This window comes from Microbacterium sp. SSM24 (assembly GCF_025989145.1).
In the GTDB taxonomy this organism is placed as follows: Bacteria; Actinomycetota; Actinomycetes; order Actinomycetales; family Microbacteriaceae; genus Microbacterium.
The window spans coordinates 113,061-343,746 of sequence record NZ_JAPDNQ010000002.1; the positions used below are offsets into that span (position 1 = coordinate 113,061).

General features: G+C 70.1%; 204 protein-coding genes and 4 tRNA genes (2 of these 208 only partly in view). 148 read left to right on the plus strand and 60 right to left on the minus strand.

Annotated elements, in window-relative coordinates:
- From otsB to serA, 8 genes are all read left to right on the plus strand, one after another.
- Window positions 1-570: the 3' portion of a trehalose-phosphatase gene (otsB, locus tag OL358_RS12505; protein ID WP_264710397.1), read on the plus strand. Its footprint begins 225 nt before the window's first position; only the last 570 of its 795 coding nucleotides appear in the window; its start codon lies beyond the left edge, outside the window; the stop codon is at window positions 568-570.
- Between the two features lie 9 nt (window positions 571-579).
- Complete coding sequence (ilvD, locus tag OL358_RS12510) at window positions 580-2,286, plus strand: dihydroxy-acid dehydratase (protein WP_264710398.1); 1,707 nt, start codon at window positions 580-582, stop codon at window positions 2,284-2,286.
- 72 nt (window positions 2,287-2,358) lie between these two features.
- Window positions 2,359-4,161, plus strand: a complete 1,803-nt coding sequence (locus OL358_RS12515; protein WP_264710399.1) for an acetolactate synthase large subunit — start codon at window positions 2,359-2,361, stop codon at window positions 4,159-4,161.
- A 5-nt stretch (window positions 4,162-4,166) separates the two neighbouring features.
- Entirely contained in the window at window positions 4,167-4,676 is a 510-nt protein-coding gene (gene ilvN / locus OL358_RS12520) for an acetolactate synthase small subunit (protein WP_264710400.1), read from the plus strand.
- A gap of 30 nt (window positions 4,677-4,706) precedes the next feature.
- Entirely contained in the window at window positions 4,707-5,732 is a 1,026-nt protein-coding gene (ilvC, locus tag OL358_RS12525) for a ketol-acid reductoisomerase (protein WP_264710401.1), read from the plus strand.
- A gap of 181 nt (window positions 5,733-5,913) precedes the next feature.
- The gene (locus OL358_RS12530; RefSeq protein ID WP_264710402.1) at window positions 5,914-6,456 is read left to right on the plus strand and encodes a DNA polymerase III subunit gamma/tau; all 543 of its coding nucleotides are present in this window, start codon (window positions 5,914-5,916) and stop codon (window positions 6,454-6,456) included.
- Window positions 6,453-6,818, plus strand: coding sequence for a bacitracin resistance protein (locus OL358_RS12535; protein ID WP_264710403.1), 366 nt, complete (start codon window positions 6,453-6,455; stop codon window positions 6,816-6,818). Before OL358_RS12530 ends, OL358_RS12535 begins: the two co-directional genes overlap by 4 nt.
- 132 nt (window positions 6,819-6,950) lie before the next feature.
- A complete protein-coding gene (gene serA, locus OL358_RS12540) occupies window positions 6,951-8,555 on the plus strand; it encodes a phosphoglycerate dehydrogenase (RefSeq protein WP_264710404.1) in 1,605 nt (534 codons plus the stop codon).
- Window positions 8,556-8,561: 6 nt separating this feature from the next.
- Here serA and OL358_RS12545 read toward each other — a convergent pair whose 3' ends face one another.
- Window positions 8,562-9,107: a TetR/AcrR family transcriptional regulator gene (locus OL358_RS12545; RefSeq protein WP_264710405.1), complete on the minus strand. Its 546-nt coding sequence runs from the start codon at window positions 9,105-9,107 to the stop codon at window positions 8,562-8,564.
- Window positions 9,108-9,170: 63 nt separating this feature from the next.
- Between OL358_RS12545 and OL358_RS12550 the strand changes: the two genes are divergently transcribed.
- The 8 genes from OL358_RS12550 (at window position 9,171) to OL358_RS12585 (ending at window position 17,817) form a co-directional block, all read left to right on the plus strand.
- On the plus strand, window positions 9,171-10,712 hold the full coding sequence (locus OL358_RS12550) for an MFS transporter (RefSeq protein ID WP_264710406.1): 1,542 nt from the start codon (window positions 9,171-9,173) through the stop codon (window positions 10,710-10,712).
- Window positions 10,713-10,719: 7 nt separating this feature from the next.
- Window positions 10,720-11,772: a 3-isopropylmalate dehydrogenase gene (locus OL358_RS12555; RefSeq protein ID WP_264710407.1), complete on the plus strand. Its 1,053-nt coding sequence runs from the start codon at window positions 10,720-10,722 to the stop codon at window positions 11,770-11,772.
- A 63-nt stretch (window positions 11,773-11,835) separates the two neighbouring features.
- Complete coding sequence (locus OL358_RS12560; protein WP_264710408.1) at window positions 11,836-12,942, plus strand: branched-chain amino acid aminotransferase; 1,107 nt, start codon at window positions 11,836-11,838, stop codon at window positions 12,940-12,942.
- Between the two features lie 18 nt (window positions 12,943-12,960).
- Complete coding sequence (locus tag OL358_RS12565) at window positions 12,961-13,728, plus strand: fumarylacetoacetate hydrolase family protein (RefSeq protein ID WP_264710409.1); 768 nt, start codon at window positions 12,961-12,963, stop codon at window positions 13,726-13,728.
- 3 nt (window positions 13,729-13,731) lie between these two features.
- Window positions 13,732-15,027 (plus strand): MFS transporter, encoded by a 1,296-nt coding sequence (locus OL358_RS12570; RefSeq protein WP_264710410.1) that lies wholly within the window; start codon window positions 13,732-13,734, stop codon window positions 15,025-15,027.
- A gap of 99 nt (window positions 15,028-15,126) precedes the next feature.
- Complete coding sequence (locus OL358_RS12575) at window positions 15,127-16,269, plus strand: 3-oxoacyl-[acyl-carrier-protein] synthase III C-terminal domain-containing protein (RefSeq protein WP_264710411.1); 1,143 nt, start codon at window positions 15,127-15,129, stop codon at window positions 16,267-16,269.
- Window positions 16,266-16,964: an iron-containing redox enzyme family protein gene (locus tag OL358_RS12580; protein ID WP_264710413.1), complete on the plus strand. Its 699-nt coding sequence runs from the start codon at window positions 16,266-16,268 to the stop codon at window positions 16,962-16,964. Before OL358_RS12575 ends, OL358_RS12580 begins: the two co-directional genes overlap by 4 nt.
- 1 nt (window position 16,965) lies before the next feature.
- Window positions 16,966-17,817, plus strand: coding sequence for a DUF6999 family protein (locus OL358_RS12585; RefSeq protein ID WP_264710414.1), 852 nt, complete (start codon window positions 16,966-16,968; stop codon window positions 17,815-17,817).
- Window position 17,818: 1 nt separating this feature from the next.
- Here OL358_RS12585 and OL358_RS12590 read toward each other — a convergent pair whose 3' ends face one another.
- On the minus strand, window positions 17,819-18,889 hold the full coding sequence (locus OL358_RS12590) for an aminotransferase class V-fold PLP-dependent enzyme (RefSeq protein WP_264710415.1): 1,071 nt from the start codon (window positions 18,887-18,889) through the stop codon (window positions 17,819-17,821).
- A gap of 99 nt (window positions 18,890-18,988) precedes the next feature.
- Here OL358_RS12590 and OL358_RS12595 point away from each other — a divergent pair, with 99 nt between their 5' ends.
- The 3 genes from OL358_RS12595 (at window position 18,989) to OL358_RS12605 (ending at window position 21,623) form a co-directional block, all read left to right on the plus strand.
- Window positions 18,989-19,951: a LysR family transcriptional regulator gene (locus OL358_RS12595; RefSeq protein ID WP_264710416.1), complete on the plus strand. Its 963-nt coding sequence runs from the start codon at window positions 18,989-18,991 to the stop codon at window positions 19,949-19,951.
- Between the two features lie 11 nt (window positions 19,952-19,962).
- Window positions 19,963-21,477, plus strand: a complete 1,515-nt coding sequence (gltX, locus tag OL358_RS12600; RefSeq protein ID WP_264710417.1) for a glutamate--tRNA ligase — start codon at window positions 19,963-19,965, stop codon at window positions 21,475-21,477.
- A 71-nt stretch (window positions 21,478-21,548) separates the two neighbouring features.
- Window positions 21,549-21,623 (plus strand) — tRNA-Gln (locus tag OL358_RS12605).
- Between the two features lie 101 nt (window positions 21,624-21,724).
- Here the strand turns inward: OL358_RS12605 and OL358_RS12610 are convergent.
- Window positions 21,725-22,534, minus strand: coding sequence for an AfsR/SARP family transcriptional regulator (locus OL358_RS12610; RefSeq protein WP_264710418.1), 810 nt, complete (start codon window positions 22,532-22,534; stop codon window positions 21,725-21,727).
- Window positions 22,535-22,785: 251 nt separating this feature from the next.
- On the opposite strand from OL358_RS12610, the gene OL358_RS12615 reads away from it, so the two are divergent.
- Genes OL358_RS12615 through OL358_RS12715 form a run of 21 tightly spaced genes read left to right on the plus strand, consistent with a single transcriptional unit; the run spans window position 22,786 to window position 53,729 of the window.
- Entirely contained in the window at window positions 22,786-23,379 is a 594-nt protein-coding gene (locus OL358_RS12615; RefSeq protein ID WP_264710419.1) for a DUF4255 domain-containing protein, read from the plus strand.
- The gene (locus OL358_RS12620) at window positions 23,376-24,398 is read left to right on the plus strand and encodes a hypothetical protein (RefSeq protein WP_264710420.1); all 1,023 of its coding nucleotides are present in this window, start codon (window positions 23,376-23,378) and stop codon (window positions 24,396-24,398) included. Before OL358_RS12615 ends, OL358_RS12620 begins: the two co-directional genes overlap by 4 nt.
- Before the next feature lie 15 nt (window positions 24,399-24,413).
- Window positions 24,414-26,507 (plus strand): phage tail sheath C-terminal domain-containing protein, encoded by a 2,094-nt coding sequence (locus OL358_RS12625; RefSeq protein ID WP_264710421.1) that lies wholly within the window; start codon window positions 24,414-24,416, stop codon window positions 26,505-26,507.
- Between the two features lie 10 nt (window positions 26,508-26,517).
- Complete coding sequence (locus tag OL358_RS12630; RefSeq protein WP_264710422.1) at window positions 26,518-26,961, plus strand: phage tail protein; 444 nt, start codon at window positions 26,518-26,520, stop codon at window positions 26,959-26,961.
- The gene (locus tag OL358_RS12635; RefSeq protein WP_264710423.1) at window positions 26,961-29,012 is read left to right on the plus strand and encodes a phage tail sheath C-terminal domain-containing protein; all 2,052 of its coding nucleotides are present in this window, start codon (window positions 26,961-26,963) and stop codon (window positions 29,010-29,012) included. The genes OL358_RS12630 and OL358_RS12635 overlap by 1 nt, the downstream gene beginning before the upstream one ends.
- Window positions 29,012-29,527 (plus strand): phage tail protein, encoded by a 516-nt coding sequence (locus OL358_RS12640; protein ID WP_264710424.1) that lies wholly within the window; start codon window positions 29,012-29,014, stop codon window positions 29,525-29,527. The genes OL358_RS12635 and OL358_RS12640 overlap by 1 nt, the downstream gene beginning before the upstream one ends.
- Window positions 29,527-29,715: a hypothetical protein gene (locus OL358_RS12645; protein WP_264710425.1), complete on the plus strand. Its 189-nt coding sequence runs from the start codon at window positions 29,527-29,529 to the stop codon at window positions 29,713-29,715. Before OL358_RS12640 ends, OL358_RS12645 begins: the two co-directional genes overlap by 1 nt.
- On the plus strand, window positions 29,712-30,401 hold the full coding sequence (locus OL358_RS12650) for a CIS tube protein (RefSeq protein ID WP_264710426.1): 690 nt from the start codon (window positions 29,712-29,714) through the stop codon (window positions 30,399-30,401). The genes OL358_RS12645 and OL358_RS12650 overlap by 4 nt, the downstream gene beginning before the upstream one ends.
- Window positions 30,398-31,606 carry a phage late control D family protein gene (locus OL358_RS12655; RefSeq protein WP_264710427.1) on the plus strand — a complete coding sequence of 403 codons (1,209 nt, stop codon included), beginning with the start codon at window positions 30,398-30,400 and terminating at the stop codon, window positions 31,604-31,606. Before OL358_RS12650 ends, OL358_RS12655 begins: the two co-directional genes overlap by 4 nt.
- Window positions 31,603-32,133, plus strand: a complete 531-nt coding sequence (locus OL358_RS12660; protein WP_264710428.1) for a phage baseplate assembly protein V — start codon at window positions 31,603-31,605, stop codon at window positions 32,131-32,133. Before OL358_RS12655 ends, OL358_RS12660 begins: the two co-directional genes overlap by 4 nt.
- Window positions 32,134-32,143: 10 nt before the next feature.
- Window positions 32,144-32,896 carry a hypothetical protein gene (locus tag OL358_RS12665; protein WP_264710429.1) on the plus strand — a complete coding sequence of 251 codons (753 nt, stop codon included), beginning with the start codon at window positions 32,144-32,146 and terminating at the stop codon, window positions 32,894-32,896.
- A 1-nt stretch (window position 32,897) separates the two neighbouring features.
- Window positions 32,898-33,305, plus strand: coding sequence for a GPW/gp25 family protein (locus tag OL358_RS12670; RefSeq protein WP_264710430.1), 408 nt, complete (start codon window positions 32,898-32,900; stop codon window positions 33,303-33,305).
- A gap of 13 nt (window positions 33,306-33,318) precedes the next feature.
- On the plus strand, window positions 33,319-35,295 hold the full coding sequence (locus OL358_RS12675) for a putative baseplate assembly protein (RefSeq protein ID WP_264710431.1): 1,977 nt from the start codon (window positions 33,319-33,321) through the stop codon (window positions 35,293-35,295).
- Window positions 35,292-36,851, plus strand: a complete 1,560-nt coding sequence (locus OL358_RS12680) for a phage tail protein (protein ID WP_264710432.1) — start codon at window positions 35,292-35,294, stop codon at window positions 36,849-36,851. The genes OL358_RS12675 and OL358_RS12680 overlap by 4 nt, the downstream gene beginning before the upstream one ends.
- 12 nt (window positions 36,852-36,863) lie before the next feature.
- Window positions 36,864-39,329 (plus strand): hypothetical protein, encoded by a 2,466-nt coding sequence (locus OL358_RS12685; protein ID WP_264710433.1) that lies wholly within the window; start codon window positions 36,864-36,866, stop codon window positions 39,327-39,329.
- On the plus strand, window positions 39,326-41,197 hold the full coding sequence (locus tag OL358_RS12690; protein WP_264710434.1) for a hypothetical protein: 1,872 nt from the start codon (window positions 39,326-39,328) through the stop codon (window positions 41,195-41,197). Before OL358_RS12685 ends, OL358_RS12690 begins: the two co-directional genes overlap by 4 nt.
- Window positions 41,194-43,227 carry a hypothetical protein gene (locus OL358_RS12695; protein WP_264710435.1) on the plus strand — a complete coding sequence of 678 codons (2,034 nt, stop codon included), beginning with the start codon at window positions 41,194-41,196 and terminating at the stop codon, window positions 43,225-43,227. The genes OL358_RS12690 and OL358_RS12695 overlap by 4 nt, the downstream gene beginning before the upstream one ends.
- The gene (locus tag OL358_RS12700; RefSeq protein ID WP_264710436.1) at window positions 43,224-43,427 is read left to right on the plus strand and encodes a hypothetical protein; all 204 of its coding nucleotides are present in this window, start codon (window positions 43,224-43,226) and stop codon (window positions 43,425-43,427) included. Before OL358_RS12695 ends, OL358_RS12700 begins: the two co-directional genes overlap by 4 nt.
- Window positions 43,428-43,429: 2 nt before the next feature.
- Window positions 43,430-44,926: a hypothetical protein gene (locus OL358_RS12705; protein ID WP_264710437.1), complete on the plus strand. Its 1,497-nt coding sequence runs from the start codon at window positions 43,430-43,432 to the stop codon at window positions 44,924-44,926.
- Window positions 44,923-46,857: an ATP-binding protein gene (locus OL358_RS12710; RefSeq protein ID WP_264710438.1), complete on the plus strand. Its 1,935-nt coding sequence runs from the start codon at window positions 44,923-44,925 to the stop codon at window positions 46,855-46,857. The genes OL358_RS12705 and OL358_RS12710 overlap by 4 nt, the downstream gene beginning before the upstream one ends.
- Window positions 46,854-53,729 (plus strand): hypothetical protein, encoded by a 6,876-nt coding sequence (locus OL358_RS12715; RefSeq protein WP_264710439.1) that lies wholly within the window; start codon window positions 46,854-46,856, stop codon window positions 53,727-53,729. The genes OL358_RS12710 and OL358_RS12715 overlap by 4 nt, the downstream gene beginning before the upstream one ends.
- A 120-nt stretch (window positions 53,730-53,849) precedes the next feature.
- Here OL358_RS12715 and OL358_RS12720 read toward each other — a convergent pair whose 3' ends face one another.
- From OL358_RS12720 to OL358_RS12730, 3 genes are all read right to left on the minus strand, one after another.
- Window positions 53,850-55,244, minus strand: coding sequence for a hypothetical protein (locus OL358_RS12720; RefSeq protein ID WP_264710440.1), 1,395 nt, complete (start codon window positions 55,242-55,244; stop codon window positions 53,850-53,852).
- A gap of 315 nt (window positions 55,245-55,559) precedes the next feature.
- Window positions 55,560-55,763, minus strand: a complete 204-nt coding sequence (locus OL358_RS12725; protein ID WP_264710441.1) for a hypothetical protein — start codon at window positions 55,761-55,763, stop codon at window positions 55,560-55,562.
- A complete protein-coding gene (locus OL358_RS12730) occupies window positions 55,757-57,238 on the minus strand; it encodes an SDR family oxidoreductase (RefSeq protein WP_264710442.1) in 1,482 nt (493 codons plus the stop codon). The genes OL358_RS12725 and OL358_RS12730 overlap by 7 nt, the downstream gene beginning before the upstream one ends.
- 49 nt (window positions 57,239-57,287) lie before the next feature.
- Here OL358_RS12730 and OL358_RS12735 point away from each other — a divergent pair, with 49 nt between their 5' ends.
- Both OL358_RS12735 and OL358_RS12740 read left to right on the plus strand, forming a co-directional pair.
- A complete protein-coding gene (locus OL358_RS12735) occupies window positions 57,288-57,704 on the plus strand; it encodes an NUDIX hydrolase (protein WP_264710443.1) in 417 nt (138 codons plus the stop codon).
- A gap of 39 nt (window positions 57,705-57,743) precedes the next feature.
- Complete coding sequence (locus OL358_RS12740) at window positions 57,744-58,559, plus strand: hypothetical protein (RefSeq protein ID WP_264710444.1); 816 nt, start codon at window positions 57,744-57,746, stop codon at window positions 58,557-58,559.
- Here the strand turns inward: OL358_RS12740 and OL358_RS12745 are convergent.
- Complete coding sequence (locus tag OL358_RS12745) at window positions 58,508-59,425, minus strand: aminoglycoside phosphotransferase family protein (protein ID WP_264710445.1); 918 nt, start codon at window positions 59,423-59,425, stop codon at window positions 58,508-58,510. The two genes, OL358_RS12740 and OL358_RS12745, sit on opposite strands and share 52 nt — an antisense overlap.
- An 84-nt stretch (window positions 59,426-59,509) precedes the next feature.
- Between OL358_RS12745 and OL358_RS12750 the strand changes: the two genes are divergently transcribed.
- From OL358_RS12750 to OL358_RS12765, 4 genes are all read left to right on the plus strand, one after another.
- Entirely contained in the window at window positions 59,510-60,289 is a 780-nt protein-coding gene (locus OL358_RS12750; protein WP_264710446.1) for a DeoR/GlpR family DNA-binding transcription regulator, read from the plus strand.
- Entirely contained in the window at window positions 60,286-61,242 is a 957-nt protein-coding gene (locus OL358_RS12755) for a 1-phosphofructokinase family hexose kinase (RefSeq protein WP_264710447.1), read from the plus strand. The genes OL358_RS12750 and OL358_RS12755 overlap by 4 nt, the downstream gene beginning before the upstream one ends.
- Window positions 61,243-61,274: 32 nt before the next feature.
- The gene (locus OL358_RS12760; protein WP_264710448.1) at window positions 61,275-63,329 is read left to right on the plus strand and encodes a fructose-specific PTS transporter subunit EIIC; all 2,055 of its coding nucleotides are present in this window, start codon (window positions 61,275-61,277) and stop codon (window positions 63,327-63,329) included.
- Window positions 63,330-63,392: 63 nt separating this feature from the next.
- Window positions 63,393-63,662, plus strand: a complete 270-nt coding sequence (locus OL358_RS12765; protein WP_264710449.1) for an HPr family phosphocarrier protein — start codon at window positions 63,393-63,395, stop codon at window positions 63,660-63,662.
- 85 nt (window positions 63,663-63,747) lie between these two features.
- On the opposite strand, the gene OL358_RS12770 is transcribed toward OL358_RS12765, so the two are convergent.
- On the minus strand, window positions 63,748-64,386 hold the full coding sequence (locus OL358_RS12770; RefSeq protein WP_264710450.1) for an MBL fold metallo-hydrolase: 639 nt from the start codon (window positions 64,384-64,386) through the stop codon (window positions 63,748-63,750).
- A 106-nt stretch (window positions 64,387-64,492) separates the two neighbouring features.
- Between OL358_RS12770 and OL358_RS12775 the strand changes: the two genes are divergently transcribed.
- Window positions 64,493-64,565: transfer RNA gene (locus tag OL358_RS12775), tRNA-Glu, on the plus strand.
- A gap of 57 nt (window positions 64,566-64,622) precedes the next feature.
- Here OL358_RS12775 and OL358_RS12780 read toward each other — a convergent pair.
- The gene (locus tag OL358_RS12780; protein ID WP_264710451.1) at window positions 64,623-65,786 is read right to left on the minus strand and encodes a DUF4349 domain-containing protein; all 1,164 of its coding nucleotides are present in this window, start codon (window positions 65,784-65,786) and stop codon (window positions 64,623-64,625) included.
- Window positions 65,783-66,337, minus strand: coding sequence for an RNA polymerase sigma factor (locus tag OL358_RS12785; RefSeq protein ID WP_264711013.1), 555 nt, complete (start codon window positions 66,335-66,337; stop codon window positions 65,783-65,785). The genes OL358_RS12780 and OL358_RS12785 overlap by 4 nt, the downstream gene beginning before the upstream one ends.
- Window positions 66,338-66,621: 284 nt before the next feature.
- On the opposite strand from OL358_RS12785, the gene OL358_RS12790 reads away from it, so the two are divergent.
- From OL358_RS12790 to OL358_RS12820, 7 genes are all read left to right on the plus strand, one after another.
- The gene (locus OL358_RS12790; protein WP_264710452.1) at window positions 66,622-67,740 is read left to right on the plus strand and encodes a TerC family protein; all 1,119 of its coding nucleotides are present in this window, start codon (window positions 66,622-66,624) and stop codon (window positions 67,738-67,740) included.
- 212 nt (window positions 67,741-67,952) lie between these two features.
- Window positions 67,953-69,431 (plus strand): 3-isopropylmalate dehydratase large subunit, encoded by a 1,479-nt coding sequence (gene leuC, locus OL358_RS12795; RefSeq protein ID WP_264710453.1) that lies wholly within the window; start codon window positions 67,953-67,955, stop codon window positions 69,429-69,431.
- A gap of 1 nt (window position 69,432) precedes the next feature.
- On the plus strand, window positions 69,433-70,029 hold the full coding sequence (gene leuD / locus OL358_RS12800; RefSeq protein ID WP_264710454.1) for a 3-isopropylmalate dehydratase small subunit: 597 nt from the start codon (window positions 69,433-69,435) through the stop codon (window positions 70,027-70,029).
- Between the two features lie 73 nt (window positions 70,030-70,102).
- Window positions 70,103-71,473 (plus strand): UDP-N-acetylglucosamine 1-carboxyvinyltransferase, encoded by a 1,371-nt coding sequence (gene murA, locus OL358_RS12805; RefSeq protein ID WP_264710455.1) that lies wholly within the window; start codon window positions 70,103-70,105, stop codon window positions 71,471-71,473.
- Window positions 71,474-71,476: 3 nt separating this feature from the next.
- On the plus strand, window positions 71,477-72,241 hold the full coding sequence (locus OL358_RS12810) for a lysophospholipid acyltransferase family protein (RefSeq protein WP_264710456.1): 765 nt from the start codon (window positions 71,477-71,479) through the stop codon (window positions 72,239-72,241).
- Window positions 72,231-73,367 carry an NAD(P)H-dependent glycerol-3-phosphate dehydrogenase gene (locus OL358_RS12815; RefSeq protein ID WP_264710457.1) on the plus strand — a complete coding sequence of 379 codons (1,137 nt, stop codon included), beginning with the start codon at window positions 72,231-72,233 and terminating at the stop codon, window positions 73,365-73,367. Before OL358_RS12810 ends, OL358_RS12815 begins: the two co-directional genes overlap by 11 nt.
- Window positions 73,267-74,352 carry a D-alanine--D-alanine ligase family protein gene (locus OL358_RS12820; protein ID WP_264710458.1) on the plus strand — a complete coding sequence of 362 codons (1,086 nt, stop codon included), beginning with the start codon at window positions 73,267-73,269 and terminating at the stop codon, window positions 74,350-74,352. Before OL358_RS12815 ends, OL358_RS12820 begins: the two co-directional genes overlap by 101 nt.
- 4 nt (window positions 74,353-74,356) lie before the next feature.
- On the opposite strand, the gene OL358_RS12825 is transcribed toward OL358_RS12820, so the two are convergent.
- Window positions 74,357-74,839: a DUF3515 domain-containing protein gene (locus OL358_RS12825; RefSeq protein WP_264710459.1), complete on the minus strand. Its 483-nt coding sequence runs from the start codon at window positions 74,837-74,839 to the stop codon at window positions 74,357-74,359.
- Window positions 74,840-74,896: 57 nt separating this feature from the next.
- Here OL358_RS12825 and thiL point away from each other — a divergent pair, with 57 nt between their 5' ends.
- Entirely contained in the window at window positions 74,897-75,886 is a 990-nt protein-coding gene (gene thiL, locus OL358_RS12830) for a thiamine-phosphate kinase (protein WP_264710460.1), read from the plus strand.
- Window position 75,887: 1 nt separating this feature from the next.
- On the opposite strand, the gene rsmD is transcribed toward thiL, so the two are convergent.
- Both rsmD and OL358_RS12840 read right to left on the minus strand, forming a co-directional pair.
- Window positions 75,888-76,490 carry a 16S rRNA (guanine(966)-N(2))-methyltransferase RsmD gene (gene rsmD / locus OL358_RS12835; protein WP_264710461.1) on the minus strand — a complete coding sequence of 201 codons (603 nt, stop codon included), beginning with the start codon at window positions 76,488-76,490 and terminating at the stop codon, window positions 75,888-75,890.
- Window positions 76,491-76,512: 22 nt separating this feature from the next.
- Window positions 76,513-77,097, minus strand: a complete 585-nt coding sequence (locus OL358_RS12840) for a 1-acyl-sn-glycerol-3-phosphate acyltransferase (protein ID WP_264710462.1) — start codon at window positions 77,095-77,097, stop codon at window positions 76,513-76,515.
- A 76-nt stretch (window positions 77,098-77,173) separates the two neighbouring features.
- On the opposite strand from OL358_RS12840, the gene OL358_RS12845 reads away from it, so the two are divergent.
- The 6 genes from OL358_RS12845 (at window position 77,174) to mutM (ending at window position 82,332) form a co-directional block, all read left to right on the plus strand.
- Window positions 77,174-79,336 carry an ATP-dependent DNA helicase RecG gene (locus OL358_RS12845; RefSeq protein WP_264710463.1) on the plus strand — a complete coding sequence of 721 codons (2,163 nt, stop codon included), beginning with the start codon at window positions 77,174-77,176 and terminating at the stop codon, window positions 79,334-79,336.
- A 39-nt stretch (window positions 79,337-79,375) separates the two neighbouring features.
- Window positions 79,376-79,873, plus strand: coding sequence for a pantetheine-phosphate adenylyltransferase (coaD, locus tag OL358_RS12850; RefSeq protein ID WP_264710464.1), 498 nt, complete (start codon window positions 79,376-79,378; stop codon window positions 79,871-79,873).
- A gap of 115 nt (window positions 79,874-79,988) precedes the next feature.
- Window positions 79,989-80,489, plus strand: coding sequence for a YceD family protein (locus tag OL358_RS12855; RefSeq protein ID WP_264711014.1), 501 nt, complete (start codon window positions 79,989-79,991; stop codon window positions 80,487-80,489).
- Window positions 80,490-80,491: 2 nt separating this feature from the next.
- Entirely contained in the window at window positions 80,492-80,701 is a 210-nt protein-coding gene (rpmF, locus tag OL358_RS12860; protein WP_019179169.1) for a 50S ribosomal protein L32, read from the plus strand.
- A gap of 16 nt (window positions 80,702-80,717) precedes the next feature.
- Entirely contained in the window at window positions 80,718-81,419 is a 702-nt protein-coding gene (gene rnc, locus OL358_RS12865; protein WP_264710469.1) for a ribonuclease III, read from the plus strand.
- Window positions 81,412-82,332, plus strand: coding sequence for a bifunctional DNA-formamidopyrimidine glycosylase/DNA-(apurinic or apyrimidinic site) lyase (gene mutM / locus OL358_RS12870; RefSeq protein WP_264710470.1), 921 nt, complete (start codon window positions 81,412-81,414; stop codon window positions 82,330-82,332). The genes rnc and mutM overlap by 8 nt, the downstream gene beginning before the upstream one ends.
- Here the strand turns inward: mutM and OL358_RS12875 are convergent, their stop codons facing one another.
- The 3 genes from OL358_RS12875 to OL358_RS12885 form a co-directional block, all read right to left on the minus strand.
- Window positions 82,333-83,433, minus strand: coding sequence for a GNAT family N-acetyltransferase (locus OL358_RS12875; RefSeq protein ID WP_264710471.1), 1,101 nt, complete (start codon window positions 83,431-83,433; stop codon window positions 82,333-82,335).
- Window positions 83,430-84,503, minus strand: a complete 1,074-nt coding sequence (locus OL358_RS12880) for a GNAT family N-acetyltransferase (protein WP_264710472.1) — start codon at window positions 84,501-84,503, stop codon at window positions 83,430-83,432. Before OL358_RS12880 ends, OL358_RS12875 begins: the two co-directional genes overlap by 4 nt.
- A gap of 86 nt (window positions 84,504-84,589) precedes the next feature.
- Entirely contained in the window at window positions 84,590-84,847 is a 258-nt protein-coding gene (locus OL358_RS12885) for a hypothetical protein (protein ID WP_264710473.1), read from the minus strand.
- A 510-nt stretch (window positions 84,848-85,357) separates the two neighbouring features.
- Here OL358_RS12885 and smc point away from each other — a divergent pair.
- The gene (gene smc / locus OL358_RS12890; RefSeq protein ID WP_264710474.1) at window positions 85,358-88,936 is read left to right on the plus strand and encodes a chromosome segregation protein SMC; all 3,579 of its coding nucleotides are present in this window, start codon (window positions 85,358-85,360) and stop codon (window positions 88,934-88,936) included.
- A gap of 19 nt (window positions 88,937-88,955) precedes the next feature.
- Here the strand turns inward: smc and OL358_RS12895 are convergent, their stop codons facing one another.
- The gene (locus OL358_RS12895; RefSeq protein ID WP_264710475.1) at window positions 88,956-91,544 is read right to left on the minus strand and encodes an ATP-binding protein; all 2,589 of its coding nucleotides are present in this window, start codon (window positions 91,542-91,544) and stop codon (window positions 88,956-88,958) included.
- Window positions 91,545-91,597: 53 nt separating this feature from the next.
- Here OL358_RS12895 and ftsY point away from each other — a divergent pair, with 53 nt between their 5' ends.
- Both ftsY and OL358_RS12905 read left to right on the plus strand, forming a co-directional pair.
- Complete coding sequence (gene ftsY, locus OL358_RS12900; RefSeq protein WP_264710476.1) at window positions 91,598-92,470, plus strand: signal recognition particle-docking protein FtsY; 873 nt, start codon at window positions 91,598-91,600, stop codon at window positions 92,468-92,470.
- An 88-nt stretch (window positions 92,471-92,558) separates the two neighbouring features.
- A complete protein-coding gene (locus tag OL358_RS12905) occupies window positions 92,559-93,059 on the plus strand; it encodes a DUF2004 domain-containing protein (protein ID WP_264710477.1) in 501 nt (166 codons plus the stop codon).
- Between the two features lie 111 nt (window positions 93,060-93,170).
- Here OL358_RS12905 and lipA read toward each other — a convergent pair whose 3' ends face one another.
- Both lipA and lipB read right to left on the minus strand, forming a co-directional pair.
- On the minus strand, window positions 93,171-94,196 hold the full coding sequence (gene lipA / locus OL358_RS12910) for a lipoyl synthase (protein WP_264710478.1): 1,026 nt from the start codon (window positions 94,194-94,196) through the stop codon (window positions 93,171-93,173).
- Window positions 94,193-94,831, minus strand: a complete 639-nt coding sequence (lipB, locus tag OL358_RS12915) for a lipoyl(octanoyl) transferase LipB (protein ID WP_264710479.1) — start codon at window positions 94,829-94,831, stop codon at window positions 94,193-94,195. The genes lipA and lipB overlap by 4 nt, the downstream gene beginning before the upstream one ends.
- Window positions 94,832-94,918: 87 nt before the next feature.
- Between lipB and OL358_RS12920 the strand changes: the two genes are divergently transcribed.
- The 6 genes from OL358_RS12920 to OL358_RS12945 all read left to right on the plus strand — a co-directional run bounded on the left by OL358_RS12920 (window position 94,919) and on the right by OL358_RS12945 (window position 101,714).
- On the plus strand, window positions 94,919-95,914 hold the full coding sequence (locus tag OL358_RS12920; RefSeq protein WP_264710480.1) for a TetR family transcriptional regulator: 996 nt from the start codon (window positions 94,919-94,921) through the stop codon (window positions 95,912-95,914).
- 67 nt (window positions 95,915-95,981) lie between these two features.
- The gene (locus OL358_RS12925) at window positions 95,982-96,665 is read left to right on the plus strand and encodes a hypothetical protein (RefSeq protein WP_264710481.1); all 684 of its coding nucleotides are present in this window, start codon (window positions 95,982-95,984) and stop codon (window positions 96,663-96,665) included.
- On the plus strand, window positions 96,662-97,153 hold the full coding sequence (locus tag OL358_RS12930; protein WP_264710482.1) for an RNA polymerase sigma factor: 492 nt from the start codon (window positions 96,662-96,664) through the stop codon (window positions 97,151-97,153). The genes OL358_RS12925 and OL358_RS12930 overlap by 4 nt, the downstream gene beginning before the upstream one ends.
- 65 nt (window positions 97,154-97,218) lie before the next feature.
- Window positions 97,219-98,775 (plus strand): signal recognition particle protein, encoded by a 1,557-nt coding sequence (ffh, locus tag OL358_RS12935; protein ID WP_264710483.1) that lies wholly within the window; start codon window positions 97,219-97,221, stop codon window positions 98,773-98,775.
- Between the two features lie 105 nt (window positions 98,776-98,880).
- Window positions 98,881-100,041: a hypothetical protein gene (locus OL358_RS12940; protein WP_264710484.1), complete on the plus strand. Its 1,161-nt coding sequence runs from the start codon at window positions 98,881-98,883 to the stop codon at window positions 100,039-100,041.
- A 2-nt stretch (window positions 100,042-100,043) separates the two neighbouring features.
- Window positions 100,044-101,714 carry a glycosyltransferase gene (locus tag OL358_RS12945; protein WP_264711015.1) on the plus strand — a complete coding sequence of 557 codons (1,671 nt, stop codon included), beginning with the start codon at window positions 100,044-100,046 and terminating at the stop codon, window positions 101,712-101,714.
- Here OL358_RS12945 and OL358_RS12950 read toward each other — a convergent pair.
- Window positions 101,711-102,871 (minus strand): glutamate--cysteine ligase, encoded by a 1,161-nt coding sequence (locus OL358_RS12950; protein ID WP_264710485.1) that lies wholly within the window; start codon window positions 102,869-102,871, stop codon window positions 101,711-101,713. The two genes, OL358_RS12945 and OL358_RS12950, sit on opposite strands and share 4 nt — an antisense overlap.
- 261 nt (window positions 102,872-103,132) lie before the next feature.
- On the opposite strand from OL358_RS12950, the gene rpsP reads away from it, so the two are divergent.
- The 4 genes from rpsP (at window position 103,133) to OL358_RS12970 (ending at window position 108,668) form a co-directional block, all read left to right on the plus strand.
- Window positions 103,133-103,564: a 30S ribosomal protein S16 gene (gene rpsP, locus OL358_RS12955; protein WP_264710486.1), complete on the plus strand. Its 432-nt coding sequence runs from the start codon at window positions 103,133-103,135 to the stop codon at window positions 103,562-103,564.
- 4 nt (window positions 103,565-103,568) lie between these two features.
- Entirely contained in the window at window positions 103,569-103,799 is a 231-nt protein-coding gene (locus OL358_RS12960) for an RNA-binding protein (protein WP_055965452.1), read from the plus strand.
- Window position 103,800: 1 nt separating this feature from the next.
- The gene (gene rimM, locus OL358_RS12965; protein WP_413631569.1) at window positions 103,801-104,463 is read left to right on the plus strand and encodes a ribosome maturation factor RimM; all 663 of its coding nucleotides are present in this window, start codon (window positions 103,801-103,803) and stop codon (window positions 104,461-104,463) included.
- 107 nt (window positions 104,464-104,570) lie between these two features.
- Complete coding sequence (locus tag OL358_RS12970) at window positions 104,571-108,668, plus strand: bifunctional nitrate reductase/sulfite reductase flavoprotein subunit alpha (RefSeq protein ID WP_264710487.1); 4,098 nt, start codon at window positions 104,571-104,573, stop codon at window positions 108,666-108,668.
- A 59-nt stretch (window positions 108,669-108,727) separates the two neighbouring features.
- On the opposite strand, the gene OL358_RS12975 is transcribed toward OL358_RS12970, so the two are convergent.
- Window positions 108,728-110,149, minus strand: a complete 1,422-nt coding sequence (locus OL358_RS12975) for an MFS transporter (protein WP_264710488.1) — start codon at window positions 110,147-110,149, stop codon at window positions 108,728-108,730.
- 164 nt (window positions 110,150-110,313) lie between these two features.
- On the opposite strand from OL358_RS12975, the gene trmD reads away from it, so the two are divergent.
- Window positions 110,314-110,991: a tRNA (guanosine(37)-N1)-methyltransferase TrmD gene (trmD, locus tag OL358_RS12980; RefSeq protein ID WP_264710489.1), complete on the plus strand. Its 678-nt coding sequence runs from the start codon at window positions 110,314-110,316 to the stop codon at window positions 110,989-110,991.
- 4 nt (window positions 110,992-110,995) lie between these two features.
- Here trmD and OL358_RS12985 read toward each other — a convergent pair whose 3' ends face one another.
- From OL358_RS12985 to nirB, 4 genes are read right to left on the minus strand one after another with little or no spacing between them, the layout of a single operon-like run.
- Window positions 110,996-112,141 carry a uroporphyrinogen-III synthase gene (locus OL358_RS12985; protein ID WP_264710490.1) on the minus strand — a complete coding sequence of 382 codons (1,146 nt, stop codon included), beginning with the start codon at window positions 112,139-112,141 and terminating at the stop codon, window positions 110,996-110,998.
- 4 nt (window positions 112,142-112,145) lie between these two features.
- Entirely contained in the window at window positions 112,146-112,901 is a 756-nt protein-coding gene (gene cobA, locus OL358_RS12990; protein WP_264710491.1) for a uroporphyrinogen-III C-methyltransferase, read from the minus strand.
- The gene (gene nirD, locus OL358_RS12995) at window positions 112,898-113,281 is read right to left on the minus strand and encodes a nitrite reductase small subunit NirD (protein ID WP_264710492.1); all 384 of its coding nucleotides are present in this window, start codon (window positions 113,279-113,281) and stop codon (window positions 112,898-112,900) included. The genes cobA and nirD overlap by 4 nt, the downstream gene beginning before the upstream one ends.
- Window positions 113,278-115,857 carry a nitrite reductase large subunit NirB gene (nirB, locus tag OL358_RS13000; protein WP_264710493.1) on the minus strand — a complete coding sequence of 860 codons (2,580 nt, stop codon included), beginning with the start codon at window positions 115,855-115,857 and terminating at the stop codon, window positions 113,278-113,280. The genes nirD and nirB overlap by 4 nt, the downstream gene beginning before the upstream one ends.
- A 265-nt stretch (window positions 115,858-116,122) precedes the next feature.
- Here nirB and OL358_RS13005 point away from each other — a divergent pair, with 265 nt between their 5' ends.
- From OL358_RS13005 to treZ, 4 genes are all read left to right on the plus strand, one after another.
- Window positions 116,123-117,532, plus strand: coding sequence for an aminotransferase class V-fold PLP-dependent enzyme (locus OL358_RS13005; protein WP_264710494.1), 1,410 nt, complete (start codon window positions 116,123-116,125; stop codon window positions 117,530-117,532).
- A gap of 78 nt (window positions 117,533-117,610) precedes the next feature.
- On the plus strand, window positions 117,611-119,824 hold the full coding sequence (gene glgX, locus OL358_RS13010; RefSeq protein WP_264710495.1) for a glycogen debranching protein GlgX: 2,214 nt from the start codon (window positions 117,611-117,613) through the stop codon (window positions 119,822-119,824).
- Between the two features lie 9 nt (window positions 119,825-119,833).
- Complete coding sequence (treY, locus tag OL358_RS13015) at window positions 119,834-122,176, plus strand: malto-oligosyltrehalose synthase (RefSeq protein WP_264710496.1); 2,343 nt, start codon at window positions 119,834-119,836, stop codon at window positions 122,174-122,176.
- Window positions 122,173-123,903: a malto-oligosyltrehalose trehalohydrolase gene (gene treZ / locus OL358_RS13020; RefSeq protein ID WP_264710497.1), complete on the plus strand. Its 1,731-nt coding sequence runs from the start codon at window positions 122,173-122,175 to the stop codon at window positions 123,901-123,903. The genes treY and treZ overlap by 4 nt, the downstream gene beginning before the upstream one ends.
- 1 nt (window position 123,904) lies before the next feature.
- Here treZ and map read toward each other — a convergent pair whose 3' ends face one another.
- The gene (gene map / locus OL358_RS13025) at window positions 123,905-124,687 is read right to left on the minus strand and encodes a type I methionyl aminopeptidase (RefSeq protein WP_264710498.1); all 783 of its coding nucleotides are present in this window, start codon (window positions 124,685-124,687) and stop codon (window positions 123,905-123,907) included.
- Between the two features lie 117 nt (window positions 124,688-124,804).
- Here map and OL358_RS13030 point away from each other — a divergent pair, with 117 nt between their 5' ends.
- The 5 genes from OL358_RS13030 (at window position 124,805) to OL358_RS13050 (ending at window position 127,817) form a co-directional block, all read left to right on the plus strand.
- Window positions 124,805-125,308 (plus strand): MFS transporter permease, encoded by a 504-nt coding sequence (locus tag OL358_RS13030; RefSeq protein WP_264710499.1) that lies wholly within the window; start codon window positions 124,805-124,807, stop codon window positions 125,306-125,308.
- Window positions 125,309-125,478: 170 nt separating this feature from the next.
- Window positions 125,479-125,826 carry a 50S ribosomal protein L19 gene (rplS, locus tag OL358_RS13035; RefSeq protein ID WP_056120652.1) on the plus strand — a complete coding sequence of 116 codons (348 nt, stop codon included), beginning with the start codon at window positions 125,479-125,481 and terminating at the stop codon, window positions 125,824-125,826.
- 162 nt (window positions 125,827-125,988) lie between these two features.
- Complete coding sequence (gene lepB, locus OL358_RS13040) at window positions 125,989-126,771, plus strand: signal peptidase I (protein ID WP_264710500.1); 783 nt, start codon at window positions 125,989-125,991, stop codon at window positions 126,769-126,771.
- Window positions 126,768-127,427, plus strand: a complete 660-nt coding sequence (locus tag OL358_RS13045; RefSeq protein WP_264710501.1) for a ribonuclease HII — start codon at window positions 126,768-126,770, stop codon at window positions 127,425-127,427. Before lepB ends, OL358_RS13045 begins: the two co-directional genes overlap by 4 nt.
- 66 nt (window positions 127,428-127,493) lie before the next feature.
- Window positions 127,494-127,817 (plus strand): DUF2469 family protein, encoded by a 324-nt coding sequence (locus OL358_RS13050; RefSeq protein WP_056120641.1) that lies wholly within the window; start codon window positions 127,494-127,496, stop codon window positions 127,815-127,817.
- 14 nt (window positions 127,818-127,831) lie between these two features.
- Here the strand turns inward: OL358_RS13050 and dprA are convergent, their stop codons facing one another.
- Genes dprA through OL358_RS13065 form a run of 3 tightly spaced genes read right to left on the minus strand, consistent with a single transcriptional unit; the run spans window position 127,832 to window position 130,910 of the window.
- Window positions 127,832-129,022, minus strand: coding sequence for a DNA-processing protein DprA (dprA, locus tag OL358_RS13055; RefSeq protein ID WP_264710502.1), 1,191 nt, complete (start codon window positions 129,020-129,022; stop codon window positions 127,832-127,834).
- A complete protein-coding gene (locus OL358_RS13060; RefSeq protein ID WP_264710503.1) occupies window positions 129,019-130,545 on the minus strand; it encodes a YifB family Mg chelatase-like AAA ATPase in 1,527 nt (508 codons plus the stop codon). The genes dprA and OL358_RS13060 overlap by 4 nt, the downstream gene beginning before the upstream one ends.
- Window positions 130,542-130,910: a YraN family protein gene (locus OL358_RS13065; RefSeq protein ID WP_264710504.1), complete on the minus strand. Its 369-nt coding sequence runs from the start codon at window positions 130,908-130,910 to the stop codon at window positions 130,542-130,544. The genes OL358_RS13060 and OL358_RS13065 overlap by 4 nt, the downstream gene beginning before the upstream one ends.
- A 144-nt stretch (window positions 130,911-131,054) precedes the next feature.
- Here OL358_RS13065 and OL358_RS13070 point away from each other — a divergent pair, with 144 nt between their 5' ends.
- Window positions 131,055-131,963, plus strand: a complete 909-nt coding sequence (locus OL358_RS13070; protein WP_264710505.1) for a tyrosine recombinase XerC — start codon at window positions 131,055-131,057, stop codon at window positions 131,961-131,963.
- 6 nt (window positions 131,964-131,969) lie between these two features.
- Here OL358_RS13070 and OL358_RS13075 read toward each other — a convergent pair whose 3' ends face one another.
- The gene (locus tag OL358_RS13075) at window positions 131,970-132,512 is read right to left on the minus strand and encodes a M23 family metallopeptidase (RefSeq protein ID WP_264710506.1); all 543 of its coding nucleotides are present in this window, start codon (window positions 132,510-132,512) and stop codon (window positions 131,970-131,972) included.
- Between the two features lie 301 nt (window positions 132,513-132,813).
- Here OL358_RS13075 and rpsB point away from each other — a divergent pair, with 301 nt between their 5' ends.
- From rpsB to OL358_RS13120, 9 genes are all read left to right on the plus strand, one after another.
- The gene (rpsB, locus tag OL358_RS13080) at window positions 132,814-133,851 is read left to right on the plus strand and encodes a 30S ribosomal protein S2 (RefSeq protein ID WP_264710507.1); all 1,038 of its coding nucleotides are present in this window, start codon (window positions 132,814-132,816) and stop codon (window positions 133,849-133,851) included.
- 92 nt (window positions 133,852-133,943) lie between these two features.
- Window positions 133,944-134,771 carry a translation elongation factor Ts gene (gene tsf / locus OL358_RS13085; RefSeq protein WP_264710508.1) on the plus strand — a complete coding sequence of 276 codons (828 nt, stop codon included), beginning with the start codon at window positions 133,944-133,946 and terminating at the stop codon, window positions 134,769-134,771.
- Window positions 134,772-134,816: 45 nt separating this feature from the next.
- Entirely contained in the window at window positions 134,817-135,575 is a 759-nt protein-coding gene (gene pyrH / locus OL358_RS13090) for a UMP kinase (protein WP_413631577.1), read from the plus strand.
- A 50-nt stretch (window positions 135,576-135,625) separates the two neighbouring features.
- A complete protein-coding gene (gene frr / locus OL358_RS13095; protein WP_264710510.1) occupies window positions 135,626-136,180 on the plus strand; it encodes a ribosome recycling factor in 555 nt (184 codons plus the stop codon).
- 7 nt (window positions 136,181-136,187) lie between these two features.
- The gene (locus tag OL358_RS13100) at window positions 136,188-137,312 is read left to right on the plus strand and encodes a phosphatidate cytidylyltransferase (protein WP_264710511.1); all 1,125 of its coding nucleotides are present in this window, start codon (window positions 136,188-136,190) and stop codon (window positions 137,310-137,312) included.
- Window positions 137,309-137,875 (plus strand): DivIVA domain-containing protein, encoded by a 567-nt coding sequence (locus OL358_RS13105; RefSeq protein WP_264710512.1) that lies wholly within the window; start codon window positions 137,309-137,311, stop codon window positions 137,873-137,875. The genes OL358_RS13100 and OL358_RS13105 overlap by 4 nt, the downstream gene beginning before the upstream one ends.
- A gap of 58 nt (window positions 137,876-137,933) precedes the next feature.
- Window positions 137,934-138,665, plus strand: coding sequence for a lytic transglycosylase domain-containing protein (locus OL358_RS13110; RefSeq protein ID WP_264710513.1), 732 nt, complete (start codon window positions 137,934-137,936; stop codon window positions 138,663-138,665).
- 5 nt (window positions 138,666-138,670) lie between these two features.
- Window positions 138,671-138,955 (plus strand): hypothetical protein, encoded by a 285-nt coding sequence (locus OL358_RS13115; RefSeq protein WP_264710514.1) that lies wholly within the window; start codon window positions 138,671-138,673, stop codon window positions 138,953-138,955.
- Between the two features lie 26 nt (window positions 138,956-138,981).
- Entirely contained in the window at window positions 138,982-139,707 is a 726-nt protein-coding gene (locus OL358_RS13120) for an alpha/beta hydrolase (protein WP_264710515.1), read from the plus strand.
- A 30-nt stretch (window positions 139,708-139,737) separates the two neighbouring features.
- Here OL358_RS13120 and OL358_RS13125 read toward each other — a convergent pair whose 3' ends face one another.
- Window positions 139,738-140,802: an AI-2E family transporter gene (locus OL358_RS13125; protein WP_264711017.1), complete on the minus strand. Its 1,065-nt coding sequence runs from the start codon at window positions 140,800-140,802 to the stop codon at window positions 139,738-139,740.
- Window positions 140,803-140,979: 177 nt separating this feature from the next.
- On the opposite strand from OL358_RS13125, the gene OL358_RS13130 reads away from it, so the two are divergent.
- Window positions 140,980-142,866 carry a glycosyl transferase gene (locus OL358_RS13130; protein ID WP_264710516.1) on the plus strand — a complete coding sequence of 629 codons (1,887 nt, stop codon included), beginning with the start codon at window positions 140,980-140,982 and terminating at the stop codon, window positions 142,864-142,866.
- On the plus strand, window positions 142,863-143,813 hold the full coding sequence (locus tag OL358_RS13135; protein WP_264710517.1) for a tetratricopeptide repeat protein: 951 nt from the start codon (window positions 142,863-142,865) through the stop codon (window positions 143,811-143,813). The genes OL358_RS13130 and OL358_RS13135 overlap by 4 nt, the downstream gene beginning before the upstream one ends.
- A gap of 27 nt (window positions 143,814-143,840) precedes the next feature.
- Here OL358_RS13135 and glgB read toward each other — a convergent pair whose 3' ends face one another.
- From glgB to glgX (OL358_RS13150), 3 genes are all read right to left on the minus strand, one after another.
- A complete protein-coding gene (gene glgB, locus OL358_RS13140) occupies window positions 143,841-146,018 on the minus strand; it encodes a 1,4-alpha-glucan branching protein GlgB (protein ID WP_264710518.1) in 2,178 nt (725 codons plus the stop codon).
- Complete coding sequence (locus OL358_RS13145; RefSeq protein WP_413631581.1) at window positions 146,015-148,099, minus strand: maltotransferase domain-containing protein; 2,085 nt, start codon at window positions 148,097-148,099, stop codon at window positions 146,015-146,017. Before OL358_RS13145 ends, glgB begins: the two co-directional genes overlap by 4 nt.
- Window positions 148,100-148,167: 68 nt before the next feature.
- On the minus strand, window positions 148,168-150,252 hold the full coding sequence (gene glgX / locus OL358_RS13150) for a glycogen debranching protein GlgX (protein WP_264710520.1): 2,085 nt from the start codon (window positions 150,250-150,252) through the stop codon (window positions 148,168-148,170).
- 114 nt (window positions 150,253-150,366) lie between these two features.
- On the opposite strand from glgX (OL358_RS13150), the gene OL358_RS13155 reads away from it, so the two are divergent.
- The 4 genes from OL358_RS13155 to OL358_RS13170 all read left to right on the plus strand — a co-directional run bounded on the left by OL358_RS13155 (window position 150,367) and on the right by OL358_RS13170 (window position 155,628).
- A complete protein-coding gene (locus OL358_RS13155) occupies window positions 150,367-151,554 on the plus strand; it encodes a cysteine desulfurase family protein (RefSeq protein WP_264710521.1) in 1,188 nt (395 codons plus the stop codon).
- Window positions 151,555-151,563: 9 nt separating this feature from the next.
- Complete coding sequence (gene mnmA, locus OL358_RS13160; protein ID WP_264710522.1) at window positions 151,564-152,661, plus strand: tRNA 2-thiouridine(34) synthase MnmA; 1,098 nt, start codon at window positions 151,564-151,566, stop codon at window positions 152,659-152,661.
- A 38-nt stretch (window positions 152,662-152,699) separates the two neighbouring features.
- Entirely contained in the window at window positions 152,700-155,051 is a 2,352-nt protein-coding gene (gene ligA / locus OL358_RS13165) for an NAD-dependent DNA ligase LigA (RefSeq protein WP_264710523.1), read from the plus strand.
- 82 nt (window positions 155,052-155,133) lie between these two features.
- Window positions 155,134-155,628, plus strand: a complete 495-nt coding sequence (locus tag OL358_RS13170; RefSeq protein ID WP_264710524.1) for a DUF4262 domain-containing protein — start codon at window positions 155,134-155,136, stop codon at window positions 155,626-155,628.
- Between the two features lie 14 nt (window positions 155,629-155,642).
- On the opposite strand, the gene OL358_RS13175 is transcribed toward OL358_RS13170, so the two are convergent.
- A complete protein-coding gene (locus OL358_RS13175) occupies window positions 155,643-157,343 on the minus strand; it encodes a long-chain-fatty-acid--CoA ligase (protein ID WP_264710525.1) in 1,701 nt (566 codons plus the stop codon).
- A gap of 94 nt (window positions 157,344-157,437) precedes the next feature.
- Between OL358_RS13175 and gatC the strand changes: the two genes are divergently transcribed.
- From gatC to OL358_RS13205, 6 genes are all read left to right on the plus strand, one after another.
- Complete coding sequence (gene gatC, locus OL358_RS13180) at window positions 157,438-157,737, plus strand: Asp-tRNA(Asn)/Glu-tRNA(Gln) amidotransferase subunit GatC (RefSeq protein ID WP_264710526.1); 300 nt, start codon at window positions 157,438-157,440, stop codon at window positions 157,735-157,737.
- An 8-nt stretch (window positions 157,738-157,745) separates the two neighbouring features.
- Entirely contained in the window at window positions 157,746-159,257 is a 1,512-nt protein-coding gene (gene gatA / locus OL358_RS13185; protein WP_264710527.1) for an Asp-tRNA(Asn)/Glu-tRNA(Gln) amidotransferase subunit GatA, read from the plus strand.
- The gene (gene gatB, locus OL358_RS13190; RefSeq protein WP_264710528.1) at window positions 159,257-160,774 is read left to right on the plus strand and encodes an Asp-tRNA(Asn)/Glu-tRNA(Gln) amidotransferase subunit GatB; all 1,518 of its coding nucleotides are present in this window, start codon (window positions 159,257-159,259) and stop codon (window positions 160,772-160,774) included. The genes gatA and gatB overlap by 1 nt, the downstream gene beginning before the upstream one ends.
- Before the next feature lie 72 nt (window positions 160,775-160,846).
- Window positions 160,847-162,112 carry a DNA polymerase IV gene (dinB, locus tag OL358_RS13195; protein ID WP_264710529.1) on the plus strand — a complete coding sequence of 422 codons (1,266 nt, stop codon included), beginning with the start codon at window positions 160,847-160,849 and terminating at the stop codon, window positions 162,110-162,112.
- Window positions 162,113-162,144: 32 nt separating this feature from the next.
- Window positions 162,145-162,465, plus strand: coding sequence for a hypothetical protein (locus OL358_RS13200; protein ID WP_264710530.1), 321 nt, complete (start codon window positions 162,145-162,147; stop codon window positions 162,463-162,465).
- Complete coding sequence (locus tag OL358_RS13205; protein ID WP_264710531.1) at window positions 162,440-163,033, plus strand: hypothetical protein; 594 nt, start codon at window positions 162,440-162,442, stop codon at window positions 163,031-163,033. The genes OL358_RS13200 and OL358_RS13205 overlap by 26 nt, the downstream gene beginning before the upstream one ends.
- A gap of 10 nt (window positions 163,034-163,043) precedes the next feature.
- Here OL358_RS13205 and OL358_RS13210 read toward each other — a convergent pair whose 3' ends face one another.
- From OL358_RS13210 to OL358_RS13220, 3 genes are read right to left on the minus strand one after another with little or no spacing between them, the layout of a single operon-like run.
- On the minus strand, window positions 163,044-163,535 hold the full coding sequence (locus tag OL358_RS13210; protein WP_264710532.1) for a DUF2017 domain-containing protein: 492 nt from the start codon (window positions 163,533-163,535) through the stop codon (window positions 163,044-163,046).
- On the minus strand, window positions 163,532-163,846 hold the full coding sequence (gene clpS, locus OL358_RS13215) for an ATP-dependent Clp protease adapter ClpS (RefSeq protein ID WP_264710533.1): 315 nt from the start codon (window positions 163,844-163,846) through the stop codon (window positions 163,532-163,534). The genes OL358_RS13210 and clpS overlap by 4 nt, the downstream gene beginning before the upstream one ends.
- Entirely contained in the window at window positions 163,837-164,184 is a 348-nt protein-coding gene (locus OL358_RS13220) for a metallopeptidase family protein (protein WP_413631677.1), read from the minus strand. Before OL358_RS13220 ends, clpS begins: the two co-directional genes overlap by 10 nt.
- Window positions 164,185-164,401: 217 nt before the next feature.
- Between OL358_RS13220 and OL358_RS13225 the strand changes: the two genes are divergently transcribed.
- Window positions 164,402-164,707: a hypothetical protein gene (locus OL358_RS13225; protein WP_264710535.1), complete on the plus strand. Its 306-nt coding sequence runs from the start codon at window positions 164,402-164,404 to the stop codon at window positions 164,705-164,707.
- Between the two features lie 129 nt (window positions 164,708-164,836).
- Here the strand turns inward: OL358_RS13225 and OL358_RS13230 are convergent.
- The 3 genes from OL358_RS13230 to OL358_RS13240 all read right to left on the minus strand — a co-directional run bounded on the left by OL358_RS13230 (window position 164,837) and on the right by OL358_RS13240 (window position 165,712).
- Window positions 164,837-164,912, minus strand: a tRNA-His gene (locus OL358_RS13230).
- Between the two features lie 37 nt (window positions 164,913-164,949).
- Window positions 164,950-165,576 carry an oligoribonuclease gene (orn, locus tag OL358_RS13235; RefSeq protein ID WP_264710536.1) on the minus strand — a complete coding sequence of 209 codons (627 nt, stop codon included), beginning with the start codon at window positions 165,574-165,576 and terminating at the stop codon, window positions 164,950-164,952.
- Between the two features lie 63 nt (window positions 165,577-165,639).
- A tRNA-Arg gene (locus OL358_RS13240) sits at window positions 165,640-165,712 on the minus strand.
- A gap of 108 nt (window positions 165,713-165,820) precedes the next feature.
- On the opposite strand from OL358_RS13240, the gene OL358_RS13245 reads away from it, so the two are divergent.
- Entirely contained in the window at window positions 165,821-166,033 is a 213-nt protein-coding gene (locus OL358_RS13245; RefSeq protein WP_264710537.1) for a methyltransferase, read from the plus strand.
- Window positions 166,034-166,065: 32 nt separating this feature from the next.
- On the opposite strand, the gene OL358_RS13250 is transcribed toward OL358_RS13245, so the two are convergent.
- A complete protein-coding gene (locus OL358_RS13250; protein WP_264710538.1) occupies window positions 166,066-166,692 on the minus strand; it encodes a YczE/YyaS/YitT family protein in 627 nt (208 codons plus the stop codon).
- 61 nt (window positions 166,693-166,753) lie between these two features.
- Between OL358_RS13250 and OL358_RS13255 the strand changes: the two genes are divergently transcribed.
- Window positions 166,754-168,178, plus strand: coding sequence for a PLP-dependent aminotransferase family protein (locus OL358_RS13255; RefSeq protein ID WP_264710539.1), 1,425 nt, complete (start codon window positions 166,754-166,756; stop codon window positions 168,176-168,178).
- A 2-nt stretch (window positions 168,179-168,180) separates the two neighbouring features.
- Here the strand turns inward: OL358_RS13255 and OL358_RS13260 are convergent, their stop codons facing one another.
- Window positions 168,181-168,435: a hypothetical protein gene (locus OL358_RS13260; RefSeq protein WP_264710540.1), complete on the minus strand. Its 255-nt coding sequence runs from the start codon at window positions 168,433-168,435 to the stop codon at window positions 168,181-168,183.
- Window positions 168,436-168,659: 224 nt separating this feature from the next.
- Here OL358_RS13260 and OL358_RS13265 point away from each other — a divergent pair, with 224 nt between their 5' ends.
- The 4 genes from OL358_RS13265 to OL358_RS13280 all read left to right on the plus strand — a co-directional run bounded on the left by OL358_RS13265 (window position 168,660) and on the right by OL358_RS13280 (window position 172,032).
- Complete coding sequence (locus OL358_RS13265; protein ID WP_264710541.1) at window positions 168,660-169,169, plus strand: single-stranded DNA-binding protein; 510 nt, start codon at window positions 168,660-168,662, stop codon at window positions 169,167-169,169.
- Window positions 169,170-169,212: 43 nt separating this feature from the next.
- Window positions 169,213-169,737: a DUF6993 domain-containing protein gene (locus OL358_RS13270; RefSeq protein ID WP_264710542.1), complete on the plus strand. Its 525-nt coding sequence runs from the start codon at window positions 169,213-169,215 to the stop codon at window positions 169,735-169,737.
- A 104-nt stretch (window positions 169,738-169,841) separates the two neighbouring features.
- Window positions 169,842-171,521, plus strand: coding sequence for an energy-dependent translational throttle protein EttA (gene ettA / locus OL358_RS13275; RefSeq protein ID WP_264710543.1), 1,680 nt, complete (start codon window positions 169,842-169,844; stop codon window positions 171,519-171,521).
- Window positions 171,514-172,032, plus strand: coding sequence for an acyl-CoA thioesterase (locus OL358_RS13280; protein ID WP_264710544.1), 519 nt, complete (start codon window positions 171,514-171,516; stop codon window positions 172,030-172,032). Before ettA ends, OL358_RS13280 begins: the two co-directional genes overlap by 8 nt.
- A gap of 4 nt (window positions 172,033-172,036) precedes the next feature.
- Here OL358_RS13280 and OL358_RS13285 read toward each other — a convergent pair whose 3' ends face one another.
- The gene (locus tag OL358_RS13285) at window positions 172,037-172,894 is read right to left on the minus strand and encodes an acyl-CoA thioesterase (RefSeq protein ID WP_264711018.1); all 858 of its coding nucleotides are present in this window, start codon (window positions 172,892-172,894) and stop codon (window positions 172,037-172,039) included.
- 101 nt (window positions 172,895-172,995) lie between these two features.
- Here OL358_RS13285 and OL358_RS13290 point away from each other — a divergent pair, with 101 nt between their 5' ends.
- Window positions 172,996-173,673, plus strand: a complete 678-nt coding sequence (locus tag OL358_RS13290; RefSeq protein WP_264710545.1) for a hypothetical protein — start codon at window positions 172,996-172,998, stop codon at window positions 173,671-173,673.
- Window positions 173,674-173,697: 24 nt separating this feature from the next.
- Here the strand turns inward: OL358_RS13290 and OL358_RS13295 are convergent, their stop codons facing one another.
- The 4 genes from OL358_RS13295 to pepN form a co-directional block, all read right to left on the minus strand.
- Window positions 173,698-175,368 (minus strand): FAD-binding dehydrogenase, encoded by a 1,671-nt coding sequence (locus tag OL358_RS13295; protein WP_264710546.1) that lies wholly within the window; start codon window positions 175,366-175,368, stop codon window positions 173,698-173,700.
- Between the two features lie 51 nt (window positions 175,369-175,419).
- The gene (locus tag OL358_RS13300; RefSeq protein WP_264710547.1) at window positions 175,420-175,890 is read right to left on the minus strand and encodes a globin; all 471 of its coding nucleotides are present in this window, start codon (window positions 175,888-175,890) and stop codon (window positions 175,420-175,422) included.
- A complete protein-coding gene (locus OL358_RS13305) occupies window positions 175,887-176,966 on the minus strand; it encodes a mechanosensitive ion channel family protein (protein WP_264710548.1) in 1,080 nt (359 codons plus the stop codon). The genes OL358_RS13300 and OL358_RS13305 overlap by 4 nt, the downstream gene beginning before the upstream one ends.
- Window positions 176,967-177,032: 66 nt before the next feature.
- Entirely contained in the window at window positions 177,033-179,579 is a 2,547-nt protein-coding gene (gene pepN / locus OL358_RS13310; protein WP_264710549.1) for an aminopeptidase N, read from the minus strand.
- Between the two features lie 141 nt (window positions 179,580-179,720).
- Between pepN and OL358_RS13315 the strand changes: the two genes are divergently transcribed.
- The 8 genes from OL358_RS13315 to OL358_RS13350 all read left to right on the plus strand — a co-directional run bounded on the left by OL358_RS13315 (window position 179,721) and on the right by OL358_RS13350 (window position 188,417).
- Window positions 179,721-180,920, plus strand: coding sequence for a ferrochelatase (locus tag OL358_RS13315; protein WP_264710550.1), 1,200 nt, complete (start codon window positions 179,721-179,723; stop codon window positions 180,918-180,920).
- A 71-nt stretch (window positions 180,921-180,991) separates the two neighbouring features.
- Entirely contained in the window at window positions 180,992-181,537 is a 546-nt protein-coding gene (locus OL358_RS13320) for a ribose-5-phosphate isomerase (RefSeq protein WP_264710551.1), read from the plus strand.
- A gap of 7 nt (window positions 181,538-181,544) precedes the next feature.
- A complete protein-coding gene (locus OL358_RS13325) occupies window positions 181,545-182,543 on the plus strand; it encodes an Fpg/Nei family DNA glycosylase (protein ID WP_264710552.1) in 999 nt (332 codons plus the stop codon).
- Window positions 182,544-182,582: 39 nt separating this feature from the next.
- Window positions 182,583-183,221, plus strand: coding sequence for an FMN-binding negative transcriptional regulator (locus OL358_RS13330; protein WP_264710553.1), 639 nt, complete (start codon window positions 182,583-182,585; stop codon window positions 183,219-183,221).
- The gene (locus OL358_RS13335) at window positions 183,218-184,723 is read left to right on the plus strand and encodes an amidohydrolase (RefSeq protein ID WP_264710554.1); all 1,506 of its coding nucleotides are present in this window, start codon (window positions 183,218-183,220) and stop codon (window positions 184,721-184,723) included. The genes OL358_RS13330 and OL358_RS13335 overlap by 4 nt, the downstream gene beginning before the upstream one ends.
- Window positions 184,724-184,811: 88 nt before the next feature.
- Entirely contained in the window at window positions 184,812-186,362 is a 1,551-nt protein-coding gene (locus tag OL358_RS13340) for a multicopper oxidase family protein (protein WP_264710555.1), read from the plus strand.
- Window positions 186,343-187,737 (plus strand): sensor histidine kinase, encoded by a 1,395-nt coding sequence (locus OL358_RS13345; protein WP_264710556.1) that lies wholly within the window; start codon window positions 186,343-186,345, stop codon window positions 187,735-187,737. The genes OL358_RS13340 and OL358_RS13345 overlap by 20 nt, the downstream gene beginning before the upstream one ends.
- Entirely contained in the window at window positions 187,734-188,417 is a 684-nt protein-coding gene (locus tag OL358_RS13350) for a response regulator transcription factor (RefSeq protein ID WP_264710557.1), read from the plus strand. The genes OL358_RS13345 and OL358_RS13350 overlap by 4 nt, the downstream gene beginning before the upstream one ends.
- Window positions 188,418-188,474: 57 nt before the next feature.
- On the opposite strand, the gene OL358_RS13355 is transcribed toward OL358_RS13350, so the two are convergent.
- The gene (locus tag OL358_RS13355) at window positions 188,475-188,957 is read right to left on the minus strand and encodes a Dps family protein (RefSeq protein ID WP_264710558.1); all 483 of its coding nucleotides are present in this window, start codon (window positions 188,955-188,957) and stop codon (window positions 188,475-188,477) included.
- Window positions 188,958-189,128: 171 nt separating this feature from the next.
- Here OL358_RS13355 and OL358_RS13360 point away from each other — a divergent pair, with 171 nt between their 5' ends.
- Entirely contained in the window at window positions 189,129-191,273 is a 2,145-nt protein-coding gene (locus tag OL358_RS13360) for an acyltransferase family protein (protein ID WP_264710559.1), read from the plus strand.
- A 21-nt stretch (window positions 191,274-191,294) separates the two neighbouring features.
- Window positions 191,295-191,837, plus strand: coding sequence for a gamma carbonic anhydrase family protein (locus OL358_RS13365; RefSeq protein ID WP_264710560.1), 543 nt, complete (start codon window positions 191,295-191,297; stop codon window positions 191,835-191,837).
- 1 nt (window position 191,838) lies between these two features.
- Here the strand turns inward: OL358_RS13365 and OL358_RS13370 are convergent, their stop codons facing one another.
- A complete protein-coding gene (locus tag OL358_RS13370; RefSeq protein ID WP_264710561.1) occupies window positions 191,839-192,750 on the minus strand; it encodes an alpha/beta fold hydrolase in 912 nt (303 codons plus the stop codon).
- A gap of 186 nt (window positions 192,751-192,936) precedes the next feature.
- Between OL358_RS13370 and OL358_RS13375 the strand changes: the two genes are divergently transcribed.
- Both OL358_RS13375 and OL358_RS13380 read left to right on the plus strand, forming a co-directional pair.
- Entirely contained in the window at window positions 192,937-194,370 is a 1,434-nt protein-coding gene (locus tag OL358_RS13375) for an APC family permease (RefSeq protein WP_264710562.1), read from the plus strand.
- A 75-nt stretch (window positions 194,371-194,445) separates the two neighbouring features.
- The gene (locus OL358_RS13380; protein WP_264710563.1) at window positions 194,446-195,090 is read left to right on the plus strand and encodes an SDR family oxidoreductase; all 645 of its coding nucleotides are present in this window, start codon (window positions 194,446-194,448) and stop codon (window positions 195,088-195,090) included.
- 16 nt (window positions 195,091-195,106) lie between these two features.
- On the opposite strand, the gene OL358_RS13385 is transcribed toward OL358_RS13380, so the two are convergent.
- Window positions 195,107-195,316: a DUF1653 domain-containing protein gene (locus OL358_RS13385; RefSeq protein ID WP_264710564.1), complete on the minus strand. Its 210-nt coding sequence runs from the start codon at window positions 195,314-195,316 to the stop codon at window positions 195,107-195,109.
- A gap of 54 nt (window positions 195,317-195,370) precedes the next feature.
- On the opposite strand from OL358_RS13385, the gene OL358_RS13390 reads away from it, so the two are divergent.
- The 5 genes from OL358_RS13390 to OL358_RS13410 all read left to right on the plus strand — a co-directional run bounded on the left by OL358_RS13390 (window position 195,371) and on the right by OL358_RS13410 (window position 201,703).
- Window positions 195,371-196,420, plus strand: coding sequence for a zinc-dependent alcohol dehydrogenase family protein (locus OL358_RS13390; protein ID WP_264710565.1), 1,050 nt, complete (start codon window positions 195,371-195,373; stop codon window positions 196,418-196,420).
- A gap of 229 nt (window positions 196,421-196,649) precedes the next feature.
- The gene (gene rpsA / locus OL358_RS13395; RefSeq protein ID WP_264710566.1) at window positions 196,650-198,098 is read left to right on the plus strand and encodes a 30S ribosomal protein S1; all 1,449 of its coding nucleotides are present in this window, start codon (window positions 196,650-196,652) and stop codon (window positions 198,096-198,098) included.
- 123 nt (window positions 198,099-198,221) lie between these two features.
- On the plus strand, window positions 198,222-198,773 hold the full coding sequence (locus OL358_RS13400; RefSeq protein ID WP_264710567.1) for a GIY-YIG nuclease family protein: 552 nt from the start codon (window positions 198,222-198,224) through the stop codon (window positions 198,771-198,773).
- Between the two features lie 153 nt (window positions 198,774-198,926).
- On the plus strand, window positions 198,927-200,543 hold the full coding sequence (locus OL358_RS13405) for an ATP-binding protein (RefSeq protein WP_264710568.1): 1,617 nt from the start codon (window positions 198,927-198,929) through the stop codon (window positions 200,541-200,543).
- On the plus strand, window positions 200,540-201,703 hold the full coding sequence (locus OL358_RS13410) for a hypothetical protein (protein ID WP_264710569.1): 1,164 nt from the start codon (window positions 200,540-200,542) through the stop codon (window positions 201,701-201,703). The genes OL358_RS13405 and OL358_RS13410 overlap by 4 nt, the downstream gene beginning before the upstream one ends.
- Before the next feature lie 7 nt (window positions 201,704-201,710).
- Here the strand turns inward: OL358_RS13410 and OL358_RS13415 are convergent, their stop codons facing one another.
- Window positions 201,711-202,451: a response regulator transcription factor gene (locus OL358_RS13415; protein WP_264710570.1), complete on the minus strand. Its 741-nt coding sequence runs from the start codon at window positions 202,449-202,451 to the stop codon at window positions 201,711-201,713.
- 105 nt (window positions 202,452-202,556) lie between these two features.
- Between OL358_RS13415 and OL358_RS13420 the strand changes: the two genes are divergently transcribed.
- From OL358_RS13420 to uvrB, 4 genes are all read left to right on the plus strand, one after another.
- Window positions 202,557-202,718: a hypothetical protein gene (locus OL358_RS13420; RefSeq protein WP_264710571.1), complete on the plus strand. Its 162-nt coding sequence runs from the start codon at window positions 202,557-202,559 to the stop codon at window positions 202,716-202,718.
- Between the two features lie 163 nt (window positions 202,719-202,881).
- Complete coding sequence (gene coaE / locus OL358_RS13425) at window positions 202,882-203,496, plus strand: dephospho-CoA kinase (RefSeq protein ID WP_264710572.1); 615 nt, start codon at window positions 202,882-202,884, stop codon at window positions 203,494-203,496.
- Between the two features lie 48 nt (window positions 203,497-203,544).
- Window positions 203,545-204,165 carry a hypothetical protein gene (locus tag OL358_RS13430; protein WP_264710573.1) on the plus strand — a complete coding sequence of 207 codons (621 nt, stop codon included), beginning with the start codon at window positions 203,545-203,547 and terminating at the stop codon, window positions 204,163-204,165.
- 62 nt (window positions 204,166-204,227) lie between these two features.
- The gene (gene uvrB / locus OL358_RS13435; RefSeq protein ID WP_264710574.1) at window positions 204,228-206,312 is read left to right on the plus strand and encodes an excinuclease ABC subunit UvrB; all 2,085 of its coding nucleotides are present in this window, start codon (window positions 204,228-204,230) and stop codon (window positions 206,310-206,312) included.
- A 36-nt stretch (window positions 206,313-206,348) separates the two neighbouring features.
- On the opposite strand, the gene OL358_RS13440 is transcribed toward uvrB, so the two are convergent.
- Complete coding sequence (locus tag OL358_RS13440) at window positions 206,349-206,600, minus strand: hypothetical protein (protein ID WP_264710575.1); 252 nt, start codon at window positions 206,598-206,600, stop codon at window positions 206,349-206,351.
- A gap of 42 nt (window positions 206,601-206,642) precedes the next feature.
- On the opposite strand from OL358_RS13440, the gene OL358_RS13445 reads away from it, so the two are divergent.
- The 6 genes from OL358_RS13445 (at window position 206,643) to whiA (ending at window position 216,462) form a co-directional block, all read left to right on the plus strand.
- Window positions 206,643-207,086, plus strand: coding sequence for a MarR family winged helix-turn-helix transcriptional regulator (locus OL358_RS13445; RefSeq protein ID WP_264710576.1), 444 nt, complete (start codon window positions 206,643-206,645; stop codon window positions 207,084-207,086).
- 132 nt (window positions 207,087-207,218) lie between these two features.
- Entirely contained in the window at window positions 207,219-209,627 is a 2,409-nt protein-coding gene (locus OL358_RS13450) for a 5'-nucleotidase C-terminal domain-containing protein (protein ID WP_264710577.1), read from the plus strand.
- 59 nt (window positions 209,628-209,686) lie between these two features.
- Entirely contained in the window at window positions 209,687-212,590 is a 2,904-nt protein-coding gene (uvrA, locus tag OL358_RS13455) for an excinuclease ABC subunit UvrA (protein WP_264710578.1), read from the plus strand.
- Window positions 212,591-212,594: 4 nt separating this feature from the next.
- Window positions 212,595-214,505 carry an excinuclease ABC subunit UvrC gene (gene uvrC / locus OL358_RS13460; protein WP_264710579.1) on the plus strand — a complete coding sequence of 637 codons (1,911 nt, stop codon included), beginning with the start codon at window positions 212,595-212,597 and terminating at the stop codon, window positions 214,503-214,505.
- Window positions 214,506-214,530: 25 nt separating this feature from the next.
- Window positions 214,531-215,412 (plus strand): RNase adapter RapZ, encoded by an 882-nt coding sequence (rapZ, locus tag OL358_RS13465; RefSeq protein WP_264710580.1) that lies wholly within the window; start codon window positions 214,531-214,533, stop codon window positions 215,410-215,412.
- 72 nt (window positions 215,413-215,484) lie between these two features.
- A complete protein-coding gene (whiA, locus tag OL358_RS13470) occupies window positions 215,485-216,462 on the plus strand; it encodes a DNA-binding protein WhiA (RefSeq protein WP_264710581.1) in 978 nt (325 codons plus the stop codon).
- 5 nt (window positions 216,463-216,467) lie between these two features.
- Here the strand turns inward: whiA and OL358_RS13475 are convergent, their stop codons facing one another.
- Window positions 216,468-217,304: a PhzF family phenazine biosynthesis protein gene (locus OL358_RS13475; protein WP_264710582.1), complete on the minus strand. Its 837-nt coding sequence runs from the start codon at window positions 217,302-217,304 to the stop codon at window positions 216,468-216,470.
- 162 nt (window positions 217,305-217,466) lie between these two features.
- Here OL358_RS13475 and OL358_RS13480 point away from each other — a divergent pair, with 162 nt between their 5' ends.
- From OL358_RS13480 to OL358_RS13505, 6 genes are all read left to right on the plus strand, one after another.
- Window positions 217,467-218,093 (plus strand): superoxide dismutase, encoded by a 627-nt coding sequence (locus OL358_RS13480; RefSeq protein WP_264710583.1) that lies wholly within the window; start codon window positions 217,467-217,469, stop codon window positions 218,091-218,093.
- A gap of 103 nt (window positions 218,094-218,196) precedes the next feature.
- Window positions 218,197-219,207 carry a type I glyceraldehyde-3-phosphate dehydrogenase gene (gene gap, locus OL358_RS13485; protein ID WP_264710584.1) on the plus strand — a complete coding sequence of 337 codons (1,011 nt, stop codon included), beginning with the start codon at window positions 218,197-218,199 and terminating at the stop codon, window positions 219,205-219,207.
- 8 nt (window positions 219,208-219,215) lie between these two features.
- A complete protein-coding gene (locus OL358_RS13490) occupies window positions 219,216-220,430 on the plus strand; it encodes a phosphoglycerate kinase (protein ID WP_264710586.1) in 1,215 nt (404 codons plus the stop codon).
- A complete protein-coding gene (tpiA, locus tag OL358_RS13495) occupies window positions 220,421-221,239 on the plus strand; it encodes a triose-phosphate isomerase (protein ID WP_413631593.1) in 819 nt (272 codons plus the stop codon). The genes OL358_RS13490 and tpiA overlap by 10 nt, the downstream gene beginning before the upstream one ends.
- 59 nt (window positions 221,240-221,298) lie before the next feature.
- Window positions 221,299-221,547, plus strand: coding sequence for a preprotein translocase subunit SecG (gene secG, locus OL358_RS13500; protein ID WP_264710587.1), 249 nt, complete (start codon window positions 221,299-221,301; stop codon window positions 221,545-221,547).
- Window positions 221,547-221,903 (plus strand): RNA polymerase-binding protein RbpA, encoded by a 357-nt coding sequence (locus tag OL358_RS13505; RefSeq protein ID WP_264710588.1) that lies wholly within the window; start codon window positions 221,547-221,549, stop codon window positions 221,901-221,903. The genes secG and OL358_RS13505 overlap by 1 nt, the downstream gene beginning before the upstream one ends.
- Window positions 221,904-221,963: 60 nt before the next feature.
- Here OL358_RS13505 and pgl read toward each other — a convergent pair whose 3' ends face one another.
- Genes pgl through tkt form a run of 6 tightly spaced genes read right to left on the minus strand, consistent with a single transcriptional unit; the run spans window position 221,964 to window position 230,124 of the window.
- Complete coding sequence (gene pgl / locus OL358_RS13510) at window positions 221,964-222,743, minus strand: 6-phosphogluconolactonase (protein ID WP_264710589.1); 780 nt, start codon at window positions 222,741-222,743, stop codon at window positions 221,964-221,966.
- A 25-nt stretch (window positions 222,744-222,768) separates the two neighbouring features.
- Entirely contained in the window at window positions 222,769-223,728 is a 960-nt protein-coding gene (locus OL358_RS13515) for a glucose-6-phosphate dehydrogenase assembly protein OpcA (protein WP_264710590.1), read from the minus strand.
- Window positions 223,725-225,275, minus strand: coding sequence for a glucose-6-phosphate dehydrogenase (gene zwf, locus OL358_RS13520; RefSeq protein ID WP_264710591.1), 1,551 nt, complete (start codon window positions 225,273-225,275; stop codon window positions 223,725-223,727). Before zwf ends, OL358_RS13515 begins: the two co-directional genes overlap by 4 nt.
- Window positions 225,276-225,290: 15 nt before the next feature.
- Entirely contained in the window at window positions 225,291-226,913 is a 1,623-nt protein-coding gene (locus tag OL358_RS13525; protein ID WP_264710592.1) for a glucose-6-phosphate isomerase, read from the minus strand.
- Window positions 226,910-228,031 (minus strand): transaldolase, encoded by a 1,122-nt coding sequence (tal, locus tag OL358_RS13530; RefSeq protein ID WP_264710593.1) that lies wholly within the window; start codon window positions 228,029-228,031, stop codon window positions 226,910-226,912. Before tal ends, OL358_RS13525 begins: the two co-directional genes overlap by 4 nt.
- Window positions 228,028-230,124, minus strand: a complete 2,097-nt coding sequence (gene tkt, locus OL358_RS13535) for a transketolase (RefSeq protein ID WP_264710594.1) — start codon at window positions 230,122-230,124, stop codon at window positions 228,028-228,030. The genes tal and tkt overlap by 4 nt, the downstream gene beginning before the upstream one ends.
- 313 nt (window positions 230,125-230,437) lie before the next feature.
- Between tkt and OL358_RS13540 the strand changes: the two genes are divergently transcribed.
- Window positions 230,438-230,686 carry the beginning of a heme o synthase gene (locus tag OL358_RS13540; RefSeq protein WP_264711020.1) on the plus strand. Its footprint extends 693 nt past the window's final position, so 249 of the gene's 942 nt are visible here — the first part of the coding sequence; its start codon is at window positions 230,438-230,440; its stop codon lies beyond the right edge, outside the window.

Genomic DNA, 230,686 nt, shown 5'->3' on the forward strand with positions numbered 1-230,686 from the left:
ATCATCGCCGAGCACGACGACGAGTCGCCGCTGCTGCTCGCGGGATCGCACGGCGCCGAGTTCTGGATCCCGGGCGAGGGCGCCGTGACGCACGACGACGACCCTGCCGACGCCGCGCTGCGCGATGAGCTGCGTGCGCACGCCGAGCAGGCCACGGCGCACATCGAGGGCGTCTGGATCGAGCCCAAGCGCTTCGGGTTCGGCGTGCACACGCGCAGGTCCTCGCCCGCCGGGGCCACCGAGGCCAACAGGCTCGTCGACGCGCTCGTCGCGGCCGAGGCACCCCAGTGGCGCCGCCGCACCGGGCACAACATCATCGAGTACGCGTTCCGCCACGAGGGCAAGGACTCGGCGATCGCCGAGCTGCGGGAGCGGACGGATGCCTCCGCCGTCCTCTTCGCGGGCGACGACGTGACCGACGAGGATGCGCTCGCGAGCCTGGGCGAGGGCGACCTCGGCGTGCACGTCGGCAACCGTCCGACCGCCGCGACGATCTGCGTGCCCGACATCCCCGCGATGGCCGAGCTGCTCGCCGTCATCGCGGCCGAGCGGTCCGCCGCCCGGGAATAGAATGCGAGCATGCCCCAGCCTGACAACTCCATCGACATCAAGCCCCGCAGCAGGGTCGTCACCGACGGCATCGAGGCGACGACATCGCGCGGCATGCTCCGCGCCGTCGGCATGGGCGACGAGGACTGGGACAAGCCGCAGATCGGCATCGCGTCCAGCTGGAACGAGATCACGCCCTGCAACCTGAGCCTCGACCGGCTCGCGCAGGGCGCGAAGGAGGGCGTGCACGCCGGCGGCGGGTACCCGCTGCAGTTCGGCACCATCTCGGTCTCGGACGGCATCTCGATGGGCCACGAGGGCATGCACTTCTCGCTGGTCTCGCGCGAGGTGATCGCCGACTCCGTCGAGACCGTCATCATGGCCGAGCGCCTCGACGGCTCCGTGCTCCTCGCCGGCTGCGACAAGTCGATCCCCGGCATGCTGATGGCCTCCGCACGGCTCGACCTCTCGAGCGTCTTCCTCTACGCGGGTTCGATCGCGCCCGGCTGGGTCAAGCTCTCGGACGGCACCGAGAAGGACGTCACGATCATCGACTCCTTCGAGGCGGTCGGCGCGTGCCTCGCCGGCAAGATGAGCGAGGCCGACCTCAAGCGCATCGAGTGCGCGATCGCCCCCGGCGAAGGCGCGTGCGGCGGCATGTACACCGCGAACACGATGGCGTCGGTGGCTGAGGCGCTGGGTCTCAGCCTGCCGGGATCCGCCGCTCCGCCGTCGGCCGACCGTCGTCGCGACTACTTCGCGCACCGCTCGGGCGAGGCCGTCGTGAACCTGCTGCGCCAGGGGATCACGACCCGCGACATCCTCACCAAGGAGGCGTTCGAGAACGCCATCGCGCTCGCGATGGCTCTCGGCGGCTCGACCAACGTCGTGCTCCACCTGCTCGCCATCGCGCGCGAGGCCGACGTCGAGCTGAGCCTCCACGACTTCAACCGCATCGGCGACAAGACCCCGCATGTGGCCGACATGAAGCCGTTCGGCCAGTTCGTCATGAACGACGTCGACCGCCACGGCGGCATCCCGGTCATCATGAAGGCGATGCTCGACGAGGGTCTCCTCCACGGTGACGCGCTCACCGTCACCGGCAAGACGCTCGCCGAGAACCTCGCCGACCTGAACCCCGACCCGGTCGACGGCACCGTGATCCACACGTTCGACGACCCGATCCACGCCCAGGGCGGCATCACGATCCTGCACGGGTCGATCGCACCGGAGGGCGCGGTCGTGAAGTCCGCGGGCTTCGACGGCAACGTCTTCGAGGGCCCCGCTCGGGTGTTCGAGCGCGAGCGTGCGGCGATGGACGCCCTCGAGGCCGGTCAGATCGCCGCCGGTGACGTCGTCGTGATCCGCTACGAAGGCCCCAAGGGCGGCCCGGGCATGCGCGAGATGCTCGCGATCACCGCCGCCATCAAGGGCGCGGGCCTCGGAAAAGATGTACTACTCTTGACGGACGGCAGATTCTCAGGCGGCACAACCGGCCTGTGCATCGGCCACATAGCACCCGAAGCGGTGGACGCTGGTCCCATCGCCTTCGTGCGCGATGGTGATCTGATACGGGTCGATATCGCGGCTCGCACGCTCGACCTACTCGTCGATGATGCAGAGCTCGACTCCCGCCGCTCTGGCTGGGAGCCGCTTCCCCCGCGCTATACCCGTGGCGTCCTTGCCAAGTACTCCCGACTCGTGCGCTCCGCTGCGGAGGGCGCGACCACCGGTTGACCGCTGGTCATCCGGTGGTTGAGCAGCCGCGAAGCCGCGTATCGAAACCCCGACCGATCGAGGATCATCACCATGCCTGCCGAAACTGCTGCGGCCCTTCCACGGCCACCCGCTCGCACCGCCACCGCGCCCGTGCTCACGGGCGCGCAGGCGGTCGTCCGCTCGCTCGAGCTGCTCGGCGTCACCGACGTCTTCGGGCTGCCGGGCGGAGCCATCCTCCCGGTGTACGACCCGCTCATGGACTCGAGCGACCTGCGCCACATCCTCGTGCGGCATGAGCAGGGCGCCGGCCACGCGGCGGAGGGGTACGCCGCGGCATCGAACAAGATCGGCGTCGCCATCGCGACGTCGGGTCCCGGTGCGACGAACCTCGTCACGGCGATCGCCGATGCGTACATGGACTCCGTGCCCATCGTCTGCATCACCGGGCAGGTCTTCTCGAACCTCATGGGAACGGATGCCTTCCAGGAGGCCGACATCGTCGGCATCACGATGCCGATCACGAAGCACTCGTTCCTGGTGAAGGACGCCTCGGAGATCCCCGGCGCGATCGCCGCCGCGTTCGAGATCGCCGGCACCGGCCGCCCGGGACCGGTCCTGGTCGACATCACCAAGGACGCGCAGCAGGCCGAGGCGCCGTTCGTGTGGCCGCCGAAGATCGACCTGCCGGGCTACCGTCCGGTGACGAAGGCGCACGGCAAGCAGATCCAGGCGGCGGCGCAGCTCATCGCCGAGGCGAAGAAGCCGGTGCTCTACGTCGGCGGTGGCGTGATCCGCGCGAAGGCGTCGGAGGAGCTCCTCACCCTCGCGGAGTCGACGGGCGCGCCCGTCGTGACGACCCTCATGGCGCGCGGCGCGTTCCCCGACTCCCACGAGCAGCACCTGGGCATGCCCGGCATGCACGGCACGGTGCCCGCGGTGCTCGCCCTGCAGGAGGCCGACCTGCTCGTCTCGCTCGGTGCGCGGTTCGACGACCGCGTGACGGGCAAGGCGGCGCTGTTCGCCCCCAACGCGAAGGTCGTGCACGTCGACATCGATCCCGCGGAGATCTCGAAGATCCGCACTGCGGACGTGCCGATCGTCGGCGACCTCAAGGAGGTGCTGGTCGATCTCGACGTGGCCTTCCGCCAGACGTCGGCGGAATCCACGCCCGACATCGCCGAGTGGTGGTCCTTCCTCGACGGTCTGCGCGACGAGTTCCCGCTCGGCTACACGCAGCCCAGCGACGGCCTCATGTCGCCGCAGTACGTGATCCAGCGCATCGGCGCGCTCACCGGGCCCGAGGGCATCTACGCCGCCGGCGTCGGACAGCACCAGATGTGGGCGGCGCAGTTCATCAAGTACGAGCGTCCCAACGCGTGGCTCAACTCCGGCGGCGCCGGCACGATGGGCTACTCGGTTCCCGCCGCGATGGGCGCGAAGGTCGCCGAGCCCGATCGTCACGTGTGGGCGATCGATGGCGACGGATGCTTCCAGATGACCAATCAGGAGCTCGCCACCTGCGCGATCAACAACATCCCGATCAAGGTCGCGATCATCAACAACTCGTCCCTGGGCATGGTGCGCCAGTGGCAGACCCTCTTCTACGACGGCCGCTACTCGCACACCAACCTCAACACGGGTCACGGCACGGTGCGCATTCCCGACTTCGTGAAGCTCGCCGAGGCGTACGGCTGCCTCGCGATCCGCGTCGAGAAGGAAGAGGACGTGGATGCCGCCATCAAGACGGCTCTCGAGACCAACGACCGGCCGGTCGTCATCGACTTCGTGGTGAGCGCCGACGCGATGGTGTGGCCGATGGTGCCGCAGGGCGTCAGCAACAGCTACGTCCAGTACGCGCGCGACCACGCACCGGCATTCGAGCAGGAGGACTGAGCGACATGACCACTCACGTGCTGAGCCTCCTCGTCGAGGACAAGCCGGGCCTCCTGACCCGTGTCGCGGGCCTGTTCGCGCGCCGCGGCTTCAACATCGAATCGCTCGCGGTGGGGGTGACCGAGGTCCCCGGCCTCTCGCGCATCACCGTCGTCGTCGACGTCGACGAGCTTCCTCTCGAGCAGGTGACCAAGCAGCTCAACAAGCTCGTCAACGTCATCAAGATCGTGGAACTCGACCCCGTCGCATCCGTCCAGCGCGAGCACGTGCTGATCAAGGTGCGCGCAGACAACCAGACCCGCTCGAACGTGCTGGAGGTCGTGAACCTCTTCCGCGCGTCGGTCGTGGACTACGCCACCGACGCGATCGTCGTCGAGGTCACCGGCGACAAGGGCAAGGTCGAGGCCTTCCTGCGCGCCCTGGAGCCCTTCGGGATCAAGGAGCTCGCCCAGTCGGGCCTGCTCGCGATCGGCCGCGGCGGCAAGAGCATCACCGAACGCGTCCTGCGCGGCTGACAACAACCACTCATCAAGGAGAAACACACAATGGCTGAACTCTTCTACGACGACGACGCCGACCTGTCGCTCATCCAGGGCAAGAAGGTCGCGATCGTCGGTTACGGCTCGCAGGGCCACGCGCACGCGCAGAACCTGCGCGATTCTGGCGTCGAGGTCGTCATCGCGCTCAAGGAGGGCTCGAAGTCCACCCAGAAGGCACAGGACGAGGGCTTCGAGGTCAAGACCGTCGCCGACGCGGCCGCGTGGGCCGACGTGATCATGATCCTCGCGCCGGACCAGCACCAGCGCGGCATCTACAACAACGAGATCAAGCCGCACCTCACGACCGGCAAGACACTCGCGTTCGCGCACGGCTTCAACATCCGCTTCGGCTACATCCAGGCGCCCGAGGGCGTCGACGTGATCCTCATCGCGCCGAAGGCTCCGGGCCACACCGTCCGTCGCGAGTACGTCGCCGGCCGCGGCATCCCCGACATCATCGCCGTCGAGCAGGATGCCTCGGGCACCGCGTGGGACCTCGCGAAGTCGTACGCGAAGGCGATCGGCGGCACCCGCGCCGGCGTCATCAAGACGACCTTCACCGAAGAGACCGAGACCGACCTGTTCGGCGAGCAGGCCGTGCTGTGCGGCGGTGTGTCGCAGCTCGTCCAGTACGGGTTCGAGACGCTCACCGAGGCCGGATACCAGCCGCAGATCGCCTACTTCGAGGTGCTGCACGAGCTGAAGCTGATCGTCGACCTCATGTGGGAGGGCGGCATCGCCAAGCAGCGCTGGTCGGTCTCCGACACCGCCGAGTACGGCGACTACGTCTCGGGCCCCCGCGTGATCGACCCGCACGTCAAGGAGAACATGCAGGCCGTTCTCGCCGACATCCAGTCGGGTGCGTTCGCGGAGCGCTTCATCGGCGACCAGGACAACGGCGCGGTGGAGTTCCTCGCGCTGCGCGAGAAGGCCGCCGCCCACCCGATCGAAGAGGTCGGCCGTGACCTCCGCGGCCTGTTCGCGTGGAAGCAGCAGGACGCTGACTACACGGAAGGAAGCGCTGCGCGCTGACCTCTCGCTGAGCCAGTCGTGCCCACCGGAACGGCTATCCAGACCCGCAGCGGACCGCCCTCGACCAGGGCTGTTCGCTGCGGGTCGCTTCTTTCGCGGTGCGCGTCGTCAGGAGCAGATCGGACTCGGGGAGGGGGAGCGGGACGTCCGGCGGGGACGGGCGCCCCGCTACGCTGAGGGAGTGCCGACCGGACGCGATGACGAGGCCCTGAGCTGGGGTGACGACGACCCGACGCTCGACGTCGGGTCACGTGCCGAGGACGCCGTCGAGACGGCGCCGTCGGAGCCCGCCGCGCCCGCCGAGACCGTCGTGCTTCCGGAGGGGTACACGGCGGTCGGCAGAGGCAGCGAGTCGCTGTCGGACGACGGTGCGCCCCGGGCGCTCGACGAGCAGGACGACTCCGATGCGCGGGACGACGATTCCCCGGCGATGGGCAACGCCGAGCTGATCTCGCTCGGCGTGCTCGGCGGCTTCTCGGTGCTCTACGCCGTCGGCTGGCTCATCGGAGGCCTGCGCCTGCAGGGCACGGCCGAGTTCCTCGTCGCCCCCCTCGCCTACCAGGTCAGCCTCTGGCTCGCCGTCCTCGCGCCCCTCGTGTGGTTCGCCACCGTCCTCGTCCTCACGCGCGGCCGGCGCCTGTGGGTGCGCTTCGCGTGGCTCGTCGGGGGAGTGGTGCTCCTCGTCCCGTGGCCGTTCATCATGGTGGGGGCGATCGGGCGATGAGCGATGCGACCACGGATGCCGCGGCATCCGCCCCCGCCGGACGCCGGGCCACCCCCACCGGGGTCGTCGTGGCCATCTCGGTGCTCTTCGGCCTGTTCTACGCGTACGCGCTGTGGAACGCCCTCGCGTTCCTCATCGCGCAGGCGACCGGCCCGCTCGGCCTCAACGCCTACGGGTGGTTCGTGCTGCTGCTGGCCGTCGTGTTCCCCCTCATCGCCTTCGCCGTCGCCTTCGCGGTCGGCTGGCGCCGCGCGTGGTGGCAGTTCGCCCTGGTCCTCTTCGCGGGGCTGTGCGTCGTCGCGGTCTTCTGGCTCAACGTCGTCGCGTACGCGGCCGTGTACGGCGCATCGCTCCTCGGCTGACCAGCAGCGTCACACGGTCGAGGACATCCGTCGGCCCCGGGTAGGCTGAGAGCGGCCTCGCCCCCTCTGGCGTGCGGCGCGGCATCCGCTCTGCACCGCGCCTTCGCGCACCGCCCCTCGAAGGAATATCCCGTGACGAAGCCTGTCGTGCTGATCGCCGAAGAACTCTCTCCCGCCACGATCGACGCCCTCGGTCCCGACTTCGACGTGCGCAACGTCGACGGCACCGACCGTCCGGCCCTGCTGTCGGCACTCGCCGACGCCCACGCCGTCCTGATCCGGTCGGCCACGAAGATCGACGCGGAGGCGATCCAGGCGGCGCCGCTGCTGAAGGTGGTCGCGCGCGCCGGCGTCGGACTCGACAACGTCGACATCAAGACCGCGACGACGGCCGGCGTGATGGTCGTGAACGCGCCGACGTCGAACATCATCTCTGCGGCCGAGCTCACGGTCGGGCACATCCTGAGCCTCGCGCGCCGCATCCCGGCCGCTCACGCGTCGCTCGCGCAGGGCCAGTGGAAGCGCAGCTCGTACACCGGAACCGAGCTGTTCGAGAAGACGGTCGGCATCATCGGACTCGGCCGCATCGGCGCGCTCATCGCCGCCCGCCTGCAGGGCTTCGACATGCGCGTCGTCGCCTACGACCCGTACGTGACGAGCGCCCGCGCTCAGCAGCTCGGCGTGCAGCTGCTCAGCCTCGACGAGCTGCTCGAGCAGAGCGACTTCGTCACCATCCACATGCCCAAGACGCCCGAGACCACGGGCATGATCGGCGCCGAGCAGTTCAAGATCATGAAGCCCTCGGCGTTCGTGGTGAACGTCGCCCGCGGCGGACTCATCGACGAGGCGGCGCTCCACACCGCGCTCACCGCGGGAGAGATCGCCGGTGCCGGGCTCGACGTCTTCACGAGCGAGCCCCCCGTCGAGGGTGGCACGGCTCGCGCGCTCCTCGATCTGCCCAACGTCGTCGTCACGCCGCACCTCGGCGCGTCGACCGAGGAGGCCCAGGAGAAGGCCGGCGTCTCCGTCGCCCGCTCCGTGCGCCTCGCGCTCGGCGGCGAGCTCGTCCCCGACGCCGTCAACGTCGCCGGCGGTGTCATCGACCCGTACGTGCGCCCCGGGATCCCGCTGGTCGAGAAGCTCGGCCAGATCTTCGCCGCGCTCGCGCACTCCCCGCTCACGAGCCTCGACGTCGAGGTGCACGGCGAGCTGAACGCCTACGACGTGAGCGTGCTCAAGCTCGCCGCGCTCAAGGGCGTCTTCACGAACATCGTCAGCGAGACGGTGTCGTACGTGAACGCGCCCCTGCTCGCCGAGCAGCGCGGAGTCGAGGTGCGTCTCCTCGTCGACGACGACAGCCCCGAGTACCGCAACCTCATCACGCTGCGCGGTGCGCTGTCCGACGGCTCGCAGCTGTCGGTGTCGGGAACCCTCACGGGCACGAAGCAGATCGAGAAGCTGGTCGGCATCAACGGCTACGCCATCGAGCTGCCGATCGAGAAGCACCACGTCGTCATGGTCTACACCGATCGGCCGGGCATCGTCGCGGTCTACGGGCAGAAGTTCGGCGACGCCGGCATCAACATCGCGGGGATGCAGATCGCGCGCCGCGAGGCCGGCGGTCAGGCGCTGTCGGTGCTGACGGTCGATTCGCCGGTCGCCGACGAGCTCCTCGACGAGGTGCGCGCCGACATCCGGGCCGACCTGTTCCGGCAGATCGAGATCACCGAGTCCTGAGCCGCGTCAAGGGCGCGTCGAGCGCTCCACGAGCGCGACCAGGGCGTCCAGCGCGGCACCGCGGGGGACCGGGCCCGGGATCGAGCCGCCCGACAGCGCGTTGTTGAAGTACAGGCCGTCGCTCACGAGCATCACGAGGTCGAGGGCCGTCGCGTCCTTGGTGTGCGGTTCGAGCGCGGACGCCCACTGATCACGGATGCTGCGAAGCGAGTCGCCGGCGGCGGTGTTGCCTCCCTGGGCGAGGCGTGAGGTGGCGAGGATCGCTCTGTCGATCGGGTCGTTCGAGTTCACGGAAGTGTGCAGGAAGTAGGCGATCGGTCCCTCCGGAGCGGCCTTCATCTCGGCGACGTCCTCGGCCACGAGTGCGATCAGGCGCTCGATAAGGCCGGCCTCGAGCGCGTCCTTCGAACCGAAGTGGTAGAGCAGGCCGCCCTTGGACACTCCGGCGGCACGCGCCGTGGCGTCCATGGTCGCCGCGCGTTCGCCGTCGTCGATGAGGATCTGCTCGAAGGCGTCGAGCACCTTCTCGCGGGCGAGGGGAGGGCGACTCATGGGCTCGATGGTATCGACAGCGGCCGCGGCATCCTGATACTATACCGGCTGGACGGTATAGAAATGATGACACTCACTCAAGAACTCTCGCTCGCCGATGCCCGAGGACAGCGGGTCGGCTGGCGCGGCTGGGCCGCGCTCATCGTCCTCATGCTGCCGGTGCTGCTCGTCTCGGTCGACAACACGGTGCTGAGCTTCGCGCTCCCGTCTATCGCGCTCGAACTCGGACCCAGCAGCGCCCAGCAGCTATGGATCATCGACGCCTATCCGCTCGTCCTCGCGGGCCTGCTCGTCACGATGGGCACGCTCGGCGATCGCTTCGGGCGACGGCGGATGCTCCTCATCGGCGCCACCGGCTTCGCCGCCGTCTCCGTGCTCGCCGCGTTCGCGCCCAGCGCGGCGTGGCTCATCGCCGCGCGGGCTGCCATGGGCGTATTCGGCGCGATGCTGATGCCCTCGACGCTCTCGCTGCTTCGCAGCATCTTCACCGACCGCGACCAGCGGCGCCTCGCGATCGCCGTGTGGGCGGCGATGTTCTCGGCGGGTGCGGCGCTCGGACCGATCGTCGGCGGTCTGCTGCTCGAGCACTTCTCGTGGGGCTCGGTCTTCCTCCTGTCGGTGCCGGTGCTCATCCCGCTGCTCGTGTTCGCGCCCCTCCTCGTCCCCGAGAGCCGCGACCCGAAGCCGGGCCGGATCGATCCGGTGAGCATCGTGCTGTCGATGGCCACGATGATCCCGATCGTCTACGGCATCAAAGAGCTCGCCGTGCACGGATTCGTCATCGCAGCCTGGCTGCCGATGCTCGCGGGACTCGGCTTCGGCGTGCTCTTCGTCCGCCGGCAGCTGCGCGCGAAGACGCCGATGCTCGACATGCGCCTGTTCCGCCGAGGCACGTTCAGCGGAGCCCTGCTGGTCAACCTGCTGAGCGTGATCGCGCTGGTCGGCTTCCTGTTCTTCGTCGCACAGCACCTGCAGCTCATCGTCGGCCTCTCGCCGATGCAGGCGGGTCTCGCCCTGGTGCCGGGGCTCGCGATGATGATCGCCGCGGGTCTGGCGGTCGTGCCGATCGCGAAGAGGTGGCCTGCTCGCGTCGTGGTCCCGTCGGCGCTGGTCTTCTCGCTCGTCGGCTACATCGTCGTCGCCTTCTCGACCGGACCCGAGAGCATCGCAGCGCTCGTGGCCGCGTTCGTGTCGCTCGGCATCGGCATCGGCGCGGCCGAGACGGTGTCCAACGAGCTCGTGCTCTCCAGCGCACCGCCCGCGAAGGCAGGCGCAGCCAGCGCGGTCTCCGAGACCGCCTACGAACTGGGTGCGGTGCTCGGAACGACGGTGCTCGGCGGCATCCTCACGGCCCTCTACCGTGCCAATCTCGTCGTGCCCGACGGTGTTCCGGATGCCGCGGCGGCGGCAGCCTCCGAGACGCTCGCCGGCGCGGTCCACGCCTCGGACCAGCTCGGCGGCGCGACCGGCGAGGCGCTGTTCGCGGCCGCGGCCACGGCCTTCGACGCCGGGGTCACCGTCACGGCGCTCATCGGAGCCGCCCTCGTCGTCGTCGCAGGGGTCATCGCGGCCACTACCCTGGGAGGATCCCGCCAGAAGTCGTAGGAGCACCATGTCGCGTGTCGTGAAGCTTGCCGTCATCCCCGGTGACGGCATCGGTCCCGAGGTCATCGCCGAGGCCGAGAAGGTCCTCGACGCGGCGACGGCTGGCAGCGGCATCCGGTTCGACAAGACCCGGTTCTCGCTCGGAGCCGCACGCTTCCTCGAGACGGGCGACACGCTGACGGATGCCGACCTGCAGGCGATCGCCGAGCACGACGCCATCCTGCTCGGCGCCGTCGGTGGCGTGCCCGGCGACCCGCGTCTGAAGGACGCGAACATCGAGCGGGGACTGCTGCTCCGGCTGCGTTTCGAGCTCGACCACTACGTCAATCTGCGCCCCTCGAAGCTCTACCCCGGCGTGCCCGGACCGCTCGCCGCGCCCGGCGACATCGACTTCGTCGTCGTGCGCGAGGGGACCGAGGGTCCGTACGTGGGCAACGGAGGTTCGATCCGCCGCGGGACCCCGCACGAGGTGGCGAACGAGACGTCCGTCAACACCGCGTTCGGCGTCGAGCGCGTCGTCCGGTATGCGTTCGACCTGGCGCAGCGCCGCGGCAAGAAGGTGACGCTCGTGCACAAGACCAACGTGCTCGTGCACGCGGGCGGCATCTGGAAGCGGATCGTCGACGCGGTGGCGACGGAGCACCCCGACGTGGCCGTAGACTACCTCCACGTCGACGCGGCAACCATCTTCCTGGTCACGAACCCGGGCCGATTCGACGTGATCGTCACCGACAACCTCTTCGGCGACATCCTTACCGACCTGGCCGGAGCCGTCACCGGTGGCATCGGCCTCGCCGCATCGGGCAACATCAACCCCGACGGCGCGTTCCCCTCGATGTTCGAGCCCGTGCACGGATCGGCGCCCGACATCGCAGGTCAGCAGAAGGCCGACCCCACGGCCGCGATCCTCTCCACCGCCCTGCTGCTCGATCACCTCGGGCTCCGGGACGAGTCCCTCGCCGTCACCCGCGCGGTCGAGGCGGACATCGCGCAGCGGGGTGCGGCATCCCGCACCACGGCGCAGATCGGCGACGCCATCGCCGATCGGCTCCGGGCGTAACCTGGAACCGGCAAGCGCCGCCACTCCAGGAGCACGCGCTCCTCACGAAAGCACAGGCCCGTCATGACGCTCATCGACACCGATCCCGACACCGGACTCGCCCCTCTCGAGTTCACCGTCAGCCGCAACCTGCAGGCGAAGTCCGCCGAGCAGCGCGCAGAGATCCTCGCCAACCCCGGCTTCGGCACCAGCTTCACCGACCATATGGTCGACGTCTGCTGGTCGGTCGGCGGCGGATGGCACCGCCCGCGCGTCCAGCCCTACGGACCGCTCACCCTCGATCCCGCCGCCGCGGTGCTCCACTACGGTCAGGAGATCTTCGAGGGCATCAAGGCCTACCGTCACGCCGACGGCTCGATCCACACGTTCCGTCCCGACCAGAACGGACGCCGTCTGCAGCGTTCCGCGCGGCGCCTCGCGCTGCCGGAGCTGCCGGTGTCGTACTTCATCCAGTCGCTGCGCGAGCTCGTCGCGATCGACGGCGACTGGGTGCCTTCGGGTGCCGATCAGAGCCTGTACCTGCGTCCGTTCATGTTCGCCAAGGAAGCCTTCCTGGGCGTGCGTCCCGCGCACAAGGTCGGCTACTACGTCATCGCCTCGCCCGCGGGCGCCTATTTCAAGGGCGGCGTGCAGCCGGTGTCGATCTGGCTCAGCGAGGACTACGCCCGCGCCGGCAAGGGCGGCACCGGGGCGGCGAAGACCGGCGGCAACTACGCCTCGAGCCTGCTGCCGCAGGCCGAGGCCTACGAGAACGAGTGCGACCAGGTCGTGTTCCTCGACGCCCAGGGCAATGTCGAGGAGCTCGGCGGCATGAACGTCGTGTTCGTCTACAAGGACGGCACGATCGTCACGCCCGAGTCGCCGTCGATCCTCGAGGGCATCACGCGCGACTCGATCCTGCAGCTCGCGAAGGACCGCGGCCACAAGGTCGAGGGGCGAGCGGTCTCCCTCGCGGAGTGGCGGCAGGGCGTGGCATCCGGCGACATCGTCGAGGTGTTCGCGTGCGGCACCGCCGCCGTCGTCACGCCGATCGGGCTCCTGAAGGGGCGCGACTTCTTCGACGAGCAGCCCATCGGCGAGCTCGCGCTGTCGCTGCGCGAAGAGCTCACAGACATCCAGTACGGGCGTCGTGAAGACAAGCACGGCTGGCTCCTGCGCCTCGACGCGTAGGACGGCTAGGGTCGTCGGGTGAGGATCGCACGCTTCAGCCACAACGAGTCCATCCGGTTCGGAATCGTCGACGAGGGCGAGCTCGTCGTCCTCGACGGCGACCCGATGTTCGCCGGCTTCGACACCACGGGGGAGCGCGTGCCGCTCGCCGACGTGGCGCTGCTGGCGCCCGTGATCCCGCGGTCGAAGGTCGTGTGCATCGGTCGCAACTATCGCGACCACGCCGCGGAGCTGGGCAACGACGTGCCACCGGCGCCGATGCTGTTCTTCAAGCCCAACACCTCGGTGATCGGGCCGGGCGATGCCGTCGTGCTCCCGAAGCACTCCGAGTTCGTCAGCTACGAAGGCGAGCTCGCCGCCGTCATCGGGCGCATCACGAGGAACGTCCCGGCCGAACGCGCGCTGGACCACGTGTTCGGCTACACGATCGCCAACGACCTCACCGCGCGCGACTGGCAGAAGTCGGACGGCCAGTGGGCGCGAGCGAAGGGGTTCGACACGTCGTGCCCGCTCGGCCCGGCGATCGAGACCGAGTTCGACGTGGACGGTCCGGCGGTCATCACGACCCGGCTCAACGGCGAGGTGCGCCAGCAGGGGCCCATCAGCGACATGATCTTCTCGCTCGCCGCGATCATCGAGTTCGCGTCGGCGGCGTTCACCCTGCTCCCGGGCGACGTGATCCTCACCGGTACGCCGGCGGGCGTCGGGCAGATCACGGCGGGTGACACCGTCGAGGTGGAGATCACCGGACTCGGCACGCTGCGCAACACCGCGCGCACGGCCTGACCGATGTCCCTCCCGCCGTCCGACGCGCCGGGGGCGCGCACCGACGACAGGGATGCCGCCTCCCTCGCCCCCGCCGAGATCGCCCGCGTCCAGCGGCGCAGCGTGTGGGTGCTCTCGATCGGGCAGATCCTCGGCGGGCTCGCGTTCGGCGCGACGCTGTCGCTCGGAGCGGTGCTGGCGGCCGAGATCTCGGGCGACGAAGCGTTCTCGGGTCTGGCCGCGGCCGGCGTGACACTGGGCACGGCCGCTCTCGCCGTCCCCCTCGCCTCGTTCGCGCGGCGCCGGGGCCGGCGCGTCTCGCTCGCGACGGGCATGTCGATCGCGCTCGTCGGAGTGGTGCTCGTCGTGCTCGCGGTGGCGCTGAGCTCGTTCCCGCTGCTGCTGGCCGCTTTCGCGCTCGTCGGTGCCGGGCAGGCGGCCAATCTGCAGACCCGGTTCGCCGCGGCCGATCTCGCGACCGACGCCACGCGCGGCCGCGACCTGTCGATCGTGGTCTGGGCGACGACGATCGGCGCCGTGCTCGGACCGAACCTCACCGGTCCGGGCGAGGCCCTGGGTCAGGCGGTCGGGATGCCGCCGCTGACCGGGCCGTACCTGATCACCGTCGTCGCACAGCTCCTCGGCATCGCGCTCTACCTCATCGCCCTGCGCCCCGATCCGCTGCTGCTCGCCCAGCGAGTGGTCGCCGCAGCGAAGGCGAGCACGACGGCGATCGCGAAGCCCGATGACCCGATCGTCGCCCGTTACGCGATCTTCGCCGTCGCGGCGGCGCACGGCGTGATGGTGTCCGTCATGGCGATGACACCCGTGCACCTGCTGCACCACGGCGCGTCGCTGTCGATCATCGGGCTCACGATCAGCCTTCACATCGCCGGGATGTACGCGCTCTCGCCGGTCTTCGGCATCCTAGCCGACCGCGTGGGGCGGGTCCCGACGATCCTTCTCGGTCAGGCGCTGCTCGTCGGGGCGCTCCTCACCGCGTCGTTCGGTGCCGAGTCCTCCGGCATCGTGACCGTCGCGCTCGTTCTGCTCGGGCTGGGCTGGAGTGCGACGACCGTGGCCGGATCGACACTGCTCACCGAGGCATCCTCCGAGCAGCAGCGCACCCGCCGTCAGGGTCTCAGCGACCTCATCATGAGTCTCGTCGGCGCGGCGGGGGCGATCCTCGCGGGCCTGGTGCTGGCGTGGATCGGCTACGGCGGACTCGCACTGGCCGTGGGGGTGCTCGTCATCGCGACCGTCATGCTCGCACCGCTCGGACGACGTCGAGGCCGCGCGTCGGCCGTCGCGGGCGACTAGCCGCGTGGGCGGGCGCCCATATGCGGGAGGCGGCATGCGAATTTGTGCCGTGCCCACAATGTTCGTGGCGATGCCCCGTCGATGGCCTAGCGTCGCCACATGGGAACGACGGCATCCGCATACCTCACCGGCTTCGGCCGGTATCTGCCCGGTGAGCCCGTCGACAACGACGGGATCGTCTCGCGCCTCGGGGGCGACGACGCCGTCACGGAGCGCATCCGTCGTCGCATCCTCGAATCCAACGGCATCCGCCAGCGCCACTACGCGCTCGACGAGAACGGGGAGCCGACGGAGCTGAACGAGGAGCTCGCGGTGAAGGCGCTGCGCGCGGCGCTCGACGATCGCGGGATCACCGCCGCCGACATCCGGATGCTGGCGACGGCCACCACGATGGGCGATGCCCTCGTGCCGGGCTTCGCGTCGATGGTGCATGGGCGGCTCGGCGGCGGGCCGATGCAGCTGCTGTCGGTCTCGGGGGTGTGCGCCTCGAGCCTGTCCGCACTCGATGCGGCGGTGAGCAAGGTGCGCCTCGGGGATCACCCGCGCGTCGCGGTGGTCGGCTCGGAGCTGCCGAGCCGCAGCCTCCGCCAGCTCCGGTTCGACGGGATCAGGGCGGGGATGGATTCCCACTTCCTGCGATGGATGCTGTCCGACGGCGCCGGTGCGGTGGTGGTCGAGTTCCAGCCGCACCCCGACCGTCCGTCGCTGCGGGTGGACTGGGTGCGTCACGTCTCGCTGGCGCACGAGCACGACGTCTGCATGCGGGCCGGCATGGCGGGCACGGATCCCGTCGTCGGCCGCACGTGGCAGGACGTGTCGATCCCCGACGCCGAGGCGGCCGGCATGTTCCTGCTGCGCCAGGACGTGAGCGTCCTCGACGATCTCGCAGATGCCGGCCTCGCGCAGTTCGAGGAGCTCGTCGACATCGGTCTGGTGGACGTGCATCACCTCGACCACGTGCTGTGTCACTACAGCACCAACATCTTCCGAGACCTGGCCTTCGACGGCATCCGTCGTCGCATCCCCGCGCTCGATACCGACCGCTGGTTCTCGAATCTCGAGACCCGGGGCAACACCGGTGCGGCGAGCATCTTCATCGCACTCGAGGAGGCGTGGCGCACCGGGCGGTTTTCGCCGGGTGAGACGATCCTTCTGGCCGTGCCGGAGTCCGCCCGTTTCTCGTTCGCCTTCGCTCACCTCACGGTGGTCGCCCCACCCGCACCGCAAGGAGCCTCGCAATGACCGACACCCTGACCGCGACCACCGGCGCTCCGCTCGACGGCGGGTCGAGCCTCGCCGAACGCCTCGCTGCCGTCTGGGCCGAGTTCGAGGACATGCTCACGCGGGTCCCGATCCTGCGCCGTCTCGACGAGGGCGCAGTGACGCTCGAGGACTACAAGCGGCTGCTGTTCAACCTGCGTCAGCAGGTCGTCGACGGATCGCCGTGGATCTCACGCGCGGCCGCGAGCTTCGACATCGACCATTTCGAGCTGCGCGCCGCCGCGATCCGTCACGCCGAGGAGGAGCATCGCGACTACCTCATGCTCGAGCGCGACTATGTCGCGGTGGGCGGCTCGCTCGAGCACCTGCGCGCCGGGCGGAAGAACCTCGGCTCCGAGGCGCTGTCCGGCTACATGTTCCACTACGCATCGCAGCCCAATCCCGTGGGCCTCCTGGGCGCGATGTTCATCATCGAGGGCCTCGGCGCCCGGCGCGCGGCGGCGTGGGCGGCACGCTTCCAGGAGGTGCTCGGTCTCGCCGACAACCAGGTGCACTTCATGCGGTACCACGAGCAGGCCGACGCGGCCCACACCGGCGACATGGACGCCATCCTCTCGTCGGGCATCGTCGATGCGGATGCCGCGGACCAGGTGGTGCGATGCGCGCAGGTCGTCGCGCGCCTCTACGTGCTGCAGCTCGAAGAGCTGGATCGCTGACATGCCGGAGTTCGTCCGCTCCGACCCGAGCATGTGGGAGGCGGTGTACGCCGACCCCTCGGTACCGCTCGACCGTGCGCTGGTGCGGCAGATCATCGACGACCAAAGGCGTCCGTCGCGACGGTGGCTCTACCCGATCGCGCGCATCCTGTCGCGGGTCATCGTCGCACTCGTCTCGGTCGTGAAGCGGGTGCTGCCCTTCCGGTGGATGCCGCTGTCCGCGATGGACTTCCTCTGCGTGTGGTTCCTCAGGCACTTCGTGTCGCCCGACGCGGTAGATCTGCTCATCCGCCACTTCGTGGTCGAGACGAATCTCGTGAACTTCATCGTCCGCAACACGGCGATCGACATGGAGCCGGTCACGCTCCGCCCCGAGACGCTCGCGGGTCTGGGCGATCACGCCGTGGTCGAGCACGACGTCAACGTCTACGACCTGCTGATCGCCCTCGACGACGTGCCGCTGACGCGCCCGGAGACGCTCGACTTCACCCAGCTCGACATCCCGCCGCTCGACGCCGAACGCGGCCGCCGGCGCGTCCTGCGCCTCGACATCCAGACCGCGCTGTGCTTCATGAACATCCCGTTCTCGATGGCGCTGACGGTCGAGGAGTACCGGCGCGCGGTGCACTCGATCCGCTTCGACGACTCGTTCCTCGAGATCCTCGCGCTCGTGACCGACGACGACACGTTCCGGCACTGGAAGAACGCGGGCATGAGCCTCTGGATGGATTCCAACGTCGATGTGCCGCGGATGGTCTACCGGCACGCGCTCGTGTGCGAGTACGCGCACGCCCAGCTCGTGAAGCTCGCCGGCGGCGCCTACCCGCGCCAGACGGCGGCGGACTTCGACTGACTCAGCGGCCGAGCGCGCGCGCGGCCAGCTCGACGTCGTCCTCGTCGTTGAAGACGTGAAACGCGACGCGTGCGCGCCCCGCGCGGCCGGAGGCGACGATCCCGGCGCCCGTGAGTCGCGCGAGGGCGGCCCCGTCGGGGTCTGCCCACGTGACGATGGCGCTCTCGCGTTCCGGCCGCGCGAGGCCGAGTCGCCGACGGAATGCCGCAGCCAGGCCGGTGGCGTGGTCGTGCAGGGCCCGCGCGTCGAGGGAGGCGAACAGGGCCAGCGCGGGCGCGGCGCCCACGAACGCCTGCCACGCGGGCGACGCGTCGAAGCGCGTCACGTCGGGCGCCAGTTCGACGGCACCGCCGTAGCACGACGACCAGGGGTCTTCGCCGGCGTACCAGCCCGCGAAGAGCGGCGGAACGTCGCGCGCGAGGTCGTGCGAGAGGGTGAGGAACGAGACGCCCCGCGGCGCGCACAGCCACTTGTACGCGTGGCACACGAGGGCGTCGAAGCGGGATGCCTCGACCGGCAGCCAGCCGACGGCCTGGGTCGCATCGCACAGCGTGCGGGCGCCGTGCACCGATGCGGCGGCGACGATGGCATCGGCATCCGCCACCTCGCCTGTCGCCGACTGCACGAGCGAGAAGGCGACCATCGCGGTCGACGGGCTCACGGCACCGGCGAGCTCCGCAAGGGGGACGGCGCGGACGCGGAGCGATCGCCCGGCGTGCACGAAGGGCAGCACGACCGACGAGAAATCGCCGTCGGCGACGAGCACCTCGGCGCCGTGGGGGAGGGATGCCGCCACCAGGGCCACCGCGACCGACACCTGGGATCCGATCGCGACAGCGCGCGATTCCACGCCGACGAGCCGGGCGAAGAGGGCGCGGGAGCGCTCGACCGCGGCGGAGGCGGCCGAGGGATCCGGGCGACCGGAGGCCGCGGCATCCAGCTCGGCGATCACGGCCGCACGCGTCGCGCGGGTCGGAAGACCGACCGTGCACGAGGCGAGGTAGCCGCGCCCGCCGGTGAACTCGGACTTCGCGGCGGCGATCGCGGGAGACGGGAGCGTCTGGAGGGCCATGCATCCAGCTTCGGCGCGCGGCATCCATTCGTCTACAGGAGGTGTCTCATGACATCTATCAGCTGGAGTTATGTGTTTGACGGTCCTATGCTGTGCGATGTGACCGCCCTCGACGATCCCGAACTCGACGCGCAGGCCCTTCGCGTGGTGAAGGCCATCGCCGACGAAGGCTCGATCACCGGCGCTGCCGCCGTGCTCGGCTACAGTCAGCCCGCCGTCAGTCAGCAGCTCAAGCGCCTCGAGCAGCGGCTTCAGCTGCCTCTCGTCGAGCGTGTCGGGCGCACGGTGCGCCTGACCGAGGCGGGCCGGGTGCTGGCCCGTCACGCGCCGGCCGTCACGACGGCGCTGGATGCCGCGGCCGGCGAGCTCGCCGAGCTGAGGGGCCTGCGCACCGGACGCGTGCGCCTCGTCGGCTTCCCGTCCGCGTCGCCGACGATCGTTCCCAGGCTCCTCGCCGATCTCGAGGAGCGCCACACCGGCGTGACCCTCACCTACCTCGAGGCGGAGCCGCCCGAGGCGGTCGAAGCCGTGCGGGAGGACCGCGCGGACATCGCGCTCACCTTCAGCTATCCCGGCGACCGCGAGGACCCCCACGGGCCGAGCGCGCGGGGCCTGTCCGTGCGCGCGATCGGCACCGACGACCTGCTCGCGGTGCTTCCCGAGGGGCATCCCGCCGCAGGCGACGGCTCGGTGGATCTCGCGAAGCTGGCGGACGAACGATGGATCGCCGGCTGCCCGCGCTGCCGAGGACACCTGCTGGAGCTCGCCGCGCGCGCCGGGTTCTCGCCGCGCATCGCTTTCGAGACCGACAACTTCGTCGCCGTCGAGGGTCTCGTGGCACGGGGGATCGGCGTCGCCACGCTGCCGCGGCTGGCCGTGGCATCCTTCCCGCGCCTCGCGGGTGTGACGACGCTGCCGCTTCCTCCGTCCGAGGCGCGGACGATCCACGTCGTGACGGCGCACGGCGCCGATCGGGTGCCCGCCGTCCGGGCGACGCTGGATGCGATCGAGCGGCTGGTGACCGAGTGGACCGCCTCGGGCGCGGAGGCGGGCCGCACGTAGACTGGAGGGTGATGTCTTCTTCACCCGATCCCCGCACCACGACCGCGACCGGCGCCGACGTGCGCGTGCGGTTCTGCCCCTCGCCGACCGGTCTCCCGCATGTCGGGCTGATCCGCACCGTGCTCTTCAACTGGGCCTACGCGCGTCACAACGGCGGCAGGCTCGTCTTCCGCATCGAAGACACCGATTCCGCGCGCGACAGCGAGGAGAGCTACCAGCAGCTTCTGGACGCACTGCGCTGGCTGGAGATCGACTGGGACGAGGGTGTCGAGGTGGGCGGCCCGCACGCCCCCTACCGCCAGTCGCAGCGGCACGACCTCTATCGCGAGGTGCTCGACAAGCTCATCGCGGCGGATGCCGTCTACGAGAGCTACTCGACCGCTGAGGAGATCGACGCCCGCAACGAGGCGAACGGCCGGGCCAAGCAGCTCGGCTACGACAACTTCGACCGCGATCTGACCGACGAGCAGCGCGCGGCGTTCCGGGCCGAGGGTCGCGAGCCCGCGTGGCGCCTGCGCGTGCCCGACGAGGACCTCACCTATGTGGACCTGATCCGCGGCGAGGTCACCTTCCCCGCCGGATCGTTCCCGGACTTCGTGCTCGTGCGCGCCGGCGGTGTGCCGCTCTACCCGTTCGTGAATCCGGTCGACGACGCGCTCATGGGCATCACGCACGTCATCCGCGGCGAGGACCTCATGCCCTCGACCGCCCGTCAGCTCGCGCTCTACCGCGCCCTGGTCGACGCAGGCGTCACGACGTTCATCCCGCGCTTCGCCCACATGCCGCTCGTGCTCGGCGAGGTCGGCAACAAGAAGCTCTCCAAGCGCGACCCGAAGGCCGACCTCTTCCTGCAGCGGGACAAGGGCTTCATCCATGAGGGCCTCCTCAACTACCTCTCGCTGCTCGGCTGGTCGATCGGGCCCGACCGCGATGTGTTCTCGCTCGATGAGCTCGTGGCCGCCTTCGACATCGTCGACGTGAACCCCAACCCCGCCCGCTTCGATCAGAAGAAGGCCGAGTCGATCAACGGCGACCACATCCGGATGCTGCCGCCCGCCGACTTCGCGGGGCGGCTCGTTCCGTACCTGGCCACCGCAGGACTCGTCTCCGAGCCGCCGACCGCGCAGCAGCAGGCGATCCTCGACGCGGCCGCACCGCTCGTCCAGGAGCGGATGCAACTGCTCGGTGAGGCGCCAGGCCTGCTCGGCTTCCTCTTCCGCGACGAGGTCGCCTACGACGAGGACGCGCTGTCGTCGCTGCCGGCGAATGCGGGGGAGGTGCTCGTCGCCTCGGTCGGTGCGCTCGAGCTCGTTCCCGAGTCCGAGTTCACGACCGCTGCCGTGCAGGACGCGCTGTCCGCCGCACTGATCGACGGACTCGGTCTGAAGCCGCGCATCGCGTACGGACCTCTGCGTGTGGCGCTGAGCGGTCGACGGGTCTCGCCGCCGCTGTTCGAGTCGATCGAACTGCTCGGCAAGGCCGCGACGATCCGACGCCTCGGCGCGCTGGTCGAACGACACGGCTGACACGCCCCGGTTTGGAGCAGGTGCCGGAGTCGGCTAAGCTTGACCCTCGGCACGACTCCGGTCGAACGCCTTGGGGTATGGTGTAATTGGCAACACGGCGGTTTCTGGTACCGTTGTTCTTGGTTCGAGTCCAGGTACCCCAGCCAACGAGAAAACCCCCGCTGAGCGGGGGTTTTTCGTTTGCTCGCGGGAGTGCCGTCGCGCTCATCCGTCGCTTCGGAGGCACGCCTGAGCCCCACCCCGCGCGTCAGGCGCCGGTGCCGCTCAGACGGCGCCCCGAGGCCGACGACGAGAGCTGCCCCAGCGTGTGGTCGGAGCGCACGTGCGGCGCCATGGTCGCCCGTAAGCGCGCCGAGGGCTGGATGCCGAGCTCCTGCCACAGGGCGTCCTTCAGCATCCGGTAGTGGCGCAGCGCCTCTGAGACGTTCCCCTCGGCGATGTGGATCTCGAGCACGAGCTGATGCGTCGACTCGCGCATCGGGGCCTCGCCGACCGCGATGAGCGCGATCCGCAGCGCGGCGCCCCAGTCGTCCTGCTCGCTGAGCCGGCGGGCGAGGCATTCGAGGGTGCGCAGCCGCAGCTGCCGGACGAGCTCCCGGTGGTCGTCGACGAAGCCGTCGTACCAGTCGGGGAGCAGATCGGAGCAGCACATCCGCGGGTCGACAGCGCACGGGTCGACGTCGTCGCCCGATTCGAGCTGCCGCGAGATCGCCTCGAGCTGGGCGACATCGACAGCGACGTCCTCGGCGAGGCGCAGCGCATGCCCGTCGCTCTCGACCAGCCCGGGTGCCACCTGATTGAGCCGCCACAGCGTCGAGCGGAGGCTCGACTGCGCGTGATCCTCGTCCCGATCGCCCCACAGGGTTCCCGCGATCCGCGAGCGCCGCATCGGCTGCTGTGCGAGGGCGAGGAGCACGACGAGGCGCCAGGTCGACTCCGGGAGCGGAACGGGACCGTCCAGTCCCGACACCGCGAAGCCGCCGAGCACCTGCACGGCCCACTCGGGCCTGCCGGCCTGCCGGCGCCGGGCAGCCCGACCCGACCCCGATGCACCCATGATGATCGCCGCCTATCGCGAGAGGTACGAAATGCGTCACCAGGACGTCACGGTCGCGTCACGGGTCCCCCGACCCCTCACACGTGGCTCGACCCCCGGCGGATGCCGGGCACGACGCTGGTGTTGATGCGGACGCGGCTGGCTGCTCCCGTGTCCACGTCATGTATATGCCCGGCGTCGCGACGGCGCCACCCCCTCGGAGCGATCGGATCCGTCACGCGCTGGTGACGGGTCCGATGGAGCGTGTGTCCATGGCCGGGTATGGGGCGATCCGGGACGCGATCGAGTCTCTCGCAGTGCTCTTGCGCGCGCACATCACGAACTCGGGCGAGGCGGGCCTCCAAGGCATGCCCGTGCGGGTGAACTCCCCGCGAGAGGTCGAGCAGGCGAACGTCGCCAACGCCGTCGCGGTGTGGCTGCACCGGGTCGATGTGCAGGCCGATCTCCTCAACCGCACGCCGCCGCGCCCCGATCCCGGCGTGCTGCCCCGCCGCCCGCTCCCCATCGAGCTCGCCGTGCAGATCGTGCCGATGAACAGCGACGCCGGAACGGCGCAGCTGCTGCTCGGCCGGGTCTTCCAGATCATGAACGATCATCGGCGCCTCGCCGGAGCCGATCTGTCGGGGAGCCTCGCGACCAGCGGCACCGTCCTCACGCTCGGACTCGGCATCCCGGGCACGTACGACCTCAATCTCGTATGGAGCGGGCTGCAGACCACGATGCGACCCGGCGCCTCGATCACGATGGCGGGCCTCGTCATCGACAGCCACCTCGACCCTGTCGCCAGCGCTCCCGTGATCGACCTCTCGGCGGGACTTTCCCAGATCGTCGGGGTGGGGGCATGACGGTCCAGGTGGTGAACGCGAGCGGCTCGTACCGGGTCGCTCTCGATCGCGAACTGTGGCGCACCAGCGCCCTCGTCATCGCGCCGCTCGTCGACGAGTGGACGCAGGCGGCGCCCTCGGGCGTATCGGCTCGCGCCATCACCCCCCGCACCTTCGCGCATGTGACCGGCTCGCATCTCGTCGTGACGGGACTCGCCGAGCAGGCGCTGCGCGGACTCGACGCCGGACCGGTCGACATCGACGTGGAACTCCACCGTCGCGGCCACGGTCCGCAGCACGTGACGATCACGGTTCCCATGGCATCGTCACTGCCCTTCGAGTCCGTCGCGCTCGCGGTCGGTTCCACCACGATCCGCCTCGCGGGGCGCGTCACCGCAGCCGCCTTCCCGCATGCGGCGGTGCCGGGGGCGTCGGTCGCGTTGACCGGGATCGCGACGCCGCTCCTCACCGTCACCGCTCCGCTCGCGGCCGATCACGCGGCAGGCACGACCGTGCGGGTCCGTGCGCTGGCCGCGGGGGCCGCGACGAGCCTCACCGCCCCCGCCAGGGCCGGAGACATGGCGTTGAGAGTGCTCTCCGCCGCCGGCATCGGCTCGGGCACGCTCCTCGCGGTCGGCCAGGACATCGTCGTCGCCGACGGCACCGCGGGGCGGGTGGTCCTTCTGCGCACCCCCGTCGCCGTCAGCGCCGCCGACGGCGACGCTGTCACCATCCACGCGCCGGGCGCGTCCGGCGCCGGCACCGCGCTCGCGCGTCCCGTCCTCGCCGGAGATGGGCTGCTCCCCAGCACCGCCGCCCTCGCAGGCGCGGCGATCGAGATCGTCGACGGTCCCTCCACCGAGTTCCGGCGCACGAGCCTCACCACCGATGCCGACGGGCGCTGGCGGCTCGCCGGGGTGCGCGGCATCCCCGAGATCAGCGCCACGACGACCGCCGGTGGGTTCCTCGCGGACGGCCCGCGGCAGATCCCGCTTGCGCCGACCGATCCGTTCATCGTCAACACGTCACTACGCACCTAAAGGAAGGAGCCGCTCATGCCCGAGTATCTCGCACCCGGCGTGTACGTCGAGGAGGTCTCCTCAGGACCGCCGCCCATCGCGGGAGTGGGCACGACCACGACCGGAATGGTCGGGCTCACCCGTCGTGGGCCCACCCAGGGCCGGCCGACGCTCGTGACCAACTACGGCGACTTCGTGCGGGCGTTCGGCGGCCCGTTCGAGTTCGGAAGCACGTTCGCAGGCCTGCAGGATCTGCCCTACGCCGCGAAGGGCTTCTTCGCCAACGGCGGCCGCAGACTCTACGTCAGTCGCATCAGTCCGGCGACGGCGGCGCCCTCGACACTCGCGCTGCGGGGCGGGAACGTCACCCGCCTGCGGCGCACGGCGCTGCCCGGTGACACGGTCCTCGCGCTCGCGACGACGCGCGGTCTGCGGATCGGCGGCGTCGTGCGGCTCCGTCAGATCAAGGACGGCATCACGACGACCAGCGTCGACCTGACGATCACCGCATGGAACCGAGCGGACGACGAGATCACCGTGACCGCCGCGGGCCCGCCGCCGATCATCCCGACCGCCTTCGAGAGCGCCTACACGACGGTGCTCACGGATGTGGGAACCGTGCCCGCCGCGGGCGGCCCGCCGAACGCGCTCGCCAACCCGGGAACCGCGAAGCCGGTGTCGTTCGGGCTCATCGCGAGGAACGACGGAACGTGGGGCCAGGACCTGCAGGTCGCGGTGGCGTATCGCTCGGCCGGGCGCGCCGTTGTGAACCATGCGGCGATCGCGGGCGGCGACACCGTCGTTCCCGTCAACTCCACGGCCGGGTTCTATGTCGGCGCCTGGGTCGACGTCAGCTTCGGGCCGGCGGCGGCGCAGCGCGTCTACCGCCAGGTCACGGCGATCACGGGCGGATCGCTCGTGCTCGCCGGCGGGAACATCGCAGCCGGCGCCTGGAACCCCGTCGGAGGGTTCACCGAGACCCGCATCTCGACCTGCGAGTTCGACCTGATCCTGACCTACACGGATCCGGTCGAACGCACGACGGTGACGGAGCGCTTCCCCGGACTGACCATCGCGAGCATCCCGGGCCGCCACTACGTGACGCAGCTCGCGGCATCCGCTCTCGTCGACGTCGACACGGCAGTGGGGGCGCCTGCGGACAACCCGTTCGCGTTCCCCGCCCCCGCCGACGGCCTCGCCGACCGGCTGACCGGCGGCAGCGACGGCACGGCCGCGCCGACGGACCAGGAGTACCGCGGCAGCGATCTCGTCCCGAACGCCAAGACGGGGCTGCGTGCGCTCGAGGAGATCGACGAGGTGGCGCTCCTCGCCGCCCCGGGGGTGTCCCGTGTCGACGTGCAGGCCGCGATGATCGAGCAGGCCACCGCGCTCATGGACCGCTTCGCGGTGCTGGACCCGCCGCCGGGCACCTCGGGTGCCCCGGCCACGCTCGACCAGCTGCAGACGCACGCGAACAACTTCGACACGCGCTACGCCGCGATCTACTACCCGCGCGTCGTGGTGAGCGACCCGTTGACCGGCGGCAGCCGCGCGGTCGCTCCGTCGGGGCACATCCTCGGGGTGTACGCCCGGGTCGACAACACGCGCGGGGTGCACAAGGCGCCGGCGAACGAGGTGATCCTCGGCATCACCGACCTCGAGACCTTCGTGTCGCGGGGTCAGCAGGAGATCCTCAATCCGCGGGGGATCAACGTGCTGCGCGACCTCCGGGCCGACCGGCGCGGGCTGCGCGTGTTCGGCGCCCGGTGCCTCACTTCGGAGCAGGACTGGGTGTACATCAACGTGCGGCGTCTGTTCATCTTCGTCGAGGAGTCGCTCGCCGAAGGCACGCAGTGGGCGGTGTTCGAGCCGAACGACCAGCGGCTGTGGGAGCGGGTGCGCACGTCGATCTCGATCTTCCTCGAAGGAGTGTGGCGCGACGGTGCGCTCATGGGAGCGAAGAAGGAAGAGGCGTTCTTCGTCACCGCGGATCGCTCGACGATGACCGACGACGACATCCTCAACGGCCGGCTCGTGGTCGAGATCGGCATCGCCCCCGTGCGCCCGGCCGAGTTCGTGATCCTGCGCATCGGCCAGTGGCTCGGCGGATCCGCCGTCCAGGAACTGTAAGGAGACGACCATGCCCACTGGAGATCGGATCGATCCGTTCCGCGGGTTCAACTTCCGCGTCGAGATCGCGTCGACATCCGACGTCGTGGCGGCGTTCCGCGAAGTCAGCGGCCTCACGGCGAACATCGACGTCGCGGAGTACCGCGACGGCAACTCGAAGGACCTCCATCCGAAGAAGCTGTTCGGTCTGCGCAAGTACAGCAACATCGTGCTCAAGCGCGGAGTGACGCAGAACAACGAGCTGTGGCTCTGGTACCGGCAGATCGTCAACGGCGTCGCCGATCGCCGGAACGGGTCGGTCATCCTCCTCGACGAGGAGCAGAACGACATGCTCCGCTGGAACTTCTACGAGGCGTGGCCGTCGAAGCTCGACTGGCCGACCTTCAACGCGACGACGAACGAGGTCGCCGTCGAGACCCTCGAACTCTGCGTCGAGAAGATCGAACTGGTCTGATGGACGGCCGCGCGCCAGGGGTGCTCATCCAGTTCGCCGATCCGCCGCCGGCCATCGAGCCGTCGCGGATCGACGTGCCGGTGCTGGTCTGCGTCACCGAGCGCGGGCCCGTGGACACCCCCGTGCGCTGCGCCTCGTGGACGCGCTTCGTCGCCGGCCACGGCGGATTCATCCCCAACGGACTCGGCGCCTACGCGGCGAAGGCGTTCTTCGACAACGGCGGCGGACCGGCGTGGGTCGTGCGGGTCGCCGCACCCGAGCGCACGACAGCGACGGCCGGACCGCAGCCCGCCGACCGCAGCCGCAGCGTCGTCGCCGCGCCTGCGGGCCTGATCCCGGGTGCGGTCGCCACGCTCCGGCAGGGAGACCTGGTCCGCGCGTACCTGGTGACGGCCACGGATGCCGCGACCTCGACGATCACGTGGGACCGGCCCCTGCATCCCGGGTTCGACACGACGCTCGCGATCACCGTCGCGACGGGGGCGGGATCGGCGGCCGCGCGATGCCCGGACGAGGGCGGCGCGGACGCGATCGAGATCGAGGCGGCGACACCGGGATCGTGGGGCGATCGGCTCGAGGTGGTGGTGTCGGGCGTCCTCACCGCGAGCACCGCACCCCGGACGGACGCGGTGGGGACGGCCGCGGTGACGCCCGTCGTGTCCACGGTCGGGTTCGCCGTCGGCGACTCGTGCCGGATCACGCAGGACATCGGGGGAGTCGTCGCCGTGGAGACGGCCGTGGTCGCCCTCATCGACGCGGCCCACCGTGTGCTGAGCTGGACGACACCGCTGGCCCCGGCCATCGACGTCACCAGACCCTTCACGATCGAGTCCCGTGCCTTCGACCTCGCGGTGCTCGAAGCGGGCCTGGTCGCCGAACTCTGGCCGGGACTCACGTGCGAGCCCGCCCACCCGCGCTTCGCGGAACGCGTGCTCGCGGCATCCGCTCTCGTCCGCGGGCGCGTGCTGGGCGACCAGCCCGCGCCGGCACGGGCGCGGCTCGCCGGCGGACGGGACGGCACAGCGGCGCTCGCGATCGCCGACCTGCTGGGCGATGAGCTCACGGGAATCGCCCGCGGGCTCGCCGCCGTCGCCGAGATCGACGAGCCGGCGGTCGTCGTCATGCCCGATCTCGTCGCACCGCCGACGCCGCCGCTCGTGCGCGCGCCGCTCCCGGTGGATCCGTGCGATCCGTGCCGCGACGAAGAAGAGCTCCCCGACGCTGTCGAGGCGGTCATCGTGGAGGCCGGCGCGACGTTCGACGCCGAGCAGATCATCGCGGCGCAACAGGCCGTGATCGAGACGTGCGAGCGCAACACCGAGCGCATCGTGCTGCTGGACCCACCGAGCGGATGCCGCACCCTCGCCCAGCTCAGGGACTGGGCTGCTCGCTTCTCATCGAGCTACGCGGTCACGATCGCCCCCGGGATCGGCGTCGTCGAGCCGAGCGACTCGCGGGCGCTGCGGACCATTCCCGCCTCGGGACACCTCGCCGGACTCATCTCCGCCTGCGACACGGCCACCGGCCCCTGGCTGTCCGCCGCGAACCGCAGTCTCGTCTGGGCCCACAGCGTGTCGTGGGCCGCCAGCGACGCCGAGCACGCCGCCGCCAACGACGACGGCATCAATCTGGTGCGCCCCATCGCGGGCCGCGGCCTCGTCCCGCTCGGCGCGCGCACGATGGCCGCCGACGACGAGTGGACGTTCGCCGCGGTGCGCCGAACGATGATCTGGCTGCGCCGCACCCTGCGCCACCACCTCGCCTGGGTCGTCTTCGAGCCCATCACCCCGGGGCTCGCGACGCTGCTCACGGGATCGATCGGCACGCTGCTGACCGACGTCTGGGAGGCCGGCGGACTCTCCGGCGCCGCACCGGACGAGTCCTTCTTCGTCGCGGTCGACACCGAGTCCGCACTCGTCGGCGAGCTGCGCATCGTCGTGGGCGTCGCGCTGGCGCGGCCCGCCGAGTTCGTGACGGTGACCGTCACGCGCACGGGCAACCGCCTCGAACTGAACGAGGAGCCCGTGGTCGTGCTCGCGGGGGGTGCATGATGGCGCTCGTCGGAGGGTTCAACTTCACGATCCGGCTCATCGAGACCGCCAAGCCTGCTTCGGCGATCGTCGGATCGTTCAACCCGCCGATCGCGGGAGGCTTCAACGAGTGCGGCGGACTCGAGGCGAGCATGGCCGTCGACGAGTGGCGCGAAGGCGGGCGCAACGACGCCGTGCTGCGGTTCCCCGGTCGCATCACCCATCCGAACCTGCGCCTTCGGCGCGGCCTCGCGGTGAGCGAGGAGCTGTGGAAGTGGCACGAGCAGTTCATCCTCGGCAAGGGCAAGCGCCGGGACGGTGTCATCGAACTGCTCGACGACGGCGGCGAGACGGTGCGGACGTGGCGGTTCCGCCGGGGCCTGCCGGTGCGGTGGGCCGGTCCCGCCCTGAACGCGACGGCGTCGGCGGTCGCCGTCGAGGAGATCGAGATCGCGCACGAGGGCCTGTTCGTCCAGGCCGGCGGCGCGATCGGAGACGCGCTCAACACGGTCGCCTCGATCTTCGGAGGATCGTGATGGACGTCCACATCGGAGAGCTGAGCGCCGAGGTGCGCGCGGTCGACGACCGCACCCTCGTCTCGCCGGAGGTGCTCGACGCGGTCGTCGCCGAGGTGCTGCGCCGGCTCGACGCACGGCGCTCGACGGAGGAGGCGCACCGCGAGGAGCGGTCGCTGTGGGCATCGGTCAGGGAGAGCGGGCGATGACCTCCCTCGCGAAGGCGAAGTTCGTGCGGCTGCCCACGCCGGACGCCAGCAGCGGAGCGCAGTCGCTCTCGGTGCAGTTCAATCCGTCCGAGCTCAACTTCACCAAGACCGCGCAGGTCGCCGAGATCGGCATCCCGGGTCTGGACACACCCCTGCTCCAGTACGTGCGCGGCCAGGCCGAGACGCTCACGCTCGAGCTGTTCTTCGACTCGACCGAGGACGGCACGGGCAGTTCCGCCAAGCCGGTCACCGAGAAGACCGACAAGTTCTACGCCCTGATCAAGGCGGAGAGGGCGACACACGCACCCCCGGTCCTGCTGTTCCTCTGGGGAGGGACGTCCTTCCCTGGCAAGCGCCGCGACCACGGCTTCCGATGCGTCGTGACCTCGGTGCGGCAGCAGTTCACGCTCTTCGCCCCCGACGGCAAGCCCCTTCGCGCGAAGCTCACCGTCGAGCTCAAGGAGTACAAGCCGCTGACGCTCCATCTCGCCGAGCTCGGCTTCATGTCGGCGGACCACACGAAGGCCGCCGTCGTCCGCGAGAACGACACCATCACCGCGATCGCGTACCGCGAATACACCGATGACCGCCGTTGGCGCGACATCGCCGCGGTGAATCGCGTCGTCGATCCGCTCGCCCTCGAGCCCGGCCGCATCCTGCGCATCCCGAGGGGAGCGGGCCGATGAGCGCTCCCATCCCGCTGCACCGCGCAGGGCAGACGTTCTACGTCCCCGCGTTCGAGATCATCGTCAACGGCCGCCCCGCCGGCCGCGAAGTGGTGCGCGACCTCACCGAGGTCACGTTCGAGGACTCGCTCGAAGCGATCGACTCCTTCACCCTCGCCTTCAACAACTGGGACACCGACCACCTGCACCCCTCCTTCGTGGGTCAGGGCGCCGACGAAGCGCGCTGGGGCGACATCCAGCCGGGGAACGGCCTCGAGCTCAAGCTCGGCTACCAGGGCGACCTCAGGCTCATGACGACCGGGTTCATCACCGCGCTCGACATCGAGTTCCCCGACTCCGGATTCACCAAGGCGACGGTGCGCGGACTCAATGTGCTCGACCGCTTCCGCGACGCGCAGTACACGTGGTCGTGGCCGCCCGACGGCGGAGACCCCATGAAGGACTCCGACATCGCCGAAGACCTCGGCCAGGCGCCGAACTCGCCGCAGGGGCACCCCGGCCTCGTGGGCATCACCCGCATCGTGACCTCCGCCACGGCGAAGGGCCGCGAGCATCCCGCCGACCACGTCTTCATGAACAACAAGTACCCGATCCTCTTCCTCATGCAGCTCGCGCGCCGCAACGGCTACGAGGTGATCTTCCAGCTCGTCGACGATGAGCCGCAGCTCTACTTCGGGCCCTCCGACGAGGTGCGCGACATCACGTATCTGCTCGAGTGGGGCAAGACCCTGTCGTCGCTCAAGGCGACGATCTCGACGGCCCGGCAGGTCAAGCAGATGACGGTGCTGGGCTGGGACCGCGCCGCCAAGCAGGCGGTGCGCGCGTCGGTCACGGTGGACGACCCGGATGTGCGGCTCCCCGACACGACGCGTGCCCTGGCGCGTGCGACCGGCCGTGAGGAGGTCGTGACCGATCATGTCGTGACCACCGAGGCGCAGGCCCGGGCGAAGGCGATCGAGCTGCTGACGAACCACGCGTCGCGCCTCGTCGAAGTGGAGGGTTCCGTCGTCGGTCTGCCGGACCTGCGGGCGGGGCGCACGGTGCAGCTCGGCAGGCTCGGACCGCACATCGACGGCACGTACACGATCACGTGGACCAAGCACGTCGTGAACGACAGCGGCTATCGCACGCAGTTCAAGGCCCGCATGGAGGGCGTCCAGCGCCCGGCGGGCGCCGGCGCCGCCGGGACGGGAGGCTCGGCATGAACCTGGTCGAGAACCAGATCAGCGGGCTCATGCTGGGCGTCGTCGCCGACGTCGACGATCCGCTGGGACAAGGACGCGTGCGCGTGCGCTTCCCGTCGCTCGGCTCGGACGCGATGTCGAACTGGGCGCCGATCGCCTCGGCGATGGCCGGGAACGACCGCGGCGTCTGGTTCGTGCCCGAGGTCGACGACGAGGCCGTCGTCGCATTCGACCGCGGCGATCCGAGCTGGCCCATCGTGCTCGGCTTCCTGTGGAACGGTGTCGACGCCGCGCCCTCCACCTCGGTGCGAGAGCGGATGATCCGCAGCTACAACGGCCACACGATCCGGCTGCTGGATTCGACGCCCACCGACGGGGGCAACGAGGGCGGCATCGCGATCGAGGACGCGTCGGGCAACTCGATCGTGCTGGCAAACGGGCGGGTCACGGTCCACTCCGTCGGCGCCCTCGAGCTGGATGCCGCGGCCATCGTCCTCGTCAGCAACGGCGTGCGCCGCGTCGTCACCCCCAACGCGAATCCGATCTGAGGAGGAACCCGTGGTCGACATCGACATCCCCGTCTCGGAGCCCCTCAACCGGGCCCTGCAGCCGCTCACGTGCCAGGACCTCGCGCTGCCGCTGCCGAGTCCGCTCAAAGTGGAGCTGCCGTTCGGGGGGTCGATGAACGCCCTCGTCGACATGAGCAAGGGCATCCCCAACGACTGCTCGATGAACTTCAACCTCATGCTGCAGATGGCACCGCTCCTCGCGGCGCTGGACTGCCCCATGAAGATGCTCAAGCTCCTCAAGCCCCTCATCGACATCGTGAAGGCCGTGCCGAGCCTCGACCCCATCAAGATCGGTCAGGCGATGCCCGAGTTCGTGGATGCCGCGGCAGAGCTCGCCCCGTGCTTCGTCGCACTCGCGAAGGTGCCGATCATGGTCATGGACCTGCTGCGCCTCATCCGTTCGGTGCTCAACTGCCTCAAGGGCCAGCTCGAGACCCTGCGCGACCTCATGAACGGACTCGCGCTGCGCTTCGGGGAGGCGGAGGGAAACCCCGACCTCCGCGAGACCCTCGAGTGCTCGCAGAAGAACGCGCAGGCCCAGGCGCAGGCGCTCACGGCGTCGATCGACCCGATCTCCGGCGTCCTCGCCCTCGTCTCGACCATCGCGAGCATCGCCGGTATGAGCATCGACATCTCGCTCGAGACCGGGGGCGCACCGCCGGAGTCGACCGAGGCCGTCGATTCCGTGATCCTCGTGCTCGGCACCGCCGTGGACGCCATCTCCGCGATCGTGGGCGACTGACATGGCCGACAACCGCTCCTTCCTCGGCACCGGCATCGGGTTCCCCATCGATGTCGGGCCCGACGGAAGCGTGCGGACCGCCGCCGGCGAGCAGTCGATCACGCAGGCGATCTGGCTCATCCTGTCGACCTCTCCGGGGGAGCGGGTCATGAACTCGGAGTTCGGCTGCGGCATGCAGGACCTCGTGTTCGCGCCCAACACGGCGGCGACGCACGCGCAGATCGCGCACCACGTGCAGGAGTCGCTCCTGCGCTTCGAGCCGAGGATCGACGTCCTCGACGTGCGGGTCGAGGCGTCCGGAGACCTCGCGAACCTCCTGCTCATCGCCATCGACTACCGCGTGCGCGAGAACAACGCCCTCAACAACCTGGTCTATCCCTTCTACATCACCGAGGGGATCTCGCAATGAGGAGCGTGAGCCGATGACCCTCGTGCCGCCGAACCTCGACGACCGCCGTTACGACGACCTGGTCGCCCAGGCCCGCTCGCTCATCCCTCGCTACCTCCCCGAGTGGACCAACCACAACGACGCCGATCCCGGCATCACCCTGCTCCAGCTGTTCGGGTGGTACACGGATCTGCTGCTCTACCGCGTGAATCAGACGCCCGAGCTCAACTTCATCAAGTTCCTCCAGCTCCTCGGCATCACTACGGCCCCGGCGACGCCCGCGGCCGTCGATCTCACCTTCACGACCGCCAAGCCCACCGTCGACGTGGTGGTCCCCACCGGCACACAGGCCTCGGGGCAGGGCGCCGACGGCAAACCCGTCGTCTTCGAGCTGCCGGAAGGCTTCACCGCCATCGCCTCGCCGCTGGCAGCCGTCCAGACGTTCGACGGCTCGGCGTATCGAGACGTTACGACCGCGAACACGACGCCGGGGCAGCTGTTCGCGCCGCTCGGGCCGTACCCCAAGCCCGACGCCGCCGTGCTGCTCGGCTTCGGCGGGACGGCACTGTTCACGGCCAACCCGATCTCGCTCATGGTCTACCTCGCGCCGCAGCGCGGCCGGCCGGTCGCGCAGGCGGGCGCGCAGGCGACGCCCCCGCCAGGGCGCTTCGCGTACGAGTACTTCGACGGCGTGGGCTGGCAGCCGCTCGGCGTCGAGCGGGACGAGACCGCGGGCTTCACGGCGTCCGGACGAGTCGTGCTGTTCGGGCCGGGCACGAAGGCCGCGAAGAAGCCGATCGGGCAGGTGGCGGCATCCCTGTACTGGATCCGCATCCGCATGCTCTCGGGCGCGTACGAGCGAGGTCCGTCGATCGAGCGCGTCGCCGTGAACACCGTGCCCGCGCGGGCCGCCGTCACTGTGCGGGACGCCGTGCTGGGCGGATCCGACGGGCTTGCCGGGCAGGGGCCGTTCACCCTCCCGCAGACACCCGTCGTTCCGCTCCCGCGTCCGGTGACGGTCCCGCAAGAGGACGCACCCACCGCCACGGTGACGAGTCTGCGCCTCGAGATCGACGAGGGCAGCGGCTTCCGCGTGTGGCAGGAGACGGACGACCTGGGCGTGTGGGGGCCCGACGACCTCGTGTACACGCTCGACCCCGCGAGCGGCCAGATCCGGTTCGGCGACGGACGGCACGGCGCGATCCCCACCGCCAATCCGGCACTGCCGATGTCGAACATCGTCGCCAGGCGCTGGCTCGCGGGAGGCGGGGCGCGCGGAAACCTCGGCGCGGGCACGATCACGACGCTCGTCACCGCGGTGCCGGGTCTCGGGAAGGTGACCAACGTCCTCGCCGCGGTCGGGGGAGCGGACGGCGAGTCGGTGGACGCGGCCAAGCTCCGCGCGCCGGCGGAGCTGAAGGCGAAGGAGCGCGCCGTCACCGCCGAGGACTTCGCGCTGCTGACGCGGCAGGCGCCGGCGAACGTCGCCCGCGCGCACGCGCTGGCGCTCGCGCATCCGTCGTACCCCGGCGTGCCGGTCCCGGGCGCGGTGACGGTCCTCGTCGTCCCCGACGGGCCAGGGCCGGCGCCGACGCCGACGCCGGCGACGCTCGCGGCCGTGTGCGCGTGGCTGGACCGCCACCGCCTCATCACCACCGAGGTCTATGCGACCGCGCCGCGGTACCGCTCGGTGCGGGTCGTCGCCGACATCCTCGTCGCACCGGAGGCCGACCTGGCGACGGTGCGGAGGGACGTCTCGTCCGCGGTGACGACCTGGCTGCATCCGCTCACGGGAGGCCCGGACGGGCAGGGGTGGCCGTTCGGCGGCACCGTGTACTCGTCCGACCTCTTCCGCATCGTGCTCTCGGTGGCGGGGGTCCAGCGCATCCGGGAGAACCAGCTGACGGTCGATCTCGACGACGAGCGGCAGCCGTTCTGCCGCGACGTCGAGCTCGAGCGCGGAGAGCTCGTCCTCGCCGAGGATCCCGAACTGACGGTGAGCTACTCATGAGCTCCCACTTCCTGCTGGCGGCGCGGCCCGGATGGCGGCCCGCGTCGACGCTCACGCACGACGTCTCGGTCGACGGCGCGCTGACGCTGGACCCGCTGCCCGGGCCCTCGGTCTTCGACCTGCCGCTCCAGCGTGTCATCGACCTGCCGGACTGCCAGCGCGGGGTCATCGACACGGCCGGGCGTCGCGTGCTCGTCGTCGCAGGGACCGGGCAGGTGCGGCTCGTCTTCACGCCTCCCGGCGGACCGTCGACCTGGAGCCCCGTCGGACTGGTGTGCTTCCCACCGGATCGCCTGGCCGTCCTGGATGCGAGCGGCGTCGTGCACCTCTTCGACTGCGGCGGCGAATGGCAGGGGACTGTCCCCGACCTCGAGGCGCCCGTCGATCCGGATGCCGACCCTCGGTATCCGGTGCAGGGCGCGTTGGTGACGACCGCCCTGGACGCGGGTCTTCCGGGCTGCTGCTGGCATCGCATCGAGCTGCGCGGCAGCGTTCCGTCCTCGACCCGCATCGAGGTCGCCACCCTCACCACCGAAGAGGACCTGACCGAGACCGAGATCGCGCTCCTCGACGATCGCTGGGTGGCGGCGGCCACGTTCGGGGATCCCGGTCTCGCCGCGTGGGACACTCTCGTGTTCTCCCCGCCGGGCCGGTACCTGTGGCTGCGACTCACGCTCGTCGGCGACGGCAGCAGCACACCCGAGGTGACGGATGCCGCGGTGCATCCCTTCCGGCACACGTCGATCGAACGTCTGCCCGCGGTCTTCTCGTCGGGCGAGTCGGATTTCCTGGACCGGTTCCTCGCCCTGACCGACTCCGTCCGGGATTCCGTGACGCAACTGCTCGACGAGCTCCCTCTCCAGCTCGATCCCCGCGCGGCCGGCGCCTCGGAGCGTCGTGACTTCCTGGCATGGCTCGGCCGCTGGGTCGGGATGGACGACCTGGCGGGGCTGCCTGAGGCGCGGCGGCGCAGGCTCATCCGGGCGGCCGCCGAGCTCTATCGACGTCGCGGCACTCCCGATGGCGTCGCGCGCCACATCGGCATGTGGCTCGGCCGCAGGGTCGAGGTGCTCGAGCACTACCGGCTGCGCCGGTGGGCGATCGCGAACGGTGCCCGGCTCGGCGATGACAGCGTGCTGTTCGGTCCCGAGATCGTTCGGCGCCTTCGCCTCGACGAGTTCTCGCAGATCGGCGAGTTCTCGCTCGTGAGCACGCCGTCCCCTCGGCTCGACCCGTTCGCGGTGTTCGCGCACGCCTTCACGGTCTGCGTCCACGCCGCCTCCTGCGACGACACCGCGACGCTCGGCGACGCCGCGGCACGGATCGCGCGCGCGGTGTCGCCCGCGCACACGGCGCCCGAGGTGGCGGTCGTCCGCGCCACGGCGACGGTGGGAGTGCAGGCGCGCCTGGGAATCGACGCGCTCGTCGCCGGCCCGCCCCCCGCCGGACGCGTGGGGCAGGAAATCGGCATGGCTGTCGCCGCCGACCCCAGGGCGGGCGGCCTCAACAGCATCGGAATCGACGCCCGGCTCGGCAGCCGCGCCGTCGTCGGGTGAAAGGAGACACTGGTGACCAAGACGCTCGAACGCACCGGTTGCGACGAATGCGGCTCCCCGCAGCTCGCCCGCAACACGTGGTTCACCGGGAAGCTGCTCACGGAGCGAGACCTCACGGACGAGCAGCGCTACCTGCTCGGCAAGATCACGCGGCACAACCAGTACCTGCACGGCTACGGCATCGTGTGCGGGCTGGAGGTGGCGGAGCATCCGAATCCTGCGTGCCGTGAGGAGCTCGTCGTCGTCGGGCCGGGGCTCGCGATCGACTGCTGCGGGCACGAGATCCTGCTCACGCACGAGGAGGTCGTGCCGCTCGCCGATCTCGTCCGGGCGGCATGGGCGGCCGACCACGGCGACGATCCGCTGACCGGCCCGCACCGCGTGCAGCTCTGCATCGGCTACCGCGAGTGCCTCACGGAGGATGTCGAAGCGTTCCTCGAGCCGTGCGACGACATGGGCGCCCGGCCGAATCGCATCCTCGACTCGTACGCGTTCGGCGTGCGGCTGGATGCCCCGCTGCCGGCACCCGTCCAGCCCGCCGTGCTCACGTGGCAGGCGACGGTGTCGCTCGCGGGCGCCGGGCGGTTCGCCGTGGATTCCGGCGGCGACCGTCTCTACGCGCTGGCCGGCTCGACGCTCATGACCTTCACCGCCTCGACCGGCGCAGTGGTGGGCGCGCTCACCCTTCCCGCCGCCGGCCTCGACGTTGCGGTGAGTCGCACGGGCGATCGCGTCTACGTCGCCGTGGCCGCGAAGAAGGCCGTCCTGGTCTTCGATCCGGCTGCACCCGCCGCGCCGATCACGACTCTCGAACTTCCCGCAGCCCCTTCGGGCGCGGTGCGGTTGGCGGCACCGGGCACGGGCGGCGTCGCGGCGCTCGACGTGGATGCCTCGACCCTCTTCTCCTGGCCGGCCGACGTCGACACCGGCACCGCTTCGGCGCCGGTCACCGCGCCCGTCGCCGCCGATGGCCGGGCGGTCGTGATCCTCGCGGACTCCACGGCGGCGGTCGTGACCTGCGCAGACGGCTCGGCCCACCTCGTGAAGTCCGGTGCCACCTCGGCCACGGTCGTCGCGCTGGGACCGGACATCGTCGGCCTCGGCATCGTCGCGGCCGCGGGCGAGCAGCGGATCCTCGGCGTCGCTTCCGACGCGACCGCCCAGCAGTACACGGTGGATGTGACGGCCGGCACGATCACGGCGACCGGCTCGGTCGGCGATGTCGTCGACACCCCGGTCGCCGTCGCCGAGAGCACCGACGGCGCGTGGGCCGCTGTGGCGGTGACGGATGCCGCGGGCCAGGGCGCCGTCCGGGTGCTCGACGTCGCCGGGCTGAACTCGGCGGCGCGCACCGCCGGAGAGCCAGCGCCGGTCGGAGTGGGGGAGCTCACGACCATCGCGATCGATCCGCCGCGCAGCCGCATCCTCGTCGGGTACGCGGGGACGACCGGCCAGCCCGAGACCGCGGGGATCGCGGTGCTCGACGCGGACGTGCTCGCCTGCTCGCTGTCGCCGGGCGACTGTCCGACGTGCGGGGAGGACTGCATCGTCCTCACGACGATCGAGAACTGGTCTCCCGGCGACGAGTTCGCCTCGGCCGCGCTGACGACAGCGGGCCGCCGACACCTGCCGAGCATCAGCCAGCTCGCCGACACCGTGAGGTGCCTGCTCGCCCGCCCTGCCGGGGGTTCGGGAGAGGCCGGACCGGCCGGTCCGACCGGGCCTCCGGGGCCGGCCGGCCCGCAGGGTGAGCAGGGCGAGCAGGGCGAACCCGGGCTGAACGGCGAGCCGGGACCCGAGGGGGACCCGGGGCCCCAGGGGCAGCCGGGACCACAGGGGATCCCGGGCCAGCCGGGCACGCCGGGGCAGACGGGCCCCCAGGGCGAGACCGGCCCGCAGGGTCCGCCGGGTGCGCCGGGCACCGATCTGCTCGCGGTGCGTCTGCCGAACATCGTCGCCCTCTCGTGGCCGCACCGCGGCGAGGTGCGCACCCCGGCTCCGTCCCGGCGATTGCGGGACGTCGGCATCGTCGTCGTCTTCAGCGAGCCGATGGACGTCTCGACGCTCGACCGCATGTCGTGCGCCGTGTACCTCCGGCAGGACGACGAGATCGACGGTCGCCAGGGGTACCGCTGGACCGGCCTCACCGTGTTCGTCGATCCCATCCGCGTCGACCTCGGGTGCGGCGACATCGTCCGCGAGCTCCCCGATCCGCAGCCCGCCCCCAACGGGGACGCCAACGCCGTGCGGATGTGGGTCGACGGCGACCTGCCTGACGGCATCTACCGGGTCATCCTGGACGGCGACACGATCCTCAGCGTCCGCGAGGACCAGCGTCTCGACGGCAGCGTCGGTCAGCTGGCGCTGGACGGCAATCACCTCGGACCCGGGCTCACCAAGCGCTGTCCCACTGGAGACCTCATCGAGGGCGGGACGTTCGAGAGCTGGTTCATCCTCGGAAGGGAGCCGCAGCTATGAGTACCGTCTACTCGGCGCACATGCGCCGCATGTCGGGCGCCTCCGCCGAGAGATCCCACGGATGCGATTGCACCTGCCCCGTCTGCCAGGGGCTGCACACCTTCGTGCGTCCCCGGTTCTTCGCCGGCCAGCTGCTCACCGAGACCGAGCTCACCGGCCTGACCACGTACTTCATGGAGAAGCAGCGGCTCCACAACCGCTACCTCCACGGGTACGGGGTCGTCGTCGGTCTGCAGGTCGAGTGCGACGGCTGCGGTCCGGGTGTGATCGTGCGCCCGGGCTACGCCATCGACCCCTGCGGCGCGGACATCGTGCTCCCGGACACGGTGAGCGTCGACGTCGGCAAGCTCATCGCGAGCTGCTCGCGACGGGTCGAGGTCGACGACTGCGACCCGCCGCGGTACCCGCGGGCCGACGGCTGCGACGACCGCGAGCAGACGTGGTGCCTGTGGGTGCGCTACAAGGAGCAGCAGGCACGTCCTCTCACTCCGCTCGGCGGCGGCGCCGCGCCGTCGGGATGCGGCTGCGGCGCATCCCGGAGCCCCGGTGGCTGCGGATGCGGCAAGAGCGGCGGGGGAACGGCGAGCTCATCCACAGGGTCGGGCACCGCGTTCGGAGCGGGACGCAGCACGGCGGCGACGTCGAAGGGCGGATGCGGGTGCGGTGGCGGCGCCGGCGGCACCTCGTCGCGCGCCACGACGTGCGGCTGCCAGCAGGCGCCCTCGCGCGGTTCGCGTGACGCGGCGTGCGAACCGAGCCGCGTGTACGAGTACCTCGAGTTCGGCGTCTCGCCCAAGGACGAGGACTGCGGGACCCTCGAGAGCGCGATCGGCGGGACCTTCCCCGCCAAGGTCCTGGAGTGCATCAGACACCTCCAGCCCGTGCTCACCAAGGGCCTCTCCAAGCCCATGCAGTCCAGCGCGCTCTCGGTCGCCATGGGCGGGCAGGTCGGTCTCAGTCAGGGCGTGGCACGCGATGCCGTCTGTCAGCTCTACGCCAACGTGCTCGAGCTGTACCAGAACGACCCCATGCGCACGCAGTGCGTGCTCCCCGAGGAGCTCTCGTCGATCGATTGCTCGCCGCAGGGTCCGAACGAGACCGACAGCCAGTTCCTCGCCCGGCTCTCGCTCGCCCTGCAGCAGCTCATCGTGCTCGTCGTGCTGTACCTCCGCGACTGCGTCTGCTATTCGGCGCTGCCCCCGGTGCCCGGAGCGGCGTGCGATGACCGCATCGTTCTCGCGTGCCTCACGGTCAAAGACGGCGTCGTCACGAAGATCTGCAATCTGGCCTGCCGCCGGTATGCGGGATCGTTCGTCAATCGCGAGTACTGGCTGCCGATCGGACCGGTCCTCAGCATCCTCGCGGCGAAGCTCTGCTGCTTCCCGCTGGGGCTCGGGCGTCAGGTGCGCGTGCCCGACGAACGGCGGCCCGACAACCTCCGGCGCGGATTCCCGTTCGGCGCGAAGACGTCCTCCTCGGGCTGGCGGTACGACAACATCCTGTCCGCGATCCGTTCGGACGACTTCTCGCTCCCCAAGCTGTGGCGCGACCGGGCGCGGACGATGGCGACGAAGGTGCGGGTCGGCACAGTGCTGGCAGGGGTGGAGCGCTCGCTCGAGCGGACGAAGGGCAGCATCCGGCTCGCTTCGTACCTGCACGCCGACGTCGCGACCGCGGCGGCCGCCCTCGAGAAGAAGGGCGTCCAGGTCGAGGTCGTCGAGGTCGCCGAACGCGGCGAGGGACTCGCCTTCGACGCCGTCCCGAGGGTGCGCAAGGGCGGCGCGGCGACCCTGTACTCGTACGGCGGACGCGTCGTCGGGGTTCGCGGCAGCGAGGGAGTCGACCTCGGACGGAGGGCCGAGCGATGACCGAGATTGCCCGCCCGGTCTACCGCGAGGGCCAGTTCCTCACGGCGGCCGACTTCGTCGCAGAGCAGGCCTACCATCGGCGCTCGCTCGCAAGGCACGAGGTGGGGGAGCATACGTGGGGGCTCATCGTGGGGCTCGAGCTCGTCGAGGTGGCGGACCCCGGCGGTTCCGGATTCGTCGACGTCTTCCTCACCCCCGGTTTCGCCGTCGACGGATACGGGCGTCAGATCGTCTCGTTCGAGCGGATCGCGGTGGACACGAACCTCTTCAACGCCTTCCTCGACAACTCGCACCGCAGCGTATGGATCCAGTTCGCGCAGACCAGCGCCGCACCGACGCCGGAGGGCTGGACCGACGACTGCGCCGACGGCGAGCCGACGCGTGCGATCGAGACGTTCCGGCTCGTGGTCGATCCCGTCGATCCCGACACCGACGTGCTCGTCGCCGGTGAGGTCGCGATCCCGGAGCCCTCGCCGGGATCGAGCATCCCCGCCGACACCTCCGTCCCGTTCCAGGAACTCCCGGAGGAGCCGCCGATCGCACGGTGGCTCGTGCGGCTCGGTTCGCTCCTGTGGGACGGCGCCGCCCGCCGCTTCCGGCCGGCCGGCGGACGGCTCACCGAAGGACGCAGATTCGCCGGCGTCGTCGCGGCGGACGTGCTCGCCCCGGCGGGAACGCTCCGCGTCGCCCGGCGCACGGCCCCGGCCGACACGGACGCGGCCGACTTCGCGATCGTCGAGGGACGCGTGCGCGCGCAGGGCAGGATCAACGCCGAGCGCGAGCTCTGGATGGAGGGCGATGCGATCCGGTTCACGTACGACGCCGGCGGCTCGGTCACGGATCCGCCGCTGACGCTCGTGCGCGACCGCGGTCCCGCAGGCGGCGAGCATCGCCTGCGCCTGACCCTCGGCGACGCGCCGGCCGCCGACGTCTCGCTCTCGGTCGGCACGACTGCGGACACGGCCGACCCCGATCCGGTCGCGGAGGTGATCGCGGATGGGCGCGTGCGCGTACCGCGGGGACCGCTCGACATGGGCACGACCCATCGTCAGGAGATCGAGCTGAACACGCCCGACTACGGCTTCGGCACGCAGGACGGCGTGCTGTATCAGCGCAGTCCGAACATGTTCGCGTGGTACACGGGCGGATCGCACCAGGACAAGCCGCTCGATCCTGGCAAGAACTCGGCGGGCGTGCAGCTCGTGCCGCGTCTCGTGCTGGACGCCGAGGGCTCGCTGGATTTCGGCGCCGTCACCCACCAGATGCTCAAGCTGTGGAGCGCGACCGGGACGACCGTGTACGGGATCGGGGTCCAGCCGTGGACGCTCTACTTCCGGACGGACGCCGACTTCGCGTGGTTCCGCGACGGCACGCATGCCGACGTCCGCGGGGGCGCCGGTGCCGGTGGCACGCTCGCGATGAAGCTCGGCGAGGACTCGACCCTCGAGGTGTTCGGCGCCGAGAAGGTGTCGACCAACCTCACCGTCGGCGCGGGCGGCAACGGCTGGGTGAAGTCACGCCACGTCAACGGCAAGTCCGCGTTCAGCGACGCCGACGATCATCTGTTCCTCAACTGGTCGACGGGCAACGACGTCTTCGTCGGAGGCGGGGGCGCGGCATCCGATCTCGAGGTCAGCGGCGGTATGCGCGTGCGCGGCCCGGGTCAGGCGGCCGTGGAGTCGGTGATCAAGGTCATCAAGAACGACCTCCAGGTGTCCAACGGGTTCACCGGAGCGGCCGGGACTCCCGGCACCTGGTCGTGGAACTGGGGCTCGGCGCTCGACGAGTGCTTCACGGTCTTCGTGGTGATCAACGCGTTCGCCGTGGTCACCGGCAGCGACCTGTTCAGCACGAACCCGTCGCGATCGCCCTCGACCGACGTGATCCCGCAGACGATGTGGGCTCGAGTCGACGCGTTCAGCAATTCCGGGGCGAACGGCCGGGCGTTCCTGTCGCAGTCCGACGCGGGCTCCGAGGGGAACAACGCGGTCGGCATCACCGTGATCGCGATCGGAAGGAAGACGACATGACGACGGACCAGGACTCCAGGACCGACCTCGAGCTCGCGGCCGAGACGAGGCTCGTGCTCCTGCGGCGTCAGCTCGCGGAGGGCGAGGCCGCGCTCGCAGAGCACGACGGGCAGCGCGAGCAGCTCGTGGCGAACCTGCTGCGGCTGTCGGGGGCGATCCAGGTCCTCACGGAGCTGCTGGCGCCCGCGTCCGAGGAGTAGGCATGGCTCGGGCGACGCTGGGACGTCTCGGACTGCGCGGCTTCGTCCCGCGCAGCTTGGGCGCTCGACCGGCCGTCGCCCTCGAGCGGGCCTTCGCCCGGCCGTTCGCGGATGTCGTCGACGACGCGTTCGAGCCGCTCGCCGCGGTCGACCCCGGCGCGCTCTGGGTGCTGCGCCGGGTGGACGTGCGGATCGCCGTTCCCGCGAGCGAGCCCGATCCTCTCGTGCAATCCCGTCGAGTGGCGGCGGGTATCGCACTCGCGGTCGCGAAGGCGGTCGCAGGCGGCCCCTCCTCCGATGCGGTGCGATTCGCCTCGCGCGCGGCATACGTGGCCGCCTATGTCCGCGCACGCCTCGCGGGACACGGGGGATCATGGGTCTTCGAGCGGTTCGCCGACCTGAGTCCCCTGACGCCGCTCGACGCGCTTCCCGCCGCGGCCCGCATCGCCGAGATCGAGCTGATCGAGGTCATCGCCGAGCTCGCGACGGTCGAGGGCTGGACCAGGATGCTGGCGGCCGCGGCACCGGGGGAGCTGGACCGTCTCGCGGTCGCGATCGAACGACGGCTCACCGGCGTCACCGCACCCGCGGAGTCGCTCGCCGCGGTGTCGGCGGCGCGGGCGCTGCGGCTCGCGCACGCGGCCGGCCGCCCTTCGGTTCGGATCGCCTCCGGCGCGCGGGCGCGGCTCGATCTCATCGGCGACCTGGCGGCCTCCCGTCCCGTCGACGCCGGCCTGGTCGCCGCGATCTGGCGGCTCGAGCCCGCGATGCCGTCGGCGGAGGCGGGCACCGTCGCGGAACGGGCGGCGGCCCGGGCGGTCGAGGAGCGAGCCACCGTGGTCGATGGGGCGGGCGTCGAGGGCCCGGTCGCGTCGCGCACGCCGGCCGATGACACCGGTCCCGCGGTCTTCGCTGCGGCGGGAGCCCCGGCCTTCCTCCTCCTCCCGGACCTCGCTGAGCTCCTTGCCGACGAGCCCGAGCTGATGGCGAGGACAGCGGCCGCCGCTGCGGTCCGCGCGGCCGTTCTCGGAGGCGTCCTGGGCGATCGCGTGGATGCCGCCGACCTCGCGCTCGGCGTCGCGGCGGGCGTCGCGCACGTCCCGGAGCCCGACGACTGGGATGCACTGCTCGCCGGGCCGGTCACAGCGTGTGCCGAGCGGATCGCCCGGGATTCGCACCTCGGATGGCAGCATCCGCTCGACGCCGAATGGGTTTCGCCGGCGACGGCGCGCGCGGCGCCGATCGGCATGCTGAGCATCGCGCTGCTGCGCCAGTTCCTGCGGCATCTCACCGGTTTCGCGGAAGCCCGTGCCTCGCATGTGGTTCCGCAGGTCCTGCCGCTCGGCGGTGTCGTGCGCCTCGACGACGGCCTCGTCGAGGCGATCCTCCCGAGCGGCCCGCTCCACGTGCTGCTCCTGCTCGCCGGCCTCGACGCCTTCGCGTTCCACGTGCCGTGGATCGACGCGCGGATCGTCGTGGGGCATGAGGTGACCGGGTGAACGCGATCACGGTGTGGGCCGCCGAACTGCTCGCGGCGGCATGGCAGCGCCAGGAGCACGAGGGGCGCTATCGCGGGTCGGACGACTTCCGCGCTCTGCACATCGACCCGGCCGACGCGGCCGCGAGCTGGCGCGCGGCGATGGCGGACGACGCACCCTGGCCCCCTCACCTCGGGGACTCCTTCGCACGGCTGGAGGTGCCGGACGGACTCGGACTCGCTCCCGCGGAGCGCCTCGTCGCCGCTCTGGCGTGCGCCGTCGAGAGCGAGCCGCGCCTGCGTCCCCTCGTCGCCAGTCTCACGGACGACCCCCTCCTGCGACAGCCCACGGTCGCGCTCGCACTGGAGCTGGCGGGCGCCGTCGGCGCGGGCGCGCACGACGTCCACGCCGCCCTGGCCGCAGGAAGCAGGCTTCTGGTGCTCGGTCTCGTGCGCGTCGAACCCATCGCCGGGCGCCCATCGCCCCTCGACGGACAGATCGTCGCCGACGAGTGGCTCGTCCGGGCGCTGGACGGGCTCTCGCCGGATGCACCGTCCGGCACCTATCGCGTCGTCCGCGCGCCGGCGACTCCCGATGATGCGACTCCGCACCTCGATCGTCCCGTGCTCCTCACCGGCGCGGACCACGTGCGTCACGCCGAGTCGTGGCGACGCCCCTGCATCGTCGGGCCGGCACGGAACGAGCGGGACCTCGCAATGCTCCTGCGGGCCGGACGACTCCGGCACGACGCGGTCGTCGTCGCGGTGGATGCCGCGCCCGAACCATGGCTGGTGGCGGGACTGGATGCCGCGGCCGCGCTCGGGTGGGCGGTGGGGCTCTCCCTTCCGGCCGGCATCACGTGGGTCGCGCCCGCGCGCTGGCGGCACCTCGAGGTCCGGGCGCCCGGCGTCGACGACCGCGCCGCGCGCTGGCGCATCAGTCTCGGCGACCGGGGTGTCGTGGTCGAGGATCGCGACGTCGCCGTCGTCGCGCATGAGTACCGGCTCGGGCTCGATGCGATCGACGAGGCCGCCGAACGCGTCGCGGTCCAGATCGGGGAGGGCGCCGCGGGTCTCGGCGCGCTCCGCGTGGCCGCCCGGCGCACGTCATGGCGGGACCTGTCGAGCTGCGCGCGCCCGGGGCCGGTCGGGAACACGTGGGACGACCTCGTCGTCACCGACGATGTCCGCGGACAGCTCGTCGACGCGGCGGCCGCGATCGGTCAGCGGGGCCGGGTGCTCGACGAGTGGGGCTTCGGGTCGCGACCCGGCTCTCGCGGCTACCACATCCTGTTCGCGGGGCCGTCCGGAACCGGCAAGACGATGTCCGCAGGCGTCGTCGCCGAGGCGGCCGGACTGGAGTTGTGGGTCGTCGATCTCGCGCGGGTCGTCGACAAGTACCTCGGCGAGACCGAGAAGGCGATCGACAGAGTGCTGCGGGCCGCGGAGTCCTCGGGCGCGATGCTGCTGTTCGACGAGGCGGACGCGCTGTTCGGGCGTCGCGGGGACGTGCGGGAGGCGAAGGACCGCTGGGCCAACGTCGAGGTCGCGTTCCTCCTTCAGCGCATCGAGGAGCACGACGGCGTCACGGTGCTGACGACCAACGTCAGCCACCATCTCGACGAGGCGTTCGCGCGCCGCATGAGCCAGCGCGTCGAGTTCACCGTGCCGGACGCGCGGCTGCGGCTCACGCTCTGGCACCGTTCGATCCCCGGTGCGGCGCCGCTCGCCGACGACTCCGACCTCGACCGCGTCGCGGAGCACTTCGAGCTCGCCGGCGGGGCGATCCGCACGGCGGCGCTCAACGCGGCCTACGCGGCTGCGGCCGACGAGGGTCCGATCCGGCTGCCGCACCTCGTGCGCGCGAGCGTCCGCGAGCTCAGCAAGGCGGGGAGGACGCCGACGCGCTCCGATCTCGGCGACCTCGGCGTTCATCTGCAGGAGGCCCGATGACGATCGTCATGGAGCCTCTCGTCATCCGGGGGCGGCGTCCCGCCGTCGTCGACGCCGGCGCTGTCGACGCCGAGCCCGCGTCCGCGCGCGCCGGACCCGGCCTCACGAACCGTGCCGCCGGGCGGCTGCGCGATGCTCCGGATCGCGCGCGCTTCGGAGGCTTCTCGTATACGCGCACCGCCCAGGACGACGCCGAGGCCCGGGCGGCGCTCGCGCGCGCGCTGCGCCCGGCACCGGCTGGTCCCACCGAAACGGCTCCGCCCGGCGACGCCGCGGCGACGGGATCGGGCGCGACGACCCGCGCGAGGTTCGGCGGTTTCGCCTACGAGCGCACGACCCAGGACGACTCCGAGGTCGCCGCGACCGCCGAGCGCGAGCGGGCGCTGCTCGCGTCGGCCGACGCGGTCGATGCCCCCGGCGCATCGGGAGAGCAGCCCGTGCCTGCGGCGTCGTCGGAGCCGACGGCCGCCGATGTCGTCGAGGTCGACTCGACCGAGACGCGCGAGGTCACGGGCGATGAGACGACCGCGTCCGTGGGCGCGGCATCCGCAGCGATGGCGGCATCGGTGGCCGCCGCCGCGCCCGCCAGCCTCGCCGGCATCGAAACGCCCGCGGCACTCGTCACCGCCGCGAGGGTCGCCGCCGACTCCCTTCCGCGCCCCGACGTGCCGCGCGCGCCGCTCGACCGGGTGTTCGCGCCGATGATCGCGACGGCCGGTCGGCGAGCAGCACGGCCCGCCGCGCGCGGTGGAGGAGGGCGCTACCCGCCCCCGCGCCCTGCGGAGCCGATCGAGATCGACCCCGTGCCGCAGGCCACGTCGACGCTGAGCACGGCGCTCAACGAACGCCTGCCCGAGCTCGCCCTGCCGGCGGTGCGGGCGATGCCCGACGGCACGGTCCCCACGCTGGGCGAGGTGTCGAGCATCTCGGCGGACGAACTCGCTGTCGAGGTCGACACAGCGAGTCCGGCCGCTGACGCCGCTGCCGCGAACCGCACCGAGGCTTCGCGGCGATCGGCCGCGCTGCGGACGACGCCGGATGCGAGCGTCCCGCCGCCGGTGCCGCGGCCGATCTCGCCGCCGGTGCTCGTGGACTTCCGCCGTCCGCCGCCGCCACCCCCGCCGAGAGCGGACGCCGAGCTCGAGTCGTCGCAGATCGCGCGGGTTCTCGCGCTCATCATGGCGGATATCCCGGATCGCGTGACGACGGCCGTCGACCGGGTCCGTGGGCTGGCGTTCCCGCCGAACAAGCTCGCGAACTACTACCTCGACGTCACCGATCCCTGGAAGCCGGTGATCACCACGGGGATCAACGCGAAGATCGAGGAGTTGCGGGCGGCCGCGAACATCACGCCGGAGATCCTCAACAGGGCTGTCGAAGCACGCCGCGCCGAGATCGCGACGCGTGCGACACGGGTGACGACGGCCGCCGAGCTCGAGGTCGACCGCACGGCACGAACACTTACGCGCGAAGCGGAGCGGGAGAACGCCCGGATCGAGCAGCAGCGACTGCGCGACCAGGCGCGACAGGTGGCGCGGTACCGCCGTGCGCTGTACTCGCGCGATCCGGCGCTCGTCGAGGAGCTTGCCGCGGCCAGGATCGGCTACATCGATGCCGACGTCGGGCGCGGCACGGCCGCGATCGATGCCGCCAAGACCCGGCGGCTCGAGCTCCTCACGTCGTACACGGCCACCTACCGCGAGGCTTATCGGCGGGCAGACGACGCGTTCCAGCATCCCACCGGCGGACCGGCGCGCGCACCCCCGAACGAGGGGACGAGACTCTGGTACGACGTGGCCGTGGACGCACTGACGACGGCGATGACGGGTCTGCGCACGCAGACCGAGACCGACGCCGGGACACTGGCGACGAACCTGCGAAACGCGGGGACGGCTGCGAAGGCGGCCGTGCGAACGTGGTCCGACACGCGCCTGCGCCGCCACCTGAGCGACGACGAGCGCGCCCGGCGATCCACGGCGGACGCCGACGTGACGAACACGGCGATCACGAACGCTCGGGCCGAGGCGGCACGCAACACCACCCGCGAACGGCTGATGTCCGACATCCGGGTGGCTTCCGCCACCTACCTGCGCACACTCGACGATGCCGCCGGCGTCACACGCGAGCACGCGATCAACCTCAACGACGCCCAGCTCGAGATGGGCCGGCGCTTCCTCGCGATGGGGGAGCCAGGCGACCCGATGTCGGCCGTGGCGAACGTGCTGATCGAGCGTCACCTCACCGAGACCTTCGGGGTGAACTTCGCCACGAAGGTCGAGGAGCTGCGCACGGCGATCTACGCGAAGTCCGCGGCGACGCCGGAGGAGGCCGGTGAGCTCGGAGACATCTACTTCCCGGGCGGCGGCGGCGGGCTCGAGGCGCGGGTGAACCGCCTCTGGACCGCCTTCGAGGTGTGGCACGGCACGGCCGAGGAAGATGCGATCAAAGAGCTGGAGGGACTCGACTACCACCAGACCGCGCTCCTCAACCGCGCGTACTTCCTGATCAAGAACCAGAGCCTGCAATGGCGCATCGGCGAGGAGATGTCCGGGTCGGACTTCGACAAGGCGCAGGGGCTCGCGCAGGGAGACGACGAGGGTCGGCGCCGCCACGTGCGCGGTGTGATCGCCGACGCCGACGGCTGGTTCTCGAACGACCCCGCCGCGGCCCTCGACGCGGTGCGCAATCTGCCACCGGGGCAGGCGGACGCCCTCGTGGCCGATCCCGCGACACGCGCGCACCTCACCGAGGTCCTCGGCGGGCGGCGCTGGGTCGACCGTCGAGGGTCTGTCGCCGACGACCGCGGCGAGCGCGAGCTCCAGCTGCTCGTGCAGCTCAACCGGCCCGCGGACGCGACCGATCCGACGGATGCCGCGACCCGGCGCGATCTGCAGGCGCGGGCCGACGCGATCGAATTCGATCGTGCGGTCAGGCGAGGCAGCGGAGGAGAGGCATCGACCGAAGCCGTCGTCGAACGGATCCGGAGGTCGGTGACTGCCTCGGCACCGCCCACGTGGTCGCACGACGAGATCGACAACGAAGTGCGCCGCCGCATGCGCGCGATGGAGAACGCCTACGAGGTCGAGTTCGGCTCGGAGCTTCCTTCCGGAGGAGTCAGCGCGCTGCGCACCGCCGTCGCCCGCTACTCCTACGGCACGACCCTGGATCTGCGCCAGTCGCTCCTGGACGTCGACCGCGCCCGCGAGCGGTCGTCGCGGCTGCAGCGCACCACGGAGGGCTTCTACACCTCGGACTCCGAGCTCAACGCCGAGCTCACCCGCACGTACAACGACGCACTCGCGGAGGTGCGGCGCAATGAGACCCGGCAGGATTCGGTCCGCCGGGAGGCCGAGCACCTGATGACGCAGGACGGCATCCGCGCGCCCCCCGCCCCGAGCGTGCTGGCGGCATATCGACAGGAGGCCGAGGAGAACCTCGCGCGCACGCTGGCGGCCGAATGGATGGGCTCGGTCAGGACGGCGTTCGCGGCCGACTACGGCCGGCGATGGGGCGGAGGATCGGATCCGCTCCGCGACATGGTCACGTCGCAGACGCAGTTCGCCGGTGAGACCGAGGCCCTCGCGCGGCTCGACACCGGCGGGGGACTCACTCCCGCGCGGGCCGTCGAGATCGGGCAGGCCGGGTGGGGAATGGACCGCGAGCTGGTCATGGCCGGGCTCGGCAACCGCACGACGCAGCAGCTCGCCCGCATCTCGGCCGAGTACCGGACGAACGAGTCGACCGCGGGCAGGGACATGCTCGCAGACCTGCGGTCCGAGACCGGCGGCTGGACCGACGAGACCGCCGACCGGAATCTCGAGCGCGACGCCTTCGACATCCGCGAGGCGATGCGCGGCGTCCCGACGACGCCCCGCGAAGAGCACGAGTCAGCACGCCGGCGGTTCGAGTACGAACGCGACGTGTATTTCGGGGGCACGAGCGATCGTCCCGACGCGGTGACGAACGAGTTCGCTTCCCTGCGACGCCAGATGGATCGCGTCGATGCCCGCATGCGGGACTGGAACGCCGCGCGCGACCGGGGCGACACGGCGGCGCTTCGTCGTATCGAGTCCGGCCTCGCGACGGCGCGCGAGAGTGTCGGGGTTTCCGCTGACGCTTACCGGCGCGCGGTCGACGACCATGTCGAGGGCATCGCGCAGAAGGTCGCGATCGGGGTCGCTCTCGCGGTCGTCGGCATCGTCGCGATCGTGACGAGCATCGCGACCGGTGGACTCGCCGCACCCGCGTGGGTCGCGGTCGCCACGGCCGTCGCGGCATCCCTCGCCGGAACCGCGGCGTCGATGGCGGTGAAGAACTCGATGCTCGGAGCGGCGTACGGGCAGAACGCCTTCCGGACGGATCTGCTCGTCGGCGCCGTCGACGCGATCGTCGCCGCGCTGACCGCGGGCCTCGCCGACAAGATCCTGAAGCTGCCCCGCCTGGCGGGCGCCACCCCGGCCGCGCGCACGATGATGGCGCGTGCGATAGCGGCACAGCGGGCGTCCCGTCCGCTCCTGGCCCGCATGGGGGCGTTCACGGTCGAGCAGATCGCGCAGTCGGTGCCGACGGCGCTCACCGGCGCGGCGCTCAACCGCGACACGTGGAAGGGGGATCCGCTGCGTAACTTCGCGCTGGCCGGTGCCACGGCGGCGGGGATGGGCATCGGGATGGGAGCCGCGATGCACGTCACGATGACGCACGCACCACGGCTCCTCACGGGGATCGCGGACACGGCCCGGCTGCTCACCGGTCGCGGCGGGGCAGCCGTGACGGGCGAGTCGGTGGTCCTCCGCTCCACGCGCCAGGCCGTCGCTGTCGGCGACGTCGAGGCGGCGACCAACCGGGGATCCTTCCTCGAGCGGTGGGCCGCGCGGCGGCAGTTCCTGCGCGCGAATCCCGGGGCGAGCGAGCTGGACTTCCAGGTCGCGCTCGCCCAGGGGGCCGCCGACGCGAAGATCGATGCGGGCGCCGTCCGTTCCCTCCAGGTCGAGATGAAGGGGCATCTCGTCTCGGGACTCAACGGCAGCGACGCCGAGCTCGCGCGGCAGGCGCGGATCGAGGTGCTCTCGGACGCGGAGTTCGTCCGGCGCACGGGGTCGGAGTCCAACGGGTACGCAGCGACGCTCAACGTCAAGGGAGAACCGGTCGTCGTGATCCGCGAGGGCGCTCCCCTCACGCGCCTCGCCGAGGAGGGACGTCACGTCGCGCAGTTCTTCGACCCCGCGAACGCGGCGCGGCTGGCGCTTGTCGACGAGCGCCGCCTCGCCGCGTACGCATCGATGTCGCTCACGGATCGGATCGCCGCGTGGCGGGCGAAGATCGACCTCGAGCTCGACGTGCAGGCGCGCACGATCCCCGAGCTGCGGGCCCAGCTGAACGACCCGGGCCTGCACCCGGATCGCCTCCGTGATCTCGCCCGCATGCTCATCGAGGCCGAGACCGCCGTCGAGGTGCTCTCGGCGCGGCGCGTGACGCTCGACGGGTTCGGGTCGGCCGAGATCGCCCGGATGAGAGCCGGCGATCTCTCACCACCTCGGTTCCTCGACGACCCGCCGCGGCTTTTCGCGAAGAGCACCGACGCAGACGCGCCCGCCGTCGACACGACTCCCGCGAGCCCGGCGGTGAAGCCCGCCCCATCCGATGCGACCGCGGCGCCCGTCCCCGCCGAGACGGAGACCTGGACGAGGGGCGGACGCGCCTTCGTCGCCGAGCCGCACTTCCTCGACGGGTCGCGCAGATCGCGCTATGTCATCGTCCGCGAGGGCGGAGAGATCGTCGAGGTCATCCTGCAGCGCAAGGAGGGCAAGGAATGGCGGCTCTCGGGCCGGGTCGGCCGCGATCGCGGTGGAGTCGCGGAGTTCGCCGCGCGGATCGAGCACATGGCGGCGGCTGCGGCGGAGGAGTCCGCCACCGTGAGCCTGCGCCAGCTCGGCGCGCAGACGGGGACGGGTGCCGGCCTGGATGATCTGTGGTTCCGTTTCGACACGTCCGGCGGCGCGGTCGAATGCCGCGCGCGCGTCTACGAGGCAAAGCACTACGACGGTCAGGTGTCGAGCTTCAGCGCGATCGACGAGAACTTCCGCACCAACATCAAGCGCGCGCGCGATCGCCTGCAGCTGCATCTGAACCGCGGCACGTGGGACGAAGCGGGGATGACCCGAGCGCAGGTCGAAGCGGCGCTGCGGGCTCTCGACCGGAATCAGATCGACGTGATCGTCCGCACGAGCGGAACGACGCGGGTCAACCCCGATCACCTGTCCGATATCGGCACGCGGCTCAACCGGCGCAAGTCGGGCGCGCCGATCCGGGTTCTCCATGATCCGAACCCCATCGGCTCGGCGGCGATGCTCGACGCCGAGGAGCTCTGGCTGCGCGTGGAGCGGTTCCGGCGCCGCGGCTACAAGGATGCCGACAACATCCTCTTCAAAGACCTCGCGAACGGTCCCCGCGGCATGGATGCGCGGTCGGTCGACCGGGCCGAGGCCGTGGTCACCGCCCGCAATCTCCCGGGCTCCCAGCTGTCGGGCCGGATCGAGTGGGCGCCCGGCCGCGGACACCTCGTCGATGCGAACGGGCCGTTCAAGGTGCTCGTCGCCGAGCGGCCGCCTGCCGGCATGGCGTTCCAGGCCGACGTGCGCGCGCGGGCCATCCTGAGCGCCGTCGAAGCGGGCGTGCCCGCCACCGGAGGAAGACCGTCGGTGGAGCCCGTGCGCGTCGTGGTGGACTATTCCGCGCTCACCGTCCAGCAGGCCCGTGAGCTGCGAGCAGCCCTGGCGGCGATCGCGAAGTCCTCGGGCAGGTCCGACGCTGCCGACCGGATCATGTGGGTGCCTCCGCTGCGGAGCCTCGACAGCCCCACCGGATCGAAGTGACGCCCGCCGACCCGTGCACACCCTGGCGCCGGGAGCCCGCTCTCTCGTACCGTCTCCGGTCCTGAGCGCGCGAAGACGGAGGGCACGGACCGGATGTCGCGGCCCGCACCCTCCGTCGCCTCACGCGGTGGCGATCGCCACCGCGGCGCGCTGGCGGTGGCTGATGCGGTGACCGATCCAGAAGCCGATGGCCACGAGTCCGCCGAGGGCGACGAGGAGCAGCCACGGCAGGACCATGGGCGTCGCGCCGTTGGCGCCGTCAGCGAGAAGCTCGGAGCCGTCGGCGATCTGCGTGTTGCCGTCGCTGAGTGTCGCCGCACCCGCGGAGAGCTCGGCGGTGCCGTCGGCGAGCGTCTGCGATCCTTCCGCGAGGGTCGTCGTCCCCGCAGAGAGCTCGTCGAGCCCTGTCGACAGATCGTCCGCGCCCGCGGAGAGCTTCGACGTGCCGGCGGCGAGCGAGGTCGCTCCGGTCGACAGCGATCCTGCGCCGGACGCGATGGTCTGCGTCCCCTCGCTGAGGCTCGACGCGCCGCCCGCGAGCGTAGCGGTGCCCGCAGCGACCTTCGCGGCTCCGGCACTCACGTCGGCGACACCGTCGCGCAGCTTCGCGGCCCCGACGGCGAGGGCGGGTGCGCCGTTCCTCTTGTCGGCGAGCGCGACGGTTCCCGGCCACCCGTACGCGGCGTCGCCGTTGACGATGTTGTGGACACCGCCGGCAGCGCCGAGGAGTCCGGCCGCGAGGGCGGGTGCCTTGGTGGCGGGGGTGCTCAAGGCCTGGACCTGCAGTTCGACCCCCGCGGCGAGCGCCGCGAGCTGCTGCAGAGAGGTATTGGACGGATCGCCCGCAGCCATGGCGGCGAGCGAGTTCGCGAGGGTGGAGGCGTTGGCCTTCGTGCCGGCGGCCAGACCGTCGAGGGCCGCCTGGGATGCGGCGAGCGTGGACACCTGGGGCGTCACACCGGCTGACAGGCTCGCGAGGACGCCCCGCGCGTACGTGTCGGCTCCGACGACGCCCGCCGAGAGGCGCTGCGTCTTCGTGGCGAGGGTCGTGGCGCCCTCGGACGCGCGCTCGGCTCCGACCGCGAGATCGGCCGCTCCCGCGGCAGCCCGCTGCGCTCCCGCGCTGAGGCTGCTCGCGCCGCTCGCCGCGGAGCTCGCGCCGACCGCGAGCGACTGCGCGCCCGACGACAGCTGCGTGGCGCCGGCTTCGGCTGACGCCGCTCCGGTCGAGAGGGCTTCCGCACCCGTCGCGGCTTCGGCCGCACCCGCGTCGAGCTGGGCCGCGCCGTCGTTGAGGTCGGCGGTGCCGTCGGCGACCGTCACCGCGCCGGCGGCGAGTTCGGCCGACCCGGCATCCGCCTGTGCGGCACCAGAGGCGAGCTCATCCGCGCCCGCGGCGATCTTCGTCGTGGTCGCGAAGTAGAGGAAGATCATCGCCGCCAGCAGAACGCTGAGGACGATGACGGCGATGCGCGTGCCGAGGCCGTGCGCGTGGGCGGTGGTGGTTCTCGTCATCGAGGACTCCTGTGGTGTCGCGCCTGCGCGGGGCAGGCGTGTGGAAGGGCACCGGCGTGCTGTCGCCGGGTCGACGCTCGATCCCGGCAGGGGGTCGCCGTGCCCGCGCACCTTCGTCGGTGCAGGGGGCGTCGGTGCGCCGGGGGAGCGGTGCGAATGTAACAGCGGCGCGGTCGGCGGCGAAGCATCCAGAATCGGTTCTTCAAGGTGGAACCAAGTGTCACCGAGCTTGAGACTCAATTTCTGTAGAACGTCGACAAGAGACCCGGGCATCGCGGTCGCGAGGGCAGCGCCTCGAAGCCGAGCACGGTCCGATCACGGGCGACGCGCCGGCGGCGGGGGAACTTCCTTCGCGGCGATGACGGCACCCCTCGGTATGTGCTCGACACCGCGCTTGCCGTCGACGACGACGGAGGAGGCGTCCACGCTCAGCAGTTCGCCGAGCGCATCGGTGGCCTGCCCCGTCGGAAGGATGTAGCGGACCACCACGCGGCGTCCGGGCTCGGGCAGGTTCACCATGCACCGGGGGAGTAGTCCTTGAGGAAGACGCCGAACAGGTCCTCGCCGGCTTCTCCACGCACGATCGGGTCGTACACGCGGGCGGCGCCGTCGACCAGGTCCAGCGGCGCGTGGAAGCCCTCCTCGGCGAGTCGCACCTTCGTCGGGTGCGGGCGCTCATCGGTGATCCAGCCTGTGTCGACGCTGGTCATCAGGATCCGATCGCTCTCGAACAGCTCGCGTGCGCTCGTGCGTGTGAGCATGTTGACGGCGGCCTTCGCCATGTTCGTGTGAGGGTGCCCCGGCCCCTTGTAGCCGCGATTGAACACGCCTTCCATGGCGCTCACGTTCACCACGTAGGTGCGGCGCGCGGTACTCGCGGCGAGAGACGGCCGCAGTTTCGAGACGAGGAGGAACGGTGCGGTCGTGTTCGCCAGCTGTACCTCGAGCATCTCGAGCGGGTCGACCTCATCGACGCTCTGCACCCACGAGTTGGTGTGGTCGAGGTCCGGGATCAGGCCGCCGGCGTCGATCGCGGTGCCGGCGGCGAGGCGCTCCAGGGAGCTGGAACCGGCGGTCAGCGCCTGTTCCGTCAGCTCGTCGGCGCGTGCGGCCGCCGCAGCGAGGATCGGATGGGCGGTCACCGAGCGCTCGAGCGCCTGCGGGTGCCGGTCGTTGGTGTGGCCGAACGTCACGAGTTCGGGCAGCGGTCCGTCGGGCAGCGGTGCGAGCTCGGCGTCGACGAGCGGCTGGTATGCCCCGGGCGACCGTCGCACGGTCTGCGTCGCGTTGTTGATCAGGATGTCGAGCGGTCCGGCGGCCGCGACATCCTCCGCCAGCCCGAGCACCTGGGCGGGATCGCGCAGGTCGATGCCGACGACCTTCAGGCGGTCGATCCACTCCGGCGCGTCGGGCAGGCTGCTGAAGCGGCGCACGGCGTCACGGGGGAAACGAGTCGTGATGGTGGTGTGCGCACCGTCACGCAGCAGGCGCAGCGCGATGTACATGCCGATCTTGGCGCGACCGCCGGTGAGCAGTGCGCGCTTGCCGGTGAGGTCGGCACGCGCGTTGCGCTTGAGGTGACTCATCGCCGCGCAGGTCGGGCAGAGCTGGTGGTAGAACGCGTCGACGACCGTGTACTGCTGCTTGCAGATGTAGCAGGCGCGGGGCTTGAGGAGAGTGCCGGCGGTGGGCGCCGTCGTGGACGAACTGATCGCGATGCCGCGGGTCTCGTCGTCGATGCGGTCGGGGGCACCGGTGGCGGTGGCGGCGACGACGGCGCGATCCGCCGAGGCGATCGCCTCGCGGATCTCGCGGCGGCGCACCTTCTTGACCGCCTTGAACATCGCGGCGGTCGCGCGGCGGACGGCGATGTAGTCGGGGTGCGACTCGTCGACACCCGCCATACCGCCGAGCACCCTCAGTGTCGTCGAGAGATCGTCCGGGTCGATGCCGCTCGGCGGCAGGTCGGACGGTGGGGGAGAATCGGGAAGCACACGTGATTCTACGCCGGGCCGGTCGGGCGGTTCCTGTTAGCGTGCCTTCGTGAGCACCTCGAACCCGGCCTCGTCGCCGGGGCGCAGCATCCATGTCTCCGCCGCGGTCATCGTGAACGACCGCGGCGAACTGCTGCTCGTGCGCAAGTCGGGCACGACGGCGTTCATGCAGCCGGGCGGCAAGCCCGAACCGGGCGAGACGCCGGCCTCGACGCTGAGCCGTGAGCTGTTCGAGGAGCTCGGCCTGTCCGTCGACCCCGACGACCTGTCCTCTCTCGGACTGTTCACGGCCGCAGCGGCGAACGAGCCCGGGTTCCTCGTCGTGGCCGACGTGTTCGCCGCCGACATCGGCGATCAGATCCCCGTGATCGATGCGGAGATCGAGGAGCTGCGGTGGGTCTCGCGTGCCGATGCCGAGCATCTGGAGATCGCGCCGCTCGCGCGGGAGAACTTCCTGCCCCGCTGATCGGCGCACCTCGGGTCGATCCAGGAGAATAATGGCCACATGGACGCGCCGTCGATGTCGCCCGAGCGATCGATCGAGCTCGCCGCTCTGCGCCGGCGAGCGTACGGACCCGATGCGGACATCGGACGCGACCCGGTCGCGCAGCAGCGGCTGCGGGAGCTCGAAGACCTGGCGCGTCCCCCCGTCGAGCGGAGCGTCGAACCGATCGCCCCGGAGCCCGCGCCGCCGGCCGCGGACGACGCACCCGTCCGTCCCTCGGATGCCGCGCTCGACGACGCGACGACCACCGACGCCGCGCCGGAGCCGGCTGAGAGGACGGATGCCGCGCCCCCGGCCGCTCCTCCCGTCCGGCCGTGGTGGCGGCGCGTTCCGCTGTGGAGCGTGACCGCGGTCGCCGGCATCGCCCTGGGAGCCGCGATCGGCCTGACGTGGCCCGGTGACGACGGCCCGCCGCCGGACCTCACGCTCGGCATCGATCCCGGTGGCGGTGAGCGCGGGGCGGGATTCACCGAGAACCTCGACTACTGGGGCGTGCAGCCGGGCACGGTCGTGCCGCACGAGGGATACGACACGATCCAGGTCTGGACGGCGCTCGGCATCGACGAGTCGCGCTGCCTGCTGCTCTCGCACGACGGATCGTTCCTCAGTGCCACATGCACCGGCGCCGGGCTCGATCCGGTGCTCGACTTCACGATCTACGACGGGATGTCCCTCGACCTGGAGACGCCGCTGCCCGTGGGGACCGTGATCCGGTTCGTCGGGCACGAGGGGTCGGTGGACGTGTGGGTGCGGCCGCCGGGTGGTCAGATGCCCGAGTCGATCTCGTCGAGCGCGGATCGGCCCAGCGCCTCGTAATCCGGTTCGTCGTCGCTGTGCGCGAGCAGCAGGACGGCGACCGCGGCCGCCCACGCGCGCGCTCGCGTCCAGGTGGACCGGTCGTACCGGGCGCCGGTGGCCGCGATGAACCGTCCGCGCCCTGAGGGATCGAAGGCGAGCCAGGCGACCGCGAGGTCGTAGGCGGGATCGCCTGCGGTGACATCGCCGAAGTCGATGATGCCGGTCAGTCTCGGGCCGTCGGCGACGAGGTTGCCGGTGTGAAGGTCGCCGTGGATCCAGACGGCCGGACCGTGCCAGGCGGGAGCGGCGATCCCCGCGGTCCACGCCTCCGCGAGGGCGCGGGCCTCGCGGGTGGTGAGGGAACCCGCGGCGGCGAGAGCGTCGACCCGTTCCGCGAAGACGGCGGCTCGCGTGGCGAGCGGCCGGCCGCGCACGGGATTCACCGGGTGGTCAGCCGGCGCCTCGACGTGCAGCGCGGCGAGAGCACGGGCGAGCGTCTCGGCCCATCCCGCGCGCTGGGCACGTGGGACGTCGATTCCGCGGGCGCCGTGGATCCACGGCACGACGGACCACGCCCACGGGAACAGTTCGCCCGGCGCACCGCGCACGACCGGCGCCGGCACGCGCACGCCCGCCGCCTCGATGGCCGGGCCCACGACAGCCAGGCTGCGGTGCTCGTTGAGGATGAGCGGGGCGGCCAGGGCGCGGCGGGGGAGTCGCACGGCGAGGTCTTCGCCCAGACGCCAGATCTCGCTGTCCCACCCGGACGCCGTCCGGACGAGGGGCAGTGCTGCGGCATCGGGGATCTCCGTGGCCCGGCTCGCGAGGAGGCGGCGCACGAGCCATTCGTCGATCACCACCTCGGCAACGGGTTTGTCGGCCACGAGTCGAGCGTACTGAGATGTGCGGGAATCTTGTTTTATGTTGGACTGTGTTGTAACGTGTGGGAATCCGATGGAGGGTGCCACATGTACGCAACGGAGCGCCAGGAGGCGATCGAGCGCCGGCTCGCGGCCGACGGCCGGGTCAGCGTCGTCGAGCTCGCCGGGCGCTTCGATGTCACGACCGAGACCGTGCGTCGCGACCTCGCGCAGCTCGAGGCCGTCGGCGCCCTTCGCCGTGTCCACGGCGGGGCCGTCGCGACCGATCGTGCGAGCACGTCGGAGCCGCCCCTCACCGAGCGCCTCCAGCGCCACAGCGCCGCGAAGTCGGCGATCGGCGACCGCGCGCTCGATGCGATCGGCCTCGGCTTCCGCGGCTCCGTCTTCCTCGACGCCGGCACGACCACAGCCGCTGTGGCGGAGCATCTCGTCCCTCGCCTCGGCACCGGTGCGATCGAGGTCGTGACGCACGCACTCACGCTCGCCCACGTCCTCGCAACGATCCCGAACGCCGCTCTCACCCTCATCGGAGGCCGCGTGCGCGGTCTCACGGCCGCCGCCGTCGGGGCCGACACCGTCCGTGCGATCGAGGGCATGCGGCCGGATGTCGCGTTCCTCGGGACCAACGGGGTCTCGGCGGGCTTCGGACTGAGCACGCCCGACCCGGAGGAGGCGGCCGTCAAGCGCGCGATCGTGCGGTCCGCGCGACGCGTGGTGGTGGTCGCCGACGCCGAGAAGCACGACCGTGAGCTTCTGGTCGCATTCGCCACGCTGTCCGAGATCGACGTGCTCGTCACGGATGCCGCGCCCCGACCGCAGCTCGCGGCGGCGCTGGCCGACGCCGGCGTGGAGGTGTGGATCGCATGATCGTCACCCTCACCGCCCACCCTTCGCTCGACCGCACCATCACGCTGGCGGGTCCGCTTCGTCCCGGCGACGTGCAGGCCGCCGCGAGTGCGCGCGAGGATGCCGGGGGCAAGGGCATCAACGTCTCGCGAGTGATCGCCGCCGCGGGCGTCGACACCGCCGCGGTCCTTCCCCTCGCCCCGGGCGACCCCTTCGACATCGCTCTCGTCGCGACGGGGATCAGCACGCGCCGCGTCCCGGTGCACGGGAATGTCCGCGCCAACATCACGATCACGGACCCCGCCGGCGTCACCACGAAGCTCAACCTCCCCGGTGCCGCGCTGACCGGGACGGATGCCGCGGCCGTCGTCGACGCGGTCGTCGACGCCTCGCGCGGGGCGCAGTGGCTCGTCCTGGCCGGCTCCCTTCCGCCGGGGGCGGACGACGACTTCTACGTCGATGTGATCGAGGCGGTCCGCTCGGTGTACGGAGCGGGCGCCCCGCGCATCGCCGTCGACACCTCCGGCGCGGCGCTCGCCTCGATCGTCGCCCGTGGCCGGCCCGATCTCATCAAGCCGAACGACGAGGAGCTCGCCGAGCTCGCCGGGGTGACGCTGCCCGACGGCGACCTGGCGGGCGCGGTCACCTCCGTCGCGCGCAGTCTCGTCCCCTCACGGGTCGCGGCCGCGCTCGTGACCCTCGGCGCGCACGGCGCGGTGCTCGTCTCGGCCGACGGCGCGTGGGCCGCCGTGCCGCCGGCGATCCGCGTCGTGAGCACCGTCGGCGCGGGAGACAGCTCGCTCGCCGGCTACCTCCTCGCCGACGCCGCCGGGCTCGGACCCGAGGAGCGACTGCGCAGCGCCGTCCGCTACGGGGCGGCCGCGGCATCCCTTCCCGGCACCCAGGCGCCTGCGCCCGCCGACCTTCCCTCGGGCGATGTGCCCGTCACCCGCCTCGCACCCACCCCCGCCTGATCACGCCATCACCCTCGACCCTGGAGGTCACCGTGTCCGACACCATCACCCCAGACCTCGTCAGCCTCGACGTCGGTCTCGGCGCCGACAAGGCCGCCGTCATCCGCTCGCTCGCCGCGCGCGTCGTCGCGCAGGGCCGCGCGACGGACGCCGACGCGCTGTTCGCCGACGCCTGGGCGCGCGAGCAGAAGGACGAGACCGGCCTTCCCGGCGGCATCGCCATCCCGCACGCCAAGAGCGCGGCGGTGACGGAGCCGTCGCTCGCGTTCGCCCGTCTCTCACCGGGCGTCGACTTCGGCGCCCCCGACGGCCCGGCGGACCTCGTCTTCCTCATCGCGGCGCCCGAGGGCGCCGCCGAGGCTCACCTCGCGGTGCTCTCCAAGCTTGCCCGCAGCCTCATGCAGGACGACTTCACCAGCGGTCTGCGCGCCGCGAGGACCGACGACGACGTCGTCGCGATCGTGCGCGCGGCGATCGGCGAAGGAGACGCCTCGGCCACCCCCGCGCCCGCGCCGGTCGCATCGGCGGCCGCGCCGGCCGCGGCCGCCACCGGTCCCTCCGTGGACGGCCACCCCGCGCGCATCGTCGCGGTCACGTCGTGCGCCACCGGGATCGCGCACACCTTCATGGCCGCCGACGCGCTCACCGCCGCCGGTGTGGCCACCGGGGTGGAGCTCACCGTCGAGCCCCAGGGATCGAGCGGCTACCAGGCGCTGCCCCCCGAGGTGATCGCCGCCGCCGACGCCGTCATCTTCGCCACCGACGTCGATGTGCGCGAGATCGGCCGGTTCGCCGGCAAGCCCGTCGTGAGATCCGGCGTCAAGCGCGGCATCGAGCAGCCCAAGGAGCTCATCGCCGAGGCCGTCGCCGCCGCCGGCGACCCCAACGCCCCCCGCGTGAGCGCCGCGGCGACGACGGGTGCCGCGGCCGCTCCGACCGACAACCTCTCGTGGGGCGCCCGCATCCAGCGGATCCTCCTCACGGGCGTGAGCTACATGATCCCGTTCGTCGCGGGCGGCGGACTGCTGATCGCGCTGAGCTTCCTGCCGTTCCTGGGCGGCGTGAACGTCAACGCCGACGGCCAGGCGTTCGACGTCGTCGTGCAGAACGCGCTGTGGGATCTTCCCGCGGGCGGCCTCGGGCAGTATCTCGGCTCGGTCCTGTTCGTGATCGGCGTGACATCGATGGGCTTCCTCGTGTCGGCGCTGGCAGGCTACATCGCGTTCGCGATCGCCGACCGGCCCGGCATCGCACCGGGCTTCGTCGCCGGTGCCGTCGCCGTGCTCATGAACGCGGGCTTCATCGGCGGCATCGTCGGCGGTCTGCTCGCGGGGTTCACCGCGCTCGCGATCGCACGACTGAACGCGCCGCGCTGGCTGCGCGGGCTCATGCCGGTCGTGATCATCCCGCTCCTGGCGTCGATCGTGGCGTCGGGTCTCATGGTCCTGTTCCTCGGGCGCCCCATCGCCACCCTCATGGAGTGGCTGAACACGTGGCTGACGGACATGTCCGACACCTCCGGCATCATCGTGGTCGGCGTGATCCTGGGCCTCATGATGTGCTTCGACCTGGGCGGTCCGGTCAACAAGGTGGCGTACGCGTTCGCGGTTGCCGGTCTCGGGGCGGCTTCCGCTGAGAACCCGACCCCGTACCTGATCATGGCGGCCGTGATGACGGCCGGCATGGTGCCCCCGCTCGCGATGGCGTTCGCCTCGACCGTGCTCGCGCGTCGCCTGTTCACGCCCGTGGAGAGGGAGAACGGCGTGGCCGCGTGGCTGCTGGGAGCGGCGTTCATCAGCGAGGGCGCGATTCCGTTCGCGGCGGCCGACCCCCTCCGGGTCATCCCCGCCTCGATGGTCGGCGGAGCCGTCACCGGTGCGCTCAGCATGGCGTTCGGCGTGCAGTCGCTCGCTCCGCACGGCGGCATCTTCGTCCTGTTCGCGATCAGCCCCATCTGGGGATTCCTCGTCGCGCTGATCGCGGGCGTGCTGGTGTCGGGATTCCTGGTGGTCGCCTTCAAGCGATTCATCGCACCGAAGGAGCTGCAGGCGGCGGAGGATCTTCCCGCCGTCGCGGTTCCGGCGTGATCGCTGGCATCCGTCCCGCTCTTGCGGGAAGCTGACTCTCAGTCCTACGAAAGGAACGATCCCATGGCAGAACGTCAGGCCACCATCGCGAGCAGCTCCGGACTGCACGCCCGTCCCGCGAAGCTCTTCGTCCAGGCGGTGCAGGAGAAGGGCGTCCCGGTGACCATCGCCGTCGACGGGGGTCCCGACCTCAATGCGGGCAGCATCCTCTCCCTCATGGGCCTCGGCGCCTCACATGGTACGGTCGTGACACTCAAGGCCGAAGGGGACGGCGCTGAGCAGGCCCTCGACGAACTCGTGGAGCTGCTCGAGACCGACCTCGACGCGCAGTAGCGCTCGGTCAAGACAAGACGACGGATGCCGCGGGTCGAAGCCGCGCGGCATCCGTCGTCTGTCGTTCCGGCGGAGCGCCGGGCGGTCAGATGTCGGTCGAGTCGCCCGCCTCGAGCAGGAGGAACTCGCCGCCGTCCTGCTCGGTCGCCCACCGCAGCCGTGCACGTCCCATGTCCTTGCCGATGCGGGAGAGGGTCATGTCGTGGGTGCCGAAGGCCTGGCGCGGCGCGACGGCGAGCACGAAGTCCATCGCATCGCCGATCTTGAGCCACGGCGCACCGACGGGTGCCGCGAGGAGACGCACCGCACGCCCCTTCGGGACGGCGTAGGAGTCGCCCGGATAGTAGAAGTCGCCGTTGACGAGCACGCCCACGTTGTCGATGACGGGGATCGTCTCGTGGATCACGGCGTGGTGTCCGCCGAAGAACTCGAGGCGGAACGGGTCGAGTTCCACCGTGTCGCCGGGGCGGACGACGGTCACGTCGTAGCCGGCCGCCGCGCGCGCGACGCCTTCCGGCGCATAGATGGGAGTGCCGGGGTACGCCTTCAGCAGACGGTCGAGATGCTCCGGGGTCCAGTGATCGGGATGCTCGTGGGTGAGGACGATGCCCACGAGGTCCTCGAGGTCGGCGAGCGGCGCGGTCAGGGATCCGGGGTCGATGACGAGGGTGCGTCCGGACTCGAGGAGGGTCAGGGTGGCGTGCTCGAATTTGGTCACTCGCATGCCCCGAGTCAACCCGTGCGCTGCGGCTCGAGCAAGCGTCCGAGCCGTTCCCGTGCGGATTTGGAGAGCGGGTGAACGCGTGGCATAATCGAACGGTTGCGAAAACGGCCCCATCGTATAGCGGCCTAGTACGCCGCCCTCTCACGGCGGTAACGCGGGTTCGAATCCCGCTGGGGTCACAACACGAAAGAGCCCGGTCCTTGGACCGGGCTCTTTTCGCTTTCCCGGGCCTTCGGCTACGGGGTGTCGACCTCTTCCCGCGCATCCGCCATCGCCGCGGCATCCGCTCGCCTCCGCTCGCGTCGCCCTCGCACCCAGCGAACGATCGCCCAGACGATCAGTCCGACCACGGCGGCGACCGCGAGCCACGGGAGCAGGAAGCCGAGGGCGATCACGATGCCGTTGAGCGTCGCGACGAGGCCGTTCCAACCGGCGAGCACGCCGTCGGTGAACCCTGCGGGGTCGGCCTCCACGGTTTCGACCACCGGCGTCAGCGTCACGGTGAGGGACGACATCGCGACCTGGCCCTCGAGGCTCTCCAGCTGCTGCTGGTAGGACTCGAGAAGGGCCTGCCGCTCCGACAGCGCGGCCTCGGCCGCGATGAGGTCCGCGGTGGTGGTGGCCTCTGCCATCAGGTCCAGCAGCCGGTCGACGGAGGCCTCGGCCGCTTCGATGCGCGCGCGCAGATCGACCGTCTGCTCGGTGACGTCCTGGCGGTTGATCGTGGAGGCGGTGACCTCGCCGAGGTCCGAGAGCTCGTCGACGATGGCCGGGAGATCCTCGGACGGGACCCGCACCGTGATCCAGGCGCCGCCGGGATACGGGTAGGTGTCGTACGCGATCCCGCTGTTCGGGTCGATCGGCACCGCCTCGCCGTCGGTGCCGATGCTCATCGCCTCGACGTACCCGCCGTGGGCGACGGCGGAGTTGCCCACCGTGCGGGCGGCGACCGTCACATCGTCGACGACGACGGTGGCCGATGCGGTCGTGATGATCTCGCGTTCGCCCTGGTCGGGCTCGGTGAAGGTCGAGCCGCCGCTCAGGTCCCCCTTCCCGCCGCCGAGATCCTCCTCGGATGTCGCGGCGCCGTCGGCCCCGTCGACGGCGCCGGAGTCGACCGGGGCATCGGGGGCGATGCCGGGTTCGATCGCGGACTCGCTGGAGCCGCCGACGGGGGAGACGAGGGGAATGATCGCGGGCGCGATGACGGCGGCCACGACGATGACGGCCGCGGCCGCGCCCCCGGCGAGCCACAGCCTGCCTCGTCGGGCGCTGCGGGTGCGGTCCGCCGCGCGCTCGCGCGCGATGTCGGCGAACAGCTCCTGCTCGATGTCGTCGATGCGCCTCTCACTGAGCTCGGGAAGCTCCGGCGGCGCGCCCGTGGGCTGCTGGGTGCTCATGTGCTCTCCTTCACAACGGTCCGCAGTCGCGTGCGGATGCGGGAGAGACGATTGCGGACGACCCCGTGCGCGACGCCGAGCTCGTCGGCGGCGGCCTGGTAGGCGTACCCCTCGGCGGCGCAGAGCCGGAAGATGTCGCGGTCGAGGGGGCTGAGCCCCGCGACCTCCTGCAGGATGCGGTCGGCCAGGTCGGCTCCGATCACCTGCTCCTCGACATCCACGGTGGCGGGAAGGGTGTCGTCGGCGGCGGCCGCGGTGTTCTCGCGGTCGCGCTTCTGCCGGCGGATGCGGTTGGCCGCCTGGAACCGGCACACGGTCGCCAGCCACGGCAGCAACGACTCGCCTGCCAGCTCGAGCCCGGGCAGCTTCCGCCACGCGACCAGGAAGGTCTCCTGCGTCACGTCCTCGGCATCCGCCGCGTTCCCCACCAGCCCGTGCGCGAGCCAGTAGACGGGGCGCACGTAGGCGCGGTACAGCGTGCGGAAGGCGTGTTCGCTCCCGCCCGCCGCCTGCGCCACGAGCGCGGCGTCGTCCCGCTCGATCTGCTGCATTCCCGTCCTCCGGTCCGCCGCCGGCGCCACCGGTGCGGCGTCGTCGCGGAGCCCCATTGTCTCTCACCGTATGAGTGTCGCGGAGGGCCGGATCGTCTCACGGCGGCGGCCGCGGCATCCGCCTGCCTGTATCCTGGTCCGGCGAGAGGGAGTATCCCGACAGCGCGCATCCGTCATCACGGGTCCCGACAGTGCGACCCCGGGTGCGCGACGCGGCCGGCAGGTCGTGGGGGAGAGACTTTCGACGTCCGTCGACCCCCACCTCCATCCTCGAAAGGCCCTCAATGGACCTCGAACTTCCCCTGTGGTTCGAAATCGGATCCCTCGTGATCCTGACGCTCATCCTCGTGGGCGACCTGCTCCTCATCCTGAAGCGCCCGCACATCCCGTCGACCCGGGAGTCGACCCTGTGGGTCGTGTTCTACGTCACACTCGCCCTGATCTTCGCCGGGCTGATGTGGGTGTTCGCCGGCCCCGAATACGCGGGTCAGTTCGTCGCAGGCTGGCTCACCGAGTACAGCCTGTCGATCGACAACCTCTTCGTCTTCGTCCTGATCATGAGCCAGTTCGCGGTGCCGCGCCGCTATCAGCAGGAGGTGCTGATGGTGGGCATCATCATCGCCCTCGTGCTGCGCGGTCTCTTCATCCTGGCCGGCGCCGCGATCATCGAGCAGTTCAGCTGGGTGTTCTACATCTTCGGCGCGTTCCTCGTGTGGACGGCGTGGCGGCAGGCGTTCCCCGGCGGCGACCACGACGAGGACGTCAAGCAGGAGAACTTCGTGGTGCGGATGCTGCGCCGCTTCATCGACATCAGCGACCACTACGACGGCGCGAAGCTTCGCACGGTCGTCGACGGGAAGAAGCTCTGGACGCCGATGATCATCGTCTTCGCGGCGATCGGCGTCACCGACCTGCTCTTCGCGATCGACTCGATCCCCGCGATCTTCGGCATCACGCAGAGCCCTTTCATCGTCTTCACGGCGAACATCTTCGCCCTCATGGGCCTGCGCCAGCTGTACTTCCTGCTCGGCGACCTGCTCGACCGGCTGCGGTATCTGCACTACGGCATCGCGTTCATCCTCGCCTTCATCGGGATCAAGCTGGTCTTCCACGCGATGCACGTCAACGAGCTGCCGTTCATCAACAACGGAGAGCCGATCGAGTGGGCGCCGGAGATCTCCACATGGATGTCGCTCGGCGTGATCATCGTCGCGATGACGGTCGCGACGGTCGCCAGCCTGATCGCCTCGGCGCGCGACAAGCGGGCGGGAACTCCGGATGCCGCGTCCGCCGTCGCAGCGGAGGCGCCGGCCGGCACCGAGGGGGCCGCTGCTGCCGCGGCCGTCGTCGCGGAGGAGAAGGGCACGCCGCCCACCGTTGAACAGCCGCGCGACGAGCGCTGAGCCGCTGACCGCACCTGGCAGCTCGGGCCCCCTGCGGCGTCACACGACGCGGTGGGGGCCGAGTCGCATCCTGCCGGTGGTAGCCTGGCCACGTGCGGATCGCTCGCCTTCTCCTTAGCGGCCGCGACGAGTCCTAGTCTCAGGCCTCCCTCGTCGCGGAGTTCGTCGCGGGCCCCATCCACTGGGCAGAGTCCCTCCAGGAGAACAGACCAATGAGCACTTCCGACGCCTCCGTCATCCCCGATCGTCCGCGCACCCTCGCCGAGAAGGTGTGGGACGACCACCTCGTCGTCAAGGGTGAGGACGGCCAGCCCGACCTCATCTACATCGACCTCCACCTTCTGCATGAGGTGACCAGCCCGCAGGCCTTCGACGGTCTGCGCGCCGAGGGCCGCCCGGTCCGCCGTCTCGATCTCTCGATCGCCACCGAGGACCACAACACTCCGACGATCGACATCGACAAGCCGATCGCCGACCTGACCAGCCGCACCCAGATCGAGACACTGCGCCGCAACGCCGAGGAGTTCGGCGTGCGCCTGCACTCGCTCGGCGACAAGGAGCAGGGAATCGTCCACGTCGTCGGCCCGCAGCTCGGCCTGACGATGCCGGGCATCACCGTGGTGTGCGGCGACAGCCACACATCGACCCACGGCGCGTTCGGGGCGATGGCCTTCGGCATCGGCACGAGCGAGGTCGAGCACGTGCTCGCCACCCAGACGCTCCCGCTGAAGCCGTTCAAGACGATGGCGATCACCGTCGAAGGCGACCTCCGGCCGGGCGTCACCGCCAAGGACATCGTGCTCGCGATCATCGCGAAGATCGGTGCCAACGGCGGCCAGGGCTACGTTCTCGAGTTCCGCGGCAGCGCGATCCGCGCCCTCTCGATGGAGGGCCGCATGACGATCTGCAACATGTCGATCGAGGCCGGCGCGCGCGCCGGCATGGTCGCTCCCGACGAGACGACCTTCGCGTACGTCGAGGGTCGCGATCACGCGCCGACGGGCCAGGACTGGGAGGATGCCGTCGCCTACTGGCGCACGCTGCCCAGCGACGAGGGCGCGGTCTACGACGCCGAGGTCTACCTCGACGCGAACGAGCTCGAGCCGTTCGTCACGTGGGGCACCAACCCCGGGCAGGGCGTGTCGCTCTCGGGCGTCGTCCCCACTCCGTCCGACATCGCCGACCCCAACGATCGGGCCGCCGCCGAGCGTGCGATCGAGTACATGGACCTGACGCCGGGCACGCCGCTCAAGGCCGTGCCCGTCGACGCCGTCTTCATGGGGTCGTGCACGAACAGCCGCATCGAGGATCTCCGTGCGTTCGCGTCGGTCATCAAGGGCCGCACGAAAGCCGAGGGCGTGCGCGTGATGGTCGTGCCGGGCTCCGCCCGTGTGCGACTGGAGGCCGAGGCCGAGGGCCTGGACAAGGTCTTCATCGAGTTCGGCGCCGAGTGGCGGTTCGCCGGCTGCTCGATGTGCCTGGGCATGAACCCCGACCAGCTGGCGCCGGGGGAGCGCTGCGCATCGACGAGCAACCGCAACTTCGAAGGACGCCAGGGCAAGGGCGGGCGGACACATCTCGTGTCGCCGCTCGTCGCCGCCGCGACGGCGGTGCGCGGAACCCTTTCGAGCCCCGGCGACCTCGAACCGGTCGCGTCCGATGCGCCGGTCGGCGCAGGAGCGGGGGCCTGACATGGAGAAGTTCACCACGCACACCGGCATCGCCGCACCGCTCAAGCGCTCGGCGGTCGACACCGACCAGATCATCCCCGCCGTCTACCTCAAGCGGGTCACCAAGACCGGATTCGAGGACGCCCTGTTCGCCAACTGGCGGCAGGACCCGGAATTCGTCCTCAATCGGCCCGACTACGCCGGTGCGAGCATCCTCGTCGCCGGCCCCGACTTCGGAACGGGCTCCAGCCGTGAGCACGCCGTGTGGGCGCTGCGGGACTTCGGCTTCCAGGTGGTGCTCAGCCCCAAGTTCGCCGACATCTTCCGCGGCAACGCCGGCAAGCAGGGATTGCTCACCGGCGTCATCTCCGAGGCCGATCTCGAGGCCGTCTGGGCCGCCATCGAGGCCGATCCCGGCATCCGGATGACCGTCGATCTGGCTGCCCGCCGCGCGACGATCGGCGATCTCGAGGTCGCTTTCGACATCGACGATTACACTAGGTGGCGGCTTCTCGAAGGGCTCGACGACATCGGGCTCACGCTGCGCAACGAAGACAAGATCGCGCAGTTCGAGGCTCGCCGCGAGGCATGGCGGCCGCGGACGCTTCCCGTTCCGTAAGCCAGGACGGCGCCCCACCCGGGCGACCGATCCGCCCCTGCCACCCTCGAAAGACACAAGTGAGGTCCACCGGATGAAGTCCGCTCTCAGCGTTACGCCGAGCACCCAGGCAGCCGAGAAGGAGCCGGTCGGCGATGTCCTCGCCATCCGCGGCGGTCGTCCGCTGACCGGTCGAGTCGAGGTCAAGGGCGCGAAGAACCTCGTCACGAAGGCGATGGTGGCGGCGCTGCTGGGGGAGACCACGAGCACGCTCCGCGACGTGCCCGACATCAGCGATGTGCAGGTCGTCCGCTCCCTCCTCGAGGTCCACGGCGTCCGCGTCATCGACGGCGACGAAGAGGGCACGATCCTCCTCGACCCGAGTGGTGCCGTCTCGGCCCACTTCGAGGAGATCGACGCCCACGCCGGCGCATCGCGCATCCCGATCCTCTTCTGCGGGCCGCTGCTTCATCTGCTCGGCGAGGCGCTGATCCCCGACCTCGGCGGCTGCCGGATCGGCGACCGTCCGATCAATTTCCACATGGACGCCCTGCGTGCGTTCGGCGCGGTCGTCGACAAGAGCTACGAGGGCATCCGCATCACCGCCCCGAACGGCCTGCACGGCGCGAACATCGAGCTGCCGTACCCGAGTGTCGGAGCGACCGAGCAGGTGCTGCTCACCGCTGTGAAGGCGAAGGGCACCACAGAGCTGCGCAACGCCGCGATCGAGCCCGAGATCATGGACCTCATCGCGGTCCTGCAGAAGATGGGCGCGATCATCTCGTACGAGCCGAATCGCGTCATCCTCATCGAGGGTGTCGACGACCTCCGCGGCTACGACCACCGCGCGATCTTCGACCGGAACGAGGCGGCGTCGTGGGCGTGCGCGGCTCTCGCCACCGACGGCGACATCTTCGTCGGCGGCGCGAAGCAGCAGGAGATGCTGACCTTCCTCAACGTCTTCCGCAAGGCCGGCGGGTGGTTCGACGTGCACGAGGACGGCATCCAGTTCCGTCGCGGCGGCGCGCTCAAGCCGGTGACCGTCGAGACCGATGTGCACCCGGGCTTCATGACCGACTGGCAGCAGCCGCTCATCGTCGCGCTCACCCAGGCAGAAGGTCGCTCGACCGTGCACGAGACCGTCTACGAGAACCGGCTCGGATTCACCAGCGCGCTCAACCAGATGGGCGCCGACATCGTCGTGCACCCGCACGGCATCGATGCATCCGACCGCCGCGTTCCTCGCCGCGCGCTCGAGCAGGCCGCCGTCATCACGGGTCCGACTCCGCTGCACGCGGCCGACGTCGAGGTGCCCGATCTTCGCGGCGGGTACAGCTACGTCATCGCCGCCCTCGCGGCGGAGGGGGAGTCGACCGTGCGGAACGTCGGCATCATCCGGCGCGGCTACGAGAAGTTCCTCACCAAGCTCGACACGCTCGGCGCCGACTTCGACGTCATCGGCTGACCCGTGGCGAACGAACGACTGCGCGCTTCGAAGGAGAAGTCGCGTCCCAGCATCTTCTGGCCGCTGGCCGCGATCGTCGTGCCCCTGGCCAGCCTGCTCTTCAAGCTCGAGATCCGCGACGGTCACAAGCTCCCGCGGGAGGGGGCGTACGTCCTCGCCCCGAACCACGTGAGTGAGATCGATCCCATCGTCGTGGCCCTCGCGGTGTGGCGACTGGGTCGCGCACCGCGTTTCATGGCGAAGGAGAGCCTGTTCCGCGTGCCGGTGCTCGGATGGGTCCTGCGGGTGACCGGGATGGTGCCGGTCTCACGCTCCACCTCCGCGACAGCGGCTCGTGCGACGCTCGAATCCTCCGAGACCCTCGTGCGACACGGCCGGGGCGTCATCGTCTATCCCGAGGGCTCGCTCACTCGCGAGCCCGATCTCTGGCCGATGCGCGGAAAGACCGGGGCGGTCCGGCTCGCGCTGGCGGGCGGCATCCCGCTCATCCCGATGGCGCAGTGGGGCGCTCAGCAGGTGCTCCCGCGGTACGGGAAGCTGAAGCTGTGGCCGCTGCGTCGCCGGGTGACCGTGATCGTCGGCGACCCGGTCGACCTCTCGGGGTTCGCGTCGACAGAGACCCAGCCTGCCGCGCTGATCGCGGCGACCGATATCGTGATGGCGGACGTCTCGGGTCTCCTGTCGGAGCTGCGCGGCGAACCCGCGCCGGCCGAGCGCTGGAACCCGTCAGACCACGGCCAGAAGGAGACCGGTCGCCTTGAGTCGTAGACAGGATGCCGCTCGCCCGCGCGTCGCCGTCATCGGTGCGGGCAGCTGGGGGACCACGTTCGGCAAGATCCTCGCCGACGGCGGCGCCAACGTGACCATGTGGGCGCGACGTGCGGAGCTCGCCAGCGAGATCCACGAGGCCAAGCGCAACAGCGAGTATCTGCCCGGCATCAACCTGCCGCGCAGCATGTCCGCGACGCACCACCTGTCCGAGGCGCTCGACGGAGCCGAGCAGGTGTACCTGTCGATCCCGAGTCAGGCGGTGCGCCAGAACCTCAAGGCGGTGCGCCCGCTCGTCTCCGGCAGCGATGTGCCGATCGTGTCCCTCATGAAGGGCGTGGAGCGTCGTACCGGCCTGCGCATGAGCCAGGTCATCGAGCAGGAGCTCCACTGCGACCCCGACCGGATCGCCGTGGCATCCGGACCCAACCTCGCGCTCGAGATCGCGCGCGAGCAGCCGACGGCGGCCGTCATCTCGTCGACGAGCCAGGAGACCGCGGACGCGGTCGCACGCCGCGCGCGCAACGCCTACTTCCGCACGTTCGTCAACACCGACGTCATCGGGACCGAGTTCGGCGGGGTGCTGAAGAACCTCATCGCCGTCGCCATCGGCATCGTGGACGGGGTGGGCTACGGCGAGAACACGAAGGCGTCCATCATCACGCGCGGCCTCGTGGAGATGACCGACTTCGCGGTCGCCTTCGGCGCACAGCCCGAGACGCTGCAGGGACTGGCGGGGCTCGGCGACCTCATCGCGACGTGCCAGTCGCCCCTCAGCCGCAACAACACGGCCGGGCGCCTGCTCGGCCAGGGCTACCGCTTCGACGACGTCGTCAAGCAGATGAACCAGACGGCGGAGGGGCTGGCCTCGGTCGCCCCTGTGCTCCAGCTCGCTCGCGAGGTCGGCGTGGACATGCCGATCGTCGAGCAGGTGAAGATGGTGCTCGACGGAACCATGAACCCGCGCGACATCGCGCCGCATCTGACGACAGACGATGACACCCCGAAGGGCGAGAGGACGCAGAATGGACAGGCCGGCGGTGGCGGTGCTCTTTGGCGGTCGATCCAGCGAGCACTCGATCAGTTCCGCAACGGCGGGCGGGGTGCTGCGGGCGATCGATCGTGATCGCTATCGGGTGATCCCGGTCGGCATCACCCGTGACGGCGTCTTCGTGCTCGAGGACGACGATCCCGACAAGTTCGCGCTCGATGCCGCGCGTCTCCCGGAAGTGGTGGACAACGGCACGCGCGTGCTCTGGCCCGAGGTCGGCGACCGGGAGCTGCGCGTCCGCCGCGCGGACGGCTCGGTCGAGGAGCTCGGCGCGCTCGATGTCGTGCTGCCGATCCTTCACGGCGTGCACGGCGAGGACGGCACGATCCAGGGATTCTTCGACACGCTCGAGATCCCGTACGCGGGCGGCGGCGTGCTGGATTCCGCGCTGTGCATGGACAAGCACTTCATGAAGATCGTCCTCGAGTCGGCCGGCGTGCCCGTCGCACCGTGGGTGACCGTGACGCGGCGGCGTTGGGAGCGCGATCCCGAGGGCGTGCGAGCGGATGCCGCGGCGCTGGGCGAGCCGACCTTCGTGAAGCCCGCCCGTGCCGGTTCGAGTGTGGGCGTCTCCAAGGTGCACGACGCGTCGGAGTTCGCCGCGGCGCTCGATCTCGCGTTCGCCGAGGACGACAAGGTGCTCATCGAGTCGGCCATCGTGGGCCGCGAGGTCGAGGTCGCGATCCTCGAGGGCCGCAACGGCGGTGCGTCCCGCGCGTCGCTTCCCGGCGAGATCGTCCTGACGACGCGCGAGTTCTACGACTTCGAGGGCAAGTACCTCGGCGGCGACGGCGCGGATGTGGTGTGCCCCGCGGACCTGACGGATGCCGAGATCGCACAGATCCAGGAGCTCGGCGTGCGCGCGTTCGACGCCGTGGACGGCCGTGGCCTGGCACGCGTGGACTTCTTCCTCACGACCGCGGGGCTCTACGTCAACGAGCTCAACACGATGCCGGGGTTCACCCCGATCTCGATGTTCCCGAAGTGCTGGATCGCCTCCGGCCTGTCGTACCCCGACCTGATCGCCGAGCTCATCGACACCGCCCTGGAGCGCGTCTAGCGGATCAGTCCGAGGGCGCGGCGTCCTCGCGGGCGAGGCACGTCGCTCCGTCCGCCGGCAGCCGCGACACGAGCAGCGAGAGCCCATCGAGCACGTCCGCGCTCGAGACCACGTCGTTGTCGAGGTACACCTCGACGGCCGGAACGCGCCCGTAGCTGGTGACCCGGTACTGGGGCGCCTTCGACTCGTCGATGACCCAGTCCACGCCGTTCACCGTCTGGCAGGGGAGGGTGGTCGGCCCGATCGGCTCGACGCCGCACGTGAAGAGCACCGCGGCCGGCTCGCCCCAGGCGCCGGTCGCCTGCGCGTCGGTCCAGCGGCGGCTCTCGCCGGCCAGGTTGCCGGGCAGCAGCGCGGTCACCTCCGCGCAGGCCGGGTCGTTCGCATCGGGCGCCGCGTGCAGAGAGACCGTGCTGGAGCATCCGGTGACGACGATCGCGGCGACGAGGGCGAGTGCCGCGAAGGCGGCGCGGGTCGGGCGGTGCACCCCTCCAGGCTAACCCGCGCGGCGGGACCCCCGATCCGGCGGCGGTAGCGTGGACCCGTGAGCGCGCAGCATCCGGATCCCGCCGTCGCCGACCTCTCCGAGGGGGCGGTCCTGCGGCGGATCCTCGACCAGCTGGAGGCATCCCGCGCCGAGGTGGGTCCGGGCGACGATGCGGCGGTGCTGGCGGCGCCGGACGGGCGTGTGGTCGCGACCGTGGACACGCTCGTGCACGGTCCCGACTTCCGCCTGGCGTGGTCGAGCGCGTTCGATCTCGGCTGGAAGGCCGCGGCCGTGAATCTCGCCGATGTGGCCGCGATGGGAGCGCGCCCGACGGCCCTGCTCGTCGCGCTCGCGATGCCCGACTCGACACGGCTGTCGTTCGTCGAGGCGCTGGCGTCCGGACTGCGCGCCGCCTGCGACGCGCTGGCACCGGGGTGCGCTGTGGAGGGCGGCGACCTCACCGTCTCCGACACGCTCACGATCGCGGTGACGGCGCTGGGCTCGCTCGACGGCCGGCCCGCCGTGCGGCGCTCGGGTGCGCGGCCGGGCGATGTCGTCGCGGTCGCCGGTGACCTGGGCCGCGCGGCACGAGGTCTGAGCCTCCTCTTCTCGAGGTTCACGGATGCTGCGGGAGCCCCGGTTCCCGTCGACGAGGCACTTCTCGACGCCGCCGAACGCGCCGACCTCGCCGTGCAGCTGCGGCCGTCGCCGCCGCTCACGCTCGGACCCGCCGCGGCCGACGCGGGAGCGTCCGCGATGATGGACGTCTCGGACGGTCTCGTGCTCGACGCATCCCGGCTGGCCGCGGCATCCGGGGTCTCGGTCACCATCGACTCGGCGCTCCTCGGGCCGGATCCCGCGTCTGCGCTCACCGGCGGGGAGGATCACGCGCTGCTCGCGACGTTCCCCGCGGAGATCCCGGAGGGATTCCGTGAGATCGGGCGAGTCGTGGAGCAAGGGGAGCACGCCGTGCTCGTCGACGGTCGCCCGCACGATGACCGCGGCGGCTGGGATCCCTACCGCGATTGGGACGCCCGGATCGGCTGACTCAGGCGTCCGCTTCCTCGTCGTCCGCGGCGGTCTCCTCCACCGGTGCAGCGGTCGACCACCACAGCGTCGTGTCGCCGTACCTCTTGGAGCGCTCGGCGACGAGTCCGGCGGGAAGCGTGGGCTCGGGAGAGCGCGATGCCCGCTCGACGACCACGATCGCGCCGGGCTTCAGGGAGGACACCACGAGGTCGAGGGCGGTCGTGAGCTCGGCTTCGGGGAGGTCGTAGGGCGGGTCGATGAAGACCACGTCGAAGGGTCCGCGACGGACCTGGAGGTACACGGTCACCGGTGAGCGGTGCACGGTGATCGAGGCATCCCGGGCGATCGCCTTGCTCACCTTCGCGGCGTTGCGCTGGACGACGGATGCCGCGCGTGGCGCCTTCTCCACGAGATCGGCGCTCACCGCGCCGCGACTCACCGCCTCGAGCGCGAGCGCTCCTGAGCCGGCGTACAGGTCGAGCACCGCGGCGCCTCGGAGGGCGTCGGCGGATTCCAGAGCGCCGAACAGGGACTCGCGCACGCGGTCGCTCGTGGGCCTCGTCCCCGCATCGGGGACCTCGAGGGTGAGCGAACCGGCCCGGCCGGCGATGATGCGGGTCACACGCCCACGATAGCCGGGCGCGTCAGGGAGCGATCGGCGAGGAGTCCTCTTCGCGCAGGCGCGGTTCGGTGCGCAGCTCGGGGCGCAGGCCCGACTTGTCGGCGTAGAAGGCGCGGATGACGTCCATGTCGGCGCGCACGTCGCCGGTCAGTTCGATGGTCGGGCCGAGGCCGGTCGTCATCGTGGTGCGGTCGACGTAGCCGAGTGTGACGCCGAGACCGGCCTCGCGGGCGATGCGGTAGAAGCCGGACTTCCAGTACGCGCCGCTGCCGCGCGTGCCCTCCGGCGTCACGACGAGCCCGAACGACTCGCCCGCGCGCATGCGCTCGACGACGTCGGAGACGACGCGCGAGGGGTCGGACCGGTCGACGGGGATGCCTCCCAGCCGGTGCATGATCGGTCCGCGCCAGCCGCGGAACAGGCTCGACTTCCCGAGCCATCGCACGGGGATCCCGAGTCGCCACGCGATGCCGAGCATGAGGACGAAGTCCCAGTTCGAGGTGTGGGGCACGCCGAGGAGGACGGTGGGGCGGGCCGGCGCCGGCTCGGACGTGAGGGTCCACCGGCTGCAGGCCCAGTAGACGCGCGAGAGGAGTCGCCGGAGCATGCGAGCAACCGTACGCCACGCGCCTGGAGGTGTGCGGGGAGCGAACGACGTCGCCCCGCCTCCCTAGACTCGGACCATGTCGTCGTTCACCCTCGAGTCACGCCTGGACGGCGCGGTCGGCGGCAAGACGGCGGCAGCCCTCGAGCGCGCGTTCGGCATGCGCACGGTCGGCGATCTCCTGTCGCACTACCCGCGGCGGTACGCGAAGCGGGGAGAGCTGACGCCCATCTCGTCCCTGCCCGTCGGCGAGTCGGTGACGATCGTCGCCGAGGTGCGTCGCGCGAGCGAACGCCGCATGCAGAATCGCAAGGGCTCGATCCTCGAGGTCGTGATCAGCGACGGGCAGGGCGACCTCTCGCTGACGTTCTTCAATCAGTCGTGGCGCATCAAGGACCTCGCACCCGGCCGGCGGGGGATCTTCGCCGGCAAGGTGGGGGAGTACCGGGGCTCGAAGCAGCTCGCCCACCCCGACTACGAGCTGTTCGACGACGAGGAGACGGCGCGCCTCACCGCGCAGGCAAACGCGAATCTGCCCATCCCGATCTACCCCGCCACCAGCACCATCGCGAGCTGGCAGTTCAAGAAGATCGTGGATCTGGTGCTCGACGGGCTCGGCGCCGTCCCCGATCCGCTCACCGACGAGCTGCGTGCTCGCGGCGGACTGCTCGACGCCCGCACCGCGATCGAGCGGATCCACCGACCCGACTTCGAGGATCAGATCGAGCCGGCGCGCGAGACGCTGCGCATGCACGAGGCCTTCGTCCTCCAGGTCGCGCTCCTTCAGCAGCGCGCCTTCGTGCGCGCCCTGTCGGCGACGCGCCGCGTCCCCGGGGCACTGCTGGAGCGGTTCGACGTCGGCCTGCCGTTCCCGCGCACTCCTGATCAGGTGAGCGTGGGAGACCAGGTCGAGCGCGATCTGCAGGGCGAGTGGCCGATGAACCGTCTCGTTCAGGGCGAGGTCGGCTCGGGGAAGACGCTGGTCGCCCTTCGCGCGATGCTGCAGGTCGCCGAGAGCGGCGGGCAGTCCGCGCTGATCGCGCCGACGGAGGTGCTCGCCGCTCAGCACGTGCGCTCGATCGCACGGATGCTGGGGCCCCAGCTCGCCCCCGAGCTCATGCCGACGCTGCTGACCGGCCAGCTGACGGCTGCCGAGCGTCGCAAGGCCGCGCTCCGCGTCGCGTCAGGCCAGGCCCGGATCGTCGTGGGGACCCACGCCCTGCTCAGCGAATCCACGACGTTCGCCGACCTCGGCCTCGTCGTGGTCGACGAGCAGCACCGGTTCGGAGTGGAGCAGCGAGAGTCGCTCCGCGCGAAGGGCTCGTCGCCGCACGCCCTGGTGCTCACGGCGACGCCGATTCCGCGCACGGTCGCGATGACGGTGTTCGGCGATCTCGACGTGTCGACGATCCGCACGATGCCCGCGGGTCGCGCCGGCATTCAGACGTTCGTCGCCCCGGTGGCGGAGAAGCCGGCGTGGTTCGGGCGCGTGTGGGACCGCATCGCCGAGGAGGTCGCGCAGGGCCGTCAGGGCTTCGTGGTCTGCGCCGCGATCGACGCCGAGGCGCTCACGAAGGACGACACCGCGGACGAGCCGGCAGGCTCGGACGAAGGGGAGACCGCACGCACGCGGTGGGGCGTGGTGCAGGTCGGCGACCTGCTGTCGCGGCATCCGGCGTTCAGCGATATCAGGGTTGAGATCCTCCACGGCAAGATGCCGTCGGACGAGAAGGATGCCGTCATGCAGGCCTTTGCCCGCGGCGACGTCCAGGTGCTCGTCGCGACCACGGTCGTCGAGGTCGGCGTGGACGTGCCCAACGCCTCGACGATGGTGATCCTCGAGGCCGACCGGTTCGGTGTCTCGCAGCTGCACCAGCTGCGAGGTCGCGTGGGCCGAGGCGGCGTCCCCGGACTCTGCCTCCTCGTCACCGAGGCGTCCGCGGGGTCGCCCGCTCGTCAGCGCGTCGACGCCGTCGCGGCGACGCTCGACGGATTCGAACTGGCCGAGGTCGATCTCGAGCTGCGTGGCGAGGGCGACGTGCTCGGCGATGCCCAGTCAGGCGCCCGCTCGTCGCTTCGGCTCCTGCGGGTGGTGAAGGACGCCGACGTGATCGCCGAGGCACGCATCGCCGCGGAGCACCTGCTCGCCGACGATCCGGCGCTGCTGCGGCATCCGGGCCTCGTCGCTGCACTGGAGCGACGAGTGGGCCTCGAAGAGCGCGCGGCGCTCGCGAAGAACTGACGTCGGAGCCGGTCATCGCCAGCCGGATAGGCTGAGCTCATGAACAGCCGGATCGCCGTCGTCCCCGGGTCGTTCGACCCGCCGACCCTCGGTCATCTCGACGTCATCCGCCGCGCGGCGTCGCTCTACGACCAGTTGCACGTGCTCGTGGTGCACAACCCCGGCAAGGAGGCGATGCTCCCGATCGCACAGCGGCTGACGCTGCTGGAGCAGTCGATCGCGGAGAGCGACATCGACGGCGATGTGGTCGTCGCGTCCTGGAGCATGGGCCTGCTCGTCGACTACGCCGTCGACGTCGATGCCGGCGTTCTCGTGAAGGGCATCCGGTCGCAGGTCGACGTCGCCTACGAGACCCCGATGGCGATCGTCAATCGGCACCTCGCGCATGTCGAGACGGTCTTCCTCCTGCCCGACCCCGCGCACGCGCTCGTCTCGAGCTCGCTGGTGCGTCAGGTGGCCTCGCTGGGCGGAGACGTGTCGCCGTTCGTCCCGGCCGCGGTGGCGCGCTTCCTCGACACCGGGTCGCGCGACATCTGAGCGCTGTCGGGCCGCGCTCAGCCGCGCCCGGCTACGATGAGTGACCGTGGTCAGACAGCATGCGGCGGGTCCCTTCGCGATCCGCGTCCGAGACATCGTGAACCGGCCGGGCGAGATGCGGGAGCTCGACCTCGAGATTCCCGCTCCCGAGAAGTGGGGCGAGGGTCTCGTGTCGATCGAGGCCGGGTCGCCCGTCGCCCTCGACGTCCGTGTCGAGTCGGTGCACGAGGGGATTCTCGTGTCGGGGACAGCCGATGCGGAGTACGTCGGTGTGTGCGGTCGATGCCTCACCGACATCGCCGAGGGGGTCGAAGTCGAGTTTCAGGAGCTTTTCGCGTATCCTGGAGAGGAAGCAACTGACTTCGAGGTTCAAGACGACCACGTGGATCTTGAAACTCTGGTCAGGGATGCGATCGTCCTGTCGCTTCCGTTTCAGCCGGTGTGTCAGCCGGATTGCCCCGGCCTCGATCCGGCTACGGGTGAGCGAATGACCACGAACACCGGCGCAGAGCAGCGCGAGCCCCTCGATCCTCGCTGGGCCGCGCTCCAGGGATACACCACAGACCACGACGACGAAGCACCGCGCCCAGACGTCGAGAACACAGAAGAGAGCTAGCAATGGCAGGCAACCCCCCGAAGCGGAAGGTCTCGCGCTCCAACACGCGCTCGCGTCGCGCGCAGTGGAAGGCCGAGGCCCCCACGCTGGTCAAGACCATCGAGAACGGCAAGGTCGTCTACAGCCGTCCCCACCAGGCGAAGGTCGTCACCGACTCGCAGGGCACGGAGCTGTTCCTCGAATACAAGGGCCGCAAGGTCGCCGACGTCTGATCGCCCCACTGGCGACGTGACCGACGTCATCGCTGAGCGCCTCGCGCTCGCACAACTCACGCAGAAGCTCGGGGTCGACATCGACCCCGAGCTTCTGTCGCTCGCGCTCACGCACCGCTCCTGGGCGTACGAGAACGGCCAGGTTCCGCACAATGAGCGCCTCGAGTTCCTCGGCGACTCCGTGCTCGGACAGGCCGTGACCGTTCGCCTGTTCACGGGGCATCCTGAACTCGAAGAAGGCGCGCTGGCCAAACGCCGCGCTAGCGTGGTGTCGACCGTCGCTCTCGCCGAGATCGCCCGTGGCATCGGGCTCGGCGTCCACCTGCGACTGGGTCGTGGTGAGGATCTCACCGGCGGGCGCGACAAGGACTCGATCCTTGCCGACACGATGGAGGCCGTCATCGGCGCGACCTACCTGTCGGCGGGCCCGGATGCCGCGACCGGCCTGGTCCTGCGGCTCGTCGAACCGCTGCTCGCCGACCCCGAGCGCTACGGCGCCGCGATGGATCCGAAGACGAGCCTGCAGGAGCTCGCCGCGCGAACCGGCGTGCACCCGCCGGCCTACTCGGTCACCTCCACGGGCCCCGATCACGATCGCCGGTTCACCGCCACCGTCGCGGTGGGCGACGTGACGGCGCAGGGCATCGGGTCCAGCAAGAAGGCGGCCGAGATGTCCGCCGCCCTGAGCGCGTGGCAGGAGCTCAGCGGGCGTGCCTGAGCTCCCCGAGGTCGAGGTCGTGAGATCCGGCCTCGCGCCGGCCGTGTCGGGCGCGACCGTCCTCGGTGTCACGGTGCTCGACGAGCGCGCGCTGACGCGGCATCCCGAGGGCGGAGCCCACTTCGAGGCGGCGCTCACGGGCCGCGTGATCCGCTCTGCGGCTCGCCGGGGCAAGTTCCTCTGGCTTCCCCTCGAGGGCGCGTCCCCGCTCGAGCCGACAGAGGCCATCGTCGGACACCTGGGCATGAGCGGACAGCTGCTGCTGCGCGCTCCGGGCGCGGCGCCCGAGCGCCACGAGCGCGTTCGCATCGACCTGTCCCACCCTCGTCACGGTGAGGTGGCGATCGTGTTCGCCGACCAGCGGACGTTCGGATCGCTGGCGATCGACGACCTCGTGCCCACGGTCGACGGTGCGCCCGGCGGATTCGGCAGTGCCGAGGCATCCGTCCCCCGTCAGGTGGCGCACATCGCCCGCGACCCCCTCGACCCGGCATTCTCCGACGCGGCATTCCGGCGAACGCTCGCGACGAAGGCGTCGGGGGTCAAGCGCGTGCTCCTCGACCAGACCGTCGTGAGCGGCGTCGGCAACATCTACGCCGATGAGTCGCTGTGGGCGGCGCGCATCCATCCGGAGACCCCCGCGCGCGACCTGTCCACGCGAGCGGTGAACCGGCTCCTCGCCGAGGTGCGCCATGTCCTCGAGAAGGCCCTCGCCGAGGGGGGAACGAGCTTCGATGCGCAATACGTCAACGTCAACGGCCAGGCCGGCTACTTCGCGCACTCGCTCAACGCGTACGGCCGCACCGGCGAGCCGTGCCCGCGATGCGGCCGGCCGATCGTGCGGGTCTCGTTCACGAACCGGTCCAGCCACTTCTGCCCGCATTGCCAGCGGATGCCGCGCCCCGCGCGCTGATCAGACGTCCAGCACCTTCTTCCAGGCACCCGCGTAGGAGGCGGGCACGAAGCCGATCGTCTCGTTGATGTCGAGCATGTGCCGGTTCTCCTCCGCGTTGAAGGTGGACACCCGGGGCGACTCGGGTACGAGTTCGCGCCAGTGCAGCAGGTTCGCGCACTTCACGATCGTGCCGAGGCGGTGACCGCGGTGCTCCTTCACGACGAGGGTGCCGTACTGCTGCGTCGCGCCGTGCCGGTCCTCGGCGATCACGAGCTCGTTGTACGCGGCGATCTTCCCGGTCGGGATGTGCTCGACCGCGGCGACCGAGACGGTGAGACCCTGGGCCTGCTGGCGGGCGTCCCGCCGGGCGACGCGGTCGGCATCCCAATGCTGCTCGTCGATGACCATGCCGCCGGAGGGCGCATCCGTCGACATGCGCGACAGCACATGCGCGTAGCCGTCGCGGTACTCCGGCGGGGTCGGGGAGCTCCAGGTCACGATCCGGTAGTCGTCGCCGGCCGCGGCGACGGCTTCCGCCAGCATCCGCTCCACGACGTCGAAGCGGCCGGTGAGGTCGAAGACGCTGTTGCGCTCGACCTGCTCCAGTGAAAAGCCGTTGTCGAGCTGGAACACCGTCTGCCGGTCCTCGGCGGGGATCTCGCCCCAGCCCGTCGGCGGCGAAAGGCGTCGACCCGGCGTGCCCGGTCGGTGCAGCGTCCAGGTCTGGATCGTCGCGATGCCGCGCTCGCGCGCCTCGCGCTCGACCTCGGCGAGGAGCAGCTGCTCCGCGCCCTCGCCCCACCTCGGCGGGTCCACCATGAGGTCGAACTCGATCGTCGAGACGTCATCCTCCGTCGAGATCATCATCTTGACGACGCCGAGGATGACGCCGTCGCGCTCCACAGCAAAGCCGAGCTGGGTCCAATCGGTCTGGTCCTGCCAGAACCCGAGCATCTCCCCGGCCTCCTCGCGGAGGTAGTCATGCCCCGCGTCGGCGAGGCACACGGCATTCGCGATCCGCACCATCTCGAGGAACGTGCCCGCGTCGGGAGCGTCCACGGATGCCGGGACGACGACGGGGCGGATGACGAGCGTCGCGCTCTGCGCGATATCGGTCATGACAGCACCTTCTTCCATGCGCCTTCGTACGCGATCGGCTCGAACCCGATCGCCTCATTGATGTCCAGCATCGGACGGTTCTCCTCGGCGTTGTACGTGATGACGCGAGGTGAGTCGGGAGCGACATCGCGCCAGGCGAGGAGCCCGGCGCACTTCACCAGGGTGCCGAGCTTGTGCCCTCGGTGCTCCTTGAGCACCAGCGTGTCCTCCTGATGACTGGCCTCGCTGCGATCCTTGCCGACGACGAGCTCGTTGAACGCGCACAGCTCACCGGTCGCGATGTGCTGCGCCGCGGTCACCTGCATCGTGCGGCCGGCGTACTTCGCGTCGTGCTCGGCGATGCGCGCGGCATCCCACGTCTCCTCGTCGAACTCGAGGGCGGCGGCCGGAGCGTCGGTCGCCATGCGCGACTTCATCCAGGCGTAGCCGTCGGCGTACTCCGGCGGAGTCGGGGCGAACCACTGCACGACCCGGTAGTCGGTCGAGGCCGCCTCGGCTTCAGCCAGCAGACGCTCGACCGTGTCGAACGGCGCGGTCAGATCGAAGGCGCTGTTGCGCTCGACCTGCTCGAGGCTGAACCCGTGGCGGAGGTAGAACCGCGCGGCGTGGTCCTCGGGGATGTCCCCGAAGCCCGTCGGGGGAGATAGCCGGGGACCCGGCGCCGCCGGGTGCTCGGCCCAGGACTGCAGCACGGTGCGGCCGTTGTCGCGCGCAGTGCGCTCGATGAGCTCGTACGCGGCGGAACCGATGCCGCGGCCCCAGGTCTCCTGGAGCAGCTCGATCAGCCAGAACGCGACCTTCGAGTCGTTCTCGAGCGGCAGATCGCAGGCTGCCCTGCCGATCACGGCTCCGTCTTCGACGATGAGCCACATCTCGCGGCGCTCGTACTGATTCGGCGCGAAATGGGGGAGCAGTTCGTCCGCGGCGATGCGGTGGTCGTCGTGGCCGGAGATCTGGCGGTAGATCAGGTTGCGCACGCGCACCATCTCGACGAAGTCGGCGGCGTCGGGCGCGTCGATCGACGCGGGCACTGTGAGCGGGCGGAACTCGATGTCCGTGAGGGTGTTCATGATCGTGGCGTCTTTTCGTGTGTCGTGGAGAATCCGGAAGTGGGGGGTCCGCCGCACGATCTCTCGGGCGGCGGACCCGGTGGCCGTCACGGCCGGGGCGCGAGGAGAGCCTCGCGGAGGTAGCCGTGCTCACGTGCCGTGGTGGCGTCGTGCGCGCGGCGAGTGCGAGCGTGACGCTCGCGATCGTCCGTGAGCCGCGGTGTCCGTGAGCCCCAGATCAGCAGTCGCAGTCCGAGGTGGAGGGCGATGCGGTCGACGAGCGTGGTACGGGTGTCGCGGCTCTGGAGCCGCAGCGTATCGGGGATGCCCGAAGGGCGCTGCGGCGCGAGAAGGGTGGTACTCATGATGGTTCTCTTCCGTGTGGAGTGAGGTGGATGCCCGAACCACGCGCGGTCGGGCGGGGGATGCCGTGCCGCAGCACGACGGGGCGGATGGCAGGATGCGCGCTCAGCACCCGGGAAGGGGGCGGCGCAGGAGGTCATGCCCGCATGCGGGCAGAGTTCTCCCCTGCGGGGTCAGCCGGCGGTGTGGAAGCCGCTGTTCTGGAACGCGCCGAAGGAGTGGGTCCGCAGAGCGCACAGACGAGTCGTCGCAACGCCAGTGGGAGCCGTGACTCCGGTGGTGTTCATGTGCATCATTTCGGACCTCCTTTCTCGACTTCAGACGCGGAGAGTGACACTAGCGCGCTCATGCAGCCCACGTCAAGCTTTCTTGCAGATTCGAGTTCCGACGGGCGTGTCGCGCCGCGCTCGGCGGTGCTCCGCGGCGCGGCGCGCACGCTCCGGTAGCCTGGTGGGCGCCCGCACACGGTCGGGCGTCCCCGGGCGGGGTCGACGTGAGCGCGGAGGCGACGGATGCACCTGAAGAGCGTGACGCTCAAAGGGTTCAAGTCGTTCGCCCAGCCGACGACGTTCGCCCTCGAACCCGGCGTGACGTGCATCGTCGGACCGAACGGCTCCGGTAAATCGAACGTCGTCGACGCCCTCGCCTGGGTGATGGGTGAGCAGGGCGCCAAGACCCTCCGCGGCGGCAAGATGGAGGACGTCATCTTCGCCGGCACCGCGACCCGCGGGCCGCTCGGCCGGGCCGAGGTGCAGCTCACGATCGACAACAGCGACGGCGCCCTGCCGATCGAGTACACCGAAGTCACGATCAGTCGGACGCTGTTCCGCAACGGTGCGAGCGAGTACGCGATCAACGGGGAGGTCTGTCGCCTGCTCGATGTGCAGGAGCTCCTGAGCGACTCGGGACTCGGACGCGAGATGCACGTGATCGTCGGGCAGGGGCGTCTCGACAGCGTTCTCCAGGCGTCGCCGGAGGATCGGCGCGGTTTCATCGAGGAAGCGGCCGGAATCCTCAAGCATCGCCGGCGCAAGGAGAAGACCCTCCGCAAGCTCGACGCGATGGAGGCGAACCTCACGCGTCTGAGCGACCTCGCCGGAGAGCTCCGTCGGCAGCTGAAACCGCTCGGGCGACAGGCCGAGATCGCTCGCGAGGCGGCCACGATCGCCGCGGTGGTCCGCGATGCGAAGGCTCGGCTGTTCGCCGACGAGATCGTCGGACTTCGCACAGAGCTCGCATCCCACGCGCAGAGCGAGCAGGAGCGGCTCTCGGAGCGTCTCGTGCTGCAGGACCAGCTCGAGAGCGCACGCGCCCGCATCGAGCTGCTCGAGGCGGAACAGCGGTCCGAGGCCGTAGACCAGGCGCGCCGTGTCACCTTCGGCTTGGAGCGCGTGCAGGAACGGGTGCGCGGGCTGTACGCCCTCGCCGGACAGCGGCTGGCGCTCCTCGGCGAGGCGGAGGACGACGAGCGCATCGAACTGACCACGGTGTCGCAGGCCATGATCGACGAGGCCCGCACCGAGATCCAGGAGATCGGCGACGGACTCGGCGGGGCGCAGGATGCCGCGGCCGAAGCGTCGCGCGACGTGATGCGCGCGCGCGCCGAGCTCGATGCGCTCGACACCGACATCGCCGCGCAGAGCGCCCTCGTGTCCGAGCACGACATGCGGCTCACCGCCCTGCGCGGGTCCGCGGAGGCCGCGGCATCCGCCCTCGCCGCCGTGCGCGCAGCGGTCGACCGGCAGCAGCGCGCTCTCGATGCCGCGATGGCGCGCCGTGCCGAGGCCGAGGAGACGCTCGCGGGCGTGGACCCCGACCTCGTGCCCGAGGGATCGGCGGCCGAATACGCCACCGCGTACGAACGCGCACAGCGCGACGCCACCGACGCGGAAACGCAGGTCGGCGCGCTGCGGGAGCGTCTGCACGCCGCGGAGCGGGAGGTCGAGGCGCTGACGGCGCAGACGTCCGCGCTCGGCCGCGCACTGGACGGCAAGAACGCGGCGGCGGAGATCGTCGCCCGGGGCGCCGCCGGCGTGCGCGGACTGCTGGGGGACTCCGTCAAGATCACCGCGGGGTACGAGGCGGCGATCGCCGCGGCGCTCGGTCCGCTCGTCGAGGGCGTGCTCGTCGGCAGCCGCGACGACGCCGCGGCGACGGCACGGCTGGTGAGCGACGGCGATCTCGGCACGATCGACATCGCGATCGCCGATACCGGAACCGCGCGGCCTGCGTTTCCGGCCATCGCGGGCGTCGTACCTGCGCGCGAGGTCGTCTCGGCGCCCGAAGGAGTGCTCGGCATCCTGGCCTTCGTGGTCATCGCCGACGACCTCGACGCCGCCCTGGCGGCGGGACCCGCGATCGCGGCGGCCGCCGTCGGCGGACCGGTGACCGTCGTCACACGATCGGGTGAGGTCGTGACCGAGTACACCATCCGTGCCGGGTCGGGACAGGGCCGCTCCCGTCTCGAGCTGGCGGCTGAGCGGGATGCCGCCGCCGACCGGCGCGACGAGATCACGGTGGTCGCCGACTCGCTCCGCGCCGCACTCGCCGACGCGACCGGTGCTCTCGACTCCGCGCGACAGCGGACGAAGTCCGCTCTCACCACGCTCCGCGAGCACGATGCCGCACTCGCCGCGCATACCGAGCAGGTGAACCGCGCGACCGTCCGCCATGAGGCGGCCGTGGCCGAGTGCGACCGGCTCGCCGCCGGCCTGGCGCAGGCGGAGGCTGCCGTCGCGGAGGCCGAATCGTCGGCGCGATCCGCCGATGATCAGCTCACCGCCGCACTGGAGGCTCCGCGACCCATCCTCGACGCGTCCGCCCGCGAGGGCATGCTGGCAGCGCTCGAAGGTGCGCGCGACGCCGAGATGCGTGCCCGTCTGGATGTCGAGACGCTCAAGGAGCGCATCCGCGCCGGGGAGGCGCGCGTGATCGCGCTGGAGCGACAGCGCGAGCGCGAGCGCGAAGCGGCGGCGGAGGCCGCGAGACGGGCGGTCGTGCGTCGCACGCAGCGCGAGATCGCGGCAGGGGTGGCCGCGCAGCTGCCAGCCGTGCTGGACTCGGTCGAACGCTCGCTCGCGCAGGCGCGCCTCGAGCTCGCGCACGCGGAGTCGGAGCGCAGTGCGCTGACGACCGAGCTCGCCGAACTCCGGCGTCAGGAGGCCGCGGCGCGGGAGCGACTCGCGGGGCTCACCGAGAGCGTCCACAGTCTCGAGCTCCAGATCCATGAGAAGCGTCTGCACGTGAGCGGGATCCTCGAGCGTGTGCTGTCCGAACTCGGACTCGAGGAAGACATTCTCGTATCGGAATATGGTCCGGATCAACCGGTTCCCGTCGATCTCATACCGTCGGACTCGCTGGCCGACGCCGACGACGCCGACGACGCCGATGAAGCCGACAACGGCGAGGGTGCCGCATCCGTCCCCTTCGATCGTGCGCAGCAGCGTCGACGCCTGCAGGAGGCCGAGCGAAAGCTCACGCAGCTGGGCCGCGTGAACCCGCTCGCCCTCGAAGAGTTCGCCGCGCTGGAGCAGCGTCACAAGTTCCTCACCGAGCAGCTCGGCGATCTGACACAGACGCGCAAGGACCTCATCACGATCATCGAGGAGCTCGACGAGCGGATGCAGACGATCTTCCTCGCGGCGTTCGAGGACACGAAGATCGCGTTCGGCGAGGTGTTCCCGATCCTCTTCCCCGGCGGCACGGGGAGCATCTCGCTGACGGACCCCGATTCGCCGCTCACCACGGGCATCGAGGTCGCGGTCCGCCCCGTCGGAAAGAAGATCGAGCGGCTCTCGCTGCTCTCGGGCGGAGAGCGGTCTCTCGCGGCCGTGGCGCTGCTGACCGCGATCTTCAAGGCGCGCCCGAGCCCGTTCTACATCCTCGACGAGGTCGAGGCCGCGCTCGACGACGCCAACCTCGGTCGCCTGCTCGGCGTGCTCGAGCAGCTGCGCGAGTCGAGCCAGCTGATCGTGATCACGCATCAGAAGCGCACGATGGAGATCGCCGACGCACTGTACGGCGTCTCGATGCGCCAGGACGGCGTCTCCGCCGTCGTCGGTCAGCGTCTCGCTGAGCGCGCCGCCTCATAGCCCGTTCGGTCGACGGCGATCAGGCGATGCCCGCCCGGACGAGCGCCAGCGCCTCGCCGGCCCGCAGCGCCGTCCCCGAGTCCCACGCCTCCGCGCGGCGATCGGCGTCCAGCGCCGCAGCCACCCGCAGGCCGAGTGCGGCTTCCTCGCGGCGCGCGATGGGCCATGCGAGCAGACCGGCCCGCTCGCGCAGACCCGCGACGGCGCCGAGCGCGACGGCTGCACCGTAGGCGTCGGACTCGGCCACGGCGAGCTCGGCGAACGCGGTGAGCATGAAGCAGGCGGTGATCGTGCCCACCTGGTCGTCATCGATCTCGTGCAGGCATCCGCGCAAGTAGTCCCGCGCCGCGTCGAACGCGCCGGCGCGGACGTCGAGGACGGCCAGCTGGGTGCGGGCGCTGGACGTGAGCCAGCGGTTCCCGAAGAGGGAGCCCAGCCGGTCTGCCTCGAGAAGGAATCGCCGGGCAGACTCGTCCCTTGCGAAGGTCGTCTCGAGCATTCCGACGGTGAGCGCGGCGAACGCCATGAAGGCGTCGTCGTGTTCGCTGAACCCGTCGTACGCGAGGGTCGCGGCATCCAGTGCGCCGTCGAAGTCGTCGAGTATCGGCAGGGTCCAGGAGACGGCCAGCTCGAGGGCGTGACGCAGCGCCGGCTCGTCGACCTGCTCTAGGACGGCCGGGATCTCGCGTGCGGCCGCGACCGCTCGGTCGTCGTCGCCGACGGCGACCGCTGTGACGGCCTGCGTCAGCAGCACCTCGGCCCGCGCTCGGTCGTCCCACGCGCTCGGATCGGCGCGGACGGTCAGATCGTCGACCCACTGCCGGCCCTCGAGGAGCCGGTCGTTCGTCTGCCAGTACAGCCACAGCGAGCGCAGGAGATGGGGCAGGCGGGCGGCGTCGTTGTCGAAGAACCAGGCGATCGCGACCCGAACATTCTCCTCTTCGACGCGGACGCGCTCCGCCCATGGCGTCGTGAGGTCGGCGGGAACGTCGTCGGTGTCGATCACGCCCGCGAAGAACTCGGCGTGCCGGCGACGGATCTCGTCGTACCGCCCTCCCGCGGCGAGCTGCTCGGTGGCGAGCTCGCGAACGATCGTCAGCATGCGGAACCGCGGCTCGTCGGACGAGGCGTCGACTGACACCAGGCTGTGACCGGCGAGGGAGTCCAGACGGTCGAGGGTGTCGAACTCGTCGGCTGCGGCGACCGCAGACGCGGCCGGGATCGACCAGCCGTCCGCGAACACGGAGAGCGTGGCGAGCAGATCGCGCTCCGCCTCGCCGAGCAGGTCCACGCTCCACTCGACGGTCGCGCGCAGCGTGCGCTGCCGCTCGGGGAGGTCAACGGGCCCCGTGCCGAGGCCGTCCAGCACGCTGGCCAGCCGCGCGAGCAGTGCCGGGGGATCGAGGAGCCGCGAGCGAGCGGCAGCCAGCTCGATCGCGAGCGGCACGCCGTCGAGGCGGCGGCAGATCTCGACGATCGCCGAGATGGTGTCGGGCGTCAGCGGCAGGTCGCGCCGGACGGCGCCGGCGCGCTCGAGGAAGAGCTGCACCGAGGGCAGCGCGACGCTGTCGTCGAAGGGGAGGTCCCGCCGCGTGCCGACATCGAGCGCGCCGAGCGAATACTCGTGCTCAGCGCGCAGACGGAGCGCGATCCGGCTGGTGACGAGGATCCGGAGCCCGTCGGTCGCGGTCAGCAGGTCGTCGAGCGCGGGCGCGATCGCGGTCAGCTGCTCGAGATTGTCCAGGATCAGCAGCGCGCGCCCACTCGAGAAGTGGTCCACGAGCGCGTCTCGCGCCGTGCGCGTGCCCTCGATCGTGACCCCGAGCGCAGCGGCCACGCGAGGCAGCACGTCCGCGGCATCCGTGACACTCGCAAGCGGCACGAACGACACACAGACGGCCGCGTCCTGCTCGACCTGCTCGCCGACGGCGATCGCGAGGCGGGTCTTCCCCATGCCGCCCGGCCCCGTGATGTTGACGAGGCGCACGTCGTCGCGGGCGAGCAGCCGTGTGACGGCCTCCACGTCGGCGGTGCGGCCGATGAGCGTCGTCGTGGTGACCGGCAGCGTGCGGCGCGCAGGAGGAGAGGATGCCGCGGCGGGCTCGGGCGGCAAGGGCATCGCCGAGGTCACGAAGCGCTCGCTCAGCAGCAGGGCGAGGTCGTCGCGGACCAGCCGGCCGAGCTCGCGAGTGCTGCGGAACGTCCGATAGGCATCGGTGCCTCGGGCGCGGATCTCATCGATCATCGCCTCCAGTCGCGGCTGGCGGTCGGCCGGCGCCTTCAGGTAGAGGAGTCGAGGTCGGCCGCCAGAGAGCCGGAACTCGTCCTCGAGCCCCGAGATGTCCATGCCGGGTCCGACCCAGCCATAGCTCTGCCAGTACAGCCCGATGAAGACATCCGACTGCGCGAGGTAGGCGCGATACAGCTCCTGCGGCGGGTGGGGCCTCGCGCCGAGCTCGAACATCACCGGTGCGAGGCCCAGCGACCCGATCGCACGGCGCACGGCCGTGCGCTCCTCCGCGAGCTCGGCGAGGGTCGAGCTGACGAACACGCGAAGGCGCTGGTCGGGCGTGCGGATCACGGCCGCAGGGGCATCGGGATCGGGCATGGCATCATCATGCCGCGAACGGGTGGATCACCGCTCGGCCGTAGGCTGGTGACATGGCAGAGAGCTCCTGGTCGCTCGGTCGCGCACTGCGCGGCATGTTCGTCAAGCCCACGATCGACGAGACGACCTGGGAAGACCTCGAGACGGCGCTGCTGACCGCGGACTTCGGGCCGGACATCACCGAGCGCATCGTCGACGAGCTGCGCGAGAAGGTGGAGCGGTTCCGCACCACGGACCCCCGCGATCTGCAGCGGATGCTGAAGGAGACGCTGGAAGAGCACTTCGCCAAGTTCGACACGACCCTCCGCCTCACCGAGCGACCCGCCGTCGTGCTCGTCGTCGGTGTGAACGGCGTGGGCAAGACGACGACGATCGGCAAGTTCGCGAAGTTCCTGCAGCGCTACGGGCGCACCGTGGTCGTCGGCGCCGCCGACACCTTCCGGGCGGCCGCGGTCGATCAGCTGGCGACCTGGGCGGAGCGCGGCGGAGCGCAGATCGTCCGCCCGCAGCAGGAGGGGCAGGACCCGGCATCCGTCGCCTTTCAGACCATCGAGTACGCCAAGAGCACCGGCACCGAGATCGTTCTCGTGGACACCGCCGGCCGTCTGCACACCAAGGGCGGCCTCATGGACGAGCTCACCAAGATCCGTCGTGTGATCGAGAAGCAGGCCCCGATCAGCGAGGTTCTGCTGGTGCTCGATGCGACCACCGGCCAGAACGGCGTCATGCAGGCGCAGGCATTCCTCGAGCACGCGGGCGTCACCGGGCTCGTCCTCACGAAGCTCGACGGGTCGGCCAAGGGCGGGTTCGTGCTGGCCGTGCAGGAGCGCACCGGCATCCCGGTGAAGCTGCTCGGGCAGGGTGAGGGCATCGGTGACCTGACCGGCTTCACGCCGCACGTCTTCGCCGCGTCGCTCGTCGAATGACGGCCGCGCACGTGTCGCGCACGTAACGGATGCCCGCCACGCGGGCCCAGGACTTCCGCCTCGGCGCGCAGGCTGGTTTCATGGGGACATGGCGATCGAGCACGACTACTTCGGACTCCTCGAGTCGGGCCCCGACGGTTCGATCTTCTGGTCCGAGAACGTCGAGCTGGGGGATCAGTCCGTCACGGTCGACCTCACGGCGCCGGATCAGGACGACGTGTCGGAGGCGGCGCTCGACGTCGCCGCCGGACTCATCTCGGCGATCGAGGACATCGACCGCAGCGCGCGCAATGCGATGGTCAACGAGCTCAGCGACCGCACGAGCGAGGTGACCGAGTACATCCTCCAGCAGCAGGACACCCTCGGCGACGAGCTGGAAGAACTCCTCGTCGACATCTCGGGCGACGTCCACATCGACGTCATCCGCTCGCTTCAGCTCATGAGCATGACGATCCTCGCCGACGAGCACGGCGGATCCGACCCCTTCGCGGTGCTCGAATATGCGCTCGACCCCGACGCCACAGACGACGTGCTGCTGGTGAACCTCGACTCCGAGGGCGGCGTGATCACCGTCACCAGCGCGGAGTAGCCGGAGCGGCGCACTCGACAACCGGGCTGTGCGCCCGGCGGTCACACCGCCTGGGCGTGTCTCGGTACACGCCTGCGGCGCACTCGACAACCGGGCTGTTCGCCCCGGCGGTCACACCGCCTGGGCGAACCCGCGTTCGACGTGCACGTCCTCGGCGATGTGCGCAAGGTTCGCGGGGATCTCGCGCCCCTTCGACAGCATCGACTGCGCCCAGAGCCGACCGGCGCGATACGACGAGCGCACGAGCGGGCCGGCCAGCACACCGAGGAACCCGATGCGCTCGGCCTCCGTCTTGAACGCGACGAACTCGTCCGGCTTCACCCACCGCGCAACCGGCAGGTGCCGCGGGGAGGGGCGCAGGTACTGCGTGATCGTGATGATGTCCGTGCCGGCCTCATGGAGATCCTGCAGAGCCTGGACGACCTCCCCGGGCTCTTCGCCCATCCCGAGGATCAGGTTGGACTTCGTGATGAGGCCCGCCGCGCGAGCCTGGGTGAGCACGTCGAGCGACCGCTCGTAGCGGAACGCAGGACGGATGCGCTTGAAGATCCGGGGCACCGTCTCGACGTTGTGCGCGAAGACCTCCGGCCTGCTGTCGAACACCTCGTCGAGCAGCGCCGGATCTCCGTTGAAGTCCGTGGCGAGGATCTCGACACCGGTGTTCGGATTCCGGGCGTGGATCTGCCGCACGGTCTCGGCGTGCAGCCACGCGCCGCCGTCGGGCAGGTCGTCGCGGGCGACACCGGTCACCGTCGCGTAGCGCAGGTTCATGCGCACGACGCTCTCGGCGACGCGACGCGGTTCGTCGGTGTCGTAGTCGGCGGGCTTGCCGGTGTCGATCTGGCAGAAGTCGCACCGCCGCGTGCACTGGGACCCGCCGATGAGGAAGGTGGCCTCGCGGTCTTCCCAGCACTCGTAGATGTTCGGGCAGCCCGCCTCCTGGCAGACCGTGTGCAGCTCCTCTGTCTTCACGAGGGAGTGGAGCGCCTGGTACTCGGGGCCTATCCGGGCCTTTGTCTTGATCCACTCGGGTTTGCGTTCGATGGGCGTCTGCGCGTTGCGGACCTCGAGCCGCAGCAGCTTGCGGCCGTCGGGTCCACTCGCGGGGGCGGCTCCCGGCGTCCCGCACGCGCTCATGCCGGCACCGCCGCGAAGTCGGTCCCGAACACGCGCGACACCGTGCCGATGACGTCGCGCGGCGCGACATCCGCCCCGACGATCTCGCTGATCGTGGTGACCCCCGCATCGGTGATCCCGCACGGGATGATCCCGCGGAAGCCGGCGAGCGTGTTGTCGCAGTTCAGCGCGAAGCCGTGCATGGTGACGCCGCGCTGGACGCGCACGCCGATCGCCGCGACCTTGTCCTCGCCCAGCGGCCGACGCACCCAGACGCCGCTGCGACCCTCGACGCGGTAGCCGTCCACCCCGTGCACCCGCAGCGCCTCGATGAGGAGGTGTTCGAGCCGGCGCACGTGCGCGACGACGTCCACCGGCTCGGCGAGCCGCACGATCGGGTACCCGACGAGCTGGCCTGGCCCGTGCCAGGTGATCTTGCCGCCGCGATCGACGTCGACGACCGGTGTGCCGTCGGTGGGGCGTTCGTGGCGGGCGGTGCGCGCTCCCGCCGTGTAGACCGGCTGATGCTCGAGGAGCAGCAGGGTGTCGTCGCGCGCTCCCGCCACCACGTCCGCGTGGATGCGCCGCTGGAGATCCCATCCGTCGAGATAGGGCACGTAGTCGGGGGAGAGGCCCACCGTCTGGATGTCGAGCATCGTGCTCCTTCGCTCGGAGAGATTTCTGGATCGCGTCCAATATTACGCTACGCGCGGCCCGAGGCAGCTCCCGGCTAGCGTGGCTGCATGGGCAGCACGGGACGAGTCGGCAGGCCGAAGGCGTCGTCGAAGGAGACGCTCGCGGAAGCCGCGTGCGAGCTCTTCCTCGAGCAGGGGTTCGAAGCGACGTCGATCGCGGACATCACGACGCGGGCCGGAGTGAGCCGCTCCAGCTTCTTCAACTACTTCGGCTCGAAGTCCGACATCCTGTGGGCGGGTCTGGACGAGAAGATCGCAGCGTTCGAAGCGCGACTGGTTCAGGACGAGAGTGCGGATGCCGCGATCGCCGTGCGCGCGGAGGCCGTGGCCGTGGCGCGCGACTTCGCTCCGGACAGCCTCGCCCTCGGCATCGTGAACGCGGCCGCGATGGGATTGCAGGAGGAGCTGGAGCGCGAAGCATCCTTCCGGCGCTCGCGTATCGCCCGCGCCGTGTCCGAGCGCCTCATCCGCTCGGGCTCCGACCGCCTGCACGCCGAGGTCGCGGGCGCCGCATGGGGCGGGGCGGTGCTCGCGGCGATCGAGGCATGGGCGCACGACGGGGCGGGACGCACGTCGCTGGCGCGGTTCCTCGAACGGGCGGCCGACTCCGCGGCTGCGGCCACGCCGACGTCTCCTGCCGGCGAGGTCGCGCAGCTGCGCGTCGTCGTTCAGGCGTCGGCATTCGAGCAGACCCTCGCCTTCTATCGCGACGTCGTCGGGATGCCCCAGGCCGAGGCGTACGAGGCCGAAGGCGGCGCGCGCGTGGCGATCCTCGCGGCGGGCCGCGCCACGCTGGAGATCGCCAATCCGGCGCAGGTGGACTTCATCGACCGGGTAGAGACGGACGGGGATGCGCCGAGCGACCGCATCCGCCTCGCACTGGAGGTCGCAGACACCGATGCCGCTGTCGCGCGGCTCGACGCCGGAGGCGCCGAGGTCGAGGCATCCGCCCGCGTCACGCCCTGGAACTCGCGCAACGCCCGTCTGCGCGGCCCCGCCGGTCTTCAGCTGACGCTGTTCCAGGAGCTCGGGCCGGGGGAGTGACGGGGTCTCGGACGAAACGCGCGCTGCCGGACACGTACGGAGTGAGACACCCGACGATGGAGGCAGCATGACCCCCGATCTGCTCGATGACCGGCTCGACCGTTCAGCCCCTGCGACGCACGCACCGCGCGCCGCTGACGTGGCGACCATGATCTCGGAGGCGCGGGCGCAGGTCCCGCGGCCCCGCCGGCGGCGGGTGGCCGTCGCCGCCGGCGTGCTCGCCGCCGTGCTCGTGGGCGGCGCCGGCGTCGCCGCCGCGACCGACGGGTTCACGTGGGGGCCATGGGCCCAGGATCCCGTCGGCGCGGTGTCGTTCTCGATGACGAACGGGTTCGACTGCGAGCTCCGGTTCAGCGAGTACGCGGGCGGCTCGGACCCGGGGTTCGTCGCAGACGTCAACCGCGCGCTCGAGGAGTGGTACGGGGCGACGGATGTCGTAGGGAGTGCGCGCGCGCTGATGCCTGCGAAGCTGGCGTACTGGAATGACCTCAAGAGCGAGGATGACCAAGCCGAGCTGGAGCGCCAGCTCGCGGAGCTGTCTCCGCAGGACCGTGCGGCTGCGATCGCGCACAATGCCTGGGTGGACGAGTGGACCGCATGGGAGCTCGCGGTGAGCGATCTCGAGTCCGAGGCGCTTCGTGAGGCAGGCTTCTCGGTTCCGGACGACCGTTTCGTGGGGACCGAGCGCATCAGCGGAATCCAGTGCCTCGACCCCGATGGCCAGCCCTACCTGCCGGGCGGCGATCAGTGAGTCGCGACGAACGTCGGCTGACGTCGGCGCTGAGCGCGGCATCCGCCGACCTCCTCGCGTACCTTCAGCGTCGGGTCGGCCACGACGACGCGCCCGACCTGCTCGGCGAGACGATGGTGGTCGCGTGGCGGCGCGTGGGGGAGCTGCCCGACGACCCGGAGCGCGCCCGCATGTGGCTGTTCGGCATCGCGCGGGGGACCCTCCTCAACCACGCCCGCGGGGAGCATCGCCGGTGGGCGCTGGCCGACCGCATCCGGTCGGCGTCGACGACGGATGCCCCGCCCGCCGACGAGGGACTCGAGGTGCGCGATGCGATCGCCCGCCTCGACCCGGACGATGCGGAGCTCGTGCGCCTCGTCCACTGGGAGCGGATGACGCTCGTGCAGGCCGCCGAGCTCCTCGGCATCCATGACTCGACGGCACGGACGCGCTACGCGCGCGTCAAGGAGCAGCTGCGTGCGGCCCTCGTCTCACCGGTGGAGGTGTGAGAACCGGAACACGTCGGCGGCGACGGCTCCGGAGCCGGTCGAAGGACGCGTAAACTCGGGGGATCATGGCGACTTTCGGCACCCTCTCCGACCGGCTCACCGAGACCTTCCGCAACCTCCGCACCAAGGGCAAGCTCACGCCCGCGGACGTCGACGGCACGGTCCGCGAGATCCGGCGCGCCCTGCTCGACGCCGACGTGGCCCTGCCCGTCGTCAAGGAGTTCACCGCCAAGGTGCGCGAGCGTGCGCTCGGCGACGAGGTCAACCGCGCGCTCAACCCGGCGCAGCAGGTCGTCCAGATCGTCAACGAGGAGCTCGTCGCGATCCTCGGCGGACAGCAGCGCCGCCTGCAGTTCGCGAAGACCCCGCCGACGGTGATCATGCTGGCCGGTCTGCAGGGCTCCGGAAAGACGACGTTTGCGGGCAAGCTCGCGAAGATGCTCGAGAAGGACGGTCACACCCCGCTCCTCATCGCCGCCGACCTTCAGCGTCCGAACGCCGTGAACCAGCTCCAGGTGGTCGCCGAGCGCGCCGGTGCCGCGGTCTACGCGCCCGAGCCCGGCAACGGCGTCGGCGACCCGGTCCAGGTCGCCAAGGACGGCGTCGAGCTCGCGCGCCGGCAGCAGCACGACATCGTCATCATCGACACGGCCGGGCGGCTCGGCGTGGACGCCGAGCTGATGAAGCAGGCCGCCGACATCCGCACCGCGACCGACCCCGACGAGGTGCTGTTCGTCATCGACGCGATGATCGGTCAGGATGCCGTCAACACGGCCAAGGCCTTCCAGGACGGCGTCGACTTCACCGGCGTCGTGCTCTCGAAGCTCGACGGCGACGCGCGCGGCGGCGCCGCGCTGTCGGTCGCATCGATCACCGGTCGCCCCATCATCTTCGCCTCCACCGGCGAAGGACTCGACGACCTCGAGGCGTTCCACCCCGACCGCATGGCGAGCCGCATCCTCGACCTCGGCGACATCCTCACCCTCATCGAGCAGGCCCAGCAGGCCTTCGATGAGGAAGAGGCCATGAAGATGGCCGAGAAGCTCGCGACCGAGACCTTCACGCTCGAGGACTTCCTCGAGCAGATGCAGCAGATGAAGAAGATGGGCTCCATGAAGAAGATGCTGGGGATGCTCCCCGGCATGGGCTCCATGAAGGACCAGCTCGAGAACTTCGACGAGCGAGAGATCGATCGCACCGAGGCCATCATCCGCTCGATGACGCCCGGCGAGCGACGCAACCCGAAGGTGCTCAACGGCTCTCGCCGCCTGCGCATCGCGCGCGGCGCCGGGATGACGGTGACCGACGTGAACCAGCTCGTCCAGCGGTTCGACCAGGCCGCCAAGATGATGAAGACCGTCGCGCGCGGCGGTGTGCCCAACATCCCCGGCATGGGGCCGATCCCCGGAGGCGGCCGTCCCGGCGCCTCGGCGAAGCGCGGCAAGCAGCAGAAGGCGAAGGGGTCGCGATCGGGCAACCCGGCCAAGCGGGCGGCCGAGAACGCCGGTGTCGCGGCGGCTCCGACCGCGCCGACGGGCTCCGGATTCGGTCTGGGCGGTGCGAAGGGCGGGCCGAGCGAGGCCGACCTCGCCGAGCTGCAGAAGATGCTCGGCAAGGGCTGATCCGCTCCTCGCGGGCCCCGCGGCCGTCGGCGTTCGGTACGTTGGAACATGGGCGGTGCACCGCGCCGGCTGGGACGAACGATCTGGGGGGATCGGCAGAGATGAGTGACGACGGCTGAAAGCGTCTTCGCGCGAGACGCACCCCTGTTCGTGGAGAGCGAGTCAGGGCGGATCGAACGGTATCCGCGCAACGCCTGGCTGCGCTGGGGGCTGCGGCTGCTGGCCGCCGTGCCCTTCATCGTCATCGCCGCCTGGTTCCAGATCGCCTCGGGCGGAGACTGGAGCGACACGGCGAACGGAGCGCTGGCGGCGCGGGTCGACGGGCTGCCGTGGGGATCGTCGGATGTCGCGGCGCTCGCTGAGCTCTACCCGATCCTGACCAGTGTCCTCGCCCTCGTCATCCCCGGCGGCGCGCTGGGCCTCGCGATCGCGGGTGCGCTCGTCGGCGGACTCCTGCTCCAGCTGATCGTCCAGTCGATGCAGCGCAAGGAGTTCCCGCAGCCGGTGCGGATCGTCTTCGTCGCGACCCTGGCGCTCACGCCGATGTTCGCCTACGTCATGACGACGAGCTTCGAGGCCGCCCTCGGCCTCACGTTCTTCGGACTCGGGATGGTCGACCTCGTGCGGTTCGTGACCTATGCGAACACGCAGGCCGGCTTCCGCGCGGGACTGCTGTTCGCCTGCTCCGCCCTGTCGGACTCCACCGGTCTCTTCGTCGCGATCGTGGCCGCGCTGGCGGCCGCCTTCCTCGTGCGGTCGAGGTCGGCCTCGCGAGCGGCCAACGCGATCGTCGTCGTGTTCCCCACCCTCGCGCTGATCGGATCGCTGGTCGTGCTCGGCATCGCGTTCCGCCTCGGTCCGCTCGCCATGATCCGCGGGAATCTCGAGTGGGACCCGGCGCGCGCCGCCATCGTCGCGGAGTACCTCCTGAGCCCCTCCGGACTGCTCTATCTCGCGCCGACGATCGTCGTCGTCCTCACCGCGATCGCCCTTCGCTATCCGGGCGTCGGACTGGTCGCGCCTGTCATGACCGCGATGATCCTGCTCGCGTTCATCCTGGGACTCACGCCACCGGGCGTCGCGGGGATCAACTACCTGCTCATGCTCCTCGTGGCCGTGGCCGTCGTCCCGAAGCCGACCACACTCGTCAGCATCCTGCTCGTGTGCACGACGTCGGTGATCCTGTGGGGCATCGGCTGGGCGCAGGCGTTCGACAACGACACCGTGAGCGCCTGGATGGGCACGATCGTCGGAGGTGCGCCGTGACCATGTCGATCGAGATCGATCGCGACCTGCTCGACCCGGACCTGCGAACGACGTACGCGAAGCAGGGCTGGATCCCGGTCAGGCGGACGGATGCCGCGGTGGAGGTCGCGACGACGGCACCCCTGACCCCGCGACGGCGCGCCCGCATCGAGGCGATCGTCGGCGGCCCGATTGAAGAGCGCCTCGTGGAGCAGTCGGAGATCGTGGCCGCGCTGACCGGCGCGCTGCGGTCGGAGTATGCGTCGCAGGCCGCGGACGGGCTCCACCGCATGGACCCGGTGCTGTCGGCGCGCTACGTGCTCTCGACCTCTCAGAAGGTCATCGGCATCGTCCTCGTGCTCCTGGTGGTCGCCTGTGCCGTCGTGTGGCCCGTGGCCACGGTGATGTCGCTGATCGGCATCGCGAGCGTGATCTTCCTGGCGAGCACCCTGTTCAAGTTCTTCATCGCGCTGCGCGGCTCGCGATACGACCTCGTGGCGCATGTGCGCCCCGAGGAGATCGCCGCGCTGCGCGATGCCGAGATGCCCATGTACACGGTGCTCGTGCCGGTGTTCCGCGAAGCGCGCATCGTCGGCCGACTCGTCGAGAATCTCGGACGGCTCGACTACCCGACCGACAAGCTCGAGGTGATCATCCTCGTCGAGGAGGAGGACTCCGAGACCCGGGACGCGATCGCCGTCTCCGATCCGCCCGCGCACTTCCTCGTGGTCACCGTGCCCAAGGGCACGCCGCAGACCAAGCCGCGCGCGTGCAACGTCGGACTCGAGGTCGCGCGCGGGGAATTCCTGGTCATCTATGACGCCGAGGACGCCCCGGAGCCCGATCAGCTCAAGAAGACGGTCGTCGCGTTCTCGCGTGCCGACGATTCGGTGGTCGTCATGCAGGCGGCGCTCAACTACTTCAACGCGCGCGAGAACGTGCTCACCCGGATGTTCGCGCTCGAGTACAGCTATTGGTTCGACTACATGCTGACGGGTCTCGATGTGGGCGACCTGCCGATCCCGCTCGGCGGGACATCCAATCACTTCCGCACGTCGGCGCTGCGGGAGCTGGGCGGATGGGACCCGTACAACGTGACGGAGGATGCCGACCTCGGCATCCGGGCGAGCGCACTCGGCTACCGGGTCGGCGTCGTCGACTCCACGACGATGGAGGAGGCGACCTCGCGGGTCGGCATCTTCATCGGCCAGCGCAGTCGCTGGATCAAGGGCTACATGCAGACCGCGCTGGTGCACGCGCGCCGGCCGTTCCGGCTGATCCGCCGGATCGGACTGCGGAGGTTCGCGTCGTTCACGCTCCTCATCGCCGGCACACCGCTGACGTTCCTCGGAGTGATCCCCTTCACAGCCTTGACCATCGTGTCGTTCCTGATCCCGTGGGCGAGCATCACGCCGGCGTTCCCGCCGGCGATCCTGTGGATCTGCCTGCTGAACTTCCTCGTCGGCAACGCGCTGATGGTCTACCTGAACATGATGGGGCCGTACAAGCGCGGCGCCTTCTGGCTCGTGGGATGGGCGGTCCTCAACCCCGTCTACTGGCTGCTGCACTCGCTCGCGTCGTACAAGGCGCTGTGGCAGCTCATCACGAAGCCCCACTACTGGCAGAAGACCGAGCACGGGATGTCGCACTTCACCATCGAGGGAGTAGCGGGACCGGCGCCCGCGGAGTCCTAGGCCGTGCCCGCGAGGTGATCGCGGAGCGTGGGTCCCGAGCGGAACTCGCGGATGAGGTGACGCACGACCTCGCGCAGATCGCCGTCCGCGGCATCCGCCACCACGAGCTGTCGTGCGTAGCTGGCGCCCTGGGTGAGGATCGTCTCGACGCCCGCCAGTTCGCGCGAGCACTTCAGCTCGACCGCGATGTCGGCGACGCGCGCGAGCGTCTCGCGCAGGTGCTCGGCGACGGGCCTCTGCGTGCCCGCCCTGTCCACGATGATGCGGGCGTCGAGACCGTACCGGGCGGCGCGCCACTTGTTCTCGCGGACGAACCACGGCTGGAGGGTCGGCAGCGTTCGTCCCTCGTCGAGCTCACGGGAGAAGTGCTCGACGAGAACCTGGACGAGGGCGGCGATCGCCGCCAGTTCGGGGAGCGTCGACATGCCGTCGCACGCGCGCACTTCGATCGTGCCCCAGCGGGGAGCGGGACGGATGTCCCAGCGCACCTCGGTCGCGTCCTCCATCACGCCGGTGCCCACCAGATCGTCGAGGTAGGCCTCGAACTGCGCCCAGTCCTCCAGCGGCCAGGGCAGACCCGCGGTGGGCAGCTGCTGGAACACCAGCGACCGGTTCGACGCGTACCCCGTGCGGTCTCCCGCCCAGAACGGGCTCGATGCCGAGAGCGCCTGCAGGTGGGGGAGGTACACGGCGAGGGCGTTGATGATCGGGAACACCTTGTCGACGTCGTCGACCCCGACGTGGACGTGGATTCCCCAGATCATCATGTTGCGGCCCCACCACTGGGTGCGCTCGATGAGCTTGTGGTACCGCGTCTTGTCGGTGACCTGCTGGTCGTACCACTGCGCGAACGGGTGGCTTCCCGCGCACAGCAGCTCGACGCCGAGGGGCGTGGTCTCGGTGCGCACCGCGGCGATCGCATCGGCGATGTCGTCGACGGCCGCCGCGACGGTGTCGCCGATGCCGCTCGTCACCTCGACGGTGTTCGTCAGCAGCTCGCCGGTCACGGTGTATCGCTCGAGGGCGGTCCTCTCCTCGAGGTCGGCGAGCACCTCGGGCGCGCGGGGCGCCAGATCGCCGGTCTCGCCATCGGCGAGCATGAGCTCCCACTCGAGCCCGACGGACGAACGGGCGGATGTCGCGAAGGGCACCGTCATGGCCACATTGTGGCATGCAGCGCACCTGAGACGGGCGGTTCGCGGCATGGTGAGTCATCTGGTGGGCCGGGGGATGGACACGCTGCGCGACCGGTCCCGAGGGCCGGTTCGCGGGGGGCCTCGCGATCTGGCAGAATAGAGGGTCGGATCACCCTCTCGACCCTCTATCCGGAGGGGAGATCCTCCTCAGAGCTTCCGCCGGGTGTGCACCCCACGCTCCAGGCGATCGGTTCGTTCACTTCCCACACATTCAGGAGAATCGTGGCTGTCAAGATCCGTCTCAAGCGACTCGGAAAGATCCGCGCGCCCTACTACCGCATCGTCGTCGCCGACTCGCGCACCAAGCGCGACGGTCGCGTCATCGAGGAGATCGGCAAGTACCACCCGACCGAGCAGCCCTCGTTCATCGAGGTCGACTCGGAGCGTGCGCAGTACTGGCTGAGCGTCGGCGCGCAGCCGACCGAGCAGGTGCTCGTGCTCCTCAAGCTCACCGGCGACTGGGGCACCTTCAAGGGCGACAAGAACGCCGTCTCGACCGTGCAGACGCGCGAAGCGAAGGCTGCCTTCGAGATCGACTCCTCGAAGAAGTCGGTCATCAAGCCCAAGGCTGAGAAGAAGGCCGAGGAGCCCGTTGCGGCTCCCGCCGACGAGGCGACCGACGCGGCCGATGAGGCCGCCGAGTCCGCCGAGTAATCCGTTGCTGGCCGCCGCGCTCGAGCACGTCGTCAAGGGGATCGTCGATCACCCCGACGCCGTGCGCATCGACTCGTCCACGTCGCCGCGAGGCGACGTTCTCGAGGTGCACGTCCACCCCGATGACCGGGGTCGCGTGATCGGGCGCGGCGGCCGTACGGCCAAAGCCCTGCGCACCCTCATCAGCGCGCTCGCCGACGGCCGGCGCGTGCGCGTCGACGTCGCGGACGACTGAGGTGGCAGGCGACACGAACGAGCCGGGTGAGAGCCCGGACAGCTCAGCGAAGGCATCCGCCCCGTCCGGCAAGACGCAGCTGCGCGTCGGACGTCTGGTGAAGGCCCACGGCCTCAAGGGCGCCATCAAGCTCGAGCTCTACACCGACGACCCCGAGGGCCGTTTCGCCCCCGGCGCCACGTTCACGCTCCAGGTGCCCGAGGCATCGCCGTGGCACGGCAAGCCGCTCACGGTGCGCGAGTTCCGCTGGATGAACAGTCACCCCGTCGCGTTCTTCGAGGGCGTCGACGACCGGGCCGGCGCCGAGGAGCTGATCCGCGCGATCCTCTGGATCGACCAGGACACCGACGCCGCCCCCACCGAAGACGACGCGTGGTTCGATCACCAGCTCGTCGGTCTCGACGTGGTGCGCGACGGCGTCACCGTGGGGCGCGTCATCCGCGTCGACCACATGCCCGCGCAGGACCTCCTCATCGTGCGCACGACTCCGGATGCCGCGCACGGCGAGCCCCAGGAGATCCTGGTGCCCTTCGTGAAGGCGATCGTGCCCGAGGTCGACATCACCGCGGGCCGGGTCGTGGTGACGCCGCCTGCGGGTCTCTTCGAGGAGATCCCCGGCGCCGACGACGCGGAGCCGCGCGACGAGGACTCCGCCGACGCCTGAGGCGCGGCATCCGCTCACTCACGCCCGCCGACCGGCGTGAGCGCGATGTGATCCGCCGGTAACACCGCACACGACCGCGTGGAACATCGGTCGGCGATCATCGGGGCATGGCCACGATCGCACGCCCGGCGGAGCCCGCCTCGGGCGCGCCGGTGGGCGAGCTGCGCACCGTGTGCTCGTATTGCGGGGTCGGCTGCGGCATCTCGGTGTTGCCCGCCGACGCGGGCTCCCTCGCCAGAGCGGTGGGCGACAAGGCGCACCCCGCGAACGCGGGACGGCTCTGCACGAAGGGTGCGACGCACGTCGATCTGATGCACGCGCCCGGACGGATGACGACGGCGTTCGTGCGACCCGCGCGGGGCGAGGATGCCGTCCCGGTGCCCCACGGCACGGCGATCGCCGAGGCAGGCCGCCGGCTGCGCGCCATCGTCGACGAGCACGGCCCCGACTCCGTCGCGCTGTACGTGTCGGGACAGATGTCGATCGAAGCGCAGTACCTCTCGAACAAGCTCGTCAAGGGGTATCTGCGCGGCCTTCACATCGAGTCGAACTCGCGGCTGTGCATGGCGTCGGCGGGCACGGGTTACAAGCAGTCGCTCGGAGCCGACGGGCCTCCGGGCTCGTACGAGGACTTCGACGCGGCCGACCTGTTCTTCGTCATCGGCTCGAACATGGCCGACTGTCACCCGATCCTCTTCCTGCGGATGGCGGATCGGCTGAAGCAGGGCGCGAAGCTCATCGTGGTGGATCCACGACGGACCGCAACGGCCGAGCGTGCCGACCTGTACCTGCCGATCCGGCCCGGCACCGATCTCGCGCTGCTGAATGGGCTCCTCCATCTCCTCGTCGACGGCGGCGCGATCGACGCCGACTTCATCGCAGAGCACACCGAGGGCTGGGAGGCGATGCCCGCGTTCCTCGCCGACTACACACCTCAGGCGGTGGCGCGCGCGACCGGTCTCGCCGAGGACGACATCCGCACCGCTGCGCGCTGGATCGCCGAGGCGGGCGAGTGGATGTCGCTGTGGACGATGGGTCTGAACCAGTCGACGCAGGGGACATGGCACACCAACGCGATCTGCAACCTTCACCTCGCGACGGGCGCGATCTGCCGGACCGGCAGCGGGCCGTTCTCGCTGACGGGTCAGCCCAACGCCATGGGCGGACGCGAGATGGGCTACATGGGGCCAGGGCTCCCCGGCCAGCGCGCGGTGTTCGACGCCGGCGACCGAGCGTTCGTCGAGGACGTGTGGGGGCTCCCCGCCGGCACGATCCGCCCGGAGGCGGGTACGGGCACGATCGAGCTGTACCGGTCGATGGCGGCCGGCGATATCAAGGCCGCGTGGATCATCTGCACGAACCCGGTCGCGTCGGTCGCGAACCGCCGCACGGTGATCGAGGGGCTCGAGGCCGCCGAACTGGTCATCGCGCAGGACGTCTTCACCGAGACCGCCACCAACGCGTATGCCGACATCCTGCTGCCCGCCACCCTGTGGGTCGAGTCCGAGGGCGTCATGACGAGCAGCGACCGCACGATGACCCTCGTGCCGCGCGCCATCGACCCTCCCGGCGACGCGCATCCCGACTGGCTCACGATCTGCCTCGTGGCGCGCGCGATGGGATTCGACGAGGGGTTCGGCTTCGCCAGTGCAGAAGAGGTCTTCGACGAGATCCGGCGGTTCTGGAACCCGAAGACCGGATGGGACGTGCGCGGCGTCGGCTACGAACGGCTGCGCCGCGGTCCCGTGCAGTGGCCCGCGCCACCCGACGACGCGGAGGCGCGGCATCCGATCCGCTATCTCAACGACGGCAGAAGCCAGAGCCTGCACCGGGAGGCCGACGGGACGGTGCCGCGCCTCGCGTTCGCAACGCCGTCCCGCCGCGCGCAGTTCTTCGCGCGACCGCATCTCGGGCCGAGGGAGCTGCCGGACGACGACTTCCCCTGGATCCTCAACACCGGTCGGCTGCAGCACCAGTGGCACACGATGACGAAGACCGGCAGAGTCGGCAAGCTCGTCAAGCTGAACCCCGACCCGTTCGTCGAGATCCACCCGCAGGACGCACAGGCGCAGGCGATCTCCGCCGGTGACCTCGTCGAGGTCGCCTCCCGCAGAGGGCGGGTCGTGCTGCCCGCGGTGGTGACCGATCGCGTGCGCCCCGGATGCTGCTTCGCGCCGTTCCACTGGAACGACGAGCACGGCGAGTACCTCACGGTCAACGCGGTCACCAGCGACGCGGTGGATCCTGCGTCGCTGCAGCCGGAGTTCAAATACGCCGCCGTGTCGCTGCGGCGCGTCGGCCCCGGCCCGAGCAGCGCGCCGGGCGACGCGAACGAGCGGATGCCGCATCCCGGCGACGCGCACGCGGTCCTCGCGGGCGTCGTCGGTCAGGCGCCGCCCGCCCTGGACGAGGCCGAGAGAGCGTATGTGTCGGGCTTCCTCAGGGCACTGGAGGTCGCTCCCGTCGAAACGGGGATGGTGCCGGTGCTGCCGGCGTCCGCGCCGCTGGGCGCCGCTCCGAGGGCCTGGCTGGACGGGGTGCTCGCGGGACTGTACTCACGGGCGCCGCGGGGCTCCGGGCAGACCGCCGACGTGCCCGGCGCGGTCACCGTGCTCTGGGGATCGCAGACCGGCAATGCCGAGGAGGTCGCCGTCACCTGCGCGGCGACCCTGACGTCGCGGGGCATCCCGGCACGGACGGTGAGCATGGTCGACATGTCCCTCACCGAACTGTCGGCCGCGCGTCGCGTCCTCGTGGTGACGTCGACCTTCGGCGACGGCGGTCCGCCCGACAACGCCACCGACCTGTGGACCGCGCTCAACAGCGACGTCGCCCCGACGCTCGGCGGCCTCGACTACGCCGTGTTCGCGATCGGCGACCCGAGCTACGACGACTTCTGCGGCCACGGACGCAGCATCGATGAGCGCCTCAGCGCGCTGGGGGCGACCGCGCTGCTCCCGCGCGTGGACTGCGAGCCGGACTACGCCGAGCCCGCGGCCGCGTGGCTCGACCGGGTGATCGCGACGTTCGCCGAGGAAGCGGCATCCGTCCCGACCGTCGCCGCCGCGGCACCGCCGACCCGACGCCTCTTCACCCGCGCGAACCCGGTGCGCGCCGCGCTCGTGACCAACACGCTGCTCAGCGGCGCCGGGTCGGCGAAGGAGGTGCGCCAGTTCGGCTTCGACCTGTCGCACGCGGGAGTTGCGTACGAAGCGGGCGACTCGCTCGGCGTCGTGGCCCCGAACTCCCCGTCCACCGTGGCGGAGTGGCTCGAGGTGACAGGCCTGGGCGCCCGGGAGATCGTCGATCTCGACGGCGAGGAGCGATTCCTCGGCGATGCCCTCGCGACCGCCCTCGACATCACCCGCATCACGCCGGACCTGCTCGCGTTCGTGGCCGAGCACAACCCCGATCCGGAGCTGAGCACCCTGCTGCGCCGCGAGAACAAGGGGCGCCTCGAGCAGTTCCTGTGGAGCATGCACGCGGCGGACCTCCTGCGCGCCTTTCCGCCACGGGCCAGTGCCGAGGAATGGATGCCGGTCCTCAAGCGCCTGCAGCCGCGGCAGTACTCGATCTCGTCGAGCCCGAAGACGAGCCCCGACGAGGTGCAGCTGACGGTCTCGGTCGTGCGATTCGAGACCGAGACCGGGCGTCGGCGCGGGGGTGTCGCCTCGTCGTTCCTCGCGGATGTCGCCGCCGACTCCCCGCCTCCCATCTATCTGCAGAAGTCGCCGCACTTCCGTGTTCCCGCCGACCCGGGTGCGCCGATGATCATGATCGGTCCCGGCACCGGCGTCGCCCCTTTCCGCGGATTCCTGCACGACCGACGGGCGGACGGCCACACCGGGCGCAACTGGCTGTTCTTCGGCGAGCAGCACGCCACGAGCGATTTCTACTACCGCGAAGAGCTCGAAGGCATGCACGAGGACGGGTTCCTCACACGGCTGGACCTCGCGTTCTCGCGCGATCAGCGGCAGAAGATCTACGTGCAGGACCGCATGGAGGAGCACGGCGTCGAGCTGTGGCGCTGGCTGCAGGACGGCGCTCACCTCTACGTGTGCGGCGATGCGAGCCGTATGGCGAAGGACGTGGACGACACCCTCGCGACGATCGCGCAGCGGCACGGCGGACTGTCGCGCGAGGCGGCGGCGGAGTACCGCAAGTCGCTCGTCGCGCAGAAGCGCTACGTCCGCGACGTGTACTGACCCGCTCGCGCGCGAAGCGGCCGCACCCGGAGTGGGTGCGGCCGCGTCGGCGAAGGGGGTCAGATGCGCTGCAGCGCGAGCGAGCGACGCGGCACGACGTACACCAGGATGGTCAGGACCATGAGCCCGACGTACGCGGTGACGAAGCCGTAGAACGCCGCCGTGTAGCCGCCCGTCGCGAGCTGCGATGCGTTGAGGACCTGCGGCACCAGGAAGCCGCCGTATGCCCCGATCGCCGACACGAGCCCGAGCGCGGCCGCGGCCTTGCGCTGCACCCTGACGCCTTCGGGCGTGCCCGGCACGGCACCTGTGGCCAGCCCGCGCGCCGCGAAGATGCTCGGGATCATCCGGTACGTCGAGCCGTTGCCCATGCCCGTGGCTGCGAACAGCACGAGGAAGCACGCGAGGAAGATCCAGAAGTTCTGGAGCGACAGTGTCCAGATCAGCGAGAGGGCGCCGAGAGCCATCACCGAGAACGCGACCACCGTCACGCGCGCGCCGCCGAAGCGGTCGGCGAGACGCCCGCCGTACGGGCGGGCGAGCGAACCGACGAGCGCGCCCAGGAACGCGAGGGACACGGCGGCCTGGCCGACCTGGAAGGTCGAGAACGTCGGGAACTGGTCGGCGATCAGCTTCGGGAAGACACTGGCGAAGCCGATGAACGAACCGAAGGTCCCGATGTAGAGCAGGGCCATGAGCCACAGATGCGGCTCGCGGAGCGCCGCGGCCGAGCCCGCGAAGTCGGCCTTCGCCGACGACAGGTTGTCCATGTACCGCCACGCGCCCCAGATCGCGACGAGGATGAGCGGGATCCACATCCATCCCGCGAGGGCGATGTTCAGGCTCGCGCCGGCTCCGATCGTCACGACGATCGGCACGGCGAACTGCGCGACCGACGTGCCGAGATTTCCGCCGGCGGCATTGAGCCCCAGCGCCCAGCCCTTCTCCCGCTGAGGGAAGAAGTAGGTGATGTTCGCCATCGAGCTCGCGAAGTTGCCTCCGCCGACTCCGCCGAGCGCGGCGACGAGCAGGAGCACTCCGAAGGGCGTCTCGGGGTTGGACACCACGATCCCCAGCAGCACCGCCGGGATGAGGAGCAGCGCCGCCGACACGATGGTCCAGTTGCGGCCGCCGAAGATCGCGACCATGAACGTGTACGGGAACCGAAGCGTCGCTCCGACGAGGCTCGGGACCGAGATCAGCCAGAACAGCTGCGAGCTGGTGAGATCGAAGCCCGCCGAGGGCAGCATCACGACGACGATGCTCCACAGCTGCCAGATGATGAAGCCGAGGAACTCCGCGAAGATCGACCAGCCGAGGTTGCGTCGCGCGATCGCTCGCCCGCCGGACTGCCAGAACGCGGTGTCCTCGGGGTTCCAGCCGTCGATCCAGCGGCCGCGGCGGTGAACGAGTTCGACGGGTGCTGCCGCGTGCGGCGGCGCCTCGACCTCGGTCGCGGTTGCACTGACGGTCGTGGTCATGACGCCTCCTGTGGTGAAGTGTGCCTTCACCGTATGAAGGGCGTGTTTCCGGCCCTCGACCCGCGCGGTTACTTCTGGGTCAAGGTTCGATCACCGCCGTGCGCGGGTCGGGTGAGGGTCCGGTCACACGTCGGAAACATGACCGGATGCCTAGACTCGAAACCATGCGCGTCGACATCGTCACGATCTTCCCGGCGTTCTTCGACGTGCTCGACGTGTCGCTCATCGGCAAGGCCCGTGACCGCGGCATCCTCGACCTGCGCGTGCACGATCTGCGCGACTGGACGCACGACCGTCACCGCACCGTCGACGACACGCCGTACGGCGGGGGAGCGGGCATGGTCATGAAGCCCGAGCCCTGGGGCGAGGCCCTCGACGAGGTGCTCTCCGACGACGCGGTGCTGCTGGTCCCGTCGCCGGCAGGCGAGCGGTTCACCCAGTCGATGGCGCGGGAACTGGCCCAGGAGCAGCACCTCGTGTTCGCCTGCGGACGCTACGAGGGCATTGATCAGCGCGTCGTGGACCACTATGCGGCGCGCGGTCGCGTCCGGCTGGTGAGCCTCGGCGACTACGTGCTCAACGGCGGCGAGGTCGCCGCGATGGCCGTCGTCGAGGCGGTGTCCCGGCTCGTGCCTGGAGTGGTCGGCAATCCCGAGAGCCTCGTCGAGGAATCGCATGAGGACGGGTTGCTGGAGTACCCGAGCTACACCAAGCCCGCCCAGTGGCGCGGTCACGAGGTGCCGCCGATCCTGCTGAGCGGCAACCACGGCGCGATCGCGGCGTGGCGTCGCGATCAGAGTCTCGAGCGGACGCGCACCCACCGGCCGGACCTGCTGCCCTGAGCAGTCAGGCGGATGTCTCGGCGGGATCGAGCACGTTGAGCCGGTAGCCGCGCTTGACGACGGTTTTGATCAGGTCCGGCACGCTGAGCGCCTCGCGCACGCGCGCGACCGCCATCTCGACGGCATGGGTGTTCTCGTTCGACCGGGGAAGTGCGCTCTGGAGGCGCTGCCGGGAGACGACCCCGCCACCGGCCTCGAACAGCGCGGCGAGCACGTCGGCACCGGTGCGCGAGAGCGGCACGTGGATGCCGTCGAGAACGGCGCCCGAGCTGCGGAGCTCGAGTCGCCCCGCGGTGGTCGGCAGCGAGGCGGTGTGGCCCCCTCCGAAGTGCGTCACGACGGCGCGCACGAGCGAGCCGAGGCGCCCGCGCTCCGCGATGAGCGGCGTGATGCCGACGTCGACCAGCGGTCCCGCCGTGATGGGTCCGACCGCGGCCATGAGGACGCGCCCCGTCCGCGTGAGCGCGACGATGTCGTCGAGGACGCCCTCGCGCGCCGCGGCGGCGAGCCATTCGGCGGCGCCGGGGGCCGACGTGAAGAGCACCGCATCGACGTCTCCCTGGGCTGTGGCGGTGACCGATCGGCAGACCGCGACGGCGTCGGGCGGTGGTCCCCACCGGTAGACGGTGAGACTGACGACGTCCGCGCCGGCGTCCGCGAAGAGCTCGTCGAGCCCGTCGGCGCCCGAGCCGTGATGCTGCACGGCGATGCGGCGACCGCCGACCCCCTCCGCGAGCAGGTACTCGCCGAGCTCGGTGGAGGTCTCCGACTCCGCCACCCAGTCGGCCGTGAGGCCCGCCTGCTGGATGGCACCGCGCGCCTTAGGACCGCGGGCGACGATCTGCGCGCCATCGAGCGCAGCCTGCAGCTCGTCCAGGAGCCCCGCCTCGTCGGCGGCCTCCATCCACCCGCGGAATCCCACACCGGTCGTCGCCACGACGACCTCGGGCGGGTGCGCGATCAGTTCGCGGGTCCTCGCGATCAGCGCGTCGTCGTCGATGTGCGGAACGATCGTCAGGGCCGGGGCGTGGCGCACCGTCGCTCCATGACGCTCGAGGGCGGCCGCGAGTTCGAGGGATCTCCGGTCCACGGCGATCACGAACGTGCAGCCGTCGAGAGCGGCGGAGAGCGCGGGACGTGCGGCCGTCACGGTTTCAGCCGCCGAGCCCGGAGTTCGCCGCGAGCAGGTCGGGGACGAGCAGGCCGGCGCGCGCGACCTCGCCGACCACGATGACCGCTGGGTTGCGCACACCGATGCGCCCGGCATCGAGCACGATCGCCCCGAGCGTGCTGCGGGTCGTTCGCTGGTCGGCGTGGTGGCCGCGCTCGACGACCGCCACCGGACGATCGGGTGAGACCCCCGCGCGGAGGGCGTCCGCGACCAGCCGCGGAAGCGCCCCGACGCCCATGAGGATCACCGTCGTGACGGTGTCTTCGCCGAGTGCGGCGAGCGTCGCCCCGGTGATCTCGGACTGGCCGTTGACGATGTGAACGGCGGACGCGATGCCGCGATGGGTGACCGGGATGCCTGCCGCCTCGGGCACCGCGACGGCGCTCGTGACGCCGGGGACGACCGAGACCGGAACACCGGCGGCCAGACAGGCGATCACTTCCTCGCCACCTCGGCCGAAGACGAACGGGTCGCCGCCCTTCAGTCGCACGACGTGCTTGCCGGCGCGTGCGCGGTCGACGAGGAGCGCGTTGATCTCCTCCTGCGGGACCGGGTGGTGGCCAGGGAGCTTGCCGACGTCGACGACCTCCACGTCGGGCGCCAGATGCCGGCGGAGGTCGGTGGGGCCGAGCCGGTCCATCACGACGACGTCGGCCTGCAGGAGCAGGCGCCAGGCGCGCACCGTCATCAGATCGATCGGCCCGGGACCGCCGCCCACCAGGTCCACCCGGCCGTTCACGACTGCGCCTCCCAGCGCACGAGCACCTGGTCGTCGCTGATCGTGACGGGCCACACGTGGAGGGCGACGGGGTCCTTGCCCTGCGCGTCGAGGCACGCACCGGTGCGCAGATCGAAGACCTGCTTGTACATGGGGGATGCCACGGTGGGAGCATCCTGTCGTGTGCCGACGATGCCGCGCGAGATCACGTGCGCGCGGCTGTACGGATCGAAGTTCGACACCGCATGCACGCGGCCGCTGTGGAGCAGGAAGAGGGCGATCTGCGTTCCCCCGAGCAGCGCAGCCCGGCCCCGCTCGACTTCCAGGTCGTCCAGCGCGCAGATGCGCACCCACCCGTCCGGGGCGGCTGTCGTCGTGGTCTGCGGGTCGACGAGGGTCATCGGCGCACCTCCAGGATCGTTCCGGCGATGAGGACGCCGCCGCTCTCGCGCTCGGCGTCCGTGGCTGGGCGCGCCTGCCCGCGTTCGGCGGTGTACGCGAGAGACGGGTCGGGCGTGGTCGGTGCGTTCACGAACGATGCGAAGCGACGCAGCTTCTCGGGGTCGTCGAGCGTCGCCCGCCATTCGTCCTCGTACGAGCCGATGTGCGCCGTCATCGCGGCATCCAGGTCGGCGCAGATGCCGAGGCTGTCATCGAAGATCACCGACCGGAGGCCGTCGATCCCGCCCTCGAGCTCCTCGAACCACGGCGCCGTGCGCTGGAGGCGGTCGGCGGTGAAGATGTAGTACATCAGGAAGCGGTCGATCGCCGTGAGCAGTGCCGCGTCGTCGAGCCCCTCCGCGAGAAGCACGGCGTGCCGGGGAGTGAAGCCGCCGTTCCCGCCGACGTACATGTTCCAGCCGGCCTCCGTGGCGATGACGCCCACGTCTTTCCCGCGAGCCTCGGCGCACTCGCGCGCGCACCCCGAGACGCCGAGCTTGAGCTTGTGCGGGGATCGCAGCCCGCGGTAGCGCAGCTCGAGCTGCACCGCCATCCCGACGGAGTCCTGCACGCCGTAGCGGCACCACGTCGAGCCGACGCAGGACTTCACCGTGCGCAGCGACTTGCCGTACGCGTGACCCGATTCGAAGCCGGCGTCCACGAGCCGCTTCCACACGTCGGGGAGCTGCTCCAGTCGTGCCCCGAACAGGTCGATGCGCTGGCCGCCGGTGATCTTCGTGTAGAGCCCGAAGTCCCGCGCCACCTCGCCGATGACGACGAGGCCGTCGGGGGTGATCTCACCCCCGGGGATCCGGGGCACCACCGAGTAGCTGCCGTCCTTCTGCAGGTTCGCCATCACGTGATCGTTGGTGTCCTGCAGTGCGGCGTTCTCGCCGTCGAGGACGTGGCGCCCGACGAGGGTCGACAGGATGCTGGCGAGCGCGGGCTTGCAGATGTCGCACCCGCGGCCCGTGCCGAATCGGTCGATCACGGCGCTGAACGTCGTGAGTCCCGACACCCGCACGGCGTCGAAGAGCTGGCGGCGCGAGAGCGCGAAGTGCTCGCACAGCGCGGAGCTGAGCGCGGCGCCCGACTTCGCGAGCTCGGTCCCGACGATCTTCTTGACCATCATCACGCACGAGCCGCACGCCGCACCGGCTTTCGTGCACGACTTCACCGCGGCGACATCCGCGCAGCCCTCCTCGTGCACCGCGTGACGGATCGTGCCGGCCGTGACGCTGTTGCACGAGCAGACGAGCGCGTCGTCGGGCAGGTCGCCGCCGGGCGCCGCGACCCCGCCCTCGGGCATCAGGTAGGCGGCCGGATCGCCGCCCAGGGCGCCGCCGACGAGCGGACGCAGCGACCCGTACGCCGACGCATCGCCCACGAGGATGCCGCCGAGCAGCGTCTTCGCGTCGTCGGAGAGCACGAGCTTCTTGTAGACGCCGGCGACGGGGTCGGCGTAGACGACATCCAGCGCGCCCGGCGTCTGCGCGAAGGCGTCGCCGAAGCTCGCGACGTCGACGCCCGAGAGCTTGAGCTTGGTGGACAGGTCGTAGCCGGGGAAGGATGCGTCGCCGCCGAGGAGTCTCGTCGCCGCGACCTCCGCCATCGCGTAACCCGGTGCGACCAGCCCGACGCACATGCCGTCGAAGTTGGCCACCTCGCCGATCGCCAGGATCCGCGGATCCGAGGTGCGGCATCCGTCGTCGATGAGGATGCCGCCGCGTTCATGCACCGCGAGGTCCGCGCTGCGTGCCAGCTCATCGCGCGGCCGGACTCCCACGGTGAACACGACGACGTCGGTGCGTTCGTAGCCGCCGTCGCGGAACTCGAGTCCCGTCACGCTTCCGCTGCGATCCGCGTCGAGGCGCGTCGTGACCGCGCCCGTCTTCACCGCGATGCCGCGCGACTGGATCAGTCTGCGCAGCGCATCGCCCGCGGGGAGATCGAGCTGAGCCGACATCAGGCGGTCGGAGGACTGCACCACGGTGCACCGGACGTCGAGTCCCTGCAGCGCTCCGGCGGCTTCGAGGCCGAGGAGCCCGCCGCCGATGACGGTGCCGGTCAGCGGACGACCGAGCTCGCGCGAGCGGCGCTCCACGAACGCCCGGAGGTTCTCGACGTCGTCGAGGGTGCGATAGACGAAGCATCCGTCCCACCCGAAGCCGTCGACGGCGAGGCGCGCCGCGTACGAGCCCGTCGCGAGCACGAGGTGGTCGTAGGCGACGCTGAGACCGCGCTTGGTCGTCACGCGCCGGGCAGAGCGATCGATGCGCGCCACCGGGTCGCCACGGACGAATCGGACGCGGTCGTCCTCGAGGACGCTCCGATCGAGCGTGAGGTCGTCGGGGGTCGACCCGCCGAAGAACGAGGTGAGACCGACACGGTCGTACGGATGCCGGTCCTCTTCGCCGATCACGGTGATGCGCCAAGGTCCCTTGGCGCGCGCCAGGAGACTCTCCGCGAATCGGTGGGCCACCATGCCCGCGCCCACGACCACGACGTGCGTCGTGACGGGCGCGGTGGAGCTCATGGCGTCACGGTACGCGGGCGATGTTGCGGGGGAGTCAGCGCCATGTTTCGGGCTGTCGACGGGGTCGCGATGAGTCATGGGTTCTCCTCACGGGCGGACATCTCGATGACGCCGACGGTACGAGGGCGGTGTTTCACCGCCGATCGCGCGCGGTTTCCCCGAGCGAACGTCTTCCTCACAGGCGGCGGGTCCGTGATGTGAGACGAGGTGGTCGAGCAGAGCGAGTGCTCTTGCCGAGATCGCGGAAGAGGAGGATTCTCGCTGCATGGGGACCCTCGCTTCGCGCGAGCTCGAGCTGATCCGCTCCCAGTTCGCGTTCGGCCTTCGAGAGCGCATCGTCACGAACAATGCCGCCAGCACCCAGCCTCCCCTCGCGGTCTGGGAACTGCTGCGCGACCTGTCGGAGACGTATGAGAACGTCCACCGGGGCCAGTCGGATGCTTCGATCACCACCACCGCGGCGTTCGAGGCATCCTTCGACACGATCGCCGCGTGGATCAATGCGCCCTCGCGACTCACGCTCTCGATGCACCGCAGCACGACGGAGGCGATCAACGCCGCCATGTACTCGCTGATGGCCGACTTCCGCGACGGCGACAATGTCGTCACCACACTTCTCGAGCACAATTCGAACTATGTGCCCTGGCACGCCATGTGCCGCGAGATCCTGCCGCGCTTCGGAAGGCACGTCGAGCTCCGCCTCGCACGCTTCGACCGGGAGAGCGGCGAGCTCGACCTCGACCACCTGGCGTCGCTCGTCGACGCGCGCACCAAACTCGTGTGCTGCTCGGGCGGGTCGAACTTCCTCGGCACGAAGCCGCCGCTGGACCGCGTGCGCGCGATCGCGGATGCCGGCGCCTATGCGCAGCCCGACGGGCGCCGGGGCGCGCTCCTCCTCGTCGATGCCGCACAGCTGTTCGCGAGCACGCGGCTGGACGTCCAGGCGATGGATGCCGACTTCGTCGCGTTCTCGTTCCACAAGCTCCTGGCACCCTTCGGCGTCGGAGTGCTGTACGCCAAGGAGGTGCTGCGGGAGACGCTGCCCCCGTTCCTCTACGGCGGTGACATGATCGCGGACGGCCGTGTGTTTCCCGATCGGGTCGAGTACAACGAGCTGCCCTGGAAGTTCTCGGCAGGCACCCCCAACATCCTGGGCGTGATCGCATCCGCGCAGACCCTGCGCCTCATCGTGGACCTCGTGGGCGCGGACCCCGTGCGCGCCTGGTTCCGCACCGACGACCCGCTCGACCCTGCAGCCGTCGACGCTGCGATGAGGACGGTCGCCGGGCATGCGGCATCCCTGACCCAGCGCGCGATGGACGGGCTCTGCGCGATCGACGGCCTCCACGTGTACGGGGTGCCGCGAGGGAGCGAGCGCACGCCGCTCGTCGCCTTCAACGTCGAAGGCCACTCGCCGTTCGACCTCGCCCGCGCCCTGAACGCGCAGGGTGTCGAGTCGCGCGCCGGATGCCACTGCGCGACGCTGGCGCACCGTGACCTCGAGCTCGATCCTGCGGCGAGCTGCCGCGTCAGCTTCACCGTCTACAACTCACCGGACGACGTCGACCGCGTGATCTCGGCCGTCCGCCGTGCCGTGGACGACCCCGGTCGATTCGCTTCGATGCCGGCGCCGGTCGCGGGCGCGGCTGCCGCGACCGTGACATCGAGGGGGTGAGTGTCCGGCCGCGTCAAGCCCCGCATCCCCGACTCGTGGCGCCGCTATCGTGAAGGCGCCCGACGACTTGGAGGTCGCATGCAGATCTGGCCCGGTTCCCCGTACCCTCTCGGTGCGACGTTCGACGGCAGCGGAACGAACTTCGCGATCTTCTCCGAGGGCGCCGAGAGCGTCGAGCTCTGTCTGTTCGACGACGGCGGCGGCGAGACGCGTGTGCCCCTGGTCGACGTGGACGCATTCGTGCACCACGGGTACCTCCCGACCGTTCAGCCCGGTCAGCGCTACGGATTCCGCGTGCACGGCGAGTTCGATCCGGCATCGGGCAAGCGCTTCAACGCGAACAAGCTCGTGCTCGATCCCTATGCGAAAGCCGTGGACGGACAGGTGACCTGGGGGCAGCCGGTGTTCGGCTACGACTTCGGCGAGCCGGACTCCCGCAACGACGAGGACTCCGCCGCGCACCAGATGCTGGGTGTCGTCGTGAACCCGTACTTCGACTGGAGCGGTGACCGGCAGCCGAAGACGCCCTACGCCGAGAGCTTCATCTACGAGGCGCACGTGCGCGGCCTCACCCGGCTGCACCCCGCCGTGCCCGAGGAGATCCGCGGCACCTACAGCGCGATCGCCCACCCCGCGATCATCGAGCATCTGCAGAAGCTCGGCGTGACGGCGATCGAGCTCATGCCGGTGCACCAGTTCGTCGACGACGCGGTGCTCGAGGAGAAGGGCCTGTCGAACTACTGGGGCTACAACACCATCGCGTTCTTCGCGCCCCAGAACACCTATGCCTCCAGCGGCCAGCGCGGTCAGCAGGTCCAGGAGTTCAAGGCGATGGTGAAGGCGCTCCACGGCGCCGGCATCGAGGTCATCCTCGACGTCGTCTACAACCACACCGCCGAGGGCAATCACCTCGGCCCGACCCTCTCGATGCGAGGCATCGACAACGAGGCGTACTACCGGCTCGAAGACGACGACAAGCGCTATTACACCGACTACACCGGCACCGGCAACAGCCTCAACGTCGGCAACCCGCACACGCTCCAGCTCATCATGGACTCCCTGCGCTACTGGGTGCTCGAGATGCACGTCGACGGGTTCCGATTCGACCTCGCGTCGACGCTCGCCCGCGAGTTCTACGAGGTGGACCGCCTCTCCACGTTCTTCGAGCTCGTTCAGCAGGATCCGGTGGTGTCCCAGGTGAAGCTGATCGCCGAGCCGTGGGATGTCGGTCCCGGCGGCTATCAGGTGGGCAACTTCCCGCCGCAGTGGACGGAGTGGAACGGCCAGTACCGCGACACGGTCCGCGACTTCTGGCGCGGAGAGCCGCAGGCGCTCGGCGAGTTCGCGTCGAGGCTCACCGGGTCGGCCGACCTGTACGAGCACTCGGGACGCCGTCCCGTGGCATCCATCAACTTCGTCACCGCCCATGACGGCTTCACCATGCGCGACCTTGTCTCGTACAACGAGAAGCACAATGCGGCCAACGGCGAGGACAACCGCGACGGCGCCGACGACAACCGCTCGTGGAACAGCGGTGCCGAAGGGGAGACCGACGATCCCGCGATCCTCACACTGCGAGCGCGCCAGCAGCGGAACTTCATCGCGACGCTGATGCTGTCGCAGGGCGTTCCGATGCTGCTCCACGGCGACGAGCTCGGACGGACCCAGGGCGGGAACAACAACGGCTACGCGCAGGACAACGAGATCACCTGGGTCGACTGGTCCGCCGTCGACCACCCGCTCGTCGAGTTCACCGCGGCCCTCGCCCGACTCCGCCGCGAGCATCCCACCTTCCGTCGCCGGCGGTTCTTCGACGGCCGGCCCGTCCGTCGTGAGGAGGGAGCGCCGATCCCGGACATCGTGTGGGCACGCCCCGACGGCACGCAGATGCAGCCCGAGGACTGGGACTCCGGATTCGGGAGAGCGGTGGCCGTCTTCCTCAACGGAGACGGGATCCGCGAGCGCGACCGGCGCGGCGAGCCGATCTCGGACCACCACTTCATCGTCCTGTTCAACGCCGGCGACGACACGGTCGACTTCGTCATCCCCGAGGACGAGTTCAGCCCGGAATGGGATGTCGTGGTCGACACCGCGGGTGAGCACGCCAACACCGAGCCGGTGGAGCCGGGGTCGAAGCTGGCTGTCGCGGGACGTTCGCTCATGGTGCTCCGGGAGCACGAGCTGCCCGAGCCCGAGGTGGGCCACACCGTCGCCGCCTCGCTGGCGGTGACGAGCGTCGCCGGCCCCGATGAGGTGCCGGGAGCCGCGCCCCGAGCAGAGCTGCGCCGGTAGGCGATCGCGGTGCCCGCTCTGCGTCCGGCGTCGACCTACCGCTTGCAGATCCGCCCTGCCTTCACGCTCGACGATGCCGCCGCGCTGGCCGACTACCTCGCCGCGCTCGGCGTGGACTGGGTCTATCTGTCCCCGGTCCTCACGGCGTCGGAGGGCTCGGACCACGGCTACGACGTCGTCGATCCCACCGCGGTCGATCCCGCCAGGGGCGGGCGCGAGGGGTTCGAACGCGCGGTGCGCGCGTGCCGCGCAGCCGGGCTGGGCGTGATGGTCGACATCGTCCCGAACCATCTCGGCGTAGCCCGGCCGCACGAGAATCCGTGGTGGTGGGACGTGCTGCGCCACGGCCGCGCGTCCGAGCACGCGGCCGCCTTCGACATCGACTGGGAATTCGGCGGCGGCAAGGTACGCATCCCGGTCTTGGGCGAGGAGCTCGCGGATGCTGCGGCCGACGGGTCTCTCCGGGTGGAAGGAGACGAGCTGCGCTACCACGAGCACCGCTTCCCGCTCGCACCCGGGTCGGCCGGCGACGGCGCGGGCGCGCTCACCGTGCACGACCGTCAGCACTACGAGCTGATGCTCTGGCGCCGCGAGACGACCGACCTGAACTACCGTCGCTTCTTCGGCGTGTCGAGCCTCGCGGCCGTGCGGGTCGAGGATCCGGACGTGTTCTCGCGCACCCACGCCGAGATCGGCCGGTGGTTCGCCGAAGGGCTCGTCGACGGGCTGCGGGTCGATCACCCCGACGGGCTGCGCGCGCCCGTCGACTACCTCGCTCAGCTCGACGAGCTCACCGGCGGTGCGTACGTCCTCGTCGAGAAGATCCTCGAGCACGGGGAGCGACTGCCGCAGTTCTTCGCCGCCGACGGGACGACCGGCTACGACGCGCTCGCCGAGATCGATCGCGTCCTCATCGATCCCGCGGGTGAGGAGGAGCTCGACCGACTCGACGCTCGACTGCGCCGCGAGACCGGACGCGCCGATTCCGCGCCGTGGGTCGACGTGATCGCCGGCACCAAACGGGCTGTCGCCGACGGCATCCTGCGCTCGGAGGTCCGTCGTCTCGCACGCGATCTCGGAGCGGCCGACGACGACCGCGTGGAGGACGCGATCGCTGAGCTTCTCGCGCGGTTCCCGGTGTACCGGTCGTACCTGCCGGCGGGGCGCGAGCACCTCGACGTCGCCGCCGATTCCGCGCGCCGCCGTCGACCCGAGCTCGCCGAGACGATCGACCGCGTGCTCCCGGCTCTGGGCGATCCGCAGCATCCGGCCGCACGGCGGTTCCAGCAGACGAGCGGGATGGTGATGGCCAAGGGTGTCGAGGACACCGCGTTCTACCGGTCGACCCGGCTCGGCACCCTGACCGAGGTCGGCGCGGATCCGTCGCAGTTCGCCCTCACCGTCGACGAGTTCCACACCGCCCAGGCGCTGCGACTCGCGATGTGGCCGCATAGCATGACGACGCTGTCGACCCACGACACGAAGCGCGGCGAGGACGTGCGAGCGCGCCTGTCCGTGCTGGCGGAGATCCCCGAGCGCTGGGAGCACGTGCTGGGCGAACTGCGGGATGCCGCGACCTCCGGCGACGGCCCGTTCGACGCGCTGCTGTGGCAGGCGGTGATCGGTACGTGGCCGGTCTCTCGCGAACGCCTTCACGGGTATGCCGAGAAGGCCGCACGCGAGGCGGGCGAGTCGACCTCCTGGCTCGCGCCCGACGATGCGTTCGAGGCGCGCGTGCACGCCCTCGTCGACGCCGTGTTCGACGAGCCCGATCTCACCGCCCGCGTGGACGCGTTCGTCTCGGAGATCGTGGGTGCCGGATGGTCCAACGCGCTGTCCGCCAGGCTGCTGCAGCTCACCGGGCCGGGGGTGCCCGACGTCTACCAGGGAAGCGAGCTGTGGGAGCAGAGCCTCGTCGATCCCGACAACCGCCGCGTCGTGGACTTCGGGAAGCGCCGGCGACTTCTGGAGGCCCTGGAGAGCGACGCGCGTCCCGTCATCGACGCCTCCGGCGCGGCCAAGCTGCTCGTGACGTCGCGCGCGCTGCGCCTGCGGCGTGACCGCCCCGACCTGTTCACCCGCTATACGCCGGCGACGGTCGTCGGTCCGGCCTCTGCGCACGTGATCGCCGTGGATCGCGGCGGTGCGATCGCGATCGCGACGCGGCTGCCCGTGGCGCTCGCCCGCCGGGGCGCGGCATCCGGTTCGTCCTGGGACGACACCGTGCTCCTGAGGCATGCCGGCCCGACCATCGACGTGATCACCGGCCGGCGCTTCTCCGGGGGTGCGATCCCGCTGCAGGAGCTGCTCGACCTCTATCCCGTCGCACTGCTCGTCGCGGAGGAGGAGTGAACCCGGCGGTCTGGGCTCCCCGCGCCGAGCGCGTGGCTCTGCGCGCACCCCGTCACGGCGAGGATCTGCCCATGACGCCCATCGGCGACGGCTGGTGGCGCGCTGCCGTCGCGCTCTCGGAGGGGGACGAGTACGGATTCGTCCTCGACGGCGGCGGTGCCCGACCCGATCCGCGATCACGGCGGCAGCCGCACGGAGTGCACGAGCTCAGCGCCGTGTTCGACGCGGAGGCGTACGAGTGGCGCGACGGCGCGTGGAACGGCAGGCAGCTGGCGGGCGGCGTCGTGTACGAGCTGCACATCGGCACCTTCACGCCGGAGGGAACCCTGGATGCCGCGTCGCGCCGCCTCGATCACCTCGTCGAGCTGGGCGTGGACTTCGTCGAGCTGCTGCCCGTCAATGCGTTCAACGGCACCCACAACTGGGGGTACGACGGCGTCCTGTGGTTCGCGGTGCACGAGGCGTACGGCGGTCCGTCGGCGTATCAGCGGTTCGTCGACGCATGTCACGCAGCCGGTCTCGGTGTGATCCAGGACGTCGTGTACAACCACCTCGGACCGAGCGGGAACTATCTGCCCGAGTTCGGTCCGTACCTGCGGGACGCCGAAGCGAACACGTGGGGCTCGTCGGTGGATCTCGACGAGCACGAGGTGCGCCGCTACATCCTCGACAATGCGGCGATGTGGGTGCGCGACTTCCACGTCGACGGCCTGCGCCTCGACGCGGTCCATGCGCTGCGGGACCGTCGGACGCCACACATGCTGCGCGAGCTCGCCGAGACCGTCGACGCGCTGAGCGCTCACCTCGGCCGGCCGATCACGCTCATCGCGGAGAGCGATCTCAACGACGCCGGGCTGATCACGGCCCGCGAGGCGGACGGGTTCGGGCTCACCGCGCAGTGGAGCGACGACTACCACCACGCGCTCCACGTCGCCCTGACGGGCGAGACCTCGGGCTACTACGCGGACTTCGCTCCGCTCGCGGCGCTCGTGAAGGCATCGACCCGCGGGTTCTTCCACGACGGCACGTTCTCCTCCTTCCGTGGCCGTGAGCACGGCCGGCCTATCGACCCGCGCCTGCCGGCGTGGCGTCTCGTGACGTTCTCACAGGATCACGATCAGATCGGCAATCGTGCGGCCGGCGATCGCCTTTCGCAGACTCTCGACGAGGGCCGCCTCGCCGTCGCGGCCGTGCTCACCGTGCTCTCCCCGTTCACGCCGATGCTCTTCATGGGGGAGGAGTGGGGCGCCTCCACTCCCTGGCAGTTCTTCACGTCGCATCCGGAAGCGGAGCTCGGCGAGGCGACCGCGCGGGGACGCAAGGCGGAATTCGCCCGGATGGGCTGGGACGAGGCACTCGTCCCCGACCCGCAGGATCCGGCGACGTTCGAACGCTCGAAGCTCGACTGGGCTGAGCGGGATGCCGCGCCCCACGCGCGGCTGCTGGAGCTCTATCGCCGGCTCATCGCTCTGCGACGGAGCGTCGCAGGGCTGACCGATCCGGACTTCGGTCGCATGACGGCATCCGCCGATGAGGATGAACGCTGGTTCCGACTGGGAAGGCCGGGCGCGGAGATCCTCGTCGACTTCTCCGCCGAAGCGGTGCGGATCCCCGTTCCCCCGGGGTGGGAGGTCGCGTTGGCGACGGATGCCTCGGCACGGCTCGCGGACGGGATCGCGACCCTCCCGCCGAGATCGGCGATCGTGATCGTGCCCAGCGAGGTGTGAGTCAGTCGACGCCGAGCCAGGAGCGATCGGTCAGCACGATCGGGCCGCTCGCGGTGATCGCGACGGTGTGCTCCGAGTGGGCGCCACGGGAGCCGTCGACCGATCGGAGCGTCCAGCCGTCGGGGTCGGTGACGAGCCCGTCGGTCGTCTGCAGGAACCACGGCTCCAGCGCGAGCACGAGGCCGTCGCGCAGCGGATAGCCCCGGCCGGCCTTGCCGTCGTTGGCGACATGGGGATCGCCGTGCATCTCGCGACCCACGCCGTGGCCGCCGAAGTCGGTGTTGATGGAGTAGCCGTCGGCGTGCGCGATCGCCGCGATCGCCGCCGAGATGTCGCCGATGCGGTTGCCGACCGTCGCGGCCGCGATCGCGGCATCCAGAGCGCGCTCGGTCGTGTCGATCAGGGCGAGGTCCTCGTCGCGCGCGGTGCCGACGACGAACGAGACGGCGGAGTCGGCGACCCAGCCGTCCACCGCGACGGCGAAGTCGAGCGACACGAGGTCGCCGTCGCGCAGCGTGTAGTCGAAGGGCAGCCCATGCAGCACCGCATCGTTGACCGACGTGCAGATGACCTTGCCGAACGGACTCGCCCCGAAGGACGGGTGGTAGTCGATGTAGCAGGACTCCGCCCCGGCGCGACGGATCAGGTCGTGCGCCCGCCGGTCGATCGCGAGGAGGTTCGTGCCCACCTTCGTCTCGTCGCGCAGGGTCGCCAGGGTTTCGGCGACGAATCTGCCCGCGGGCTTCATCGCCTCGATCTCGGCGGGGGTGCGCAGCTCGATCATGTGGTTCCTCTCGGGTCTCCTCCATTCTCACAGGCGGGGGAGCGCTCCGCTGTGAGGATGCCTCGTGCCGCGCCGAAGGCATGTCCCGCAGAGCGCTCGCGGGCGTAGCATCGGTGTATGTGGCTTAGGCGTGGCTTCTTCGGCTGGATGATTCCTGCCGCATTCGTCCTTCCGCTGTGGCTGTTCGTCGGCTGGATCATCGCGGGCGCGAACGGCTGGGCGTTCCTCTGGATGCTCTTCGCCGTGCCGGGTGTGTTCCTCTGGCAGCTCCTGCTGACGCTGCTGGTCCGCGCGCGAGGGACCGTCCGCGCGCACCGCGCCGTGTCGTGGTGGGATGTGCTCGGTTTCGCCGTCTGGCACGTTCTCATCATCTCGCTCGGACTCTTCAACCAGTCCTGGTGGGTGCCGGCGATGGTGGCCGCGGTGCTCGTCGGCATCGGGCTGTTCTGGCTCGAGCTCTGGCAGCTGTGGAGCGAGGCGAAGCCGTCGCGCCTGGTGATGCACACCGTCGACGGCGTGGCCTATATCCCGGCGGCACAGGACGGGCCGTCAGCGTCGGAATCGGCATCGACGCCGGAGGTCATCGTCGTAAGCGAGAAGCAGGGTCCGCAGTCGCGCTGACGCCGTTTTGGCCGGTCGCGGCATCCGTGGCAGAATGGATGTTTGTGCCCTGACCAGGTTCTGCCTCAGGGGAATCAGTCGCGCGGCTTACGGCCGGCGGCCTCGGGCACACGACTTCCTATCCCATACTTCCCGCGGTCGACCTGTGGCGGCCGCAGAGAGAAAAGATCATGCAGATCCTCGACTCCGTCGACGCAGCATCGCTGCGCTCCGACATCCCCGCCTTCGCTCCCGGTGACACCGTCAAGGTGGGCGTGAACATCACCGAAGGAAACCGCTCGCGTATCCAGGTCTTCCAGGGTGTCGTCATCGGCCGCTCGGGCGACGGCGTGCGCGAGACCTTCACGGTCCGCAAGATCAGCTTCCAGGTCGGCGTCGAGCGCACCTTCCCGGTTCACTCCCCGGTGATCGACCACATCGAGGTCGTCACCCGCGGTGACGTGCGTCGCGCGAAGCTCTACTACCTCCGCAACCTCCGTGGCAAGAAGGCCAAGATCAAGGAGAAGCGCGACCGCTGAGTCATGCTCGACGAAGCCCCGGACCTGCGTGGTCCGGGGCTTCGTCGTTCCCACGCTGACAACGTCCCCCGAAGTCCACATCCCGTCCCATCCGATGATCGCGGATGTGGGAACCTTGATGAGAGGCTCTCCGATCCGCGGTGCGCCGGTGAAGGATCGTGCATGACCACCGAGAAGACGGCTTCTGCCGAGCCGGCACCGTCGGGCGGCTCAGGGGGCGGAGCGACCGTTCACCGTCGTCGTCGCGGCTGGGTCGTCTTCCTCCGCGACGTGATCGTCATCATCCTGATCGCGGTTCTGGTGTCGTTCCTCGTCAAGACGTTCCTGGTCCGGTCCTTCTACATCCCGTCGGGCTCGATGGAGGACACCCTCCACATCGATGACCGGATTCTCGTCGACGAGATCACGCCGCGATTCGGCGGCTACGACCGGGGCGACATCGTCGTCTTCCGTGACCCGGGCGGATGGCTGCCGCCGTCGACCGACCCGGCGCGACCGCCCGTCGTCGAGGCCGTGGAGTGGGTGCTCGCCCTCGTGGGGCTCTCCGCCCCCGACAGCGACGATCACCTCGTGAAGCGCATCATCGGTCTCCCCGGCGATCACGTCGTGTGCTGCAACACGCTCGGACAGATCACGATCAACGGCGTCGCGGTGGACGAGACCGACTACATCAAGGTTCCGTCCGGGGAGTCCGCCGCTTCAGGGCCGACCTTCGACGTCACGGTTCCCGAGGAGAGCCTGTGGGTGCTCGGCGACAATCGCTACTCGTCGCGGGACTCCAGGTACAACCAGGATCAGCCCGGCGAGGGTTTCGTGCCGATCGAGAACGTCGTCGGCCGGGCGTTCCTCCTGACCTGGCCGCTGGACCGGTTCGGGATGCTCGACTTCCACCACGACGACTTCGCCGGTGTGCCGCAGCCTTCCGAGGAGGAGCCGGCGCCATGACCGTCGCGGAGCCGCGACTGACGCTCGAGCGCAGGCTCTTGAAGGAGCACGCGATCGTCATCGCGTGCGACGAAGTGGGGCGAGGTGCACTGGCCGGCCCCGTCGCGGTCGGCGCGGCGGTGATCGACGCTCCGCGATCCCGCAAGCGCATCCCGCAGGGCCTGCGCGACTCGAAGCTCGTGCCCGAGCCCAAGCGAGCGGATGTCGCCTCCCGCGCCGCATCCTGGGTGTCGGCCAGCGCGGTCGGGTGGGCGAGCTCTGCCGAGATCGACGAGATCGGCATCATGCGCGCACTCGGCCTCGCGTCGATCAGGGCTATCGCCGACCTGCGCGCCTTCGGCGTCGTGCCCGAGGAGGCCGTTGTGATCCTCGACGGCAACTACGACTACATCACCGCCGCCGGCGCGCGCGGACTTCGTGTGCGTCCCGTGATCAAGGCCGACCGTGACTGCGCGTCGGCGGCCGCGGCATCCGTCATCGCGAAGGTGGCGCGCGATGCGCTGATGACCGAGCTCCACGAGGAGCTGCCGGCTTACAACTGGGCGCGCAACAAGGGGTACGCGAGCCCCGACCATCGCGATGCGATCCGCGAATACGGCATCAGCGCGCACCATCGGGCGTCGTGGTCGATCGCCGACGCCCCCACCTTGTTCTGATGCTCTGTCCGCCATCGGCGGACGCAGGTTCGCGGCATCCTGTCGCGCCCATAGGATGGTCTCACCATGGATGACGAAGTCTTCGAGGACTACGACCGTGAGCTGGAGCTCGCCCTCTACCGCGAGTACCGCGACGTCGTTTCGCAGTTCCAGTACGTGATCGAGACCGAGCGGCGGTTCTACCTCGCGAACGAGGTCAATGTCGTGCGCCGCGACACCGAGCACGACTTCTACTTCGAGATCTCGATGTCGGACGTGTGGGTGTGGGACATCTACCGGGCCGACCGCTTCGTGAAGGCTGTGCGCGTGCTGACGTTCAAGGACGTCAACGTCGAGGAGCTTCAGCGCCGCGACTTCCATCTGCCCGAGGAGCTGTCGCTCGATACCTGAGGTCGGCGGACGCATCACCTCCGGGAGGTCGGCGATCGCCAGCCCGTGGTGTCGCGTACGGCTGCGCCTTCGAGCTGCAGGAGTCCGAGCACGGCTTCGACGTGGTCGACGGACATCCCCGTCCGCCGGGCGAGATCGGTCGCCTCGCGCGGCGCTCGCGTGCTGAGCGCATCGCGGACCCGCGTCGTGTCGTCGGTGTGCGCCGCTCGGTCGCCGGTGCTTGTGGCGGCGATCGTGTCGAGCCCGAGGAGCTCACGCACATCGGCTGCGCTCGTGATGCACGCCGCGTCGAACTCGCGCAGCAGGCGGTGCGTCCCCGCGGACGCAGCGGAGGTCACCGGGCCTGGCACGGCTCCGAGCCGCCGGGAGAGCGAGGCCGCGTGGCCGGCCGTGTTGAGCGATCCGCTGCGCCATCCTGCCTCGACCACGATCGTGGCATCGCTCAGCGCTGCGATGAGCCTGTTGCGCTGCAGGAATCGCCACTTGGTGGGGGCGGCGCCGCAGGGGACCTCGCTCACGACCGCTCCCGTCGCGGCGATGCCCTCGATGAGTCCGGAGTGGCCCGCGGGGTAGCTGCGGTCCACGCCTCCCGCGAGCAGCGCGACGGTGCGCCCGCCGACGCCGAGCGCGGCGCGATGGGCGGCACCATCGATCCCGTACGCGCCACCGGAGATCACGGGGATCCCGCCCCCTGCGAGATCCGCGGAGAGCTCCAGTGCGACGTGGTCGCCGTATGAGGTCGCCGCTCGTGCGCCGACGATCGCCACGGACGGGCGCAGCTGCGCGAGCAGGCCGCGGTCCCCGCGCACCCAGAGGCAGTGCGGCGCATGCATCCCGAGGTCGTCGAGCTGGCCGGGCCAGTCCGAGTCGGCGCGGGTGATGATCGCGACCGATGCTCGCGCGGCCGAGGCGAGACTCCGCGCGATCTGGAGCGGGTCGAGACGCGGCATCCACCGCTTTCGGCCTTCGTCGAGTTCTCGGGCGGTGACCGATGCCGTGCTGTCGGCGGCGAGCACGATCTCCAAGCCGCGGAGTGGCCCATGGGAGGCCACGATGCGTCCGGCCACCGAATCGCCCGGTTCGACGAGGTGCGACCACACGACGGTCGCATAGCGGTCGACGACCGCAGAGTCCGCTGCCGACGTGTCGGCATGGCCGCCCAGCGCGCTGCGTGCCGTCGCGGGGTCCAGTCGAAAGCCGTTCATGCGGCGAGTCCCTTCTTGAGATACAGAGCCCGGCCGAGATGCTCAGCCGTGAGTCGTGGAAGGCCCGAGAGATCGGCGAGGGACCACGCCACCCGCAGCACGCGGTCATAGCCGCGCAGCGTGATGGCACCGCGGTGAAGCGCGGCGTCGAGCGGGCGGAGCACCTTCGCTTCGGGTGAGGCAGGGCCCTCGCGCAACCAGGTGCCGGGCACGTGCGCGTTGAGTCGCCACGGCGTGTCGGCCAGCCGGTGAGCCGTGCGCGCCCGCGCCTCGGCCACCTGACTGCGCGCGTCGGCCGTCGTGATCGTCGCGCCCGCGTGACCGTGCTGAGCGACCGAGACACGGGTGAGCGCCAGTTCGATGTCGATACGATCCAGCAAGGGTCCGGACAGCCGGCCGAGATACCGGCGTATCGCCGACGGCGGACAGGTGCAGGTGCCGCCGCGGATGCCGTAGTCGCCGCACGGGCAGGGATTCGTCGCGAGTATCAACTGGAACCGCGCCGGGAACGCGGCGCTCGCGCCGGATCGGTGGATGGTGATCGTGCCGGTCTCGAGCGGCTGGCGGAGGGAGTCGAGTGCGCCGGCGGTGAACTCGCCCGCCTCGTCGAGGAACAGCACGCCCTCGGTGGCGCGGGCGATCGCGCCGGGACGAACGGTGCGTGATCCGCCGCCGACGAGTGCCGCCACGCTGGCGCTGTGGTGCGGGGCCTCGAACGGCGGCGTACGGGTCAATTCGACGACCCGCACGCCCGAAAGACTGCGGACGGCGGCGCTCGCGAGTGCCGCACGATCATCGAGCGCGGGAAGGATGCCGGTGAGGCGGCGCGCGAGCATCGTCTTCCCCGCACCGGGCGGACCGCACATCATGAGGTGATGTCCGCCCGCTGCGGCGACCACCAGCGCCTCGACGGCTTCTCGCTGTCCGATCACCTCGGCGAGATCGAGGGTGGGCTCGGCCGGGACGGCGTCGTCGGGCAGATCGACGGGTTCGTCGTCGGGAACCTCCACATCCGCGCCATGAAGTGCGAGGACCTGCGCGAGGTTCACGGCGCCCACGACCTCGATGCCGTCGACGAGCCCCGCCTCCGCGCGGTTCGCCCAGGGCACGACGGCGCGCCGTCGCCCGGCCCTCGCGGCCGCGAGCACGGCGGGGAGGACCCCCGGGATCGGTCGGAGCCGGCCGTCGAGGCCGAGTTCGCCGAGGTGCACCGTGGACGCGAGGGACGTGTTGTCCATCGTCGTCTCGGTGGCGAGGCAGACGAGGGCGATCGCGACGTCGAAGCCCGAGCCCTGTTTCGGGAGGCTCGCGGGGGAGAGGTTGACGGTCAGCCGTCGGCGCGGGAGTGGCGCGCCGCTGTTCGCACAGGCGTTGTGCACCCGCTGTACGGCCTCGCCGAGCGATTTGTCGGGCAGGCCGATGATCTTGAACTCCGGTGTCTGGTTCGAGAGGTCGGCCTCGACCTCGACGAGCTCGCCCTCGACCCCGACGAGAGCGACTGACCAGGTGCGGGCGATGCTCATGGCACCTCCACGTCGCGGATGTGTTCGAGGTGTGCGGTGCGGGGGTCCGCACCGGTGACCGCCACGGCGTCGATCCGCATGCGGCGCCGCTGAACGACGTCGCGATTCGCGGCGACCCAGGCGCACGCGAGACGCCACAGACGCGCGCGCTTGCGCGCGTCGATCGCCTCGAACGGATGCCCGAAACCCTCTCCCCGCCTCGTCTTGACCTCCACGACGACGACGTGCTCGGCGTCGACCGCGACCAGGTCGATCTCGCCGCCGGGGCAGCGCCAGTTGCGGGCGACCACCTCGTAACCGGCGTCCGTGAAGTAGCGCGCCGCACGCTCTTCTCCCGCGCGTCCGAGTTCATCTTTGTCTGCCATGAACCGATCGTCGCGAACGCGTCTCGCGACGCTCGTCCATCGCGAGCGGCCGGTGGAGTGCGCGGCCGAGTGCAGGGGTGGGGAGGAAGCGCTGACGCGGTGAGTCGCACCGCGCGCCCGGGCAGGTCGGACCAAGCTGGGGTCATGAGGCTCGAGGACGCCGCCGACGCGTATGCGCGCGTGCTCGCCGACGTGCGCCGGCTCTCACCCGCGACGGTGCGGGCGTATCGCGGCGACCTCGCCGATCTGGCCGCGACGGTGGGGAATGCCGACCTCGCGGAGATCGACCTCGAGACCCTGCGCGAGTGGCTGTGGCGTGCGACCCAGCGGGCCGACGCCCGCGCGACCCTCGCGCGGCGCACCTCGACGGCGCGCGGCTTCTTCGCGTGGGCCCTCGATGAGGGCATCATCTCGGACGATCCGGCACTGCGGCTGGTCGCTCCGAAACGGGGCCGCCCGCTTCCGAAGGTCGCGACCGCGGATGCCCTGAGCGCGATGCTCGACCGTGCGGGTGCCGCCGCTGCGGAGGGCGATCCGATAGCGCTGCGAGACCATGCCGTGCTCGAGTTCCTCTACGGATCCGGAGTGCGCGTGTCAGAACTGTGCAGTCTCGACCTCGGCGACATCGACCGCGACCGGCGCACGGCTCGCGTCGTCGGAAAGGGCTCGAAGGAGCGGGTGGTGCCCTTCGGGGGAGCGGCGGGTCGTGCGCTCGACGCGTATCTCGTGCGCGGCCGCCCGGCACTGTTCGGGCGTCAGGCGCCGACGGAGCGCAGTGCGGGGGCTGTGTTCCTCGGCGTCCGTGGCGGACGCCTGGGCACCCGGGCGGCATACGACGTCGTCGCGCGGGCGCTCGGTCCCGAGGTCGGTGGGGCCGCCGGTCCGCATGCGCTGCGGCATTCGGCGGCGACGCACCTTCTCGACGGGGGCGCCGATCTGCGCGCGGTGCAGGAGATCCTGGGCCACGCGAGCCTGGGAACGACGCAGATCTACACGCATGTGTCGAGCGAACGGCTTACTGCGACGTACCGGCTCGCGCACCCGCGGGCGTGATCCTCTTCAGCAGCAGGGCAGCAGCACGGCCCGCGGCACGCCGCCGAGCATCAGCATCGGGTTGACGTACTCGCCGTCCAGACGCACGCCGAAATGCAATGCACCCGGGGGAGAGTGGCCGCCCAGTGCGAGAGCGGCGACTTCTTCACCTCGCTCGACGCGCACGCCCGCGGCCAGTTCGGACTCGGTCGGCTCGAGCGTCGTGACGAGGCCGTCACCGTGGTCGATCGTCAGGATGCCCCGTCCGGCCACGGCTCCCGAGAAGGCGATCGTTCCGGCGGCGGGGGCACGCACAGGTTCGTGCGGATCCGCCCGAAGGTCGATGCCCCGGTGGCCGGGCCCGTAGCGGTGCGCGGGCGCCTCGAACGCGCGCTCCAGGCGGAACCGCGCGAGCGGCCAGTCCCAGTCGGCACCGGCCGGAGCGCCGACGGGCTCGGCCGCGGCATCCGTCTCCGGATCGGCGTGAGACGGCGCCGCACCCGAGACGAGGATCGCCGCGAGCGTCGCCCCGGTGAGGAGTGCGCGGGTGATCGAGTGCGAGAACGACATGGAGCCAGCCTCGGCGCTGATCCGACGTCGCAGACCTTCGTACACGGAGCGGTGGACGGATGCCGCTGCCCACGCCCTGGGGAGGAGGCCGGTCCTGATACACTGGACCCTGCATCCCGCTCGTCGGGGTGACTCCGCGTGCCCAGAGCACCGCGCACGGTCGCAAGACCGGGCGGTGCGGCATCCACTCCCATCGGTCTCGCAGCAGCGAGCGGGCGTGCGCCGGGCACCAGGCCCGCCGACATCGTCGGCGCGAACACAACCGCAAGAGGCGCGCACGCGCCAGAACAGGAGAACGGCCATGGCCGTCGTCACGATTCGCCAGCTGCTCGACAGCGGCGTCCACTTCGGGCACCAGACCCGCCGGTGGAACCCGAAGGTCAAGCGCTTCATCCTCACGGAGCGCAGCGGCATTCACATCATCGACCTGCAGCAGTCGCTCACGTACATCGACAAGGCGTACGAGTTCGTCAAGGAGACGGTCGCCCACGGCGGCACCGTCCTCTTCGTCGGCACGAAGAAGCAGGCCCAGGAGATCGTCGCCGAGCAGGCGACCCGAGTCGGCCAGCCCTACGTGAACCAGCGCTGGCTGGGTGGCCTCCTCACCAACTTCCAGACGGTGTCCAAGCGCCTCGCGCGCATGAAGGAGCTCGAAGAGCTCAACTTCGACGACCCGGCTGCCAGTGGCTTCACCAAGAAGGAGCTGCTGATCAAGAAGCGCGAGCTGGACAAGCTCCACAAGTCGCTCGGCGGCATCCGCAACCTGCAGAAGACACCGTCGGCGATCTGGGTCATCGACGCCAAGCGCGAGCACCTCGCGGTCAACGAGGCCACGAAGCTGGGCATCCCGGTGATCGGCATCCTCGACACGAACGCCGACCCGGACGAGTTCCAGTACCCGATCCCCGGCAACGACGACGCGATCCGCTCGGTGAGCCTGCTCACCCGCATCATCGCCGACGCCGCCGCCGAGGGACTCATCCAGCGCCACCAGCCCACCGACGAGTCGGCTGACGCCGAGCCCCTCGCCGATTGGGAGCGCGAGCTGCTCGAGCAGGGCGCCGCCGACGAGGCCACCGCTGCCGTCGTCGTCGAGGCCGCTGCCGAGGAGCTGGCCGAGGAGGCCGTCGTCGCCGAGGCCGTCGCCGTCGAGCTGGCCGTCGAGGCCGTCGAGGCCGAGGCTGCCGGTGACGACGCCGCCGCTGAGGAGCTCGCTGCCGAGGCTGTCGTCGCCGAGGCCGTCGCCGAGGAGCTGGCCGAGGAGGCCGTCGTCGCCGAGGCCGTCGCCGAGGAGCTGGCCGCCGAGGCCGTCGCCGACATCGAGGCCGCAGAGAAGTAAGCACCCGCCGCAAGGCAACTCGGCGGGGTCGTGTTCTGCGACCCCGCCGAGGCATCCCCCGAGAACTTCCCACAATCAAGGAGCCGCCACTCATGGCAAACTTCACGATCGCCGACATCAAGGCGCTGCGCGAGCAGCTCGGCACCGGCATGGTCGACACCAAGAAGGCCCTCGAGGAGGCCGACGGCGACCTCGAGAAGGCCGTCGAGATCCTCCGCCTCAAGGGCGCGAAGGGCAACGCCAAGCGCGCCGACCGTTCGACCAGCGAGGGCCTCGTCGCCGCCAAGCAGCTCGACGGCAAGGTCACCATTCTCGAACTGAACACCGAGACCGACTTCGTCGCGAAGAACGACCGTTTCATCGCGCTGGCGGACAAGGTGCTCGAGGCTGCCGCGGCCGCAGGTGCCGAGTCGGCCGAGGCCGCGCTGGCAGCACCCGCCGGCACGCAGACGGTCGCCGAGCTCATCTCCGACGAGGCTGCCATCATCGGCGAGAAGGTCGAACTCCGCCGGGTGAGCACGCTCTCCGGCGACAAGTTCGAGATCTACCTCCACAAGACGAGCAAGGACCTGCCCCCGCAGGTCGGCGTGGTGCTCGCGTACACGGGTGATGACGCGGAGACCGCTCGCAGCCTCGCGCAGCACATCTCGTTCGCGAACCCGACCTACCTGTCGCGCGACGAGGTCCCCGAGGCCGAGGTCGAGAAGGAGCGCGAGATCGTCACCGAGATCTCGCGCAACGAGGGCAAGCCCGAGGCCGCCCTCCCGAAGATCGTCGAGGGCCGCGTCAACGCGTTCTTCAAGCAGGTCTCGCTCCTCGACCAGGACTACGCGAAGGACAACAAGCTGTCCGTCGCGCAGGTCGCGAAGGACGCGGGTCTTACCCTCACGGGCTTCGCCCGCTTCAAGGTCGGCGCGTAACACGTCGAGAAGGCCCGCATCGGATGCCGATGCGGGCCTTTTCTCATGCCCTTCTGTAGTTTGTCGTCAACGAGAGGATCCGTCGTGATCAATGAGAACACCGGGCGCCGCCGCGTCCTCCTGAAGCTGTCGGGCGAAGCGTTCGGGGGCGGTCAGCTCGGGGTCAATCCCGACGTCGTGAGCCAGATCGCGCGTGAGATCGCGGCCGCCGTGGATCGCGTCGAGATCTCGATCGTCGTCGGCGGGGGCAACTTCTTCCGCGGCGCGGAGCTCAGTCAGCGCGGTATGGACCGCGGGCGGGCCGACTACATGGGCATGCTCGGGACCGTCATGAACGCGCTGGCGCTGCAGGACTTCCTCGAGCAGGCGGGCGCCGCCACCCGCGTGCAGTCGGCGATCTCGATGACCCAGGTCGCCGAGCCCTACATCCCGCGGCGGGCCGAGCGCCACATGGAGAAGGGCCGCGTCGTCATCTTCGGCGCCGGCGCGGGCCTGCCCTACTTCTCCACCGACACGGTCGCGGCACAGCGCGCACTCGAGATCGACGCGCAGGAGGTCCTGGTCGCGAAGAACGGCGTCGACGGCGTGTACACGGCCGATCCCCACAAGGACCCCTCGGCGACCAGGATCGATCGCATCACCTACCTGGATGCGCTGCAGCGCGGCCTGAAGGTGGTCGACTCCACGGCCTTCAGCCTCTGCATGGACAACAAGATGGACATGCGCGTGTTCGGCATGGAGCCCGCAGGCAATGTCACCCGTGCGCTTCTGGGCGAGCCGATCGGCACTCTGGTCACGGCGTGAAACGCCGCCCTGAGTAGACTGGACCGAGCCCACCCCATGAAGGAGACACAGTGATCGCGGACGTCTTGGCCGATGCCGGAGCGCGCATGGACCGCGCCGTCGAGGCTGCGAAGGAGGACTTCGCGACCGTTCGCACCGGACGTGCCAACCCGCAGCTGTTCCAGAAGATCCTCGTCGACTACTACGGCACCCCCACGCCGCTGGCCCAGCTCGCCTCGATCAACAACCCCGAGGCGCGCACGCTGATCATCACGCCCTACGACAAGTCGGCGCTGAAGGGGATCGAGCAGGCCATCCGCGACATCCCGAACCTCGGCGTCAACCCCACGAACGACGGCAATCTCGTGCGCGTGACGATGCCCGAGCTCACCGAGGAGCGCCGCAAGGAGTACGTGAAGCTCGTGCGCTCCAAGGGCGAGGACCACAAGGTGCATCTGCGCGGCATCCGACGCAAGTCCAAGGACGACATCGACGCCCTCAAGAGCGAGGTCGGCGAAGACGAACTGACCCGTGCCGAGAAAGAGCTCGACGCCCTCACGCGCGCGCACGTCGATGCCATCGACGAGGCACTCAAGCGCAAAGAGGCGGAGCTTCTCGAGGTCTGAGACCTGGATGGCCGAAGAATCAGATGACGCGTTCGGGGGCGAGCAGTCCGCTCCCGATGCGCCGCTGACCCGTCGCGAGGCGGCGGAAGCGCGCCGCGCGGAGACGACGACGCCCGCGGCGCCGTCCGAGGGCGCGATCCCGCCGATTCCACCTCTGCCCGTCACGGCCGTCGCAGGCGCGCCGGAAGCCTCACCGGCCATCCAGGCGCACCTGCGCGCCGCGCGGACCGAGTTCGAGAGTCAGGTCGCGCACGCCCGGGCGGAGTTCGAGGAGGCGAACGAGCGGATCAAGCAGCGCACGGGCCGCGATCTCATCGTGGCGACGCTCATCGGCGTCGCCGCCGGCGCTGTTCTCATCGGCTCGCTGATCTTCGTCAAGCAGCTCTTCGTGGTCTTCGCGCTGGCAGCGGCGCTCCTGGGCGTCTTCGAGTTCGCGCGCGCCCTCCGGGCATCGGGCCGGCGTGTGGATGTGGTGCCCCAGCTCGTCGTCGGTGCAGTGGTCGTCCTCTCGGGATACTTCTTCGATGCCTGGCTGCACTGGGTCGTCATCTTCGTCGCGGTCGCCGTCGTGGTGGTGTGGCGCCTTCTGGTGCAGATGGCCAGCCGGGATGGGCGGACCTACGGCAACGTGCTCGCCGACGTCCTGATCGCCGGATTCGTCCAGCTCTACGTCCCGTTCCTGGCGAGCCTGTGCGTCGTCCTGCTCGCCCAGGAGGGCGGGGAGTGGTGGGTGCTGTCGTTCATCGCGGTCGTGGTCGCTGCCGACACCGGCGCGTATGCCGCAGGCCTCACGTTCGGCCGTCATCCGATGGCGCCGCGGATCAGCCCGAAGAAGACGTGGGAGGGCTTCGCGGGAGCGGTGGTCGCCTCCGCCCTGGCCGGCGTGCTCCTGGCCATCTTCCTCCTCGGCCTCGACTGGTGGATGGGCATCGTCATCGGAATCGTGATCCTGGGCACGGCTACCGCCGGTGACCTCGGGGAATCGATGATCAAGCGCGACATGGGCATCAAGGACATGAGCTCGTGGCTGCCGGGTCACGGCGGAGTGCTCGATCGACTGGACTCGATCCTGCCCTCCACGGCGGCGGCACTTGCTCTGTACTATCTCTTCACCCCCCTGGTGGCATCATGACGACAGCTTCCGCACCCGCGCCGGCGGCGTTCCCCGAGGCTCACGGACGCGAGAAGGGATACGACCGGGCGGCGGTCGACGCCTTCCTCGCGAAAGCGCGCACGGCGTTCGAGGTCGGCGACGACCCCATGACGGCATCCGACGTGCGAGAGGTCGCCTTCCCGCTCGTGCGACGCGGGTATGCGATCGCCTCGGTCGATGCGGCCCTCGGTCGCATCGAGGACGCGTTCGCGGCGAGAGAGCGCGAGTCGGCCCTCACGGGGCGCGGCGGGGTGCGCGCATGGGTCGGGCAGACCCGCGAGACCGCTCAGGCCGTGCTCGACCGACTGTCCCGCCCGCGCGGGCGGCGCTTCGATCGGGTGTCGTCGCTGCGGTACGGGTACCGCATCGACGAGGTCGATCTCGTCACCGACAAGATCGCCCGCTTCCTCGAGACGGACGAATCCGTGTCGGTCGAGCAGGTCCGCTCGGTGGCGTTCCGGATGCAGCGCGGCGGCTACCGGGAGTCCCAGGTGGATGCCGTCCTCGACGCGGTCGTCGAGGTCATGCTGGCGGTCTCATGACCTCGCGCGGCGCGCTCGGATGGCCTTCGCGCCGGCCGATCGGTAGACTCGAGCCACTGTGACTTCTGGAAACGAGCTGATCCCGACCCGGCGTTCACGCCGACAGGACGTGTCGACCGTCGCAGGATCGCCTGTCGCCCGCCCTCGTCGTGCTCCCGCTCCGAGGCAGAGGTGGTCGCGTCGCCGCGGTGTGCTCGGCGTGTTCGCGGCCTTCGCGGCGGTCGGCTTCGTCGCGGCATACGTCGGTCCGACCGGCATGGCGCTCAGCGACGCGAACGCCGACGAGGGCTCCACCGTGTCGCTCTACGCGAATTCGATCGGCGATGTGCAGTCCTTCGCCTCGGGCGAAGACGCCGGTGACGCGCGGGCACTCGATCGCGGCAACTACACCGTCTACGTCAAGCCGAAGCCCAAGCCCGTCGTCGTCGTCGACGCGGCGGAGGCGTCGACATCGAACGGATGGACGCCCCCGTTCGTGACGCCCGACCCGGGAAGTGCGCAGGCCATCGCCTACGGAATGGTCACTGCGCGCGGGTGGGGGGACAGCGAGTTCGCGTGCCTGGTGGCGCTGTGGAACAAGGAGTCCGGCTGGCGCGTCAACGCCTACAACGCCTCGAGCGGGGCGTACGGCATCCCGCAGGCTCTCCCCGGCAGCAAGATGGGCAGCGCCGGGGCTGACTGGGAGACGAACCCGGCGACGCAGATCGCGTGGGGCCTCGGCTACATCGGCGGCCGCTACGGAACGCCGTGCGGTGCGTGGGGTCACTCGCAGAACGTCGGCTGGTACTGAGTTCGATGCCGCGGTCGAACCGCCGGCGTACCGACTCGGGTGGCGACGACTCATTCGAGCGCATGCTCGCCGGGTGGAAGCGCACCGAAGTCCGTCGCGGCGTCGAGTGGACCGTGCAGCCGGTCTCCGTCGCGCAGGCGCTGAAGAGCTACGTGTGCCCCGGCTGCGGGCGCGAGATCTCCGCGGGAGTCGCGCACGTCGTCGCGTGGCGCGCAGACGGCGTCCTGGGCGACCGAGCCGACCTCGACGCCCGCCGGCATTGGCATCAGCACTGCTGGAAGCTGGCCTGAGGGCCCCTCGCAGAGAGTCGACCGACATGGAGATCCGAGGACCGCTCCTCCTCCCGGCGCGCCGGGAAGAGATCGAACTGGAGACGATCGACGGCCTCACCCTCGTCGGTGAGCTCGCCGTCCCGCAGGACCGTGAGCCGGTGGCGACGCTCGTCACGCTGCATCCCCTTCCGACGGCCGGCGGCTTCATGGATTCGCACATCCTCCGCAAGGCCGCAGGGCGCCTGCCGGCTCTCGCCGATCTCGCCGTGCTGCGCTTCAACACCCGCGGCACCACCTCGTCCCGCGGTACGAGCGAGGGTGATTTCGACGGCGGCCGCGCGGAGGCCTTCGACGTCGCGGCGGCAATGGACTTCGTGCGTGAGCGCGGACTGCCGCGCCCGTGGCTCGTGGGGTGGTCGTTCGGAACCGAACTCGCCCTCAAATACGGCCGTGACCACGATGTCGAGGGTGCGGTCCTGCTCTCGCCGCCGCTTCACCGGGCCAGTGACGAGGAGGTCGCCGCCTGGGCCGACGATCAGCGTCGCCTGATCGTGCTGGTTCCCGAGTTCGACGACTATCTCCGACCGGATGCTGCCGCCCTGCGTTTCGCGAGCGTGCCCGACGCGGTCCTGATCCCCGTCGAGGGGGGAAAGCACCTGTGGGTCGGCGAGAATCAGACCCGACGGGTGCTGACCGAGATCGTCGCCGCGATCAACCCCGACGCGCTGCCCCTGCCGAACGAATGGAACGGCCCGGCCGCCGAGGACTGACCTCTCGCAGACGCCGGCCGCGGCATCCGCTCACCGCTCGTTCTGGCGCGGGATCACGACCTGGCGGTAGATGATCAGGATGCTGGCCGCCACCGGGATCGCGACGAGGGCGCCGAGCAGTCCGAGGAGCGCGCCGCCGGCCAGTGCGGCGATGACGACCACCGCGCCGGGCACCGACACGGCACGCCCCATGATGCGCGGCGAGATCACGTACGCCTCGATCTGCATGTAGATGAGGTAGTAGATCGCCGCGATGAGGGCGGTGGTGGGGGAGCCGAGGCCCAGACAGAACAGCACGATGATGGTGGAGCCGGTCAGCGTGCCGACGAGCGGGATCAGCGAGAAGAAGAACGCGATCACGGCGAGCACCGCGGGGAACGGCGCGTTGATGATCGAGAGGAAGATCGCGCTGAGCACACCGTTGATCGCGCCGAGGCTGAGCTGGCCGATGACGTAGTAGCCGACCGAATCGGTGATCTGCTCGCCCAGGTCGATGAACCGCGCGCGCTTCGAAGCTGGGACGAGCTGGTACACGGCGCGCTTGAGGTTCGGCGTGGAGGCGGTGAAGTAGATCGTCAGGATCAGGACGATGAACGCGCCGGCGAGCCCCGCCAGGACGGCACCGCCGATCGCGATGATCCCACCGCCGATCTGCTCGCCGATCGCCCCGACGTCGAGGGAGTTGAACCAGTCCTCGAGGTACATGAAGACGTCGTCGACCTTGAGGTTGGGGAACGTGGAGGCCATCCAGTCCTTGGCGTCGGCGACCGGATTCCAGTCGCCCGTCTCGACGAGATCCTGGATGTCGGCGACCAGCTGCGAGATCTGTCCCGCGATGATCGGGACGACCATCAGGATGATCCCGGCGAACGCGGCGAGGACCACCAGGATCGTGATGAGCACGGCCGCCCAGCGAGGAAGCTTGCGGCGCTCGAGCCACGCCACGATCGGGTCGAGCCCGAGCGAGAGGAACAGCGCCGTTCCGACATAGAGGAGGATCGTCGACAGGGTCTGGATGCTGCCGATGAGCACCAGTCCGAGTCCCACCCCGAGCGTCGCCACGAATGCGACCCGGAACGGATTGTGCACCTTCATTCGGCCCCCCGCCATCGTCGGCTCGAATGCCGACGTGTCTTCCGTCAGGATACGCACTGAGGACGCTCAGCCTCGGGAATGGTCCCTCCCGGGCTGCTTTCAGGTCACTTTCGCTAGTCTGAAATGTCGGATCGAAGACTCGCGGAACCCGTGCGAGTCCTGGAAAGGTGTTTCTTCGTGCGTTTCGTATGGGCCGTCGCGGCATTCGTGCTCGCCGCCGTGATGATCGGAGCGGGCATCGCTCAGCGGACGGTCTTCCAAGGTCCCGACACCGCCGTCGCCGCGATCGCGGTCGACGAGGAGGCTCCCTACCTCGTGATCGATGGCTCGGTGCTCAACGAGGTCGACGGCGCACAGACGCTGCGCGCGCAGGCCGACGGCGACATCTTCGCCGCCTACGGTCGCACCGCCGACATGACGGCGTGGCTCGCCGAGACCCCGTACAACGTGGCGAGCCTGGATGACCAGGGCGAGATCGTCACCGAACTGGTCGAGCCCGCGCCGCCCGCGGACACGACCGCCGATTCCTCCGCCACCGACGACGCGAAGCCCGACGACGCGACGACGACCGACGACGCGGCGTCGACCGCCGGCGAGACGACAGACGGCGCCGCTGCCGTCGAGGAGCCGGCTCGCAGCCCCATCGGCTCCGACCTGTGGCTCGACGAGTTCCAGCAGAGCGACATCCTGATCGCACCGCTGCAGCTTCCGAAGGGCATGAGCGTGCTCGTCGCCACCGACGGCACCGCTTCCGCTCCGACCGCCGTGTCGGTCTCCTGGCCGATTCCCAACGCCACGCCGTGGGCGGGCCCGCTCATCGTCGGCGGCGGCATCGTCCTGGCGATCGGCGTGTTCCTGTACATCCTCGGCATCCGCCACGCGCGCCGGTCGCGCGGTCCCCGGCGCAAGGGCCTCCCGCTGGCCGTCACCGAGCCCATCGACATCGCCGTCGAGGGCGCCGACAAGGGCGTGATCAGCTCGACGCCGCCGACTCGCCGCGCCGTGACTCGCGGTCGCCGATCGCTCGTGGTGCTGCCCGCCGTGGCCGTCTCGGCGCTGCTCTTCAGCGGATGCTCCGCCGAGGCGTGGCCGGACCTCGCGCCCACCCCGACGCCCTCGGCGTCGGCGACCGTCCTCGTGCCCGAGGGACAGCAGGCTCCCGCCGTCACGAAGCCGCAGGCCGAGCGCATCCTCGCGCGCATCGCCGACACCGTCTCCGAAGCGGATGCCGCGATGGACGAGGATCTCGCGTCGACCCGCCTCGGCGGGGCGGCGCTGGCCGCGCGGTCCACCAACTACAAGCTGCGCGGAGCCATCGCCGACTATGCGGTGCCCGCCGCGATCCTCACCAAGCCGCTCGAGATCGTGCTTCCGCAGGCCTACGACGGCTGGCCCCGCTCCGTGATGACCGTGGTCGACGACGATGCGTCGAAGACGTCGAGCATCATGGTGCTCACGCAGGACGACCCGTGGGCGCCCTACAAGCTCTCGTACGTTGCGAGCCTCGAGGCATCCACGACGATGCCCGACCTTCATCCGGTGTACATCGGTGCCGTGCAGCCCGCGCCGAACTCGCAGTTCCTCGCGATCGCGCCGGAGGATCTCGCCGCGGCTTACTCCGACATCATCAACAAGGGCGAGAAGAGCGAGTTCTTCGACATGTTCGAGGCCGAGGGCGACGAGTTGCGCGAGCGCATCGCCGTCAACCGTCAGGAGCGCCTCGACGAGTTCAACAAGACCGCCTCGAAGACCGGCAGCCTGACCTTCGCATCGGCGCCGGGCACGTTCGCTCCGTTCGCGCTCGCCACGGTCGAGAGCGGCGCGATCGTCGCGGTGAACATCAACGAGACCGACACGGTGAAGCCGACCAACGCCGACGCGGTCATCAAGCTCGACAACAACGCCACGGTGAAGGCGCTGGCCGGCGCAGATCAGTCGGCGACCGGCTTCACGACCACGTTCACCGATCAGGTCTTCTTCTACGTGCCGACCCAGGGGTCGACCGAGAAGATCCGCCTGCTCGGGTACGCCTCCGACATCCTCGACGCGAAGGTGATCAAGTGACCGATCCCGCCTCGGGCGCCGCTCTGCGCGGCGCCGTGGACCTCTCTGCGCTGCGCAATCGACCTGCCCCGTCGGCCGCGGGGGACGGGCAGGGGCCGGCAGGTGCGGCATCCGTGCCGTCGCTCGTGATGGACGTCACCGACGAGACGTTCCCCCAGGTGCTCGAACTGTCGCGCACGGTCCCGGTCGTCATCGACCTGTGGGCGGAGTGGTGCGGGCCGTGCAAGCAGCTGAGCCCCGTGCTCGAGCGCGTCGTCACAGAACTCGGCGGACGCCTCCTGCTCGCGAAGGTCGACGTCGACGCCAACCCGCAGCTGTCCCAGGCATTCCGCGCTCAGTCGATCCCGTTGGTCGTCGCGCTCGTCGCGGGTCAGCCGGTCCCGCTGTTCACGGGCGCCGTCCCCGAGCAGCAGGTGCGCGAGGTCTTCGCCCAGCTCCTCCAGCTCGCGGCGCAGAACGGCGTGACGGGAACGGTCACCGCAGACGGGGCGTCCGAGACGGATGCTGCGGCCGAAGCCCCCGCGGAGCCGCCGCTCCCGCCGCTGCACGCCGAGGCGTTCGACGCGATCGAGGCGGGCGACTACCCGCGCGCGATCGCCGCGTACGAGAAGGCGCTCGCCGAGAACCCGAGGGACGCCGAGGCGCGCGCCGGTCTGGGGCAGGTCCGCCTGCTCGATCGTGTGCAGGGCGCCGACCTGCAGGCCGCGCGTGACGCCGCTGCCGCGGCGCCGACGGACATCGAGGCGCAGTTCGCGGTCGCCGATCTGGATCTGGCCGGCGGACACGTCGAGGACGCCTTCGCGCGACTGCTCGACCTGTTCGCACAGCTGCCGTCCGACGATCGTGCGCCGGTGCGTGAGCGTCTGCTCGAGCTGTTCGCCCTGGTCGGCGACGGCGACCCGCACGTCATCCGCGCGAGGGGCAGCCTCTCGTCGCTGCTGTTCTGACCCGACGCCGGATCACCGACGCCGGTCTCAGCCCTGCGTGGGAGACGGTATGTGGGCCTCTGGATCGTGCCGGAGCCACAGCACGCCGAGCGGAGGCAGCACCATCTTCGTGCGACCCCCGTCGCCGGCGTGCACCATTCCGAGGTTCCCGACGCCCGAGCCGCCGTAGGCCTGCGCGTCGGAGTTGAGGATCTCGTGCCACACGCCACGCTCCGGGAGGTCGAGTTCGAAGGAGGTGATCGGCTCTCCCGAGAAGTTGCAGATCACCGCGACCGCGTTCCCGTGCCAGTCGCGGCGTGAGAACGCGATGACGTTCTGGTTCCACTGCGGCGCGCCCAGGCGGGTGAAGGCCGCGCCATCGCTGTCGCGCGCCCACAGGGCGGAGTGGTCGCGGTAGACCCGGTTGAGAGTCGCCACGAAATCCTGCAGCTGGGCGTGCGAAGGCTGGTCGAGCAGCCACCAGTCGAGCGATCGACCCTCGGACCATTCCGACAGCTGACCGAACTCCTGCCCCATGAACAGCAGCTGCTTGCCCGGGTGACCCCACATGTAGGCGAGGAACGCCCGCATGTTGGCGAGCTTCTGCCAGTGGTCTCCGGGCATCCGGCCGAACAGGCTGCCCTTGCCGTGCACCACCTCGTCATGGCTGATGGGCAGGACATAGTTCTCGCTGAACGCGTAGACGAACGAGAAGGACAGTTCGCCCTCATGGTGGGAGCGGTACATCGGATCGCGCTTGATGTACTGCAGGGAGTCGTTCATCCAGCCCATGTTCCACTTGAAGCCGAAGCCGAGACCGGCCTGGCTCGTCGGAGCCGTGACACCCGGGAAGCTGGTGGACTCCTCGGCGATCATCGCGATGCCCGGGTAGCGCTTGTACGCGGTCGCGGTGACCTCCTGCAGGAACCCGATCGCTTCGAGGTTCTCCCGGCCGCCGTGCACGTTCGGCACCCACTGGCCCTCTTCGCGGGAGTAATCGAGGTACAGCATCGAGGCGACGGCGTCGACGCGAAGTCCGTCGACGTGGAACTCCTCGAACCAGTACAGGGCGTTGGCCACGAGGAAGTTGCGCACTTCGCTGCGGCCGTAGTCGAAGATGTACGTGCCCCAGTCGCGGTGCTCACCCCGCCGAGGGTCCGCATGCTCGTACAGCGGCTCGCCGTCGAAGCGGGCGAGGGCGAACGCGTCCTTGGGGAAGTGGCCGGGAACCCAGTCCATGATCACGCCGATGTCGGCGCCGTGCAGGCGGTCGATGAGGTATCGGAGATCATCGGGGTGGCCGAATCGGCTCGTCGGGGCGTAGTAGCCGGTGACCTGGTAGCCCCACGAGCCGCCGAACGGATGCTCCGCCAGCGGCAGGAACTCGATGTGCGTGAATCCCTGAGCGGTCACGTAGTCGATGAGCTGGTCAGCGGCATCCCGATACGACAGGCCCGGTCGCCACGAGCCGAAGTGCAGTTCGTAGACCGACATCGGGCGCGACACCGGCGTCTCGCGGGCGCGGCGCGACATCCATCGGTCGTCCTCCCAGCGATACGAGGACTCCACGACGACGGATGCCGTGGCGGGCGGAACCTCGGCGAACCGGGCCATCGGGTCGGCCTTGGTCACCCACGCGCCGTTGCGGCCGAGCAGCTCGAACTTGTAGGTCGTGCCCGCTCCGATACCGGGGACGAAGAGCTCCCACACCCCGTTGCCGCCCATCGAGCGCATCGCGTGGCTCTTGCCGTCCCAGTCGTTGAACGACCCCGTCACCCGCACGGCGCGTGCGTTGGGCGCCCACACCGTGAACGCGGTGCCCGTGACTCCTTCGTGCTCGCGCACGTGTGCCCCGAGGACGCGCCACAACTCCTCGTGGCGCCCCTCTCCGATCAGGTGCAGATCGAGTTCGCCGATCGTCGGCGGAAAACGGTAGGGGTCGTCTGCGACATAGTCCGCGGCATCCGGGTAGGTGGTCACCAGTTCGTAGCGGCGCTGGTCTCCGGAGCGGGTGCCCTCCCACACGCCGGCTCGCACGTGTTCGAGCGGGACCCGCGTGCCGTCGACGAAGACCGCCGTCACGCTGTGGGCGAGCGGACGTCGCGCGCGGATGACCCATTCGGCGGCGTCGGGACCGTCCTCCGCGGGATGCATGCCGAGCACGGCATGCGGGTCGTGGTGGGCTCCAGCGCCGACCGCCTCGAGCACCTGATCTGACGGGGTCATCGCTTCTCCTTGACGTGGAGGATGTGCACGGGGTCGGTGAATGCGTCGAGCATCACGAAGTTGTGGTCCGACCACGTCCAGCGCGCACCGGTGACGAGGTCCTCGACGTCGAACGCATCGCCCGGTTCGACGCCCCACACCGTGGTGTCGAGGTGGACCATCGTCTGCCGCACGGAATGCGGGTCGGTGTTGGCGACCACGATGAGCGTGTCGCTGCGTCCCGTGGGCGAGAGCGCCCCCGGAAGGTGCTTCGCGAACACGAGGATCGCGTCGTCGTCGCTCCAGTGGACGGTGAGGTTGCGCAACTGGCGCAGCGCGGGGTGATCCCGCCGGATCTCGTTCAGGCGGCGAAGCCACGGGGCGAGGGAGTCGCCGCGTGCCTCCGCACCCTGCCAGTCGCGCACCTTGATCTCGTACTTCTCGTTGTCGATGTTCTCTTCCGACCCCGGTCGGGCGACGTTCTCGAACAGCTCGTACCCCGCGTAGACACCCCAGGTCGGGGCGGCCGTCGCGGCGAGCGCAGCACGGATCGCGTAGGCCGGTCGTCCGCCGAACTGGAGGTACTCCGTGAGGATGTCGTGGGTGTTCACGAACAGGTTCGGCCGCATGAAGTCGGCGGTCTCGGTCGCGATCGAGGTGAAGAACTCCTCGAGCTCCTGCTTCGTGTTGCGCCACGTGTAGTACGAGTAGCTCTGCTGGAATCCGGCCTTCGCCAGCGTCTGCATCACCTCGGGCCGCGAGAAGGCCTCGGCGAGGAAGATGATGTCGGGGCGCTCGGCGTTCACGGTTGCGATCAGCCACTCCCAGAACTCCAGCGGCTTCGTGTGGGGGTTGTCGACGCGGAAGATGGTCACGCCCTGGGCGATCCAGTGCCGCACGACCCGGAGCACCTCTGCGTAGACGCCGGCCGGATCGGTGTCGAAGTACACCGGGTAGATGTCCTGGTACTTCTTCGGCGGATTCTCGGCGTAGGCGATCGATCCGTCGGGCAGCCGGACGAACCACTCCGGGTGTTCCGCGACCCACGGGTGGTCGGGCGAGGCGTTGAGAGCGAGGTCGAGAGCGACCTCCATCCCGTTCTCGGCCGCCGCCCTCACGAACGCGCGGAAGTCGGCCATGGTGCCGAGCTCCGGACTCACGGCATCGTGCCCGCCGTCCGGGGAGCCGATTCCGTAGGGCGATCCCGGGTCACCCGGCTCAGCGGTGAGGGTGTTGTTGCGGCCCTTGCGATTGGTCGTGCCGATCGGATGGACCGGAGGGATGTAGAGCACGTCGAAGCCCATGTCGCGGACGGCGGGAATCCGCGCACGCGCCGTGCGCAGGTTGCCCGGCTTCACCCGCCCGTCCTTGAATCGCCTGGCGCCCTCGGATCGGGGGAAGAACTCGTACCATGAGCCGACGCCGGCCCGCTCGCGTTCGACCAGGATCTCGAGCTGCGGTCCCTGCGCGGTGATCGACATGACCGGCCGCTGCGCGAAGAACCGGGCGATCGCGGGGTCGCGCACGATCGTCAGGGCGCCGTCGGTCCCCACATGCGCGTCGCGGAGCGCCGCAGCCGCTCCGGCGAGGGTCTTGCGCTCGGCTGCAGGACGGTCCCTCTCGGCTTGGGCGCGATCGAACAGGAGAGCGCCCATCTCACGCATGAGGTCGATGTCGACGCCGGCCTCGATCTTGACGTCGGCAGCGTGCTGCCACGTGAGGAACTCGTCTCCGAACGCCTCGAAGCGGAACGTCCACAGACCGTCCTCGCGCAGCGCGACCGCCGTCGCCCAGCGATCGAGCCCGTTCTCCAGAGGCGAGACACGGTGCAGGGATTCATCTCCCGAGGGGGAGTGGAGACGGAGGTGCACGCCGATGCGGTCGTGCCCCTCGCGGAACGCTGTCACCCCGAACGGCACTGCCTCTCCGTTGAAGGCTTTGGGCAGGTACGGCTCGCCGGGGATCGCCGGCGACGGCTTGGTGAGGGGGATGCGCCCGGTCGCGGTCGTGAAAGGGGATTCCTGCACAGGGGCCGCGCGGAGTGGGAGCGCGGAGGCGCTCCGCCAGGGACGTTCGGGGGTCGGACTCTTGGTCGATGCCACGTTCCGAACCTACCGGGCGTGCTGAGCAGTCGATAGGAGCTTGTGCGGCGCGCGGCCGGGCGGAATGATCACTCCGCCCGGAAGAGGTGCATCGTGGTGCCGGGCACGTGCACCACCTCGCCCGGCTCGCAGACGGGGCGGGCAGCGCCCGGGGCTTCGTCGACGCTCGACCACAGCGGCACGTAGCGTTCGACGCCGTCGATATCGGGGAGCGTCACGTCGGTGTCGTGTTCGGCGCCGTGGACGATCAGCAGAATGCGGTTGAACTCCTCGTTCTCCGGGGTCGAGGCTGCGACGTACTGGAGCGTGCGGTGCGACGGGTTGGTCCATCGGTCGATCGACATCGTCTCGCCGTGCTCGTCGTACCACTCCATGACCGAGGCGGACGGGATGTGCTCGTCGAGCCGAGCGAACCGGATGGGGCGAAGCGCCGGGTTCTCGCGTCGCATCCGCAGCAGATGCTGCACATGCGAGAACAGGTCCTGCTGCCAGGGTGCGTGCTCCCACGTGAGCCAGGTCAGCGGAGAGTCGTGACAGTAGGCGTTGTTGTTGCCCCGCTGCGTGCGTCCGAACTCGTCGCCCGCCGTCAGCATGGGGATGCCCGCCGACAGGAGCAGTGTTCCGAGGAGGTTCCGCATCGCCTTGCGGCGCACCGCCAGAATCGTGGCGTCGTCGGTCGGTCCTTCGGCGCCGTGGTTGAACGAGCGGTTCGTGTCGGCGCCGTCGCGGTTCTGCTCGCCGTTGCCCAGGTTGTGCTTCACGTCGTACGACACGAGGTCGCGCAGCGTGAAACCGTCGTGGGCGGTGACGAAGTTGACGCTCGCGAGCGGCCCGCGCTCGGCGGAGAAGGTGTTCGACGACCCCGCGAGACGCGTCGCGAACCCGCCGATGCCGACGGGCGCTGTCGATGCCCGGCGCGCGTAGTCGACGTCGCTCAGCCAGAAGTTGCGGACGCGATCGCGGTACCGGTCGTTCCACTCGCTCCAGCCCTCGCCGAAGTTGCCGGTCTGCCAGCCGCCCATGCCGACATCCCACGGCTCGGAGATCTTCTTGACGTCCGCGAGCTCGGGGTCGTCGATGATGGCGCGCAGCAGCGGATGCTCCGGAGTGAACTCGTGCGCGGCATCCCGTCCGAGGGTCGCGGCCAGATCGAACCGGAAGCCATCGATCTGCACGTCGCGCGCCCAGTAGCGCAGCGAATCCAGGACCAGGCGGGCCGCGGCATCCGTCGCGGTGTTCACGGAGTTGCCGCAGCCGGTGACGTCGATGTACGCGCCGTCCTCCTGCTGGCGGTAGTAGGAACGGTTGTCGATGCCGCGCAGGCTCGAGCGCGGTCCGCCGATGCCTTCCTCGGCGGTGTGGTTGTAGACGACGTCGAGGATGACCTCGAGTCCTGCCTCGTGCAGGAGGCGCACCATGCCCTTGAACTCGCGCAGGACGGCCTCGGGCCCCTCCCGGCGTGCCTGCTCGGTGGCGTAGGCGGCGTGGGGCGTGAAGAAGTTGAGGGAGTTGTAGCCCCAGTAATTGGCCAGTCCGTGCTGCAGCAGGCGCGGCTCGGTGGCGAAGGCGTGGACCGGCAGCAGTTCGATGCTGGTGACGCCGAGCGAGAGGAAATGCTCCACCATCGCCGGGTGGGCGAGTCCGGCATACGTGCCATGGAGCGCCGGTGGCACTCCGGGATGGCGCTTCGACATCCCCTTGAGGTGGCCCTCGTAGAGCACCGTGCGGTCCATCGGGACGCCCGGCTTGCCCACTCCGCCCCAGTCGAACGCCCCGTCGACGACGACGGAGCGCCAGTCGTCGTACCCGCCCCGCGTCAGGCCGCGTGCGTAGGGATCGACGAGCAGCGTGCCGCGGTTGAACGTGTTGCCCGGTCCGTGGGGGCCGTCGACCCGCAGGGCGTAGCGGGTGCCCGGCCGGAGGAGCGGGGTGGTGACCTCCCACACGCCGCCGCCGATCGGCTGCAGCGAAACGCTGTCGACGGCCCAGTCGAGGTCGACGTCGTCGAACACGACGACCTCCATCGCATCGGCGGAACCGGACCACACGCGCAGTGTTGCGCCATCGGCACCGAGGGTCACGCCGAGGCGGTCCAGGTCGGCGCTGTGCAGACCCGACGGAAGCATGAGCGCGGCGGACTCGAGACTGGGCATGCGAACTACAGTAGTAAGCGCGTGAGTCGAGGACGTTACGGAACCCGGTTCCCGCTCGTGCGAGACCCAGACGCACCCTGCGGCCCTGCCGCTCCGAGGCCGGGAGGAGAGGCGATGCAGGTCTACCTCGACCACGCGGCCACCACTCCGCTGCGCCCCGAGGCGCGTGCGGCGTGGCTCGACGCGTCGGGCGAGGTCGGCAACGCCTCGTCGATCCACGGCCGCGGGCAGGCGGCGCGCCGAACTCTCGAGGAGGCGCGCGAGCGGCTCGCCGCCGTCCTGGACTGCGACCCGATCGAGGTGGTCTTCACGTCCGGGGGGACCGAGGCGGTCAATCTCGCGGTGAAGGGGCTGTGGTGGTCGAGGGCGGAGGGCACGGATGCCGTCGTCCTGCCCGACGGTGAGCACCACGCGACCCTCGACGCGGCGGAGTGGCTGCGCACCTCGCACGATGCGGTGATCCGGCCCGCTCCGCTGACGGCGAGCGGGGCGATCGATCCCGCCGTGTTCGTCGCGCGCCTTCCCGGCGCGGCATTCGCCACCGCCCTGGTCGCCAACAACGAGGTGGGAACCGTCAACGACGCCGCCGCGCTGACCGCCGCCGCCGGTGCGAGCGACGTCCCGCTCCATCTCGACGCCGTCGCCGCCTTCGGCCACCTTCCGGTGTCGTTCCGCCGTTGGCGGGCGGATGCCTCCGCCCACGGCGGTTTGGTCGCGCTCAGCGTGTCGGCCCACAAGATCGGGGGCCCGGTGGGCGTCGGGGCGCTCATCGTCTCGCGTCATGCCCGGCTCGCTCCGCTGCTTCACGGCGGTGGCCAGCAGCGCGGACTGCGAGCGGGAACGCAGGACGTCGCGGGTGCGACCGCCTTCGCCGTCGCTGCGGAGCTGGCCGAGGCGGAACGCGAGTCCGAGGCTCGGCGGCTGGGCGCACTGCGCGATGAACTCGTGCGCGGCATCCTCTCGTCCGTCCCGTCGGCGGAGCTGCTCGGCGACCCTTCGCAGCGCATCCCGGGCAACGCGCATCTGCTCTTCGCGGGGGCGAGCGGCGAGACGCTCCTGTTCCTGCTCGATCAGGCGGGGATCGCCGTCTCGACGGGCTCGGCCTGCCAGGCCGGCATCCCGGAGCCGTCGCACGTCGTGACGGCGATGGGGCGGACGGATGCGGAGGCCCGGCAGGTGCTGCGCCTCACCCTCGGTCGCACGTCGGAGAGCGCCGACGTCTCCGCCGTCATCGCCGTGCTGCCCGAGCTCGTGGAGCGGGCGCGCGCGGCATCCGGGTCCCGGTCAGGCACGGGTTCGTAGACTGGACCCATGAAGATCCTCGCGGCCATGAGCGGTGGCGTCGATTCCGCCGTCGCGGCCGCACGGGCCGTGGATGCCGGGCACGACGTCGTCGGCGTCCACCTCGCGCTCTCACGGGCAGGCGGAACGCTGCGCACCGGAAGCCGCGGCTGCTGCACGATCGAGGACGCGATGGACGCGCGGCGGGCGGCCGATCGCCTCGGCATCCCGTTCTACGTGTGGGACTTCTCCGAGCGGTTCCGCGACGACGTGATCGAGGACTTCGTGTCCGAGTACCGCGCGGGCCGCACTCCGAACCCGTGCATGCGATGCAACGAGAAGATCAAGTTCGCCGCGCTCCTGGAGCGTGCCCTGGAACTCGGATTCGACGCCGTATGCACCGGGCACTACGCGACGCTGGTGGACACCCCCGCCGGCCTCGAACTGCACAGGGCTTCGGATGCCGCCAAGGACCAGTCCTATGTGCTCGGCGTGCTGACGGCGCAGCAGCTCGCGCACACCTACTTTCCGCTGGGCTCGACGCCGTCCAAGGCGATCGTGCGAGCGGAGGCGGAGGCGCGGGGCCTCGCGGTCGCGCAGAAGCCCGACAGTCACGACATCTGCTTCATTCCCGACGGCGACACGCGCGGGTGGCTGGCCGAGCGGGTCGGCACCGCGACCGGTGAGGTCGTCGACCGTACCGGTGCGGTGGTGGGAAGCCACGAGGGAGCGCACGCGTTCACCGTCGGCCAGCGTCGCGGGCTCTCGCTCGGGGTTCCGGCGCCCGACGGCAAGCCGCGGTTCGTGCTCGAGGTGCGGCCGGTCTCCAACACCGTGGTCGTCGGCCCGAAGGAGGCGCTGGCCACCGCCGAAATCGCGGGGGAGCGGCACTCCTGGGCCGGACGTCCGCAGCCCGAAGGCGCCTTCGCGTGCCATGTGCAGATCCGCGCGCACGCCGACCCCGTTCCGGCACGGGCGGTGCTCGACGGCGGCGTGCTGACCGTCGTTCCGGAGTCGCCCTTCGAGGGCGTCGCGCCGGGGCAGACCGCGGTGCTCTACGACGGCACGCGGGTGATCGGCCAGTTCACGATCGATCGCACCGTCTCGGCCGTCCCCGTCGACGCGTAGCCCCGTCGCCTGTCGGTGGCGGCTCCTAGACTGGCGGCGTGACGGATGACGACGATTTCGCTACGCCCGCGCTTCCCGCCGATGCGGGGCTCGAAGCATCCCGCGCCGAAGCTCAGGAGTTGACCGAGCGCATCCTCGACGCACGAGACGCGTACTACGGCCGCAATGCCGAGATCGTCGACGACGCGACCTACGACGGCTGGATGCACCGGCTGGAGGCTCTCGAACGGCTGCATCCCGAGCTGCAGGGACAGGATTCCCCGACGCAGACCGTCGGCGCGGCGGAGAGCTCGATGTTCGCGCCCGTCGAGCACGCCGAGCGCATGCTCAGCCTCGACAACGTCTTCAGCCTCGATGAGCTCCGCGACTGGTGTCTGAAGGCCGAGTCCGGCGCCGGGCGCGCCGTGCGCTGGCTCACCGAGCTGAAGATCGACGGCCTCGCGATCAGCCTCCGGTACGAGCGGGGTGTGCTGACGTCGGCGGCGACGCGCGGCGACGGCCGCACCGGCGAGGATGTCACCGTCAACGCCGTACGCGTGGCGGGCATCCCGCAGCGACTGGCGGGAACCGGGCATCCGGATCTGGTCGAGGTGCGCGGTGAGGTGTTCATCCCGGTCGCCGCGTTCCAGAGCCTCAACGCCCTTCAGGCCGACATGCGCGACCGCGCCGTCGAAGAGACGCGTGCGCGGAGCCGGGCCTTCGATGAGGCCAAGGCGCGCGTGAGCGCCGAGCGGCGGTTCCCGTCGTTCGCCAACCCGCGCAACGCGGCCTCCGGCGGTCTGCGTCAACAGCTCGATAAGAAAGACGGACTCGAACGGGAGGCCGGTCAGGCACGGCTCGACTCGCTGCGGCTGTTCGTCCACGGCATCGGCGCGTGGAGCCGCCCGCCGGTCGATTCGCAGAGTGAGATCTACGGGCTGCTTGCCGAGTGGGGGCTTCCGACGAGTCCGTACTTCCGCACGTCCGACGACATCGACGGCGCGCTGGATTTCGTCGCGTACTACGGAGAGCATCGGCACGATGTCGAGCACGAGATCGACGGCGTGGTGGTCAAGGTCGACGAGCTCGCGCTGCACGACGAACTCGGCGCGACGAGCCGGGCGCCGCGGTGGGCGATCGCGTACAAGTACCCGCCCGAGCAGGTGAACACGAAGCTGCTCGACATCGTCGTCTCGGTCGGCCGCACCGGACGCGCGACGCCGTTCGCCGTGATGGCACCCGCTCGAGTGGCGGGATCCGTCGTCCGGCAGGCGACCCTGCACAACCAGGACGTCGTCCGCGCGAAAGGCGTGCTGATCGGCGACACCGTGGTGCTGCGCAAGGCCGGCGATGTCATCCCCGAGGTCCTGGGGCCGGTCGTCGAGCTGCGCGACGGCACGGAACGGGAGTTCGTGATGCCCGCGGAGTGCCCGGAGTGCGGGTCGGCACTCGCCCCCGCAAAAGAGGGTGACATCGATCTGCGGTGCCCGAACACGCGGGCGTGCCCCGCACAGGTCCGCGGCCGGGTCGAGCACATCGGCTCGCGCGGCGCGCTCGACATCGAGGCGCTCGGCGAGGTGACGGCTGCGGCTCTGACCCAGCCGTCCTTCCCCGCGGTTCCGCCACTCGAGACGGAAGCGGGCCTTTTCGACCTCACGATCGAGCAGCTCGTGCCGATCGAGGTCATGGTGCGAGACGCCGAGACCGGCGAGCCACGCGTCGACGAGAAGACCGGCGAGCCGGTGCGTCGCGCGCCCTTCCGTCGCAATGCGAGTGCCGCCGAGAAGAAGTCGGGCGTCACCGAGCCGCAGCCGTCGGCGCAGGCGCTGACGCTGATCGACCAACTGGAACGGGCCAAGACGAAGGAGCTGTGGCGGTTCCTCGTTGCGCTCAACGTCCGCCATGTCGGCCCGGTGGCGGCACGGGCGCTTGCGCAGTGGTTCGGATCGGTCGCTGCCATCCGGGCCGCTTCGCGGGACGAACTCGCGGCGGTGGAGGGCGTCGGCGGGATCATCGCCGACTCGCTCACCGATTGGTTCGCCGTCGACTGGCATGGCGAGATCGTCGATCGATGGGCGGCGGCCGGCGCGCGGCTCGAGACGCCGGGTCATCCTGGCCCCGGCGCAGCGACCGTCGTGGGCGGTGTCCTCGAGGGTCTCACGGTCGTGGCGACCGGGAGTCTCGAGGGCTACTCGCGCGAGGGTGCGCAGGAGGCGATCATCACCGCGGGCGGAAAGGCCGGGTCGAGCGTCTCGAAGAAGACCGACTTCGTCGCGGCGGGGCCTGGAGCTGGTTCCAAGCTCTCCAAGGCCGAAGAGCTCGGGGTGCGCATCCTCGACGCCGCGCAGTTCCACATTCTCGTGACACAGGGTCCGTCGGCGCTCGATGCGCTCGCCCCCGACGCCGGCTGATCCGGCGGCGACCTAATTGGCGCGATCCCCAGTGTCGTAGGTATGTTCTAATCTCGGAGTCCTCCGACGAAGGGACTTCGAGATGACCATGATCCCCGACCCCGCCATGGTGGCCTGGCTCGACCAGCAGGACAAGCGCACGGCGCAGACGATCCGCAGCCACGGGACGAGCATCGAGTACGTGACCGGAGACATGCGCCGGCGTCTGACGCCGTTCGCCTACACCATCGGACTGTTCGGCATGGGGCATCCCGAGCTCCTCGTCTTCGGTCTCGACGCGCGCACCACGGGGCTCCTCCTCAACGACGTCGCCGACCGGGTGCGCGCCGGGCAGGACGTCGTGGCGGGCGAGCTCCTCGAGTTCTCCGGCTGGGGTCACCGGGTGACGGTCGAAACGGTGCCCAATCCCGGCGACATCGCGTTCGCCGCCAATCGCTTCTACCAGCGTCCCGATGACTTCTCGGTCGACGTGCTCCAGCTCACCTATGACGACCGCGAGGGGCGGTTCCCGTGGCAGGACGGCTACGAGAACGCGGTGTGGATCCAGCCGCGGCCGGGGGAGTTCACGGCGTGGTGAGGGCCGCGAGTGTGTCAGTCCCCGGAGTTCAAGGAGAGGAGCTTGTCACGCACCTGCCGGCGCAGCACCTTGCCGATCAGCGACGTGGGCAACTCGTCGACGACGAAGATGCGGCGCGGCACCTTATAGGGAGTCAGGATCCCGCGCACCGACGCGCGGATCTCCTCGACGTCGAGGTCCGCGCCGGGGGTGACCACGACGGCGGCGACGACCTCCTCGCCCGAGTGTTCGCTCGGCAGACCGACGACCGCGGCGTCCTCGACCCGCGGATGCTGTCGCAGCGCGTTCTCGACCTCGGTGGGCGCGACGTTGAATCCGCCCGTGATGATCAGCTCCTTGATGCGGTCGACGATGCGTACGAAGCCCGCATCGTCGATCGTCACGATGTCGCCCGTGCGGAACCACCCTTCCGTGAAGACCGCTTCGGTCTCCTCGGGCTTGCCGTAGTAGCCGCCGAAGACCTGCGGTCCGCGCACGACGAGCTCGCCGCGCTCTCCGCGTGGCACGTCCTGCGTGGGGTCGTCGGGGTCGACGACCCGGCACTCGGTGCCGGGGAGCGGCAGGCCGACCGTGCCCGACACGCGGTTCGCGGCCACAGGGTTGGCCATCAGCACGGGGGAGCATTCGCTCAGTCCGTACCCCTCGACCAGGTATCCCCCCGAAGCCTCCTCGAACGGCACGACGAGCTCGTGAGGCAGTGCCATCGCGCCCGAGATCGCGACCTGGGTGCCGGCGATCGACACACCCTTCTCCTTCGCGGCCTTGAGCAGACGATCCGCGATGGGGGGCACCAGCGGGAGGAAGGTCGCGGGGTGCTTCTTGGTCACTTCGAGCACCATGTCGGGATCGAACCGCGGGAAGAGCACCAGCCGCGCTCCCATCGACATCGCGAAGGTCAAGCACAGCGTCAGTCCGTAGGCGTGGAACATCGGCAGCACGGCGTAGACCACGCAGCCGTCGCCGCGCACGATCGACGGCACCCACGCTCTCGCCTGGGCGGCGTTGGAAAGAAGGTTGCGGTGCGTCAGCGAGGCGCCCTTGGGGGTGCCGGTCGTGCCGCTCGTGTACTGGATCAGAGCGAGGTCGTCGGTAGCGGGCCTCGGGTGGGACGCAGGGAGCGGCTCGGTCCCGACGATGCTCTTCCACGCGATGGCGCCCGTGACACGCTCGGTCAGCGCCGTGCGGGCCTCTCGGGCCTTCGTGATCGGAAGGCGCAGCGCGACGCGGGTGGTCCAGGGCATCGCGGCGGTGATGTCCACCGAGATGAGCGAGGCGACCGCGAGATCCGCGGGGAACTCCTGCACGGTCGCCACGACCTTCGACCACACGATCGCGTGCTTCGCGCCGTGGCCCTCGAACTGCTTGCGCAGCTCGCGTGGCGTGTACAGCGGATTGTGCTCGACGACGACGGCGCCCAGCCGGAGGATCGCGTAGAACGCCACGATGTGCTGCGGACAGTTCGGGAGCACGATCGCGACGGGGTCTCCGGCGCGCACGCCCTGCGCACGCAGTCCAGCCGCGGCGCGTTCGATCTGCTCTTGGAGCGATCGGTACGACGTCGTACGTCCGAAGAACTGCAGGGCGGGGGCATCCGGGTAGTCGCGTGCCGATGCCTCGACGATGTCGATGAGCGAGCCGGTCACCGGCTCGAGATCTTGGGGTACGCCTTCGGCGTAGCTGGCGATCCACGGGCGCGGGGGGTCATAGAGCGTCACGGCGCCCAGCCTACGCCCGGGCTCGAGCGCGTCAGAGGACCGAGCGGGCGCTTGCCCGCCGGGAGCGTCCCGGCGTTCCGAATAGACTGTCCGGGTGTCTGAAATCACCCCCGATCTCGTGCGCCATCTCGGTGTACTCGCCCGGATCCAGCTGAGCGACGAGGAGGTCCACCGCCTCACCGGCCAGCTCGACGTCATCGTCGACAACATCGCGAAGGTATCCGAGGTCGCCACCCCCGACGTCGTGGCCACGAGCCACCCCATTGCGATGCAGAACGTGTTCCGCCCCGACGTCGTGAGCGGTCAGCTGACGCCCGCGCAGGTGCTGCAGAACGCTCCGGATGCCGCGGACGGCCGATTCCGCGTGACGGCGATCCTCGGCGAAGAGCAGTGAGGACCCTCGTGACTGATCTGACCAAGCTCAGCGCCGCTGCGCTCGCTGAGAAGCTCGCCTCGCGCGAAGTCTCCAGTGTGGAGGCCACACAGGCGCATCTCGACCGCATCGCGGCAGTGGACGGCGACGTACACGCCTTCCTGCACGTGAGCGACACCGCTCTCGATGCGGCCGCCGACATCGACCGCCGCCGCGCGGCGGGCGAGCAGCTCGGCCCCGTCGCCGGCGTTCCGCTTGCCGTCAAGGACGTGCTCGTCACGACCGACATGCCTTCGACGAGCGGATCGAGGATCCTCGAGGGCTACATGTCGCCGTACGACGCCACCGTCGTCGCACGTTCTCGAGCCGCGGGGCTCGTGCCGCTGGGCAAGACGAACATGGACGAGTTCGCGATGGGCTCGTCGACGGAGCACTCGGCGTACGGCCCGACGCGCAACCCGTGGGATCTCGACCGCATCCCCGGCGGGTCCGGCGGAGGCTCCGCTGCGGCGGTGGCTGCCTTCGAGGCGCCGCTCGCCCTCGGCTCCGACACGGGCGGCTCGATCCGTCAGCCCGCGCATGTCACCGGCACCGTGGGCCTCAAGCCGACCTACGGGGGAGTCAGCCGATACGGAGCGATCGCACTGGCATCGAGCCTCGACCAGGTCGGACCCGTCGCGCGCACCGTGCTCGACGCCGGACTGCTCCACGACGTCATCGGCGGCCACGACCCGCAGGACTCCACGTCTCTCTCCGACGCGTGGCCATCGTTCGCCGAGGCCGCACGTGAGGGTGCCCGCGGCGATGTCCTCAAGGGACTCAGGGTGGGCGTGATCAAGGAGCTTCCCGACGAGGGCTTTCAGTCCGGGGTGTCGGCGTCCTTCCGTGCCGCACTCGCTGCGATGGAGGCACAGGGCGCCGAGATCGTCGAGATAAGCGCACCGCACTTCGAGTACGGCGTCGCTGCCTACTATCTGATCCTGCCCGCCGAGGCATCCAGCAACCTCGCGAAATTCGACTCGGTTCGCTTCGGCCTGCGCGTCGACGTACCGGGCGGCACAGTGGAAGACGTCATGGCCGCGACCCGCGACCGCGGCTTCGGCGACGAGGTGAAGCGCCGCATCATCCTCGGCACCTACGCCCTCTCCGCCGGGTACTACGACGCGTACTACGGCTCAGCGCAGAAGGTGCGCACGCTCATCCAGCGCGACTTCGACGCGGCCTTCGCGAACGTCGACGTCATCGCCACGCCCTCGGCGCCGACCACCGCCTTCCGTCTCGGCGAGAAGATCGACGACCCGATGCAGATGTACCTCAACGATGTGACCACGATCCCCGCGAACCTCGCGGGCGTGCCCGGCATCTCGATCCCGTCCGGCCTCGCGGCAGAAGACGGGCTTCCGGTCGGCATCCAGTTCCTCGCCCCTGCGCGGGAGGATGCGCGCCTCTACCGCGTGGGCGCGGCCCTCGAAGCCGTGCTGCTCGACTCATGGGGTGCGCCGCTGCTCGATCGCGCCCCGATCCTCGGAGGAGGACGCTGATGGCCAAGGACAAGCTGATGGACTTCGACCGGGCGCTCGAGCTGTTCGAGCCGGTACTCGGGTTCGAGGTGCACGTCGAGCTCAACACGAAGACCAAGATGTTCTCGGGGGCTGCGAACCCCGCGCACGCCGACAACCACGGCGCGGCGCCCAACACGCTGGTAGCCCCCGTCGACATGGGCCTGCCGGGCTCGCTCCCGACCGTCAACGCCGAGGCCATCCGGTACTCGATCAGCCTGGGGCTCTCGCTCGGCTGCTCGATCGCGCCCTCGAGCCGCTTCGCACGGAAGAACTACTTCTACCCCGATCTCGGCAAGAACTACCAGATCTCCCAGTACGACGAGCCGATCGCCTTCGAAGGACAGGTCGACGTCGAGCTCGCCGACGGAACGGTCGTCACCGTGCCGATCGAACGTGCGCACATGGAGGAGGATGCCGGCAAGCTGACGCACGTCGGCGGCTCGACCGGGCGCATCCAGGGCGCCGAGTACTCGCTCGTCGACTACAACCGCGCGGGCGTGCCGCTCGTGGAGATCGTCACGAAGCCGATCTTCGGCGCCGAGCACCGCGCGCCCGAGATCGCGAAGGCGTATGTCCAGACGATCCGTGACATCGTGCTCGCGCTCGGGATCTCCGAGGCCCGCATGGAGCGCGGGAATCTGCGCTGCGACGCCAACGTCTCCCTGCGCCCGCGCGGCCAGGAGAAGCTCGGCACGCGCACCGAGACGAAGAACGTCAACTCGATGCGGTCCGTGGAGCGCGCCGTGCGCTACGAGATCCAGCGCCAGGCGGCCATCCTCGACGCCGGCGGCTCGATCATCCAGGAGACCCGTCACTGGCACGAGGACACCGGGACCACCTCGCCGGGTCGGCCGAAGTCCGACGCCGACGACTACCGGTACTTCCCGGAGCCCGACCTGCTTCCCGTCGCCCCCGCACCGGAGCTGATCGAGGAGCTGCGCGCCGCACTGCCCGAACCGCCGGCCGCGCGCCGCCGTCGGCTGAAGGCCGATTGGGGATTCACCGACCTGGAGTTCCAGGATGTCGTCAACGGCGGCCTCCTCGCCGAGGTCGAGGCGACGGTCGCCGCCGGCGCCGCACCGGCGTCCGCGCGCAAGTGGTGGACCGGCGAGCTCACGCGCATCGCGAACGCCGAGGGACGTGAAGCATCCGATCTCGTCACACCGGCGGATGTCGCGGCGCTCCAGGGTCTCGTCGATGCGGGCACGCTCACCGACAAGCTCGCCCGCCAGGTGCTCGAGGGCGTCGTCGCCGGCGAAGGGACGCCGCAGCAGGTCGTCGACGCTCGCGGGCTGGCCGTCGTATCGGACGACGGCGCGCTGATCGCGGCGATCGATGAGGCGCTCGCCTCGCAGCCCGATGTGCTCGAGAAGATCCGTGATGGCAAGGTCCAGGCCGCTGGTGCGGTGATCGGCGCCGTCATGAAGGCGATGAAGGGCCAGGCCGACGCCGCTCGCGTGCGCGAGCTCGTGCTGGAACGCGCCGCCGCATCCTGATCCGCTTACCGCCGACTGCGCCGTGCTCTCCCAGAGCGCGGCGCCGTCGGTGGTTCGGGGGAGAATCGAGTCATGGGACGCGGTGACGGCACAGGGCGACTGGTCTCCGCCGACGATGCGGACGACGCAGGAACCGGCATCCTCCACGTCGACATGGACGCGTTCTACGCGTCGGTCGAGCAACTCGACGACCCTTCGCTTCTCGGCAAGCCCATCATCGTCGGCGCGCCCGACGGTCGGTCGGTCGTCTCGAGCGCGTCGTACGAGGCGCGCCGGTTCGGCGTGCGGTCCGCGATGCCCGTCGGACAGGCTCTGCGGCTGTGTCCGACCGCGATCGTCGTCCTTCCGCACTTCGACCGCTATCTCGAGCTCTCCGCCCAGGTGATGGGCATCTTCCGCGATGTCACGCCGCTCGTCGAGCCGCTGTCGATCGACGAGGCGTTCCTCGACGTACGCGGCGTCCGGCGCCTGTGGGGAAGTCCGGGTGTCATCGCCCGTGCCCTGCGCGCCCGGCTGAGGGAGGAGACCGGCCTCGTCTGCAGCGTCGGCGTCGCGGCGACCAAGCATGTCGCCAAGATGGCGTCCACCCTCAGCAAGCCGGACGGCCTGCTCATCGTCGCCGAGTCGGGCACCGAGGCGTTCCTCCGGCCGCAGTCGGTGCGGGCGCTGTGGGGGGTGGGTCCGAAAGCGGCGGAGTCGCTGCAGGGCCGCGGCATCCGCACCGTCGCCGATGTTCTCGACACCCCTCGCGAGGTTCTCGACAGGGCGCTCGGGCGGGCCATGGGGGAGCGAATCTGGCACCTCGCGCGCGGGATCGACCATCGCGAGGTCGACACGTCGCGCGTCGAGAAGAGCGTCGGCCACGAAGAGACGTTCCACGAAGACATCGCCGATCCGATCATTCTCCGAGCGGAGCTGAGGCGTCTGGCCGACCGGGTGGGGGCACGACTGCGCGCCGGCGGCTGGGAGGCCTCCACGATCGCGATCAAGGTGCGCTTCGCCGACTTCAGCACGATCTCCCGCTCGCAGACCCTTCCGGAGCCGACGGCGGTCGGTCAGCGGATCGGCGATGCCGCGCACGAGCTGTTCGAGTCCGTCGAGCGACCCCTTCCCGTGCGCCTGATCGGTGTGCGGGCCGAGAGGCTGCAAGGCGCCGGCTCCGCCCCGCTCGCGCTGTGGGATGACGACCAGGAGTGGCGCCGGATCGAAGACGCTCTCGATGGTGCGGCCGCCCGCTTCGGACGCGGCGCAGTCACCCGCGCGACACTGCTCGGCGCCGCACGAGGCGGAGGCACCCTCCCGTCGAACCCGCCCGCGCCGAAGCTCGATCAGGGCTGACACCGGCAGGTCACGACGGGTAGCGTGGTGACATGCCCAACATCGCACTCGAACTCGGTCAGCAGTCCGCGTCCTTCGGCGTCACGAGCGCCTACGGCGAGCAGCAGGATGTCGACGGCATCCGGGTGATCCCGGTCGCGTTCACGTGGTCGGGCTTCGGCGGCGGATCCGACGAGGCCGGCAACGGCGGTGGCGGTGGCGGGGGCTGGTCCGTGCCGCTGGGCGCTTACATCCGCCGCGGCGATGATCTCCGCTTCGAGCCGAACGTCGTGTCGATGCTCGCCGTGGCGATTCCGTTCGTCTTCTTCGCCGGTCGCGCGCTCAGCCGTGTCATCCGCGCCCTCAAGAAGTAACTCCGGTCCGGTCGCACACGCACTCGACGCCGCGGCGTCGAGCCTCATCGTCGCGATCAGGGAGCTTGCGGCGGCGAATCCGGTGGTTCTCATCGATGGCCGCAGCGGCGCCGGAAAGACGTCGCTCGCGAAGACGCTCGTTGCGCGCTGGCCGCTGGCGGGACGTGTGCAGCTCGTCGCTCTCGATTCGATCTACCCCGGATGGGATGGTCTGGACGCCGGCGTCGCCCTCGCGCGCGAGCAGGTGCTTGCGCCGCACGCGCGGGGCCTGGTCGGCGTGTGGCAACGGTGGGATTGGGAAGTCGGCGCGCCGGCCGAGGCGCACGCCGTGGATCCGTCGCTGCCGCTCGTGGTCGAGGGGTCCGGCGTCCTGACGGCTGAGACCCGCCGGCTGGGTGACGTGCGGGTGTGGCTCGAGTCGCCCGCGCGCTCCCGCCGTGACCGCGCGCTCGCTCGTGACGGCGACAGCTATCGGCCTCACTGGGACCGCTGGGCACGCCAGGAGGTGGCTCACGTCGACCGCGACGGGCCGGCGCGACTCGCGACACACGTCTTCGACGTCCCGTGACGGGCTCTGATCAGTCGGAGCCGTCGACGGCCTTCACCAGTCCGTCCAGGCGGTAGCCGAGCCAGTCGTAGATTCCGAACCGCGGATCGTCGGCGTCGTGGTCGTCGATGTCGTCGATGCCCAGGCGTGTGGCGAGCACGAGCCGGATGGCGGCGAGCGTTCGGAGCCACGCTGCGACGGCGGGATCATCGAGCGGTATCGCGACGGTCTCCCGCAGGGCAGGGTCATCAGGGTCTTCCGAGATGTCGGATGCCGCCTCCAGCGTCGCGAGCATGGCTGCGGCGTCGTCACGGCGTCGGTCCAGGAGGTCGCTCTCGGTCAGCTCGCGGAACTCCCGCGCCGCGTCGGCATCCTCGTAGGCATCGGGGGTGAGGCGCTCGATGGCAGGATCGCCGTCCGCTGTCTCGGCGCCGTCGACCAGGTCGGCGAACTGGGCGACCAGGCCGGTGAGATGCGCGGCTTCGATCCTCGTCAGTTCGAGGGCGATGATCCGCCCGTTCACGCGGGAGCCTGTCGGACCGTGGCCCACAGCCCGTAGTCGTGCATGGCGCGCGCGTGCAGCTCCATCTGCTCACGGGCGCCCTCGGCGACGATGGCGTGCCCGTCGTTGTGCACGGTCAGCATCAGGCGCTCCGCGTCCTCGCGTGCCAAGCCGAAGTACTCGCGGAAGACGTGTGCGACGTAGCTCATCAGGTTGACGGGGTCGTCCCACACCACGGTCTGCCACGGGCGCTGCGACACCGGCAGGGCGTTGGCAGACGCGTCACGCTCGGTATCGAGGTCGGGCGCCGCGAGCGGAACCATCACGCCCACCCCAGCTCGTGCAGCCGGTCGTCATCGATCCCATAGAAATGCGCGATCTCGTGGACCAGCGTCGTGTGCAGTTCGTCGCGCAGTTCGTCCGCGGTCTCGCACACCGCGAGATGGGACTCGCGGTAGACGATGATGCGATCGGGGAGTTCTCCGACGCCGTACCTGTCGCGCTCGGTGAGGGCCCAGCCGTCGTACAGGCCGAGAAGATCGAGGCTGCCGTCTTCAGGGCGGTCTTCGACCACGAACACGACGTTGTCGAGCCCCTCGACCATGTCGTCGGGGAGGAGATCGAGTTCGTCGATCACGAGTTGCTCGAAGGCCGCGGCATCCATCTCCATCATGATGCCTCGCTTCTCCGCCGGTGGGTCGCGATTCTCGCGGTTTCAAGCGGCTTGCCCGGGTATCGGCGGGAACCGCCCACCCCCACCGCCGACATCACCAGCGTACCCGCGGCCGGCTACGTCCCTCGACGTGTCACCGCGGTCCTCCGCGCCGCGGCTGACGACCCCGTCACGTCAGGAGAGGGAGTCCCGGCTGCGGGAGAGACGCTTCGCCATGACCGCACCGATCACGTTCACGAGCACCGCGTACCCGGCCAACGCTGCGATCAGCACCCCGATGACGACGCGCCCGTCACCCTCGACGCCGCACCCCTTCCGATCGGTTCGACAGCTCAGCGGCTCGAATCTCGTACTCGTGCTGAGCGGTCACCTTCTGGTCGTCCCAGTCCGCATGATCTCGGGCGATATCAGCCAGGTTCAGGGCGGCGGTGGGTTCGTACCCGAGGTTCGACCAGTACCTGCGCGAGCGTCGGGTCTTTCTCCTGACGGCGGCGATGCTGTCTTTGTCTGGCGTCTCTGACACTGTTCCTCCCATAAGAGGGAGTGCGGAGTCACCCGATTCATGACGCGCACGACGAATGACGCGCACGACGTGCGGAAAGATCCGATGCGGAGTCGATCCATGTTCCCGTGACCATCGGGAACTACTTGGGGTGAGTAACGGGGCTCGAACCCGCGACATCGGCCACCACAAGGCCGCGCTCTACCAACTGAGCTATACCCACCATGTCTCCCGCATGAGCGGGCAACCAGAAGATTCTCTCACACGTTGGACGTGAACGACGAAACGGCTGCCGCCGCGGCCGCACGCGCGCCGTCGCTGGTGGGACCGGGCTCGGGGACGAAGACGGCCTGGCGATAGTACGCGAGCTCGCGAATCGATTCGAGGATGTCAGCGAGGGCGCGATGGCCGCCGTCCTTCGCAGGAGCGTGAATGTACGCGCGGGGATACCAGCGGCGTGAGAGCTCCTTGATGCTCGACACATCGACGTTGCGGTAGTGGAGCCAGTGGTCGATGCGCGGCATGTACTTCGCGATGAACATGCGATCGGTGCCGATGGTGTTGCCGGCCAGCGGAGCCTTGCCCTCCAGGGGAACGAACTGCTGGATGTACTCGAGGGCCTGGAACTCGGCATCCGCCACACTGACACCGTGCGGGATCTCGTCGAGCAGCCCCGATTTCGCGTGCATCTTCGTCACGAACTCGTTCATGTTGGCCAGCGCAGACGCATCGGGCTTGATGACCACCTGGAACCCCGGATGCATCGGCCGCAACTCGAAGTCTGTGACGACGACGGCGATCTCGACGAGTTCGTCGACCGCCAGGTCGAGACCGGTCATCTCGCAGTCGATCCAGACAAGTCGGTCGTTTTCAGGTGCCCCCACCATGCGCTCCATCCTATTGACGGCCCCGGACGCCGTCTGTTCGGCACGGGCGCCGACGGCCAAATGCCCCCCCGGGAGGATTCGAACCCCCGACCTTGCGGGTAGAAACCGCTCGCTCTGTCCCCTGAGCTACGGAGGGAAGGGTGAGAGAACAGGCTATCGGTTCGCGTGGCCGGTCGTCGAAGGCTGGCGTACGGCGCGCAGGCGGCGTAGCGTCAGCAGCGGACGCACCGAAAGGAGTTCGCTCATGAGCACCACGGAGACGCACCACCCCCTCTGGGTCGCATACGGCCAGTCGGGAGTCGTCGGCAGCATTCGCAAGGACGACGACGGCTACACCGTGACGATGGCCGGAGCCGACGGATCGGCCGGAAGCTATCCCTCGATGGAGATCGCGAAGAGCGCGCTCCACTCTCGCATGACTCCAGGGAGTGATTGGCCGCAGTTCCGGGAGCATTGACACCCGGGAGCGGTCGAGAACTCGTCAGACCGTCAGTCGCTTGAAGCGACGACCTCGCGGGGTGCGCGACTCGCATCGACGACCCCGCGTCGCGTGTCGAGCAGCGGAAGCGCGATATGCACGAGCGGGCCGATGAGGAACGCGAACAGGACGGTGCCGATCCCCACCGTGCCGCCGAGGAGCCAGCCGATCGAGAGAACGGTGAGCTCTACGAGCGCGCGACAGGTCCAGATGGGCCATCCGAGTCGCTTGTGCATGCCGGTCATCAATCCGTCACGCGGCCCGGGCCCGAAGTGCGCGCCGATGTAGAGACCTGAGGCGAGAGCAACGACGAGGATGCCGCCGAGCAGGACCGCGAACTGCGCGAGAGTCCCCGAAACGGGGGGGAATATCGAGAGGACGACTTGCATGCTCGTCCCGACCAGCAGGATGTTCGCGATCGTTCCGACGCCGGGCTTCTGACGCAGCGGGATCCAGAGGAGGAGAACGAAGAACCCGAGGATGTTGGCGACCCAGCCGATGCCGATTCCGGTGTGGATGGAGATGCCCTCGGCCAGCACAGTCCAGGGATCGACGCCCAGCCCGGCCTGCACGGTCATCGCACAGCCCACGCCGTAGAGGACGAGACCGATGAGCAGCTGGATGACGCGACGAACCATGCAACCATCCAATCGCAGGATTGGCTTGGCTGGAACAGTCCAATGTGCGTAATCTGGCCCCATGGACTCTCGGATCTCCGCGCGTGCGCTGGCAGCGGCGCTGGGCGGGTGGCGTACGCGCGAGCCGGCGTATGAGGCACTGGCGGACAGCATCCGCCTGCTGTGCCTCGACAACAGACTCGCGCCCCGCACCGCACTGCCCGCCGAGCGCGAGCTCGCGAGCGCGCTGCGGCTCAGCCGGAGCACGGTTGCCGCCGCGTACCGCAGTCTGCGCGAGACGGCGCACATCGCGAGCCTTCGCGGATCGGGCAGTGTCACTCTGCCCCTGCAGCGCCGGGATCCTGGACGCACCGTCGCCGTCGAGGGAATGATCGACCTGCAGCAGGCGAGTCCGCCGGCGTGGCCCGGTCTTGCCGGGGTCATGAGCCAGGTCGCGGCGGGCGCTGCCGCGCTCGTGTCGCGGGTGGGCTACGACGTGCTCGGAAGCCTCGAGCTTCGCGAGGCGATCGCCGCGCACTACGAGCGGCGCGGGATTCCCACCAGCCCGGCCGAGGTATTGGTCACGACCGGTGCACAGAGCGCGATCCATCTGGTGGCATCCGTGCTGCTGGGGCGTGGGGACCGCGTCGTGGTCGAGACGCCGACGTACCCGCACGCCGTCGATGCGCTGCGGCGATCCGGAGCTCGCCTGGTAGGGGTTCCCGTGACGACCGACGCCGGATGGGACGTGGACCGTGCAGAGCAGGCGTTCGCACGCACCCTGCCGGTGATGGCCTACCTCATGCCTGACTTCCAGAACCCGACGGGTCGCTCGATGGAGTCGAGCGAGCGGGACGCGTTCCTCTTGGCGGCCGAACGTGCGGGGTCGATGCTCGTGCTGGATGAGACCACGGCGGATCTCGACATCGATCGCGGGCCGGCGCCGGCGGGATTCGTCGGCGCGGACCCTGCCGGGGTCGTGAGGATCGGATCGCTGGGCAAGACGGTGTGGGGCGGGCTCCGCGTGGGGTGGATCCGGGCCGAAGGGGACCTCGTGCGCCGTTTCGTCGCCGCACGCCCCGCGCACGATCTGGGCACTCCGGAGTTTGAGCAGGCGGTCGCGACGGCGCTCTTCGACGACTTCGCGGTCATCGCCGCCCAGCGTTCCGCACTGCTTCGCGCCGGGCGGGATGCTCTCACCACCGCGCTTCGCAGCAGCCTCCCGTCGTGGCGCGTCCCGCACGCTGCCGGTGGCGTCTCGCTCTGGATCGAGCTTGACGCCCCGTTGAGCTCTGCTCTCGTGATGGATGTGCGGGCGAAGGGGGTGCTGCTCTCGGCCGGACCGCGATTCTCGGTGGACGGGGGGCACGACCGTCACCTTCGCGTGCCCTTCACCGCCCCTCCTGACGAGGCGGTGCGAGCCGTGCGGCTTCTCGCGGAGTCCTGGGAGCGGGTCAAAGCGGGCGTTCCGGTCTCGCTCGTGGATCAGTTCGAGTCGATCGTCTGATCTCACCGCGCGAACCTCAGACAGTCGAGCGCGTCCGACAGGCTCCAGAAATCGCCGAGGTCGAGAAAGGCGCGAGATGTGGCATGGAAGCGCCGGGCGCGATACTGGATGGCGCCGCCCTTCGCGAGTGCCTGGAGGTGCCCGATGACGACTCCGCGTCGGTCGACGACGCGCCACAATGAGGGGGCGGCTTCGAGGAGGCGCACGGGGACGCCGGATGGGATCTTCGGCGGTGCGATCGTCGGGGTGTCGGTCATCGTCATGGTGTAACTCCCTTCGATTCGAACATATGTGCGACCTCCGACATCGATCGTGATCCGGTTCCTCCCCAGACGCGCACGTCGGGCGGGCATCCTCAGTTCCCGGTGGCTCGGCCCGAGCGGACGCCTGCGCACGCCAGATTCGACTCACCGCCGGCGCTCGACGGGCACTCGAGCGCCGGCGGGTCCGGGGAGGGTCCTCGGAGGCAGGAGGAGAAGAAGTGAATGACACGATCACGATCACGGGGAATCTGGCGAACGACCCCGAACTCAAGCACACGCAGGACGGACTCGTCATCGCGTCCTTCCGTGTGGGCAGCGGACGACGCAGGTTCGACAAACCGTCGAACGCGTGGGTCGACGCCGGCACCAACTGGTACGCCGTCTCGGCGTTTCGTAGTCTCGGCGAGCACGTGCACGCGTCACTGCGCCGCGGGGACCGCGTGGTGCTGACGGGTCGCCTGAGGATTCGCAGCTGGGAGAACGGCACCGCTCGCGGCACTGCGGTCGAGATCGAGGCAGACGCGATCGGTCACGACCTGATGTGGGGGACGACCGTGTTCACGAAGGTCGCGCGCGCATCCGCGCCCGTACCGGAAGAGGCGTGGGAGCCCACGAACGAGGGGGCCGATGCGTGGGCGGCACCCGGCAATCCGGCGCCGTCGTCCGCTTCACCGAGCGCCGAGGAGCCGCGCCCGCTGGCGCTCGTCGGCACTGAAACGCCGTTCTGAGCTCACAGCGGGCGCTCGGGGTAGCGGGACCTATACTCGCTCCGTGGCCCGATACCCCGAGCGATTCCCGCCTTCACGCGCCGCTCGCGGATACGCCGCCGCGCTGATCGCAGCACTCGCCCTCACCGTTGCCGGCTGCACGGTCGCGCCACCGGTCGGGCCATCGGCGAGCCCCGATCCGAGCGGCAGTCCGTCGGCGACGTCGACCCCGTCGCCATCGAGTACGGCGGCGAGCCCCGCGATCGTTCCGGATGGGAACGCGTACGACAACCTGCCGGTGTTCACGGCGGTCACCGAGCAGGTGTGGGCATCGGCCGATCGAGTGTCGGGGCGAGCCTATATCGACGCTCTCGTCCGCGCGGGCTTCGACAAGTCGGCGATGGAGGTGACAGCCGACCTCACCACGATCGGCAATCCCGTGGAGAGCATCCAGTTCTCCGTGCAATGGGGCGAGCAGTGCCTCGTCGGACAGGTGGGTCCCACAACGGGTGATCCCGTCACCGTCGTCATGCCGGTCGTCCCGGAGGACGGTTGCCTCGTCGCAGAGACGCGCGCAATCGACTGGTGAGTCTCCCCCCGGCGACGCCGAGCCTGACGTCGCCGCTGCGCCATCTCACGGCCGGTAGGCTGGGACGCTGACGTCGTCACGGTTTAGGAGAACGTTCACTCGATATGGCTGAATACATCTACTCGATGGTCCGCGCCCGCAAAGCGGTCGGTGACAAGCTCATCCTGGACGACGTCACCATGGCGTTCCTCCCCGGCGCGAAGATCGGCATGGTCGGTCCGAACGGCGCCGGCAAGTCGACGATCCTGAAGATCATGGCCGGACTGGATGCTCCCTCCAACGGCGAGGCGAAGCTGAGCCCGGGGTTCTCCGTCGGGATCCTCATGCAGGAGCCGGAGCTCGACGAGACCAAGACGGTTCTCGAGAACATCCAGGACGGCATCGCGATCAAGGCGAAGGTCGACCGCTTCAACGAGATCTCGGGCCTCATGGCCGACCCCGACGCCGACTTCGACGCCCTGCTCGCCGAGATGGGTGCGCTGCAGGAGGAGATCGACGCCGCCGACGCGTGGGACCTCGACTCGCAGCTGGAGCAGGCCATGGACGCCCTCCGCACGCCTCCCGGCGACGCCGAGATCGGTCCGCTGTCGGGCGGCGAGAAGCGCCGTGTGGCGCTCACGAAGCTCCTGCTGCAGAAGCCCGACCTTCTGCTCCTCGACGAGCCCACCAACCACCTCGACGCCGAGAGCGTGCTGTGGCTCGAGCAGCACCTTCAGAAGTACACCGGCGCCGTGATCGCGATCACGCACGATCGGTACTTCCTCGACAACGTCGCCGAATGGATCGCCGAGGTCGACCGCGGTCGCCTCATCGGCTACGAGGGCAACTACTCCACCTATCTCGAGAAGAAGGCCGAGCGCCTCGCCGTGCAGGGCAAGAAGGACGCGAAGCTCGCGAAGCGCCTTGCCGACGAACTGGAGTGGGTGCGCTCGAACGCCAAGGGGCGTCAGGTCAAGTCGAAGGCACGCCTCGCGCGCTACGAGGAGATGGCGGCCGAGGCCGAGCGCACGCGCAAGCTCGACTTCGACGAGATCCAGATCCCACCGGGCCCGCGACTGGGCAGCATCGTGATCGAGGCCAAGAAGCTCCAGAAGGGCTTCGACGGACGCTCCCTCATCGACGGGCTGACCTTCAGCCTCCCGCCGAACGGCATCGTCGGCGTCATCGGCCCCAACGGCGTCGGCAAGACGACCCTGTTCAAGACCATCGTGGGGCTCGAGCCGCTCGACGGCGGCGACCTCAAGGTCGGCGAGACCGTCAAGATCAGCTACGTCGACCAGTCGCGGTCCAGCATCGACCCGAACAAGACCCTGTGGGAGGTCGTGTCCGACGGGCTCGACATCATCACGGTCGGAAAGATCGAGATCCCCTCGCGGGCCTATGTGTCGAAGTTCGGTTTCAAGGGCCCGGACCAGCAGAAGAAGGCCGGCGTGCTCTCCGGTGGCGAGCGCAACCGCCTGAACCTCGCGCTCACGCTCAAGGAGGGCGGCAACCTGCTGCTCCTCGACGAGCCCACCAACGACCTCGACGTCGAGACGCTGCAGTCGCTGGAGAACGCGCTGCTCGAGTTCCCCGGCTGTGCCGTCGTGATCACGCACGACCGGTGGTTCCTCGACCGCATCGCGACACACATCCTGGCCTACGAGGGCACCGACGAGGCGCCCGACAAGTGGTACTGGTTCGAGGGCAACTTCGAGGCGTACGAAGAGAACAAGATCGAGCGCCTCGGCCCCGAGGCCGCCAAGCCGCATCGCTCCGCCTACCGCAAGCTCACTCGTGACTGACGCCGCAGGCGACCTCCGAGTCGGCCCCGGCCGGCGCCTCCACATCCCCATCCACCTGCGGTGGGGAGACCTCGACGCGTTCAACCACGTCAACAACACCGCGATGCTGAAACTGCTCGAGGAGGCCCGCGTACGCGCGTTCTGGCTGCCTCAGCCCGGCGAGGTCGCCCCCGACACCGCGGTCCTCGAATCGAGCATCCATAGCGGCGTGCTCACGCTGATCGCGCGACAGGAGATCGAGTACCTGGCGCCGGTGCCGTACCAGCGGCATCCGCTCGACGTCCAGATGTGGTTCGGCAAGCTCGGCGGCTCGAGCATCGAGGTCTGCTACGACGTGTGCAGCCCGGTCGAGACCGCCGGCGACAGCGGGCAGACGGTCTACGCGCGCGCCACGACGGTCGTCGTGAAGGTGGATGCCGAGTCCGGGCGTCCGCTGCGCCTCTCCACCACGGAGCGCGACGCCTGGGCGCCCTACCTCGGCGAGTCCATCGAGTACGCGCACCGACGCTGACGCCTCACGCGAGCGGGTCTCCCTGGGGAATGCGCACCATGATCTCCTGAGCCACGCTGGCCAGCAGGGTGCCGTCTTCGGCGTAGACCCGTCCGGTCGCCAATCCGCGCCCGCCCCGCGCGCTCGGCGACTCCTGGACGTACAGCATCCACTCGTCCACCCGCCCGAAACGGTGCCACCACATCGCGTGGTCCAGGCTCGCCACCTTCAGCCCGCGCATCGCCCACGGGATGCCGTGCGCCCGGAGGATCGATTCCTGGATCGTCAGATCGCTGAGGTACGCCAGCGCGGCACGATGGATCGCCGGATCGTCGGGGATCGGCCGGCGGACCTTCATCCACACCGCCTGGCTGGGCGCTCTGTCGCCCTCGACCGACAGGTAGATCGGCGACGGGACGTGCCGCAGATCGACCGGACGGTCGGTGAACAGGCGCTTCGACATCGGATGCAGGCCCTTCAGGTGCGCCTCGATGTCGGGCAGATCATCGGGGCGGGGCACGCCGTCGGGCATAGACGCCTGGTGTTCGATTCCCGGGTCCTCGTCCTGGAACGACGCGATCATCGAGAAGATCGGCACGCCCTCCTGAAACGCCTGCGTGCGTCGGGTCGAGAACGAACGCCCGTCATGGATGCGATCCACGGCGAACGTGATCCCCTTCGCCGAGTCGCCCGGGCGCAGGAAGTATCCGTGCATCGAATGGACTGTGCGGCCCTCGGGAATGGTCCGCTCCGCAGCGATGATCGACTGCGCGAGCACCTGCCCGCCGTAGACCCGGCCGAGCGGCATCGACTGCGATTCGCCGGTGAAGATGTCCTCCGTCGTGCGCGCATCCGACCCCGCGAGATCGAGCACGGACAGCATCGAGGCCACGGGGTCGGGATCGGGCTCCCAGTCGACCTGGTCCACGGATCTCCCTTCCCGGGGCCCACGCCCCCATCGCTCCGCTTGGTAGCTTAGAGGCGATGTCCCCCCGCCTTCTGCTCGCCGACGCCGAGTCCGCCGCCGACGCGCTGACCTTCGCCGGTCGCGCGGACCGCTTCACCGACGAACCGGTCCGGCTGCAGGCGAACGGGGGAGTGCTCGTCATGACGGCGGCTCCGCTCGCACCGCGGGGCATCGGGGATGCCACCCCGACGGTGCTCGCGATGCGAACCCTGGGAGCGGACCCCGAGCTGGTGTGCGACCTCGTGGTCGAGGCATCCGCCCTCAGCGCCGCGCCCGACGATGCGACCGCCGTGCAGCTGCCCGAGACGGCGCTTTCACCCGCGTGGGCCGGCATCGCTCCGCCCCGGTCGGGGTGGACCGCTCGCGGCGGCGTCGACGCGTCGCAGCTGGCCGCCAGAGCGCAGGGAGGCATCGCACGCGTCGCCGAGGCGGTGCCGACGGACGCGGGCGAGGACGTCGTCCGCGCGATCCGCGCGGCCGTGTGGGGCGCGCCCGACGCGGAGCTCGAAGGACTTCCGCTCGGCGCGGCCTTCGCCGCGATGAGCATGGGATTCATCAGCGGCGCCGAGACCGCTCGCGTGTTCACGAGCGGTCCGTGGACCCGTGTGAGCCTCGATCGCGGTCATGTCATCGTGCGCGGGCCCGTCGCCGTAGGACTCACCGCCGTGCGGCGCACCGGTACGTCCGCCCCCTGACCTGCGGGTCCCCGCGCGAGGCGCTCAGACGGCGCCGGCGGCCGCCCGACCCGCAGTCCGGCCGGAGAACAGGCATCCGCCGACGAACGTGCCCTCGAGTGCACGGTAGCCATGCACGCCGCCGCCGCCGAAGCCGCTCGCTTCCCCCGCCGCGTACAGGCCGGGGATCGGTTCGCCGCTCTCGCCGAGCGCGCGGCCCGCCAAGTCGGTCTCGATCCCGCCGAGCGACTTGCGCGTGAGCACGTGGAGCTTCACCGCGATCAGCGGCCCGGACTTCGGGTCGAGGATGCGGTGAGGGTTCGCCGTGCGGATCAAGCGATCGCCGCGGTACGAGCGCGCCGAGCGCAGCATCGCGATCTGCGCGTCCTTCGTGAAGTCGTTGTCGATCTCGCGATCACGCGCCTCGACCTCGAACCGCACGCGTTCCCCGTCGAGCACGTCGCCGCCCGGGAGCGCCCGCATTCCGGTGATCAGTTCGTCCAGGGTGTCGCGCACGACGAAATCGGCGCCCTTGTCCATGAACGCCTGAACGGGTCCGGCAGCGCCCTTCCCGAGCCGCGACTTCGCGAGCAGGCGCACGTCCTTGCCGGTCAGATCGGGGTTCTGCTCGCTTCCCGAGAGGGTGAACTCCTTCTCGATGATCTGCTGCGAAAGAACGAACCACGAGTGGTCGTGCCCGGTCGCGCGCAGGTGGGCGAGCGTCCCGAGCGTGTCGAAGCCGGGAAAGAGGGGCACGGGCAGTCGGGTGCCGGTCGCGTCGAGCCACACGGATGAGGGCCCGGGAAGGATGCGGATGCCGTGATCAGGCCAGACCGGATCCCAGTTCTGGATGCCCTCGACGTAGTGCCACATGCGGTCGCCGTTGATGAGCCGCGCGCCGGCGGCCTCCGACACGCCCTGCATCGAGCCGTCGACGTACGCGGGCACACCGGCCACCATGGTGGCGGGAGCCGTGCCGAGCCGCTCCGGCCATGCGCGGCGGACGAGCTCGTGGTTGCCGCCGATGCCGCCCGACGAGACGATCGTCGCACCCGCCGTGATCGCGAACGACCCGACGACCTCACGCGAGGATGCGACGCCGCGGGCGGCGCCCGAGGGTGCGAGGATCTCGCCCTCTGCGCCCGTGACGGCTCCGTTCGTGAGGGTCAGCGCGGTGACGCGGTGGCGCGGCAGGATCGTGATGCGGCCTTGGCCTTCGCCGGCCTCGACGGAGGCCTGGAACGGCGCGACGATTCCCGGGCCCGTTCCCCACGTGATGTGGAACCGGGGGACGGAGTTGCCGGGACCGGTCGCCGTGTACCCGCCCCGCTCGGCCCACCCCACGACCGGGAAGAATCCGACCCCCTTCTCCTTCAGCCAGGCGCGCTTCTCCTGATGTGCGAACTGCAGGTAGGCCTCCGCCCAGCGCCGGGGCCACAGATCCTCCTCGCGGTCGAACGCGGCGTTGCCGAACCAGTCCTGGCGAGCGAGCTCGATCGAATCCTTGATCCCCATCCGGCGCTGCTCCGGCGAGTCGATGAAGAACAGTCCGCCGAAGGACCACCAGGCCTGTCCGCCGAGGTTCGAGCGGGGCTCCTGGTCGACGATCACGACGCGCTTCCCTGCGGCGACGGCCTCGGAGGCGGCCACGAGACCGGCGAGGCCCCATCCGATCACGAGGACGTCCGTGGTGTGCGTGGTGGGGTCTGCGGGCATGTCGACTCCTTTGTCGAGGGGGTGGGGGGATGGGGTGGGGTGGGAAGCGGGTCAGTCAGCGGGCGGGACGGCGGTGACGGAGAGCGACGGACCGGATGCCGCATCCCGCCCGCCCGAAGCAGGGCCGATGCCGCTCGGCTCGAACGTGTTCACCATCGCATGCGCGGCGCGCTGCAGATAGTCCCACAGCGTGGCCTCGTGCAGCGGCGAGAGATGGAGCTCGTCGACCGCCACGCGCATGTGTGCGAGCCAGCGGTCGCGCGCATCCGGATTGACGTGGAAGGGTGCGTGGCGCATCCGCAGGCGCGGGTGACCCCGTTGCTCGCTGTAGGTCGTCGGGCCGCCCCAGTACTGCTCGAGGAAGCCGGTGAGCCGCTCCTTGGCGGGACCGAGGTCCTCCTCGGGATACATCGGTCGCAGCACGTCGTCGTCGGCGACGCCGCGGTAGAACGCGTCGACCAGGCGCACGAATGCGTCGTGACCGCCGATCTCGTCGTAGAAGCTCAGGGGAACGGCGCTCACGGCGTCGCCTCCGGCTCGTCGCCCGTCTCGGGCGCGGTCTTGGACGTGCGTTTGGGCTTCCACACGGGCCGGGACGCCGCGGGCGGCGGCGCGACGGGCGTCGGCTTGGTCTTGGGCGGGTTCGCTCCGCGTACGCGCTGGGCGCCCTCGATGCCCGTCGGCATGATCGTGTTCAGTGCGGGCAGCGTGATGCCCGCCTCATCGAGCGCCTTCTTCACCCGCATCCGGAGCTCGCGCGCGACGTCGTCCTTCGCGTTGGCGCGCGTCTTCATCACGAGTCGGATGACCAGCGCATCGCCCGAGATCGACTCGAGGCCCCACACCTCGGGCTGTTCGAGGATGCGGGTGCGCCACTTCGCGTCCTTCGCGAGCGCGCGCGCCGTGTCGAGCAGGATCTTCTCGACCTCGTCGATGTCGGCATCCACCGGGATCGACAGATCGATGATGACCCGCGACCAGCCCTGCGACAGGTTGCCGATACGGGTGATCTCGCCGTTGCGCACGTACCAGAGCGTGCCGTTGACATCGCGCACATGGGTCACGCGCACGCTGACGTACTCCACGATTCCCGACGCGAGGCCGAGATCGACGACGTCGCCGATGCCCACCTGGTCCTCGGCCACGATGAAGATGCCGTTGAGCACGTCCTTGACGATGTTCTGCGCGCCGAAGCCGAGGCCTGCGCCGATCGCGGCGGTCAGGAGCGTCAGCGATCCCAGCGCGGTGGGAGCCAGAACGTTGATGATGAGGAGAATGGCCACGATCGCGACCGTGACGCCGACGATGTTCTGAAGGATCGACCCGAGGGTGCGCGTGCGCTGGACGAGCCGCACCGACGCGAGCGGCGATCGCTCGAGCGCCTGGGTGTCATCGACATTGGCCTTCGACTTCGCCCCGCTGACGATGCGGTTCACCACTCTGTGGATCACGATGCGGAGGATCCACGTGATGATGAGCGCGCCGACGATGATGCCGGCGACGGTGAGCGCGTTCCAGCCCGCCTTCGCGAGGAACCCCAGGAACTCGGTCCACAGCGTGGGCGCGGCGGGATCGGTGGAAGTGGAGAGGGGCATCATCGTGTCGATCCTAACGACGGATGCCTCGGTCCCACCTGAACGCGGGGCCGAGGCATCCGATCACGACTACTGCGCGTCGCGCTCCTGCACGGAGAGGGCGCGCTCGACGCCGGCGAGGTTCTCTGCGACGAGACGCCGCAGCGCCGGAGCGGCATCGGCGTGGGTCTCGAGCCAGCCGCGCGTGGCGTCGCGCAGCGCGAGGTTCGCGAGCGGCGACGGGTACAGCCCGAAGATCAGGTACTCGGCGATCTTGTAGCTGCGCGACTCCCAGATCGGCAGGAGCGCGGCGAAGTACGGCTCGACGTACGAGCCGAGCAGGTCGCGTCCCGCAGGATGCACGAAGCCGAGCGCGGCGGAGCGCACGATCGTGTTGGGCAGGTCGTCCTGATCGACGAGCGACGACCAGGCGGCGGCCTTCGCCTCGGCGGTCGGGAGTGCGGCCTTCGCCTGTGCGGCGAACTCACCGCCCTTCGCGGTGTTGTCGGCGGCGAGCGCCGCATCGATGTCGTCGCCGGTCACGACGCCTCCCGCGGCGAGACCCACGAGCAGCTGCCACGAGAGGTCGGTGTCGATGTCGAGTCCGGAGAACGACACCTCGCCCTCGCGCACGCGGCGAACATTCTCCCACTGCGCAGGCGTCGCCGCCGCGCTCGCGAAGGCGGTGACGAACTGCAGCTGGCTGTCGCTGCCCGCCTCGGCGCCCTCGGCCAGCGACCACAGGGCGTCGGCGACCTTCTGACGGGTGACGTCGCGCTTCTCGGGTGCGACATACGCGTTGGCGGCGAGCAGCAGCTGTGCGAGCGTGGTGCGCACGGTCGTCGACTCGGTCTCGGAGCCGATGTTGCGCAGCACGAGGTCGACGTAGTCGGAGGCGGACGCCTCGGCATCGCGCGTCTGATCCCAGGCCGCACCCCACACGAGCGAGCGGGCGAGCGGATCGCTGATCTTCGCGAGGTGGTCGATCGCCGTCTGCAGCGAGCGCTCGTCGAGCCGGATCTTCGCGTACGCGAGATCCTCGTCGTTGAGCAGCACGAGGTCGGGACGCTTCACTCCCTTGAGCGCGGGCATCTCAGTGAGGTCGCCGTCCACATCGAGCTCGACGTGATGCACGCGCACCAGGGTGTCGCCCTCGAGGGAGTAGAAGCCCACGCCGAGGCGGTGGGGACGGATGGTCGGGTAGTCGGCGGGAGCCGTCTGGACGATGGCGAAACGCGTGATGGTGCCGTCGACATCGGTCGCGATCTCGGGGGACAGGGTGTTGACTCCCGCGGTCTCGAGCCACTTCTTCGACCAGGTCGACAGCTCACGGCCGCTCGTGGTCTCGAGCTCTGAGAGCAGGTCGGAGAGCTCGGTGTTCGACCACTCGTGCTTCTTGAAGTACGCCGCGACACCCGCGAAGAACTGCTCGATGCCCACCCACGCGGCGAGCTGCTTGAGCACCGAACCGCCCTTGGCGTACGTGATGCCGTCGAAGTTGACCTGCACGTCCTCGAGATCGTTGATCTGAGCGACGACGGGGTGGGTGGAGGGGAGCTGGTCCTGGCGGTACGCCCAGGTCTTCTCCATCGCGTTGAACGTGGTCCAGGCCTCGGTCCATTCGGTGGCTTCGGCGGTCGCGATGGTCGACGCCCATTCGGCGAACGACTCGTTCAGCCACAGGTCGTTCCACCACTTCATCGTCACGAGGTCGCCGAACCACATGTGGGCGAGCTCGTGGAGGATCGTGACGACGCGACGCTCCTTCACGGCATCGGTGACCTTCGAGCGGAAGACGTAGCTCTCGGTGAACGTGACCGCGCCTGCATTCTCCATCGCGCCCGCGTTGAATTCGGGCACGAAGAGCTGGTCGTACTTCTCGAACGGGTACGCGTAGTCGAACTTGTCCTCGAAGTAGGTGAAGCCCTGACGCGTCTTCTCGAAGATGTAGTCGGCGTCGAGGTACTGCCACAGGCTCTTGCGGCCGTACACGCCGAGCGGGACGACGCGCCCGGAGGCGCTGGTCAGTTCGGAGAACGTGGCTTCGTACGGTCCGGCGATGAGGGCCGTGATGTAGGAGGAGATGCGGGGGGTGACGGGGAACGCCCACGTCGCCGTCCCATCGCCGTGATCCTGCGGCTCGGGCGTGGGGGAGTTGGACACGACCTTCCACGCCGCGGGCGCGGTCACGGAGAACCGGAAGGTCGCCTTCAGGTCGGGCTGCTCGAAGACGGCGAACATGCGCCGCGAGTCGGGCACCTCGAACTGCGAGTAGAGGTACGCCTCGCCGTCGACCGGGTCGACGAACCGGTGGAGTCCCTCGCCGGTGTTCGTGTAGAGGCAGTCGGCGTCGATGACGAGCTCGTTCTCGGCGGCGAGGCCGGTGAGCGCGATGCGCGAGTCGGCGAACGCGGTCGCCGGGTCGATGGCGCGACCGTTGAGCGTGATCTGGCGGATGTGGCGCGCGATCAGGTCGATGAAGGTATCGGCGCCGGCGGTGGCCGAGAAGCGGATGACAGTGCGCGACGCGAAGACCTCGGCACCCTTCGTCAGGTCGAGCACGACGTCGTACGAGTGCGTGTCGACGATGGCTCGGCGCTCTTGCGCCTCGATGCGGGTGAGGTTCTCTCCAGGCACTGCAATGCTCCCGTGGGTGTGGGTGGATACGGCGGGCACGGCGTTGATGACACCGGCGGCAACCGCTACAGCCTATTCCAGCCTCCGGTCCGGCGCGTCACCGATGAATCCCGGCGTCCCGGGCGGTGCGAGGATGGAGGAGTGATTTCGGCAGAAGACACCTCGGTCCCTTTCGCGTCGCCGGCCGCGGCATCCGGATCCCCCTTCGTGGAGGAGTCCGTCGCCTACGACGGGATTCTCCTCGCGGGCTTCGGCGGGCCGGAGGGGCAGGACGACGTGATCCCGTTCCTGCGGAACGTCACGCGTGGCCGCGGAATCCCCGACGAACGGCTCGAAGAGGTCGCCCACCACTACCGGCACTTCGACGGCATCAGCCCGATCAACGCCCAGAACCGCGCGCTCAAGGCGGCGCTGGAGGCGGAATTGGAGCGTCGGGGGATCGCCCTGCCCGTCTTCTGGGGCAACCGCAACTGGGCGCCGTATCTCGAGGAGGCGGTGACGGATGCCGCATCCTCCGGCCGCACCAACCTGCTGGCCCTCGCGACCAGCGCGTACTCCTCGTTCTCGAGCTGCCGGCAGTACCGCGAAGACTTCGCGCGCGTGCTCACCGACACCGGTCTCGCCGGCACCGTCACGATCGACAAGGTGCGGCAGTTCTTCGATCACCCCGGATTCGTTCAGCCGTTCGTCGACGGGGTGCGCGATGCGGTGGCGGGATTCCTTGCCGACGGCATCCCGCCGGAATCGGTGCGGGTGCTTTTCTCGACGCACAGCATTCCGACCGCCGATGCCGAGCGCTCGGGGCCCCGTGAGGGCGACCCCGCGCATCGAGACCTCGGCGAGGGCGGCGCCTATGCCGCGCAGCACCTCGCGGTCGCGGAGGTCGTGATGGCGGCCGTCGCAGCCGAGATCCCGTCCGCTGCGCGCATCGGCTGGGAGCTGGTCTACCAGAGCCGCTCCGGTCCGCCGAGCCAGCCGTGGCTCGAACCCGACGTCAACGACGTCATCGCCGATCTGCCGGGCGCCGGCGTCGCAGCCATCGCCATCGTGCCGCTGGGCTTTATGAGCGACCACATGGAGGTTCTCTGGGATCTCGACACGGAGGCGATGGATGCCGCCGCCGAGGTCGGCATCCGTGCCGTCCGCACGCAGACCCCCGGTGTCGATCCCGTGTTCGTCTCGGGGCTGATCGACCTCGTCGTCGAGCGCCTCGAGGGAACACCGGCCGTGGATCGGCCGCACGCGACGAACCTCGGACCCTGGTTCGACGTGTGCCGTCCGGCGTGCTGCGAGAACGTGCGCGCAGGCTTCAAGCCGGCCGCCGCCGGCATCGCGCCCTGACCCCCGGCATGGCCCCCTGACCGCCGTCACCCGCGCCGGAAGCCCCGGCGCCGCTCCCTAGGATGGTGCCCATGCGCATCCACATCGCGACCGACCACGCCGGCCTCGAGTTCTCCACGCAGCTGCAGCACCATCTGGCGGCCGCCGGCCACGAGGTGATCGACCACGGCCCCATCGAGTACGACGCGCTCGACGACTATCCGGCGTTCTGCATCCGCGCCGCCCAGGCTGTCGTGCGCGATCAGAGCGCGGGGATCGACGCCCTCGGGGTCGTCTTCGGCGGATCGGGCAACGGCGAGCAGATCGCGGCCAACAAGGTCGTCGGTGTGCGCGCGGCGCTCGCCTGGAGCATCGCGACCGCCGAGCTCGCACGCGAGCACAACGACGCGAACGTGATCGCGATCGGTGCACGCCAGCACACCTTCGACGAGGCGGCGACGTTCATCGACCGCTTCATCGCCACCCCGTTCTCGGGCGAGGAGCGTCATGCGCGCCGCATCGGCCAGCTCGCCGCCTTCGAGGAGGACGGCTCGTTGGAGCCGGACCCGCGTGCGAGCACCGGGCAGCCCGATGTGCTCGCCGCCGACGACAGCTCCTTCGACCCCGAGGCGGGCTGACCCGGCGATGCCCGAGGGTCACTCCGTCCACCGGATCGCCCGCCAGTTCGATCGGAACTTCGTCGGTCGCACAGTCGCGGCCTCGAGTCCGCAGGGGCGGTTCGTCGAAGGCGCGGCGCTGATCGACGGCCGCACCGCGACGGCGGTGAGGGCGGTCGGCAAGCAGATGTTCCTGGAGTTCGACGACGATCTCTGGCTGCGTGTGCATCTCGGCATGTACGGGGCGTGGGACTTCGCCGGTGAGATCCTCGTCGATCCCACCATCGCGTCGGCCAACGGCCGCATGGGACAGACGAACCAGCGCGGGACCGACCTCGTCGCACCGATCCTCGACTCCGCCGGCGAGAACTCGCTGACCTCGATCGGCGCCCCACGCAGGACCCGGGTCCATGTGCGGATGTCGGAGCAGACGACGGGACTCGCAGACGACGGCGATCAATGGCCGCCCGCGGTCGTCGGACAGGTGCGTCTGCGGCTGCTCACGCCCTCGACGGCGGCGGACCTGCGCGGGCCTACCGCGTGCGCACTCCAGACCCCCGACGAGGTCGCTGCGACGATCGCCAAGCTCGGGCCCGACCCCCTCGTCGACGACGTCGCGGAGGGCGAGGAGCGGTTCGCCGCGGTCGTCCGCCGCAAGCCCACGCCGATCGGGCTGCTGCTTATGGACCAGTCCGTCGTGAGCGGGATCGGTAACGTCTACCGCGCCGAGCTGCTCTACCGGGCCCGGCTGAACCCGCACACTCCGGGGCGCGATGTGCCCGAAGAGCTCGTGCGCGAGCTGTGGCGCGACTGGGTGCGACTCCTTGCGATCGGGGTCGAGACCGGCCAGATGATGACGATGGACGACCTGGCGCCCGACGCGTACCGCCAGGCGATGGCGAGCCGCGACGACCGGCACTGGGTCTATCACCGCGCGGGGCTGCCGTGTCGGGTGTGCGGCACCGAGATCGTCGTCGAGGAGGTCGCCACGCGCAAGCTGTACTGGTGCCCCTCGTGCCAGCGCTGATCACGGCCCCGGGCCGGCGCCGACCGTAGGCTGGGAGCCATGCGCCAGAACCCGAGCTTCGCGATGACGGATGTCACCGAGCTGCGCCGTCTCATCGACGCGAACCCCTGGATGACCCTCGTCAGCGCGACCGACGACGGGCTCGTCGCGTCGCACTACGCCGTCCTGCTCGACGGCGACCGGGACGACCTCACGATCGTCGGCCACGTCGGCAAGCCCGACGACCTCATCCATGGGCTCGGCGAGCGCGAGCTGCTGGTGGTGGTGCAGGGTCCACACGGGTACATCTCTCCCAGTTGGTACGGCGACGCCCCGAACGTCCCCACGTGGAACTTCGTCTCCGCCCACCTGACCGGCGTCCCCGAGATCCTCACCCCCGAGGAGAACCTGCGCGTGCTGGACCGTCTCGTCGCGCGTTTCGAGAGCGGGATGCCGCAGCCCCGCCTGCTGTGGGAGCGCCCGAACGATCCTGACTACGTCACGCGGCTCGAGCGGGGCACGGTCGGATTCCGGCTCACGCCGACGAAGGTGGTCGCCAAGCGCAAGCTCAGCCAGAACAGGCCCGACGACGTCGTCGAGACGATCATCGCGCAGCTCGGCGAGGGTGGCGCGTACGTCGATCCGCGACTGCCCGCGGAGATGCAGCGCGCCCTCGATGCTCGCAGGGCCGCCCGGTGAGCGCCGTTCGCGGAGAGAGCCCCGCTGTCCTCGCCGACGTGCGGCTGACCGGGTCGCAGCGCACCGACCCGTTCGTCGACGACCTCGTCGATGTGCACCTCGCAGACGGAGTCGTCGTCGACATCGCGCCGGCGCGAGCCCTCCCGCGCACCGGCCTCGTGGTCGACGGCGGCGGTGGCTGGCTCGTTCCCGGCCTGTGGGACCACCACGTGCACGTCGTGCAGTGGGCGCTGGCAGCCCAGCGCGAGGCGCTCGGCACGGCGTCCTCCGCTGCCCACGCGGCTGCCCTGATGGGCGCCGCCGCTTCGCTGCCCGACGGCCGTCGCATCGGGACGGGGTTCCGCGACGCCCTGTGGCCCGACGCCCCGACGCTCGAGGTGCTGGACGCCGCGACCGGAGACGTGCCGACCTATCTGATCAATGCCGACGTCCACAGCGTGTGGCTGAACTCGGCCGCGCTGCGCCGCGAGGGTCTCACTCCCGACGGCGTCGGCCTCCTCCGGGAGGCGCCCGCGTTCGAGATCTCCCGACGACTCAACGCCGTCGCACCCGAGGTCTCCGATCCGCTGGTGGTGCAAATGGCGCAGGATGCCGCAGCCCGCGGCGTCGTCGGCCTCGTGGACCTCGACATGGCGTGGAACGAGGATGCCTGGGCACGGCGCACGAGCGCCGGGTTCGACGCCCTGCGGGTCTCGTTCGGGATCTATCCGGAGTTCCTCGACCGGGCGATCGCCGACGGACTGCGCACGGGCGATCCCGCGCGGGGCGCGGCATCCGATCTCGCCCGCGTGGGCCCCCTCAAGGTCATCACGGACGGATCCCTCGGCACCCGTACGGCGGCGTGCTCGCACGCGTACCCGGGAGACCCGCACAATCTCGGCCTCCTGACCGTCGACATCGCGACGCTCGTCGACCTCATGACCCGTGCGACGGGGGCGGGGATCGCCTCGGCGATCCACGCGATCGGCGACGTCGCGAACACGCACGCGCTCGACGCCTACGCCGCCACGGGGGCATGGGGCACGATCGAGCACGCGCAGCTGGTCGCGCACGCCGACATCCCGCGGTTCGGACGCCTCGGCGTCGCCGCCAGCGTGCAGCCCGAGCACGCCATCGACGACCGCGATATGACCGACACCATCTGGGCCGGGCAGACCGCGCAGCCGTACCCGCTGCGCTCGCTCGCCGACACCGGAGCGAATCTGCTGTTCGGGTCGGACGCGCCCGTGTCGCCGCTCGACCCCTGGGCGGCGATGGCCGCGGCCGTCTTCCGCACCCGCGACGGTCGAGAGCCGTGGCAGGCGCACCAGCGCCTCGACGCCGCGACGGCGCTCGGAGCATCGACGTACGGCGGCTCCGCGACTCCCGCCCGCATCGAGCCCGGCATGCGCGCGGACCTCGCCGTCTGCGCGCATGATCCGCTGCGTGCGAGCGAGTCCGAGATGCGCGGCATGGAGGTGCGGGCGACGCTCCTCGAAGGCAGGCTCACCCACCTCGCCTGACGTCCGGCGTGGAGGGGGGGTCAGCCCCCGTCTCGATCGGGGTGGGGATCGGATGCCGTCCCGCGGCCTCGCTCACGAGGCTGGAGTCATGGTCCTGCCCGCTCCCTCGCCCCTTCCGGCGGCCCCCACCGTCCCGCGGCGCCGTCGTCGTGGACTCGTCGCCGTGCTCATCGCCGTCCCGCTCGTGGTGCTTGCCGTCGGGGTGGCCGCGTGGTTCGCCGTCAACTCCTCTCGACCCGCCCCTCCCGCCCCCGGAACGACGTCCTTCACGCAGCCCCTGCTGATTCCGGAGCTCGCCCCGTCCACGCTCGAGGACGGCGTCCGCGTGTTCCGGCTCGAGCCGCGCGAGAGCCGCACGACGTTCGTCGCGCAGGGCGAGACCCCGACGCTCGGCTACAACGGCTCCTATCTGGGTCCGACCCTCGTCGCTGCGCGCGGCGAGCGCGTCCGCGTCGAGGTCCACAACGCACTGGACGAGAGCACGACGGTCCACTGGCACGGCATGCATCTCCCGGCGGTGATGGACGGCGGCCCGCACACCCCGATCGCGGCGGGCACGACGTGGGCGCCGGAGTGGCTCATCGATCAGCCCGCGGCATCCCTCTGGTACCACCCGCATCTCCACGGTCGGACGCGGGAACAGGTGGACGCAGGGCTGGCGGGGATGTTCCTCCTCACGGATGACACCGAGGGCGCGCTCGCACTTCCCCGCGAGTACGGCGTGGACGACGTGCCCCTCATCGTGCAGGACCGCTCCTTCAGCGCGGACGGGGCGTTCGCCGGCGGCCTCGGCATGCAGTTCGACGGCGTGCTCGGCGACACGATCCTCGTGAACGGCACGGTCGGTCCGTACTTCGAGGCCTCGACGGAGCGGGTGCGGCTGCGCCTGCTCAACGGGTCGAGTGCGCGCATGTACGACTTCGCGTTCGACGACGGCCGCACGTTCGACCTGATCGGAACGGACGGTGGTCTGCTCACGGCGCCGGTTCCCGTCACCAGCATCCCGCTGTCACCGGGGGAGCGCGCCGAGATCGTCGTGACCGTGCGACCCGGGGACGAGACCGTGCTCCGCTCGCAGGCGCCGGATCCCGCGCTGCACGCGGGCGGCGCGGCGTTCGACGTGCTTCAGCTGCGGAGCGCAGCGTCTCTGACGCCGTCGCCGGAGGTTCCGCGCAGGCTCGTCGACATCCAGGACGCGAGCGATGCGGATGCCGCCGCGCATCGCACGTTCGTGATGTCCGGCCACGACATCAACGACACGCAGATGGATCTCGGGCGCGTGGACTTCGCGGCGATCGTGGACACGCGAGAGGTCTGGACGGTGCGCAACGACAATCCGCTGCCGCACTCGTTCCACGTGCACGACACGCAGTTCCGCGTGCTCAGCATCGACGGGGAGCCACCGCCCGCTCGCCTGTCGGGGTGGAAGGACACGATTCCGCTCGAGTGGGACCGCGAGTACCGGCTGCTCGTGAGCTTCGAGGACTACGTCGACCCGACCACACCGTACATGTTCCACTGCCACCTGCTGTGGCACGAGGACCAGGGCATGATGGGACAGTTCCTGGTCGTCGAAGAGGGCCAACAGCCCGATCTGCGACGTCCCGAGGGAGACAGCGATGACCACCATGACCACTGACGCGCCCGCGAGCGTGGCCGCCCCGACGGGCTTCTGGGCCTCGTACGGTCGAGCCTGGACCCGCACGCCCGGCAGCGCCGTCTACCTTCTCGCCGTGTTCGTGCTGGCGATGGTTTCGGTGAGCGTGCTCGCCGCGCTGTTCTGGACCGGCGTCGGGCTCCTGGTGCTCGTGATCGGTCTGCCGATCGTCGTCGGCACCCTGTTCGTGGCGCGCGGCTTCGGAACAGCCGACCGCGGCCTGCTGTGGCTCACCGGACTGCCCCGCATCGGAGAGCCGGAGTGGAATCGCGACCGGCCCGGCACCGGCGGGTTCTGGATGACGCTCACACGCCCGGTGCGCAACGCGCACTACTGGATCTACCTCGTGCACGGCATGATCGTGAGCCCGATCATCAGCACGATCTCGTTCGCTCTCACGACGGTGTGGCTGAGTGTCGGGCTCGGCGGACTCACCTATTCGTTCTGGGGAGCGTTCCTCCCGCGCGGCTACGGCAGCGACGGGGACGGGGGCGCGTGGGGACAGTACGTCTCCGAGGCGCTGCCCTGGCTGTTCGGCTCGTGGTCCTCGTGGACCGTCGAGGTGGTGCTCTACTCCATCGCCGGAATCGTGTTCACCTTCACGATGCCGTGGGTGCTCGGCGGACTCGCCCTCGCGCACCATTCCGTCGCGACGGGGATGCTCGGCCGCTGGGAGTCCGACGACCTCGCCGCCGAAGTGCGCGCCGAGGCCGCCGCCCGCTCCTCGGCCGTTCAGGCCGAGGACGTCGCGCTCCGCCGCCTCGAGCGCGACATCCACGACGGCCCGCAGCAGCGCCTCGTGCGCCTCCAGCTCGATCTCGCGGCTCTCGAGCGCCGCGCCGAGTCCGGGGACGCGGATGCCGCAGCCGAGCTCGCACGCGAGGCGCGGGGCCACGCCAAAGCGGCGCTCGACGAGCTGCGCGCCCTGTCCAGCGGCGTGGCGCCGCCGCTCCTGCAGGATCGCGGGCTGGCCGCCGCACTCGCGGCGACGGCGGCGGGTGCGCCCCTGACGGTGCACACCGACATCGATCCGCTGATCGACCAGGTGACCAGCCCCGAGGTGGCCCGCACCGTGTACTTCGTCGTCGCCGAGCTGCTCACGAACGTGGTGAAGCACTCCGGCGCCTCCGCTGTCACGCTCAAAGCTGCGCTGCGACCTTCGGTCAGCGGGACGCCGTCGATGCTGGATGTCTGGGTCGTGGACAACGGGCGCGGGGGAGCCGCCTACTCGCCCGGTCACGGTCTGGAGGGACTGCGCGAGCGCATCGCGGGGCTGCGGGGAATGCTCGTCGTCGACAGTCCCGTGGGCGGCCCGACCTCCGTGGGCGCGCACGTCCCACTCGCCGCGGCGTCATGAGCGCTCCCTATGCTGGCGGTGTGCCAGATGACGAGCCGGTGCGCGTGGTTCTCGTCGAGGACTCCGTCCTCCTGCGGGAGGGACTGGTGCGCCTCTTCGACGAGGCCGGCTACGTCACCGCCGGGGCATGGGGTGACGCCGAGGGCATCGTCGAGCGTGTGAGGGAGGCACGGGCGGATGTCGCCATCCTCGACGTCCGTCTCCCCCCGGGATTTCGGGACGAGGGGATCCGTGCGGCGCTGACGCTGCGCTCCGCGCTTCCCGACGTGGGCATCCTCGTGCTCAGCCAGTACGTCGAAGGCGTCTACGCGCGGGAGCTTCTCGCGGGCGGCGACGGCGGGGTCGGCTACCTCCTGAAGGACCGCGTGACCTCGCTGGAGGAGTTCACGGATGCCGTGCACCGCGTCCGCGAGCGCGGGACGGTCCTCGATCCGCTGGTCGTGCAGGGGCTGATCGCGTCGAGACCGGATCCGCTCGCGACGCTCACCCCGCGCGAGCGCGACGTGCTGACGCTCATGGCGGAGGGACGCAGCAATGCGAGCATCGCGGCACGGCTGTTCATCGGGGTCGGCGCCGTGGAGAAGAACATCAGCGCCATCTTCGCGAAGCTCGGGCTCGAGGAGTCGGGCACAGAGCACCGTCGCGTGCTCGCCGTGCTCGCGTTCCTGCAGCGGGGCTGACACGCACAACGCCCCCGGCGGCGGCCGGGGGCGTTGTGCAGACTCAGGGGATCTCGATCACTCGGCCAGGTGGGCGAAGAGGAACCAGCGGTCCTTCTCGAGCGTCTCCTTGATGCCGATCGCGACATCCTGGCTCGTGAGGTCGAACTCGTCGAGTCCGTCGATCGCGGCCTGGACGTCGGCGATCACGAGGTCCATGTCGGCGATCACGGTGCGGATGAGCGCATCCCACTGGGTGAACCCGGCAGGGACCGTGGAGGTGGTCTTGGCGGCGACCGTGCTCGCACGGGCGTCGATCGGCAGGCCCAGGGCGACGATGCGCTCGGCGGCCTGGTCGGCGCCGGCCTGCGCGTTGGCGACGACCGAGTCGAGCAGTTCGTGGATCGCGATGAAGTTGGCGCCGCGGACGTTCCAGTGAGCCTGCTTGCCGTTGACGGCGAGCGCCTGGAGCCCGAGGACCACGGGGGTGAGGAACTGGGCGCTGGCTGCGGCCACAGTCGGGTCGGCGGCGGTGGCGGGGGTGGTGTTCGTCTTCGTCATGTCTCGTCTCCATCTTCGGGAGGACGCCTTCTGCGACGTGCGTCCTCCAGTGGTTGCAACGCTACTCAGACCGGGACATTCCGCAAGCAAGACAAGGCTCCGCTAACCCGGTGTCGCGAGCATCCGACCTGTCGGGACGGATTGTCAGCCCGGACCGGCTAACGTCGTTGAGTGCCTTCCGCCGATCACGACCTCGGACCCCAGAATCTCGGTCAGCCTGCCGTGCAGGTGACGCGAGAGCCGCGCGACCGGTCGCCCGAGCACGCCGAGCCCTCGCGCTACATCCCTCATGTGCAGGGGCTTCGAGCGATCGCCGTGCTGGCGGTCGTCCTCTACCACTTCTGGCCCGCGCGCTTCTCCGGCGGATACGTCGGCGTCGACATCTTCTTCGTGATCTCGGGCTTCCTCATCACCTCGCACCTGATGCGCGAGCTGACGGCGACGGGCACCGTGCGCCTCGGCCAATTCTGGGCACGCCGCGCGCGGCGCCTGCTGCCGGCATCCCTTCTGGTCCTGCTCGTGTGCGCGATCGTCGCGATGTCGCCCTACCTGACGCCGACCTCGGCGCTTCCGAACGAGGTGCGCGAGATCCTCGCCTCGACGTTCTACGTCGAGAACTGGTACCTCGCGCTGAACTCGGCCGACTACCTGAACCACTCCGGCGACCCGACCACTGTTCAGCACTACTGGTCGCTGTCGCTCGAGGAGCAGTTCTACGTCATGTGGCCGCTGCTGATGCTGCTGGCGGCGTGGATCGGCGTGAAATGGTTCCGCGGGGCGCGACGTCGCGCGGTCATCACCACGCTGGCGGTGGTCTCGCTGGTCTCGTTCGCCTTCTGCGTCGTCTTCACGATCACCAATCCGGCTCCCGCCTACTTCGTGACCTTCGGCCGCATGTGGCAGTTCGGCGTCGGCGCGATGATCGCGCTCGTCCCGCTGCTGCGAGTGCGCAACGCGGTGGGCAGCTTCCTGCTCGGCTGGGGCGGCATCGCGGTTCTCGTGTACGTCATCTTCCAGTTCGACGGGCAGACGCCGTTCCCCGGATACATGGCCGTCCTTCCCACACTCGGTGCGGCCGCGGTGATCGCCGCGTCGAACACCCGGCGCTGGTGGTACCCCACGCGCGTGCTCGCGATCCGGCCGGCCCAGTTCGTGGGCGACATCTCCTACTCGCTCTACCTGTGGCACTGGCCGCTGATCATCATCGCGCCCTCCGTGCCCTTCTGGGGCTTGACGATCTACCACCGTGTCGCGCTGCTCGGCGTGTGCTTCGTGCTGGCATGGCTCACGAAGAGATTCGTCGAGGACCCGGTGCGGCAGTGGAAGGTCCTCACATCGAGGCCCGCGCGCGCCACGCTGTGGAGTTCCCTCGGCGCGATGGTCGTCGTCGCGCTGGTCGCGGCAACGGCGTGGTTCGTCAACGCGCCCGCCTACAACGCCGGCTTCCGTGCCATCCAGGAGCTGCAGGAGAACCCGCCGCCGTGCTTCGGTGCGGCGTCCGTGCTGGATCCGACCTGCGCGTCCGCCGACTTCGGCGACCAGATCCTTCCCGCGCCCGGCTTCGCCGGAATCGATCGGCCGCAGATGGGGGACTGCTTCGTGCAGCTCACCGACGCGCGACCGGTCTCGTGCACGCTCGGCTCGGACGATCCCGACGCGCCGCGGGTCGCGCTCATCGGCGACAGCCACGCCTACCAGCTCATCTCGACGTTCGATCGCATGGCCGAGGCGGAGGGCTGGCAGGTCGTCACCTGGCTCAAGGGCGCATGCCCGTGGAACACGACGCCGCTCGCGACGCCCGGCGCGTTCGGCGATGCCTGCACCGAGTGGCGTGAGGCCGTCACCGCAGACCTCGCCGCGGCGGACGTCGACGCGGTGTTCACCGCGGCGATCGCGACCACGCCGTACTCGTCGGCCGGATTCGACTCGTCGTACGACGCGGCGGTCGCCGGCTACGTCGACGCGTGGGACGAGATGCTCGACCGCGGCATCCCCGTCATCACCGTCGTCGACAACCCGGTGTGGGAGACCGACCCGAACAAGTGCCTGCGCACGCGCGAGCAGTCCGAGTGCGTCGGCGCCAGGTCTGACGTGCTCGTGGCGGACGATCCGCTGCGGGAGGCGGCATCCCAGCGCGACGGGGTCACCCTTCTCGACTTCACGGATGTCTTCTGCGATGACGAGACCTGCTCGCCGGTGATCGGAGGGGCGAACGTCTACCGCGATCAGGACCACCTCACCGTGACCTTCGCCGACACCCTCGCCCCCTGGTACACCGCGGCGATCAAGGAGCGCCTCGCGACCACCGCGCCGTAGCCGGATCGATAGGGTCGTGGCATGACGATCTCGCAAGACGCCGCCGTCCTCGCGGTCGCGGGGCGCGCCCCCGGCATCCATCCGGAGGCGTTCGTCGCCTCCGGCGCTCGCGTGATCGGAGACGTCACCCTCGCTGCGGGCGCCAGCGTCTGGTACAACGCGGTGCTGCGGGGCGACAGCGACACGATCACCGTTGGTGCGGGGAGCAATCTCCAGGACAACGTCTCCGTGCACGTCGATGCGGGCCACCCTGTCGTCATCGGCAGCAACGTGTCGGTGGGTCACAACGCCGTCGTGCACGGGTGCACGATCGGCGACGGATCGCTCATCGGCATGGGGAGCGTGGTTCTCTCGGGCGCAGTGATCGGAGACGGATGCCTCGTCGCGGCCGGTGCGGTCGTGCTCGAGGGCACGGTCGTCCCGCCGGGGTCTCTCGTGGCCGGTGTGCCGGCGAAGGTGCGACGGGAGCTCACCGACGAGGAGCGCGCGGGCATCGTGCGCAACGCCGACGCCTACCTCGCGCACCTGGCCGTGCACCGAGGTGCGAGGCCGACCGCCGGCTGACTCAGTCGGCGCTCGCCTTGGGCGGCGGGTGGTGCTTGCCGCGGTGCACCTCGTAGAGCCGCACGTAGCCCGGCCATGACGGGTCGTTCACGATGGCCTCATCGTCCATGAAGGCACGGATGACGTGCGCGAGCTGGCCGGGGTGACTGAAGTTGATCGCGTGCGCCGCGCCCTCGAGGAGGACGACGAGGACGTGACTGTCGGTCTGACTCGCGATCTCATCGACACGGTGCGCGTGGGGGAGCAGCGGGTCGCGTTCGCCGAGCACCACGAGAGTGGGGATCTTCATCTCGAGCAGCCGCTGCAGCGACGGATACTGCGTCAGCGCCTTGAACATGCGCACCGTGCTGGGTACGCCGAAGCGCACGTAGTCGGGCACGGCGACGCGCGCCATGCGGGTGGGCTCGCGCGGGGCATCCTTCGAGAGCTGTGTGATCGCGCGGCGCAGCGGCTGGTTGAAGAGCCCGCCCGCGGGGGAGACGAGGACGGCGCGGTCGATCCGCTCCGGGTAGGTGTGGGCGAACTCGATGATGACGGGGCATCCCATCGAGTTGCCGACCAGCGTGGCCTTCTCGACGCCGCGGTCGTCCATGAAGTCGCGGGCCGCTTCGGCGAGGTCGGGGATGTCGAGCATGTCCCGCCGCTTTCCGCTGCGGCCGAAGCCCGGGAGGTCGGGCACATACGTGTGGAACTCGTCGGCGAGCCGCTCCGCCGTCGGCAGCAGGTAGCGACCGGACAGTCCGAAGCCGTGCACGTGCATCATCACGCGCGGGTCGTCGGGCCGCACCGGCGACTCCCGGTAGAAGACGTCGACGTCGTCGATGCGCGTCCACTTCTCGGCGAGGGTGGATGCTGGGCGGCGCGGCAGCTTCCGCGGCTTCGGCGCTTGTGCCGGCGGTGTCGGCTCGGCCATCGCGTTCTCCCTCGTGTGTCCGGTCCCTCTGCCGAATTCTGCCGCGCGGCGGCCGTGTGCGTAAGTATGAGGCGGAGGAAATCACCCTCCCGCCGTCGCACGGGGAGCGCAGCCCGGTGCCGAAGGCGAGAGGGTACCGTGGCAGGCGCGCCGCAGCGGGTGGCGCGGGAACCGGGAGGACGACCCATGAGCATCGTGCGGGAGATCTTCCGTCGCAAGCCGGTCCTTCCGCCGGCACCGACGCCGGGCGGTCTGACTCGCGGTATCGGCACCTTCCAGCTCGCGATGCTGGGCGTCGGTGCGACGATCGGCACGGGCGTCTTCTTCGTCATGCATGAGGCCGTGCCGCTCGCCGGGCCCGCGGTCATCGTCGCGTTCGTGGTCGCCGCCATCGCGGCCGGCCTGTCGGCGGTCTGCTACGCCGAGATGGCCTCGGCCGTGCCGGTGTCCGGATCGACCTACTCCTACGCCTACGCCACGCTCGGCGAGGTCGTCGCGATCGGCGTCGCCGCGTGCCTGGTGCTCGAGTACGGCGTGTCGACCGCGGCCGTCGCCTCGGGCTGGAGCGGCTACCTCGGTCGTCTCGTCGGAGATCTCTTCGGCTGGACCATCCCGACCGCGCTGACCGTGGGTCCGCTCGAGGGCGGGCTCATCAATCTGCCCTCGGTCGTGCTGGTCGGCCTGTGCGCGCTGCTGCTGATCCGAGGGACGCGGGAGTCGGCGACCGTCAACACCGTCATGGTGATCATCAAGATCGGCGTGCTGCTGATGTTCGGCGCGATCGCCATCAGCGCGTTCAACGCCGACAACTTCGCCGATTTCGCGCCGCACGGTGCTGCCGGCGTGACCGCCGCCGCCGGAACCATCTTCTTCACCTTCATCGGGCTCGACGCCGTGTCCACGGCCGGGGACGAGGTGCGTGATCCGCAGCGGTCGCTGCCGCGGGCCATCCTGATCGCGCTGGCGGTCGTCGTGGCGGTGTACCTCTTCGTCGCTTTCGCCGCGGTCGGCGCGCAGCCGTGGCAGGACTTCGAGGACCCCGACCAGCAGAGCGCCGGTCTCGCCGTGATCCTCGGCGACGTGCTCGGCGCACAGTGGCCGGCGACCGTGCTCGCGGCCGGAGCGGTGATCTCGATCTTCTCGGTCACGCTCGTGACACTGTTCGGGCAGAGCCGCATCCTTCACGCCATCGGACGGGACGGCCTGCTGCCGCGGCCGTTCGCCCGCGTGGCACCGCACACGCACACGCCGGTGTTCTCGACGGTCGTCGCGGCGGTGGTGGTCGCTCTCCTGGCCGGATTCATTCCGCTGTCGAACCTGTGGGACCTGGTGTCGATGGGCACCCTCGTCGCCTTCATCGTCGTGTCGCTGGCCGTGATGGTGCTGCGGCGCACACGACCCGACCTGCCCCGCGCATTCCGCGTTCCCGGGTATCCCGTCACGCCGATCCTGTCGATCCTGGCGTGCGGCTACCTGATCTCGGGTCTCGGCTGGGAGACGTACGCATGGTTCGCCGCGTGGGTCCTCGTCGTGCTCGCGTTCTACCTGCTGTGGGGCCGCCGTCACAGCCTGCTCGCGAGCGCTCGGGAGGGGACGGATGCCGCATCCCCGACTCCGTAGCGAGGACTCCGCCACCGTCAACCCCATCCCGGTCTCCCGCGCATCGCGTTAGCGTGAATCGACGGAAGGACTCTCATGGCCCGCATCCTGATCTTCGGCGGACACGGAAAGGTCGCCCTGCTGCTCGAGCCGATGCTCGTGGCCCAGGGGCACACCGTGACAGCGGTCATCCGCAACCCCGACCACGAGGCCGACGTCGCGGCGACCGGCGCGCAGCCGCTGGTGGCCGACATCGAGTCGTTGGACGTCGGCCAGCTGACCAACGTGATCGGCGGCAACGACGTCGTCATCTGGTCGGCCGGCGCAGGCGGCGGTGATCCCGCCCGCACATACGCCGTCGATCGCGACGCGGCGATCCGATCGATGACCGCAGCGTCGGCGGCCTCGGTCACGCGGTACGTCATGGTGTCGTGGATCGGTTCCCGCGAAGACCACGGCGTCGACGCGGAGTCTTCGTTCTTCGCCTATGCCGATGCGAAGTGGGCGGCCGACGCGCACCTCGCGGCGAGCGATCTGGACTGGACGATCCTCGCGCCGGGCACGCTCACCCTCGACGCTCCCACGGGCCGCATCGCCCTCGACCCCGAAGGTCGCGGCGAGGTGTCGCGCGCGGATGTGGCCGCCGTGATCGCGGCGACCGTCTCCGACGACACGACGATCGGCCGCACTCTGCGGTTCGGTGCGGGGGACGAGCACATCGGCCACGCCGTGGCGGGCTGAGCCCCGTGGCCCGGGTTCAGTCGATCAGGGTGAAGCGAGGACCCGCGACGCCGTCGCGATCGACCGCCTCGTTCCACATACCGACGGGCCGCACCCACAGCCCCTGCTCGCCCGAGAGCGGCCGGTAGACGACGAGCTCCTCCTCGGTCTCGGAGTGGCGTGCGACGCCGATGACCGTGTAGAGGCCTCCCTTGAAATGGCGGTACGTGCCGGGCGCGATCGTCATGCGCCCACCCTACGGGCGGTCCCGCCCGACCGCGGGTCGGCCTAGGCTCGACACATGCTTGCCACCGTCATCCACGCTCCGCGCGACATCCGCGTCGAAGAGGTCCCCGATCCTTCCCTCTCCACCGGCGCCGACGCCATCGTCCGCGTCGTCGCCGCCTGCGTGTGCGGTTCGGACCTCTGGCCCTACCGCGGCGTCACCCCGACCGACGAGCCCCACCGCATCGGCCATGAGTTCGTGGGGGTCGTGGAGGAGGTCGGCCCCGAGGTCCGCGCGGTGAAGCCGGGCGACTTCGTCATCGCGCCGTTCTACGTGTGCGACGGGACGTGCGCCAACTGCCGCAACGGTGTGAGCACGTCGTGCCTCGCCGGCGGCTGGTGGGGGAGCGACGACCGGTTCGGCGGCTTCGCCGACGGCGGGCAGGGCGAGCGCGTGCGCGTGCCGCTCGCCGACGGCACCCTCGCCGTCGTACCGGGTCCGGTGGCCGACGAGGAGATTCCCGGGCTGCTGACTCTGAGCGACGTCATGGGCACGGGCCACCATGCCGCCGTGTCCGCGGGCGTCGGCGCCGGCGATACGGTGGCCGTCGTCGGGGACGGCGCGGTCGGCCTCTGCGCGATCATCGCGGCGAAGCGGCTCGGAGCCACGACGATCATCGCCATGTCGCGGCATCCGCAGCGCCAGGCACTTGCGCGCGAGTTCGGCGCCACCGACATCGTCGAAGAGCGAGGGGATGCCGGGGTCGCGCGCATCCGCGAGCTCACCGGTGGAATCGGCGCCGATCGCGTGCTCGAGTGCGTGGGCACCAAGGAGTCGATGGACCAGGCGCTGCGCTCGGCCCGGCCCGGCGGCCGCGTCGGCTACGTCGGCGTCCCGAACGGCGGTCCCGAGCTGCCGATCCGCCAGATGTTCGGCCGGAACGTCGGCGTCGCCGGGGGGGTGGCGCCGGTGCGCGGCTACATCGAGGAGCTCCTGCCCGACGTGCGGTCGGGGGCCATCCGCCCGGGTCTGGTCTTCGATCTGGAGCTGCCGCTCGCGGAAGCGGCCGAAGCCTACGCGGCGATGGACGAGCGTCGCGCGACGAAGGTGCTGCTTCGCCCGTAGCGCCCGGCCCGGGAACATCGCGGGCGCGGCCCGCGTTCTGTTACTCTGGAGTGTCACTCGTGTGGCTCTCTTGCCACGCCTCGGCTCCGGCTTCCGCCAGGAGCAGAGTGACATCGCACCACAACAATCCGCTTCGCTTCGGCTCGAGGCTTCCGTTCGCCATCGTGCGACCGGAGGGCAGAATCTCGGACCGAGCCCGACACCCAACCCAACAAGGACAACCCACTACATGACTACCGCAACGACCGCCCCGGCCACCAAGCAGGTCGCCATCAACGACATCGGATCTGCTGAGGACTTCCTGGCCGCGGTCGAATTGACCCTCAAGTTCTTCAACGACGGCGACCTCATCGAAGGAACCGTCGTGAAGATCGACCGCGACGAGGTCCTCCTCGACGTCGGCTACAAGACCGAGGGTGTCATCCCCTCGCGCGAGCTCTCCATCAAGCACGACGTCGACCCCAACGAGGTCGTCAAGGTCGGCGACGCCGTCGAGGCGCTCGTTCTCCAGAAGGAGGACAAGGAAGGCCGCCTCATCCTGTCGAAGAAGCGCGCTCAGTACGAGCGCGCCTGGGGTGACGTCGAGAAGATCAAGGAGAACGACGGTGTCGTGACCGGTTCGGTCATCGAGGTCGTCAAGGGTGGTCTCATCGTCGACATCGGCCTCCGCGGCTTCCTCCCCGCGTCGCTCATCGAGCTGCGCCGCGTCCGCGACCTCACGCCGTACCTCGGCCAGGAGATCGAGGCGAAGATCCTCGAGCTCGACAAGAACCGCAACAACGTCGTGCTCTCGCGCCGCGCTCTGCTCGAGCAGACGCAGTCCGAGTCGCGCACCACGTTCCTGAACAACCTGCACAAGGGTCAGGTCCGCAAGGGCGTCGTCTCGTCGATCGTCAACTTCGGTGCGTTCGTCGATCTGGGCGGCGTGGACGGCCTCGTGCACGTCTCCGAGCTCTCGTGGAAGCACATCGAGCACGCCTCCGAGGTCGTCGAGGTCGGCCAGGAGGTCACCGTCGAGATCCTCGAGGTCGACCTGGACCGCGAGCGCGTGTCGCTCTCGCTCAAGGCGACCCAGGAGGACCCGTGGCAGGTCTTCGCCCGCACGCACGCGATCGGTCAGGTCGCGCCGGGCAAGGTCACCAAGCTGGTCCCGTTCGGTGCGTTCGTGCGCGTCGCAGACGGCATCGAGGGCCTCGTGCACATCTCGGAGCTGTCGGGCAAGCACGTCGAGCTCGCCGAGCAGGTCGTGTCGGTCGGCGAAGAGGTCTTCGTCAAGATCATCGACATCGACCTCGAGCGTCGCCGCATCTCGCTCTCGCTCAAGCAGGCGAACGAGTCGGTCGACCCCAACGGCACCGAGTTCGACCCCGCCCTCTACGGCATGGTCACGGAGTACGACGAGAACGGCGAGTACAAGTACCCCGAGGGCTTCGACCCCGAGACCAACGCCTGGCTCGAGGGCTTCGACGCCCAGCGCGAGAAGTGGGAGCAGGAGTACGCCGCTGCCCAGGGTCGCTGGGAGGCTCACAAGGCTGCTGTCGCCAAGGCCCTCGAGGCCGAGGCGAACGCGCCCGTCGAGACCGGCTCCTCGAGCTTCTCCTCGGAGAGCGCCTCGAGCGGCACGCTGGCCGACGACGAGGCTCTCGCCGCACTGCGCGAGAAGCTGTCGGGCCGCTGATCTCCGGATCAACGATCGAGTAGCGCACAGCGCTCATCGAGATCCAGAAAGGGCCGGGACCTTCGGGTTCCGGCCCTTTCGCCTGCTCCGACGATGTCGGAGCGGGTTCCTAGACTCGCGTCCGTGCCCGATCAATGCCTCGTGAGGAGCGGATGCCGCGGCTCCGTCTCGCCGGAGTCGCCGGTGTCGCTGTGCGACTGGCACCTGGCGGCGGCATCCGAATGGGAGCAGTCCCGCCACGGAGTCACCGACGTCCTGCCGTCGCCGTGCGGTCTGTGCGGGTCGCCACTGGGCGTGCGGTACCCGTCCGGGTGGCTCTGCGCCGTGTGCGAATGGCGCCACGGCGAACTCGTCGACCATGAGCTTCCGCCGCCCCGAGTCGACGTCGTGTACTACCTCCGCTTCGACGATCGGATCAAGATCGGCACGACGGGCAACCCCCGGCAGCGGCTGTCCGCGATCTGGCACCACGAGCTGCTCGCCTTCGAACGCGGGGACCGCACGCGCGAGCGCCGTCGCCACACGGAGTTCGCGGAAGATCGCTTCACCGGCACGGAGTGGTTCCGCCGGTCTCCGGCGCTGCTCGCGCACATCGACGTGCTCGCCGCGGGCGTCGATGATCCATGGGCCCTCCACGCGCGCTGGACCAGCGAGGCGATCGCCCGAGGCGCGTGAACCGAGGGCAGCGCCCGACGGTTTCCGATCCGTCTCGCGTGCCCCGCGCGCGGTTGGCGCGGCATCCGTTACTTTCACCATATGGTCGGCGCGCCGAACGGCGAACAGCGTCGCGCTCGGCGTCCGCCTGAAGCGCGCAGCACTCGCGCGCGCATGACCTGGCTGCGAGACGACGTCGCCGATCGCACACGCGCGCGCACGGCGACGCTGAACCAGCTGCTGCTCGCCTCGGTCGTCTTCGCACTGGGTGCACTCGTCGCGATCGGCTCGTTCCCCGGAGACCCGGTCCTGTTCTTCGGCGGCGTCGTGATCGTCATCGTGCTGACCGGAGCGACGCTGGTCGTCCCGTGGAACCGGCTCTCCTACGGATGGGTCGCGCTCGTTCCCGCGATCGACGTCATCGCCATCACCCTCATGCAGCTCGCGGCGCCCGGAACGGCGATGGGCCTGCTGTGGATCTTCCCCACGACATGGCTGGCGGCCGGGTTCGGTCTGCTCGGCCTCTTCGCCGTCATCGTGTCCATCGCCGTCATCATCACGGTCCTCACCCTCGTCAGCGCGCAGCAGGTCACCTACCTCACCTTCCTACTGCCGCTGGTGCTGTTCGCCGTAGCGGCGACGAGCCATCTCACCGCGCGACGCTCCGACGCGCAGCGCATGCTGCTGGCGAAGCAGGCGCAGCTGCTGCGGCGCGTGCTCCAGACGTCGCGGCGACAGGAGCAGGTCGTCACCGAGGTGCTCGACGCCGTCGATTTCGGCGTCGTGCGCATCGACGGCGACGGCCAGGTGGCCGTCACCAACGAGGCGCACGGGCGGCTGCAGCAGGCCATGGGCGTCCAGGACGGCGAGGCCCCCGCGTTCCGCGACGACGGAGTGACCCGCCTCCCTCACGACGAGCTTCCGGTCGAACGCGCGCTGCGCGGCGAGGCGTTCGAGGCCGAGATCGTATGGTTCGGCGAGGAGCCCGCACCCCGCAAGGCACTGAGCATCACCGCACGCCGATTGATCGACCCCGATGGCGACGACGGCGGAGCGGTGGTCATCTCGCGCGATGTGACGAGCGAGCTCGAGGCGCTGCGCGCGCGCGACGAGCTCGTCGCGTCGGTGTCGCACGAGCTCCGCACGCCGCTGACGTCCATCCTGGGATATCTCGACCTCGCGATCGAGGATCCGGACATCCCCGACCACGTGCGCGCGAATCTCGACATCGCCGAACGCAACGCCGAGCGACTGCTGCGCATCGTCGCCGACATCCTCGCGGCCTCCAGCTCGTCGTCGTCGTCGATCGAGGCGACGATGACCGCGCAGGCGCTGGACGTGCGCGACATCGTCCGGGCATCGGGCGAGGCGCTGCTGCCTCGTGCCGCATCCCGCGCGGTCACGATCGACACCACCGGTCTCGAGGAGGCGCGAGTGTGGGCCGATCCGATGCGTCTGCGCCAGGTCGTCGACAACCTCGTCTCGAACGCGATCGCGTACAACAAGGACGGCGGCACGGTCTTCCTCGGCACGACGACCGACGGCACCTCGACCTGGATCCTGGTGCGCGATACCGGAATCGGCATCAGCGAAGCGGACCGCTCGCGACTCTTCCAACGCTTCTACAAGGCCGGCGCCGAACGACGCTCGGGTACCGGTCTCGGCCTGGCGATCACGCGCGACATCGTTCGTGCGCACGGCGGTGAGATCGGTCTTCACAGCGCGCCCGGCGTCGGGTCGACCTTCATCGTCAAGCTCCCTGCAACGGCCCCGGGAGGGATCACATCATGACACTCGACCTCACCAGCGTGCTGGTGATGACGGCACTCGTCGTCAACACGAGCGGCGTTCTGTTCATCGTCGAGACCCTGCTGCGCCGCGATGAGGGGGCGGGCCGCATCTGGGCGCTGGGCTTCCTCGCGGGCATGCTGACGACCCTCGCCTACACGATGTGGTCTCAGACCCAGGAGGCGTGGTGGGCCGTCGCCGTCGGGAACGGCGCGTTCGTCGCGGCAACGGGGTGCATGTGGCTCGGATGCCGCCGGTTCAACCGGCGGCGCATGGACTGGTCGGGCGGACTCGTCGCCATCGGTGTGCTCACCGCGGCGATCGCGGTGGGTGTCGAGGGCGAGTCGGGCGGCGACTGGGCGGGGGCGCTGTGGATGTTCCTCGCGCTGATCGTGTTCGCCGGCGCCGGCGCGGTGGAGTGCCTGCGCGGCGCGCTCCGCGACTCGCGCACGGCGTGGGTGCTCGGGGCGGTGCTCGGCCTCGAGGCGCTGTACTACGTGTCGCGGACGACGGCGTTCGTCACCACCGGCCCCGACTCACCACTGTTCAAGGACGTGTTCGGCACGATTCCGACGGCCTTCGTCACGGTCGTGCTCACGATCGTCGCGGTCGTGGTGACATCGGTGCTGCGTGCGTCGCGCGCACCGATGCGCGGATACCGGCGTCGCGCCACCGCGGTCGCCCGTGACGGGGTGCTCGATCACGAGACGTTCGACGGGGCTCTGACCGATCTCTGCGCGCGCGCGGCCGTGCGCCGCGAGCTCGTCGGCGTCATCGCCGTGCGCATCGAGGATCTCGACCAGATCTCGACCGCATTCGGGAGCGAGGTGGCCCGCGCCGTCACGGAGACGTGGCGCACGGGCGTGCGACGCCATGCGCCGTCCAACGCGCTCGTGGCGGAGGACGGCCCGACCGGTCTGTGCGTCGGAGTGCTCGTCGATTCGCCGGCCGAGGCAAGGCGTCAGGCCGGTGCCGTCTACCGTGGGCTGTTCGATGACCTCGGCAAGGTGGGCGGTGGGGTGATCCCCGTCGTGGGCGTCGGCATCGCGCTCAGCGACGCGGCAGGGTACGACGCCCAGGCGCTCCAGCGGGTCGCACGCGAAACAGCGAGCCTCGCCGCAGAGAGCGTCGAGACGTCGGTGCTCGTGGGCGAGATCGAGTAGCGGCGCCTCAGGGGGCGGTCAGGCGATAGCCCACGCCGCGGACGGTCTCGATCCAGCGCGGATTCGTGGGGGACTCGCCGAGCTTGCGGCGCAAGTTGGCGACGTGCACCTCGATCGCGCGGGCGTCGCTGTCGCTGACGAACTCGATGCCGGTGAACTGCTCGCCCCGAAGCATGAGCGCGAGGTCCGACTTTCCGCGGACCCGACGACCGGCCGCGAGAAGGTCGGCGAGGATGTCGAACTCGCTGCGAGTGAGTTCGAGATCCTCACCGTCGACGGTCACGATCCGCGTCTCGACGTTCAGTCTGAGGCCCTGGTGCTCGAGCCAGTCGCCGCTGGATTCGCCCGCGTCCCCGGACGCGGCTGCGGCGATGTGGTGCCGCGGCCGGCGCAGCATCGCGTCGATGCGTGCGCGCAGCTCGCGAGGTCGGAACGGCTTGGCGACATAGTCGTCGGCACCGGCTTCGAGCCCCTGCAGGGCATCGATCTCCTCGGTGCGGGCGCTGAGCATGACGATGTACGTGGTGCTGAGCGCGCGGATGCGCTTGGCCGTCTCGAATCCATCGATGCCGGGCATGTTCACGTCGAGGGTGGTCACGAGGGGCTGATGCTCACGCACGAGCTCGAGTCCGGCATATCCGTCCGGGGCGCCGTGGACCTCGAATCCCGCCTGCGCCAGGACTGCCGTGAGGAGGGAGCGAATGTCTTCTTCGTCCTCGATCACGACCGCAACGCGAGCTTCTTCCACCGATTCACCCTCCGGTGCCGGGGAGACGACCGCCGGCTCCCGGACGTCGGTCAGGATATCCCAGAACGCCGTCTGGAAGAGGCGCGCAGGCGTAACCGTCACGGCGTGTCCCTCCTCCGAGTGCTGTGGAGGGAAGCAGAAGCGCGCAACGAGGTGGCGACCGCCCCCACGATCGCCACCTCCCCGCTGCGGATCCGGGTCCTCACGTTCCGCCTTGCGGCGATTCGGGCAGAGGTGGAGGGGCGAGCAGTCGACGTCACGCAGTAACGTCGATCCACGTCCCCTCCTCCCCAGATACCCACGTTCGGACCCGACTTCGATCGGGTTGTACTGACGCTAGTCGCGGGCCCTCAGGCCACCCTCAGTGCGACCTCAGGAGCGGCCAAGTGTTGGGCGCACGGCGTTCGCGAGGACGTGGCATCCTCGACTCATGCCTCTCGTCGCACTCACCGGCGGAATCGCCTCCGGGAAGTCCACGATCGCCCGACGACTCGCGGAGCACGGCGCCGTGGTGGTGGACGCCGACCAGATCGTCCGCGACGTGCAGCAGCCCGGATCGCCCGTGCTGGCCGACCTCGCCGACGCGTTCGGAGCCGACGTCGTCCGCGATGACGGCTCGCTCGATCGCGCGGCTCTCGGCTCCCGGGCCTTCGGCGACGCCGACGCGGTCTCACGGCTGAACGCCATCGTGCATCCGGCCGTGCGACGGGAGTCCGCTCGCCGGTTCGCCGAGGCGTTCGCCGCGGACCCCGACGCCGTCGTCGTCTACGACGTGCCGCTGCTCGTCGAGGCGAGGGTCGAGGATCCGTGGGAGCTCGTCGTCGTGGCGCACGCGCCGGCCGACGTGCGTCATCGCCGCCTCGTCGACCTGCGGGGGATGAGCGAGGAGGATGCCGCCGCCAGGCTCGCTTCGCAGGTGTCCGACGACGCGCGCCTGGCCGTCGCCGATGTCGTGATCGACACCGCAGGATCGCTCCGAGACACCCTGCGGCAGGTCGACCAGCTGTGGGCCTCCCTGCCGGAGCACCTCGCCGCACGGCCCTAGGCGGCCACGCCGGCCGCGGGTAGCCTGAAGCCGAGCGGGAGGTGTCGCATGGGAATGCTCTCGAGATTCCGGCGCAGGAGGCGGGTCGCCGCCCTCACCGACGAGGAGCGCATCGGCCGCTACGTCTACCTGCTCAACACGCTGCCCGCATCCGTCATCGAGGGCGCGCATGCCACGGCCTTCAAAGACCTTCCCCCTGATCGGCGTCGGGAGATGTTCGAGCAGCTCCGGCCGTTCATGGCGGATTCGGAGCGGAACGCGGCATCCGATGATCCGTCCGTGCTGGCGAAGCTCGTCCGGCGCGCCGAGGAGCGACGTGCGCAGCGCGAGGGGCAGATGGATGCCGCGGCCCGTCCGACGGCCGTCGCCGAAGCAGACCCGCGCGACGCGGTGGATTCTCGACGGCTGCTGCTGGACAACGGGGTTGCGGTCGTCGTCGCGCAGAACTTCCTGCTCTCGGCCGCGGTGATGTCGTACTGGTCGGTCGGCGGCGGGTCGCTCGCGATCGCATCCGAGCCCGCCTGGGTGGGCGACACCTACGACACCGGATCCGGCGGAGGTTTCGACGGCGGAGGTTTCGACGGCGGCGGCTACGGCGGGTTCGACGGGGGTGGCTTCGGAGGATTCGACGGCGGCGGTTTCGGCGGAGACGGCGGCGGCGGAGGCTGAGCGCGGGTCCGCCGCGCGCGAACGCCGGGCCCGGTGTCGGTGGCCCCGCCTACGCTGGAGAGGTGCAAGCCACCCGCTCCGTCCGCCCGTTCGAGGTCAACAGCGAGTTCGAGCCGTCCGGTGATCAGCCGCAGGCGATCGCCGACCTCGCGGCGCGCATCAACGCCGGTGAGACCGACGTCGTGCTGCTCGGCGCCACCGGCACCGGCAAGTCCGCGACGACGGCCTGGCTCGTCGAGGCCGTGCAGCGCCCGACGCTCGTGCTCGCTCACAACAAGACCCTCGCGGCCCAGCTGGCCAACGAGTTCCGCGAGCTGATGCCGCACAACGCGGTGGAGTACTTCGTCAGCTACTACGACTACTACCAGCCCGAGGCGTACGTCCCGCAGACCGATACCTTCATCGAGAAGGACTCCTCGATCAACGCCGAGGTCGAGCGCCTGCGCCACTCCACGACGAACTCGCTGCTGTCGCGCCGAGACGTCGTCGTGGTCAGCACCGTCTCGTGCATCTACGGCCTGGGCTCTCCCGAGGAGTACCTGCGCGCGATGGTGGCGCTGCAGGTGGGGGAGCGCTACGAACGCGACGCCCTCATCCGCAAGTTCATCGCGATGCAGTACAACCGCAACGACGTCGACTTCTCCCGGGGCAACTTCCGTGTGCGCGGCGACACGATCGAGATCATCCCGGTGTACGAGGAGTACGCGATCCGCGTCGAGATGTTCGGCGACGAGATCGAAGCGCTGTACATGCTCCACCCGCTCACCGGCGACGTGATCCAGCGCATGGACTCCGTGCCGATCTTCCCCGCGACCCACTACGCGGCGGGCACCGAGACCGTGCAGCGCGCCATCGGCACCATCGAGCACGAACTCGAAGAGCGGCTGAAAGAGCTGGAGTCGCAGAACAAGCTGCTCGAGGCGCAGCGCCTCCGCATGCGCACCACGTTCGATCTCGAGATGCTGCAGCAGCTCGGCTTCTGTTCCGGGATCGAGAACTACTCCCGTCACCTCGACGGCCGTTCCCCCGGCGAGCCGCCGCATACGCTTCTGGACTTCTTCCCCGACGACTTCCTCATGGTCATCGACGAGTCCCACGTCACCGTCCCGCAGATCGGGGCGATGTACGAGGGGGATGCCTCGCGCAAGCGCACGCTCGTCGAGCACGGCTTCCGCCTCCCGAGCGCCATGGATAACCGGCCGCTGCGGTTCGACGAGTTCAAGAACCGCGTGGGGCAGACGGTCTACCTCTCGGCGACGCCCGGCCGCTACGAGATGGGCATCGCCGACGGCGTCGTCGAGCAGATCATCCGCCCCACCGGCCTGATCGACCCTCAGATCATCGTCAAGCCGTCGAAGGGCCAGATCGACGACCTGCTCGAGGAGATCCGCCTGCGCGCGTCGCGTGACGAGCGTGTGCTCGTCACGACCCTCACGAAGAAGATGGCCGAGGAGCTCACCGACTTCCTCGGAGAGCACGGCGTGCGGGTGCGGTACCTGCACTCCGACGTCGACACGCTCCGCCGGGTCGAGCTGCTGAGCGAGCTGCGAGCGGGTGTCTACGACGTGCTGGTGGGCATCAACCTGCTCCGCGAGGGCCTCGACCTGCCCGAGGTGTCGCTGGTGTCGATCCTCGACGCCGACAAGGAGGGCTTCCTGCGCAGCGGGACCTCGCTGATCCAGACCATCGGACGTGCGGCGCGCAACGTGTCCGGCGAGGTGCACATGTACGCCGACAAGGTCACCGACTCCATGCGCAACGCGATCGAGGAGACCGACCGGCGCCGAGAGAAGCAGGTCGCGTACAACACGGCGAACGGCATCGACCCGCAGCCGCTGCGCAAGCGCATCGCCGACATCACCGAGATCCTCGCGCGTGAGGCATCCGACACCGACGCGCTTCTCTCGCGCAAGGGCTCGGATTCACGATTGAAGTCCGGCAAGGGCAAGTCGCCGACGCCGCAGCTGCGACGCGAGGGCATCGCCGCCGAGGGGGCGAATCAGCTGGAGGCGACGATCGCCGACCTCAGCGGTCAGATGCTCGCCGCGGCGGGCGAGCTCAAGTTCGAGCTCGCTGCCCGCCTGCGCGACGAGGTGCAGGACCTCAAGAAGGAGCTCCGGGCGATGGAGCGGGCCGGCCACGCGTAGTCGTTCCGACGTTGAGAGCCCGTGGCACGGACGGCGTCACGGACAGTGCATGAGCGGTTTCACGCCGGACCGGTCGAACGTGTGCTCCGTCATCGGTCGTCCGCACAGCGGGCACGCCCGTTCGGCGCGCTCGGCGGTCGATGGTGGGGGAGTCGTCTCGTACGGGCCCACCGCCGCTGGACCGGCAAGACGGATGAGCTTCGTGTTCAGGTAGGAATACCAGCCGCCGGCCTCACGCACCCGCTGTCGGAGCGGGAGCGGGGCATCGGGGTCTTCCGGGTGATCCATATTCCTTAGTGTACTAAACATTAGGCCGGGTAGGATGTCGATGTGGACTCCGACGATCTCCTGAAACTCGAGAACCAGCTGTGCTTCGCCCTGGTGACCGCGGCGCGCAACGTGGTCTCGATCTACCGTCCGGTCCTGGAGCCGCTGGGTCTGACGCATCCGCAGTACCTCGTGATGCTCGCGCTGTGGGAGGCGTCGCCACGGTCCCTGGGAGAGTTGGCGGACGACCTCGCGATGGAGCCCGCGACGCTGTCTCCGCTCATCAAACGACTGGAGTCCCAGGGTCGCGTCGCCAGATCGAGGCGCGCAGCCGACGAGCGGGTGCTCGAGATCCAGCTCACGGACGACGGGCGCGCTCTCCGGGCGAGGGCCCTCGAGGTTCCCCCTCAGATCATGCGCGCGACCGGCCTGGACGCCGAGCGCATCGCGGCACTCCGGGACGGTCTCGTTCCCTTCGCCGGCGGGCGCGGTGCGAGCGTTTCCTGACCGATACATGAACTTCCTCTCATCTTCTATGCAGGGAAGGGCGCGTTTTCTAGGCTCGCTCTGAAGCCCCGTCTGGACCCACAGCGAGCCCGACGTCTTCGGGCTGCTCATCCGTCCAGAAGAGGAACCACCATGCGAATGCGGTCACACCCCGACCACAGCACTCCGTCTCGTCGCCGCATCATGTCCGGCGCCGGCGTCGCCATCGTCGCGCTCGGCGCCGGGCTGCTCGTCGCGAGCCCCGCGGCCAATGCCGCGGAGACGCAGATCCAGATCCTTGCGACCAACGACTTCCACGGCCGCATCCTCGACGAGGGTGTCCAGGCGGGCGCGGCGAAGCTCGCCGGAGCCGTCGAGCAGTTGCGCACCGCGAACCCGAACACGGTGTTCGCGGCGGCGGGCGACCTCATCGGCGCCTCGACGTTCGAGTCGTTCATCCAGCACGACAAGCCCACGATCGACGCGCTCAACGCGGCGGGGCTCGAAGTCTCGGCGGTCGGAAATCACGAGCTCGACCAGGGCTACAACGACCTGATCAATCGGGTCATGGCGCCCTACGACGCCGTGACCAATCCCTACGGCGGCGCGCAGTGGGAGTACATCGCGGCCAACCTCAAGATGAAGGTGACCGGTGACGATGCTGTCCCGGCCACCTGGATCAAAGAGATGAGCGGAGTCCAGGTCGGCTTCGTCGGCGCTGTCACGGAGGAGCTCCCGGCGCTCGTCAGCCCCGGCGGCATCGCCGACATCGATGTCAAGGGGATCGTGGAGTCGGTGAATGCCGAGGCCGCCGATCTCGTCGCGAACGGTGCGGATCTCGTCGTGATGCTCGTGCACGAAGGTGCGCCATCGACGAACTGCCTGACGATGCGCGACTCCGGCAAGTGGGCCGACATCGTCAACAACGTCTCGGCCGACGTCGACGCGATCGTGTCCGGTCACACCCACCTCGCGTACAACTGCTCGTTCCCGGTGGCCCAGTGGGCAGCCGAGGGGCGCGCGGTGACGGAGCGTCCGGTGGTCTCTGCCGGCCAGTACGGCACGAGCCTCAACCAGCTCCTCTTCACCGTCGACAGCGCGACCGGCGACGTGACGGCGAAGGCGCAGAACATCCTCGCGATCCAGGGCTTCCCCGCCGATCCCGATGTCGCGGCGCTCGTCCTCGCGGCGAAGAACCAGGCGGACATCCTCGGTGCCGCGCCGCTCGGCGAGATCGCCGGGGCGTTCAACCGTGCGCAGCTGGCCACCATCAACCCGACCACGGGCCTGCCGAACGAGAACCGCGGCGGCGAGTCCACGATCGGAAACCTCGTCGCCGAAGTGCAGCGCTGGGCGACCGAGAAGCCCGAGTCCGGCGCGGCCGAGATCGCGTTCATGAACCCGGGCGGGCTCCGCGCCGACATGGTGGGCGTGGATCCGGGTGACGGCTCCTACCCGCGCACGCTGACGTACAAGCAGGCCGCGAACGTGCAGTCGTTCGCCAACACGCTCGTCAACATGAGCCTGACCGGAGCGCAGATCAAGACGGTGCTCGAGCAGCAGTGGCAGCGGGATGCGTTCAACGGGCTGCCCACACGACCGTTCCTGCGACTGGGTGTCTCCGACGGCTTCGAGTACACCTACACGCAGGCTCCTGTGCTCGAGACCCAGCGCGACAACCCGGGCACCGCCGCCAACGAAGAGGGCCTGCAGTACACCGCACCGCGGGGCACGATCACCGGCATGTGGCTGAACGGCGAGCCCATCGACCCGAGCACGACCTACTCGGTCACCGTGAACTCGTTCCTCTCGACCGGCGGCGACAACTTCCGGGAGCTGAACAGCGGCACGGGAAAGCGTGACACGGGCAAGGTCGACCTCGCCGCGATGGTCGACTACATGGCCGCCTTCGCCTCGACGACACCGCTTCCCGTCGACTACGCGCAGCACGCCGTCGAGGTGGCGTTCCCGCCCTCGGCACCCGCTAAGTACGAACTGGGCACCACGGTCGCGTTCGATGTGAAGTCGTGGTCCATGTCGACGGCGGCCGACGTCAAGGACAGCGAGATCATCGTCTCCCTCGGTGACAAGGTCCTCGGCACGGCGCCCGTGTCGACGGTGCTGGCGACCGATCCGTACGACAACCTCGGCACGGCGGCCGTATCCGTGAAGCTGCCGGCGAACGCGCCGGTCGGTGCGACGGCGCTCACTCTCACCGGTGCCACCACGGGCACGACGGTGACCGTCCCGATCACGACGTTCGACCGTGCCGACAGCGTGACCATCGGCATCCCGAACAAGCTCATCGCGAAGAAGGGCTCGGCTGTCCAGTTCACCACGATCGTGGTGGCGGAGGGAGGCGTCCGCGCGACGGGCGAGGTGACGATCTACGACGGCACGACCGTGATCGCCACGGCGACGCTCACCGCGAAGGACCGGGGCGTTGTCAAGGTCAAGCTGCCGGCGCTCGGCACCGGCCTGCACAAGCTCTCGGTGTCGTACGCGGGAAGTGACACCGTGCGCGCCTCGAAGAGCCCGACGGTGCCGCTCCTGATCTGGTAGCTACCCGTTAAGGCGGGGTCTCCGGCGCTCATGTCGGAGGCCCCGCCTAAACTTGTCTGGTGCCCATCGTCCCTGTCGCCATGCCCGGAAACACCAGCGGAAAACTCAGCGTCCGCGGTGCCCGCGTGCACAATCTCAAGAACGTCGACCTCGATATCCCGCGTGACTCGCTCGTCGTGTTCACGGGACTCTCGGGCTCCGGCAAGTCGAGCCTCGCGTTCGACACGATCTTCGCCGAAGGCCAGCGCCGCTATGTCGAGTCGCTGAGCGCGTACGCCCGCCAGTTCCTCGGTCAGGTCGACCGGCCCGACGTCGACTTCATCGAGGGGCTGAGCCCCGCGGTGTCGATCGACCAGAAGTCCACGAACCGCAACCCGCGATCGACGGTGGGCACGATCACCGAGATCCACGACTACATGCGCCTTCTGTGGGCCCGCATCGGCGTGCCGCACTGCCCGGAGTGCGGCGAGGTCATCCAGCGCCAGACGGTGCAGCAGATCGCCGACCAGCTGATGGAGCTGCCCGAGCGCACGCGATACCAGATCGTCGCGCCGGTGGTCACGCAGAAGAAGGGCGAGTTCGTCGACCTCTTCAAGGAGCTCTCGGCCAAGGGCTACGCCCGCGCGGTCGTCGACGGCGAGCTCGTCCAGCTCGCCGAGCCGCCCACGCTCAAGAAGAGCTACAAGCACGACATCGCCGTGGTCATCGACCGACTCGTGGCCGCTCCCGACATCCTGGGCCGCGTGACCGACTCGGTCGAGACCGCTCTCGGCCTCGCCGGCGGCGTGGTTCAGATCAACTTCGTCGATCTCGAGGGCGACGACGCGTGGCAGTCGTACTCCGAGAAGCTGGCGTGCCCCAACGGCCACCCGCTCCAGCTGACCGAGATCGAGCCGCGCACGTTCTCGTTCAACGCGCCGTTCGGCGCCTGCCCCGCCTGTTCCGGGCTGGGCACGCGCATGTCCGTGGACGTCGACCTCATGATCGGTGACGACGAGCTCTCGATCCGCGAGGGGGTGCTCATTCCGTGGACCACCCAGGGCAAGGGTCTCTTCCAGTACTACGAGCGGCTGCTCGAGGGCCTGTCCAACGACCTCGACTTCTCGCTCGACACGCCGTGGCGGATGCTGCGGGCCGAGGTGCGCGAAGCGGTGCTGCGCGGCGAGAACTACAAGGTCACCGTGAAGTGGAAGAACCGCTACGGCCGTGAGATGCGGTACTCGTCCGGTTTCGAGGGCGTCGTGCCCTATATCGAGCGCCAGTACCTGCAGGCCGAGACCGACACCCAGCGCCAGCGGTGGTCCGAGTTCCTCCGCGAGGTGCCGTGCCCCGTCTGCGACGGCGCGCGTCTGAAGCCCGAAGTGCTGGCGGTGCGCGTGCACGGTCATTCGATCGCGGATGCCTCGCGCCTGAGTCTCGCGGACGCGCAGAAATACTTCGCCGACCTCGACCTCACGGAGCGCGAGGCCAAGATCGGCGCGCAGGTGCTGCGCGAGATCCGACTGCGCCTGGACTTCCTGATCCAGGTCGGTCTCACCTACCTCAACCTCAGTCGGTCCGCCGGTTCGCTGTCGGGCGGCGAGGCTCAGCGCATCCGGCTTGCGACGCAGATCGGCTCCGGTCTGACCGGCGTTCTCTACGTGCTCGACGAACCCTCGATCGGGCTGCACCAGCGGGACAACCGCCGCCTCATCGAGACGCTGATCACGCTGCGCGACCTCGGCAACACGCTGATCGTCGTCGAGCACGACGAGGAGACCATTCACGCCGCCGACTGGATCGTCGACATCGGGCCGAGGGCGGGCGTCGACGGCGGATCCGTCGTGCACTCCGGACCGCTCGAGCAGCTGCTGCAGGCCGAGGGGGAGTCCATCACCGGCGACTACCTCGCCGGGCGGCGAGAGATCCCGACGCCGAAGAAGCGGCGCAAGATCGACAAGAGCCGCAAGGTGACCGTCGTCGGTGCGCGCGAGAACAACCTTCAGAACGTCACGGTCGACTTCCCGCTGGGCGTGCTCACGGCAGTGACGGGCGTGAGCGGATCGGGCAAGTCCTCGCTCGTCAACGACATCCTCTACGAAGTGCTCGCGACGCGCCTCAACGGCGCCCGTCGCGTGGCCGGCAAGCACACCCGGATCACCGGCACCGACGATCTCGACAAGGTCGTGCACGTGGATCAGGGTCCGATCGGCCGCACACCGCGCTCCAATCCGGCGACGTACACGGGTGTATTTGATCGCATCCGCACGCTCTTCAGCGAGACGCCGGAGGCGAAGGTACGCGGCTACCAGCCCGGACGATTCAGCTTCAACGTGAAGGGCGGTCGCTGCGAGGCGTGCTCGGGCGACGGCACGATCAAGATCGAGATGAACTTCCTCCCCGACGTGTACGTCGACTGCGAGGTGTGCCACGGCAAGCGCTACAACCGCGACACCCTCGCCGTGCACTACAAGGGCAAGAACATCGCAGAGGTCCTCGAGATGCCGATCTCCGACGCGGCGGAGTTCTTCGAGCCGATCCAGGCGATCCACCGCTATCTGCGCACGCTCGTCGACGTCGGACTCGGCTACGTCCGGCTCGGCCAGTCTGCGACGACCCTGTCGGGTGGCGAGGCGCAGCGCGTGAAGCTCGCGACGGAGCTGCAGCGCCGGTCGAACGGGCGCTCGATCTACGTGCTCGACGAGCCGACCACGGGCCTGCACTTCGAGGACGTGCGACGGCTTCTCGAAGTGCTCGGCGGTCTCGTCGACAAGGGCAACTCCGTGATCGTGATCGAGCACAACCTCGACGTGATCAAGAGCGCCGACTGGATCATCGACCTCGGCCCCGAGGGCGGCTCGGGCGGCGGGCAGGTCATCGCGACGGGCACACCCGAGCAGGTGGCCCGGGTGGCGGGGAGCTACACCGGCGCGTTCCTGGCCGAGGTGCTCGGCGGTCCGCAGGCGGTCCGCAAGGCCGGCTGACCCGATGCCACGATCCGCACCCACGGTCTCGTACAAGCCGAAGCCGGGGGAGATTCCGACCAACCCGGGCGTCTATCGCTTCCGCGATGCCGACGGGCGCGTGCTGTACGTCGGCAAGGCCAAGAACCTGCGCGCTCGGCTCTCGAACTACTTCGCGCCCCTGCACACCCTCCACGAGCGCACGCGGAGGATGGTCACGACCGCGGCATCCGTCGAGTGGACCGTGGTCGCGAGTGACGTCGACTCGCTGCAGCTCGAGTACATGTGGATCAAGGAGTTCGATCCGCCGTTCAACGTGCGCTACAAGGACGACAAGTCGTACCCCTTCATGGCCATCACGCTGGCCGATGAGGCGCCGCGGGTGATCGTGACGCGCAACCGCCGGATCAAGGGCGCGAAGTACTTCGGTCCCTACCCGAAGGTCTGGGCGGTGCACGACACGATCGACCTGATGATCAAGGTCTTCCCGATCCGCACGTGCAGCGACTCGTCCTACAAGAAGGCGATGACCTCGGGGCGCCCCTGCTTCCCCGGTCAGATCGGACGCTGCGGCGGACCCTGCTCGATGAAGGTCTCCGTCGAGGAGCACCGTGCCATCGTGGAGGATTTCGTCTCGTTCATGTCCGGCGGCGATCAGCGATTCCGGCGCGAGCTGACGGCGCGCATGCGCGAGGCGTCCGCAGCGATGGACTACGAGGCGGCAGCCACATATCGCGACCGACTCCAGGCGATCGACGCGGTGCTCAACAAGAGCGCGCTCGTTCTCGCGGCCGACACCGACGCCGACCTGTTCGGCATCGCGGAGGACGAGCTCGCGGCAGCCGTTCAGCACTTCGTCATCCGTGGTGGCCGCGTGCGAGGGGTGCGGGCGACGACGATCGAGAAGGAGCTCGACATCTCCGGTGGGGACCTGGTCGACCAGGTGCTGCAGCGCACCTACGGAAACGCCGAGGGCGCAGACATCCCCCGGCAGGTGCTCGTCCCCGCTATGCCCGAGGACGCCGACGACCTCGAGGAGTGGCTCCGGGAGCGCCGCGGCAAGTCCGTGACGATCCAGATCGCCCAGCGCGGACGCAAGGCCGACCTGATGCGCACCGCCTCGCTCAACGCCCAGCAGGCGCTCATGCTGCACAAGACGCGGCGGACGAGTGACTACGTGGCCCGCACGCAGGCCCTGACCGACCTGCAGGAGGCGCTGGACCTCGCGGAGGCCCCTCTGCGCATCGAGTGCTTCGACGTCTCCCATCTCGGCGGAACGAACGTCGTCGCCTCGATGGTCGTGTTCGAGGACGGCCTGCCGCGCAAGGACCAGTACCGGTCGTTCAAGGTCGAGGAGACGACCGACGACACCGACTCGCTCTATCAGGTGCTCACGCGCAGGCTCGCGTACCTCGATCGCCCCGACGAGCTGCAGACGACGCCCGACGTGGACGCCACTGGTGACGGCGACGTCGTGACAGGGCGGCGTCGCACGCGGTTCGCGTACCGGCCGCAGCTGCTCGTCGTCGACGGCGGGAAACCGCAGGTCGAGGCGGCCGCACGCGCACTGCGCGACGCCGGCCACGAGGAGGTCGCACTGTGCGGCATCGCGAAGCGGCTCGAGGAGGTCTGGCTGCCGGGGGAGGAGTACCCGGTCATCCTGCCTCGCACGTCCGAGGCGCTCTACCTCCTGCAGCGGCTGCGCGACGAGGCGCACCGCTTCGCGATCACGCATCAGCGCCGACGGCGGCGCCGCGACATCCAGAGCGTGCTGGCGGAGGTCCCGGGGCTCGGCGACGCGCGGATCAAGGCGCTGCTGCGCCACTTCGGATCCGTGTCCGCGCTGCGGGCGGCGACGGCCGACGAGATCGCGCAGCTGCCGGGCGTCGGCCCGAAGCTCGCGGGGTCGATCCAATCGCACCTCTCCGGTGGATAGGGTTGTCTCGATAACGGGGGTGGTCATGGCCGAGGCAGGGCGCCGCGAGACGGGCGAGGTTCTGATCGTCACCGGCATGTCCGGAGCCGGCCGGTCCACGGCGGCCAACGCGCTCGAGGATCTCGACTGGTACGTGGTCGACAACCTGCCTCCGCAGATGCTGCGACCGCTGCTCGACCTCACGGAGCTCGCAGCGGGTGCACTGCCGCGGGTCGCCGTCGTCGTCGATGTGCGCGGCCGTGACCTCTTCGCGGACCTGCCCGAGGCGATGCGTGCACTGCGGGAGCGCCGGCAGATCCGCCTGATGTTCCTGGATGCCTCGGACGAGGTGCTCGTCCGGCGATTCGAGGCGGTCCGGAGACCGCATCCGCTTCAGGGCGACGGCACGATCCTGGACGGCATCCGCCTCGAGCGCGAGCGGCTGGCCGCCGTGCGCGAGAGCGCCGACGTCATCATCGACACGTCGCGTCACAACATCCATCAGCTCGCGACGCAGGTCTCGGAGCTGTTCACCGACGCCGACACGGCGCGCCACACGCTCACGATCCTGAGCTTCGGGTTCAAGTACGGACTTCCTCCCGATGCCGACCTCGTCGCCGACATGCGCTTCCTCCCGAATCCCTTCTGGAACGAGGACCTTCGCTCACTGACCGGCGAAGACGAGGCGGTGCGCGAATTCGTCCTGGCGCAGGAGGGGGCGCGGGACTTCATCGATGCGTACGCGACCGCGCTCCGCCCGGTTCTCGAGGGCTATCAGCGCGAGAACAAGCGCCACTCCGTCGTGGCCGTGGGCTGCACGGGCGGCAAGCACCGATCTGTCGCGATGGTGCGCGAGCTGGCCGACCGGCTCGCATCGGTGCCGGGCGTGGCGGTCCGTGTGAAGCATCGTGACCTCGGCCGGGAGTGAGGTGCTCCGCATGCGGCCCCGGCCGCGACTAGGCTGGACCGTCGTTCCCCACCGAAACCTGCAAGGAGTCCCGTGTCGCTGACCGCTGATGTGAAGGCCGAGCTGATCACCGTGCGCGACCCGCGCCCGACGGCGCGGGTGGCCGAGCTCACGTCGCTGCTGCGGTTCTCCGGCGGGCTGCACTCGATCGCGAACCGGGTGGCCGTCGAAGCGGAGCTGGACTCCGACGTGCTCGCGCGCCGCACCGCGCGCGACCTCGTCGACATCTACGGCGTACGACCCGAGCTCGTGCACGTGCAGGGCTCCGGTGGTCGCAGCGGCAGTCACTACGCCGTGCGGGTCATCGACGGCGGCGAGACGCTCGCGCGCCAGACGGGGCTGCTCGATCAGCGTCGCCGCCCCGTGCGCGGGCTGCCGAACAAGCTCACCACGGGCTCCCGCGCCGATCTGGCGGCGGTGTGGCGAGGTGCCTTCCTCGCGGCCGGCTCGCTCTCGGAGCCCGGCCGGTCGGCGGCACTCGAGATCACCTGCCCGTCGCCGGAGGCCGCGATGGCCCTCGTGGGCGCGGCGCACCGGCTCGGCATCCCCGGCAAGGCGCGCGAGGTGCGCGGCATCCCGCGCGTCGTCGTCCGCGAGGGCGAGGCCATCCGGGCGGCTCTGGCGGCGATGGGTGCCGAGAAGGCCGCCGCGGAGTGGGATCAGCTGCGCCAGCGCCGCGAGGTGCGCGCAGGGGTGAATCGTCTCGTCAACTTCGACGACGCCAACCTCCGTCGCTCGGCGCAGGCCGCCGTCGCCGCGTGCGCGCGAGTGGAGCGGGCGATGGAGATCCTCGGCGACGAGATTCCCGACCACCTCCGCGAAGCCGGCGATCTCCGGCTCGCGCACCGCGACGCCAGCCTCGACGAGCTCGGCCACCACGCCGATCCGCCGCTCACGAAGGACGCCGTGGCCGGCCGCATCCGTCGCCTGCTCGCCATGGCGGACAAGAAGGCCGACGCCGAAGGCATCCCGGGGACCGAGTCCGCCGTTCCCGCGGGCATGGAGGACTGAGGCGCTCAGCCGATCCGCACGGCGGCGCCGGTGACCGTGATGCCGCCGGCGGCCGGGATCGCCACTTCGAGGAGCCCCGGCCGCCCGACGTGGCGTCCCTGCGAGATCCGCACCAGCGCCGGCGGAGACACCGCGCCCGTCGAGCGCAGGTACGCGCCCGTCGCTGCGGCGGCGGCTCCTGTCGCCGGATCCTCACTGAGGGTCCCGACCGGGAACACGTTGCGCGCGTCCCAGTCGCCGCCGCCGCGGTCGTGGAGGACGATGATCGTGGCGGGCCAGGCGGCGGCATCCATCAGCGCCCTGGCAGCGGCGGGATCGAAGCGGAAGGCATCGAACACCGCGACGTCGGCGAGAACGATGAGCGGGTGCGGATTCCCCGCGAAGGCGAGGCGGGGCGGATGCCGCGGGTCCAGGTCCGCGCGGACGATCCCCAGCAGCGCGAGGACGGCGTCGAGATCCGCTGCCGCCAGCTCCGAGACCCACGGCTCGACACTCGTGAACGACGCTCGGCGCCCGACGGTCGAGGTCGTGGTGATCTCGACCGGACCGACCGGCGTCCGGAACACGAAGGCGCCGTCGCCGAGGTCCTCCGCCAGTGCGACGGCGGACGCGACCGTCGCGTGGCCGCAGAACGGCACCTCGGCGACAGGGGAGAAGTAGCGGATGCCGCGGTCCCGCCCGTCGCCCGAGATGAAGGCCGTCTCGGCGTAGCCGACGTCGGCGGCGATCCGCTGCATCTCGGCGTCGGTGAGGATGTCGGCGCCCAGCACGACACCCGCGGGATTGCCCCCCGCCGGATCGTCGGAGAACGCCGCCCATCGTTGGATCGCGGGTCGCGTCATCGGGCGATCGTATCGCTCGTGCTCACGGGTGCGGCCGGGTTCCGGTAGATCCTGTCACGGAGGGAAGCAACCCCCTCGTCGTGGTGTTGGTGCTCAGTAGGATGAACCCGTCACCCTCGCTGCGCCGGGCATCTCGGCGCGCGCCGACAGGAAGAAGAGAACATGGCGACTTACTCCTTGCCCGACCTCCCTTACGACTACGCCGCCCTCGAGCCGCACATCAGCGGCAAGATCATGGAGCTGCACCACGACAAGCACCACCAGGCGTATGTGACCGGGGCGAACACCGCTCTCGAGCAGCTGGCCGAGGCCCGTGAGAGCGGAAACCTCGCGAACGTCAACAAGCTCGAGAAGGACCTCGCCTTCCACCTCGGCGGTCACGTCAACCACTCGATCTTCTGGACCAACCTGTCGCCGGACGGCGGCGGTGAGCCCGAGGGCGAGCTTCGAGCCGCCATCGACGAGTTCTTCGGCGGCTTCGACAAGTTCCAGGCCCACTTCACCGCTGCTGCGATGGGCATCCAGGGCTCCGGCTGGTCCGTGCTGAGCTGGGACCCGATCGGCGAGCAGCTGATCATCCAGCAGCTGTTCGACCAGCAGGGCAACACCGCCCAGGGCACGATCCCGCTCTTCCAGCTCGACATGTGGGAGCACGCGTTCTACCTGGACTACCTCAACGTCAAGGCCGACTACGTCAAGGCGGCGTGGAACATCGCCAACTGGCAGAACGTCGCCCAGCGCCTCGAGGCTGCCCGCCAGAAGACCTCGGGCCTGCTGGTACTGTCATAGCAGCGTGGCGTCCCGGCGGGAATGCCCGCCGGGACGCCGTTGTCCACTTGTCTGAATCGCACCAACCGCGCACTCGCGCACGACACATCTCAGGAGAAACTCCGTGACTGTCAAGATCGGCATCAACGGCTTCGGCCGTATCGGACGCAACTACCTCCGCGCGGCGCTCGCGCAGGGTGCGGACCTCGAAATCGTGGCGGTGAACGACCTCACCGACAACAAGACCCTGGCGCACCTGCTCAAGTACGACTCCGTGGGAGGCGTGCTGTCCGAGGATGTCTCCTACACTGCCGACTCGATCACGGTCGGCGACAAGACGATCAAGGTCTTCGAGGAGCGCGACCCCGCCAACCTGCCCTGGGGCGAGCTCGGGGTCGACATCGTCATCGAGTCGACCGGCCGCTTCACCAAGGCCGAGGACGCCAAGAAGCACATCGCGGGTGGCGCGAAGAAGGTCCTCATCTCGGCTCCTGCCACCGGCGACGACGTCACCGTGGTGATGGGCGTCAACGAAGGCGACTACGACCCCGCCAACCACGTGATCATCTCGAACGCCTCGTGCACCACGAACTGCCTGGCGCCCCTCGCGCAGGTCTTCAACGACGCCTTCGGCATCGAGCGCGGCTTCATGATGACGGCCCACGCCTACACGGCCGACCAGAACCTGCAGGACGGCCCGCACAGCGACCTGCGCCGTGCGCGCGGTGCCGCGATCAACATCGTGCCGGCGTCGACCGGCGCGGCGAAGGCCATCGGCCACGTGCTTCCCGAGCTCAACGGCAAGCTCAGCGGCTCCTCGTACCGCGTTCCGGTTCCCACCGGCTCGATCGTCGACCTCACGATCGTCACGCCCACCGAGGGTCTCACGGTGGAGCAGGTCAACGCCGCGTACAAGGCCGCTGCGGCCGACGGACGTCTCGCAGGCTACCTCCAGTACACCGAGGACCCGATCGTGTCGAGCGACATCCAGGGCAACCCGCACTCGTCGATCTTCGACGCGGAGCTCACGAACGTCAGCGGCAACCTGGTCAAGGTCTCCGCCTGGTACGACAACGAGTGGGGCTACTCGAACCGCCTCGTCGACCTCACCGAGTACGTCGCCGAGAGCCTTTAATCCTCATCATGGCTCTGCGCACCCTCGATTCGCTGGGTTCGCTGGCCGGCAAGCGCGTCATCGTCCGTGCTGATCTCAACGTTCCTCTCAAGGACGGGATCATCACGGACGATGGCCGTGTGCGGGCCACGCTCCCCACGCTCAACCGCCTGATCAACGACGGCGCACGCGTCGTCGTGTGCTCGCACCTCGGACGCCCCGACGGCGCCCCCGATGCCAAGTACAGCCTCGAGCCGGTCGCACAGCGACTGTCCGAACTGCTCGGCAAGCCCGTGGCCTTCGCGCGCGACACCGTCGGAGAGTCCGCCCACGAGGCCGTCGCGGCGCTCGAGGACGGCGACGTCGCGATCATCGAGAACCTCCGCTTCAACGCCGGAGAGACGGCGAAGGACGACGCCGAGCGCCGCGCGTTCGCCGGCGAGCTCGCCGAGCTCGGCGATGTGCTGGTCTCGGACGGCTTCGGTGTCGTGCACCGCAAGCAGGCATCGGTCTACGAGCTCGCTCAGCTCCTGCCGTCTGCGGCGGGGACGCTGATCGAGAAGGAGCTCGACGTTCTGGATCGCCTGACCGAGAACCCGGAGCGCCCGTACACGGTGGTGCTCGGCGGCTCGAAGGTCAGCGACAAGCTGGGGGTGATCGATCATCTGCTCCCGCGGGTGGATCGCCTTCTCATCGGCGGCGGGATGCTGTTCACCTTCCTCGCGGCTCGCGGGCACCAGGTGGGCGCCAGCCTGCTCGAGGCGGACCAGCTCGACACCGTGCGCGGGTACGTGCGTCGGGCGGAGGAGTCCGGGGTCGAACTCGTGCTGCCCACCGATGTGGTCGTCGCGTCGAAGTTCGGAGCCGACGCCGAGCATGTGGTGACGCGTGCCGACTCGATCGAAGACACCGCGTTCGGGGCATCCGGGCTCGGACTCGACATCGGACCTGAGACGGCCACCCGATTCGCCGACCTGGTGAGCGGCTCGAAGACGGTGTTCTGGAACGGCCCCATGGGCGTGTTCGAGTTCCCCGCGTTCGCCGCGGGCACGCGGGCCGTCGCGCAGGCTCTCACCGAGGTCGACGGGCTCTCCGTCGTCGGCGGCGGCGACTCGGCCGCCGCGGTGCGGCAGCTCGGCTTCGCCGACGACAGGTTCGGACACATCTCGACGGGCGGAGGCGCGAGCCTCGAGTTCCTCGAAGGTAAGAAGCTCCCCGGACTGGAGGTCCTCGGATGGCAGTGAACACGCCCGAAGCGAGTGCGGAGCACCACAGGCGCACCCCGCTCATCGCAGGCAACTGGAAGATGAACCTCGACCACCTGCAGGCGGTGGCGTTCGTGCAGAAGCTGCACTGGACGCTGAAGGACGCCAAGCATGAGAACGGCTCGGTCGAGGTCGCGCTCTTCCCGCCGTTCACCGATCTGCGCACCGTGCAGACGCTGCTCGACGCCGACAAGATCCCCTTCGCCCTCGGAGCGCAGGACATCTCGTCGCACGACTCCGGTGCATACACCGGCGAGGTCTCGGGCGCGTTCCTTGCTAAGCTCGACAACCGCTATGTGATCATCGGCCACTCGGAGCGTCGTGAGTACCACGCCGAGTCCGATGAGGTCGTGGCCGCGAAGGTGCAGGCGGCCCTCAAGCACGGCCTCGTTCCCGTCATCTGCGTGGGCGAGACGCTGGAGCAGCGCGAGGAGTCGGGGCCGACCGCCGTCTCGGTGGCACAGCTTCGCATCGCCCTCGAGGGCGTGTCGGCGGATGCCGAGATCGTCGTCGCCTACGAGCCGGTGTGGGCGATCGGCACCGGTCAGGTCGCGTCGCCCGACCAGGCGCAGGAAGTCTGCGCGGCGGTTCGCGAGGTCGTCGCCGAGAAGCTCGGCGCCGATGCGGCAGCGCGCACGCGCGTTCTCTACGGCGGATCCGTGAAGGCGGCGAACATCGCGAGCTTCATGCGGGAGCCTGATGTCGATGGTGCGCTCGTCGGCGGGGCGAGCCTCGTGGCGGACGAGTTCGCGGCCATCATCCGGTACCAGAAGCACGTCGGCGTCTGACCGGTATACTCGATCCTTGTGCGATCGGCGAATGATCGCGGCGAAAGGCTTCAACGACTGTGCAGATCCTCGAGTTCGTCCTGCAGGTGCTCCTCGGAATCACGAGCCTCCTGCTGACCCTCCTCATCCTGCTTCACAAGGGGCGCGGCGGCGGCCTGTCCGACATGTTCGGCGGCGGCATGACGTCGGCGCTCGGCTCGTCCGGTCTCGCTGAGCGCAACCTCAATCGCTTCACGGTGATCCTCGCGCTCGCGTGGTTCGTGGCGATCGTGGCGCTGGGCCTCATCACGAAGTTCCAGAGTCTCTGATGGCTACCGGAGGAAACGCGATCCGCGGCACCCGTGTCGGTGCCGGGCCGATGGGCGAGCAGGACCACGGCTTCCACGCCGACCGCGTCGCCGTGTCGTACTGGGACGCCCTGGGCAATGAGACCGTGCGCTACTTCGCTGCGGGGATCCCCGACGACGAGATCCCCGAGACGATCGACTCGCCCCACTCCGGCCTTCCGGCAGGGCGTGACAAGGCGAACCCGCCGGCCGTCGCGAAGACCGAGCCCTACAAGACCCACCTCGCGTACGTGAAGGAGCGCCGCACCGAGGAAGAGGCCGACGCCCTCCTCGACGACGCGCTTCAGCAGCTGCGCGATCGCCGCGGTCAGGACTGACCCCGCCGAACGACGAAGAAGAGCGGATGCCTCGGCATCCGCTCTTCTGTGATTCCGGCGTCAGTACTCGCGGTCGATGAGCTCGGGAGGCACGTTGGCCGCGGCTTCCAGATCGACGAAGAACACCGTACGCTTGCGGCCCTTGGCGCCGGCAGCGGGGACGCTCGCGTAGCTCGCGCCGGCGAGAGCCAGTCCGAGGGCGGACGCCTTGTCGGCGCCCGAGAGCACCATCCAGACGCGCTTCGAGCTGTTGATCACCGGGCGCGTCATCGATACGCGGTCCGGCGGCGGCTTGGGGGAGTCGCGCACCGGGACGACCGCGCGATCGGTGATCTGGATCTCGGGGCGGTCGGGGAACAGAGAGGCGATGTGCGCATCGGGTCCGACGCCGAGGAAGCAGACGTCGAACGACGGCCACGGTCCTTCCGAGCCCGCGAACGCCGCGAGCTCCGCTGCGTAGGCGTCTGCGGCGGCATCCAGGTCCAGACCCTCGTCGCTCGCGGCGGGCGCGTGGATGTTGGCGGCGGGAAGGTCGAGGGCGTCGAGCAGCGCGGCCCGTGCCTGGCCCTCGTTGCGGTCGGCGTCGCCTCGGGGCACGAAGCGCTCGTCGCTCCACCAGAAATGCACGCGCGACCAGTCGATCGCGGCCAGCCGTGGGTTGCGCGCCGCGGCGGCGAGCACGGCGGATCCCATCGATCCGCCGGTCAGCGAGATATGCGCGAGCTTTCCCTCTTCGACGCGCTTCGACACGCGGCCGAGGAACCGAGTGGCGACCGACTCCGCGAGGGTCGAAGGATCGGGACTGATGACGACGCGCTTCTCGGCCCAGGCTTCAACCATCGTGGTCACTCACCACACGACTCGCTCATGCGCCCTGCGTCTCCTTCGTCGCCGGAGGGTCGAGCAGCTGCCATCCCTCGGTGATCACTCGACCATACAGGACGTCCGGGTCGAGCCGGCGGAGCTCCTCGGCCAGGCACTCGCGCAGCGTGCGGCGCGGGAACGCGAGCTCGTGGCTGGGCTGATCGGGCTGCGTGAGAATCGCGGAATCAGACGTCGGGCGCTCGAGCAGCACCTCTCCGCTCTCGCGCACGAGGGCGACCGACTTGATCCCGTGCGGCCACTCCTCGGCGTCGAGATACGCCCAGTCCACCGGCACGTCGAGCGCCAGCCGCAGCCACGCGGCGAGCAGAGCGGTCGAGGGGGAGTCGGCAGCGCCGCGCACCCGCACAGCGGTGACGGGTTCATACGGCGGCTGGTCCAGGATCGCCGCGAGCTGCTCGCGCCAGCGGGTGAGGCGCGTCCAGGCGAGATCGGTGTCGCCGGGCGCATACTGCTCCCCGAGCGAGGCGACCCACGCGGAGGGATCCGACTTGGTGGCGGCATCCGTGATGCGTCGCTGCGCGATGCGTCCGATCGAGGTCTTCGACGGGTTCTCGGGCGTGCGGTTGGGCCACCAGACCACGACAGGGGCGTCGGGGAGCAGCAGGCCGGTGACGAGTGACTCGAGGTTCGAGCGGCCCGCCTCGCCGGCCACCCGCAGCGTGACGACCTCGCTGGCACCGGCATCGCCGCCGACGCGGATCTGGGCGTCCAGCCGCGATTCGGACTCCTCGGCATTGCCGATCAGCAGCACGATGACGCGCATCGGATGCTCGCGCGAGGCGTCGTTGGCGGCCTCGATGACCTCCTCCATCGCTCCCTCGCGGGTGAGGATGATCAGGGTGAGCACGCGGCCGAGGGCGACCGCGCCGCCCTCCTCGCGCACGCTGACGAGCGCGCGCGAGATCTTGCTCACGGTGGTGTCGGGGAGATCGACGATCACGGGCGCCTCCAGGTGCGGCCATCGCGGGCGAGCATCTCGTCCGCGGATGCCGGGCCCCACGACCCGGATGAGTACTGCTCGAGCGGACCGCCCTGCTCAGTCCAGAACCGCTCGATCGGGTCGAGGATCTTCCAGGAGAGTTCGACCTCCTCGTGCCGCGGGAAGAGCGGAGGATCGCCGAGGAGGACGTCGAGGATGAGTCGCTCGTACGCCTCGGGGCTCGCCTCGGTGAAGGCATGGCCGTAACCGAAGTCCATGGTGACGTCGCGCACCTGGGCACCGGCACCGGGCACCTTCGACCCGAACCGGATCGTGACGCCCTCATCGGGCTGCACGCGGATCACGAGGGCGTTCTGGCCCTGGCCGGAGGTCTGGTTGCGCGAGAACAGCAGCTCGGGGGCCTTCTTGAACACGACGGCGATCTCGGTCACACGACGGCCGAGGCGCTTGCCCGTGCGGAGGTAGAACGGAACCCCCGCCCAGCGCCGCGTGTTCACCTCGAGGGTGATCGCCGCGTACGTCTCGGTGGTCGACTGCGGATCCATGCCCTCTTCTTCGAGGAAGCCCAGCACCTTCTCGCCGCCCTGCCAACCTCCGGCGTACTGTCCGCGGGCGGTCGAGCGCGAGAGATCGTCGGGCAGGGTGACCGCCGCGAGGACCTTCTCCTTCTCGGCGCGCAGTTCCTTCGCGTCGAACGAGATGGGCTCCTCCATCGCGGTGAGCGCCATGAGCTGAAGGAGGTGGTTCTGGATGACGTCGCGCGCCGCGCCGATGCCGTCGTAGTAGCCGGCCCGGCCGCCCACGCCGATGTCCTCGGCCATCGTGATCTGCACGTGGTCGACGTAATTGCCGTTCCAGATCGGCTCGTACAGCTCGTTCGCGAAGCGCAGCGCCAGGATGTTCTGGACCGTCTCCTTGCCGAGGTAGTGGTCGATGCGGAAGATCGAGTCCGTCGGGAACGTCGAGCGGAGTGCGTCGTTCAGCGCCTGGGCCGAGGCGAGGTCGTGCCCGAACGGCTTCTCGATGACGACGCGGCGCCAGCGGTCGGGCTGGTCGGCCGTGTCGTCGACGAGGCCCGACGCGCGCAACTGCTCCGCGACGAGCGCGAAGTCCTTCGGCGGGATCGAGAGGTAGTACGCGTGGTTGCCCATCGTCCCGCGTTCCACGTCGAGCTTCTCGACCGTCTCGCGCAGCCGCCGGAACGAATCGGGGTCGCCGAACTCTCCCGACACGAACCGGATGCCCTGGAGCAGCTGCTGCCACGTCTCGTCGCGGAACTCGGTGCGCGCGTGCTGGCGGACCGCATCGTGCACGACCTCCGCGAAGTCCTGATCCTCCCAGTCGCGGCGGGCGAACCCGACCAGCGCGAATCCGGGGGGGAGCAGACCGCGGTTGGCGAGGTCGTACACGGCCGGCATGAGCTTCTTGCGGGAGAGGTCTCCCGTCACGCCGAAGATCACGAGCGCGCTCGGCCCGGCGATCCGGTTGAGGCGTCGGTCGTCCGGGTCGCGCAGCGGATTCTTCCCGCGCGAAATCTCGACTGTCATCGAAGAGGGGTTCTCCTACTGGGCGGCCTCGAAGAGCGAGAGCACTTCGATCCGCGGGTCGGTGAGGGTGAGCGTGACGACCGGACGCCCGTGGCCGTCGGCCAGGACGCTCGCGTCACCCGCGGCCTGCGCCTGGATGAGCTGGCCGAACGTGAACGGACGCCCGGGGATCTCGAGATCGACGTCGGTCTGCTCGAGGATCTGGAGGAACACGCCGTTCGCCGGGCCGCCCTTGTGGAACTGCCCGGTCGAGTGGAGGAACCGCGGGCCCCACCCGAAGGTGGTCGGCCGGCCGGAATCCGCGGCCACGAGCTCGCGCAGACCCTGGAGCTGGTCGAGCTCGAGACGGTTCACATACGCCTGGATCGAGACGTACCCGTCCTCGGGGAGGCGCGCCCACAGGGCGTCGAGCACACCGGCGACGGTGCCCGAGGCGGCGAGCGCCGGGTCGGACACGCGCACCTCGACGCCGTCCACCGAGAAGGCCGGCTCCGTGGGCTCCGGACGCGCGTCCAGGAGACCCCGCGCGGCGATCTTCGCCGACTCCACGTCGGGCTGATCGAACGGGTTGATGCCGAGCATCCGACCCGCGATCGCCGTGGCGTACTCCCACACGACGAGCTGTGCGCCGAGCGAGCCGCTGATGAGCACCTCATCGTTGTGATGCTCGAACAGGTGGAACTTCTTGGCCTCGTCGACGAGCCGCACGATCTGGACGTCGGACGGCTTGTTCTCGACCTCGGGCGACACCGGGAGCAGCACGACGGGCAGGATGCCGGTGCCCTCCTTTCCGGTGGATTCGGCGACGAGCTGCTCGATCCAGTCCGGCAGTCCCACGATGTGGGTGCCGTCGGTCACGAGCCCGAGCTTGTCGCGCCGCGGCTCGCCGCCCGCGATCGCCGCAGCGAGCACCAGCGCGGGGTTGTCGGGGCTGTCGATCGCGACCTCGAGGAGGGTCGCATCGGCCTCGTCGAGGAGCTCGGCGATGTCGACTCCGGCAAGCCCTGTCGGGACCAGCCCGAAGGCGGTGAGCGCCGAGTAGCGGCCGCCCACCGTGGGGTCGGCGTTGAAGACCGTGTAGCCGTCGGCGCGCGCGGCCTGATCGAGCGGAGAGCCCGGGTCGGTCACGACGACGATGCGCTCGAGGGGATCGATGCCGAGATCGCGGAACGCGGCCTCGAAGGCGCGCTTCGCCGAATCGGTCTCGACGGTGGAGCCCGACTTCGACGACACGACGAGCACCGTCTGGGACAGTCCGCCCTGCTGCGGGTCGCCGTCGATTGCGGCGAGCACCTGTCCGGGGGCGGTCGAGTCGAGGATGACCAGCGGAACGCCGGCCGTCTGCGCGATGACTTCGGGCGCGAGCGACGAGCCGCCCATCCCGGCGAGCACCACGCGCGTGACGCCCTTGGCCGCGAGCTGCTGGCGAAGCGCCTCGATCTGCGGCACGAGCGGGCGGGACACGCTGACCGCCTCGACCCATCCGAGTCGCTTGGATGCCTCTTCCTCGGCCGCGGGACCCCAGAGCGAGCCGTCGCCGGCGGTGATGCCCGAGGCGACGAGACTCGCGACCAGTCCGGGAAGGGTCTCGTCGACGACCGACTTGACGTGCCCGCTCAGGTGGATGTCGAAACTCATCGGGCCACCTCGGAGGCGCTCTCGAGCGCCGACTTCACGGTGCCCTGCAGGTCGTGCCACGAGGCGATGAACTTCTCGACGCCCTCGTCCTCGAGCACCTGCGTGACATCGGCGAAGTCCACGCCGGCGGCGGCGAGGTCGGCGAAGATCTGGTGCGCCGCGGCGTAGGTGCCGGTGACCGTGTCGCCGGCGATCTCACCGTGGTCGAAGGTGGCCTGGAGCGTCTTCTCGGGCATCGTGTTCACGGTGCCGGGGGCGATGAGCTCGGTCACGTAGAGGGTGTCGGGGAGCGCCGGGTCCTTGACGCCGGTCGACGCCCACAGCGGACGCTGGGGGTTCGCCCCGGCTTCCGTCAGCGCCTTCGCACGGTCGGTCGCGAACTCCTTCTCGAACAGCTCGTATGCGAGGCGCGCGTTCGCGACGCCCGCGAGGGACTTCAGGCCGTCCGCGTGGTCGCCGCCGATCGCCGTGAGCCGCTTGTCGACCTCGGTGTCCACGCGCGACACGAAGAACGAGGCGACCGAGTGGATCTGCGAGATGTCGTGGCCGCCCGCCTGCGCCTGCTCGATGCCGGCGAGGTATGCGTCGATCACCTCGGCGTAGCGTTCGAGGCTGAAGATCAGGGTGACGTTGACCGAGATGCCCTCGGCGAGCACCGCGGTGATGGCGGGAAGGCCCGCCTTCGTCGCGGGGATCTTGATGTGCACGTTCGGGCGGCCGACGGTCGCCCACAGCTCCTTCGCCTGCGCGATGGTGGCGTCGGTGTCGTGCGCGAGGTCGGGGGAGACCTCGATCGACACGCGGCCGTCGACGCCGCGCGTGGCGTCGAAGACGGGGCGGAAGATGTCTGCCGCGTCGCGCACGTCATCGGTGGTCGCGGCGAAGATCGCCTCGTCGACAGACGCGCCCTGAGCCGCCAGCTGCGCGATCTGATCGGCGTAGGCGTGGCCGCCGCCGCCGATCGCACCCTGGAAGATCGTCGGGTTGGTCGTGACACCGCTCACGTTCCGCGTGCTGATGAGCTCCGTCAGGTTGCCCGACGTGATGCGGTCGCGCGACAGGTCGTCCAGCCAGATGCTCACGCCGGCGGCGGAGAGCTTTTCGGTGGGGGTGCTCATGCGTTCTCCTGGAGGGTTTCGCGTGCCGCCTGGACGACGGCTTCGGCGGTGATGCCGAACTGCTGGAAGAGGGTCTTGTAGTCGGCGGAAGCGCCGAAGTGGTCGATCGCGACCGAGCGGCCCTTGTCGCCGACGATGCCTCGCCAGGTGAGAGCCGAGCCGGCCTCGACCGAGACGCGGGCGGTGACGGCGGCCGGGAGCACCGACTCGCGGTAGGCGGCATCCTGCTCGTCGAACCACTCGAGCGACGGGGCCGACACGACGCGCACGTTCACGCCCTCGGCCGCGAGGGTCTCGCGGGCCGACACGGCCAGCTGGACCTCGGAGCCGGTCGCGATGATGATCACGTCGGGCGTGCCGTTCGGCGCATCCGCGAGCACGTACGCGCCCTTGGCGACGAGGTCGGCTGTGGCGAACGTGTCGCCGGATGCCGCGCCCTCGCCTCGCGGGAACACCGGGATGTTCTGGCGGGTGAGGGCGATGCCGGCGGGGCCGCCGTTGCGGCGCAGCAGCTCGAGCCACGCGACCGAGGTCTCGTTGGCGTCGGCCGGGCGCACCACCGCGAAGTTCGGGATGGCGCGCAGCGTCGCGAGCTGCTCGATGGGCTGGTGGGTGGGGCCGTCCTCGCCGAGCGCGACCGAGTCGTGGGTCCACACGAAGATCGACGGGATGTCCATCAGCGCGGCCAGGCGCACCGAGGGGCGCATGTAGTCGCTGAAGATCAGGAACGTGCCGCCGAAGGGACGGGTCGGGCCGTGCAGCTTGATGCCGTTGACGATGGCGCCCATCGCGTGCTCGCGGATGCCGAAGTGCAGCACGCGGCCGTAGGGGTCGCCGGACCACTCGTGCGTCGACCACTCCGACGGGATGAAGGACTTCGAATCCTTGATCGTGGTGAGGTTCGACTCGGCCAGGTCGGCCGACCCGCCCCACAGCTCGGGGAGCTCGGCTGCGAGGGCGTTGATGACGACACCGGACGCGGCCCGGGTCGACACCTCCTTGCCGGCCTCGAACGAGGGGAGCGCTGCAGCGATGTCGCCGGGCAGATCGCCGGCGAGCAGGCGGTCGAGCAGGGCCTTGCGCTCCGGGTTGGCCTCGGCCCACGCGTCGAACGAGATCTGCCAGGCGGCGCGATCCTCGGCCGCGCGCTCGCTGAGCGAGCGGGTGCGGGCGATCACGTCGTCGGCGACCGCGAAGGACTGCTGCGGGTCGAATCCGAGCACCTTCTTGGTCGCGGCGAGCTCGTCGGCGCCCAGGGCCGAGCCGTGGATCTTTCCGGTGTTCTGCTTGCCGGGGGAGGGCCAGCCGATGATGGTGCGCAGGATGATGAGCGACGGCTTGTCGGTCTCGCCCTGGGCCGCTTCGATCGCCGCGTGGAGCTCGGCGACGTCTTCGGCGTACTCGCCGGTCTTCTTCCAGTCCACGGTCTGCACGTGCCATCCGTAGGACTCGTAGCGCTTCGCGACGTCCTCGGTGAAGGCGACGTTGGTGTCGTCCTCGATCGAGATCTGGTTGGAGTCGTAGATCGCGATGAGGTTGCCCAGCTGCTGGTGACCGGCGAGGGAGGATGCTTCGCTCGTGATGCCCTCCTGCAGGTCGCCGTCGCCCGCGATGACGTAGACGAAGTGGTCGAACGGCGACGTGCCCGCCGCCGCCTCGGGATCGAACAGGCCGCGCTCGTAGCGGGCGGCGTAGGCGAATCCGACCGACGATGCGAGTCCCTGACCCAGCGGGCCGGTGGTGATCTCCACGCCCGCGGTGTGTCCGTACTCGGGGTGCCCGGGGGTCTTCGAGCCCCACGTGCGCAGCGCCTTGAGATCGTCGAGCTCGAGGCCGAATCCGCCGAGGTACAGCTGCACGTACTGCGTGAGCGACGAGTGGCCGGCCGAGAGGATGAACCGGTCCCGTCCCAGCCAGTGCGTGTCCGCGGGGTCGTGGCGCAGCACCCGCTGATAGAGCAGGTACGCCGCCGGCGCCAGGCTCATCGCGGTGCCCGGGTGGCCGTTGCCCACCTTCTCGACGGCATCCGCCGCAAGAACGCGAGCGGTGTCCACCGCGCGCCGATCGATCTCATCCCAACGCAGTTCCGACACCGGACCGCCTCTCTCATGAAAGTGCGCCCGACAGGGGCCGTGCCGCAGCCTTGTCCGGATTGGAGAAGGGGGATCGGCGCGGGGCGCGCGTGTGGTTTCAGCATAGCGAAGGGGCATGCCGCCCCGGCCATGTGGACCGCTGTGTGACGGAGTCTTGCGGATGCGTCGACGCTCCGCGTGTCCTTGCCGTGTCCCGCCGGTGACGATTCCCTCACGGCTGCTTCCGCGTCGTTGTGAGCCCTCACACGCCCGGGCGCGTCGCGCCGATGCCATAGACTTGACCGCAGTTCTGCAGGCGGCGATTGCGGGGGCGATGGACATCACGACGACGGCGCGGGCCGAGTCATCCCCTCGGGGACCGCGCGGGACGCGTCAGCCCTTCGGTCGTACGGTTCGCGCCTACGTCGCGCTCATGAAGCCACGAGTGCTCGAGCTGCTGCTGGTGACCACCGTGCCGGTCATGATCCTGGCCCAGGGCGGGTTCCCGAGCCTGTGGCTCGTGGTGGCGACCGTGATCGGCGGCACCGCCAGCGCCGGTTCGGCTGCAGCGTTCAACATGTAC

Coding starts and splice junctions, on each gene's coding strand:
- trmD (WP_264710489.1), top strand. CDS start 110,314: ATGCGCGTCGACATCGTCACGATCTTCCCGGCGTTCTTCGACGTGCTC.
- lepB (WP_264710500.1), top strand. CDS start 125,989: ATGACCACCGAGAAGACGGCTTCTGCCGAGCCGGCACCGTCGGGCGGC.
- OL358_RS13355 (WP_264710558.1), bottom strand. CDS start 188,957: ATGACGAAGACGAACACCACCCCCGCCACCGCCGCCGACCCGACTGTG.
- OL358_RS12620 (WP_264710420.1), top strand. CDS start 23,376: ATGACGGTCCAGGTGGTGAACGCGAGCGGCTCGTACCGGGTCGCTCTC.
- OL358_RS13410 (WP_264710569.1), top strand. CDS start 200,540: ATGACACTCGACCTCACCAGCGTGCTGGTGATGACGGCACTCGTCGTC.
- uvrC (WP_264710579.1), top strand. CDS start 212,595: ATGCCACGATCCGCACCCACGGTCTCGTACAAGCCGAAGCCGGGGGAG.
- glgX (WP_264710495.1), top strand. CDS start 117,611: ATGCAGATCTGGCCCGGTTCCCCGTACCCTCTCGGTGCGACGTTCGAC.
- OL358_RS13200 (WP_264710530.1), top strand. CDS start 162,145: ATGCCCAACATCGCACTCGAACTCGGTCAGCAGTCCGCGTCCTTCGGC.
- OL358_RS13285 (WP_264711018.1), bottom strand. CDS start 172,894: ATGCTGTCCGTGCTCGATCTCGCGGGGTCGGATGCGCGCACGACGGAG.
- OL358_RS12785 (WP_264711013.1), bottom strand. CDS start 66,337: ATGCAGCAGATCGAGCGGGACGACGCCGCGCTCGTGGCGCAGGCGGCG.
- rapZ (WP_264710580.1), top strand. CDS start 214,531: ATGGCCGAGGCAGGGCGCCGCGAGACGGGCGAGGTTCTGATCGTCACC.
- OL358_RS13320 (WP_264710551.1), top strand. CDS start 180,992: ATGCGCATCCACATCGCGACCGACCACGCCGGCCTCGAGTTCTCCACG.
- OL358_RS12945 (WP_264711015.1), top strand. CDS start 100,044: ATGTCGATCGAGATCGATCGCGACCTGCTCGACCCGGACCTGCGAACG.
- OL358_RS12675 (WP_264710431.1), top strand. CDS start 33,319: ATGACCCTCGTGCCGCCGAACCTCGACGACCGCCGTTACGACGACCTG.
- glgX (WP_264710520.1), bottom strand. CDS start 150,252: ATGCCCAGTCTCGAGTCCGCCGCGCTCATGCTTCCGTCGGGTCTGCAC.
- lipA (WP_264710478.1), bottom strand. CDS start 94,196: ATGAGCGCGTGCGGGACGCCGGGAGCCGCCCCCGCGAGTGGACCCGAC.
- OL358_RS13380 (WP_264710563.1), top strand. CDS start 194,446: ATGGCCCGCATCCTGATCTTCGGCGGACACGGAAAGGTCGCCCTGCTG.
- OL358_RS13490 (WP_264710586.1), top strand. CDS start 219,216: ATGGCTCTGCGCACCCTCGATTCGCTGGGTTCGCTGGCCGGCAAGCGC.
- OL358_RS13305 (WP_264710548.1), bottom strand. CDS start 176,966: ATGATGCCCCTCTCCACTTCCACCGATCCCGCCGCGCCCACGCTGTGG.
- OL358_RS13070 (WP_264710505.1), top strand. CDS start 131,055: ATGAGGCTCGAGGACGCCGCCGACGCGTATGCGCGCGTGCTCGCCGAC.
- OL358_RS13125 (WP_264711017.1), bottom strand. CDS start 140,802: ATGAAGGTGCACAATCCGTTCCGGGTCGCATTCGTGGCGACGCTCGGG.
- OL358_RS13365 (WP_264710560.1), top strand. CDS start 191,295: ATGACGATCTCGCAAGACGCCGCCGTCCTCGCGGTCGCGGGGCGCGCC.
- OL358_RS12610 (WP_264710418.1), bottom strand. CDS start 22,534: ATGGGTGCATCGGGGTCGGGTCGGGCTGCCCGGCGCCGGCAGGCCGGC.
- OL358_RS12555 (WP_264710407.1), top strand. CDS start 10,720: ATGTCGCGTGTCGTGAAGCTTGCCGTCATCCCCGGTGACGGCATCGGT.
- rplS (WP_056120652.1), top strand. CDS start 125,479: ATGCAGATCCTCGACTCCGTCGACGCAGCATCGCTGCGCTCCGACATC.
- OL358_RS12715 (WP_264710439.1), top strand. CDS start 46,854: ATGACGATCGTCATGGAGCCTCTCGTCATCCGGGGGCGGCGTCCCGCC.
- OL358_RS13045 (WP_264710501.1), top strand. CDS start 126,768: ATGACCGTCGCGGAGCCGCGACTGACGCTCGAGCGCAGGCTCTTGAAG.
- ffh (WP_264710483.1), top strand. CDS start 97,219: ATGGCGACTTTCGGCACCCTCTCCGACCGGCTCACCGAGACCTTCCGC.
- OL358_RS13105 (WP_264710512.1), top strand. CDS start 137,309: ATGACGACAGCTTCCGCACCCGCGCCGGCGGCGTTCCCCGAGGCTCAC.
- OL358_RS12755 (WP_264710447.1), top strand. CDS start 60,286: ATGATCGTCACCCTCACCGCCCACCCTTCGCTCGACCGCACCATCACG.
- lipB (WP_264710479.1), bottom strand. CDS start 94,831: ATGCTCGACATCCAGACGGTGGGCCTCTCCCCCGACTACGTGCCCTAT.
- map (WP_264710498.1), bottom strand. CDS start 124,687: ATGATCGAGCTGCGCACCCCCGCCGAGATCGAGGCGATGAAGCCCGCG.
- OL358_RS13120 (WP_264710515.1), top strand. CDS start 138,982: ATGGAGATCCGAGGACCGCTCCTCCTCCCGGCGCGCCGGGAAGAGATC.
- OL358_RS13340 (WP_264710555.1), top strand. CDS start 184,812: ATGGTCCTGCCCGCTCCCTCGCCCCTTCCGGCGGCCCCCACCGTCCCG.
- OL358_RS12880 (WP_264710472.1), bottom strand. CDS start 84,503: ATGAACACCCTCACGGACATCGAGTTCCGCCCGCTCACAGTGCCCGCG.
- OL358_RS13450 (WP_264710577.1), top strand. CDS start 207,219: ATGCGAATGCGGTCACACCCCGACCACAGCACTCCGTCTCGTCGCCGC.
- OL358_RS12975 (WP_264710488.1), bottom strand. CDS start 110,149: ATGACCACGACCGTCAGTGCAACCGCGACCGAGGTCGAGGCGCCGCCG.
- OL358_RS13390 (WP_264710565.1), top strand. CDS start 195,371: ATGCTTGCCACCGTCATCCACGCTCCGCGCGACATCCGCGTCGAAGAG.
- OL358_RS12750 (WP_264710446.1), top strand. CDS start 59,510: ATGTACGCAACGGAGCGCCAGGAGGCGATCGAGCGCCGGCTCGCGGCC.
- OL358_RS13350 (WP_264710557.1), top strand. CDS start 187,734: ATGAGCGCTCCCTATGCTGGCGGTGTGCCAGATGACGAGCCGGTGCGC.
- OL358_RS12545 (WP_264710405.1), bottom strand. CDS start 9,107: ATGAGTCGCCCTCCCCTCGCCCGCGAGAAGGTGCTCGACGCCTTCGAG.
- OL358_RS12550 (WP_264710406.1), top strand. CDS start 9,171: ATGATGACACTCACTCAAGAACTCTCGCTCGCCGATGCCCGAGGACAG.
- OL358_RS13375 (WP_264710562.1), top strand. CDS start 192,937: ATGAGCATCGTGCGGGAGATCTTCCGTCGCAAGCCGGTCCTTCCGCCG.
- OL358_RS13385 (WP_264710564.1), bottom strand. CDS start 195,316: ATGACGATCGCGCCCGGCACGTACCGCCATTTCAAGGGAGGCCTCTAC.
- OL358_RS12820 (WP_264710458.1), top strand. CDS start 73,267: ATGGACAGGCCGGCGGTGGCGGTGCTCTTTGGCGGTCGATCCAGCGAG.
- ilvN (WP_264710400.1), top strand. CDS start 4,167: ATGACCACTCACGTGCTGAGCCTCCTCGTCGAGGACAAGCCGGGCCTC.
- OL358_RS12895 (WP_264710475.1), bottom strand. CDS start 91,544: ATGCCCGATCCCGATGCCCCTGCGGCCGTGATCCGCACGCCCGACCAG.
- OL358_RS12650 (WP_264710426.1), top strand. CDS start 29,712: ATGACCTCCCTCGCGAAGGCGAAGTTCGTGCGGCTGCCCACGCCGGAC.
- OL358_RS12615 (WP_264710419.1), top strand. CDS start 22,786: ATGGCCGGGTATGGGGCGATCCGGGACGCGATCGAGTCTCTCGCAGTG.
- ftsY (WP_264710476.1), top strand. CDS start 91,598: ATGGCAGAGAGCTCCTGGTCGCTCGGTCGCGCACTGCGCGGCATGTTC.
- OL358_RS12950 (WP_264710485.1), bottom strand. CDS start 102,871: ATGACGGTGCCCTTCGCGACATCCGCCCGTTCGTCCGTCGGGCTCGAG.
- rpsB (WP_264710507.1), top strand. CDS start 132,814: ATGGCCGTCGTCACGATTCGCCAGCTGCTCGACAGCGGCGTCCACTTC.
- OL358_RS12720 (WP_264710440.1), bottom strand. CDS start 55,244: ATGACGAGAACCACCACCGCCCACGCGCACGGCCTCGGCACGCGCATC.
- pgl (WP_264710589.1), bottom strand. CDS start 222,743: ATGGTTGAAGCCTGGGCCGAGAAGCGCGTCGTCATCAGTCCCGATCCT.
- OL358_RS12920 (WP_264710480.1), top strand. CDS start 94,919: ATGGGCAGCACGGGACGAGTCGGCAGGCCGAAGGCGTCGTCGAAGGAG.
- OL358_RS13100 (WP_264710511.1), top strand. CDS start 136,188: ATGGCCGAAGAATCAGATGACGCGTTCGGGGGCGAGCAGTCCGCTCCC.
- OL358_RS12630 (WP_264710422.1), top strand. CDS start 26,518: ATGCCCACTGGAGATCGGATCGATCCGTTCCGCGGGTTCAACTTCCGC.
- OL358_RS12700 (WP_264710436.1), top strand. CDS start 43,224: ATGACGACGGACCAGGACTCCAGGACCGACCTCGAGCTCGCGGCCGAG.
- OL358_RS13525 (WP_264710592.1), bottom strand. CDS start 226,913: ATGAGTTTCGACATCCACCTGAGCGGGCACGTCAAGTCGGTCGTCGAC.
- OL358_RS12580 (WP_264710413.1), top strand. CDS start 16,266: ATGACCGACACCCTGACCGCGACCACCGGCGCTCCGCTCGACGGCGGG.
- OL358_RS13255 (WP_264710539.1), top strand. CDS start 166,754: ATGGACTCTCGGATCTCCGCGCGTGCGCTGGCAGCGGCGCTGGGCGGG.
- OL358_RS12905 (WP_264710477.1), top strand. CDS start 92,559: ATGGCGATCGAGCACGACTACTTCGGACTCCTCGAGTCGGGCCCCGAC.
- OL358_RS12635 (WP_264710423.1), top strand. CDS start 26,961: ATGGACGGCCGCGCGCCAGGGGTGCTCATCCAGTTCGCCGATCCGCCG.
- ilvD (WP_264710398.1), top strand. CDS start 580: ATGCCCCAGCCTGACAACTCCATCGACATCAAGCCCCGCAGCAGGGTC.
- OL358_RS13430 (WP_264710573.1), top strand. CDS start 203,545: ATGGGAATGCTCTCGAGATTCCGGCGCAGGAGGCGGGTCGCCGCCCTC.
- OL358_RS13220 (WP_413631677.1), bottom strand. CDS start 164,184: ATGGAGATGGATGCCGCGGCCTTCGAGCAACTCGTGATCGACGAACTC.
- OL358_RS13030 (WP_264710499.1), top strand. CDS start 124,805: ATGTGGCTTAGGCGTGGCTTCTTCGGCTGGATGATTCCTGCCGCATTC.
- leuC (WP_264710453.1), top strand. CDS start 67,953: ATGAGCACTTCCGACGCCTCCGTCATCCCCGATCGTCCGCGCACCCTC.
- OL358_RS12925 (WP_264710481.1), top strand. CDS start 95,982: ATGACCCCCGATCTGCTCGATGACCGGCTCGACCGTTCAGCCCCTGCG.
- OL358_RS13060 (WP_264710503.1), bottom strand. CDS start 130,545: ATGAGCATCGCCCGCACCTGGTCAGTCGCTCTCGTCGGGGTCGAGGGC.
- OL358_RS13405 (WP_264710568.1), top strand. CDS start 198,927: ATGACCTGGCTGCGAGACGACGTCGCCGATCGCACACGCGCGCGCACG.
- ettA (WP_264710543.1), top strand. CDS start 169,842: ATGGCTGAATACATCTACTCGATGGTCCGCGCCCGCAAAGCGGTCGGT.
- OL358_RS13075 (WP_264710506.1), bottom strand. CDS start 132,512: ATGTCGTTCTCGCACTCGATCACCCGCGCACTCCTCACCGGGGCGACG.
- tpiA (WP_413631593.1), top strand. CDS start 220,421: ATGGCAGTGAACACGCCCGAAGCGAGTGCGGAGCACCACAGGCGCACC.
- murA (WP_264710455.1), top strand. CDS start 70,103: ATGAAGTCCGCTCTCAGCGTTACGCCGAGCACCCAGGCAGCCGAGAAG.
- OL358_RS12780 (WP_264710451.1), bottom strand. CDS start 65,786: ATGAGCACCCAGCAGCCCACGGGCGCGCCGCCGGAGCTTCCCGAGCTC.
- OL358_RS12585 (WP_264710414.1), top strand. CDS start 16,966: ATGCCGGAGTTCGTCCGCTCCGACCCGAGCATGTGGGAGGCGGTGTAC.
- OL358_RS12645 (WP_264710425.1), top strand. CDS start 29,527: ATGGACGTCCACATCGGAGAGCTGAGCGCCGAGGTGCGCGCGGTCGAC.
- OL358_RS13260 (WP_264710540.1), bottom strand. CDS start 168,435: ATGACCGACACCCCGACGATCGCACCGCCGAAGATCCCATCCGGCGTC.
- OL358_RS12790 (WP_264710452.1), top strand. CDS start 66,622: ATGGACCTCGAACTTCCCCTGTGGTTCGAAATCGGATCCCTCGTGATC.
- coaE (WP_264710572.1), top strand. CDS start 202,882: ATGCCTCTCGTCGCACTCACCGGCGGAATCGCCTCCGGGAAGTCCACG.
- OL358_RS13225 (WP_264710535.1), top strand. CDS start 164,402: ATGACCGCACCGATCACGTTCACGAGCACCGCGTACCCGGCCAACGCT.
- OL358_RS13065 (WP_264710504.1), bottom strand. CDS start 130,910: ATGGCAGACAAAGATGAACTCGGACGCGCGGGAGAAGAGCGTGCGGCG.
- OL358_RS12740 (WP_264710444.1), top strand. CDS start 57,744: ATGGACGCGCCGTCGATGTCGCCCGAGCGATCGATCGAGCTCGCCGCT.
- OL358_RS12625 (WP_264710421.1), top strand. CDS start 24,414: ATGCCCGAGTATCTCGCACCCGGCGTGTACGTCGAGGAGGTCTCCTCA.
- OL358_RS13480 (WP_264710583.1), top strand. CDS start 217,467: ATGGCGACTTACTCCTTGCCCGACCTCCCTTACGACTACGCCGCCCTC.
- gatB (WP_264710528.1), top strand. CDS start 159,257: ATGGCCAAGGACAAGCTGATGGACTTCGACCGGGCGCTCGAGCTGTTC.
- OL358_RS12680 (WP_264710432.1), top strand. CDS start 35,292: ATGAGCTCCCACTTCCTGCTGGCGGCGCGGCCCGGATGGCGGCCCGCG.
- OL358_RS12765 (WP_264710449.1), top strand. CDS start 63,393: ATGGCAGAACGTCAGGCCACCATCGCGAGCAGCTCCGGACTGCACGCC.
- OL358_RS13330 (WP_264710553.1), top strand. CDS start 182,583: ATGCGCCAGAACCCGAGCTTCGCGATGACGGATGTCACCGAGCTGCGC.
- OL358_RS12695 (WP_264710435.1), top strand. CDS start 41,194: ATGACCGAGATTGCCCGCCCGGTCTACCGCGAGGGCCAGTTCCTCACG.
- tsf (WP_264710508.1), top strand. CDS start 133,944: ATGGCAAACTTCACGATCGCCGACATCAAGGCGCTGCGCGAGCAGCTC.
- OL358_RS12705 (WP_264710437.1), top strand. CDS start 43,430: ATGGCTCGGGCGACGCTGGGACGTCTCGGACTGCGCGGCTTCGTCCCG.
- OL358_RS13245 (WP_264710537.1), top strand. CDS start 165,821: ATGAGCACCACGGAGACGCACCACCCCCTCTGGGTCGCATACGGCCAG.
- OL358_RS12570 (WP_264710410.1), top strand. CDS start 13,732: ATGTCCCTCCCGCCGTCCGACGCGCCGGGGGCGCGCACCGACGACAGG.
- OL358_RS13170 (WP_264710524.1), top strand. CDS start 155,134: ATGACCATGATCCCCGACCCCGCCATGGTGGCCTGGCTCGACCAGCAG.
- OL358_RS12515 (WP_264710399.1), top strand. CDS start 2,359: ATGCCTGCCGAAACTGCTGCGGCCCTTCCACGGCCACCCGCTCGCACC.
- OL358_RS12660 (WP_264710428.1), top strand. CDS start 31,603: ATGAACCTGGTCGAGAACCAGATCAGCGGGCTCATGCTGGGCGTCGTC.
- OL358_RS12690 (WP_264710434.1), top strand. CDS start 39,326: ATGAGTACCGTCTACTCGGCGCACATGCGCCGCATGTCGGGCGCCTCC.
- OL358_RS12970 (WP_264710487.1), top strand. CDS start 104,571: ATGGCCACGATCGCACGCCCGGCGGAGCCCGCCTCGGGCGCGCCGGTG.
- OL358_RS12575 (WP_264710411.1), top strand. CDS start 15,127: ATGGGAACGACGGCATCCGCATACCTCACCGGCTTCGGCCGGTATCTG.
- zwf (WP_264710591.1), bottom strand. CDS start 225,275: ATGACAGTCGAGATTTCGCGCGGGAAGAATCCGCTGCGCGACCCGGAC.
- OL358_RS13295 (WP_264710546.1), bottom strand. CDS start 175,368: ATGCCCGCAGACCCCACCACGCACACCACGGACGTCCTCGTGATCGGA.
- OL358_RS13475 (WP_264710582.1), bottom strand. CDS start 217,304: ATGACGCGACCCGCGATCCAACGATGGGCGGCGTTCTCCGACGATCCG.
- OL358_RS12535 (WP_264710403.1), top strand. CDS start 6,453: ATGAGCGATGCGACCACGGATGCCGCGGCATCCGCCCCCGCCGGACGC.
- OL358_RS12590 (WP_264710415.1), bottom strand. CDS start 18,889: ATGGCCCTCCAGACGCTCCCGTCTCCCGCGATCGCCGCCGCGAAGTCC.
- OL358_RS13370 (WP_264710561.1), bottom strand. CDS start 192,750: ATGGCCGAGCCGACACCGCCGGCACAAGCGCCGAAGCCGCGGAAGCTG.
- OL358_RS12855 (WP_264711014.1), top strand. CDS start 79,989: ATGCGGGAGCTCGACCTCGAGATTCCCGCTCCCGAGAAGTGGGGCGAG.
- tal (WP_264710593.1), bottom strand. CDS start 228,031: ATGAGCACCCCCACCGAAAAGCTCTCCGCCGCCGGCGTGAGCATCTGG.
- OL358_RS13050 (WP_056120641.1), top strand. CDS start 127,494: ATGGATGACGAAGTCTTCGAGGACTACGACCGTGAGCTGGAGCTCGCC.
- OL358_RS12640 (WP_264710424.1), top strand. CDS start 29,012: ATGGCGCTCGTCGGAGGGTTCAACTTCACGATCCGGCTCATCGAGACC.
- orn (WP_264710536.1), bottom strand. CDS start 165,576: ATGGTGGGGGCACCTGAAAACGACCGACTTGTCTGGATCGACTGCGAG.
- OL358_RS12875 (WP_264710471.1), bottom strand. CDS start 83,433: ATGACCGATATCGCGCAGAGCGCGACGCTCGTCATCCGCCCCGTCGTC.
- OL358_RS13290 (WP_264710545.1), top strand. CDS start 172,996: ATGTCCCCCCGCCTTCTGCTCGCCGACGCCGAGTCCGCCGCCGACGCG.
- OL358_RS13250 (WP_264710538.1), bottom strand. CDS start 166,692: ATGGTTCGTCGCGTCATCCAGCTGCTCATCGGTCTCGTCCTCTACGGC.
- mnmA (WP_264710522.1), top strand. CDS start 151,564: ATGAAGATCCTCGCGGCCATGAGCGGTGGCGTCGATTCCGCCGTCGCG.
- OL358_RS12655 (WP_264710427.1), top strand. CDS start 30,398: ATGAGCGCTCCCATCCCGCTGCACCGCGCAGGGCAGACGTTCTACGTC.
- OL358_RS12560 (WP_264710408.1), top strand. CDS start 11,836: ATGACGCTCATCGACACCGATCCCGACACCGGACTCGCCCCTCTCGAG.
- OL358_RS13440 (WP_264710575.1), bottom strand. CDS start 206,600: ATGGATCACCCGGAAGACCCCGATGCCCCGCTCCCGCTCCGACAGCGG.
- OL358_RS13005 (WP_264710494.1), top strand. CDS start 116,123: ATGGGGACCCTCGCTTCGCGCGAGCTCGAGCTGATCCGCTCCCAGTTC.
- coaD (WP_264710464.1), top strand. CDS start 79,376: ATGAACAGCCGGATCGCCGTCGTCCCCGGGTCGTTCGACCCGCCGACC.
- leuD (WP_264710454.1), top strand. CDS start 69,433: ATGGAGAAGTTCACCACGCACACCGGCATCGCCGCACCGCTCAAGCGC.
- OL358_RS13155 (WP_264710521.1), top strand. CDS start 150,367: ATGCAGGTCTACCTCGACCACGCGGCCACCACTCCGCTGCGCCCCGAG.
- glgB (WP_264710518.1), bottom strand. CDS start 146,018: ATGACCCCGTCAGATCAGGTGCTCGAGGCGGTCGGCGCTGGAGCCCAC.
- OL358_RS12840 (WP_264710462.1), bottom strand. CDS start 77,097: ATGCTCCGGCGACTCCTCTCGCGCGTCTACTGGGCCTGCAGCCGGTGG.
- nirD (WP_264710492.1), bottom strand. CDS start 113,281: ATGACCCTCGTCGACCCGCAGACCACGACGACAGCCGCCCCGGACGGG.
- gltX (WP_264710417.1), top strand. CDS start 19,963: ATGTCTTCTTCACCCGATCCCCGCACCACGACCGCGACCGGCGCCGAC.
- OL358_RS12885 (WP_264710473.1), bottom strand. CDS start 84,847: ATGAGTACCACCCTTCTCGCGCCGCAGCGCCCTTCGGGCATCCCCGAT.
- ilvC (WP_264710401.1), top strand. CDS start 4,707: ATGGCTGAACTCTTCTACGACGACGACGCCGACCTGTCGCTCATCCAG.
- nirB (WP_264710493.1), bottom strand. CDS start 115,857: ATGAGCTCCACCGCGCCCGTCACGACGCACGTCGTGGTCGTGGGCGCG.
- OL358_RS13325 (WP_264710552.1), top strand. CDS start 181,545: ATGCCCGAGGGTCACTCCGTCCACCGGATCGCCCGCCAGTTCGATCGG.
- OL358_RS12670 (WP_264710430.1), top strand. CDS start 32,898: ATGGCCGACAACCGCTCCTTCCTCGGCACCGGCATCGGGTTCCCCATC.
- OL358_RS12725 (WP_264710441.1), bottom strand. CDS start 55,763: ATGGTGAACCTGCCCGAGCCCGGACGCCGCGTGGTGGTCCGCTACATC.
- OL358_RS12845 (WP_264710463.1), top strand. CDS start 77,174: ATGTCGTCGTTCACCCTCGAGTCACGCCTGGACGGCGCGGTCGGCGGC.
- OL358_RS12770 (WP_264710450.1), bottom strand. CDS start 64,386: ATGCGAGTGACCAAATTCGAGCACGCCACCCTGACCCTCCTCGAGTCC.
- OL358_RS13115 (WP_264710514.1), top strand. CDS start 138,671: ATGCCGCGGTCGAACCGCCGGCGTACCGACTCGGGTGGCGACGACTCA.
- dprA (WP_264710502.1), bottom strand. CDS start 129,022: ATGAACGGCTTTCGACTGGACCCCGCGACGGCACGCAGCGCGCTGGGC.
- rpmF (WP_019179169.1), top strand. CDS start 80,492: ATGGCAGGCAACCCCCCGAAGCGGAAGGTCTCGCGCTCCAACACGCGC.
- pyrH (WP_413631577.1), top strand. CDS start 134,817: ATGCCCTTCTGTAGTTTGTCGTCAACGAGAGGATCCGTCGTGATCAAT.
- OL358_RS13345 (WP_264710556.1), top strand. CDS start 186,343: ATGACCACCATGACCACTGACGCGCCCGCGAGCGTGGCCGCCCCGACG.
- OL358_RS13505 (WP_264710588.1), top strand. CDS start 221,547: ATGGCTACCGGAGGAAACGCGATCCGCGGCACCCGTGTCGGTGCCGGG.
- smc (WP_264710474.1), top strand. CDS start 85,358: ATGCACCTGAAGAGCGTGACGCTCAAAGGGTTCAAGTCGTTCGCCCAG.
- dinB (WP_264710529.1), top strand. CDS start 160,847: ATGGGACGCGGTGACGGCACAGGGCGACTGGTCTCCGCCGACGATGCG.
- rpsA (WP_264710566.1), top strand. CDS start 196,650: ATGACTACCGCAACGACCGCCCCGGCCACCAAGCAGGTCGCCATCAAC.